A 161,733-nucleotide genomic window follows, 5' to 3' on the forward strand; every position below is an offset into this window, starting at 1 on the left:
ATTTATTTTAGAAATATTTTTGAAAGTTTTTCTCAGTATTTGTAGAACTTCTGCACCTTTTCTCGTTTGAGAATCGGATTGCAAAACTACAACTCTTTTAGTTTATCTTCCAAATTTATTTTTGTTAAAATTTAAATTTGTTTTTCGTGATTTGTATGAACTTCTGTTTTTCAACGGTGCAAATATACCGCCTTATTCTCGTGCCAAACAAGCTTTTTTGAAGTTAATTTTTGATTATTTTTTAGTTTACTAATATTTAATGATTTGGAGTTTTTAAAATTTGTGAATTTGCCGATTCGAGGATTTGAAAATGAAAATTGAGGAATCATATTATGTATAAAAATACTTTTTTACCACAGATGCACAGATGCACAGATGCACAGATGAAATTTCAAAATTTAAAATTTAATGATTGAAAAATGAAATAATGAAAGATATTGAATACTTCTTATTTATGTAAACTTTGTTAGATATAAACCTTGTAAGTTAACGTATAAAGAAAAATTAAAGCTCCATCAGAGTTTGAAACTCTATTGGAGTTGAATCAAATACAACACTGATGAACGGATGATATATTCAATTGGAAAAAATAATATTTTAAAAATGAAAAGACACAGATGATGAAAATTGAATTTTCTGAATAAGCTTATTTTAATATAAACCTACAAGGTTTAAAAAACCTCGCAGGTTAACTTTGAACTTTAAACCTTAATAGCTTCAAAACTTAATGACATAACTAAATGAGATTCTGATCCGAGCTTGCGAACCGTACGAGGTAAAACAAGTTCAGAATGACAAAATGAATGAGATTCAAACATGAGCTTATGACTGAACGAAGTTAATCAAGTTTAATATAAACCTACAAGGTTTTGGAAAACCTTGCAGGTTAACTTTAGGCTTTGGACTTTAAACTTTGGACTACATGACTCAGGTTGCGTTAGGGATTGGAGCGGTATCCTTTTTTGTTTAAAAACGGAATGTCATTTAAAAATGAGATTCTGAATCAAGTTCAGAATGACATAAAATGAATAACCGATAGAAACAAAAAAGATTTAGCGGAAAGCCCGACCGAGCGGTTTCAGCAGAATATCATTTTACTCTTATATATAATGAGCGAGGGAACGCCCAGAAAAAAGAGCGTAAAGAAAAAAGCGATTGCGGATAAAATTTCTTCTATCCTGCAATCGCTTTTTTTATTAATTAAAAGTGCTTACGCTTATCTTTTAATGATTTTTACAAATTGTTGTTTTGTATCAGTTTTTAGTTGAACTAAATATGTACCAGAAGGAAGATTTGATAAATCAACTTTTACTTCATTTTCATTAGTTTGAATTGTTTTAACACGTTTTCCTAATAAGTCAAACACCTCGATTTGAGTGATTGTTTCTGAGTAAGAAATAGTTAATACGTCATCAACTGGGTTAGGGTAATATTTTAATTCGTTTTTATCGAACTGATCGCTTGATAAATAAACATCTACAGTAACTGCAAATGGTAAACTTGGACAACCATTAGTACCAATAATTACAGCGTAATATGTTTGACCGTTTACTAATGGCATATCTGCAACTAGAGGATTAACTCCGTTTTGAGAATCTAAATAAGAAGCATACCAAGTGATATTATTTTGATTTAATACTAAATCAGAAATAACAGAACCTTCAATGAAAGTTTGAACTGCTGATCCAGATGGAGCAGATGGTAATGTTAAAATATTAATTTGCACTGGGGTTCTTTGAGACTCACATCCGTATTGAACTCTTGATACAAAATAAACACCAGTAGCAAGAGTTGCATCTTGTGACAATACATCTGTACTTGATGGAGAAATATACCATTTATGAGTTACTCCAGATTGTGAAGTAATAATCAAATCTGAAACATTAGCTGAACCACAGAACGTAAACGACTCTACAACCGGAGCTGATAAAGAAACAACACGAACAGCAACTGCTCTTCTAGCAGAAACACATCCATTACTACGTTGTTCAACATAATAAGTTCCTGAACTTAACTGTGAATTTACTGAAAGTTCAGATGTTGATGTTGCAGAAGCAAACCATTTCAATTCAGCACCTGGTGTACCTTGTGCAACTAATTGTGCGACTGTTGCAGAACCACAAAATGTTTGAATTGCAGCAATCGGAGTTGACAATCCATCAAATGCAGAAACTTCAATTTCTATTCTATTAGATTCGCAAATACCAAAACTTTGCGTTACATAATAAGTTCCACTTACTACTGCTTGTGTATTTGGAATTGGAGTTGTTGATGTTAAAGAAGTAAACCATTTCATAATTGCTCCTTCTAATTGACCAACTTCTAATGATCCGTAATTTGCATATCCACATACCAGAATTTCAGTAGAAATTAAATCAATAGGAGTTTGATTAACAATCACATTAACAGCAACTCTGTGCGAAGTAGTTAAACCATCTGTTTGACTAACATAATAAGTACCCTGAGTTAACACCGTTTCTGGAGCTAAAGTTTCGTTACTTGTTAAATCAGCGTACCAATTAACAATTGCTCCAGGTAAACCTTGAACTACTATGTCTGCTAAAATTGTACTACCACAAAATTCTTGAGTTGTAGAAACAACTGGCTCATCAATTCTTGGTGTCACTGTTACTGTAACAACTAAATATGAATCACTCTCACATGTTAATGTTTGAGTAACAAAATAAGTAGAACTTGCTAGAACAGGAGTAGAAGCAGGAACTTCGTTAAGTAAATCTGGATCTGTATAATACTTAAGATTATCACCCTCAATTACTAAATCTGATAATAATTCGTCTTGTATTAAAGTTTGAGAAGATTCTCCAACTGGTTCTAAACTATTACAGAAAACGTAAGTTGAAGCAACCTCACTCCAAACACTGAAAGAATTCACACATTTTTTTCTAACATAAAAATCATAAGTCACACCAGAAGTTAAACCTTGTAATGTATATGGTTTCGAAACATTTTGAACAATTGTTCCTGATCCAGGAGTAAAACCTGTAATACCATACTCAATTTCGAAATCGCTAGATCCTTGTCCTACCCAATCAATCACAGCATAATCAAAACCTACATCAGGGAAGTTTATTTCAGTTGGTTGAATACATGGGAAAGAAATATCAGCCATAAGGTCGATTGTGAATGAATTTACACCTGGAGTACATGGATCAAATACAGAAGTAAGTTCTCTACCGACAACTCTCATTCGATACTCACCTGACGCATAAACACCTAAGTTTGGCACTACGAAACTACCTTCTAAAATATGTGTATTTCCAGCACCAGCACCATCTGTAACAGGTTCATTATTTGATAAAACTACTTTTTCAGAATTAGAGAAAACTCCATCATGATTATAATCTATCCAAATATGAGTATAATATTCGTCACTTCCTGTATTATACAAGAATGTGTAATCAACATTTTCTCCAGCTGTGAATTGAACTAATGGATCCCCAACTAAACTTAAATAATTATCTTCTAATTCAACATCAACAACAACACCATCTATGTTCATCTCTACCATTCCATCGCCATCGAAAGCTGTACCTGAAGTTTCACAGTAACTCATATCTATTGTAAATGGGCCAACCCATGCAGTATTTCCATCAGCACAAATTCTACGTACATAGAAAGAATACGATTCACCTAAAACTAAATTTGAAAGTGTAGCAAAAGGATTAGTAACATTAAGTATATTTCCTGTTCCTTGTACAAATCCAGTTATGCCCCATTGCACTTCAAAATTATTTGAAAGAGCTGCACCTGGCGACATCCAAGATAAATCAGCAGACATTGTATCGAAATTTTTAACAAAATCGATATTGATTGGTAAAGCACATTCGATATTTGTGATTGGTTCATAAACCACATCATCTATATTAATTGGTTTACTAGTTGTTTCAGAAAAATGACTAAATGCAAAATAATCAGCTTCAGTTTGTGGTAAATACACAGTGAATGTCTGATAAGTTGTTGTTAGAGGGAATTGTGCAATTTCAACAAATGTAGTTGCGTCTAATTTATTTGTCATTGTCCCAACTTTAACAATTGCTCCAACAGTACCTCTAGCCTTAAACGAAACTTGGTAGGTACCGTTACCTAAATTTTGCGTTTCTGGAGAAACTAACATATAGGTTGTATTTACAGTAGAATTAGCATTCGTTATATAAAAATTTCTAGGAGCAGAAGCGCTATTCGAGGTAGTTACATAACCTGAACCAATACCTGAATCAATAAAAGTCCAACAATTTGGAACAATTTGATTAGTCGCAGAACCAACAGTTGTGGTATCAAAACTTTCCGTAAATCCACCTACAAATGCAGGACAAGCTGTAACAAAACTATACTTTCCTAAAATTGCATTACTTGGAATATCGTTACAAACTTTTCTAATATAAAAATCATATAATGTAGATTCCGTTAAACCTGTTAATATAGCTGTATTTCCTGTAAATGAAAATACAGTTCCTGAACCTTGAGCAAAACCAGCAATTCCGTATTCAATTTGATAACTATCAGTTGAGGCACCTGCGATTTCTAAATTTGCACTCGTAGTTGTCGTATTCGTAACAACTGGAGCATTTTGTAAACCACATGATCCAATGTAAAAATTATCAAAAGCAAAAATAATATCAGACGTAATTTCTGTATTACGATTCATCACAATTTTAACCTTCACAACCTGACCGATATAAGAAGCTAAAGAAGTCTCAAAATTCTGCCATCCTAAAATATTTTGACTATTAATCGTAGCCAATAGAGTGTAATTTGCTCCAAAATCTGTAGAAATGTGAACTTCGAAATTACCCATTTCCGGCAAAACTCCAAAATCATCACTAAAGTCCTCAAAATAATAATTAAATGACAATTTATCATTAGGAAGAATTGGACCAACATTAACTGTTGTAAGTGTTTTTAAATTATTAGTTGACCATAAATTATAACCAATTGAATTTCCAGACATGGCTATAATTGAATTATAAGTTGAAGAAATACTACTTTGAGCTGGATCACTTATAAACCCTTGTGGTAAGGTTGTAGTTGCGAAACCTTCAAACCAAGGTGAAGCAACTACAGTTTGTGTAGTAAAACCTCCAACAGGAGTACTCCATTCTCCAATACCATTTACGCCACAATTACTACGTACATAGAAATCGTAAGCCGTTCCGCTTTGTAAACCTGTTAATAAATAGTTATTAGTAACATTCGTTAAAGTTGTTCCTTGCCCAGGTGTAAATCCGTCAGGACCGTATTCAATGTCAAAATTAGTCGCAACACTAGACCAATTTAAAACAGCTGAATTATTTGTAACTGAAGACACAGAAACTGTATTAAATAAAACATCTGAACAAGCTGGAATATCTTCGTAAAACACATCATCAATATACACATATCTAGCATTTTCTGAAGCAGCTAATTTAAATGCAAAAAAGTCATCTGTTTCGTTTTGATTAGGTAATTGAACTACGTATTCGGTATATGATGCACCTAATTGAATCGTTTGAAGTGGTGTAAAAATAGATGAATCAGATTGTCCGTTCATTTTACCCACAGTTAATTCAACTTCAGCTGTATTACCGTAAGCAAAAAAACGTAATTGTTTTGTTCCTTCACCTAAATTATTAGTTTCAGGACTAATTAAGAAGAAATCAGATTCTGTACCAGTTCCATTATACATTATTATACGTCTTGGAGTAGAAATATTTGTACCAGCATTAACAGAAACATATCCATTTGCAGTACCGTCACCATCAACAAAAGCCCAACAATTTGGGACTCTAGGAGATAAATTAGTACCTACTGGAGTATCATCAAAAGCTTCGTTAATTTCAGTATAAACACCACATAAAGTACTAAAAGAAATTTCTCTCCAAGTATCTACTGAATTTGAACCACAATTAGCTCTTAAATATAAAGTAAAATCTGTTGTATGATCTAAATTAGTTATAGTAAAAGGTGTGTTAAAATTGGTTATAAAACCTGTAGTTGCTAAACCTTCAGCACCTGAACCTGGCTCTCCAGATGTTCTAACTTCATATTCATACTGACCTGTTGTAGTTAAACCAGAAGTAGTATGCCAGAAAAGTGTAACAGCACTTGATGTTATATCTGATAAAACTAAATAATTTGGACTTGGACATGCCGGAATTGGTTCATAATAAACTTCATCAATATATATAGTTCTTGATGTAGCATCTAAACCATGTTTAAAACCAAAATAATCATTCGTACCAGCTGGTATATCAACAATATATTCAGTATGTGTTGTAGTCAATTCAATAGATCTTATCTCTTGCATTCCAGAAGTAGAGTTCTGATTAGGTAATGTAACTACTTTCAAAGTCGTTACAGGATCTACTGAAGTAGAAGTTGTCTTAGCATTAAAACGAATTCTATATCCACCATTTCCTAAATTGTTCGTTTCTGGAGATATTAATAAGTAATCACCTAAAACATCAGCACCATTAGCCAATGTAACTCCGCGAACACTTGCAGAGTTTGAAACAGCAGTTACATAAACAGAACCAGCTCCTGAATCAATTGCTCCCCAACAATTTGGAACAACTGGTAATGTAGCTGTACCATTAGTTGGAGTTGTGTCAAAACTTTCGAATATTTCAGTTGCTACTTGACATGTTGTTGAGAAACTCACTCTAGTCCATAAATCTGATTCTGAACCACAAGATGCTTTAATATAGAAAACATATGGTGTAGAATGATCTAATCCAGTAGCAGTTACTTGACCTGCAGAAGCAATAACAGTACCTGAAGCTACTAAACCGTCAGCACCTGAACCTGGTAAAGAACCTACCGGTCTAACTTCGTAGTTTAAATTTGATGAACCAGCTGCACCTGCCAAAATTGGCCATGAAACCGTTACAGTACTTGATGAAGCAGCAGTAACTGATAATGGTGATGGTGTTGCACATGCAGGAATTAATTCGTAATGAACATCATCAATATAAATTAGACGAGAAGCCGCATTTAAACCATGCTTAAAGGCAAAGTAATCATTAGTTCCCGCAGGTAAATAAACAACGTATTCGTTATAATCTGTAGATAAACTAATAGTTTGTATCTCAACAATTCCATCAACACTATTTTGATTCGCTAAAGAAACTACTTTTAATGTAGTAGCTGGATTTGCGGTAGATGTTGTTTTAGCTCTGAAACGAACTCTTGCTAAACCATTACCTAAATTATTTGTTTCTGGTGAAACTAATAAATAATTTCCTTCAGTATCGGTCCCATTACTCAATGTAACTCCTTTCGCACCACCATATTTAGATGCAGTTGTTGCATAAACATAGCCCGCGCCAGAATCAATTGCTGCCCAACAATAAGGAACAACAGGATTTGCAGCTGTACCATTAGTTGCAGTAGTTTCGAAATTTTCGTAGATTTCATTTGCTACTTGACAAGTCGTTAAGAAATCAACAGAAGTCCAAAAGTCTTCTTCTGATCCGCAAACTGCTTTAATATAAAAAACATACTGCTCTGAATGATCTAAATCAGACACTGTAATTTGACCAGCAGAAGCAATTACATTTCCTGAAGCAGCTAAACCAACCGCACCAGATCCAGGTAATGTACCATCTGTTCTGATTTCATAATTTAAATTAGAAGATGCCGCAGTTCCTGCCAATACAGGCCAAGAAACGGTAACTTGATTTGAAGTCGCATTAACAAGATTCAATGGTAATGGAGTAGCACATGAAGGAATCAATTCATAATTTACGTCATCAATATATATAACCTTTGATGCAGCATCTAAACCGTGTTGAAATGCAAAATAGTCGTTTGTACCAGCTGGCAAATAAACAACATACTCATTATAATCGTTAGTAAGTGAAAAACTTTCAACTTGAACAACACCATCTAAATTATTTGCATTTGCTAATGTCACCACCTTTAGCGTAGGACTTACTCCAGTAGTAGATGTTGTTTTAGCTCTAAAACGTAGTCTTGCTGACCCATTACCTAAATTATCAGTCTTTGGAGAAACTGCTAAATAATTACCTAGAACGTCGGCATTATTACTAATAGCTAAACCACGAACACTCTGAAAGTTTGACGTTGCGGTAACATACACATATCCTGCTCCAGAATCAATAGCAGACCAACATGTCGGTACAATTGGATTAGTAGCAGTTCCTCCAGTAGGAGTAGTTTCAAAACCTTCCACAAAATAAGTTGATATTCCACATAGAGTAGTCACACTAATTTGTCTCCATTGACTAGATCCTAATAAATCAGAACAATTCTTTTTAACATATACATTATAAGTTGCATTTCCGAACAATCCAGTAGCATTAAAAGTAGCTACGTCAGCTGCCAAAGTTCCACTTGAGGCCAAACCATTTGCTCCAGAACCAGGCAAACCAGACAAACGTACTTCATATGAATACCCAGTAACATTTGTTTCTGGTGTCCAACTTGCTGTAAATGATGTATTAGTTACATCTGAAGTCGATAAGCCATTTACCATAAAACAAACTGGTACATGAGCTTCAACTTTAATATTATCAACTGAACCTGGAGGTTGAACTCCTCCACCGCCATCATTCTTCCAAGTAATAATCAAACGTTTTGTATTTCCTGAAACATAGTTAACTTGATCCGCAGTTAAATCTATGTTGATATTAGACAGAGTAGCAGATGTAGCACCGGCTTTTCTATCTAAAAAATAACCTGTTGTACCATCAACGTATCCTGTCCAAGAAGTATCAGTCGTAGCTGATCCAACAGGACCAAGATCCGAAGGTAGAATAGAAGTATCTGCAATGTAAACTAATACATTATCCCAAGTGGATTCACCAGCTTGAAAGACATCTAAGTTTATACTAACACTTTCTGCACCAACAGGAAAAATAATATCTCTATAAAAATGAACTCTAGATATAGAATGTGTGTAAGCATTACTTACTCCATTATCATTAGAAATATAAGCACCTCCATTCCCAGCAAACCAAGTAGGGATTGAACCTAAAACCCATTTATTAGTTTGAGATCCATTAACTACAGTCCATCCGTTATCTGCGAATGTTGTACCTAATTCAAAACCTCCCGCCCCAGCCGGATCCAACAACAGATGCGTTTGTTGCGCATGAATCGAAGCAGTACTAAAGAGCACTAACCCCAGTAAAAGCTGGCTATACAGCCGATTTAATCTTTTAATCATTGTAGTTTTTAATAAATTAATAATTCGTAATTTTTTTTTTGTTTAACAGTTATTAAGGAAATTATTTTTTGATTTTAAAATAATACGGTTAAAAAAAAAGGGAAAATGCAACATAAAAAAAACCGCTAGTTTCCTAGCGGTTTTGAGTTAAGCTTGTCCTATTGGATTTATCTTTATAGTATTTGTTTGTTCTTTGACATCACCATATTCCTTTTCGTACTTCGAGATATTCTCTTGAAGTGCTCTAAGAAGGCGCTTGGCATGCTCAGGTGTAACAATAATACGTGAACGTACTTTTGCTTTTGGCATTCCAGGCATCACGTTGATAAAATCTAAAACAAACTCTGAATTAGAATGATTAACAACAGCCAAATTGGAATAAACTCCAAGAGCAGTTTGCTCATCGATTTCAATATTTAATTGACCGTCCTTATCTTCTTTCATAATATTAGAAATTTAAATCCGTTTTTACTTCTTGTTGAGTTCCTACAATGATATCATCATATTCACGCATACCTGTTCCTGCAGGAATTCTATGTCCAACGATAACGTTTTCTTTTAATCCCATTAAAGTATCAACCTTACCAGCTACTGCTGCTTCATTTAATACTTTAGTTGTTTCCTGGAACGAAGCTGCCGAAATAAACGATTTCGTTTGTAACGAAGCTCTTGTAATACCTTGAAGAACAGGAGTTCCTGTAGCAGGAACAACATCTCTAGCTACTACTAAGTTTTTATCTTCACGTTTTAAGATAGAGTTTTCGTCACGTAATTCTCTTGTTGTTAAAATCTGACCTTCTTTTAAATTAGAAGAATCTCCAGCATCTTCAACAATTTTCAATCCGAATAAACGATCATTTTCAGCAATAAAGTCAGAAGCATGAACCAATTGTTCTTCTAAGAATAAAGTATCTCCTGGATCTTCAATTCTAACTTTACGCATCATTTGACGAATAACTACCTCAAAGTGCTTATCATTAATTTTTACACCCTGTAAACGGTAAACCTCTTGAATTTCATTTACCAAATACTGTTGAACAGCAGATGGACCTTGAATTCTTAAGATATCATCCGGAGTTGTAGCTCCATCAGATAATGGCATTCCCGCTTTAATATAATCGTTTTCTTGAACTAAGATTTGATTCGACAATTTTACTAAATATTTTCGAATATCTCCTAATTTTGATTCAACAATTACTTCACGATTACCACGTTTTATTTTTCCGAAAGAAACTACACCATCAATTTCTGATACAACTGCAGGGTTAGATGGATTACGAGCTTCTAATAATTCTGTAATACGAGGTAAACCTCCGGTAATATCTCCTGCTTTTGAAGATTTACGTGGAATTTTTACTAATGTTTTACCAGCTTTAATTTTCTCTCCATCATTAACCATTAAGTGAGCACCTACTGGTAATGTATATGAACGAATTAATCCACCATCTTTATCATAAATTAATAAAGTAGGAACTAATTTTTTATTTCTAGATTCAGAGATAATTTTCTCTTGGAAACCAGTTTGCTCATCGATTTCAACTTGGAATGTTTGTCCTTGTTCTAAATCTTCATAAGCAACTTTTCCTGTGAATTCAGAAACGATAACTCCGTTATATGGATCCCATTTATTGATTGTTGATCCTTCTTCGATAATATCACCATCTTTAACAAAGATAGTAGAACCGTAAGAAATATTATGCGTATTTAATAAAATACCAGTGTTTACGTCATATAATTTTAATTCAGTAGAACGAGAAATTACGATATCAACTATGTTTCCTTCGTTATCTTCTCCTTTAACAGTTTTAAGATCTTCAACTTCAACACGTCCTTTAAATCTAGTAACTAAAGTAGAAACCTCAGAGATGTTACCCGCTGTACCTCCAACGTGGAATGTACGTAACGTTAACTGTGTACCAGGCTCACCAATAGACTGAGCGGCTACTACACCAACTGCTTCACCACGTTGCGCCATTTTACCATTAGCTAAGTTACGACCGTAACATTTAGCACAGATACCTGTTTTCGCTTCACAAGTTAAAGCTGAACGTACTTCAACACGCTCTAATGGAGATGCATTGATTGCTTTAGCTTCTTTTTCTGTAATCTCAACTCCAGCAGGAATAATTACCTCACTAGTTAATGGATTAATTACATCAGCAATAGCAATACGTCCTAAAATTCTTTCCCCTAAAGATTCAATGATTTCCTCATTTTTCTTTAATGCTTCGAATTCAATACCTCTTAAAGTACCACAATCTACAGAGTTTACAATTACATCTTGAGCAACGTCATGTAAACGACGAGTTAAATATCCTGCATCGGCAGTTTTTAACGCCGTATCGGCAAGACCTTTACGAGCACCGTGAGTAGAAATGAAGTATTCTAAGATCGATAATCCTTCCTTAAAGTTTGATAAAATCGGGTTTTCGATAATATCTCCACCTGCAGAAGTAGATTTTTTAGGCTTAGCCATCAAACCACGCATACCTGTTAACTGACGAATTTGCTCTTTAGATCCACGCGCTCCAGAATCAAGCATCATGTAAACTGAGTTAAATCCTTGTTGGTCTTCACGAATGTTTTTCATTGCTAACTCAGTTAACATAGCATTTGTAGAAGTCCATACGTCAATTACCTGATTGTAACGTTCGTTGTTAGTAATAAGACCCATATTATAGTTCATTGAGATACCTTCAACTTGTTCGTTAGCATCATCAATCATACCTTGTTTTTGATCTGGAATCTTAATATCTCCTAAAGAGAATGATAATCCACCACGGAATGCGTAACCGTATCCCATATCTTTCATATCATCTAAGAATTTAGCAGTTGTTGGAACATCTGTAGCTTCTAAAATCTTACCAATAATATCTCTTAAAGATTTTTTAGTTAAAACCTCATTGATGAAACCAGCTTTCTCTGGAACTACCTCGTTAAACAAGATACGTCCAGCAGAAGTTTCAATAATTTGATAAACTAATTCTCCTTCTTTATTAAAATCTTTTGCACGTACTTTAACTTGAGCATTTAAGTTTAAACGTCCTTCGTTGATTGCAATATTCACCTCTTCAGCTGAATAGAACGTTAAACCTTCTCCTTTAATTTCTAATTCTGGAGTAGATTTACGAATTTTCGTCATATAATAAAGCCCAAGAACCATATCTTGAGAAGGTACCGTAATTGGCGCACCATTCGCAGGGTTTAAGATATTGTGAGAAGCTAACATTAATAATTGAGCTTCTAAAATAGCTTCAGGTCCTAATGGTAAGTGAACCGCCATCTGATCCCCATCGAAATCGGCGTTGAATGCCGTACATACTAATGGGTGAAGACGAATCGCTTTTCCTTCAATCAATTTAGGTTGGAATGCTTGAATACCTAAACGGTGTAACGTAGGAGCACGGTTTAATAAAACTGGGTGACCTTTAATTACATTTTCAAGAATATCCCAAACTACAGGTTCTTTTTTATCTATAATCTTCTTAGCAGATTTAACTGTTTTTACAATTCCACGCTCGATTAATTTACGAATCACGAATGGTTTGTAAAGTTCAGCAGCCATATCTTTTGGAAGACCACATTCGAATAATTTTAATTCAGGACCTACAACAATTACCGAACGAGCAGAATAATCTACACGTTTACCTAATAAGTTTTGACGGAAACGACCTTGTTTACCTTTTAACGAATCAGATAATGATTTTAACGGACGTTGAGATTCTGTTTTAACAGCTGTTGCTTTACGTGTGTTATCAAATAATGAATCTACCGCTTCTTGTAACATACGTTTTTCGTTACGTAAGATTACTTCTGGTGCTTTAATTTCCATTAATCGTTTTAAACGATTGTTACGGATAATTACACGACGGTATAAATCATTTAAATCTGAAGTTGCAAAACGACCTCCATCTAGTGGAACTAACGGACGTAATTCTGGTGGGATAACTGGAATTACTTTTAAAATCATCCATTCTGGACGATTTTCTCTGTTTAAGTTCGATTCGCGGAATGATTCAACAACATTTAAACGTTTTAAAGCTTCTGTTTTTCTTTGTTTAGAAGTTTCGTTATTAGCAGCGTGACGTAATTGGTAAGATAAAGCATCTAAATCTGTACGCTCTAATAAATCCATAATACATTCAGCACCCATTTTAGCGATGAATTTATTTGGATCATTATCTTCTAAATATAAATTTTCTAACGGAAGAGTATCTAAAATATTTAAATATTCTTCTTCTGTTAAGAAATCTAATCTATTAATTGCTTCACCTTCTGGAGTTTTAGCAATACCCGGCTGAATAACTACATAACGTTCGTAGTAGATAATCATATCTAATTTCTTAGAAGGTAATCCTAAAATATAACCGATTTTGTTAGGTAAAGAACGGAAATACCAAATATGTGCAATTGGCACAACTAAGTTGATATGACCTACTCTATCACGACGAACTTTTTTCTCAGTTACTTCAACTCCACAACGATCACAAACGATTCCTTTATAACGGATTCTTTTGTATTTTCCACAAGCACATTCGTAATCTTTTACAGGTCCGAAAATACGCTCACAGAATAAACCATCACGCTCTGGTTTGTGCGTACGATAGTTAATCGTTTCAGGTTTTAAAACTTCACCTCTAGATTCAGCTAAAATTGATTCTGGAGAGGCTAAACCGATAGAAATTTTATCAAATTTTTTAACGGTTACGTTTTTATCTTTATTATTATTTTTATTCATCATAGTTTTTACTATTGATTTACTTGCAATTAAAAATTGATTCTTTTTAAGTCTTAATCTTAAAATTATTAAGTTTAGAAAGCTGTCATTTACTTTAAACTTTTGACTTTTTGACTTTTTGACTTAAATACCTCGGATTACTTCTCTAAACCTCAAAATTTGTTTGAAGTGCTAATTATAATTTCTTATAAAAAATCGGAACGGTTTACGGGTATAAATCCTAAAAACTTTATAAATAGGTAATCAGTCCAGATAGAATTCTGAACTGATTACTTTGATTTTAATTTATTAACTTTCTAATCTGATATCTAAACCAAGACCTTTTAATTCATGCATTAATACATTGAATGATTCTGGTAAACCTGGTTCTGGCATCGTTTCGCCTTTTACGATAGCTTCGTAAGTTTTAGCTCTACCGATAACGTCATCTGATTTTACAGTTAAGATCTCACGTAATATAGAAGATGCACCATAAGCTTCTAAAGCCCAAACCTCCATCTCTCCAAAACGCTGACCTCCAAATTGTGCTTTACCTCCTAATGGTTGTTGTGTAATTAAAGAGTATGGTCCGATTGAACGCGCGTGCATCTTATCATCAACCATGTGTCCTAATTTCAACATGTAAATTACACCAACTGTTGCTTTTTGGTCAAAACGATCACCTGTTCCACCGTCATATAAGTATGTATGTCCAAATCTAGGAACTCCTGCTTCGTCAGTTATAGCATTGATTTGATCTAAATTAGCACCATCAAAAATTGGAGTTGCATATTTACGACCTAAATTCTTACCAGCCCATCCTAAAACCGTTTCATAAATCTGTCCAATGTTCATACGTGAAGGTACCCCAAGTGGATTTAACACGATATCAACTGGAGTTCCGTCTTCTAAGAAAGGCATATCTTCATCACGAACAATTTTCGCAACAATACCTTTATTACCGTGACGTCCCGCCATTTTATCACCTACTTTAAGTTTACGTTTTTTAGCAATATATACTTTAGCAAGTTTTAAAATTCCTGATGGTAATTCATCTCCAACAGTAATCATAAATTTCTCACGACGTAAAACTCCTTGTAAGTCGTTTAATTTGATTTTGAAATTGTGAATCAAGTCAGCAATCATATCGTTTGTATGCTCATCTGTTGTCCACTGTCCTTTCGTTAAGTGAGCAAAATCTTCGATTGCATATAACATTTTTTGAGTGTATTTTTTACCTTTTGGTAAAATTTCTTCACCCAAATCATTCATTACTCCTTGAGACGTTTTTCCATTTACAATAAAGAATAATTTCTCAACTAAACGCTCTCTCAATTCATTAAATTTCACTTCGAATTTAGTATCCATCAAAGCGATATCTTCTTTATCTTTAGAACGTTTGCGTTTATCTTTAACTGCTCTTGCGAATAATTTTTTATCTAAAACAACACCTCTTAATGATGGAGAAGCTTTTAAAGAAGCATCTTTTACATCACCAGCTTTGTCACCAAAGATAGCACGAAGTAATTTTTCTTCTGGAGTCGGATCTGATTCTCCTTTTGGAGTAATCTTACCGATTAAAATATCACCAGGTTTTACTTCAGCACCAATACGAATCATACCGTTTTCATCTAAGTCTTTAGTAGCCTCTTCAGAAACGTTAGGAATATCGTTGGTTAATTCTTCGTTACCTAATTTCGTATCACGAACTTCTAATGTATAATCATCAACGTGGATAGAAGTGAAAATATCATCACGAACTACACGCTCACAAATTACGATTGCATCCTCAAAGTTGTAACCTTTCCATGGCATAAACGCCACTTGTAAGTTACGACCTAATGCTAATTCACCATTTTGAGTTGCATAACCTTCACAAAGAACTTGTCCTTTTGTAACTCTATCACCTCTTCTTACGATTGGTTTTAAGTTAATAGAAGTACTTTGGTTGGTTTTTCTGAACTTAATTAAGTTATATGTTTTATCGTCTGGATCAAAAGAAATTAATCTTTGTTCATCTGTACGATCATATTTAATTGTAATCTTTTGTGCATCTACATAAATTACTTCACCTTCTCCTTCTGCATTAATTAAAACACGAGAATCTGTAGCAACTTGTTTTTCTAAACCTGTTCCTACAATCGGAGCTTCTGGACGTAATAATGGAACTGCCTGACGCATCATGTTTGATCCCATCAAAGCACGGTTCGCATCATCGTGTTCCAAGAAAGGAATTAATGAAGCAGAAATAGACGCAATCTGATTTGGTGCAACGTCAGTATAGTCAACCATTGAAGGCTCAACAACAGGGAAATCGTGCTCTTCACGTGCAATTACACGATCAGCAGTGATTGTTCCATTTTCGTCCATCTGAACGTTTGCTTGAGCAATGATTTTTCCTTCTTCTTCTTCAGCAGAAAGATAAACCGGAGTATCAACTAAGTTAACTTTTCCTTCAGTTACTTTACGATATGGAGTTTCGATGAATCCCATACCATTAACTTTTGCATACACAGCTAAAGACGAAATCAATCCAATGTTTGGTCCCTCAGGAGTTTCAATTGGACAAAGACGACCGTAGTGCGTATAGTGAACGTCACGTACCTCAAATCCGGCTCTTTCACGAGAAAGACCTCCAGGTCCAAGTGCAGATAAACGACGTTTATGTGTAATCTCTGCTAATGGATTGGTTTGATCCATAAATTGAGATAACTGATTCGTACCAAAGAATGAATTGATTACAGATGATAAAGTTTTAGCATTAATCAAATCGATTGGTGTAAATACTTCATTATCTCTAACATTCATACGCTCACGGATTGTACGAGCCATACGAGCAAGTCCAACACCGAATTGAGCTGATAATTGTTCACCTACTGTACGTACACGACGGTTAGATAAGTGGTCAATATCATCGATTTCAGCTTTAGAGTTAATTAACTCAATTAAGTATTTAACAATAGTGATAATATCTTCTTTTGTTAAAACTTGCTTATCGATTGGAGTATCAAGATTTAATTTTTTATTCATTCTGTAACGACCAACTTCACCTAAGTTATAACGTTGATCTGAGAAGAATAATTTATCAATGATACCACGCGCAGTTTCTTCATCTGGCGGTTCAGCATTACGTAATTGACGGTAAATGTGTTCTACAGCTTCTTTTTCAGAGTTTGTAGGGTCTTTCTGTAATGTATTGTGGATGATTGTATAATCTGCCTGATTATTATCTTCTTTATGTAAAAGAATTGATTTTACATTAGCATCAATGATTTCTTCGATATTATCTTTATCCAATACCGTGTCGCGGTCTAAGATAATTTCATTTCTCTCAATAGATACTACTTCTCCAGTGTCCTCATCTACGAAGTCTTCATGCCAAGTGTTTAATACACGAGCAGCAAGTCTTCTTCCAGCATACTTTTTAAGTCCCGTTTTAGAAACCTTTACTTCTTCTGCAAGGTCGAAAATCTCTAGGATATCCTTGTCTCTTTCGAAACCGATTGCTCTAAATAAAGTAGTTACAGGTAACTTTTTCTTACGGTCGATGTAAGCATACATTACACTATTGATATCTGTAGCAAATTCAATCCATGATCCTTTGAAAGGAATAACACGAGCTGAATATAACTTTGTACCATTAGCGTGGAAAGATTGACCAAAGAATACACCAGGTGAACGGTGCAATTGCGACACTACAACACGCTCCGCTCCATTGATTACAAAAGTTCCACTAGGCGTCATGTAAGGAATTGTACCTAGGTAAACATCCTGAACGATAGTTTCGAAGTCCTCGTGCTCTGGATCAGTACAATAAAGCTTAAGACGTGCTTTTAACGGAACGCTATAAGTTAAACCTCTGTCGATACATTCTTCGATAGAATAACGAGGTGGATCTACGAAATAATCTAGGAATTCTAACACGAACTGATTTCTTGTATCAGTAATTGGGAAGTTTTCCATAAAGGTTTTGTATAAACCTTCATTACCTCTATTGTCAGATTTCGTTTCTAATTGAAAGAAATCTTGAAACGATTTTACCTGAATATCCAAGAAATCTGGGAAAGCTGGGATATTTTTGGTAGAGGCAAAATTTAATCTTTCAGTCTGATTTGTAATCATCAATGGAAAAAATTTTGATTAAAAAATTAATAAAAACGTACTAAACATATAATACGCAAAAATGGTTTAGGCCAATAGGATTACTCCTAAGGCCTAAACCGATAAGTTTAAAGTGAGTGAGATTATTTTAACTCAACTACAGCTCCAGCTTCTTCTAATGATTTTTTCAATCCTTCAGCTTCGTCTTTAGAAACACCTTCTTTAACGTTTGCTGGAGTTGAATCAACTAAATCTTTAGCTTCTTTTAATCCTAAACCAGTTAATTCTTTAACAGCTTTAACAACTGCTAATTTAGAAGCACCAGCTTCTTTTAATACAACTGTGAATTCTGTTTGCTCTTCAACTGCAGCTTCACCAGGTCCAGCCATAACTACTGCAGCAGCAGCAGGCTCGATTCCGTACTCATCTTTTAATATAGTTGCTAATTCGTTAACTTCTTTAACTGTTAAGTTAACTAATTGTTCTGCGAATTGTTTCAAATCTGCCATTTTTTCTATCTTTTAATTTGATTTGTAAAATATAATTTATTAATGTGCGTTCTTTAGGAACAGACTAAGAAATGTATATTATTCTTCGTCTTTAAATTGATTTTTAAGAGCTGAAATAACTCTTTGAGCTGGAGATTGTAATAATCCAATGATTTCTCCAATAACTTCTTCTTTAGATTTAAGAGCAGCTAATCCATCTAATTCATTGTCTCCTACATAAATTTCTTCGTTAATGTAAGCACCTTTTAAGATAGGTTTATCTGATTTTTTTCTAAATTCTTTAATGATTTTAGCAGGTGCGTTAGCAACCTCTGCAATCATAATAGAAGTATTTCCTTTTAAAGTAGATGGTAAGTCTCCGTACTCATTTTCTGAAGCTTCCATAGCTTTAGCTAACAAAGTATTTTTAACAACCTCTAATTTAATTCCAGCCTTAAAACAAGCTCTTCTAAGATTCGAAGTAGTATCTGCGTTTAAACCAGAAATGTCTGCTACATAAATAATTTTTGTATCAGCTAACTGTGCAGTTAAATCTTGAATCGCAATTGATTTTTCTTCTCTAGTCATACTAAAAATTTTTAACTACCAATTAAACTGCTTTCGGATCTAAAGCAATAGCAGGGCTCATAGTACTTGAAATGTGTATCGATTTGATATACGTACCTTTAGCAGCTGTTGGTTTTAATTTGATCAATGTTTGAATAATCTCGTGAGCGTTCTCAGTAATCATATCAGCACCAAAAGATACTTTTCCAATTCCTGCGTGAACGATACCAGTTTTGTCAACTTTAAAGTCGATTTTACCAGCTTTCACTTCTGTAACAGCTTTAGCAACATCCATAGTTACTGTACCTGTTTTAGGATTAGGCATTAAACCACGAGGTCCTAAAATACGACCTAATGGACCTAATTTACCCATAACAGCTGGCATAGTGATGATTACATCAACATCAGTCCAACCGTCTTTGATTTTTTGTAAGTAATCGTCTAATCCAACGAAATCAGCACCTGCAGCTTTTGCTTCAGCTTCTTTATCTGGAGTAACCAACGCTAATACTCTTACATCTTTACCAGTTCCGTGAGGTAATGTTACAACTCCACGAACCATTTGATTTGCTTTACGAGGATCTACTCCTAAACGTACTGCAATATCAACAGACTCATCAAATTTTGCAGAAGCAACTTCTTTAATCAATGCAGAAGCATCTTTTAAAGAGTATAACTTGTTCTTCTCAATTTTTGAAGCAGCCTCTTTTTGCTTTTTTGTTAATTTTGCCATTTCTTCTTTTTTTGTTTTTAAAGAGGAGTATTCCTTACTTTACTGTTATTCCCATTGATCTTGCAGTTCCAGCAATCATAGACATAGCAGATTCTAATGTAAATGCATTTAAATCAGCCATTTTGTCTTCTGCAATTGCTTGAACTTGATCCATAGTTACAGAAGCAACTTTTTTACGGTTTGGTTGCCCAGATCCCGATTTAAGTTTTGTAGCTTCTAATAATTGAACAGCAGCAGGTGGTGTTTTAACAACAAAGTCAAAAGATTTGTCTTTGTAAACTGTAATTTGTACTGGTAAAACTTTGCCTGGTTTATCTTGTGTTCTAGCATTGAATTGCTTACAGAACTCCATGATGTTAACTCCAGCAGCCCCCAAAGCAGGTCCAACCGGTGGCGATGGGTTCGCTGCACCTCCCTTAACTTGTAGTTTAACTACTTTACTAATTTCTTTTGCCATTTTTAAAAAAATTTAGCACATCTCTCAGTGGAAGCGATTGATGTGGTTAAAATATGTAACAATTATATTTTCTCTACCTGTGTAAAACTTAATTCTAATGGAGTCTTTCTTCCGAATATCTTAACCATTACTTCAAGTTTACGTTTTTCTTCATTAACTTTTTCAACTGTTCCATTGAATCCGTTAAATGGTCCATCGATTACTTTTATTGTTTCATTAACTTCATAAGGAATCAAACCTACATCTTCTGTAACAGAAAGTTCATCTACTGTACCAAGCATTCTATTTACCTCTGTCTGTCTTAACGGTACAGGATCTCCACCACGCGTTTCACCAAGGAAACCGATAACACCAGAAATAGATTTTATAATATGTGGTAATTCTCCCGTTAAATTAGCTTCAATCATAATATACCCAGGAAAGTAGATACGTTCTTTCGTAACTTTTTTTCCATCCTTAAGATTAACCACCTTTTCCATTGGAACTAACACTTGTGATAAATAGTCAGTCATTTCTAGTCTAGCAATTTCAGTCTCGATATAATTCTTGACTTTATTTTCTTGACCACTTACTGCTCTAACTACATACCACTTTTTGATATTATTATCAGTCATAAAAGTAATATTAAGAATTTATCAAATTAAAAAATCCTTCAATAGCTTTCTGAAAAACTGAATCAACACCCCATGTAGCCAATGCCATAATAATAGCAAAAATAGATACGATAATGGTATATTTTTGAACTTCCGCCCAAGTTGACCAAGTAACATTTGATTTTAATTCAACAAATGAATCTGATAAATAATTAAAAACTTTTGCCATAATATTTTTATTTGCACGGGTGGAGGGATTCGAACCCCCATCAACGGTTTTGGAGACCGCTATTCTACCCTTGAACTACACCCGTATGTTAAAAAGTTGGCAGCAAAAAACTGCCAACTTATATAATTATTTTATTAGGATTATCCTAAAATTTCAGTTACCTGACCAGCTCCAACAGTACGTCCACCTTCACGGATTGCGAAACGTAAACCTACAGTCATTGCGATTGGTTGTAATAACTCAACAGTAATAGTTAAGTTATCTCCAGGCATAACCATCTCTACTCCTTCTGGTAATTGGATAGTTCCAGTTACGTCAGTTGTACGAACGTAGAACTGAGGACGGTAGTTATTATGGAATGGAGTGTGACGTCCACCTTCTTCTTTTTTCAAGATATAAACCTCTGCTTTGAATTTAGCGTGTGGTTTAACAGATCCTGGCTTAACGATAACCATACCACGACGGATATCTTCTTTAGCAACACCTCTTAATAATAAACCTACGTTATCTCCAGCTTCACCACGATCTAAGATTTTACGGAACATCTCAACTCCAGTAATAGTAGAAGTTAATTTATCAGCTCCCATACCAATGATTTCAACCGGATCTCCTGTATTAGCAATACCTGTTTCGATACGACCTGTAGCAACAGTACCACGACCAGTAATTGTAAATACATCTTCGATTGGCATTAAGAATGGTTTTTCAGTATCACGAATCGGCTCTTCAATCCAAGAATCAACTGCTTCCATTAAAGACATTACTGTATCAACCCATTTTGGCTCACCATTTAAAGCTCCTAAAGCAGAACCTTGGATAACTGGCCCATTATCTCCATCATACTGATAGAAAGATAATAAATCACGAATTTCCATTTCTACTAATTCTAATAATTCAGCATCATCAACCATATCCACTTTGTTCATGAAAACAACCATACGTGGAATACCAACTTGACGACCTAATAAGATGTGCTCACGAGTTTGTGGCATTGGACCATCTGTAGCAGCAACTACTAAGATAGCACCATCCATCTGTGCAGCTCCTGTAACCATGTTCTTAACGTAATCCGCGTGACCTGGACAGTCAACGTGAGCGTAGTGACGATTAGCTGTAGCATACTCTACGTGAGATGTATTAATTGTAATACCTCTTTCTTTTTCTTCTGGAGCATTATCAATTTGATCAAATGATTTAGCCTCAGATAAACCTGCATCTGATAATACTTTAGTAATAGCAGCTGTTAAAGTTGTTTTACCGTGGTCAACGTGTCCGATAGTACCAATATTTAAATGGGGTTTCGAACGATCAAAAGTTTCTTTTGCCATGATTTAATAATTTAATCTTAGTTATATAATTAGTGTACATTATTTAATTAACTCTATGAGCCAACGACGGGATTTGAACCCGTGACCTCTTCCTTACCAAGGAAGCACTCTACCCCTGAGCTACGCCGGCAAAAAGACTTTAATTGTGGGGAGAGCAGGATTCGAACCTGCGAAGGTTTCCCAACGGATTTACAGTCCGTCCTCGTTGGCCGCTTGAGTATCTCCCCTAACCTTATTTTAGCCGCTTTTACACTACCAGAGCCGATGGAGGGACTCGAACCCACGACCTGCTGATTACAAATCAGCTGCTCTAGCCAACTGAGCTACACCGGCAATTTAAAAAGTCCGCTATTTCTAACGGACTGCAAATGTATATAATAATTTGTACAAACAAAAGTTTTTTTAAGCTTTTTTTACACAAACTAATGAGATTTCATTTTTTCTTTACGTTTGATTAGCAATCGTTCAACTGCATCACCCGCAAGATCAACAGCCTCCTCAAATGATTTCGCTGTCTTTTTTACAACTATATCATCACCAGGAACTTTTACAATAACATCTGCTGATTTATTCTCCTTATCACTTGTGTTTTCAACACGCAAATTTACATCAATATCTACTATCTTATCAAAATATTGTTCTAATTTTTCTAATCGAATATTGATGAAATCTACCAACTTACGATCCACATTAAAATTCACTGCTTGAATGTCTACTTTCATAATAAATTATTTTAAAAAGATTAATAATTATCACTCGTCATCACTAAAACGCGGATGTGCATTTTTGTAAACCTTCTTTAATTCAACCAAACTCGTTTGCGTATAAATCTGAGTAGAAGATAAACTTGAATGCCCTAACAATTCTTTAATAGAATTCAAATCCGCTCCATTATTCAACATATGTGTTGCAAAAGTATGCCGTAACATATGTGGGCTTTTTTTCGACTTCGAAGTAACACCTCTAAAATAGTTATTTATTAATCGATACACAAATGTTTCATTCAATTTATTTCCGTTTTTTAACAACATTAACAAACCCTCACCCTCAGAAGCAATCAAAAAACGTTTAGCTAAATATTTCTTCAACAAAAACTGCACTTCATCAACTAACGGAACAACCCTTTCCTTATTGCGCTTACCAACGACTTTAATGTTATTTGAAAAAAAATCAACATCTTTTAACCGCAAATTTATCAATTCTGATTTACGAATCCCTAAAGTATAAAACAACGCAACAACAAGAAACTTCAACATTTGATCATAGTCCTCCAAATCAACTTCATTCAAAACCAATTTCATTTCGTTTTCAGAAAAAGGAATTTGCAGTTTTTTTTCAACCTTTAAAGATTTATGACCAGTCAATGGATATTCTTCAATAAATTTATTTTGATACAAATATTTAAAAAAACTTTTCAAAGAACTCATTTTACGATTTATCGACAAACTAGAATAATTACTTTCTGACAAAAAAACCACCCAAGTTCGAATTACCGAATAATCAATTTCATTTAATAATAATTTTTCTTCCTTAAAAACGTAATCAAAAAAAACATTCACATCATCTGTATAAGCACGTAATGTTTTTAAAGAATATCGTTTTTCTTTAATCAAATAATCTGAATATTGTTTTAAAATTTCTTCCATAAAAAAACCATTAATCAAAGTTAACTTTAATTAATGGTTTTATATAGTTTCGTTCGAAAAAAATTAGAATTCTAAAGATTCTCTTAATCTTTGAACGTAAGCTGCTTTTTGTAATTGAGCACGTTTTGTTACAGAAGGTTTCGTAAAGTTTTTACGCTCTCTTAAAGCACGTAATGTACCAGTTTTATCGAATTTTCTTTTGTAGCGTTTTAACGCTCTATCAATATTTTCTCCGTCTTTAATTGGAATGATCAACATAATTTATACACCTCCTCTCGTTATGGGTGCAAATATAGGAATATTTTTTTTATTACATTAGAAAAAAGAAAAAAGATTATAGAAAAAAGAGAACTACTGTGATATTTCAGAAAATCATATTCGTAGGTAAATTTTTTCATCTTATTTAAACATCTATTAACCAATCACTAACAATAAACATATGTAAAGTTCCCAAAAAAAAATAGGAAAAACTAATACAGTTTTTCCTATTTTATATTTTCTAATAGAATTTAGTCTTTTAAAATTTTACGAGAAATCACTACTTTTTGAATCTCTGTAGTTCCTTCACCAATAGTACATAATTTAGAATCACGGAAGAATTTCTCAACTGGGAAATCTTTTGTATATCCGTAACCACCGTGAATTTGAATCGCTTCTGTTGAAACTTTCACACAAACTTCCGAAGCATACATTTTTGCCATAGCTCCGATTTTAGTCATCGGTTTGTGATTATTTTTCAAGAAAGCAGCTTTGTGTAATAATAATTCAGAAGCTTCAATTTCTGTTGCCATATCAGCTAATTTAAATCCAATTGCTTGGAATTCAGAAATTGGTTTCCCAAACTGAATACGTTCTTTCGAATATTTTAAAGCAGCTTCATAAGCACCTTTAGAAATTCCTAAAGACAAAGCTCCAATAGAAATACGACCACCATCTAAAATTTTCATCGCTTGGATAAATCCTTCTCCAACTTCTCCTAAACGGTTCGCATCAGAAACACGACAATTGTCAAAAATCAATTCAGCTGTTTCAGAAGCACGCATTCCTAATTTATTTTCTTTTTTACCAGAAGTAAAACCAGGAGTTCCTTTTTCAATAACAAAAGCAGTCATTCCACGAGAATCACCTTTTTCACCAGTACGAACAATTACAACTGCAACATCCCCAGAAATCGCATGAGTAATAAAGTTTTTAGCTCCATTAATTACCCATTCGTCACCTTCTTTAACAGCAGTTGTTGACATTCCACCAGCGTCTGAACCTGTATTATGCTCAGTTAAACCCCAAGCACCAATCCATTCTGCAGTTGCTAATTTAGGAATCCACTTTTTCTTTTGCTCTTCGTTACCGAAAGTTAAGATATGATTTGTACATAATGAATTATGTGCAGCAACTGATAAACCAATCGAAGAATCTACTTTTGAAATCTCTTCAACAACAGTAATATATTCGTGGTATCCTAAACCTGAACCACCTAACTCTTCAGGAACTAAAACTCCCATATAACCCATTTCTCCTAACTTCTTGAATAATTCAACAGGAAAAATTTGAGCTTCATCCCACTCCATAATATGTGGACGAATGTGTTGTTCTGCAAAATCTCTAATAGATTGCGCAATCATTGCTTGTGTATCGTTGTACTCGAAATTCATATAGTTTTTAGTTTATTTTCTTAAAAACCCAAATATAACGTAATTATATTTAATTTGTCAAGCGGAAAGCCCTTAATTTTTTTCATATCCTCAATTTTTAACAAATTATCCGATTTACTTCGATAAATCAATATTTCTCTCGAAAGTTGATAACTTATATAAGGAATTTTTGAAAGTTCTTCTCGTGATGCTGTATTTACATTAATTTTGTTAATAATTGGTTTTGTACCTATCCTGAAATATTTTCTTAAAGAACTAATAACATCCGGCGGTAAATTATAAATATAATTCATTTGGTCAATATGAACGAAACCACCATATTTTTCACGTTCGTTTAAAATTCGTTCGGCGTAAGCAGGACCAATACCTTTGATTAACATCAAATCGTCTAAAGTTGCTTTATTAATATCTTTTATTGAAATGGTTTCTGTTTTAAAAACATAATTATCATTCAAAGATGTACTTTGCTTTTTCTGCGTCCAATCTGGAAATTTAAAATACGGACTATATTCAACCAACCATTCATCTGAAACACCGGTTATTTGTTGAAATTCTTTAGCAGAATTCACATATTTATCCAATTTTCGAAAAGCTAATAATTTATCAATTTCCTCTACTTTCATTTTAAGAAAATAACCTTTATGGTCATCAATGAAATTGGGATTAAACGGATAAATGGTCCGTTTAGATTTTAGCTGTTTTAAACTATCAATTTCTTTTTGATAAAAAGCTATTGAAGCTTCATCAATTTGAAAATCTTTAAAATCTGTTGGCGTATTTCGATAATAATAAAAAGCAACCTGAATCAGGATGATTAAAAAAAGTAACACAAAAATTCCTTTACGTTGTGATGACGTAAACATTCGCATTCGATTTAAAATCTTCCACTTCATAAATCATAACTTTCATAATACCAATGTAATAAAAAAAATTGATTTAAGAAAAAAGAATTTACAAATCGAAAACAGAACTGCGTTTGGTGTAAATCATATCTTTAATCTTCAGCAAGAACGCCAAAGTCAAATAGATAGAGAACCAAATTCCTAAGGTAAAAAAAGACATATAAACAAAGAAAAAACGCACACGACTAACTCGAATACCAAGTTTTTCGGCGAAACGAGCGCAAACTTCGTAACCGTTTTTTTCGAAATAATGTCGTGTATTTTGAATAATCTTCATAGATTCAAATTTAAACATTATTTCGAAGTAATTTCACACCTATCGCACATTGTAAACATTTTTTTTCGTCACAAAAATTTTTCTTTAAATGAATCAAGGTTTGCGAATCAAAAGCATTTTCAACTGAAATATTTAAATCTTTAAATTTATCAATAATTGAATTTTTTTCAGGATTGAGATTTCGATACATTTCCAAAACATCATCAAAATCAGATTTACCTAAACTCTTTAAATACACGAAACGCAATGGCAAAATCGTATTTAACAATAACAAATCAATAAAGGAAGTAGTCAATTTTTTAGTTGTAAATTTACTTTCTTTATCAAAAACATAATGTGTTTTCCAATAATCAGAAACTGAAATTGAGAAATATTTATAAATAGTTGCAATCGATAATTCTTGTTGAATCAAATCAGAAAATAAATGTTCTTTTTGATGTAAAAGATTTGCCAATTGTGAGAATCGAATCATAGGAAAATTATCAGGTCGTAACTTAAAAAAATGAATCGGTTCTGATATAGAACTCTTTAACTGGTGCTTTTCTTTTAAATAAGAAAATTCGTTTAGTATTTCTTTGAAATAATTATCTTGTTTCGGAATTTGCAACAAACCAGAAACTCCAAAGAAAAGGGCTTCCAAATTAAAAGCACTGAATCGTTCCTTAGAAATCACTTTATAAGAAATTGATTTTGCAGTTTGTTCAAAAGCAGAACCGTTAATATTTAAACCAAAATTTTTAGTTAATAAAACAAACAAAACTTCTTCCCAATTGTTTTGGGTTTCTTTTAAAAGCTTTTCAATGGGTTTGGATTTAATCTCCAATCGGTCTATCAATAACTTTTCTTTCCATTGAAACCAAGTGAAATCATCAATCCCATTCAACTGATTTTCGCAATACAACCAATTTTTAGAAGTTCGTAAATTGAAATAATTCTTTATCAAAACTTCATTTATATATTTCGAAAGATTCAAAACCGGTAGTACCGAACCATCTTTTCGAAAAACATCAATATCATAATCCCAAACTACGTGTAAAATCACGTTATCATAATTAGAATCGATTTCGTGTTGATGCGCATACCAATCTGAAGCTTTTAAATGCATTTCTACATTTCCTGCCCAAAGCTGATTATCTATATATAGTTGCGCATTAAAAAAATCAGGACCAGCCATTTGAACATAATCACCAAAACGAACAATTTCGATTTTCTGATGTTGCTCAGAAATCAAATTCGTAACATCGAACTGTTTGTTGCGCCAAACAAAATGTAAAAAATCTTCTTTCATAACGATTCGTTTTCTTAAAGTTAATTATAAATTCCCGAAATACAACTCGTTAAATCAATTTATCTATATTTGTAAAAAAACAACATAATGAGATTTCTTTACGCTTTATTACTTATTTCATTTACAAGCTTTGCGCAAAAAGGCATTCAGGTTACTTACAACAATTATTCGAACGGAAATATCACAAACGACGATGTGATTTTGTTTATCGGAAATCAGCAACAAGGATTGATAACTAAAAAAGTGGTTTTTGATAAAAAACTACAATCGTTTCCGAAAGAAAAAAAGTTTATCAATTACAATAATAAAATCGTGACTTCTCAAGCGGAAGTTAGTGATAATAATTTTATCATTACCAACGATTCAACTTCGATTAAAAATGCGAAGTTTGAACTTACGAATGAAACCAAAGAAATTTTGGGCTATAAATGTAAAAAAGCAAAAACAACAATTAATTCAAATAACATTGAAATTTGGTACACAAACGATGTTCCGTTTAAAGGCGGCCCAAGTATTTTGGGACAAGATTTAGGATTGGTTTTAGAAATTAATCGAAACAATACTTACAGCACCAAAGCCAAAGAAATTATCAAAATTGCCAAATTAGACAACAAAGAATTAAGTGCAAATTCAAAAGCTACTTACGCTGATGCATTAGCTTATCAAGATTATATTTGGAAAAGCAGATTTACTACTTTACCGATTTTCAAAAACGAGGTTATCAGTTTTAATGAAAACAACAAATCAAACGATAGTATTTTAAAGTTTGGAAACGGAACGGTTATTATCAGAAAAATCAAATTCCCGAAGATTGGAAAAACCGACCAAGTTTTTGTTGATTTAGAAGAAAAATCTAACGGTGATGCGTATGACAGAACCGGAAGTGTGTTTATCATTCCAACCTCAAAAGAACAATCTTTTTTTACTGGTTTAACGAAAGGAATAAATACGTTGCCGATTTACGAAAACGGAAATGGTAAAAAATATCAAGGTGTTATCCAAACCAAAAACTATTTACCAACGGTTGAGTTGATGCGTTTTTTCACTCCGTTTGGTGTTGGTTATTTCAACGGACTTCAGCTAAAAGACAAAACGTGGCAAGAAAGTGTTTTTTATCGACAAGATATTTCAGAGTTGTATCAACAGCTTTCGGGCAAAGACATTTATGTTGGTGTTTTTATTGGGAATTATGACAAAGGTGGACACGAAGTTTCGTTAAACATTACGATTCATAAAGACGAGAAAAAGTTTTTCAATTTCAATTATTCCGAACCACTTTTCAATACAACCAATTTATTAGAAATGGGCGGACAAGAATACGGCTCGTTGTTTGATTCAGAAAAAGGCTTGGAAGTGACTTTTACTTTAGATAAAGAAGTTAAAAATGCGATGTTGCGCTACATTACCACAGGTCACGGTGGATGGGAAAATGGCGATGAATTTGTTCCGAAAACAAACACCATTTTATTAGACGATGCAGTGGTTCATAATTTTATTCCGTGGAAACAAGATTGCGGTTCGTATCGCGAATACAATCCAGTTTCAGGAAATTTTGATAACGGCTTATCCTCATCAGATTATTCAAGAGCCAATTGGTGTCCGGGAACATTAACAAATCCGAATATGATTGCGTTAGGAGATTTAAAACCTGGAACACATAAGATCACGATTAAAATACCAAAAGGAAAACCCGAAGGCGGCAGTTTTAGCTTTTGGAATGTATCGGGTGTTTTGTTAGGAAATACAGGGTTTTAAAAAGATTGCTATCTTTTACTAAAATCATTGCTATCTTTAACTAAAACCATTGCTATCTTTTATCCAAGTCATTGCTTTCTTTTAGTAAAAACACCAAGAATATTTTTTAGAAATAGATAAAACAAAAAAGGCAATCTTTACAGATTGCCTTTTTTGTTATTTGATAGCGTTAATGATATCGTATTTTGTAATGATATGGTGTTTACCATTTTCTAATTCAACCAAAACCGCTTGGTTTTCTTTAGTGATTAATTTAGAAACTTCTTCGATTGAAGCGTTTGCTTTAACAATTGGATAAGCAGCTCCCATGATTTCACGAATTGGTTTTTCAATAATATTAGCATCAGCTAAGTATGCATTGAATAAATCCGATTCGTTTAATGAACCTGCAAATCCGTTGATATCAATTACTGGAAGTTGAGAGATTTTTAAATTACGCATTCTTTCGATAGCATGTGAAACCAATTCTTCTGTACGAACGATTGCTAATGGTTTTTTAATGTGATTTTGAATTAAATCAACCGCAGTCGAAACTTCATTTGTGATATAACCTTTTTCACGCATCCAATCGTCGTTAAAGATTTTACCGATGTAACGAGAACCTGAATCGTGGAACAAAACAACCACAATATCATCTGGTCCTAATTCGTCTTTTAATTGCAATAATCCTTTGATTGCCGAACCTGAAGACATTCCAACAAATAAACCTTCTTCTAAAGCTAATTTACGGCAGTAAACAGCCGCATCTTTATCTGTTACTTTAGTGAAACCGTCGATTACATCAAAGTTTACGTTCTCTGGTAAAATATCTTCTCCGATTCCTTCAGTTACGTAAGAATACACTTCGTTCTCGTCAAAGATTCCCGTTTCTTTATATTTTTTGAATACAGAACCGTAGGTATCAACTCCCCAAATTTTAATATTTGGATTTTTCTCTTTTAAGTATTTTCCAACTCCAGAAATCGTTCCACCTGTACCAACACCAACAATGAAGTGCGTGATTTTACCTTCTGTTTGCTCCCAAATTTCAGGACCGGTTTGTTCGTAGTTTGCTTGTGCATTCGATGGATTATCGTATTGGTTAACGTACCATCCGTTTGGCGTTTCTTCAGCTAAACGTTTCGAAACTGAATAGTATGAACGTGGATCGGTTGGTTCAACATCTGTAGGACAAACGACAACCTTTGCTCCAACAGCACGAAGGATATCCATTTTTTCTTTAGACTGTTTGTCTGTGATTACACAAATTAATTTGTATCCTTTAACAACAGCTGCTAAAGCTAATCCCATTCCGGTATTTCCAGAAGTTCCTTCAATGATTGTTCCACCAGGAACTAAACGTCCGTCTGCTTCTGCATCTTCCACCATTTTAAGAGCCATACGGTCTTTACATGAATGACCTGGATTGAAATATTCAACCTTTGCTAATACGGTTGCAGGAATATCTTTTGTAATGTGATTTAATTGAACCATTGGAGTATTACCAATCGTTTCTAATATATTTTTTGCGATTTTCATCTTAATTTTATTTTATGCAAAGATAACAATGCTTTTTTTTAATTGAAAAGGTGAATGTTAATATTAAACTAAACTTGCGTTAGGGATTGCAATGAAAAGCCCACAGCAAATTTATTTGCGAGGACTTGTAATGGAAAGCCCGACCTGAAAGGGAACGCCCTACCAGAAGAAATCCCAAACGATTCCAAAACGCAAACGCATATCGGTAAACGGACGCGTTGGTGTTGCAAAATAGTTATGACCTGTAATACCCGAGTTGAAATGTTCTAGATTTAGATAAATACGCGCGGTTTTGATTTTAGCATTTACAAAGAAATCGAAGGTTGGGAAACCTCCAATTTTTCGCGTGTCTTGAACAAAATAATCTCCAAGGATTGGATTGTATTCGTTGGCGTAATATTTTGTATGGTATTTAAAAACAATTCCAGTTTGTAAAAACAATGCGTTTTTAAAAACTTTATCTGAATAATAAATGGTATTTCTAGTGATAAAATTCGGAACATTTACGATATTCTCGTCCTGAGCAACTTGCTGAAACATTAAGGTATTATCTAAAGCAAATTTCCCGAATTTGAATTCGCGCTGTGCCTTAATATTGAAATACGAAATCGGTTTTGCGTATTGCTTAGGTGAAACCAATAGTTGTTCGGCATTTCCGTAAGCATCAAATTGGGTATCTTCATTTGAAAAATAAATCTTATCATGAATCAACTGGAAATTACCAGAAAGATTAACATAAGGATTTTCAAGTTCTGCTGTTACAGATTGTATTTTTTCGTTAGAAAAATTATTAATCCAATTGTAATTGATGTAAGTACTTTGAAACATTTGCTGCGTCATTTCAGGAATCTTATTTAAAAAATGATAATTTGCTTTGATGGCATATTTCTCATTTAAACTATAAATAACATCAGCTTTCAATTCAGTAGTAGCAATTTCGGAAATAGATTGGCGAGCTTCAGCATTGAAACTAAATTGCTCTTTATTGATTGCGTAAGAACCTCCCAAAGTAACCAAATCATATTTTAAAGAAGCTGGTACGATTTCAGAATTTTGTTTTACAACAATAGAATTATAATAATAATCAAAATTAGAAACTTCGGCCATGAAAGACAATTCCCCCAAAGTTGCAGAGCTATATGCAAGAGCTAATTGATTATAGAAATTCTTGAAACGAACTTTATCTCTGACTGAATTTGAATATGAATTTCCGAAATAACGAATGTCAGAATCGAAAGTAGATAAATCTGCTTGAGAAAACTCGTTTGATTGATATTGATAATAAAATTTATGCTTTAACCAAATCTCATTTTCTGTAGAATTATTGAATTTGTACTTATGATTTAAAAAAGCACGAGTTCCTTTAAACATTGAATTTGCATTTCGAGAATAAACATTTAAACGCTCGCGATTATTATATGGCGCATCGCTAGATTCAAACAAATCGATATCGGTGATTCCACCATTTTCTTGATTCATGATGTCTTGAAAAACGAAATTTGTTTGAAGAAAATATTCTTCGTTTTTCGTATTATAAGAACCACCAAATTTAAAATTACCTATAGAATTAAGCTCATTCATATAAGCACCAAGCGAACGCAAAGCACGATAACCAATGAAAACATTTGTACGCTCGTTAAAGTTAGTCGTAAAAAGTGAGTTCAAATTTTGTCCTTGTTTAACCACAGAACGATAAGCAAGTTCAGTAAATGGGGTTGGTACTTTATAGTAATTAATATCTTCAATTTGATAATAGTTCCATTGTTTAGAGCTGAAACCAAAACTTGGAATCAGACTATTCTTTACTAAAGAATAATCCAAAATATTATAGGTTTGACCATCGTTAGATAACGATTGCAATCCAAACATATCACGTCCTAGAAAATTTAGTTGTTGAAACTTTTTAATTGTTAGAGCTGTATCAACCGCAGTAATCTTGTTATCGTATGAAATGATTTTATACCAATCAATTGGAGCAATGGAATCATTAGCAGATTTGGTTTTACTTGTTGAATTAGTAGAACCTATAGTTGTAGCATTAGAATTTGATGAATTATTTACAGGCTGATTTACTTTGGTATTATCAATCTTGATATTCTTCTCGTCTTTTGTTTTTAATTTGTCTGTTCTCTTTACTTGAGCACTAGCTTGTAAAGAGAAAACAAAAAAACATAACAGAGCTAAATTGCGCATAAAAAAGATTTTTAGCAAAGTTAGATTTTTTTTCGAATAATTTCATTGGTTTATAAAAACAAAAAAAGGACGTCAAATGACGTCCTTTTTAATTTATTAAAAAACTAGTTATTATAACCAGGATTTTGTTGTCCTCTAATTATAGGGTTTGCATTTAATTCACTATTAGGGATTGGCAAAGTTAATTTATAACTATTAGCTGGCAAACCAGCACCTGTACCGTTTACAATAGCATCCTTAGCATATCTTTGGAAACCAGGAGACCCTGCCTTCATACCAATACGTTTCATATCTAAATAACGATGTCCTTCAAAAGCAAATTCAACTCTTCTTTCATCTAAAATAGCTTTCCATGCACTAGTCGCATCTGTTAGGACAGGCATCGAAAAAGATAAAGCTGGAATAGAACGATTAAGACGTAGATTTGCAATAATATTCCCAACAGTTGAATAATTATCTAAAATCACCATTGGATCTGTAGAAGTCATCGCAATTTGTCCTTGAGCAGCTCTAGCTTCAGCTAATAAAAGTGCGATATCTGCATAACGAATAATTGGTATATCATTTTTTAATGCAGCAGGAAAGGCACCTTGCTTTCCTTCAAACTTACCAATTAAAAGCAAGTCCTTATCAACATACTCGAATTGTGGTAAAGAAGCATAATCAACATCAACTTCAGAAGTCGCTTGTAAATTTACAGAATAACGAACATCAACACGTGTAGCTCCAAAAGCTTCACCAGTTACAGCTGGATCTAATTTATCTAATTCATTGTACAGAGAACGTCCCATCTCGTAGAAGAATGAACCATCAACGTCAACTGATGAAGAATACCAGTTTTCAGCAACATTACCTCCACTTCCTAATGGTCGAGATAATTTCCATATAATTTCACTACTAGGTTCAGCTGGATTGAATGAAAACATAGCAACATACTCAGGTCCAGTAGCAAACCTATAGTTACTCAAAACACTTTGGGCTAATGGAATTAATTCAGTATAGTTTTCTGTCATTGCATACAATTTCACTTTAAAAGCATTTAATACTTGATCAGTGATATAATTATTATTTTCATTAACCCAGCCATCAGGTCTTATGGTTAAAGCTTCATCAATATCATCAACTATAAATTTCGTAATTTGTGCAACAGTAGATCTACCAATATGTTCATCCAAACGTCCTTCTTCAGGTACAAAATCAACTTTCATAATAGACAAACCTGAAGGATTGGTATAATCAGGTGTATAATATGCAAACAACTTTAAGTTAGCATAAGCACGTAAACCAAGTAATTCAGCTTTATTATTAATTAACTTAGTACGCTCAGCTGCCAATGTAGCTTCTGAGTATAATTTATCAGTAATATTAATAAGCCTATTTACTCTATTAATTACAGAATAATAAGAAGCCCAAGTTGAATTGGCAAAACTAGTTCCAGGTTGCATAAAGAAACCATACTCACCAGAAATCAAACCTTGACCACCATTATCTCTTCCAATAGCAACTTCATCTGTAAAAATAGAAGTAAAACCAATTTCTGATTCTCCAGGAAGTGAAATATAAATCCCACTAATTCCACGTTTTATATCATCAGCGTTTCTAAAAACCTCGTAAGGATTACTTATCTCACCAGGTTGCGTAATATCAATTGCATCATTACAAGAACTAAATAATCCTGCTAAAGCAATTAATAATAATATACCTTTTTTTCTCATTTTTTTATATTTTTAGAATTGAACTTCTACACCGAATGAAACTGTTTTAGGTGTTGGATATTGAGCAAAATCACTTCCTCTATTACTCTCTGCATCAAACCCTTTCCACTTTGTCCATGTAATTAAGTTCTCTGCTTGAGCATAAATTCTCAATCCTGATAATTTTAAAGGTGCTAAATTTTTTGCTGTAAAATTATATCCTAAAGTAATATATCTAAGACGTACATAAGAGGCGTCACGTAAACTTCTGTCAGAAATTGTTTGATAAAACTCATTCGTATTATTTAGTGATGGATATTTTGCATCAGTATTGGTTGGTGTCCAAGAATCATGTAATTCACGAGACTTATTAAAAGTACCAATATCAGCAGTAGTTAAGAAATCTCGATAATCATTATCAACTCTCCACATGTTTTGTACAAAAGAAAACTGTGTAGACAGGAAGAAACCTTTATAATCAGCATCGAAACCAAAACCACCTTGATAAAGTGGATACGCAGACTTTCCAGTAAACTTTCTATCCTCATCTGTAGGAGTCTCAGTCATGTTACCATCTTTATCATAGAACCATAAGTTTCCATTAGCAGGATTAACCCCTGCATATTCAACCATATAATATTGACCTAACATATCACCTTCTCTCATGATATTTCCTCCACCATTCCAAATAATTCCATCAGAATTCGGTAATTTAACGATCTCATTTTTATTGTATGATCCATTAACATTAATAGTAAATTTGAAATTATCATTTCTTACAACGTCAGCAGCAAGTAATAATTCAATACCTCTATTTCTCATCGAACCAACATTAGCAAAAATAGATGAAGTCCCATAAATAGCAGAAATTGGTTGAGATTGATATAAATCTTTAGTTGTTTTTTGGTAAACATCCAAAGTTCCTCTTAATCTACTTTGCCAAATTCCAAAATCCAGACCAATATTTGCTTGTTCTACAGTTTCCCATTTTAAATTAGGATTTGCAATATTAGAAATCACTAAAGACGGATTGTTATTATAACCTCCACCTACACTGTATAAATCCCTAAACAAAGAGGCTCCTCCAAAAAGACCAGATCCTGTAATATCTTGATTACCTGCAGTACCATAAGAACCTCTTAATTTTAAATCATCGAATACAGATTCTTGCATAAACTCTTCGTTGCTAATATTCCAACGTGCAGAAACTGAATAGAAAGTTCCCCAACGATTAGAGTTCGCAAAGCGGAAAGAAGCATCACGTCTAACTGTAGCCTCTACACCATACCTTGTATCATAATCATATGAAGCATTAGCAAAATACGAAAACAATCCTGCATTAGCAACTGACATACCAACACTTGGAACGTAATAATCATTAGCATCAGTATCAGAAATCCATCCTGCACCAGAATTTGGTGAAGAAAAATATCTATCTAATCCCTCTTGTGCTAAACTAGACGATTTAAAGTGTGCTTTTAAATACTCCATAAAAACACCTGCCTTAACTTCATGAACATCGTTAAAAGTCTTAGCCCATTTCATATTAGTTAAAGAATTGAAAGACACAACCCTTTGATTAATTTGAGAAGCTGAACCAACAAAAATAGATTCATCATTTCTATCAGGACTAAAAAACCAAGAATTGAATGAATATGGAGAGTCGTATCCATTTTGCGTAATATGTGTATAATCTACACCTAATGATGTACCAACAGATAAATCATCAGTTAACTTATAATTAACATTACCTTGAGCGATCATTTTTAACTCTTCTTGATTAAAATCAAACCACTTAGCTTTGTCCATTAATAACAAAGGAGACGCTTTCAAAATACTTCCTGAAACAAAAGAACTACTAGTTAATTGGTTCCAAATAGACTGATGAGAGCCATTATAAGAATCAGGGTTAATATAAGGTGCACCTTGTAAAGCACCAACAACATAATTATTATTTACAGAACCAGTACCTAAACCTTGTGCAATTCTAGATTTTGAATAGTTTGCAGTAATATTTGTTCCGTAAGTTAGACGTCCATCATTACTTTTTCCATTTAAATTATTTCTAAAGTTAAAACGTTTTAAATCGGTATTAATCAAAATACCTTCTTGATCCGTATAACCAATAGAAGTAAAAGAAGCTAAATTTTTAGACCCCCTAGTAAAAGATAATGTATGATTTTGAGTGATTGCAGTTCTAAAAAACACATCCAACCAATTTGTTTCAGCAGCAGTTTTTTGTAATGAAGCAGAATAGTTATTAAAGCCATTAGCCATTTCAAAATCCATTAATTCCTTACCACCCATCAAATCATAATTGTTTTTCTGTAATCTACTAACACTGGTAGTCCCAACGTATTTAATCTGCAAATCAGACTCAAATGAAGCTCCTTTGGTTGTCACTACAATAACACCATTTGCACCACGATTTCCATAAATTGAAGTTGCTCCAGCATCTTTCAACACAGTGATACTTTCAATATCATTTGGATTAATACTTCTAAAACTAGAATTACCCATAGGCACCCCATCAATAACAAACAATGGCTCTGTATTACCATTAATAGAACCAGCCCCTCTTAACAATACCGAAGTATTACTAGAACCTGGCTGTCCTGAACCTGTACTAATTTCTAAACCAGGCACTTGAGACTGCAATGTCTGTACAAATGAAGCATTAGGTCTTCCCTCAATTGTCTTTGCAGTAACCGTTGAAGCAGCAACAGCAGATTTTGGTTTTGAAACTGTTCTATAAGCATCAACCACAATCTCATCCAACACTAAATCGTCTTCAATAATCATTGAAAAATTTAACACATTAGATACACCAACAGTTGCTTTCTGTGTTTTAAGACCTAATAATCGCACAACCAGCTTCTCACCTTGCGCAGCATTAATAGAATACTTCCCATTCTCATCCGTATCAACACCACGCGTTGTTCCCTCTACCAAAACGGTAGCTCCTTGAATAGGATCTCCATAGTCTTTTGATGTTACTGTACCTGTAACCACTTTAGTTTGCGCAAACGAAAACTGAAAAGTCAAAACTGATAACAGTAACAAAATCCAAGTAAACTTTGACTTCATATAAAATTATTTTGAATTAGTTATTCAACAAAACTAACATATTTTTATAAGATAACAAATTTTTAACACAGAAAATACACTTTTTTATAAAGTAAAATTCAAAAAAAAAGACCGCCATTTACGACAGTCTTTAACAAAGAAAAAAAAAATTACTTTATTACTATTTTTCTAGTATCAATTTTGCCATTTTTTGAAATTTGCAATAAATAAACTCCTGAATTCAAACCAGAAACATTTATTGTTGCATCTCCCGAAAATGCAAACAAAGAATCATCACTATAAACTTTCTTTCCTAACATATCAAACAAAGAAACAGCTGCATTTTCAATCACTGAAAAATCCGCAGAAACATTTAAAATATCTGTCACAGGATTTGGATACACATTTAAACTTTCAATTTTAAAATCATCAGAAGATACATTTGGCTCATAAAAATCAACAACACCGCCCGAAACTATTAATGAGAATTTTTGACTACCCGAGTCTAAAGCATTTCCTTTATGAGTCACGAAAACTTTATAAACACCAGCAGGAGCTCCATCAAAAAGCGGCACAGTATAATCTATCTTCTCAATATTATCTACATTATTATCAACATCTCGAACTGGAGCAGGATTAATCATACTCGTTTTACTTAAACTCCAAGGCATTAAGGGATCCCCTCCAGAAGGACGAATGATTCTCAAATCTAAATCATTAACAAGAACAGGCGTTGTAGAATCAGTTGCAGAAACTATATTCCCAGGTTTATCAGTCCAAGCCATTGTTGCAGTCAAAGCTTCAGAACCATCCAAAACAACATGCAACTCATAAACTTGACCACTTACCAAAGTCAGCTCTTTCAAAACAGCATTTCCATCTTTAGCCGCCTTCATCACTTTAGCACCTCCTTCAGCATTAATAACACCCCATCCAAACCTAGCATTAGGCCCACCAACAGTATAAGTATCCGTAGAATACCTAGCATTACTAGCGGTATGAGCCATCAGAGCCCTAATTGTTGCAGATCTAAAATATCTATCCGCAAAATCCAAACCACTCAAACCAAAAGGCCATAAAACTCTAGAATACTGTTGCCATAATGCAAAAACAGCCGTTACAGAAGGTGCAGCCATAGAAGTACCTGGATAAGAATCATAACTACCAGAAGAACCAGCTGTTGGAAAATTAGAAGAATAAACCCCAAATCCTTTTGCTACAATATCCGGTTTCACACGAAAATCATCCGTAGGTCCCCATTGACTAAAACTTGTCATCACGACAGCTGTTGGACTTGTATAGTTTGTAAAACCATTAATAGCACCAACAACCACAGCATTTTTGGATGCCGTTTCATTCACCATCTGATCAAATCCTAATTTAGTAGGATTTAACGGTGAGTTACTTGGGGCTCCAGAAATTTGAGTTCTATCATTTCCAGCTGCATAAACCGCTTGATATTTTTCCGCATCAAAAAGAATATCATCAACTGCATTTGCCTCACTATTATATCTACCATAAATACCTACTTGATTCATATAAGAAGTATTACCAATACCATAAGAATGATTCGAAACTAATAAACCTTGAGCAGCCTGTTCAGCCATCTCTGTATGATCGTATTGCCAAGTATTAGACCATAATCTTCCATCAAAAGCAATCCCTCTAGCAGCTACAACCGGACCATTACCAATCATTGTACCACCAACATGGGTAGCATGATCTCTACCTTCTTGTTGAAATTCAACACTACCAGGCACATTTAATTGATTATCTTTATTTAGAGTTCTAGAAACCCCTAAATTTGGATGATTTGCTTGAGGCTGACCTCCATCCCAAATACCTAAATTCATATTTTGACCTTGAATATCAATTCCTAAAGACCCACCATTATACAAATGCTGAGCTCTAGCAGTTTGAACAGAACTCTCAGTCGTTGAGTTATTATAAGTTTGAAAATATACTAACTCACCCGTTTCCGAATCAACACCTTTTAACGAAAAAAAAGCTCCCTCAGGTGTAACTCCATCAATAGGCAACCCCCTTTCTTTAGCAAGCACTAAACCTTTAGCATAACTTTCCTCTTGATTCGCTCTAAATTTCACAGCCATTTGTTCTAATTTTTTCAAATCATAACCTTTGGCTATATTTATTCTCTCTTCATCTGTTTGAGAATATCCTTTCATAGAAATAGCCCCAATTAAAGCCAAGAAAAATAATTTTGATAATTTACATTTCATTGTATAGATTTTATTTTGTTAGATTTATTTTTTAGTATTTAGACAGTTACCAAAGTTATAAAAAAAAATTACATTGTTTATATTTGTAAAAAATTTTTAACAATGTTGGAATTAAAAAAATCAGATTTTTCTTTTGAAGCCGGAACAGATGAAGCCGGAAGAGGCTGTTTAGCTGGTCCTGTGACCGCCGCAGCTGTTATAATAAAAGACCACACTTTACTCCAAAATGTTAACGATTCTAAACAATTAAGCTCAAAAAACAGAACTATTCTTAAAAAAATCATTGAAACAGAAACAACCTTTTATGCTTTTTCGCATATTTTTGAAAAAGAAATAGACGAAATCAACATTCTTAATGCGTCAATCAAAGCAATGCAAGAATCAATTGCTAAATTAGAAATAGAACCTGAATTTATAATTGTTGATGGAAATCGTTTTAAACCTTATAAAGAAATTCCATATGAATGTATTATCAAAGGCGACGCCAAATATTTAAGTATCGCAGCTGCTTCGATTATTGCAAAAACAAAACGTGATGAATACATGGATTTGATTCACGAAGAATTTCCTATGTACAACTGGAAACAAAACAAAGGCTACCCAACCAAAGAACACAGAAAGGCAATTCTTGAGTACGGCCCTTGTAAATACCATCGAATGTCGTTTAGACTTTTACCTGAACAATTGAAATTAGATTTATAAAAAAAGAGTTACCAAAAAGCAACTCCTTTATAATATACTACATTAATTGCATTTGAAACAAATCAACTAAATGCTTCGTAATTTTCTCTTTCACATCTTGTTCATCTACAAACTTCACACCTAATTCATTATTCAATGAAGCAACAGCTTTACCTCGAATTCCGCAAGGAATAATATGATCAAAATAACCTAAATCTGAATTTACATTTAATGCGAAACCGTGCATCGTAACCCAACGAGAAGCACGAACACCCATTGCACAAATTTTACGAGCAAACGGAGTTCCAACATCAATCCAAACCCCAGTTTCTCCTTGGCTACGAGTTGCGACAACTCCGTATTCTGCGAGAGTTAAAATCACTGCTTCCTCTAAGAATCTTAAATATTTATGAATATCGGTAAAGAAATTCTCCAAATCTAAAATCGGATAACCAACCACTTGTCCCGGCCCGTGATACGTGATATCTCCACCACGATTAATCTTATAAAAAGCAGCTCCTTTTTCCGCCAACTGACTTTCAGACAAAAGCATATTAGACATATCTCCACTTTTCCCTAATGTATATACATGAGAATGCTCAACATAAAGTAAATAATTTGGGGTTTCAACCTCCTGATTTAGTTTTCTGTTTTCGGACTTTATAGAAAGAATACTTTGAAACAACTCTTCTTGATATTCCCAAGTCTCTTTATAATCCTTTAAACCTAATTCTTTTATTATTATTTTTTTATTCATGATATTCAGAAAATCAATTATATTTAGGATTATTTAAAATAACCAATGCCGCTATTACTCCTGGAATCCATCCTGCAAGTGTCAACAAAAAAACAATTACTATAGAACCACAACCTTTATCCAAAACTGACAAAGGAGGAAAAATAATTGCTAATAAAACACGCCATAAACTCATTTTAAATATATTTTTTAAAAACAAAATTACAATAAAAACCTTTGAAAAGCAGTTTTTAAACAATTACAATTATAAAATAAATCCTATCTTTGCATGTTAAATAAATTTATATTAAAAAATCATGCAACTTTCAGAACAAGAAATCATCAGAAGAGAGAAATTGAGCAAGCTAAGAGAGCTTGGAATCGATCCATATCCAGCAAATTTGTTTCCAGTAAATCATACTTCGAAGCAAGTCAAGGAAACTTTTGAAGAAGGTAAGAAGGTAATTGTTGCAGGACGTTTAATGAGTGTACGTGACCAAGGAAAGGCCTCTTTTGCTGAGTTGCAAGATTCAGAAGGACGTATTCAATTATATTTAAACAGAGATGTAATTTGTCCAGATGAAGACAAAACATTATATAATCAAGTTTTCAAAAAATTAATCGATTTAGGTGATTTTATTGGAATTGAAGGAGAATTATTCACAACACAAGTCGGAGCTAAATGTATTCGTGTTTCAAATGTTACTTTATTAAGTAAAACATTACGCCCACTTCCTCTTCCAAAAGTTGATGAAGAAGGAAACGTTTTTGATGCTTTTACTGACCCTGAATTACGTTACCGCATGCGTTACGTAGATTTAGTTGTAAATCCACAGGTTAAAGATGTATTCGTAAAAAGAACCAAACTTTTTACAGCAATGCGTGATTTCTTTAACCGCGCAGGTTATATAGAAGTTGAAACTCCGGTTTTACAATCAATTCCTGGTGGGGCTGCGGCTCGTCCATTTATCACACACCACAATTCATTAGACATTCCTTTATATATGAGAATTGCTAACGAATTATATTTAAAGCGTTTAATTGTTGGTGGATTTGACGGAGTTTATGAATTCTCTAAAAACTTCCGTAACGAAGGAATGGATCGCACGCACAATCCAGAATTTACAGCAATGGAAATTTATGTAGCTTACAAAGACTACAACTGGATGATGGAATTTACAGAAAACTTATTAGAATACTGTGCTTTACAAGTAAACGGAACTACAGAAGCTACTTTTGGAGAACACAATGTAAACTTCAAAGCACCATACGCTCGTGTAACAATGACAGATGCCATTATAAAATTCACAGGTTTTGACATTACAGGTAAAACCGAACAAGAAATTTTCGAAGCGGCAAAAGCTATGGGAATTGATGTGAATGAAACTATGGGTAAAGGAAAATTAATCGACGAAATTTTTGGCGAAAAGTGTGAAGGAAATTTCATTCAACCAACATTCATCACAGATTATCCTAAAGACATGTCGCCTTTAACTAAAGTTCATAGAGACAATCCTGAATTGACAGAACGTTTTGAATTAATGGTTTGCGGTAAAGAAATTGCTAATGCATATTCTGAATTAAATGATCCAATTGACCAACGTGAACGTTTCGAATCACAGATGGCACTTTCTGAACGTGGTGATGATGAAGCTATGTTTATTGACCAAGATTTTTTAAGAGCTTTAGAATATGGAATGCCTCCAACTTCAGGTTTAGGAATTGGAATGGATCGTTTAATAATGTTCTTAACAAACAATCCTTCAATACAAGAAGTTTTATTCTTCCCTCAAATGCGACCAGAAAAACCTGTTCCTACATTTGAGTTATCAGCAGAAGAAAAAATTATTGTTGGAATTCTAGAAAAAAATGAAAATCGTTTTGATTTAGGTCAATTAAAACTAGAAGCTGGTTTAAGTGGCAAAAAATGGGACGCTTCAATGAAAAACTTAGCAAAACATGGATTAACTTCAGTGGAAGTTGACGGAGACAGTAAAACAGTTGTTCTAAAATAAAACTTCAAAAGTGGACTTAGGTTCACTTTTTTTATATTTATAAATAATCACAATTACAGCTCTTTTTATAAAAGAATAACAAAACAATACACTTTAACGAATAAAGAAAACAAAAGAATCAAATAAAAATTAAATTTTCAACAAATAATAATAGTTAAAATATTTTTTTATTTCAAGAAATTGTTTAGTTTTGAACATATCAAAATGATTTAAGTCATGAGAAAAACTATATTAACATTTTTATTTGTTACTTGTTGCATTTCAATGAATGCACAAAGCACAATTGACAGAGCTACAATCAAGAGTTCACCTGATCAAGTTGCAGAGTTTTGTATGGAAGACATTAAATTATTGTCAGAAAATTTCAATCAAATTACAGACAAACAGGTTAAAGCTTTGTATAATTTATTCGAAATTAAATACACTGCATTAAGTAAAGATCTAACAGAAAAGGAATTAACTGACCTGACAAATTCAATAAAAGAAAGAACAAAAATTGTTTTAGGAGATGATTTATACATCGAAGTATCTCAAAACCAAGATTTATTTTATAGAATTACAGGCTTAGCATATTTAGCACAAGAATAAATCTTTTTTATATCTTCTAATTAAAATCCAATTTAGAATTTCTCAATCATCAATATAAACAACAAAATCGTTCAAAAAAAACAACTGCTTTTTATAATTTAAACAAACTTTTTTAAATATAAAGTAAAAACGTTTAGACTTGATCGAAACTAAATAGACTATAATGAAAAAAATTTTTCTACCCCTATTATTTGTAACTTTAAGCATTTCAGTTAACGCTCAAAATATTGTTGATAGACAGATTATCAAGAATAATCCGAATGAACAACTTGTTGTTTTTGCTAATGAAGATATTACACTTTTAACTAACACTTTTAGCAATTTTAACCCAGATTTTGGTCCTGAATTAACTCAAATATTATATAATAAATACAAAATGTTAACCTCAGATCTTTCTGAAGAAGAATTATTAGAGCTAACCGAATTAGTTAAAAATCAAATAAGTACGCTTTTTGGAGAAGATTTATATCTAGAAGTTTCTCAAAACGCAGCTATTTTCAACAGAATCACAGGAATAGTTTATTTGTCTCAATAAATATAAATTATTAAAAAAACGCTTTCAGATTTGAAAGCGTTTTTTTATGATTAAATCTCTTGTGTAACCTTATCAATAGCTTGAATCGTTTCATCTAAATCAGCATAAGACAATGCGTCTGTAATAAACCAAGTCTCATAAGAAGAAGGTGCAATATAAACTCCATTTTCAACTAATTTATGGAAGAAATTCTTGAAATAAGGCGTATCTCCTTTTCCTGCAGTTACAAAATCTACAACCTCGCCGTCACAGAAGAAAATAGAAATCATTGAACCAACTCTATTCACTACAAATTGAATATTATTTTTTGTAAGAACCTCACGAATCCCTTTTTCTAAATAAGCTGTTTTTTCATCTAAACGTTTAAACAATTCCGCATCTTTATTAATCTCTTGCAACATCGTTAATCCAGCAGCCATTGCAAGCGGATTTCCTGATAAAGTTCCTGCCTGATAAACAGGTCCAACAGGAGATAAAAAGTTCATAATCTCATTACGAGCTGCAAATGCTCCTACTGGCAAACCTCCACCGATTACTTTTCCGAAAGTAACGATATCCGCATTAATTCCAAAAAGTTCTTGAGCACCACCTTTTGCTAATCTGAACCCAGTCATTACTTCATCAAAAATAAGTAAAGCTCCGTTAGCATCACAAAGTTGACGTAAACCTTCTAAAAAACCGTTCATTGGCGGAACACATCCCATATTCCCAGCTACTGGTTCAATGATAATACAAGCAATTTCGTTTTTGTTTAATTCGAATAATTCTTTAACCGAATCTAAATTATTGTAATCTGCCAATAAGGTATCTTGTGCTGTACCTTTAGTAACTCCAGGACTATTTGGCACTCCAAATGTACTTAAACCACTTCCTGCAGAAATTAAAAACGAATCAGAATGCCCGTGATAACAACCTCTGAACTTAATAATTTTTTCACGTCCTGTAAATCCTCTTGCTAAACGAACTGCACTCATACAAGCTTCAGTTCCTGAGTTTACAAAACGAATTTTATCTACATTCGGAACCATCGAAACAGCCAACTCAGCAATTTGAGTTTCAATCTCAGTTGGCATTCCAAAAGAGGTCCCTTTTTTTGCTTTTTCAATAACCGCATTTACTACTGGCTCATAAGAATGCCCAAGTAACATTGGTCCCCAAGAATTTATGTAATCAATTAATCGATTTCCGTCTTCATCATATAAATAAGCTCCTTTGGCTTCTTTAACAAAAATTGGTGTTCCTCCAACCGATTTAAAAGCACGAACTGGTGAATTTACTCCTCCTGGAATTACTTTCTGAGCTTCTAAAAATAATTGACTACTTCTTTGATATAACATATTATTTAACTTTTAAAGTTTGTCCTATTTTGATATTATTTTCTTGTATTTTATTTATTTCTTTAAGCTCATCAACACTCATATCAAACTTTCTTGAAATAGAAAAAAGTGTATCTCCTTTTGCTACTTGATATGAATTTTCATAAACAACTTCGGTCACTTTAGGTAATTCAAACGCATAATTATTACCTAAAACCATATTATCATATTGATACAATTGATATCTTTCAATAATACTTATTAATTTTTCAGCATATTTAGGATCTGTTGCATAACCAGCTCTTTTCAGACCATTTGCCCAAGATTTATAGTCTTTTTTGTCTAATAAAAATAAATTTCTATAGTGCTTTCTATTTACTAAAAATTGAGAATGATCAGCAAAAGATTCCATCGGAGAATTATATTTTCGAAAACATTCATCTGGAGCATCGTCTGTAAAAGCAACCGATTCTCCCGACCAATTATTAGCGCATTTAATTCCAAAATGATTATTCGCTTCTCGCGATAAAGTACCTGTTCCGGAACCAGATTCAAGAATACCTTGAGCCAATTTGATACTTGCCGGAATACCGAACAATTTCATATTCTCCATAGCAACCAATTTATACGTATTAATATATTCATCAACCGTAACATTAGTTACCGAAACCTTAGAAGTAGCTTCTAATTTTACCGACTTATTTCTCGAAATTTCACTTTTGGATTTAGATTTAGAACCACCTTTCTTTTTAGCATATTCTGCTCTAATTTTTTCACGTGTGGCATTTTTATGCGAAGCGCTACAACCAACACAACATAAAACCAATAAAGCTAAAAACAGTTTTCGCATATTTATATTTGTAATATTTTTGAATTTAAACCTTGTAATCCGCCTGTATGAACAGCTAATATTTTTGAATTAGGCTTAAAATAATTATTTCTTATCATATCAAACAAACCATAAAACATTTTACCTGTATAAATTGGTTCAATTTTAAAAGATTGATTTTGATTAAAATCATTTACGAAATCAATTAACTCAGTGGTAGTTTTGGCATAACCTCCAAAATGATAATCTCGAATTAACTCCCAATTACTTTTATTAGAAAACAAGGAAATTTCTTCTTGTAAAAAGCTTTCTTTCAAAGCCGGAAAACCTAAAACTTTTTGATTCTTAAAAGCACTATTTACAATTCCAGAAATCGTTCCTCCTGTTCCAATCGCGCAACAAAGATAATCGAAATTAGTATCAGCTTCAGTTAGAATCTCTTCGCAACCTTTTACAGCAAATACGTTTGTTCCTCCTTCTGGAATCAGATAAAAATCTCCAAATTTCGATTTCAATCGTTCCAAAAATTCTTCCGAAGTTTTGTTTCTATAAGCTGTTCTTGAAATAAATTCAAAGCGCATCCCATTTTCAAAAGCCAATTTCAAAGTTTCGTTTTCCATAAATTTAGCAACTAATTCATCGCCACGAATAATTCCAATAGTTTCGAAACCAAAAGCTTTTCCTGCTGCTGCAACCGCTGCAATATGATTTGAATAAGCACCGCCAAAAGTCAACAATTTAGCAAACCCTAAGCGTTTCGCTTCTTGTAAATTGTATTTTAACTTTCTGAATTTATTACCCGATATTTCAGAATGCAAAACATCTTCTCGCTTTACAAACAACTCAACGGAAGTTTCAAATGGTAAAACAACTTTCTCATTAAAACTTTCTCGTTCTGGATTCATTTCAAATACTTCAGGAATGCAAACCATTTTCTATTTTCAAAATATTTAAAATTTCTCTCATTGGCATAAGCTTCTAGTTCAAAACTAATATTCCGATAAGCTATTAATTTATCTTTGTGTTTTAAAAACCGAATCAGAAATTCAATTACATACCAAACAAAGAAAAAAACAACCAACATTTCTGATTGTTGTTTTAAATGAATTCGTTCGTGAAATAAAAGAACTTCGTCGTTCTTTAGATTTTTATTCCGTAAAATCACAAAAGGAAAGATAGTTATTCCTACAAAACCTTTCGGAACCAAATACTTACTAAAAACAATCAACATAACTACAAAGTTAATACAAAAGCCGAAAATCTTAATCTCAAAAACTCAAATTATTGTAAATAATCCGTTTTTAGCTCACATTTTTATTATTTTTGTATAAAGAAGTCGATATGAAAGAACCACTTGTACTTGGAAAAGATTATTACATAGCCGAGGCAGGATATCGCGTATTCACATCGCACTATTTATCCAAACGCGGCTATTGCTGCAAAAGCGGATGCAAACACTGTCCATACGGATTTAACAAAAAAACAGGATTAATCAAAAAATAAGGGCGTGCCCCAAGGGTCGGGCTTTTCGCTTTATCTTTTTAAAGTTCCCTTTCACTTCGTACAGGAAACTTCAAAAAGGATATCGCTTCAATCCCTCACGCAACAACTATTACAAAACCATTAAATTATGACATTCAAAGAAGCTATTCAACAAGGAATTCCAGCGATATTACCCGCTCCAAAACCTTACGAATCAGAAATAAATCACGCACCAAAGCGAAAAGAAATTCTTACTGAAGAAGAAAAAAAGTTAGCGTTAAAAAATGCTTTGCGTTATTTTGAACCACAACATCACGCAACTTTATTACCAGAATTCAAAGAAGAATTAGAAAAATACGGTCGAATTTATATGTATCGCTTCCGTCCAGATTACAAAATGTACGCACGCGATATCAATGAATATCCAGGAAATTCGCTACAAGCAAAAGCCATTATGATGATGATTCAGAATAACTTGGATTATGCTGTAGCGCAACATCCTCACGAATTAATTACCTATGGTGGTAACGGAGCTGTTTTTAGCAACTGGGCGCAATATTTATTGACAATGAAATATTTGTCTGAAATGACAGACGAACAAACATTAACGATGTATTCAGGTCACCCAATGGGATTATTCCCTTCACATAAAAATGCACCAAGAGTTGTAGTCACAAACGGAATGATGATTCCAAATTATTCAAAACCGGATGATTGGGAAAAATTCAACGCTTTAGGTGTAACGCAATACGGACAAATGACAGCAGGTTCGTATATGTATATCGGTCCGCAAGGAATTGTTCATGGAACCACAATCACCGTTTTAAACGGATTTAGAAAAATCGGAAAAGAGCCAAAAGGAAACTTATTTGTGACTTCTGGTTTAGGTGGAATGAGTGGTGCGCAACCAAAAGCAGGAACAATTGCTGGTTGCATTACAGTTTGTGCCGAAGTAAATCCTAAAATCACTAAAATTCGCCACGAACAAGGTTGGATTCACGAAGTAATTCAAGATTTAGATGAATTAGTAACTCGAGTTAAAAAAGCACAAGAAAACAAAGAAGTAGTTTCTATCGCTTACTTAGGAAACGTGGTCGATGTTTGGGAGAAATTCGACACAGAAAATATTCATATCGATTTAGGTTCAGACCAAACTTCGTTACATAATCCTTGGGCTGGTGGATATTATCCAGCAGGAATTTCATTTGAAGACGCGAATGAAATGATGGCAAACCAACCTGAATTATTCAAAGAGAAAGTTCAAGAAACATTGCGTCTTCACGCAGCAGCAATCAATAAACACACAGCAAAAGGAACGTATTTCTTTGATTACGGAAACGCGTTCTTGTTAGAAGCTTCTCGTGCTGGAGCAGTTGTTATGAATCCGAATCCAACATTAGGACGTGAATTTAAATATCCATCTTACGTTCAAGACATTATGGGACCAATGTGTTTTGATTATGGCTTTGGACCATTCCGTTGGGTTTGTGCTTCAAATAATCCGGAAGATTTACAAAAAACAGATGACATTGCTTGTCAAGTTTTGGAAGAAATGATAAAAACTTCTCCTGAAGAAATTCAACAGCAAATGAAAGATAACATTCAATGGATTCGTGGTGCACAAGAAAACAAGTTAGTCGTTGGTTCGCAAGCACGTATTTTGTATGCTGATGCTGAGGGAAGAACAAATATTGCAAAAGCTTTTAACGATGCGATTAAATCAGGGAAAATTGGACCGGTTGTTTTAGGTCGTGACCACCACGATGTTTCTGGGACAGATTCCCCATATCGTGAAACTTCGAACATTTATGATGGTTCTCGATTTACAGCTGATATGGCAATTCAAAACGTTATTGGAGATAGTTTCCGCGGTGCAACTTGGGTATCTATTCACAACGGCGGTGGTGTTGGCTGGGGCGAAGTAATCAACGGTGGTTTTGGTATGCTTCTTGATGGAACTCCTGAAGCTGAACAACGATTAAAATCAATGCTTTTCTGGGACGTTAACAACGGAATCTCTCGAAGAAGCTGGGCAAGAAACGAAGGTGCCATTTTTGCTATTCAACGCGCTATGGAAGCAGAACCTTTATTAAAAGTTACATTGCCAAATATCGTTTCAGACGATTTATTAATGTAAAAGAAAAAGATATGAAGCTATTAAAATTCATTCCTGTTTTAGGATTATTTGCTTTAACTGCATGTAGTTCCATTCAAGTAAGCACAGACTACGATTCTAGTGTAAACTTTAGTCAATTTAAAACATATGCTTTTATGAAAAGCGGAATTGATGATTCACCTATTTCCGACTTAGATAAAAAAAGAATTTTAAAAGCAGTTGAAGCAGAGCTAAGCGCAAAAGGTTATACTAAAAGTGATAACCCGCAACTACTTGTAAACATATTTACCGAATCGCAACAAAACGTAAATGTAAACACATACTACGGTGGTTGGGGATATAGACCTTGGGGTTGGAATCCATGGATGTACGGACCAGGTTATAGCTCTGTATCAGTAAACACAGAAGGTATTCTTTATATAGACATTCTTAAAGCTGATAATAAAGAGTTAATTTGGCAAGGAAAAGGGAGTGGATATTTAACTTCAAACAAAAATAAAAAAGATGAAAAAATTAAGGAATTCGCTCAAAAAATCCTAAGTGAATTACCACAATAATTTTTTTACAGAAAAACGAAACAACAGTAAAAAAGTTTACTTTTGTATTAAATTAAATAAAATTTTATAGATTATGAAAAAAGGTATTTTATCATTAGCAGTTGTTGCTGCTATCTCATTTACATCTTGTAAAAAAGACGCTGCACAAGAAACAATAGACCAAAAAGTTGATTCTACAGAAAATGTTGTAGATGAAAACATGGCTGTAGTTGAAGAAACAGTTGAATCTTTAGAAGCTAAAATTAAAGAAGCTACAGAAGAATTATCTAAAGCAGTAACCGTAGAAGACAAACAAGCAGCTACTAAGAAATTAAACGAAGCTAAAGCCGCTTTAGCAACTTTAAAAGGAGAAGTAACTTCTACTGCTGAAGAAGTAGCTAATGAGACACAAAAAGTAGCTAACCAAGCAAAACAAGAAGTTAAAAAAGTTGCAAGTGATGCTGGTAAGAAAGTAGAGGAAAAAGTTACCGAGGCTAAACAAACAGTTGAAGACATAAAAACATCAGTAGTCAAAGAGCAAAACAACATTAAGAAAATCGGAACTACTGTTACTACGGACAAATCTAAATCTGAACCAATTAAAAACATTAGTAAATAAAAAATAAATTAATATCTAAAAATTTAGTTAAAAAAAACACAGTGAAATCATAGAGATTGATTTCACTGTGTTTTTTTTTCAGTAATTTCCAATGAAAAAATTGAGTTTACATATCCAAATAAAGTACAAAAATAAAAAAACTCTATAAGATTTCCCTTATAGAGTTTTTAATATATAAATAATTTCTAATAAATATTATTTAGCAATTGTATATTTCATTTTTTTGATTTCAGAAACTTGTTTAAAATCAACTTTCCCAATCTTAAGAGCTCCATTTACTTTACCTGATTGATTTAAATTTGAGAAACCAATACCAACAAATTCACCATCAAATTCATGTCCAATTGTTACTGAATTTGCATCAGCACCAAAAACCGAACTGTTAGTAGTTAAACTTTCTACGTTTTCACCGTATTGGAAAGTTTCAAATGAGATTCCAGCAGCAGCGATAGTACCTAAATTTAAAGGTTGTAAATTATACTCAGCATAAACACCTCTAATCGTAAAATCAGTAGGCTCAACTTCATTTGGAAATAATAAAGCATAAGTTGTTTCACCTGCAGCGTTAGTACCTTCTTCAGTTGGCAAGTCAAAAGAAAACTGATAGTAGTGAGTTGCATTAGCAACATCTTCTGGCGTACTGTTATACGCAAGTGCTACCCATCTACTAACAATTACAGGTTCAGCTTCCGTACCAACATTAATCAATTGAATTCCAGCCGACTGACTTCCATTAACTAAAAAATGCATATTCGTTAAATCATACTGTTGACCATCATAAACGAAAGCACCTTGAGCTTCTCCTGGTACTGTATCATCACCTGTACCTGGAGTATCATCTGTTGGGTTAACCACTGGAGGAGTTGAAGAATCATCACCACCACAAGATACTGTTCCAACTGCTAACAATGCGATAGCAGAAAGAGATAAAAAGATTTTTTTCATAATAGATTTATATTATTTTATTGTTAAATATTAAGTGCTAATTTATAAAAAAAAAATAACAAACAAAATTTTTATCCATTTTTTAATACATAAGTTAACTTACACCTACTTAATATTACATAAAAACAAAATTATAGGCCTAAAAATTATTAAATATGAAATCAAATGATAATATTTGTATAAAATAACACAACCTAATATATTATGGAAACACATTTTGAAAGCAATCCTCTTTTAGATCGTTTACCTAAACATTTAAGACAATTCATAAAACCCCAAGTTTACGAAGATTACACTCCTATTAATCAAGCGGTTTGGAGATATGTTATGCGCAAAAACGTAAATTACCTTTCTAAAGTTGCTCACAATTCGTACTTGGATGGTCTTCGTCAAACCGGAATTGATATTGAAAACATTCCTAATATGTATGGAATGAATCGTATTCTAAAAGAAATTGGTTGGGCTGCAGTTGCTGTTGATGGATTTATTCCACCAAATGCTTTTATGGAATTTCAAGCTTATAATGTATTAGTTATTGCTTCAGATATTCGTCAATTAGAAAATATAGAATACACACCTGCTCCAGATATCATTCACGAAGGTGCTGGTCACGCTCCTATTATTGCCAATCCTGAATATGCAGAATATTTACGTCGTTTTGGGGAAATTGGATGTAAAGCAATCTCATCAGCTAAAGATTATGAAATTTACGAAGCGATTCGTTTGCTTTCTATATTAAAAGAAGCTGAAGATGCAGACACTGAAGAAATAATTCGTGTTGAAAAGCTAGTCGCAGATTTACAAAACGAAACTAGCGAACCTTCTGAAATGGCTCAAATCAGAAACCTTCATTGGTGGACGGTTGAATATGGCTTAATCGGAACGGTAGAAGATCCAAAAATATACGGAGCTGGATTACTTTCTTCAATTGGGGAAAGCGCTTGGTGTATGACTGATAATGTAAAAAAATTACCATATACGTTAGATGCGGTTAACCAAAGTTTTGATATCACAAAACCGCAACCTCAGCTTTTTGTAACTCCAGATTTTGCACATTTAAGTTTAGTTCTTGAGCAATTTGCAAATACGATGGCATTGCGAACTGGCGGTTTAAGTGGAATTAAAAAATTAATAGATTCAAAAGCTTTAGGAACCATTGAATTGAGTACAGGTTTACAGATTTCAGGTATTTTTACAAATGCAATTGAAAACGATGGAAAACCTGTTTACATTCAAACTACGGGGCAAACTGCCCTATCATACAGAGAAAAAGAATTAGTAAATCACGGAACAGAATATCACGCTGAAGGTTTCGGAAGTCCGATTGGAAAACTTAAAGGAATCAACTTAGCTATTGAAGATATGAGCCCGCGTGATTTACGTGCTTATGATATTTACGAAGGCGAAGAAGTAACTTTAGAATTTGAAGGTGATATTATTGTAAAAGGAGAAATCATCACTGGTTCACGTAATTTACAAGGCGAAATTATTTTAATTAGCTTCAAAAATTGTACAGTAACTCACAGAGAAACGGTTTTATTCCGCCCGGAATGGGGAACGTATGATATGGCAGTTGGCAAAAAAGTAGTTTCTGCTTTCTCAGGCCCAGCAGATATGCATAGTTTCAATATGATTTCTCACGTTCCATCTTCACAAACTATCAAAGCAAAGAAAACTCCAGAGCGTGAAACTTTAGAAAAAATGTATCAGGCTGTTCGTGAGTTCAGAGAAAATAAAAACACGAATTCGGATTTAAATCAGATTCTTGAAACTTTAAAAACTAATTATTCAACAGATTGGTTATTGACTGTGGAACTTTTAGAAGTTGCTGAAAAGTATAATTTAATCGATCTAAAAAATAATACTTTAGCTCATTTAGAGATTTTAAAAACCAAACGTACTGATGTTAAACATTTAATAGAATTTGGAATTGAATTGATTTTAGATTCTGTAAATGCATAAAACAAAAAAACTGCTTCTAAATGGAAGCAGTTTTTTTTATCCTTGAATTGGAATTGAAAAATCTGTTTGGTTATTAATGATTTGGTCTTGATATTTCAACGTCCAACCTAATGAATTCGTAACAACTAAAAACTTCGCTAATTCACTAATCAAACGGTTTTGAGCATTGGTTTGAATGTTGGAATTCTCAATCTTCTTTAAAAATTCGGCTTTGACTTTTTCAGAAATTTTATTGTAATCATCACCTTTAAAAGAATTAAACGTTGAATCTTCAATATTATAAACCTTTACATCAGGAAAAATTTTAATTTCTTCTTTCGGAATCGAAGTGATTTTCACCGTTTTATTCACTTCATCAATCTGATATTCCAATTTTGATAAATCGTACATTACCTGAACATCGGCAGAAACCAAAACCATAGCTTTTTTATCAAATGTAAATAAGTTCATTAAATACGACTTTTGGTCTTTGTAGTTGTAAATCTGAGAAAGCTTAGCTTCATTAACCACCAATTTACTTACATTTTTAAGTTGTTCGGTTATAATTACAGAATCAGGTTGAATATTATTTTCTTTACTAAACGGCATTCCGATCCAATGATAAATCATCGCTCCGAAAAACATTAAAATCAAGACAGCAGCAACTCGAAATACATTTTTCATTTTATCTTTCATCTTATCTAAAATTCATAAAGGGATATTGTTCTAATAGCACATCCAATTTCTGAGCCAACTTTTCTAAAAATTGATTGTGATTTTCGGAATATGGATTAAACGGGCGATGCGCCAATCCTTTCTGAACTTCATCAACCAATTTCATCGTTTTTTCACTTTCTTCTGAAATGCAATTTGCCATAAAACGTTCCCAAATATAATTGATTGCCATTTCATTAGGATGCAATAAATCGGCAGCATAAAAACGATAATCTCGTAATTCGTCCATCATAATTTCAAACGCTGGGAAATAATAATGCTGTTTATTTTCTTGCAAGAAACCTTGAAGCGCAGTGATTAAATGTGCTTTACTTTGCTGGTTTTCTACAAAACCATCCTTTATATGACGAACTGGAGAAATGGTAAATATGATTTTTAAATTCGGATTTATTTGATTGGCAATTGCAACAACTCGCTTTATATTTTCTTGTAAATGATTTACCGATAAAATTTCTTTTGTAAACTCTTTCTGTGGAATTTTATGACAGTTTGCAACCAATTGTTCCGAAGCTACATTTCTATAAACCCAAGAAGTTCCTAAAGTTAAAATCAAATGCGAAGCCGATTCTAAATCTGATCGAAAAGTTCTAATTTTTGAATTTAAATTGAATAAAACCTCATCTGCTTCCAATTCGTTCAAATCTGAATGCGCGTCGAAAGAACTCCAAATTTCGTTATACAAAAAAATATCAGCTTCAGTAAATAGATTATCTTCTAAAGCAAATTGAAATAGGTTTTCAATGGCTTGCGTATGAAACAAAATTCCAAACGGATTTACGGCATATTGAAACTGAAATTGCTTGAATTTTTCTGCCATATTCACAGCAAAACAACTTCCGACAGAAACAATTTTTGATTCGTAAGAAATTTTTTCTTCTAAAGGTTTTATAGGAATTTCAGTAAGAAACTTCATAAGTACTATTTTTTCACAAAGATACAAAGTAAGTATATCAAAGCTTAAAAGTTAACTTATTTTAAAGATTTTTCTCATTTAATAAAACAATAAAAATGATTAACTTGCATTATCAAAATTCTGTTTTATGAAACATATTGAAAAATTGGCTGCCATTCGCCAATTAATGAAAAAAAATAACATTGACGCCTATATTATTCCGTCGTCAGACCCGCATATTAGTGAATATTTGCCTGAACATTATCGTTGTATTGCTTGGACTTCTGGCTTTACAGGTTCTGCAGGAACGTTAGTTATCACACAAGATTTTGCTGGCTTATGGACAGACTCTCGTTACTTCGTTCAAGCAAATCAGCAATTAGCAGGTTCAGGTTTTGAATTGGTAAAATTAAAAGTACAACACGCTGCTGAATATGTTTCTTGGTTAGCTGAGAAATTTACAGCAGGAAGCACAATTGCATTCGATGGAAATTTAGCTTCGTTGTTAGTAGCAAATACCGTAAAACAAACCTTAGAACCACTTGGTTTAAATGTAAACGGACATATCGATTTATTAGGTCCTATTTGGGAAAATCGTCCAAGTTTACCAACAAACGCCGCTTATTTATTACCAATTGAAATTACAGGAAAATCTACTGCTGATAAATTAGCTGAAGTTCGTGCTGAATTAGAAAAAGCACACGTTGCTTCGCATTTAATTTCATCTTTAGATGATATCGCTTGGTTATTTAATGTTCGCGGAACAGATGTAAATTGTAATCCGGTTGTTTTATCTTTTGCTTATGTAACGCAAACAGAAGCGATTTTATTTATCGCAGATGGTAAATTAAACGAGCAATCAATAACAGAATTAAAAACTGCCGGAGTTGAAGTTAGATCATATAACGAAGTTTACAATCTAATTGAAAAATTAGAAGTAAACAGTATTTTATTAGACCCAAAACGTACGTGTTTTGCGGTTTATGATTCTATTCCAAAAAACATAAAAATTACCGAAGCATTAAATCCTTCGAACTTATTAAAGGCGGTTAAAAACGAAGTCGAATTAGCTCACACACGCGAAGCTATGATTAACGATGGAGTTGCTTTAACGAAGTTTTTTAAATGGTTAGAAGAAAATGTAGCTTCTAATAAATTATCTGAAATTTCTATTGCCGAAAAATTACAAGGTTTCCGTGAAGAACAATCTGGATTCAAAGATATTTCTTTTGATACCATTGCTGGATATAAAGACCATGGAGCACTTCCGCATTATAAAGCTGAACCTGAATTTGAATACCAATTAGAACCAAAAGGATTATTATTAGTAGATTCTGGAGGACAGTATTTAACAGGAACAACAGATATCACACGCGTAGTTTCGTTAGGAGAAATGACTGCTGAAGAAAAAGAAGATTATACGTTGGTTTTAAAAGGAACGATTGACGGTTCGAGAGCCGTTTTCACAACAGGAACTCGCGGTTATCAAATCGATGCAATTACACGCCAACCTTTATTAGCTACGAAACGTAATTACGGACACGGAACGGGACACGGAGTTGGATTCTTTTTAAATGTACATGAAGGGCCGCATGTGTTTAACGGAACTGCTACAGATATTCCAATTTTAGCAGGAATGATTACTTCTATTGAACCTGGTTTATATCGCGAAGGAAAGCACGGAATTCGTATTGAAAACTTAGTGGCTGCAAAAAATTTAGAAAGCAATCAATTTGGAGACTTTATGGATTTTGAAACTTTAACCGTTTGTTATATCGACACCGATTTAGTTGAAAAATCAATCCTTCATCAGGAACATATTGATTGGTTAAACAATTATAACGAATGGGTTTTTGAAAAAATTGCTCCAAAATTAAATGAAGAAGAAAAAGCTTGGTTGCGTAATAAAACTAAAGCGATTTAATATAACTAAAATATAATTTTAATAAAAATTTAGAATTTTTTTTACAAAAAAAGCCTCATAGACAATGTTTATGAGGCTTTTTTATTTCTTCAAATGAATGATTTTCATAAAAAGACGCAAAGACAGATTTTTTATTCAATATAATGATTTACAATATCTTATGAATATTTTTTTTATCTTTAATAAAAAAATGCAAGAAATAAATCTCTCTAAAAAAGAAATTCAATCTCGGTTAAATAATTTGCGAATTCAACCTCAAAATTTAGAAGCTCGTAATTACGGAGTTTCTATAAAATATTTTGAAACCAAGAATGACAAATGGAATAAACGTATTGATTATTCCGTTAGAGTTGAATTAAATATTGATAAAAATAATGGTGTTGTATCATTTGAAAAAAAACATGTTATGATTAATCAACATGTGCCGGATTTAATAAATGAAATTTTCGCTAATAAGATATCAGAAGCACTTTATCCAATTGAAGCAAACATGAATGAGAAAGGTTTAGGCGGGTCTTATATAGAAAACTATGAAGATGTTTTATTGCGTTGGAAGAATAAAAAGGAAGAAATTTTAAAAAAATATCAAAGTGAGGCTGTCACTCATTTTTTAGAAAAAACTTCCAAGATTTTCAATAACATCAATTTATTAAAGCAAAGTTTGCATAACGATTGGTTTTGGAATTTATTTTTTCATCCCAAATTATTGCATTATGGCGATAACCGAACTATTGAAAAAACTTTGTATTTGAGTATAGTTCCTTATCAATATCCATTTCGATTTACTGGCACACAGTATATTGAGAAGATACCAACAAATTATCATTCTTTTTTGGTTACATATAAAAGTGATGAAGTGGAAGCTCCTTCCTATTTCAGACCTAAAAACATAACAGATAATCAAAAAGTTTATATGTGTTTGGATGTATTTTTTGATCTTGATTTATATCATCATTTTCCAATACATACACGAGCATACTTAACTATTTACAGTAAAGATTTAAACAAGAAAAAAATACAAATACGAAGAATAGAATTTACAATGTACCAACAGAATACATCGATTTATGAAAATAAAAATTTAAGCAATAAAAGCGCATTCATTACTGGAGGCATTGTTAGGCTACCTCCAAACGAATGGGGTTTTGATAATTTTGAGCGTGTTGCAAATGATTGGTAATTAAGGGCATTAAAAAATTAATTATTAGAAAGAAAATTATGGCGTTGAAAGAAAAATTAGTACAAGGAGCAATTTGTCAATGCAAATTTGGTTCGCTCACAGATAAATTAAAGGTTTTAACACAAACCAAATATTATCTAAATGATCATGAAGGCAAAAGTAAACTAGCTGCAACACACAAAGATATTGGAGCAACTTTTGAAAACGGAACTTTTGGCCCTTGTCAAATGCAACCTACAACTTTTGGATACAAGCCTTGTCAATCTGTTATAACGGCTTGGAGTGGTTATTACGAAAAAGAAATGTACACTCCACCAGGTGGATATATACTTTTAGAAGACAGTAAAGCAACTTGTCCAATCGGTGGTACGGATTGCATCAGTGTAATTATGAGCGGACAAATTGCAGAACCAAGCCAGAAAAATTTTGAAAGTGCCGATTCTGAATTACAAGCGCACATTAATCCTGTGCTTGAAATGAAAGAGTATTATTTATCTGATCCTTATGAATTTTTAAATGTTGAGTAAATGAGTATGATAGTAAATAAATGTGGACTAAAAATAAATGGAGTTCATGATAGATTTGTAGAAAAAGGAGATGTCATTTATATTCCTAAAAATGTTACTCATGAATTTTATATTGAACCAAATTATACTTTTTTTGATCCAAATACAGAAAATTTATCAGATGTAGCAAATAACACGAAATGGGCTTTCATAATAAGTTCGATTTATCAAGCAGAAATCGATAAATTTAAAAACAATGAGAAAATCACAGGATATACAAACGAAAATTGGGGATCGTTTGAAAATACACAAAATGAAAATTTTCTAGATTTACTAGGTATTGGCTATAATTATAAAAGAGGAGAATTTATTAGGTTTACTTATCTAGATGAATCGAGAAAGTTTAATTCTTGGAAAGGAGAAGATTTCATCGTTTTAAATATAAATGAAAAAGATATTTTAAACTCATTCTATTTTTATGTTGTTTTTTACAGCGAACCTTCAATTAATATCGCTTATTTTAAAATTCCTAAAGTAGAAGTTCAGAACACAACATTTAACCCTGAAACTAATCTAAAAGAAGATAAAATTACCAAAGAAGATAAAAGTTTTTTTTATGGAGAAAGTGTTGAATTAGTAATAAAATTTCATCGATTTTGTAATTCCAAAATTGACCAGTATTCATTTTTAAAAAAATGTAATATTCAATTCTATTTAACTGATGGTGTAAATGGAGAATTAATTTCAGATACGATTTTTAAACATATCGATTTAATACATGTTGATTACAGTTCTAAATTTGAAAATCCAAATTCTGGATATCTTAATACAATCATTCGTTTAAATATTGATATTAATGAAAGTTGGAAAAAATATCACCCTGAAATAACTAATAAAAAATATTCTATCCATATAGTTGCTTTAGAAATTAATTACTTTCATCAAAAAGAACACTCTGAATATAATATCAAAAAAGAAGATAAGGTTTTACTTGTCTCTAATATAGATAGTGATCATTTATCTACATATCACATAAGTAATTTCTTTTCTGTTAGAAAGTCGGCATTTGAAATATCGCTTTTTAATGAACACGAAAAGAAAAACATGATTCAATATATCGGAGATGTACCTTATACTAACAAACAAAACGAACCTTGTGCCTTTTCAATAATTACAGTAAGTGATGGGGAAAGAAAAGTCGAAATTTTTAATGAATATAAACTAGTTGATGAAAAAATAAAAGATTCAACTTCTCAATATTTTGATATAATTGCTGGCGAAAACAAAAAAAAGATTACAGTTACAGCAAAATTTAAAGAGAATAATGATAGCGATTTGGACCCCATTCGTTTAGCTGACAAAAACTCATGCTTAAAAATTTTAAACGACAATAAAGAACACAAAACACATAAGGATGTTTTTAAGATGGAATACATTATTGGACAGTATATCAAAAAAAATGATCCTGATTTTTTCATCAAACTATATAAAGATCAATTAAAGCCCATTGAAATAACTGATTCCGAAGACACGTACAAAAAGCAAAGAGATATTAAATCTTTAACTAATATTAACAACTTCGAAAAAGGAGAAACGTATCCAGAAGATTCGGTTTTTGACAAGTATAAAAACCTAACAGTAGCTCAAATCCAAGGTTTAACTTCAAATGACTATAAAATAGACCCAACTACAGATAGTATAACACTCGATTTGGGATATAAATATGATAAGTCTATTGCAGAGGGTACTCCATATCAAAATAAGTTGTTAGATAATTTTTGGCTTTTTAAATATTTTTGGCTTTCAAATGATTTAGCGCAAATCTATTTCGTTCCCGTAACAACTTGTCGTTATCCAAATCAGTTAGCAAAAATAAAAATATATCCTGATATGGCTTGGGAAATAGCTTTCACATTTGCTTTAGAAAATCCATTAGCTTATACACATTCTAATTTACGGTCTGGAAATATCTTTAAAGAAGCGCAAGATAAAGCCCGTAAATCTGGGTATGATAGATATGCACTTAGTAAAGGAAGAGCAGTACCAGCAGAATTCTCACTATCAGTCCTTAATAAAAGAGACAAAAAATCAGACGGCGAGTACAGTATAAAGGATGAATATGCTTTAGTTTTTAGTAAAAAAATCGCAGATTTTTTTGAGGTATTATCTGTAATAAAAAACTTAGCGGATAACGTAAAAAATTCAGCGGGTGGAAAAGTAAAGAATGCAACTCCAGATTTACCTTTTAGTTTTGAAGTTATGTCTCCAAAATTAGGAGTTAAAGTTAGTTGGGAAGGTGAATTGATAGAGGATAATTATTCTACTACAGGTTTGTTAAGTTTTGTTGCTGACCCTCTTGTTGGTGCAGAACTTACAATTGACATGTTAGATGCAGTAAGTAATGTCCACCCAGTTGTAAAAGCACTCGAAAAAGGGCTAAGTATAGGTCTAGAAGCCTTAGGGGGTTATATGAAACTAGATGCCGTTTTTTATGGTCAACTAAACATTACCATTGAAGCCTTAAAATTTAACACTAAAAAGGGAATCTCTACAAGTGAAAAGCCTGTCGTTATTGAAGGAAAAATGGGAGTAAAATTGGTATTTACTCTTAAAGTTAGTGGAGAGTTGAAGGCACCAATATTTGATTATCTATTAGATTTTGAAGCTGAAGCTAAGTTTGAAGGCAATGCCTATTTTGGAGGAACAGCATTAATAAATGTAGACAAAAAAGGTATTTATGCTGATATTACGGGTAAGTTTTCAGGTCTTATTTTTTCAGCTGTTATAGAAATTAAAATTGGTAGATATATGCGTAAACATGAATTTGAAAGTGAGCCTATTTTTGAATCGGAAGAAATTCCTCTTGGGAAGAAATATTTAGTTTATAATAAATAATCAGATGATAAATACCTCAAAAATGCTGTTGATAGCTATAGTGATGATGTCTTGTATGAATAAATCAGAAAACGAAAAAATGAATAATTTAATAAATATAAAGGATGATAATATGAGCGATAATTATAAGAATAATAGACTAGGAACATATAAAATTGCAACATCCATAAATCGTTGCCAAGGAATTTTACTGATAGATGATGTCCCATCATTCCAATTTTGGGGAGAAAAATCAAAATTTAGCACAACAACTTATGCACAAGCAAATCATATATTATTGTTTTCAGGCAAACATGAAATTAAGCTACAATTATTCCCAAAACCATGGGAGAAAACTTTTGAAAAATATGCATTTGGTGGACTTGAGTTTTTCTATTATGATGATCTTACTTTCAATCAAGAATATTCATTATTTAAAATAACTACACCATCTGAAAAGGATAATAATATTGGCGGTCTTCCATATTACGAACTAAAAACAGAATTAGAAGTTGAGTTACCTTTTGATATCATTGGATGGCGAAATTCAGTAAACTTAAAAGATGAAAACGAAAATGGTCATGACATTTCTAAAGAATTACACCAGAAAATTACAGAAATAAGTAAAATAATTGCCAAAAGAGAAGTAAATCAATTTTCGAACCTTATTAAAGAACGTGAAGCTTTATTAGAAACAGCCTTTTATTTCACTAAAGATGAAGCCAATCAAGGTTTAAATGATTTTTTAGAATTAATTAAAGACACCAATTATGAATTAGTTCCATTGCCAGAAAATGCCAATCTACATTTTTATGGTTATGGGAAATTGATTACGCTACTAACGCCAGAAAGAGAAGGAGTTATTACCTTAGTCAATAAAAATGACCCAAAAGATAAAATTGTTTTAGACTTCTATTTCCATAGAAAACAAAAAGGCAAACCGCTCGAAGTTATTTTATAAACAAGTTCAATTATTTTGTTTATAAAGCAATAATAAACAAAAAAAGCGAAAAATTTTAACTAATTAAAAAATGAAAAAATGAAAAAAATATTATTATTCCTATTACTATTTCCATGTTTTGGGATGGCTCAATTAAGCTATACTGATTTGAAATATTTGGCAAACAATAAATCTGATTTGAATATAGAATATATTAAAAACAAAGGATATTCGTATCGTGAGGAAAGAGATATTCCCGATGGAACGAAGCAACTTTATTATGAAGGTGGGAAACTCAGTAAAACTTTAGTTGTTTTAAAAGTAGGTTCTAATTCAAATAATCTTATTGTTTATGTTCCAGAAACAGAAGCCAATTATAGAGAAATATTAGATGCAACAAAAAAGGATAATTATACATTCATCGAGACAATTTCAGGTGAAATAGATACTTGTAATACATATCAATCCAAAGAATATTTTGTGAAATTTTGTGAAATTCAATTTCCAAATGAACCAAATAAAGCCTACAATATCACTTTTTATAAGAAAGGAATTGAGTTGTAAATTTATTCAAAAATCACTCACTCGTTTGGTTACGCTCCTTTAGTAGCTAAAGCCGAAAAAATAATTTCCCGATGACATATACATTTTATTTACACAAAACCAAAAGCAATAACAAACTTGAAATAATTCGATAAATGAAATACATCTTTATAGTCATTTTTTACAATTTTTATTTTTTTAGTTACGGACAAACAAATTCCAAAACAGGAGCCATTCCTAAAGAAAAACAAATTACATATGCCGTTCATGTAAATGCGAAAACACCGTATGAAATATATTTAGATGATATCTTGGTGGATTTTTTTTACGAAGACAATATGAACAATACGACCGAGTTAAATTCATATTTATTAAAAAACGGCACGCACAAATTAAAGATAAGATATCTACCACGAACAGATAGTCAAGACGGATTATTAGACCCTAAAGATGTAATATTTAACAAAGATTCAAAATGGAATGTTTATTTTGTAAAATTAAATAAAGACTCAGAAGCTCCATTGGGTTATACAAACGAGATAAATTACGGATCTAGTGAGCTTGCAATAATAGCGCCACCAGAGAAAATGCCATTTTGGGAATGGAAATGGGATTAACTGCTGGTCTTGACGTTCCTAAACTAAGTTTTGGCGCAAAAGAAATACCTAAAAAAGAAATGCAAAAAAAAGACGAATCTTTATTTTCTATAGAGGCTGAAGCCTCGGCAAAAGGAGAAACCTCGTTAACTTTTACCGCAAGTCGAGGTATTGATACCTATGGTGCATTTCTTGAATTCAAGGCAGATTTTGATGGTATGGATGCTTTTGTTACTGTTAAAGCAAAAGTTGAAGGTGGTGATTTAGGTAATTTTGAAACTGGCTTCGAAAATAAAAAAATCAACGTTTTACCTGCTAAACCAGACATCATAAATCAACGATTATATATAATTCCTCCAATAATAACCTTACGTAGAAATGAAAAATAAATCAATATGGAGCATCCTACTCCTAGTTTTTAGTTTAACCAACTGTAACAGCCAACACGAAATGACACAAGAACAACTTAACGAATTAATTGAAGAAGAATACAATTATGTAACACAATTTGAATCTAAACCATTTTATAGATTGCAAATAAACAAACAAGCCTGCCGTTTGGTTATCGAAAGTTATGTAGAAGATTATCGTTTTTTAGAAGATGATGGTGAAAGCATGTTGCTTCCAATTAATTACATGATTGCAGGTAGTGGTCCGCAAAAAATAAAAGTAAAAGTTTATCCACGTTCAGGCGAAACCTACATTACAAAAAATGCTTATATAGGTCTCAATTTAATTTATGCATCAACTAACAGGGCAAAATTAAACGAACATCAATCTTTAGCAACTTTTACTTTACCTAAAAACATTGAAGAGCAAAAATTACCTTACTTTGAAGGCGAAATTACATTTGATGCTTTTGTACCTTATAATTATGTAAATCAGTTAAATGCTGCTACCGATCTCAAACAACTAAAAAACATTAGAGAATTGGTCGAAAACAAATACAAACAAATACATCAACTGGCTTTAGATAATCATGAGTATGAATATATTAAAGCATTTTTATTTTCGTACGGAAAATTATCAAATACACATTATGCAACTTTAGAAGAAGTTAAATGGACTTATAAAGACGGAAGTCCGTTTATACCACCTTCACCAAAAGTTTACGATAAAAAGTTTTTACCTTTAGATGATTGCGAAATGCAATTTTATGCCGATGGAAAAATTGTTGCACTTTGGCATAAAAACAAACTAACTTCTGGTTTAGATATGGAATTTAAAGTTAATGAAGATGGCGAAATATTTGAAGATACAGTAGCCGACCCTATTTTTCTTTGGATGCCCGAAGGCAGTAATGAATTATTGATATGGTAATGAAAATTGAAACTAGTTACTTCTTAATGATAAAAAAACTACAAGTTTTAATTTTTAAACTCAAAAAAAAACTTTCTCATGTCCCAATTTTACAATTTATTGTTGTTTGTGATTGATATGTTTGTGATGTAATTATTATTATATAAATCGAAAACTCATGAAAAACAATTGGCAAACACATCCGACGACAAAACAATATCTAATTTTCTTATTTTTTATTATAACATCAACTGTAAATAGTTTGGCTTTTATGACCGATTCGTTTACAGAAACTTTGTTTAATTATGATTTAATAGAATTTAAATTATTACTATTCGTTCCAATTATTTGGACTTTTATGATGACTAAAAATTACATAAAAACATTCAAACAAGTTTAACTATGGATTTTATATCGGATTACATTTTTTGGATTATTTTTATTATTACTATAGCATCTATTTTTTTATATAAAAAGATAACAAAAGACCCAAACGCTATAACTGCTAAACATATAGCGTCTTTAAATTTAGAAAGTCAAAATATCACTCGCGAAGATATCTTACAGGCAATGAGATATTCTAAATTTAAAAATGCATATTTCAACGAAGAAGACCAAGTATTCAGGGGAACTGTTGGATTTTCGATGTCGTCTTTTTTTGAATTAATTGAAATTCGCTTAATCGATTCAGAAAACAACCAAAGCTTAACTTTTTTATCGATTTGTGGATTACCAACTCAGATTTACGATTGGGGAAAGAACAAAAGAAATTACAAACGATTTCTTAAAAATTTAAATCTAAAAACACCTAATGAACTTTCTAAATAAAAATACTTTTGACAAAATTGGTCACAATTATAGCTCAAAATAAAACGTATTGATTTCAATGTAAATTCAATTTAAACAAAAATATTAAGTATAAAAAAACTATAAACACACTGAATTATAAACAAAAAAACAACAAAATCAATAATATTTTATATTTTAAAAACAAAATAAGCATTTATTTACATAAATAGATACTTAATAAATATGTGTTTTTTTATGATACGAAAAATATTTTTACTTTTTTTATTGAGCCCATTCTTTAGTTCTTCACAAACTTTCACATTGGTAGAAAACTCTGGAATTCTACCTATTCAAAGATCATGGGATATGGTTTCTTTTCAAGACATTGATGGAGATGGCGATCTTGATTTATTCACAGGAGGTGCTCATCCATGGGCAACTGTAGGTAGAATGTATAAAAATGACGGAGATGGAAATTTTAGCATTCATGACGATCAAACATTCATTAAGAAACGAGAAGGCGGATTGGCATTCGGTGATGTTAATGGCGATGGCTCACCTGACATGATTGTTTCTGGTGGATATGGAAACCCAGGAGGTTCATTGACAAAACTCTATTTTAATAATGGAATTGGAAATTTCACACTCTCAGAAACATCATCATTTCCAAATGTATATCAAGGCGATATTAGAATGTTTGATTTTGACAATGATAACGATTTAGACATCCTCATATCTGGGATGTTAACAGGTACAGAAAACGTTTTACATTTATACGAGAACAATGGAAATGGAGTTTTCACTTTAAGAACACAAACAGGTTTGGAACAATATGGTCTGAATTATGGATCTGTTGTAATTGAAGATTTTAATAATGATGGAAACTTAGACATCGCAACAAACGGAAGACTTACTGCTGCAAATAGTTCTTCAAAAACTCGAATTTTTCTAAATAACGGAAACGGAATTTTCACTTTAATGACTCAACCAGCCTTTGATTATATTTCCGCAGGAACAATAGTTGTTGGTGATGTTGATAATAATGGCTCTGTTGATTTAGTCTTTTCAGGAAGTGGGACAGGAACAACAGATAATCCTAACGGTTTTAAAACTGAATTATTTTTAAACGATGGAAATGGAATTTTTACTTTATCAAACAGTAACAGTTTTATTGGACACATCGATTTCCCTTCAATCGTTCTGACAGATATAAACAATGACAATTCATTAGATCTTATAACAATGGGAAGAATTGGAATGGATCCTGCAACGTATGCAACATATTTATATATAAACAACGGTTTAGGTAATTTTACTTTAACTCAAAACACACCTTTTACTGGTTACAGCAATGGTAAAATTTCAATTGCAGATGTAGATAATGATGGTGACAAAGATATTTTAATTACTGGTTATAGTGGTTTCGATAATGGTATAGCAAAACTTTATCTTAACGACGTTGCTAATCTAAGTACAAATGAAATTATTTCACAAAAATTTAAAATTTACCCTAATCCAGTTACCGACATTCTAAACATCGAAATGTTATCAGAAGATCAAATAAACGCTTTCGAAATTTATAACATAGAAGGCAGACTGATATTACAAAGTGACGCAAAAGAATCGTCAATTTCTTCTATAGATGTTAGCACTTTAAAAACAGGAATTTATATTTTATCCTTAAAAAATAATCGTTCAGAAATACACAAAATGAAATTTACAAAAAAATAAAACCACACATACAAAAAAAGCAACTCGTAAGAGTTGCTTTTTGATTTATATACAGTAAATATTATTTTACAAATTCAGCTGCTTGCTTAAGAGCAGCTTCGATTCCTGAAACATCTTTACCTCCAGCAGTAGCTAAAAACGGTTGGCCACCACCGCCACCATTAATATGCTTCGCAATTTCCTTAACAATATTTCCAGCGTGTAAACCTTTTTCGGCAACTAAATTTTTAGAAATAGAAACCGTAATTGATGGTTTTTCAGCATCCGAAGTAGCAACGACAACAAAAGCATTTTCCATTTCATTGGTTAAATCAATCGCGTTTTGTTTTGCCGAGTTAACATCTAAATCAGTAACAACTGCTAAAAAGTTAATTCCATTAATCTCTTTAAAAGCTGCTAACCAGTTCGATTTTAAAGCTTTTGCTTGTTGCGCAACAAATTTTTCTACTTGTTTCTTCAATTTCGCATTTTCATCCTGTAATGCATGAACTGCCTTTAATGTATCTTGTGGGTTTTTAAGCGTTTCTTTAATCTCCTTTAAGGTATTTTCTTGACCGATGTAGAAATCGCGAACTGCGTCACCTGTAATCGCTTCAATACGACGAATTCCTGCTGCAACAGCACCTTCAGAAATAATTTTGAAAGACCAAATATCAGCTGTGTTTTGTACGTGAATTCCTCCACATAACTCCATCGAATTTCCAAATTTAATCGCACGAACTAAATCACCGTATTTCTCACCGAATAAAGCCATAGCACCTTCCTCAACTGCTTGGTTAAATGGAATTGCTCTACGCTCGATTAATGGTAATTGTTCTGCAATACGAGCATTTACAAATGCTTCAATTTCTTTTAATTCTTCGTCTGTAACTTTAGCAAAGTGAGAGAAGTCAAAACGTAAATAGTTTGGTGCTACTAACGAACCTTTTTGTTCTACGTGAGTCCCTAAAATAGTACGTAACGCTTGGTGTAATAAATGTGTTGCCGAGTGATTTTTAGAAGAAGCCGAACGTAAATCTGTATTTACTTTTGCTACAAATGTAGCTTCGATATTTTCTGGTAATTGTTTTGTGAAATGTAAGATTAAGTTGTTTTCTTTTTTCGTGTCAATCACTTCAATTGTTTCGTTAGCAGAAACTAAAACTCCTTTATCACCAACTTGACCTCCACCTTCAGCGTAGAAAGGTGTTTGATCTAAAACAATTTGGTATAAAGTTCCGTCTTTTTTAGATTCAACTTTACGAATACGTGTAATTTTCACTTCGTTTTCAACTTTATCATAACCTTCAAAAGTTTCAACATTTCCTGGAATTAACACATTCCAGTCGTCTTTTGAAATTTCTGAAGCTGCACGCGAACGATCTTTTTGAGCTTTCATAGCTGCTTCAAAACCTGCTTCATCTAACTCATACCCTTTTTCACGTAAAATCAAAGCAGTTAAATCGATTGGAAAACCAAATGTATCATATAATTCAAACGCTTTAGCTCCATCAACAAATTTACCTTCAGTACCAGCAATAACAGTATCTAACAAGTGTAAACCTTGATCTAAAGTACGTAAGAAAGAAGCTTCTTCTTCTCTAATTACATTCTTAACTAAATCTTTTTGAGACACAATTTCTGGGAAAAATTCGCCCATTTGCGCTGCTAAAACATCCACTAATTGATAAATAAAAGGTTCTTTTGTCCCTAAGAATGTAAATCCGTAACGAATCGCACGACGTAAAATACGACGAATTACATAACCAGCTCCATTGTTAGAAGGTAATTGTCCGTCAGCAATTGCGAAAGCAACCGCACGTACGTGATCTACAATTACACGAATTGCAATGTTTGTTTTATTTTGTTCTTCTGAAATATTTTTAATTTCGTTAGAAGTATATTTTAACCCAGTGATTTCTTCAACTTTAGCGATAAGTGGCGTAAAAACATCGGTATCGTAATTTGAAGTTACATCTTGCATCGCCATACACAAACGTTCAAATCCCATTCCAGTATCTACGTGTTGTGCTGGTAATTTTTCTAAAGATCCGTCTGCTTTACGGTTGAACTCCATAAATACGTTATTCCAAATTTCAACTACTTGCGGATGATCTGCATTAACTAATGAACGACCAGAAACTTCAGCTCTTTCAGCATCTGGACGTAAATCGACATGGATCTCAGAACAAGGTCCACAAGGTCCTTGATCTCCCATTTCCCAGAAGTTATCTTTTTTGTTTCCTAAAATAATACGATCTTCAGAAACATATTGCTTCCATAAATCCCAAGCTTCTTGATCGAAAGGAACATTTTCATCTGGATTTCCTTCGAAAACAGAAACATATAAACGGTCTTTATCTAACTTTAAAACTTCAGTTAAGAATTCCCAAGCCCAATCGATTGCTTCTTTCTTAAAGTAATCACCAAACGACCAGTTCCCTAACATTTCGAACATCGTATGGTGGTACGTATCAAAACCAACATCTTCCAAGTCGTTATGTTTTCCCGAAACACGAAGACATTTTTGCGTATCGGCAATTCTGTTACTTTTTGGCGTGGCGTTTCCTAAAAAATATTCTTTAAACTGGGCCATTCCCGAGTTATTGAACATCAAAGTTGGATCGTCTTTTAAAACAATCGGAGCCGAAGGAACAATTAAATGACCTTTACTTTCAAAAAATTGTAGAAATTGTTTTCTAATGTCTTGTGATTTCATTCTATATTTTGATTTCTTATAGTAATTTCAGTTACAGAAGTTTGTTTCTGCTTTAACGTGCAAAATTAAACATTTTTTAGTGTGATATTAAATTTTTTATTTAACTCAATTGTAACTTTTTTGGATATTTAATACTAATTAGAAAATTTGTATATTAGCAAATAGCAATTCTATTAAAATATGCAAGTAGATTTACCAGAGAAAAGATATTATAGCATTGGCGAAATTGCAAAAGCATTTTCGGTAAACGCCTCTTTGATTCGCTTTTGGGAAAAGGAATTCGATATTCTCAAACCTAAGAAAAATGCAAAAGGTAACCGAATGTTTACACCTGAAGATTTGAAAAATTTAAAATTAATTTTTCATTTAGTTAAGGAAAAAGGGTTCACTTTAGATGGCGCTAAAGAACATCTAAAGAACGAACAAAAAAAGCCAATGGATACGCTTGAAATCATAAATAAACTCGAAAGTATTAAAAACGAATTGCAGAAATTAAAAAACGAACTTTAAAATTTAATTAAAACAACAAAATGAAAAAAATCCTTCCTATTATTATCGTAATCGTAGTATTGATTGGTGGTTACTTTTTATTATCAATGAATTACCAAAACACAGCCTTAACTTACAAACAAAGTGCTGATAAAACTTGGGCAGATGTTGAAGGTGCTTACCAAAGAAGAAATGACCTTATTGGGAATTTAGTGAATACAGTAAAAGGTGCTGCAGATTTTGAAAAATCAACTTTAGAAGCGGTTGTTAATGCAAGAGCAAAAGCAACTTCAATGACAATTGATCCTTCGAATATGACGCCTCAACAATTAGAGCAATTCCAACAAGCACAAACAGGAGTTAGTTCTGCTTTAGGAAGATTATTGGTAACTGTTGAAAAATATCCTGATTTAAAAACAAATCAAAACTTCTTGAAATTACAAGATGAATTGGCTTCGACTGAAAATCAGATTTTAACAGCTAGAACTCGTTTTAATGCAAGTATCGAAGTTTACAACGGTTATGTTTTAAAAATGCCAAACAAGTTTTTCTTATCTAATTATCCAGAAAAACCATTCTTTAAAGCTGAAGCTGGTGCTGAAAAAGCTCCTGAAGTAAAATTCTAAAAAAATAAAAATGTCAATAACTGAAGACTTTATTTCGAAACACGAAGAACAAGCGATTATTGATGCAATAAACACTGCAGAAAGTAAAACATCGGGAGAAATTCGTGTTCACATTGAAGAACATTCTGATTTAGAAGTTCTTGATCGAACCAGAGAAGTTTTTGTCTTATTAGAAATGCATAAAACAAACGCCAGAAATGGTGTTTTGTTTTATATAGGCGTTCGCGACAAAAGCTTTGCCATATTTGGTGATAATGGCATCAACAATGTAGTTCCAGATGATTTTTGGAGTTGTACAAAAGATGTGGTTATCGATCATTTTAAACAACAAAAATTTAAAGAAGGTTTAGTTGCTGGAATTTTGAGAGCCGGAGAACAATTACAAAAGTTCTTCCCTATCCAAGAAGATGACACGAATGAACTTTCTAACGAAATATCAAGAGGATAAATGAAAAACATCTTAAGTTATAAAAATGTTTTAATAAGTTGCTTTTTCTTGTTGCTGTCGATTGGAACCTTTGCACAATTCAATATTCCACCGAAACCAACAAAAGCTTCAGAACAAACTAGTGTTTTTGACTATGCCAATTTATTAAAACCCGACCAAAAGAAAGCTTTAGAAAACAAACTGATTAAATATGCAGATACAACATCTACACAGATTGTAGTTGCAATTATCCCAAGTTTAGAAGGCGAAAGCGAAGGAATGCTTGCTCCGAAATGGCTACATGAATGGGGTATTGGACAAAAAGGTAAAGACAACGGTGTTTTTATTCTTTTAGCAGAAAAAGAACGTAAAATTTACATTGCTCCTGGTTACGGCTTAGAACATATTTTAACAGCCGGAATTAACGGTGAACTTATTAGAAACTACATCATTCCAGAATTCAAAAAAGGAGATTATTACCAAGGTTTAAACGAAGGAACCACGCAATTAATGAAACTTTTTTCTGGAACTTACAAAGGGGAACGAAAAAAGAATGTAGATAGTTCTGATGGAATTCCAGTAGTTTTAATCATTATTGGAGTAATCATAGTTTTAGTAATAGTTAGTAAAATAAAAAACAAGAATGGCGGAAACGGCAAAAACGGCGGTAATCGTGGTTTTAACGGACCTGACCTTTTAGACATTATTATCCTTAGTGGAATGGGCCGAGGTGGCGGAGGCAATTTTGGAGGAAGCGGAGGATTTGGTGGCGGAGGTTCTGACGGAGGCGGCTTTGGTGGCGGTTTCGGAGGAGGAGGTTCCTCTGGTGGAGGAGCCGGTGGAAGCTGGTAAAGAATATAAAAAAACATCTGATTTCTCAGATGTTTTTTTGTTTACATAGATATGAAATGGCTACTTTCTTTCTTTTTTCCTGCAAACTTATCAAGCTTGTAGCTTAAAGAAAACATAAAATATCTTTTTAAAATCAATTGATCAGAATCTTGAATCGAAGTTGGACTTATATAACGGTTTGTACTTAAATTCTGATTTAATAAATCGTAAGCTTTTACTTTTGCTGTTAATTGGTCATTTAGGAATTTATATCCAATACTTGCATTCAACAACGTAAAATCCTTTTTAAAACCGTCAGCTAACATGGAATTATAGTTGTAGCCAACATCGGCACCAATGATAAATTGTTTTGGCAAATATGACGTAATTTGAAGGTTTAATTTATGCTTAAAATTATTGGTTTTATCTAAAGAAAAATCTGTGTATTTAACCATATTATAATCATATTGATAAGAAGGAGAAATAATAAATTCTTTGTTATAATCCCAGGTTAATTTAACTTTTGGTGTTAGACCTTGAGAATTTGCGCTATATAATACATCATTTGTTTTCCCTTTAAATCGATCTAAGTTAAAATTCAAACCAACTTCATAACTCAATGTATTCACACCCAATTTATACGACTTATTAAAAGAAGCTCCAAAATAAGCATAACCTGTACCCGAAGTGTTCTCGAATGTTCTAAAGCTCTTAAAACCTTCATCATAAGAAACTACGTCCATAATACCACGTGAATCAATACTTCCACCGGCATAAATATAATAACCAGAACGTGTTAGATAGTCGTAATTAGAAAAATTTAAATTAATACCGTTTGATAATTTAGATTTCAAATTTCCATTACCTTGAGATATGCTCAATGTTGAAGACAAATCTTGATACTCTAATAGTTGATACATACTAGGCAATGAACCTGTATATCGATAAGAAAGATATAAGCGTGTAGATTTTCCAAATCTAAAACTATTTGAAATTCGGATATTTGGTAAAACATCCGTTTTTTTATTTAAGTAAACATCGCTGTTGTATAAAGATTTCATCTCGTAATCCATCCAACGACTTCCTAAATTTAATTGAAAGAAACCTTTCTCATGTTGATATTCGTAAGCAACACCAGCATTTACCTCATTGGTTTGGAAACGATTTTTATAAGATTGCAGATCATTAAAATCTGAATATTGATTGGTATTAGCATCATAATCAAAAGTTTCTTTGGTATCAACATCCAATGAATTTACATAACCTCCTGCAACAGTCAAAGTTTGTTTTTTAGTAATCGGAATTCGATATTCAAGTTCTAAATCATAATTATCAGTATGTGAATTACTAAATGCGTTTTGATTTCTGACATCATTTGGATTCGAACCTTCGTAAAAGATCGTGCTCACTTGATTACTTGCAAATGATTTGTTTTTGGAATTATTGTTTTCGAAATTTAAACTAAACGAAGTTTTGTTCTTAAATCTTTTATTATAAATCAATTTATTCTCAAAACGATCGGAATCCGTTTCAGAGAACTGACTACCTTCCGATTTATTAATCAAATCATTCAATATTGAAACTGTTTCTGAGCTTGACACATTATGTCTTCTGTTGCTGTTTTTTTCATAAACTGGAACGATTGCAAAAGAAGAAGTTGAATCAATTTTAACCTCAAAATCCATTGTGAATTTATGATTATTTTTGTAAGATGTACCTTCATTTTCATTCAACGAGATCACTCTGTTTTCAGGCAAAAGGTTTTCAATCCTAGATGAAGATTTAGAAATATTATCTTGATTATCCAAGACGTAACTTCCTGCAACATCCACTTTCTTTTTGAACGAATCGTTATAATTTAAACCAACTAAATTAGAAGTTGTGATTCCAGAATTGCCAGAATATTCATCAATAAAAGATGAATTGAACGACCATGAATTTCGTCCACCACGCATGTTATCAAAAACTTCATTTTGAGAAAAACCCGATGAATTAATGTTATTTGATGAAGCTAAAACACTAAATTTAGTTTCACCTTGAAAATAATTCGCAAGCAATGAAGATTCATAACGATCATCAGTTCCATAACCGCCATTAATACGTCCGAAAAAACCTTTGTTTTTATCTTCGTCAATGGTTAAATTTATCGAAACCGTTTCACCGTCGCTTTTCTTTCCAGCAAGTTTTTCTGCTTTGGTTTTATGATCAGAAACTTGAACTTTATTTATGATTTCTGCTGGTAAATTTTCGATTGCTATTTTTCCATCAGCTCCAAAGAATGGTTTACCGTTTACTAAAATATTTGGAACTTCTTTTCCATTATATTTAATTTTCCCATCGGCATCAACCGTAACTCCAGGCAATTGCTCTAACAAAGTTTTTACGTTAGCATCCGGACGAACTTTAAATGAAGCTGCATTAAATTCAATGGTATCTTGCTTCACGCGAATTGGCGCAACATCAGCTTTAATTACCATTTCATCTAAAGTATTAGAATCTTCAGTCAGAAAGATTTCTCCTAATTGAATGTGATCATTAATTAAATCGAATTGTTTCGAATAATCAGTAAAACCTAACATACTTGCAGCTATAAAAGTGGGAACTTCAACTTTATTAGTTTGTAAATCGAATTCACCTTTTGCATCCGTAATGGTGTAATTAATCAAGGTTGAATCTTTTGCTGTAGAAAGGTAAATAGTTACAGCTTCTATAGGTTTTTTATTTTCATCTGATATTTTTCCTTTTATAGAAAAGTTTTTTTGAGCAAATGAAAAAGCCGTTCCGAAAAAAAACAGCATAATTAAATAAAATACTTTATTCATAATATAAATTTGGCTTAAACAAATAAAGAACAAAATATTAACATAAACAAAAAGCATCTTAAAAAAATTAAGATGCTTTTAAAAAAAGTTACATTCTTGGCATTCCTCCAGGTGGTCGATCTCCTCGTTGCCCACGATTTCCTGGTCCGCGTTCGTTCGATTGTTTTCCTGTACCGAATTTATCAAACTTGAAAGTTAACGAGAACATCACATAACGTTTCAGAACCGTATTTTCTTGATCTGAAATCGCAGTTGGACTTACCGTTCTTCTAGTTCCGATATTTTGATTTAAGATATCATAAACCTTAACCTTTGCAGTTAACGTCTCATTTAAGAAATCATAACCTAAGCTCGTATTCCAAAGGAAGAAATCTTTCCTGAAACCTGGTGCAATGTTGGTGTTATAGTTATATCCAAAATCATTTCCCCAAGTAAGATTTTTAGGCCAATAAGTAGTGGTTTGTAAATTTATTCTATGAACAACATATTCTGTTTTATCTAATGCTAAATTTGAATAAGTATTATTATTATATTCTAAACTATATGAAGGTGCAATGGTTAAAAATTCACCATAATCCCAAGTACCGTAAATTCTAGAAGTTATACGAAGTGGGTTATTTTCATACAATTCGTTATTCGTGAATCCTTTCGAAAGTCCGTAGCTTGCACTCGCTCCGATTCCGTATCTAAACGTGTGTGCATCAATCTTTTTGGATTTATTATAATTTCCATATAATCCTAAAGAATAAGCGCCAGAAACATTTTGATAAGTAGTGGTACGTTTTCTGTTTTCATCAAAAACAGTTGTTGCTACGATTTGCGAATCATAGAAATTTCCTGAAAGCCCAACTGTCCAACCTGTACGCAATTGGAAATTATAATCTCTAAAACTAAGATTTGCAGAATGATTCTTCGTTTGATCTAAATCAGCATTTCCGATAAAGGTATTCAATGGATCATTGAAACGTTCGTAAGGTAAAATTTGCGAAGCTGTTGGATTAGAAACCGAATAATTATAACGGAAATTCAATGTTTTTGAATCTGTAAATTTAAATCGCAAACTCGTAGAAACATTTGGAGAAACAAATTTACGACCAACTCTATAATCAGTATTTAGATACATCGCATTTGCTTGAAAATCATTTATCTGAACACCTGATCTAAAATCAAAAAACAACTTTTTTGTATCATAAGCAACACCAACAAAAGGCGTTGAAGCTGTACTTTTATTATTTGTGCTACTTGAATACAAATCACTAATTTGAGAAAAATCATTAGTTAACGGATCAAAATTGTATGTTTTAAGAACATCCGTATCTAAACTATAATTAAATGTATATCCTAAATTCAATTCAGTATTTTTAGCAACAGGTTGTGTATAAGTTGCGCTTAAAGTATAATTATCGTTTGTACTTCTGGTATCATTTTTCTGATTTCGGATATCATCTGATTGTGTTCCTTGATAAAAAATGGTTTCTGAATTAGTTCGACCAAAACCAGATGTGTTTGAATTTGTATTATCAAAAGCTACACTTAAATTTTGTCCTTTTTCATTCAATTTTTTATTGAATTGAATGGAATTTGTAAAATTAAAAGTTTCCGTTTCTGAATGACCAACTACATTATTTGTATTAAACAAATCACCATTTTCGTCCATCGAAACAGATGAACTATTTGAGTCTATGATGTTTTTAGAACTTGAAATCTTTGGTTCTACAAATAATCTTGTCGTTGGATTTATTTTATATTCAAGATTAAAATTTGCATTGTGATTTAAATTATCACTCGTTCTATTAGATTCAGATTCCGTAATAAAATCACCATCAGGAAGTAAGTTTACCACACGAGAACGATTGGCATTTTCATTTCTTGTATCGTTCAAATAGTAACTTGCATTAACATCTAATTTTTTAAAGAATTGATCTGAATAGTTTACACCAAACATATTCGTCCTCGTAATTCCTGTTCCGGAACCTGTTCCTAAACCACCGCTTGATCGCCCTCCAAAACTATTAAACTGACTGCGTCCACCTCCCATATTATCAAAAACACCATCCATTGAAAAACCAGTTGCATTGATGTTATTTGAAGAAGCTAGAACAGAAATTTTTCTATTTCCTTTAAAATAATTTATCAATCCACTTGATTCATAACGTTCATCCGAACCATAACCAGCCATAACTTTCCCGAACAAACCTTGATTGTTTTTCTCATCAATAGTCAGATTGATACTTGCATTTTCACTTTTAGCGCGTTTTCCTGAAAATTCTTCCGTTTTTGTTTTCGCATCGGTTACTTGAATTTTTTTGATAATATCAGCAGGAAGATTTTGCATCACAACCGATCCATCTTTATCGAAAAACGGTTTTCCGTTTACTAATATTTGAGAAACAGGCTGACCATTTACTGTAATTTTTTTATCTGCATCAATCTCAACACCAGGCAATTCTTTCAAAAGCGCTTCGACATTTGCATCTGGACGAACTTTAAAAGACGAAGCATTAAATTCCAATGTATCTTGTTTCACACGAATTGGAACATCAGTAACAATAACCAATTCTGCCAACATATCTGACAATTCAGTTAATGATATTTCTCCTAAATCTTTAGACTCAGTAATCTTTTCAAATTCAATATTTTTATCTTCATATCCTAAATAAGATAGAGATAAAAACGAGGGCTGCTCCATAGGTTTTACTTTCAACAAAAAGTTTCCAACAGCATCTGTGATTGCATATTGGATTACTGTAGAATCTTTTTTCTGAAGTAACAAAACCGAAACGGCTTCAATTGGTTGTTTGGTTTCATCAATTACTTTTCCTTTTAACTCAATATTTTGAGCATTTGAAATTAAAGTAATTAAAAACGTAAATAGGAATACAAGCTTTTTCATAAAACAAAAGTACAAAAAAGCGACTTACAAGTTTACACTCATAAGTCGCAATTATTAAAAGGTTTACCGATATTATTTTATTTCACAATTATTTTTTTAGAGTATTTCTTTTGGTTTGATAATTCAATCTGGAAAATATAAATTCCTTTTGAATAATTTGAAACATCTATCATTTTCGAAGTTGTCTGAACAATCTGTTTCCCATCAATTGAAAAAACTGTAACATTTAGAAAATCAAATTGTTCTGTTTCGATATAAACGAAATCATTCGCAGGATTTGGATATATTTTAATGTAATTTTCATATTTCAAATCAATCACATCAAGCGGATCATTGTTAAACTCATAAGCCCCAATATCAACAATGGTATCTACAAATCGAGGATTCCCATCTAAATCTATGTTAAAATTTGAAATATTTGGAATTGCATCTGTATTATAAATACTATTAAAACCAGCATTAATAGCAGGACTTCCGTAACTGAGTCTGAAATTTTCATTTTCTGGATCTATAAACATTGGATTAGCATCAATATTCCCGCCTAAATCTGTAACTGGTATCGTACCTGGATAATTAAAAGCATTTACAATCCAGTTTGAGCTGCCTCCAGAACCTTGAACTAAAGAATTTTTGATTGAAGTAGCTGCAACATAATTAAATAAATTTTGTGCAAAAACATAAACTGCCGTATTATTATAAATTATGGAATTAGATATTTCATTTACTCCATACTGTTCCTGCGGATCTGGAGAACGTGAAATAAAAATACCACCACCATGCTGAGAATAAGCATGATTTTGAGTAATTGTTGAATTGTTAATATAAAAATTAATTTCATTACTTTTATGTATAGCACCACCCGAGGGCCCACGATTTCCATAAAACAACGAATTATTAATCACAAGTGTATCTTTAAGTTGTCCTGTTGCCTCTATCGCTTGATTGAAATTATTTTTAAAAATACATCTATCAATATTTACTTTTATAGGAAATGGAGGTAAAGGTGGATTAATATACTCATTTCCATCAATTCTAAGAACGCTACTACCATTTGGAAGCGAACAATTTGAGTCAAATACAGAATTTACAATATCAGCAGAACTATTGTTGATATAAAAAACAGACATATTATTAACAACCGGATTATCTTTAAAAAGGCAATTATCTACATGTATATAACTATCTCTAATTAATCTAAAAACAGATGTATTGGTAACGTTATTTGCTATAAAATTACATCCTTCAAATTTCGCCTTGGCTTTATGTGTTAAGTAAGCGAGAGCACTTCCAACATAATCCATTGTATTATTAGAAAAATATGAATTAATGAATGTTGGATTTGCATCATTTTTAATCATAATTAATGAAGCTACAGTAACATTATTTATATATGACATATTTGAAAAAGTAGCTTCGGAATTACTTTCGAATTGGGCATAACTCAACCCCGTTGAACTCACTACAAAACCATCCAGTTTCGCATTTGAGCTAAGTTTTTTATCTTCATGATGAAAGTTACCTATAACATGATAACCTGTCGAAGTTAAGATACTTGAATTATTTTCATAATCTCTATCTTCAAATGTTGGATTACCCGTTGCTGGAAATCCACCATAAACCTCTATATTATCACGTAATTTAAAATAATAAATAATTCCATCAGCAGCAGGTTTAACAGGATAAGTACCTGCCGCAACCCAAACCTGATTACCTGGAATTTGTCTATCCATAGTTAATTGTAAATCACCGGAAGCATTTTCCCATGAAGAAGCATTTCCAGTTCCACCTTCTTTTACGTATAAAATATTAGACAAAGGTGTTTGGTATTCAAACAATCCAATATCAACAACATCGACTATTCTATCATTTTTCTCAAAATCAAATCCTGAATTTAATGCATTATCAATAAGTACTTGACTATCTCCTTTGTTAATTCCTAAACTCAATTCTTGCAGAGAATAGTCATCATTGAAGAGTGGATCAATATCAAAATTCCCCCCTAAATCAGTTCCATAATGACCGAACCATTGTTGTCCTTCAAAATAAAAATCGCTCCCATTTGACCCTTCAAGAATAGAATTTTTACAATAAGTTGTACTAAATCCATAAGAACGAAAATTGTCATTGGGAGCTGAATGAATATAATCAACATCTGCAGTGTTTCCATAAATAATCGAATTGTAAATATGCATAGTTGCCCCAGAAGTAGTTACTCCTCCAACAAAACCCTCTGCATGATTATTAGTAATTACACAATTAACAAGTTTAATATTTGCACTTGCCACTTCCATTCCGGCAGTATCACCATCAGAACCTGGTGTTAAGACAGAGGTATTATGAGCTACTAAGACTTGATAAAATATAGAGTTCGAAGATGAAACATTAACACCAGCACCTAGTCCCATAGTACTAATGTTATTAATTATTTTTAAATTTCGAAAGGTTGCATCACTTAAATAATTATATAACCCTGAACCTGCAATTGAATTACCTTCGGTTAATGTAAAACCGTCAATAATTGTTGTATTTAAAAGTCGAACTAAAATTCCACTCACTTGTAAAACTCGCGATTGATTTCCTTTTAAAATGGTTTCGTAAAGATTCGGATTTCGCTCTTCAAATGTAGGATTAGCTACATTTGGAAAACCACCATAGAGAGAAACATCTTTTCTCAGTTCAAAAGCCAAACCAACTCCACGTTGATAAATCCCCTGTTTCACCCAAATTTGATCTCCATCAGATGCAGTATTGATAATGAGTTGCAAATCATTTGAAGCAGTTGCCCAAGACAAGCCATTACCGGTTCCTGTTGCATCAACAAAATAAGTTGTTTGCGCTTGCAGTTTTGAAAACAAAACTAAAAAAAGTAAAAAAAGTAAAGTTTTTTTCATAAATATTAAGTTTTCATAAATATAAAATAAAAAACTTCACAAAAAACAAAAAACCTTTTCATTAACGAAAAGGTTTTTAAAATTATTTTTGTCTAAAATAAATATCGATTGGCACTCCTTGGAAATCATAAATCTCGCGAAGTTTATTTTCTAAAAATCTCTTATACGGATCTTTTACATATTGTGGCAAGTTAGCGAAGAATACAAACTGTGGAATTGCAGTTGGCAATTGCATACAATATTTAATCTTTACATATTTACCTTTTAATGCTGGTGGCGGATTACGCTCGATAATTGGCAACATTACTTCGTTAAATTTAGAAGTAGGAATACGATTCTTTCTACTTTCGTAAACGTGAACAGCAGTTTCTAAAGCTTTTAACAAACGTTGCTTAGTTAAAGCAGAAACAAAAAGAATTGGCACATCTGTAAATGGAGCAATTTCTTCACGAATTTTACGTTCGTATTCAACCGTTGTCATGGTATCTTTCTCAACCAAATCCCATTTGTTAACTAAGATTACAATTCCTTTACGATTTTTCTCAGCCAACCAGAAAATACTTTGATCTTGACCTTCGAATCCACGAGTTGCATCAATAACTAAAATACAAACATCTGCGTGTTCGATCGCACGAACCGAACGCATAACTGAATAAAATTCTAAATCTTCTTTAACTTTTGCTTTACGACGAATACCTGCAGTATCAACTAAGTTAAATTCAAAACCAAAACGATTGTATTTTGTATCAATTGCATCACGAGTTGTTCCAGCGATATCAGTTACTACAAAACGATCTTCACCGATTAAAGCATTGATAAAACTAGATTTCCCTGCATTAGGACGACCAACAACTGCGAACCTTGGAAGTTCTTCTGGATTCTCATCAACCGGAGGTAATTCAGGTAAAACTTCAACAACCTTATCTAACAACTCTCCCGTTCCACTTCCTGACATTGCAGAAAACGTAATATATTCACCTAAACCTAAGTTATAAAACTCTAAGGCATCGTTTTCACGTTTAGCGTTATCCACTTTATTAACTGCAACGATAATTGGCTTGGTAACTTTTCTTAATAATTTAGCAACTTCAGCATCCATAGGAGTTATCCCTTCTTCAACATCAACAACAAATACAATTGCATCTGCTTCGTCAATTGCTAATTCAACCTGACGACGAATTTCTGCTTCGAAAACATCTTCAGATCCTTTAATATATCCTCCAGTATCAATTACTGAAAATTCTTTTCCATTCCACTCACTTTTCCCGTAATTACGATCACGTGTTACCCCCGAAACCGAGTCAACAATAGCTTCTCGCCTTTGTACTAAACGGTTAAAAAAAGTAGATTTACCTACATTAGGTCTTCCAACTATGGCTATAATATTACTCATACTTATTCACTTTAATAAGTGTATTTTTTATTTTTGATTATATCCGAATCTTTTTAATTGAAACGAATTATTTCTCCAGTCTTTATTTACTTTAACAAACATTTCGATATGAACTTGTTTATCAAAGAATTTCTCTAATTCTTCACGAGCTTGCATTCCAACTTTTTTGATTGCAGAGCCTTTGTGTCCGATAATAATTCCCTTTTGACTATCACGTTCTACCATAATAACCGCCTTGATTCTAATTATCTTTTCATCTTCTAAAAATTCTTCAGTTTCTATTTCGACAGAGTATGGAATTTCTTTCTCATAGTTTAACAGAATTTTTTCACGAATAATTTCATTAACAAAGAAACGTTCTGGTTTATCTGTCAATGCATCTTTAGGATAATATGCAGGAGATTCTGGTAAAATCTCAACGATTCTATCAAAAACTTCTTTTACATTAAATCCTTGTAAAGCAGAAATAGGATAAATTTCGGCATTAGGAACTTGCTCTTTCCAAAGTGTAACTTGCTCCTCTAATTGACCTTGGTTCGATTTATCGATTTTATTCAATAGAAGAAGAACCGGAACCTTAGCATTACGAATTTTATTAAAGAAAGCTTCGTCTTTCAACTCGCGCTCTCCTATTTCAACCATATAAATCAACACATCGGCATCTTCAAAAGCAGATTTCACGAAATCCATCATTGAAGATTGAAGCTCATAAGCCGGTTTAATGATTCCAGGCGTATCCGAAAAAAGGATTTGAAAATCCTCTCCGTTTACAATTCCTAAAATACGATGTCTGGTTGTTTGTGCTTTAGAAGTAATAATAGAAAGACGCTCTCCGATGAACGCATTCATCAAAGTTGATTTTCCTACGTTTGGATTACCAATAATATTAACAAATCCTGCTTTATGTGTCATTTTACCTAATTTAAACTTTGCAAAGGTAGTTATAATCTGTGAAATACACGAATTAAAAATTTTATTACATTAAACTTGTCAGTTCTCAAATGTTGTATTACATTTGCACTCGAAACATCGCGGGATAGAGCAGTAGGTAGCTCGTCGGGCTCATAACCCGAAGGTCACTGGTTCGAGTCCAGTTCCCGCTACTAAGTTGATCACTTCAATCCTTTCAAAAAATTAGTGAATTTATATTTGAAAGTAACTAAAATTCATAAAGCGCACAGCGCGGGATAGAGCAGTAGGTAGCTCGTCGGGCTCATAACCCGAAGGTCACTGGTTCGAGTCCAGTTCCCGCTACTAAGTTGGTAACTTCTACCCTTTCAAAAAATTAGTGAATTTATATTTGAAAGTAACTAAAATTCATAAAGCGCACAGCGCGGGATAGAGCAGTAGGTAGCTCGTCGGGCTCATAACCCGAAGGTCACTGGTTCGAGTCCAGTTCCCGCTACTAAGAAAAGCCATTTGTTTGATACAACAAATGGCTTTTTTAATTTTAGAAATAGTAGATTTAGATGAACTACCAAGGTTTATAATCTGATTTAACAGGTTTAGACAAATCAAACTTTACTGTAAAAAGTCGGTCTGTTCCAATTCTACGAAGGTTATACGTGTAGGTTGTCCCATCCATTGTAATCCACCAAACATTCTGACAAGCATAATCTATCATTTGACAGGTTTCATTATCAGCAGGAAAAACTTGAATTACATCAGAACCTTCATTTGTTGCAGTTCCTCCATAAAAAGTAACTTCATCTGCAGAACCATCTTTATGTCTATGATCGTGTTTCAAAGTCAAAACATTATTGGAATAAGACAAAACCCAAGTTCTAGATTTGTCATCACCAACATAAAACGGAATTTTCACTTCTCGGTCGTCGTAACTCATCACTTCCATAAGCAAACGTTTTCCTACAAATCCATCACCTTCTTTTCCGCCAGAAACAATTTCCCCTTCGAAATATTGCCCAATTAAAGGTTTGAATTGTTCTAAAAATATTTTTGATTGCGGCTTATTTTGAGCAAATAAATAATTACCAATAAAAAAGAAAAGGACTAAAATACTTCGATTAAACATCATAAAATAATTAAAATTAAAACAAACTGAATTTCTAAAGTTATCCATTTTTTTTAAGAAAACTTTTATTCTTAACATAAAAAAATAGACCATCTCAAATTAGAGATAGCCTATTTTGGAGCTAATCACCTTTTTAATTTTAAATAGAATGAAACATCTATTTATTAAATTTTTATTTATACATTTTCAGATCCTTCCCTGAAGCAAAATAAATATTATCAGTTACTCCGTCAATTTCATAAATTGGTTTGTTAGAATCTAAACTAATTTTAACAACTTCTACTCCATCTTTTTTACGAACTTTAACCAATTCTGGTCCGTTTGAACCTTTAGCTAAAACAACAGCATAATTATTACTTTGTTTTAATCCGTTGAAACGGCTATTTACACTTGCTAATAAATTTTTATCTATCATATCTGAGAAATCTTCATTTTGATTTCCTTTTTGAGTTTTCTTATTTTTAGCACTTTCAGAAAACAAATCTTGACTTATTTCGTTTCCGTTGCTATCAACGTAAGTTATTTGCGTATTTGCAATTGCTTTTTGAGCAGAACCTTTAAACCCAAAGTAAGATGAAGCAATAATTCCTCCAGTTTTCATTAAACGTCTAGCTGCTTCGCCTGGTTCTGAATATGTTTTTTGATAAATTACATTACCATCATTATCCAAACCAATTACATCATTTTGACCAACGATACAAACGCCCCAATCAAAAGATTCTAAAGTTTGAATTGTTTTGTCATTTTCAACATCAATTTTCCCTTTAGGTTTTGGGCTATCTTCATTATTAGAATTAAAAGTATAAATACGTTTATTATTATAAACTAAGAATTTATCATCTTTAAAATCATAAGTTAACGGACGTTTTTTATCAAACTCTACATTTTTTTTCCAGATTTTTTTTCCAGTAGCATATTCAACCATATTACCATAAGTATCTGTTAAGTAAAAAACGCGATCGTTACCAACTTTACCTAAATAATATACTTGATCTTCTGAATCATCAGCAATTTCAACGAATTTTTTCCATTTGCTTTTACCTTCTTTATCAATTAAGTTCATTTCGTTATCAGCAATATACAAATAATCACCATCGATTGGAATCACTCGTTTAATATCAGAACCTTTCGGATCTTTTTTCCAAAGTTTTTCTCCTGTTGCATAATCATAAAAATTAAATCCTTTTTGATGAGCAATTAAAACCTTATCGCCGTGATCTTCTAAATATGAAATATATGCCGTTGTGATATCATCTTTCCAAACTTTTTCGCCTGTAAAAGCATCAAGCATATTCAATTTTTGTTTAGAAGATAATAATCCGCCTGAATTCAAAATAGTAATCATCTTATCTCCGTTTCCGCTAATAAAAAAATTATTTACCGGATAATCTGTTTTCCATTTTACAGTTCCGTTATTTTGGTCTAAAGCAAAAAGTAAATTTTTAACTCCTGCATAAATAACATTTTTACCAATAATAATTTTATTTTCAGAAACTGAAACATCGTTTTTAACTAAACTCTTAAAGTAATTACCTAAAGATTTTCCAAGTCCATCAACATCTCCTACTTCGCTTTCCCATTTAATTTTTTTCCCAATTAAATCATAATTAACAAAAACAACTTTGTTATCTTTTTGACCAAGAATTAGAAGTTCATTATTTGAAGGAATAAACGAAGAAGAATAAATAACGTAACCCAAATCAGCTGAGTTAAAAAGAACTTCGCCATTTGTACTATTGATTAAAACATTATTGTTATCAAATTTAACCTGAGCAAAAGGTGAATTAGAAATAAAACTAATTTCTGAATCTGATTTAAAGGCATTCGAAAAATCATTATTCGATAAAGACGAATAAATTTTAGACATTTTCGCTATTGAATTTTGATTATTGATTTTATCAATAGAAATCGACCATTCAATTGCGTTAGATTGTGAATTTACACTAGAAAGAACATCTTTGGTTTTAACAAAAATATTTCCAGTCAAAGGCTCTACTTTTACTTCTTGAATTTCATTAGTAAACGAAACTACATTTTGAGAAAAAGCAGCAGTTGAAAAAACACTTGATAAAGCAGTTAATCCAATCACGTAAGCGTAATTTTTCATTTTATAAGTTTATTTGGATTATTAAGTAAAACTACATAATAATTTAACAAAAACAAATAACCAAATTACAAATAAATTAAAAAATTAACATTCGTAAAAACACAAAAAAGCGACTAAAAAGCCGCTTTAAAAAATTTAGATTAATTCATAAATTGTATCTGGAGTATAATTGGTTTCAGAACCATAAATTACCCAATCGGTTAAGAAATCTAATGAATACGTTTTGACATCATCTTTTTTCAAAGCTTCAATCCAATAAGGTTGGTTCAATAAAATTCCTGTAATATTATCCAATTCATCGATATGTGTAACTTCAAACCAAAGATGTTCTCTTCCTTCGCCTTCGTCAACTTCAATTCCTAATTTTACCAAAAACGACCAAGCATCTTCTTCATCTTCATTCATAAAATTATATTTCTCTTTGAAAATACGTTTAAAAGATTGAAAACGATCATAAGCCAAAGCAGCCATTCGTTCTGTTTCTGCATCGCTAATAAAATATAACGGATTATCAGCTAAGGTTTTTGCGTAAATTTCTGGCGAAACCATTTCATCTTCCTGAACAGCAAACAAAACACCAGATGGTCCATAATTTTCTTCTTGTGGATTTCTTTCGTTCAAACCTCCTAAAATATTTGGAGGAAATTGCATAACCGATTTTTCCCAGCGTTGCCAACAAAAACTCAATCCTAATCCATCGTAACCAACATCAAAGACTTCATTTTCACTTTTCTTAGAATCTGAAGTTAGAAAAGAAGTTGCCACAATATTCAATACATCAAAAAATTGCTGCGCACCATTTTTAATATTCAAAAATTCTAATTCAACAGCATTGCAACGATGCAAACCGTGCGTATGCAACCAATAACTACGATTATCATCTTCGCCTTCATAAACCGAATGAATCACATATAAATACGAAGGAGCTGGTGGAATATGCGACTTTGAAGTTATTTCAACCCATTTTCCAGAAAGAATTCGCATTGGCATATAATCAAAAACTACCGAAGGTTTTTCTACAATTGCCTGCATCACTTTTAATTGCAAATGATAACTATCTAAATAATCATCAGAAAAATATTGACTCGTTTCTAGAAAATAATTCTGACGTAGATAAGCTTCTCTTTCTTCATTTGAAATACGATTTCCTAATTGAAATTCATCCAAATCTCGATCATAATTTACAAACACCATCAAATCTAAATGAAAATCGACTTCTTGATATTCAACTTCCACTTGATATTTTTGAAGAATAAATTCACGATCTTCTTCATCAATTTCGGCTCTTTCGAATTTCACTAATTTAAAATCTTTACGATTAGCTAAAGCCGATTTCATTGCATTTTCTTCAAATACAAAATTTTCGTCCGAAGGATAAATTGCCATTTCCGAAGTCAATCTTATTCCTTCATTTTCAATTAATTCATACAAATCATCTTGTTCCATAATTTCAATTTTTTATTAAATATACAAAAAAAGCAGCTAAAAAATAGCTGCTTGAAATTATGATTTTGTATCGATTTCTTCTTGAACCTGCTCCCAATCAAGCATATATTGTTCTAAATCTTTCTTCTTTTTTTCGTATTGTGAAAAGAAATTTTTGTCATTTACCAATCTATCATAATCAGATGCTAAATCAACATCATCCTTTTTGATTTTCTTTTCTAAATCAGAAATCTGACTTTCGATTTTGCTCAATTTATTCTGAAGTGTTTTTAATTTCTTCTGATCATCGTAACTCAATGTTTTGACAACATTTTTAACTTCTTCTTTTTTAGAAACTTTTACTTCATCAACTTTTTCGAATTCACGCATATTTTCAACATTGCGTTGTTCTAAGAAATAGTTGATATCGCCCAAATATTCTCTAATTTTTTCGTCTTTAAATTCATATACTTTTTCAGACATTCCTTGCAAGAAATCACGATCGTGAGAAACCAACAACAAAGTTCCTTCAAAGTTCTTTAAAGCAGCTTTTAAAACGTTTTTAGACTTAATATCCAAGTGATTTGTTGGCTCATCCATCAAAAGCACATTAATCGGCTTTAACAACAAAACACAAAGCGCTAAACGATTTCGTTCACCACCAGAAAGTACTTTAACCTTTTTCTCAACATCATCACCTCGGAATAAAAAAGCACCTAACATATCGCGAACTTTAGAACGATTTGAATCAGTTGCAGCATCAATCATCGTATCTAAAAGAGTTTTTTCACCGTCTAAATATTCGGCTTGATTCTGAGCAAAATATCCCAATTGAACATTATGACCTAATTTGATTTCGCCAGTATATTCAAACTCTTTAACAACAGCTTTGATAAAAGTAGATTTTCCTTGACCATTTTGACCAACAAAAGCAATTTTAGAACCACGTTCAACCAACAAATCAATTTCTGTTAAAATACGTTTTTCGCCATAAGCTTTTGAAAAATTCTGCGTTTCAAGAACAACTCGACCCGGTGTAATCGAAACAGGAAAACTGATATTCATTACCGAATTATCATCTTCATCAACTTCAATTCGCTCGACACGATCCAGCTTTTTGATTAACGATTGCGCCATCGAAGCTTTAGAAGCTTTTGCACGAAATTTAGAAATCAACTTTTCTGTTTCTTCAATTTTCTTTGCTTGATTTTTCTGAGCTGCTAATTGAATTTCACGTAATTCTTCACGTTGAATTAAATATTCGGAATACGGTTTATTAAAATCGTAAATCTTACCTAATGAAATTTCGATGGTACGATTGGTTACATTATCCAAAAACATTTTATCGTGAGAAACAATAACTACTGCACCAGGAAACGTTCTTAAATACGATTCTAACCAAATAATACTTTCGATATCCAAGTGATTCGTTGGCTCATCTAAAAGTAACAAATCGTTATTCTGAAGTAACAACTTTGCTAATTCAATACGCATTCTCCAACCACCAGAAAACGTTTCTGTAAGTTTATCGAAATCTGAACGTTTAAATCCTAATCCCAAAAGAACACGTTCGGTATTTCCAACATAATTATAACCACCAATAATCTCAAAATGATGTGTTAAATCACTCATACGCTCAATGATCTCAGAATAAGCTTCACTTTCGTAATCTGTTCTGGTAACCAATTGTTCGTTAGCTTCGGCGATTTCGCGTTCCGTTTTTTTGATTTCAACAAATGCTTGATATGCTTCTTCAAGAACTGATCTTCCTAAATCGAAATCCACATCCTGACGAAGAAATCCAATTTGCAAAGATTTTTCAGTTGCAATACTTCCCGAATCTGGTTCTACATCACGAGAAAGAATTTTTAACATCGTTGATTTTCCTGCTCCATTTTTTCCAACCAAACCAACGCGGTCGCCGGCTCCTAAACGAAAAGTAACATTTTCAAATAAATATTCTCCCGAGAAAGAAACCGATAAATTATGTATGTTTAACATTTTATATATGAATTGAACAACTATATAAGTTGCATTTTTTTGTAATAACGATTGATATCTACGTTTTGATCTAATGGAATTCCGAATTCAATTTTAGAAAAAAGCAAATCAGATAAATAAGGACCTAAAAGAACTCCACGAGTTCCTAAACCATTTAAAAGATGAATTTGTTTATGCTTATAATGCGTTCCAATTAAAGGACGACGATCTTTTACTGTTGGACGAATTCCAGCTAAATGCTGAACCACTTCGAAATCGCAATCGATTAAATCACGTAAACCTTCTAAAAGTTCATTTTTAGCTTCAACTGTTTGAATATCCGTTTTATCTTGCCAATTGTACGTCGCTCCTACTTTGTATAAATCATCACCAAAAGGAATAATAAAAATTCCAGATTTCACGATTTTATCCAACTTCAAATCAGGTATTCTAACAATCAAGAGTTCTCCTTTTGTTCCATCTAACGGTAAATGATTGAAAAACGGATTGTTTAGCATCGAAAAACCTTCGGCAAAAATAATATTCTTATATGAATTTCCTTTATAATTAACCGAATCATTTTGAAAATCAATTCCATCATAATCAAATGATTCCGTTATTAATAAATTTTCTTGTTTTAAAAAATCTTGATACGAAACAATAAAATGATTTACATCCAAAAAACCCGTTTGATAAACTTCTCCAAAACCATAATCGCAATGGATATGGTTAATCGACTCTTTGGAAATTTTATCATTTAAAAAATGACTTAACGATGGTTGATCGCACGAATGAAACCAATTATTTTGTTCTTCAATAGATGCGAATTTTCTATAAATAGGAATTTCATACAGAAACTTCGTATTTAAATCAGCTTCAATATTTTTATAAAAAGGCATCGCAAGAGCTAACTGTTCATCTGAATTCCAAATAGAAGTAAATCGCTTCAAAACAACAGGATTAAACATACCTCCAGCAACTTTAGACGATGTTCGAATCTGATCATCCATTAAAACAAAAGATTTATTATGCTTTAAACAAAAATCTGCAAAACACAACCCAGCAATTCCTCCTCCAACAATTAAATAATCTTTCATTTTTTTAAAATATAAAAAAACTCTTACCTTACGATAAGAGTTTTATATTAAGATATTACAAAATTAGTAATTCCATAAATCATCTTCAAAGTTTCTGATAGATTCTTTAATACGTTCAGCTTCTAACAACTGCTCCATAGCATTTTCTCTAACATAATCTTCGATTGCTGCATCACCGTATTGGTTATCTGTCTTATAAATTACGCTATTAAACTTACGAGCATTGAACAAATAATCAAAACTTACCTTTTGAGCAGGATTTCTTTCATTATACGCATAGTTTTCATACAATACTTGACGTGCACCAGGGAAGAAAACCCAAAATAATGGGATCTCACTTTCATATTCTGTACCAACAGTATTGATATCAACTACAATTGGAGCTAAACCTAATAAACGATATTTCATCTCCCCAGCATTTCTATCGAAATACCAAGTACCCATTATACGGTACTCTTTAACATCACTTGGTTTTAATTCTGTTTTGACAATAAATTCATCAGGAACACTATTTCCATACATTAAATATTCTTTACCTGTATCTGTAGTATCAGTTCTATAGAATTTACCATCTAAATCTTTTAAATCAATTTTTGTGCGGAAATTTTCATCAGAATACACTTCAGTAATATCTTTATTAGCAATAGCTTCCTTCAAAATTTGAAAAAGAGGTTTTCTATCAACAGTAGCGCGTTCAGGATAATAATACACGAAATTAGCACGTTCATTTAAAGGAATTCTTTCCCAAACTTTCTTTTCAAAAAGGATATCGTTATCGTTTACTTTTTGGTAAAGAATTGGCCCTTCAGATTTAGCGTAAATCTCTTCCATTGGTTTCAAACCAATCTCACCTGCAGATTGCGCATTTAATAACCCTGCTTGTCCAAACATAGACAGACTAGAGAAAAGCGAAACTGCAATTAATGATATTTTATTAAATGTCATAATATTAAAATTTTAAATATTATTGAATTGTATAAGTTGCATCAGAAGCCGTTTTCATTGGAATGTCAGCACCCGTTAACTTAGTCTTTATTCCAGTAATTCTAACAACATCTCCAGGTTTTAAACGTTCAGCCATTCTAATTGCTTCATCATTCCATCTACCGCCAGATAATTTAGTAGAACCAATTCTTGGAAAAACAACAATACATTCAGTAACTGAAATGTTTACTTCGAAATCAAAATCTTCCATTCTAGCTGAAATTGTTGATTTTAACATATTTTCAACAGGACCTTTAGCAGCATATTCACCACGAATTGTACCTCTCCCTGCTGGAATAGGTTTAACACGGAATAATTGTTTATCAGAAACTACTTTCCCATCAGGTAATGTTCCACTTGCAGTAATTGTAACTTCACGTCCTGCAGTTGGTTTTAAAACATATTTACCCTCACCAACTTTTCTTAATCCTCCGATAGAAGAAGTAACATTTACTTTATCATTCGATACTCCAGCAAAAGAAACAGAAATTGGGTTATCTAAACCAATATAAACTACATTCATCTTATCTGCAGCAATAGTAGCTGAGTTTGGACGAGGAACAACAACGTAGTTTGAATTTTGTACATCAACAACAACCGGTTGACCATCTTCCATGAAAGTGAATTTTCCGTTGAATTTATGTTCACCCACGTTACCTGCTGTCATATTTAAAACTACCTGACCGTCAACCATGTTTTTAGGATCAATAGCTCTACCATTTACAGTAACAGCAGTTGGTACAGTTGATTTATCAAAACGTCCTAAAACAACTTTACCTTTAATTGGTTCTCCAGCAAAATACACCGATTTATCAGTAATTACAAATGCTTGATAATTTTTCATCGAAGCAGCCTGTTTTAACGTATTCCCTAAGAACATATTAAAAGCTTCAGCTTCAATCTCTCTAACATCATTTTGCAAAGCAGATAATTTAGTTAAAGAAGCTATTGAAGGATAACCTTTGTAATGATAATCTAAATACGGCTTAGTAATACCTTGAGAATCTGTAACATCTTTAGTTTCGAATTTAGCATCTAAATTTTGAACTAAAAATTGATAAGAAACATCATTACCTAATATTTTTTTAACATCTTCTCGATATTGTGCAAACTTTTTAATGATTTCATTTCCTTTGTCGGAATATCCCTCACCAGCAAACCAACCGTAATCGATTGCTTCACCTTTATCCATTTGTTCATAAGGCATTTTACCTGTTTTCTCGTCTAAAACAACTTTTTCAGTTAAAGACGTCTTCAAGGTACCTATATAATTATAAAAATCATTAGATATTTTACTTATTTGTTGCGCCTTTTCGTAGTCTGCTAAATAACGAGTCGGATCATCTTCTGCACGACTAGCCATAGCGTTAAGTAAACTTTCGTTTACTAATTGAGCGGTTTGATTTGAAGCTTCAAACTTCTCATTCATCAATCCAAAAGCTGTCAACACTTCTTTGGACATATTAAGCGCCATCATCGCGATGAACACCAAATACATCAAGTTAATCATCTTCTGTCTTGGGGTTAATTTTCCTCCTGCCATTTCTAATTAGAATTTTTTTTAAGATTAATACTAATTAGTTGCTTTACCCATTGCAGATAACATTCCACCATAAACTGCGTTTAAAGTTGACAAGTTCGAAGTCAACGACTGCATTTGTTCTTTTAACTTTAAATTATTTTCAGCAACCTCACGGTTAATATCAGCATTTTTAGTTGCGCTCTCTAATTGAACTTTATACATAGAATTTAAAGATTCTAATTGAGTAGCAGCTAAAGTCATTTCTTCAGCATATCTATTAGAAGAAGCAACAGCATCAACAGTTGGAGCAATACCTTTAGCAGCAGCTTCAAAGTTTTTAATACTATTACTTAAACTAGACATTAATTGACCATCAATTTTAGCATCTCTTAAGATTTTGTCTAATTTTTCAGACAACATACCTCTTTCTTCTCCAGAAGGAGCGACATTCCCAGAATAAACTGGTGCAGAAGTTTGGAAAGAAGAAGCTGGCACTGCCGTTTGATTAGAAACTGGTGCAGCTTGTGAAGAAATTGGAGTAGATCCTGCAACCGAAGAAGTTTGAACAACTCCACCAACTTGCATTTTACGAGGCTCACCACCTTTTAATTCAGGATAAACACGAGACCAATCTAACTCATCATCTACTGGTTCGAAAGCTGAAATAGCAAAGATTAACGCTTCTACCAATAAACCAACTGTTAGCATGTTATTACCATTCAAAGGTCCTAACTCTATATGAGTAATTTTAAATAAAGCTCCAACGATTACAACCGCCGCACCCATACCATAGCAGAAGTTCATTAATTTTTTAGGTATTGCCATAATTCTAATTATTTAATATTTTTTAATATAGTTTAAAGAGATTTTAATTTATTAACGTCCACTTCTTCCACTTCCAGCAGAAGTTGCTTCACCACTGTTTGGTCCAGGAGCAGATACAACGTTTCTGAATCCAATATAGCTACGAGCTGAATCAGCATTTTCTTTATCACGAGTTGATACTCTTAAGAAATAAGAAATATCTCTCCAAGATCCACCACGAACCACTTTAAATGGATTTTGGCTTACTGCTTTATCTTTAGGTTTTAACGCTGAATTCAATAAATAAGCCGATTCATCATACGGAGTATTTGTCCACTCTGCAACGTTTCCAGCCATATTATATAAATTATAACCATTTGGCTTATAAGATCTAGCTTCAGCTGTAAACAATGCACCATCTTCAGCGTAATCACCACGATCTGGCTTGAAGTTAGCTAAGAAACACGCTTTCTCGTCTGTTGTATATGGACCTCCCCAAGGATACATTCCTTTTTCGATTCCACCACGAGCTGCATATTCCCATTCTGTTTCAGAAGGTAAACGGTATTCGTTCAATGCTGTGTTAGCATTACGTGATTTTAGATGAGAATTTCTATATAATGTTCTCCAAGCTGCGAAAGCTTTTGCTTGATACCAATTAACACCAACTACTGGATATTCTCCATAAGCTTCGTGCCAAAAATATTCATCATGCATTGGTTCATTATACGAATAATTAAATTCTTTAACCCAACGAGTTGTATCTGGATATACATTTACAATCTCAGTTTTTAAATATTTAGATCTTCTGTCTCTTGCACTTGTATTATTATCTCTAATTGCAGATTCTTTATCCATCCAAGAATATTTGAATTTTAATTTAGACACATCAAATGAAGGAACTCCAAAGAAAGAATCAGCAGACGGAATCGTTAATGAATCCATTACTTCTGTGTAATATTCATCTGGATATCTCTGTGGATTATCAATTAATTTTGCATTTTTATTTAATCTACGACCAGCATATTCATCTTGATCCATAGCCATGCTATAGTAGTTATCATACATATAACGATCGTAAGCAGATTGATTCTGGTTTAAAGAAGGATCTTGAACCTCTTGAAAAGCAAATAATCCAATTCCTCCAGCACTAGCATCCATTCCCATCTCGTCTGCCATGATAGCTAAACGTGTACGAACAACAGAATCTCTAACAAAATCAACAAATTTTCGGTACTGATTATTTGTAATTTCAGTTTCGTCCATGTAGAAAGAACCGACAGTTACTGTTCTAACAGGGGCATCTTGAGCGCTTAATAAATCTTCATGAGTACTTCCCATTGTAAAAGTTCCACCTGGAATGTAAGCCATCCCTTGTGGCTTTTCAGTAATCCATCTTTTACCTTGAGCACCGTTTAGTAGCTCACCTCTGTCTCCAGAACCACAACTGAATAACAATGAAACAACTGCTGAAAGTGTAATGAACTTCTTCATATATTTCTTGGGGTTTATAATTTTAATTATTTCGAAAGCGTAAACCTATTTATTTATTTTCAATTATACAACGAAAACAAAAAAAAAATTAATTTTTATTTAACAATTAATATTTTCAATATAGTTATACCAATTGTTTTTTGATTGCGCGCCACCATCTTTCTGGGATAATATTGCTTAAAGCCAACTCATAATCTGAGTATGAACATGGAAACAAAACCTTTCGCTCGGCAGATAAATCATCACCAAACACCTCTGTTTCAATCCACCATCGATCTGAGCGATCACTTTTATAGAAAATCAGCTCTTGCTCTTCTAGCGGAACAATATATTTAAAATAAGATATTTTGCTAATATAGGGATATTCATTCATTCTGTAATTAAATCCCTCACAAAAATACCATAAAATCTGAGCAATTAACAAACTTTCTTTAAAATCGTTGTCAATATTAAAAATTCCAAATGAACTCACACGGTCACTTATACCAGAATATCGCGCTAAAGCGCAAATTTCACGCCCATCGAAGCCATTTGGATTGTATTTTGAAAAACTTCCTGAGTCTGCAGATTTTATCGAATTTAAATCTAAACTCACCACATCGGCATCTCTCAAAATCGGCTCAGTAATTTGTAAATTATTCACAACTTCTCCGAGACGATAAGCTTCAAAATACATTTTATCAATCAAATCTATTTCTTCTTGCGAATTATAATACGTTTGATATCCAATATTACTAAAATTATATAAATTATTTGGCTCTTCCATAATAATTCTTGAAATAAAAGATTCAGATGGATTTACCATATCCGAAACTACATCAATTTTACTATCAATGGAAACAAAATTCACCATTTGCTCTAAGACATCATAACCGCGATAAATCGCATACGTCAAATCTTGTGAACCTCCTAATACCAAAGGAATTACCTTGTTTTTCAACAAATCTGTAACTACATTTTTTAATAAAAAATAAGTATCCTCAACTGAATTCCCTGCTTCGATTTGTCCTAAATCAACTAATTTAGAATTCCAATTCCCAGGAAATAAACTGTAAAATTGTTGTCTAATATAAGAAAAATCTAAATCAATTTTTGGCTGATTATTTCCTCTAATTTCATTTACTGTAATCAAAGCAAAAGAAAAGCCTTCTAATTCGGGAAAAAAATCTTCTGTATGAAAAACCGTATTTCTTCCAATCGAATGATTTGGCAACGCATTTACAAATTCAATTATATCGTTTGAAACAGGTTTTAAAAAATCATAAATCATTTCCTATTTCTTTTTTGTTGTTGTTTTAGAAACTGTTGTTTTCTTCGCAGGCGCTTTTTTAGCCGTAGTCGTCTTTTTAGCAGCTGTTTTTTTCGCAGGAGCCTTTTCTTCAATCAACTTTTTAACTTCTTCTAAAGTCATCGCAGCAGCATCTACGTCTTTCGACAACTCAATTTTCACTTTTCCTTGTAAAATAACCGAACGTCCCCAACGTGCCTTTTCAACACGAATTCCTTCATCTTTCCAATTATGAATAACTTTATCAATCTCTTTTTGAACTTTCTCTTCGATCAAAATATTGATATCACTTTGTGAAAGATTATCGAAATCGTATTTTTTATTTACGTTAATAAACATTCCATTCCATTTGATAAAAGGTCCGAAACGACCAACACCTTTCTGAACTGGTAAACTATCATAAGTTGCAATTGGCGCATCGGCTTTTTGCTTTTCTTTAATCAAAACAACCGCGCGTTCCATATTCACATCCAAAGGTTCTTCTCCTTTTGGTAAAGAAATAAAAACAGCACCGTGACGTACATATGGTCCAAAACGTCCATTATTTACCTCAACTTCTTCGCCTTCAAAATCACCTAACATTTTAGGCAATAAAAACAAAGTCAAGGCTTCATCTAAACTTATAGTTCCAATATTTTGATCTGGACGTAAACTAGCAAATTGCTTTTCTTCATCTTCCGCATCACCAATTTGAGCCATCGGTCCAAATTTTCCTAAACGAACCAAAATAGGTTTTCCTGATTTCGGATCAGTTCCTAAAATACGTTCTCCTGATTCACGGTCTGCGTTTTGCTCTACATCTTTTACAATCGGATGAAAATGACTATAAAAATCATTCATCATTTTTGTCCAATCTTCATTTCCAGCAGCAATCTCATCAAAATCTTGCTCAACTTTTGCTGTGAAATTATAATCTAAAATAGTTTCGAAATTCTTAACTAAGAAATCTGTAACAATAATTCCGATATCCGTAGGAATTAATTTTCCTTTATCAGCTCCAACTTTTTCAATTTGAACAGATGCTTGAACTTCATTTCCAACTAATCTCAAAACTTCATATTTACGTTCGGTTCCTTCAGCTGTACCTTTTTCGATATAATTACGAGCAATAATGGTAGAAATCGTCGGTGCATAAGTTGACGGACGACCAATCCCTAACTCCTCCAACTTCTTAACCAAAGCTGCTTCTGAATATCGAGCTGGCGGACGAGAAAAACGCTCAGTCGCAACAATTCCGTTATTTTGTAAAGCTTCATTAACTTTTAATGCAGGCAACATTCCTTCTTGTTCTTCTTCATCATCATCGTGACCTTCTAAATACACTTTCAAGAAACCTTCAAAAAGCAAAACTTCTCCAGTTGCGTGAAAATGTTCCTTATGTTTGTCTGCAACAACATTAACGTTTGTACGTTCCAAAGCTGCATCGCTCATTTGAGAAGCCAACGTACGTTTCCAAATCAAATCATACAAACGAGCTTGGTCACGGTCTATATTCACCGAATGACGCGACATATCTGTTGGACGAATCGCCTCGTGAGCTTCTTGGGCTCCTTTTGCTTTTGTTGTATAAACTCGAGGCTTACTAAACTCAGCTCCATAAGACTTTACAATCTCAGCTTCGGCAGCAGCCATCGCATCTTTAGAAAGATTTACACTATCTGTTCTCATATAGGTAATCAATCCGCTTTCGTACAAACGTTGCGCTAACATCATTGTTTGACCAACCGAATAATACAATTTACGAGAAGCTTCCTGTTGTAAAGTTGAAGTTGTAAATGGTGCAGCAGGAGATTTTTTTGTAGGTTTAGTTTCCAAGTCAGAAACTTTGAATTGTGCACCAATATTTTGATGTAAGAAGGTTTCTGCTTCTTCTTTTGTTTTAAAATTTTTAGGAAGTTTCGCTTTAAACGATTTTCCTTTTTCTGTAATGAATTCGGCAGTAACACTAAATGAACCCTGTGGATTAAAGGCATCAATTTCTTTTTCACGTTCAACAATCAAACGAACAGAAACAGATTGCACACGACCAGCAGATAATCCGCTTCGAACTTTTTTCCACAAAACTGGAGATAATTCGTAACCCACTAAACGGTCTAAAACACGACGCGCTTGTTGAGCGTTTACCAAATTATAATCAATTTTACGTGGATTATCAATCGCTTTTAAGATTGCCGATTTAGTGATTTCGTGAAAAACAATACGCTTAGTGTTTTCTTCTTTCAATTTTAATTCTTCCGCCAAGTGCCAAGCAATGGCCTCACCCTCGCGGTCTTCATCGGAAGCCAACCAAACCATTTCTGCTTTTTTAGAAAGGTCTTTTAATTTTTTAACAACTGCTTTTTTATCTGCAGAAACTTCGTATTTCGGTTTGAAATTATTTTCAATATCAATTCCCATTTCCTTTGCAGGAATATCGGCAATATGTCCGAAACTTGATTCTACTTGATAATCTGGTCCTAAAAATTTTTCTATCGTTTTTGCCTTAGCAGGCGACTCCACTATCACTAAATTCTTTGCCATTCTTCATTTTTTTGAAGGACAAAAATATAGGATTTTTTTAATATAAAAGATTTTTCAATTTTAAAATTGCTTTTTTTCTCATACCTTAATATATATAACGAGTAAATTAGAGCCCAAAAATCAAGAATATTGAGCTAAATTTTCTAATATTTTATTCTTAATTTCCTGAACCAAACTTTTCGGCTCTAATACTTTAACCTCTTTTCCCATCGCTAAAATTTCCATTACAAAATCATACGTAGGAATTAATTCTAACGAAATGATAAAAATTTCATTTTCTTGGAGAATCAATTTCTGAGTATGATGTAACGGAAGCGTTTCTAAATAGCGATATTGACTTTCGGAACATTGAATTTTTATATTCTGAATTTTCTCATCCGATTTTAAAATCCCAAAAACATTTTGATATTCTTTTTCAACATCAAAATCTATTTTGACAAAAAAAGAATCTTTCAAAACTTCTAATTTCGAAATTCGGTCTAAACTAAAAGATTTTACAACCTCATCTTTTGAATCTTTCGCTAACAAATACCAACGGTTTTTAGATTCTTTAATAGCAATAGGTGAAACTTTTCGAATTGAACTTTTTCCGCTATGATTTAAAAAATTCAAATAAGTAATTTCTAAAACCTTTAAATTTTTAATTGCTTTTATAATTTCAGAAAAATACTCGGTACCATTCGCTTTACGCTTTTCTAAAAAAACAATCCCTGCAGTTTCATTTGAACTTTTGATTAAACTAGTAATCTCAATCGCTTCAAGCAAACGAATTTTGCCATCTTCGCTGAAAATCTCTTTTATATAATATTCATTTGTAGAACGATTACATACAATTTCAATTCCAAATAACGAATCGATTTCTTTAATATCACGTTGAAAAGTACGTTTAGAAATTACAAAATCTTCCTCTGAATCGCTTTTATTTTCAAGTTTACGAAGTACCTCATCAAAAGTTAAATGCGCACCGTTTCTGAACATTTCGACAATCAAAGCCAATCGACTAAAAAATATATTTTTTGACATTATAAACTTTTTAAATAAGTTGACAATTCATTTTTAAAAACTGAAATCGGAACTCCGTGAGCCATTTCGTGATTCATCAAAATTGAAATTTGAGAATCGGTTTTATAAGTTTCTAAAAAATCGAAGGTTTTTTCGTTTGGAACCACATCATCCTTTGATCCTAATAAAATGGTGATTTTGGTTTTATGAAGATTTACAGTTGGAATTTCTTGAAAAACCGAACGTTCTTTCAATGCTGGATTAAACAAAAAGGCAGGCTTATTCATCATTTGCGAAAGATAAAAACCAGCAAATCCTCCCATACTACTTCCAATGATTACGTCGAAATTATCATTTATATATTTTTCAAAAACTAACGAAATGCAATTTTCATCAACAAAATAATCTAAATCTGGAGCGATTACTTCTCCAAATTCTTCAAGTATCAATCGCTTTTCTGCACTAAGTTTACTTTCTAATCCGTGTAAATATAAAATTTTCATATTTCTATTTTTAAATGAATTAATATACAAATCTTCTATTGCCTGAATGCCAAACATATTAATTTTACGAGTTCCAATTCCTGCGAAATTTTCGTTTGTAATCTTTGGTTTAAACTCACAAACCAAAAACCGATTTATCTCAAAATCCCAATAATACCAACGCGTTTCATTTTGGTCAAAAACAAAAACTGGTTTATTCGAATCAATTGCCATCTGAACCGCCCAACCCGTTCCGCCTTTTACAAACTGAACTTCATTAGTACGTTTGATACTTCCAATAGCAAAAATTTCATTCGCATTTTTGACCTGAAACCAATTTCGAGCTAATAAATTAATCATCCGATGGTATCGAAATCTTTGCAACGTAACATTTGCTCTTTCTACCATTTGACAACCTTCGTGAAATTCATTTTGAGTTAATTCGCTTTTATTTTCTGAATAATGGTGTTTGGTTTTATAAGAATATGCAATGGTTTTTACATTGAAATTTTTTCCAAAAGTTTCAAAATAAAAATCAGCTCCAGCCGCACCTCCCGAATGACAAATAAAATTTTTCATTGCTAAATAATTTGGTTAAAATTACAAAAATAGATTTGAAAGAAGACAAAAAATGTCGCTTGAAAAATATTTATTACAAACCACAATGACATCTTGTCATTAAGAAAAAATATATTGTATCTTTGCTAATTGATTAGTACACTTTTAGTCGATTTATGGAAAAGGTAATTGAAGAAAATAAACAAGGAACAAGCTTAGTTCTAGAACAAAAAGCAGATAACAAAAAGAAGCTTTTTATTGAAAGTTACGGATGTCAGATGAATTTTTCTGATAGTGAAATCGTTGCTTCAATTTTAGCAGATCAAGGATATAATACCACACAAAATTTAGAAGAAGCTGATTTAGTTTTAGTAAACACTTGTTCTATCAGAGATAAAGCCGAACAAACCGTTCGTAAACGTTTAGAAAAATATAACGCAGTTAAGAAAATCAATCCAGGTATGAAGGTTGGAGTTCTTGGTTGTATGGCTGAACGTTTGAAAAGTAAGTTTTTAGAAGAAGAAAAAATTGTAGATATGGTTGTTGGACCAGATGCTTACAAAGATATTCCAAATTTATTAGCCGAAGTCGAAGAAGGTAGAGATGCCATTAACGTTATTCTTTCAAAAGAAGAAACTTATGGAGACATCGCTCCTGTTCGTTTAAATTCAAACGGTGTTACAGCATTTGTATCAATCACTCGTGGTTGCGATAATATGTGTACATTCTGTGTAGTTCCTTTTACTCGCGGGCGCGAACGCAGCCGTGAACCGAAAAGTATCATCGAAGAAATTCAAGATTTATCAAACAGAGGTTTTAAAGAAGTTACTTTATTAGGTCAAAACGTAGATAGCTACCTTTGGTATGGCGGTGGTTTAAAGAAAGATTACGACAAAGCTACAGAAATGCAAAAAGCAACAGCAGTTGATTTTGCTCAATTGTTAGATTCTTGTGCTTCGCAATTCCCAAAAATGCGTTTCCGTTTTTCTACGTCAAATCCACAAGATATGCACGATGAAGTTTTACACATTGTAGCAAAACATCACAACGTTTGTAAATACATTCATTTACCAGTTCAATCAGGTTCTACTCGTATCTTAAAAGAAATGAACCGTCAACACACACGTGAAGAATATATGGAGCTGGTTGACCGTATTTATAAAATAGTTCCAGGAATTTCATTATCTCAAGATATGATTACTGGATTCCCTACAGAAACAGAAGAAGACCACCAAGATACTTTATCTTTAATGGAATATGTAAGATATGACTTTGGTTATATGTTTGCTTATTCTGAAAGACCAGGAACATTAGCTGCTCGTAAATTAGAAGATGACATTCCAGAGGAAGTTAAAAAACGTAGATTACAAGAAATTGTAGATTTACAACAACGTATTGCACTAGAACAAACCAGACGTTTTGTTGGACAAACAGTTGAAGTTTTGATTGAAAAAACTTCAAAAAAATCTGACGAACATTGGTCTGGAAGAAATTCTCAAAACACAACTGTGGTTTTCAACAAAGAAAATTACAAAGTTGGAGATTTCGTAAACGTAAAAATTACAGATTGTACATCAGCAACATTAATTGGTGAAGCAATCGGATATAGCGAAATGCAATAATCTTTTATATTAAGAAACAAGAAATGGAAAACATTCAATCCATAAAACAACGATTTGGCATTATTGGAAACGATCCGAAATTAAATCGTGCACTTGAAAAAGCGATTCAGGTTGCACCGACTGATATTTCTGTTTTGGTAACCGGAGAAAGTGGTGTGGGAAAAGAAAGTATTCCAAAAATCATACACGCACTTTCACACAGAAAACACGGTAAATATATTGCCGTGAACTGTGGTGCGATTCCTGAAGGAACGATAGATTCTGAACTTTTTGGTCACGAGAAAGGTGCTTTCACTGGAGCTGTTGGTTCTCGTGAAGGATATTTTGAAGTTGCCAACGGCGGAACCATTTTTTTAGATGAAGTTGGTGAATTACCTTTAACAACTCAAGTTCGATTATTACGTGTTTTGGAAAATGGTGAATTTATGAAAGTAGGTTCCTCAAAAGTAGAAAAAACAGATGTACGAATTGTTGCCGCAACCAATGTAAAAATGTTTGAAGCAATTGACAAAGGTAAGTTCAGAGAAGATTTATATTATCGTTTGAGTACGGTAGAAATTTCACTTCCTCCTTTACGTGAGCGTGGTGAAGACATTCATTTGTTGTTTAGAAAATTTTCGTCAGATTTCGCTCATAAATACAAAATGCCACCGATTAAATTAACAGACCAAGCAGCGGCTTACCTGAAACAATATCGTTGGGATGGAAATATTCGTCAATTGAGAAATATTGCAGAACAAATTTCTGTTATCGAAACCAATCGCGAAATAAGTTTAGAAACCATACAATCGTATTTACCAAATCGCAACAAACAATTACCTTCGGTTATCGAAAGTAAAAAAGCTGAAAGTGATTTTAGTAACGAAAGAGAAATTTTATACAAAGTTCTTTTTGATATGAAAAGTGACTTGAATGATTTAAAAAAACTTACTTTAGAGTTAATGAAAAACGGAACTTCAAGTAATGTTCAAGAAAATAACAAATCATTAATTCAGAAAATTTACGGTCAGCCAGAAGAAAAATCAGAACTTGAAAAAAATCAGCCAAGAGCATTTGAAAAACATCAAACAGAATCTTATGCTGAAGAAATGGAAGATGAAGACGATGATTTCGAACCTTATTTGATTGCTGAAACGATTGATATTGATGATGAAAATCTTCGTTTAGATGAAAAAGAAATTCAGTTAATCAAGAAAGCTTTAGAAAGAAATAACGGAAAACGTAAAGCGGCGGCAGACGAATTAGGAATTTCAGAACGAACGCTTTATCGTAAAATAAAACAATATGATTTATAAAAACATCATAAAAAAAACAAAACTAGTGAGTTTATTATTTGCATTCGCTTTCATTTTGAATGGATGCGGTGCCTATAATTTTACAGGAACAGGTAAAATCGATGCAAATACATTTCAGGTAAATAATTTCCTGAATAATGCAGAACTTGTTGAACCAGGAATTGACCGTATATTTACTGTTGCCTTACAAGAAATTATTATGGGACAAACCAGTTTAAACTTAACAAACACTGGTGGAGATTTATTATATGAAGGAGAAATTACAGAATATCGTATTTCACCAATGACGGCAACAGCAGAACAAACTGCTGCACAGAACAGACTTTATATTTCAATCCAAGTTCGTTTTACAAATAAAAACAAACCTGATGATGATTTTGACAAGGCATTTTCATTCTTCTATGATTATCCTGCAAATGACCAATTAACTGGACCAACTTTATCAGCGGCATTAGATGTGATTTATGAACGAATTACGCAAGATATTTTCAACGCTTCACTAGCAAAATGGTAAAAAATTGAATCAATCAGAATTTACATATAAATTAAATCATCCTGAAAATATTTCAGAAACAGACGCCAGTTCTCTATCACAGATTATTGAACAGTTTCCGTATTTTCAATCGGCTCGAGCTTTATATTTAAAGAGCTTACATTCGCAACGTAGTTATTTATATAACAACGAACTTAAGAAAACTGCTGCTTACACAACAGATAGAGATGTTTTATTTGATTTAATTATTTCTGAAGATTTCATAATTTACAAACCAATAAATTTGGGAGAAGTAGATGTTTTTGATGAGACGTTCATTGAAGTTAAAAAACCGGAACCTACTTTAGAAGAAAATATTGAAAAATCGATTTTATCAACAATCGCTTACATAGAAGATTCGGATAAAGATGACGAAATCATTTCGCAAATTGAAACGAAAATAGTTGCAAAAACAGAACATTACAATTCTGAAATTAAAAAATTAAATGAATCAATAGAAGAAAAACTTGAAATTGGAAAACCATTACCTTTTCAAGAAAATGAAAAACATTCTTTTTCAGAATGGCTAAAACTTACTAAAGCACAACCAATAGAAAGAGAAGAAGAAATTGTTGAAGAAAAAACAGCTGATTTAGAACCAACAATCGATTCATCAAAACAAAAAAAACTGGAATTAATTGACCGTTTTATTGAAACAAATCCAAAGATAGCACCTTCAAAAAATCCATCTCAAACCTTTATAAATATTGAGAGAAAAGAAGAAGACGCATCATTGTTAATGACGGAAACATTAGCCAAAATTTATTTAGAACAAAAAAAATATCAAAAAGCTATACAAGCATATCAAATATTAATTTTGAAATATCCAGAAAAAAGTGTTTTATTTGCAGAACGTATAGAAGATATTAGAGCTTTACAACAATATAACAATTAAACCATGAATTCATTTACAATCTTTTTAGTGTTAATCACTATTGTATCTTTGTTATTAATCGTCGTAATTATGATTCAAAATCCAAAAGGAGGAGGATTAGATTCATCTTTAGGAGGTTCAACTAACATTGGTGGTGTTCAGAACACTAACAAATTTTTAGACAAAAGTACTTGGACATTAGCATTTACTTTATTTGCATTAGTACTTTTCTCAAGCTTAAGTTTCACAAGCGGAAACATTGGAGATTCTAAAATCCTTGATGAAAATGCTGTAATTCCTGCTGCGCCAGTAGTAACACCTGCTGCTCCTGCAACAGAAAATGCTGCTGAAACAACACCAGCACAACCTGCTGGAACTGGAACTGAAGCACAACCTGCAAAATAGTCCATTTAAACATAAAATTAAAGTGTCAACATGTCAGTGTTGGCACTTTTTTTATACAAAAACATCAAATAAAACAGATGGCACAATTTATGAAATTAGTAAAACATAAAAATTAATCATATAACAAAATATAAAATCATTTCATTATGGCATTAAACATTAAACCACTTGCAGACCGCGTGATTATAGAACCGGCTGCTGCTGAAACGCAAACTGCTTCTGGAATTATTATTCCTGATACTGCGAAAGAAAAACCTCAAAAAGGTACTGTGGTTGCTGTAGGAAACGGTAAAAAAGATGAACCTTTAACTGTTAAAGTTGGTGATACTGTTTTGTATGGCAAATACGCTGGTACGGAATTAAAATTAGAAGGCACAAACTATTTAATTATGCGTGAAGAAGATATTCTTGCAATTATCTAATCATCATTAACATAAAAAAATTAAAGCAAAAAAAATGGCAAAAGATATAAAATTTGATATTGAAGCTCGTGACGGTTTAAAACGTGGAGTTGATGCATTAGCAAATGCAGTTAAAGTAACCTTAGGACCTAAAGGTCGTAATGTAATTATTTCAAAATCATTCGGTGCACCGCACGTTACTAAAGATGGTGTATCTGTAGCAAAAGAAATTGAGTTAGCCGATACGTTAGAAAATATGGGTGCTCAAATGGTTAAAGAAGTTGCTTCAAAAACTAACGATTTAGCTGGAGACGGAACTACAACTGCAACTGTTTTAGCTCAAGCAATTGTAAAAGAAGGTTTAAAAAACGTTGCCGCTGGAGCAAATCCAATGGATTTAAAACGTGGTATCGACAAAGCAGTTGAAGCAATTGTTGCTGACTTAAAAAATCAAGCACAAGAAGTTGGTTCAAACATTGACAAAATCAAACAAGTCGCTTCTATTTCAGCTAATAACGATGAAGTTATTGGAGATTTAATCGCTGCTGCTTTTGAAAAAGTTGGTAAAGAAGGTGTTATAACTGTTGAAGAAGCAAAAGGAACAGATACTTACGTTGATGTTGTTGAAGGAATGCAATTTGATAGAGGATATTTATCTCCATATTTCGTTACAAATCCAGAGAAAATGGAAACGGAATTTGATAATCCTTATATCTTATTATACGATAAAAAAATATCTTCATTAAAAGAATTATTACCTGTTTTAGAACCAGTTGCTCAATCAGGTAAACCATTATTAATCATCGCTGAAGATGTTGATGGAGAAGCTTTATCTACTTTAGTTGTTAATAAATTACGTGGCGCATTAAAAATTGCCGCAGTAAAAGCTCCTGGATTCGGAGACAGAAGAAAAGCAATGTTAGAAGACATCGCTATTTTAACTGGAGGAATGGTAATCGCTGAAGAAAGCGGATACAATTTAGAAAATGCAACTTTAGATATGTTAGGAACAGCTGAAAAAGTTTCTATTGATAAAGACAATACTACAATTGTAAACGGAGCTGGTTCAGCAGATATGATTAAAAATCGTGTGAACCAAATCAAAGCTCAAATGGAAACTACAACTTCTGATTACGACCGCGAAAAATTACAAGAACGTTTAGCTAAATTAGCTGGTGGTGTTGCTGTATTATACGTTGGTGCTGCTTCTGAAGTTGAAATGAAAGAGAAAAAAGACCGTGTTGACGATGCTTTACACGCGACTCGTGCAGCTGTCGAAGAAGGAATCGTTGCAGGAGGTGGTGTTGCTTTATTAAGAGCAAAAGCTGCTTTAGATAACATCGAAGCTTTGAACGCAGATGAGAAAACTGGTATTCAAATTGTTTCTCGTGCTATCGAATCTCCGTTACGCACTATCGTTGAAAATGCAGGATTAGAAGGTTCTGTAATAGTTGCTAAAGTTTCTGAGGGAACTGGTAATTTCGGTTACAACGCAAAAACAGATGAATATGTTGATATGTTAGCTGCTGGAATTATCGATCCTAAAAAAGTTACACGTGTTGCTTTAGAAAATGCAGCTTCTGTTTCTGGAATGATTTTAACTACAGAATGTGCATTAATTGACATCAAAGAAGAAGGTGGTTCTGGAATGCCAATGGGCGGAGGAATGCCAGGAATGATGTAAAAATTTCCCAAATATAATTTTAAAAGCGATTATTGATTTTTCAATAGTCGCTTTTTTTATGAATATTTTATAACAACCTTTAAAACAACTTATTAATAAAATTTGTAACTTATAACCTCAATTTTAAAAACAAAAATATGAGTACAAATAAAATTTATGACAGACCAAATTTCAAAGCCCAGTACGATAATTACATCAATGGAAAATTCACAGCACCTAGTTCGGGAAAATATTTTGATGTAATCACTCCATTAGACGGAACTGTAATGGCACAAGCAGCACATTCTAATGCAAAAGATTTAGAAATTGCAGTTGACGCGGCAGCTGAAGCTTTTAAAACTTGGGGAAAGACTTCGGCAACACAAAGAAGTATTATCTTAAATAAAATTGCCGATCGAATCGAAGCTAATTTAGAACATTTAGCAGTTGTAGAAACAGTTGACAACGGCAAACCAGTTCGTGAAACATTAAATGCTGATTTACCTTTAGTTGTAGATCATTTTAGATATTTTGCAAGTGTGATTCGCGCTGAAGAAGGTTCACTATCTGAACTTGATGCTAACACCGTTTCTTTAATTGTAAATGAACCTTTAGGAGTTGTAGCTCAAATTATTCCTTGGAACTTCCCGTTATTAATGGCAACTTGGAAATTAGCTCCAGCTTTAGCCGCAGGAAACTGTGTCGTATTAAAACCAGCTGAATCTACTCCAATTTCAATTTTAGTTTTAATGGAAATCATCGGAGATTTATTACCTGCCGGAGTTATCAATGTAGTTAATGGTTTTGGTTCAGAACTTGGGCAAGCTTTAGTAACCAATCCAAAAGTTTCAAAAGCTGCATTTACAGGTTCTACTGCAACAGGTCGTTTAGTTATGCAATATGCAACTGAAAATATCATTCCAGTAACTTTAGAATTAGGAGGAAAATCACCAAACGTATTCTTCGAATCTGTAATGGATAATGATGATGATTATTTAGACAAAGCTATTGAAGGAGCAGTTTTATTTGCGTTGAACCAAGGTGAAATCTGTACTTGTCCGTCTAGATTATTAATTCAAGAATCTATTTATGATAAGTTTATCACCCGAGTAATCGAAAGAGTTAATGCGATTAAATCAGGAAATCCGTTAGATACTTCAACAATGATTGGAGCACAAGCTTCAAAAATTCAACACGATAAAATTCTTAATTATATTAAATTAGGAATCGAAGAAGGTGCTGAAGTTCTAACTGGTGGTAGCGCAAATATTTTAGAAGGAGATTTAGCAAACGGATATTATGTAAAACCAACTTTATTAAAAGGACATAATAAAATGCGTGTTTTCCAAGAAGAAATTTTTGGACCTGTTTTAGCTGTTACCACTTTCAAGGATGAAGCAGATGCAATTGCAATTGCGAATGACACGATTTATGGTTTAGGAGCTGGAGTTTGGACACGTGATGCGCATCAATTATATCAAATTCCTAGAGCTATTCAAGCTGGAAGAGTTTGGGTAAATCAATACCATAGTTATCCAGCTGGTGCGCCATTTGGTGGATATAAACTTTCTGGAATCGGAAGAGAAAATCACAAAATGATGTTAGACCATTACCGTCAATCTAAAAATATGTTGATATCTTACGACAAGAAAAAACTAGGTTTCTTTTAATCGGCATAAATGACAAGTCTAAAAAGATTATCAGCTACTCCAAAAGCAATAGAATTGGTAAAAGAACTTGAGGCAGAATTTGGTCCTTTAATGTTTTATCAAGCTGGTGGATGTTGTGAAGGAACACAACCTATGTGCTTCAAAAAAGGAGGTTATTTTCCGAGAATGAAAGATGTTTGCATTGGACAAATTTTAGATTATGATTTTTGGATTGATTGCGATTTATTCGAATATTGGAAAAACGCTCATTTTGAACTAGACGTTATTGACGGTTTTGGAACAGGTGGTTTTTCGTTAGAAATTCCAAAAGGAAAAACTTTCAAAATAAATTATACTTTATTTACACCTGATGAATTAGAAATATTAAATCAAGAAGAAATCAAACGATTTAGATCATAAAAAAAGCTTGGCGGTTGCCAAGCTTTTTTGCTATAAAATTTTTCAGTTATTCTGCTTTACGTTCATAAACACAACACGTATGTAATGCTGCATAATCTTCATCTGTCGCACGAACTTCACCTGTATCGTGTCCAACTTTAGCAACCGCTTCACAAATTACAGTAGTAGAAGTTTTGTTTTCATCAATAATTACGTGTAATGTTTGATCTTCTGAATGCCATTCTGCGGACTTCACTCCTTTGATAGCATAAGCAGCTTTTTCAATTCTCTTTTTACACATATCGCAGTTTCCTAAAACCTCGATATCATGCTTTGCATTTTTTTTCTTTTTTTCTTGTGCATTTGATGTAAATGCAAATCCTACTAAAGCTAGGAAAACTAATACTAAATTTTTCATCTTTTTTTTATTTTATTTTAAATCTTAAACCAGCATAATACATTTGTCCGAAAATTGGAGCATAAATCATAGTACTATCAAAATTAGAACCAAAAGGATCATCTGCTCCTAAAATCACACGATTTTGTTGATAATTCGTCATATTCTCACCTCCAACATAAATTTCAAAACGATCACTAAAGATCTTTGTAACTTGTGCATTTATAGTCGAAAATGGATTTGTATTTTGACCTAATTGATTTTGTGCTAAATTATCACCCGTATATGGTAAACGTTGCTTTCCTAACCAATTCCAAGTTGCATCAAACTTCCAACTTCCACCTTTATCTGTTTCGTGTGTTTGATATTCTAAGTTCACAAATACTCTGTTTTTCGCTTGAAGCGGACGTTCTAAATTACCTGATTTATAAGTTGTTTTAATATCGTAATATTTATAAGCGGCACGTAAATTTAAATGTTTTGCTAAATTATATGACAAATCAACCTGGAAAGAATTAGCATACGACTTTCCATCTAAATTATAGAAATCAACAGTACGAGCCGATTGATCTAAATCAACAACGATTTGATTTTGAAAATCTGTTCTGTAAAAATCAAATCCAATCTCAGCTTTTTTACCTAAGAAATGAAATCCTTGAGAGAAACTAACACCATAATTCCAAGCAATTTCTGGGTCCATATGATATGCTTTTCCATCTGCATAATTAATATTAAACTGACGAGAACTTGCAAAAAGATATTGATTCTCAGCAAAAATATTTGCAATACGTTTCCCTCTTCCAACTGAAGCACGAATTACAGCATCTTCCCAAGGATTGTAACGTAAATGTAATCTCGGAGTAACAAATAATCCCAAACGATTTGAATTATCAACACGCCCTCCTAAAACTAAAGCGAAATTATCAGCATTATCATACGTATATTCAAAAAACGCTCCAACCGAATTATCTGTTCTATCATAGTTTTGAGCTGTGTAATTAAATACATCTTCTCCATAATTATCATAAACAAAATTCAATCCAGTAGAAAATTTATGTAACGTATTACTGATAATTGAACTAAAAATTAAGTTCGAATAAAAACTTCTTTGTGAAATATTATATTCATTTAAACCAAAATAAGATTTTTGGTTGTGATAACTAAATGAATTTTGCCATCCAATACTTTGAAAAGGCATATCCGGAAAAACGTATCCAATTTTTGCATTGGCATCGAACTTTTCTGTGTTAATTTCGGAACCCCATAAATTGGTAGTTCCTTTATCACGTTTTTTATCAAAATCTACTTCGCCAGTTTGTTTTTCATCTTTCATATAACGAGCTGATAAAAACGCAACTAATCCGTTTTCTTGGTCAATATATTGCCAGCGATTCATTACATTAATCTGACTTCCAAGCGGATTATCTAAAAAACCGTCATGATTCATATCGTTTTTAGAAACACGCGCATTTCCATGAACAAATAAAGTTGAACTCCATTTATCATTCAATTTATGATTTAAATGTGTATTTACTTCAAAACGAGAATCTGTAGAACCAAAAAGATTTAAATAAAAAGGAATGTCATTTGCAGGTTTAATCAATTCGGTATTGATTTGCCCAGAAATACTTTCAAAACCATTAACCACACTTCCTGCACCTTTAGTTACTTGAATACTTTCAACCCAAGTTCCAGGAACAAAAGATAATCCGTAAGCCTGAGAAGCTCCACGAACTGTTGGAATATTTTCTTCTGCAATTAAAATATACGGACTCGTTAAGCCCAACATTTTAATCTGTTTGCTTCCAGAAATGGCATCCGAAAAATTCACATCAATGGCCGGATTTGTTTCAAATGATTCAGCCAAATTACAACAAGCTGCTTTCAACAATTCAGCGCTATTCATTGTCATTGTATTGGTATTCGAAGTATGAGAACGGGTTGTACTTTTTCGGGTTGTTTTGATTACAAGCTCATCCAAGGCTTGTTCTGATTTTAAAGTAATAATCAAGTTTTCTTTATTCGGAAAAGTAGAAATTTCCATAAGTTCAAAACCAACATACGAAACTTGTAAAATCGCATCCGGAACAAACTCTAAAGTAAAATTTCCTTGGGCATCGGCTTCAGCTCCAATTTCAGTATCTTTCCAAGAAATTAGAGCAAATTCTAAAGGTTTATTGTTTTTATCAACAACTTTCCCTGAGATTGTTTCCTGTGCTTGAGTATATTGAAACAAGACACAGAAAAATAATAATATATAATTTTTCATTTTTTTACACGGGTATTTAGATTAATAAATAATTTAATAATCTAAAGTTTAAGCGTAATAAATAAGTTTTCGATAAAGTTTATAAAAAGGAGGCGCATTCGATTCACAGTAAAATTGAACGAATGTGTTTTTAGGAATTTGTAACTCAAAAGCTTCCGGAATTACAATTTGATGAACCTCTGGAACTAAAAATGAATTGATTTGGAACTGAACAGAATTAGTTTTAATTTGTTTTTCATCTGTTTTCTGTTTAACCACCTCATCCTTGCAACAAGGTTCTTCTTGTGTAGATTTTTTTTGTCCGCAACAAATATCTGAATCCTGTTCACTTAAAGAATGAAGCTTCGATTCAGAAAGAAAATCGAAAGAAATATCTGCTATAACTTCTTTACAATAATGTATATTAACAGCCAGTCCAATGTTTGAAAACATTAGAAAAAAGGTCATAATAAAACATATGTATTTTTGTTTAAGCATAAATCAAAGGTAATATTATATCTGTTAAAAAAAAACTAAAAACCGAAAAATGAACAATTTAGATTTATTTTTACAAAAAATAATAAAATGAAATTCGATATCTTAAAAAACAATTGTTTAAACATAGTAGAAAACAACGAATTAAAATTCGAAGATAAACTTCTAGAAATTTGTAAAATATTAAAAAACGAAATAGCATATTATGATTGGGTAGGATTTTATTTCAGAAACGGTGACAAAGAAGAATTAATTTTAGGTCCTTATGCTGGAGAACCAACAGACCATACAATTATTCCTTTCGGAAAAGGCATTTGCGGACAAGTTGCTGTTTCTAATAAAAATTTTGTCGTAGAAGATGTAACAGCTCAAGATAATTATATTTCCTGTAATTTCAATGTGAAATCGGAAATTGTAATTCCGCTATTCGTTGACGGACAAAACATCGGGCAAATTGATATTGATTCAAACACTTTAAAAGCATTTGGTAAAGAAGACGAATTGTTTTTGGAATGGTTAAATAGTGAGATTAGTAAAATATATAATTCCTAATATTTTAAGAATTTAACTACCAGTCAATAACGATAAAACTATTTTATAGATTAACTCTTGTCAATTCAAAAAATATATATACATTTGCAGGGAATTAGAAAACCTAATTCGTACATAATAATCATTTAAACAATATTAGCATGTATTTAACTAAAGAAGTTAAAGAGCAAATCTTCGCTAAACACGGAGGTGCAGCAGCAAACACAGGTTCTGCAGAAGGACAAATCGCTTTATTCACATTCAGAATTTCGCATTTAACTGAGCATTTAAAAAAGAACCGTCACGATTACAACACTGAGCGTTCATTAGTACTTTTAGTAGGTAAAAGAAGAAGACTTCTTGATTACTTAAAGAAAACTGAGATTAACAGATATCGTGAAATTATCAAAGAATTGAATATTAGAAAATAATCAATCGATTAAGAGGTGCCTTTGCGCCTCTTTATTTTTTTACACAAAAGCTAACAGAAGTTTGGTTTTTCATTGGGTTTCAAACAACTACACACAACAACACAACAACACACACCGCTTATTTATTTAAGCAAGAACAAACCCATTGTTTAATAAAACTAAAGAAATTATGATTCCTAAAGTAACCAAAGAAATCATCGATTTAGGAGATGGAAGAACCATCGAAATCGAAACAGGTAAATTAGCCAAACAAGCTGACGGTTCAGTAGTCGTTCGCTCAGGAGACTGTATGCTTTTAGCTACAGCGGTTTCTGCAAGAACTGCAAAACCAGACATCGATTTTCTACCATTAACAGTAGATTATAGAGAGAAGTTTTCAGCAGCAGGTCGTTTCCCTGGAGGCTTTTTCAAAAGAGAAGCTCGTCCTAGCGACAGCGAAATTTTAACTATGCGTTTAGTGGATCGTGTTTTACGTCCATTATTCCCAGATGATTATCACGCTGAAACTCAAATTATGATTCAGTTGATGTCATTTGACGAAAACGTTATGCCTGATGCACTTGCTGGTTTAGCAGCATCTGCTGCGTTAGCTGTTTCTGACATTCCTTTCTACAACTACATTTCTGAAGTTCGAGTAGGAAGAGTAAATGGTCAATTAATCATCAATCCTACAAAGAAACAATTAGAAGAATCTGATATCGATATGATGATTGGAGCTTCTAAAGATTCTGTTGCGATGGTTGAAGGTGAAATGAAGGAAATTTCTGAAGCTGAAATGGTTGAAGCAATTAAATTTGCTCACGAAGCAATCATCAAACAAGTTGAAGCACAAGAAAAGATGCGCGCGGCATTAGGATTAACTTCTTATAGAGAATACGAATCTGAAAAAAACAACGAAGAAATTCTTGAAAGAGTAAATGCTTTCGCATATGATAAATTATATGCAATCGCAGCTGAAGCTAGTGCTAAACATGAAAGAAGTGAAAAATTCGCTTTAGTAAAAGAAGAATTAAAAGCAACTTTTACAGAAGAAGAATTAGAAGAAAATGGAGATTTAGTTTCTAAATATTTTTCTAAAACTCAAAAAGAAGCTGTTCGTAACTTAATCCTTGACCAAGGAATTCGTTTAGACGGTCGTAAAACTACAGAAATTCGTCCAATTTGGTGTGAAGTAGATTACTTACCATCAACTCACGGATCTTCAATCTTTACACGTGGTGAAACTCAAGCATTAGCAACTGTAACTTTAGGAACATCTAGAGAAGCAAACGTTATCGATTTACCAAGTGATCAAGGTGAAGAGCGTTTCTATTTACATTACAACTTCCCTCCATATTCTACAGGAGAAGCAAAACCTTTAAGAGGTGTTTCTCGTAGAGAAGTTGGACACGGAAACTTAGCACAACGTGCTTTAAAAAATATGATTCCTGCAGATTGTCCTTACACAATCCGTTTAGTGTCTGATGTATTAGAATCAAATGGTTCATCATCAATGGCAACGGTTTGTGCTGGAACTTTAGCATTATTAGATGCTGGAATTCAAATGGTAAAACCAGTTTCTGGTATCGCAATGGGATTAATTTCTGATGCAAAAACAGGACGTTGGGCAGTTTTATCTGATATCTTAGGAGATGAAGATCACTTAGGAGATATGGATTTCAAAGTAACAGGAACTGAAAAAGGTATCACTGCTTGTCAGATGGATATTAAAATTGAAGGATTAGCTTACGATATTATGGAGCAAGCTTTAAAACAAGCTCACGAAGGTCGTTTACATATCTTAGGAAAGTTAGTTGAAACAATTGCGCAACCAAATGCAAATGTAAAAACTCACGCTCCAAAAATTATCACAAGAACAATTCCTGGTGCATTCATCGGTGCATTAATTGGACCTGGTGGAAAAGTAATCCAAGAATTACAAAAAGCTACAGGTACAACAATTGTTATTAACGAAGTAGATGAGCAAGGAGTTGTTGAAATTTTAGGTACTGATCCTACTGGAATTGAGGCAGTATTAGCTAAAATTCAATCAATCACTTTCAAACCTGCAATGGGTGAAGCTTATGAAGTTAAAGTAGTTAAAATGTTAGATTTTGGAGCAGTTGTTGAATACACAGCAGCACCAGGAAATGAAGTTTTATTACACGTATCTGAATTAGCTTGGGAACGTACTGAAAACGTAACAGACGTAGTAAACTTAGGTGATGTATTCCAAGTTAAATATCTTGGATTAGATCCTAAAACTAGAAAAGAAAAAGTTTCTCGTAAAGCATTATTACCTCGTCCTCCGAAAGAAGAGAAAAAACCGGAAGCTAAAACAAATGAAGCTCCGAAATCTGAAGATAAAAAATAATCTTATTTGAATTAGATTTTTTAAAAAAGCGATTGATACTTTTATCAGTCGCTTTTTTTTGCATTAAAAAAATCTCAATATTGCTATTGAGACTTTTTTAATTTTATTTAGATTGTTGCTTTTGTAACAAATCTCTAATTTGCATTAACAATTCTTCTTGTGTCGGACCAGCTGGAACAGCAGGAGCGGCAACTTCTTCTTTTTTCTTAAATTTATTAATACCTTTAATCATAAGAAATAAAGCGAAAGCAACAATAATAAAAGAGATTGCAGCAGAAGCAAAATTTCCATATTTAATAGCCGTCCCTGGGACAACCAAATCAGCTAAATTACTAAGATTAGCAGCTTTTAAAGCCGGCGTTAAAATTGCTGGAGTAATAATATCCTCAACTAAAGAAGTCACAATCTTTCCGAATGCACCACCAATAACCACACCTACTGCTAAATCAATTACATTACCTTTTACAGCAAATTCTTTAAATTCAGTAAAAAATCCCATAGTCTTATTTTTTTAATGTTTATAAACAAAATTATACAATTTCTTTAAGCTTAAACACACAAAAACAGAATAATTTATTCTTTATAGAAAATACGTTTTACTCGTTGAGAAATACCAGTCATCACTTCATACGGAATCGTATTCCAAAATTTAGCAATTTCAGTAACGCGTAATTGTTCACCAAATATCAAAACTTCTGTTCCTATTTCACAATCTATTTCGGTAACATCAATCATCATCATATCCATACAAATTGCCCCAACAATTGCTGCTTTTTTATTGTTTATAATTACATACCCAACTTCATTTCCCCAAGCACGACGAATACCATCAGCGTAACCAATTGGGATTGTAGCAATTTTAGATTTACGATTCGCAACAAAACGTCTTCCGTAACCCACACTTTCACCAATTTGAACTTCATTAATTTGTAAAATCAATGTTTTTAAAGTTGCAACATTTTGAAGTTGTTCATCTTCAAAAACATCATTACCAACTCCGTACAAACCAATTCCAACACGAACCATTTCGTATTGATGACCTGAAAAATTATAAATTCCAGAAGTATTTAGAATATGACGAATCGGATTAATATCTAATTTATGAATCAATTCGTTACTCCAAAGTTTAAATTTCTTCAATTGCTCGTGAGTGAAATCAATTTCTTCAGGCATATCACTTGTTGCTAAATGCGAGAATATACTTTTTACTTCTAACAAATTCGAAGCTTTCAAAATCGGAATCAATTCATCGAAATTTTGCTGAACAAAACCCAAACGATTCATACCAGTATTCAATTTTAAATGAATTGGATATTTATATAAATTATGAGATTGCGCAACTTTTATAAAAGCATTTAGTTCGGAAATTCCGTAAATCTCAGGTTCTAAATGATAAGCAATCATCGTTGAGAAAGCCGAATTTTCAGGATTCATAACAATAATCGGCATTGTAATTCCTGCGTTACGTAATTCAACTCCTTCATCAGCAAATGCAACACCCAAATAATCCACTTTATGATGCTGTAATAATTTAGCAATTTCAAAGCTTCCATTTCCATATCCAAAAGCTTTAACCATAACCATAATTTTGGTTTCTGGCTTAAGTTTCGATTTATAAAAATTCAGATTATGAGTTACGGCATCTAAATTTATTTCAAGAACCGTTTCGTGCTTTTTTTCTTCAAGTAAAGCAACAATTTTCTCAAATTCAAAACTACGAGCTCCTTTCAAAAGAATCGTTTCGTTTGCAAAATCTTCATCTTTGAAATGAAATAAAAAATCTTGAGTTGAATCAAAACGGATAACATTTTCAAGTTGTGATAAATGATTTTTAATCTTATTTCCGATTGCAAATACACGATGAATTTTATTTCCCAACAATAATTTTTCGACTTTAGCATACAAGACATTTTCATCAAAGCCACTTTGAAAAATATCTGACAAAATCACTGTTTTATTTTCGTGCGTTTTGTGATTTTCCAAAACATCTAAAGCAATTTTCAAAGACTGATAATCGGACGAATAACTATCATCGATAATCGTACAATTTTGAATTCCATTTTTAATTTGCAAACGCATCTCAACACGATACAAATTGGCAATTCGCTTTTGAATATCAGTAATTGGAATATTTAAATACAACAAAATTGATACACAAGTTGCTATATTTTGCAAAGATGATTTATCCACAAAAGGAATCTTGATTTCAAAATTTCCAAAATCAGAAGAAACTTCTAAAACATCAACTTTAATCAAATTAAAATTTATATTTCCTTCATTTTTAAAAGACCAAGTCAACAATTTAGCTTTGGAAGAAATTAGTTTTAAAACTTCTTGATTAGATTCACAAATTAATACATCAACATTTTTGAAAAGTTTTAATTTCTCAAGAATTTTTTGTTCACGATTTTGAAAACCTTCATCGTGAGCTGAACCAATTGAAGTTAAAATACCAATATTAGGTTGGATGATTCTTTCAAGCGCATCCATTTCATTAGGAAGTGAAATACCCGCTTCAAAAATTCCTAAATTATGATTTTCGTTAATTGCGATTACTGAAAGCGGAACGCCAACTTGCGAATTATAACTTTTGGGACTTTTAATAATTGTAAAATCAGAACTCAATAAAAAGTTCAACCATTCTTTAACAATCGTTTTACCGTTACTTCCGGTGATACCAATAACTGGAAAATCAAATTTTGAACGATAAAAGGCTACGAAATCTTGAAATGCTTTTAAGGAATCATCAACTACAAAAAAAACAGCTTTTGTTTCTAAATTTTGCGGAATTTTTTGAACCACGAAATATCTAATTCCTTTTGAAATTAAATCTTCGATAAATAAATGTGCATCAAAATTTTGTCCTTGAATCGCAAAGAACAAAGTATTATTATTATTTCTTAAAGAACGGCTATCGATAGAAACATCAGCAATATCAACAACTTCAAGTATTTCATCACAAACGAAATCCGCTTTTAAAACCGTCTTTAAATCTTGAATAAAAAAGTCCATAAAATATAAATTCTATTTCAAAGGTAGAAAGAAAAAAAGGGAATTAGAAGTAAGAAAATTAAAAAGATTATCTCCTTTAAAATGGATGAATTTAAAATTAAAATATTAATTTGCAACACAATCAAAAAAACACGAAAAAATGGAAATTTTCGAAATATTGGGTGTCATTCTTGCACTACTTATCGGAGTTTCACTAGGATTAATTGGAAGTGGTGGTTCTATTCTTACTGTTCCAATTTTAGTTTATGTTGTTGGAATCGACCCGATTTTAGCAACAGCATATTCGTTATTTATTGTTGGTTCAACTTCTTTGGTCGGAAGTATCAAAAATGCTCAAGAAGGAAATGTACATTATAAAATTGCGTTGGTTTTTGGAATTCCATCTTTGATAGCCGTTTTCTTAACTCGAGCAGAATTAGTTCCACTTCTACCCGATTTCATTGTACTTTCAAACAAAACAGAAATTCCGAAATCAAAACTAATTATGGTTTTCTTTGCGATTGTGATGTTTGCAGCGTCTTCACGAATGATTCGAAAACCAAGACATAAAAACATTGCAAAACAAGAAATCTTAACATCGTTTATTCCGCTAGCTTCCCAGGGATTATTAATCGGAACAATCTCTGGATTAGTTGGTGCAGGTGGTGGATTTTTAATCATTCCAACTTTGGTATTTTTCGCAAATCTTCCAATGAAAAAAGCAATTGGAACATCGTTAACCATAATCGCTTGCCAATCGTTAATTGGTTTTACTGGAGATTTAGCACATCAAGAAATTGATTGGAAAATATTATTGAGTTTTACTTCCGTTTCAATAATTGGAATTTTCATAGGAATGAAACTATCAAAAAGAATTATGGATGGAAATCTAAGACGAATCTTCGGATGGTTTATTTTATGCATTTCTATTTACATTATCATAAAAGAAATTTTTTAAAAACTGATTCAAGTCATTAATCAAAACATATAAAATACGTATTTTTACATAGATTTAAATTGCGAAAAAATGAAGATAGAACAAATTTACACAGGCTGTTTAGCGCAAGGTGCTTATTATATTGAAAGTGAAGGTGAAGTTGCAATTATTGACCCTTTAAGAGAAGTTCAACAATACGTTGATAGAGCTACAAAAGATAATGCTAAAATAAAATATATATTCGAAACACATTTTCACGCAGATTTTGTAAGCGGACATTTAACACTTTCGCAAAAAACTGGAGCTGAAATCGTTTATGGACCAACAGCTAAACCAGCATTTGCGGCTCATATTGCAACTGACGGGGAAGTTTTTAAAATCGGAAAAATCACAATTACTGCACTACATACTCCTGGTCACACAATGGAAAGTACAACTTATCTTTTAAAAGATGAGAACGGAAAAGATTATGCTATTTTCAGCGGTGATACTTTATTTTTAGGTGATGTTGGAAGACCAGATTTAGCACAAAAAGCAGCTAATATGACTCAAGAAGAATTAGCAGCTACTTTATATCATAGTTTACGAACTAAGATTATGCCTTTAGCTGACGATGTAATTGTATATCCTGCACACGGAGCTGGTTCGGCTTGTGGAAAGAATTTAAGCAAGGAAACTGTTGGAACTTTAGGAGAGCAAAAGAAAACAAATTATGCTTTAAGAGCTGATATGACGGTTGAAGAATTTGTTCAAGAAGTTACAGATGGTTTATTACCACCTCCTGCATATTTCCCTGAAAATGTTCGTTTAAACAAAGAAGGTTACGAAAGTATTGAAACTATTATCGAAAAAAACAAAGCTTTTACTCCAGCCGAATTTAAAGAGGTTGCTGATGAAGCTTTAATTTTAGACGTTAGAGATGCAGACTCGTTTGGTAAAGAACACATTCCTGGCTCAATATTTATCGGAGTTGACGGAGGTTTCGCTCCTTGGGTTGGTGCTTTGATCACTGATATCAATCAACCAATTGTTTTAGTAACTCCAGAAGGAAGAGAACAAGAAACAATTACACGTTTGTCTCGAGTTGGATATGATAATACTTTAGGTTACTTAGCTAATGGAATCGAAGCTTGGAAAGCTGCAGGTTTTGAAACAGATTCTATTGAACGTATTTCTGCAGAAACATTAGCAGAGAAAATCAACGCAGGAGAAAAAAATGTTTTCGATGTTAGAAAACCTGGAGAATACAACAGTTCTCATATAGAAAATGTACCTAATTCTCCTTTGGATTTCTTAAACGACCACATCAATGATTTCCCTGCAACAGAAACAACGTATTTGCATTGTGCTGGTGGATATCGTTCAATGATTGCTGCTTCAATTTTAAAAGCACGTGGCTTCCATAATATGATTGATGTAATCGGAGGATTTGGAGCAATTAAAAAAACAAATTTAAATTTCGTTGAAACGGTTTGCCCTTCAACTTTATAATAACAATATTCAAACGTCTTAATTAATTAAGGCGTTTTTTTTTACTTTTTCATTTCTTAACATAGATTAAGTAGCAACAGATTTAATAGACATAAATTTGCTAAAGAAATAAACATATAATCATATCATAATGAAAAAAGCACTATTATTATTCGTAGCCGTTCTAGGTTTATCAATTAACGCAACTGCACAAACAACTTGGAAAGTTGACCCAATGCATTCGTTTTTAAACTTCTCAGTTAAACATTTAGGCATTTCTTTTGTTGACGGAAGAATGGATAAATACGACGGAACTTTAGTTTTAACTAAAGAAGATATTACCACAGGAAAATTCAATTTCACAGTTAATGTAAACTCAATTGACACAGATGTAGAAGCACGTGATAATCACTTAAAATCTGCGGATTTCTTTGAAGCGTCTAAATACGGAACAATGACTTTTGTTTCTACTTCAATTAAAAAAGAAGGAAAAAACTATAAAATGACTGGAAACCTAACAATCAAAGGAGTTACAAAACCAGTTACTTTTGATTTAGTTTACGGCGGAAAAGCTGCTAATGATGGTTACGGGAACGAGAAATTAGGTTTCCAAGCTAAAACAACAATTGACAGAACAGCTTTCAATATCAACTACGACCCAACTGGAATGGGAATTGCAAAAGATGTTGAATTAGTAATCAATTTAGAATTCGGAAAATAACAAACAACAACAAATATTTTCATCTTGAACAAGCTTTGGTTTTAATTAATCGAAGCTTGTTTTTTTGTTAAAGTAAATACAAAACTGAAAATCAATTCGATAAAATTATTTTCCTTTAGCAAAAAAATAGAAAATGAAAAAACTACTATTCTTATTATTTATCTCATTTGTAGCAAAGGCGCAAACCATTCAAGGTACATTGATAAATTCTGAAACCAAAGAACCTATTCCCTATGCAACGATAAAAAATGGTGAACTAAAAAAAAGTGTGCTTTCGAAATCGGATGGAAAATTTGTTTTTAATGAAGATTTAAAAGACGATTCACTTTTAGAAATAGAAGCTTGGGGTTTCGAAAATAAAAAAATTACAGTTTCGGATTTAAAGAAAAACAACATTCTTGAACTTATTGAATCAGTAGAACTTCTACCAGAAATGATTATTCCGCCTGCAAATGCGAAAATATCATACAAAAATTACGGAAGAACAAATGAAGGTTCTGGATTTGTAACTGGAGAATCTCAAAATTACAAAAAAGAAGATTACGACAAAGGTGCAGAATTTGGAATTATCGTCGCAAACAAAGGTCTTAGTGAATTACAAAGTTTTCATTTACATATTGGCAGCAATGATTCAAAAAAGCTAATTTATAGATTACAATTCTATGATGTAAAAAATGGAAAACCAAACAATAGAATTAATCACGAAGAAATTTTACTCTCAATAACCAATAAAGATGCTGGTTGGCTAGTTTTGGATTTAAAAGAAAAAAATATTTATATAGATTCTGATATTTCAAAATTTGCAATAACTTTAAAATTGGTTGATGCAGAATTCGATTCTGAATATAGTTTCATTCATTTTAATTCGGGTTTGGCAACAAGTAATCAAATAGTAGTAAAAGATTCTGAATATGAAAGTTGGGTTAAAATGCCTTTGAGTTTACCAATGTATGTAAAAGCAAAAGTTTATAAATAAAATATTTCTGAAATTTTTGTAACCTTTTCAAAATAGTTACGTATAACTTATGAACAAAAAATTTTAGGAGCAATTCAATATGAGACAACTTAAAATTACCAAACAGGTAACTAATCGTGAGACAGCGTCTTTAGATAAATATTTACAAGAGATCGGTAAAGTAGATTTAATTACTGCTGATGAAGAGGTAGAATTAGCACAAAAAATTAAAGCTGGTGACCAACGTGCTTTAGAAAAGTTAACAAAAGCTAACTTACGTTTCGTTGTTTCGGTTGCAAAACAATATCAAAACCAAGGTTTAACCTTACCCGATTTAATTAACGAAGGAAACTTAGGTTTGATTAAAGCAGCACAACGTTTTGATGAAACACGTGGTTTCAAATTCATTTCGTATGCTGTTTGGTGGATTCGTCAATCTATTTTATCTGCTTTAGCAGAACAATCTCGTATTGTACGTTTACCATTAAACAAAATTGGTTCTATCAACAAAATTAACAAAATGTATGCGTTATTAGAGCAATCTAACGAGCGCCCACCTTCTGCTGAAGAAATCGCAAAAGAGTTGGATATGACGGTTAATGACGTTAAAGAATCAATGAAAAACTCAGGTCGTCACTTATCAATGGATGCACCTTTAGTTGAAGGAGAAGATTCTAACTTATATGACGTTTTACGTTCTGGCGAATCACCAAATCCAGATCGTGAGTTAATTCACGAATCGTTACGTACAGAGATCGAAAGAGCTTTAGAAACGTTAACTCCACGTGAAGCAGATGTAGTTCGTTTATACTTTGGTTTAGGAGATCAACACCCAATGACATTAGAAGAAATTGGAGAAACTTTTGATTTAACTCGTGAACGTGTACGTCAGATTAAAGAAAAAGCAATTCGCAGATTAAAACATACTTCTAGAAGTAAAATTTTAAAAACATATTTAGGTTAATCCTAATTAAGTATAAAACTCGTTAGTTCACTAGCGAGTTTTTTTTTATCTTAGTCAAAAAAAATGAAGTCCGTTTTTTATTATTATTCAAATTTAAAAGGAAAAGCCAATCGCAAAGAATTTGGAATTTATTTATTAATTGAAATAATAATCGGTTTCATTGCATTAGAACTTGCTTCTAAAATAAGCATAAATGAATACGAAACTTTAATATATTTATTTTACATCAATTTGATCATAGGATTTTCAACAGTTCCTTTTTTAGCAGTTTGTACTCGAAGATTAAACTTTTTAAACTACCCAAGTTACTTAATCTTTTTAATTGCAATTCCATTTATAAATCAAATATTCGTCATCTTACTTTTATTCCTTAAGAAAAGAAAAAAATAAAAATTTTGTTGTAACGTTTTTCAAAAACGAATACTTACTTGTAAAATCAACACAAAAGTCTTGAAAAATCTAGAACAAGAATTTTTACAATTACTCGAAAATCACAAAGGAATCCTACATAAAATATCTCGTATGTATATGGATGATGTTGACGACCGCAATGATTTGGTTCAAGAAATGACCTATCAATTATGGAAATCATATCAGCGTTTTGAAGGAAACAGTCAATTTTCGACTTGGATGTATCGCGTTTGTTTAAACACTGCTTTGACCTTTTTTAAAAAAGAAAATAAGAAATTAAAAACTGACGAAATCAGAGAAGATTTTGACCGATTAGACGAAATAGATTCATTTGAAAAGGAAAATCAATTAAATCATTTTTATAAAGCTGTACAAAAATTGAATCCAGTTGAAAAAGCTTTGATTTTCTTATTTCTTGAAGGAAAATCTCATAAAGAAATAGGAGAAGATTTAGGAATCTCTGAAGGAAACGCTCGAGTAAAATTAAACAGAACCAAAGACAAGTTACAACAAATCATTAAAGAAAACGGATATGAATTTTGATGAATTACAAAAACAATGGAACAATCAATCTAGCGATGATGTTCAGATAAATAAAAAAAGTTTACATAAAACAAAATCGATTATAGATAAGATAAATAATAACCTCAAAAATGAATTTATATTTTGGATTTTCTGTATGTTATTTTTAATAATTGTTCCTTACATCGAATCTTACAAAATAGTTGGAACATCTGCGTTTTTCTACTATTTTATACTTTTTCAAATAGGTATTTGTTCGTTGACTTATTACAGAAAATTTTATTTATTTAATAAATCAACCAAAGAAAATGATAGTTATAAATCAAAAGAAAACGTTCTTAAAATGTATTATGATTTAAAATTTGCTGTTGAAACTTATCGTTCATCTTGTTATTTTCTAATACCACAATCTGTAGCAATTTTTTTTATTGTATTCTCGTATGGTAAATCAGAAGAGTATTTTTATCAACTAATAAATTTCAGAGAAACATTAATAACTAATCCAACATTGATTATTGGCATTCTAGTTATTGGAATAATCGCAATAGCATTCTTAATAATATTTACAGAATGGATGATCAAACATTATTACGGAAAATATCTAAAACAGCTTAAAGATTTACTAAACGAATTTGATTCATAAAAAAATGCCTACTTTCATCAAGTAGGCATTTTCATTTATTTTATTAGAATTATCTTCTTCCCATATAAATCATCACATAGTACAATAATGTACCGATTGATGCTAACGCAGCAACTAAATATGTTCTCGCTGCCCAAGTTAAAGAATCTTTGGCTCCAGCAAGTTCTTGCTGAGTTACCATATTTTTCGTTTCTAACCATTTCAAAGCGCGATTACTTGCGTCATACTCAACTGGCAAAGTTACTATAGAAAAAATAGTTGTTAAGGCAAACAATACAATTCCGATTAATAATAATTGTGGAAAAGTATTAATTAATAAAATTCCTGCGATTAAAATCCATTGCACAAAGTTAGATGCAATACTCACTATCGGAACTAATTTTGAACGCATCGTTAACCAACTATAAGCCGTAGCGTGTTGCACTGCGTGACCCACTTCGTGAGCCGCAACTGCTGCTGCTGCTGCATTTCTTTCATTATAAACTGCTTCACTTAGGTTTACAGTTTTATCTGCCGGATTATAATGATCCGTTAATCTACCTGGTGTAGAAATTACTTTAACATCATAAATTCCGTGATCGTGTAACATTTTGGTAGCTATTTCAGCACCACTCATTCCGTTACGTAAATGAACTTTTGAATATTTTTCGAATTTATTTTTTAATTGGTAGCCAACAAACCAACTTGCTAGCATAATAATACCCATTATAAGAAATCCCATATTTTATTTTGTTTTATTGTTTATGTAAATATATCAAATAATTTGCCAAAATAAAAAGATGACAAACTGGCAATAAAAAAGGAGCTTAAAAAAGCTCCTTTTGAAATATATTGATTACAATTTCTTTTTAACTTCCACTTCTTGGAAACCTTCAATAATATCGTATTCTTTAATATCGTTATACCCTTTAATTTGGATACCACAATCATAACCTTTAGAAACTTCTTTAACATCGTCTTTGAAACGTTTTAAAGCAATTAAGTCACCAGTAAAGATTACAACTCCTTCTCTAATTAAACGGATTTTATTATTTCTGAAGATTTTTCCATCAGTAACCATACATCCTGCAATTGTTCCCACTTTAGAAATTTTGAATAACTCACGAATTTCAGCAGTACCAGTAATTTCTTCTTTTAATTCAGGAGAAAGCATACCTTCCATTGCATCTTTTAAGTCATCGATAGCCGCATAAATAATAGAATAATTACGGATATCAATTTCTTCTTTATCAGCTAAAGCTTTAGCATTACCCATTGGACGAACGTTAAATCCGATAATAATCGCATCAGAAGCAGAAGCTAACAATACATCAGATTCTGTAATTGCTCCAACTCCTTTATGGATAATGTTGATTTGAATTTCGTCAGTAGATAATTTAGAGAACGAATCAGATAAAGCTTCAACAGAACCATCCACATCTCCTTTTAAGATAATGTTCAATTCTTTGAAATCTCCTAAAGCGATACGACGTCCAATTTCTGCTAATGTAATATGACGTTGCGCTCTTACAGATTGCTCACGAATCAATTGTGTACGTTTAGCAGCAATTTGTTTAGCTTCACGCTCGTCTTCAAACACATTAAATTTATCACCAGCTGTTGGAGCTCCGTCTAAACCTAAAATTGAGATTGGACGAGAAGGTCCAACTTCTTTAACAGATTTTCCACGCTCATCATACATTGCTTTAACTTTACCGTGATTCTTACCTGCTAACACGTAATCACCAATTTTTAAAGTTCCAGATTGTACTAAGATTGTAGATACATATCCACGTCCTTTATCTAAGAATGCTTCAACTACAGAACCTTGAGCAGCTTTATTTGGATTAGCTTTTAACTCTAACATTTCTGCTTCAAGTAAAACTTTTTCTAATAATTCTTTAATTCCAATTCCTTTTTTAGCAGAAATATCTTGCGATTGGTAAGTTCCACCCCAATCTTCTACTAATAAATTCATCCCAGCTAAACGTTCCTTAATTTTTTCAGGATTAGCAGTATCTTTATCAACTTTATTGATTGCAAAAATAATTGGCACTCCAGCAGCTTGTGCGTGAGCAATTGCCTCTTTAGTTTGCGGCATGATATCATCATCAGCAGCAATTACAATAATTGCAATATCGGTAACTTGAGTACCACGTGCTCGCATCGCAGTAAACGCCTCGTGACCAGGTGTATCTAAGAAAGTGATTTTTTGACCGCTATCTAAAGTTACTCCATAAGCACCAATGTGTTGTGTAATACCTCCAGATTCACCAGCAATAACGTTTGCTTTACGTATATAATCTAGTAAAGATGTTTTACCGTGATCTACGTGACCCATAACGGTTACAATCGGAGCACGAGTTACTAAATCTTCAGGAAGATCAGCTACTTCAGCAATTGCTTCTTCGATATCAGCAGTTGTAAATTCAACTTCATACCCAAACTCATCAGCAACAATTGTTAATGTTTCAGCATCTAGACGTTGATTCATCGTAACCATAATACCTAATGACATACATGTTCCAATTACTTTTGTAATAGGCACATCCATCATTGTAGCGATTTCACCAACAGTAACGAATTCTGTAACTTTAAGGATTTTAGTTCCTTCTTCTAAAGCTCTTTGTTCGTCTTCTTTCTTACGGTGAGAATCTCTTTTATCTTTACGATATTTAGCCGCTTTAGATTTGTTTTGTTTTCCTTGTAAACGCTCTAAAGTTTCTTTAATTTGGTTTTTAACCTCTTCATCAGTTGGCTCAACTTTTACTACTGGAGCTGGTTTTCCTTTGAAGTTTCCACCACCTGGGCGGTTGTTATTATTTCCTCCTGGACGGTTATTATTGTTTCCACCTGGGCGGTTATTATTGTTTCCACCTGGACGGTTGTTATTATTTCCACCTGGACGGTTGTTGTTATTCTGATTATTGTTTGCACCTGGAGTGCCTGGCTTATTGTCAGTCGCAGGAGTTCCATCAGTTTTTACAATACGCTTACGCTTATTTTTATTTGCGTTTGCACCTCCAGCAGCATTAGCACCAGGCTTGTTAGCTGTTTTAGGATCTTCTTTTTTCTTTTTAGGTTTATTAAATTGAGATAAATCAATTGTTTGACCAGTAAAAGTAGTACCAGATAATTTTTGATACTGTGTTTTTATTGTTTCATTTTCTGGATCAGATTCAGAAACGTTATTTGAATTGTTAGCCACCGGCTCCTCATTTTTAGCTTCAACTTTTGGTTCAGAAACAGTTTTTACAACCTCTTCTTTAGCTTTGTTTTCAGCTTTAGGTTTTATATTTTCAGCTTTACTTTTTTCAACAGGTTTAGATACTACTTTACTTTCAACCTCAGCTTTAATTTCAGTAGTTTTCTTTACAGGTTTTGATTCAGCTTTTACTTCTTTATTTTCAACTTTTGGCACACTAATATCGATACTATCTTGAACTGGAGCAACTTCTGATTCAACAACTTTTTTCTTAGGAGACAAATCGATTTTACCAACTGTTTTAATCGAAGCCACATTAGCTGCTTTAGCTTTTATAATTTCGTTTTCACGTTGAATTTGCTCTTCTTTTTTGCGTTTTTCTTCCGCTAATTCTTTTTCTCTTTCTAAACGTAGCGCTTCTTTCTCTTTACGTTTCTCTTCACTCACTCCGATTGAAGCCTCCTTTTTACCTTTGTCAGCAGAAAACTGCTTGTTAAGAACCGTATATTCTTCATCAGATATTTTAGCATTTGGAGAAGATTCGATAGCATAACCTTTTGCTTTCAAATGTTCCACAGCTCTATCTAGAGAAATATTCAATTCTCCTAAAACTTTGTTTAATCTTATTACTCTTTTTTCAGACATATTATCTTTTAATATATTTTAGTGTGTCGTTGTGTTGGAATTGTGTTTACATATTAGTCTTCGAATTCTTCTTTTAAAATTCTCATTACATCTTCTACCGTTTCTTCTTCTAAATCGGTTCTTCTCACAAGTTCCTCAACGGTATGTTTTAAGATACTTTTTGCAGTATCTAAACCAATTTTAGCAAATTCTTCGATTACCCATCCATCAATCTCATCGCCAAACTCTGTTAATTCAACATCGTCTTCTTCAACAGATTGAATATTATCACGCATAACATCGATTTCATAGCCTGTTAATAAACTTGCTAGTTTAATATTTTGACCACCGCGACCGATTGCTTTAGATACTTCTTCAACGTCTAAATACACGTTTGCTGTTTTTTTATCTTCGTTTAATTTTACGCTATTAACTTTAGCTGGGCTCAATGCTCTTGTAATCAACAATTGCATATTGCTTGTATAATTAATAACATCAATATTTTCGTTTCCTAATTCACGAACAATTCCATGAATACGAGAACCTTTCATACCTACACAAGCACCAACTGGGTCGATTCTTTCATCGTAAGTATCAACAGCAACTTTTGCTTTTTCTCCAGGAATACGAACAACTTTCTTAATAGAAATTAATCCGTCTGCAATTTCAGGAATTTCTTGTTCAAATAATTTCTGCAAGAAATTTTCTGAAGTACGACTCATGATAATTTGAGGCTTATTTCCTTTTAATTCAACAGATTCGATTATTCCACGAACTGATTCTCCTTTTTTGAAATAATCAGATGCAATTTGTTTTTCTTTTGGAAGAACAATTTCATTCCCTTCTTCATCGATCAAAATTACTGCTTTTGGACGAATATGGTGTACTTCAGCAGAATAAACTTCGTTTATTAAATCTTTAAATTGCTTGTAAAGATTTGTACTATCGTGTTCATGTATTTTTGTAATCAGGTTTTGACGTAATGCTAAAATAGCTCTTCTACCTAATTGAATCAATTTTACTTCTTCAGAAACTTCTTCTCCAACTTCAAAATCTGGTTCAATTTTTGTAGCTTCTGCTAATGAAATCTCTGAATTTGAATCTTCTACTTCACCATCTGCAACAACTATACGTTTTCTCCAGATTTCCATATCTCCTTTATCAGGATTAATGATAATATCGAAGTTATCATCGGAACCAAATTTTTTCTTTAAGGCATTTCTAAAAACATCTTCTAAAATAGCCATTAAAGTAACTCTATCAATATGCTTATAATCTTTAAATTCTGAAAACGAATCAATTAATGCAATATTTTCCATGAAATATCTTAATTTAAAATGAAATAACTACTTGTGCTTTTTTTATACTTTCATACGGAATTTGAACAGATTTCTGAACAGTTTCTTTACCTTTTCCAATTTTCTTTGGCTCTCTAGCTTTCCATTCTAAGAAAATCTTATCTTCATCAGCATCAACCAAAGTTGCTTCAATGGTTTCATTTTCTAGAGTAACTTCTAATGTTCTACCAATATTTTTTTTGTATTGTCTAGAAAGTTTCAAAGGTGAAGTCGCACCAGCTGAAGCCACTTCTAAAGAATAATCTTGTTCTTCTCTATCTAAATTATTTTCAATTGAACGACTTACATCAATACAATCTTGCAAAATTACCCCATTATCACCATCGATAATTACGGTAATTTTATAATCAGCCGAAATTGAAAAATCTATTAAAAACAAGGTCGGATGTTCACTCAAACCTTCTTCTAACAATTGTTTTACCTGCTCTTTAAACGCCATATTTTGTATAAAAAGAGGGGACTTTTGTCCCCTCATTATTTAGTTTTACATTAAATAACTTTGCAAATATACATAATATTTTTGAAAAACACATTTTTTTGCGTATTCTAAAATTATATAACTATCTTTATGAAAATAAATTAAACAAAAAACGCTTTTTATATTCTATCACAAATGAAGAAAATATTAGTCCCTACAGATTTTTCTGACAGCGCAAACAACGCTACTAGAGCTGCTGCAGATATTGCAAGAAAAACAAATGCCGAATTGATTTTACTACATATCATCGAACTTCCACAAGAAGGAACAGATGCCGTACAACAAGGTTTTGAAATTCCTGAAATCATGTTCTTCAAACAACACGCCGAACAAAAACTTACTGAAGCTTCAACCGCACCAGAATTACACGGATTAACAGTTTATGCCGTATTAAAACTAGGAAGAACACTACACAATGTTACTGAAGTTGCAGAAGCAAACGACGTTGATTTAATTGTAATGGGATCACACGGAGCAAGCGGTTATAAAGAATTTTTTATCGGATCTAACGCAGAAAAAATCGTAAGAAATTCACAAACACCAGTTCTTGTTGTTAAGAATGACGCAAGCGAATTAAAATACGAAAAGGTAATTTTCGCAACTGATTTTTTAGTAGAAAACGAAGCCGCGCTTACCAAAGCAATAAACGTCTTAACAAACTTTGAAATTAAACCTCATTTCTTAATGGTTAACACAGTTAACAATTTCAAACCAACACATGTTGCAGAAGAAATCGCACTAAACTTCTTCAAAGAAAACAACATCACAAACTATGATTTCACAATTTACAATGATTTAGATATTGAAAAAGGCATCATAAACTTTGCAGAAAACGTAAACGCAGACTTAATAGCAATGGGAACACATGGGCGAAAAGGCTTCTCTAAATTCATCAACGGAAGCATCAGCGAGGACATCGTAAACCATTCCAGCAAATCCGTTTTGACTTTTAAGATATAAAACAAAAAAAAACCTCTTCGTTTGAAGAGGTTTTTTTTGTTGAATTCGTTGACCTACTAGGACTCGAACCTAGAACGACTGAACCAAAATCAGCTGTGTTACCATTACACCATAGGTCAGTAACCACGAAAAGAAATCTATAAAATTCAACAAATTTCTTTGTTGACCTACTAGGACTCGAACCTAGAACGACTGAACCAAAATCAGCTGTGTTACCATTACACCATAGGTCATTAAACCGGTTAAAAAATCTATTTATCAACAAATTTCTTTGTTGACCTACTAGGACTCGAACCTAGAACGACTGAACCAAAATCAGCTGTGTTACCATTACACCATAGGTCATTAAACCGGTTAAAAAATCTATTTATCAACAAATTTCTTTGTTGACCTACTAGGACTCGAACCTAGAACGACTGAACCAAAATCAGCTGTGTTACCATTACACCATAGGTCATTAAACCGGTTAAAAAATCTATTTATCAACAAATTTCTTTGTTGACCTACTAGGACTCGAACCTAGAACGACTGAACCAAAATCAGCTGTGTTACCATTACACCATAGGTCAATAACCTTAGCAACAATCAACCATTTGATTCATTATTGCGGTTGCAAAGGTAGTACAATTTTTAAACAACACAAGAGTTTTGAAAAAAAAATTAAAAAAAAACTAATTTTATAGAACACTTCAAAAAAAACGTTTTCTTTGTATTTACAAATCAATTAATTTACAAACATTGTATTATGTTGAAAATCAATTTTAAAAAATGGAATATCATCTTAGGATGGGCAGCCTTTTTAATTTCTTTAATAACTTACACTGTAACAGTTGAACCAACATTAAGTTTTTGGGACGCTGGAGAGTACATTGCAACATCAACTAAACTACAAGTAGGTCACCCACCTGGAGCACCGCTTTATCAAATGTTGGGAGCTTTCTTCTCAATGTTCGCCGCAGGTAATGAACATATCGCATTGATGGTAAACATGGTTGCAGCGGTTTCAAGTGCATTTACCATACTTTTCATGTATTGGTGCGTTACAAACCTTCTAAAAAAGGTAGTTTCATCGTACACTGAAATGAATGACCAAAATGCAATTGCAATCTTAGGAAGTGCTTTCATTGGATCTTTAGCATTTGCTTTTTCAGATACATTCTGGTATAGCGCTGTAGAAGCTGAAGTTTATGCAACAGCAACGTTATTAATCGCAATCTTACTTTGGTTAGGACTGCGCTGGATTGACGACATTGACAATCCACGAGGAAATAAATGGTTTGTATTGATTGGTTTAGTAATTGGACTTTCTTTTGGAGTTCACTTCATGGCTTTACTAGCAATTCCTTCTATCGGATATTTATATTATTTTAAAAAATACGAAAAGGTTACAATTAAAAATTTCATCATTGCAAACATTGTTATTGTTTCGATTCTATTAATTGTTTTCTTATTCTTACTTCCTTACACTTTAGCATTTTTTGGTAAAACAGAAATTTTTGTTGTAAACTCTCTAGGATTACCATTTAATTCAGGAACTATTTTAGCATTCCTAATCATAGTAGCTGCTTTTGTTTTCGGATTGAGATACACACAACAAAATGGAAAAGAAAAATTAAACACAGTAATTTTAACTATTTTATTCATCTTTATCGGATTCTCTAGCTGGATAATGTTACCTATTCGTGCGAATACACAAATTCCAATTAACGAAAACAAACCTTCGGATGCAGCTGAAGTATTAGCTTATTACAATCGTGAGCAATATGGTTCAAGATCTTTATTTTATGATACTTATTTCACAACGAAATTCAAAAATGAATTAGATGAAACAACTCCATATGTTGATGGAAAACCAAACTATGAAAGAGACAACGAATCTGGAAAATATATAATCACAGATAAAAAAATCGCATCAGAACCCAACTATTCATCAACTTTAAAAGGATTTTTACCAAGAATGTGGAGTACAGATGGTTCTCACCCATCAAATTACATGCGTTTTTCAAAACCTTTAGATTTCGAAATCAAACCTGAATTTGCGAACGAACCCGAAATTCGCGACATGGAAAATCAAATTAGACAAGGTTTAGCTACTGGACAGATTTCTATTGGTCAATACGAAATGTTTTTAGGTCATCCTGAATACAGTAAATATTTCGACGTTAAAAACCCAACATTTGCTGATAACATGAAATTCATGTTTGAATATCAATTCGGTTATATGTACTGGAGATATTTGATGTGGAATTTCTCTGGTCGTCAGAATGACATTCAAGGAAACTATGACAGAGACAACGGAAACTGGGTTACTGGAATTCCATTTTTAGATGAAATTAGAACTGGATCTCAAGAAAATTTAACTTCAGACATTTTAAATAACAAAGGAAGAAATCATTATTACATGATTCCTTTCTTAATAGGATTAATTGGATTTATTTTCCACTTCAAAAAAGATCCGAAAACTTTTTATGTACTTCTAGCTCTATTCTTATTTACAAGTTTTGCATTAAAAATATTCTTAAACGAACGTCCGTTCGAACCACGCGAACGTGACTATGCAGTTGTTGCGTCATTTATGGTTTTTGCAATGTGGATCGCATTTGGGGTATTTGCAATTTACGATGGATTAAAGAAATTCATTTCTCCAAAAGTAAGTTTACCGTTAGTTTTAACAGCATGTTTCTTAGGAGCTCCTGTGTTAATGGCAAAAGAAAACTGGGACGATCATGACCGTTCAGAAAAATATACAGCCTTAGCAATCGCAAAAGGATATTTAGATTCTGTTGGTCCAAATGGAATTCTTTTCACAATTGGAGATAACGATACTTTCCCTCTTTGGTATTTACAAGAAGTTGAAGGATATAGAACTGACGTTCGAGTTGTTTGTACAGCTTTATTACAAGCCGATTGGTACATTGATCAAATGAAAGTTGCTGCTTATGATTCAAAACCTTTAAAAATCAGATTTAATCACAAACAATATGCAGGTAACAAATTGTATTATGCTGTAATTTCACCAGTAATTGACGACAGAGTTGATATTAATAGTGTTATGGATTTTATTGCATCTGATAAACCAGAAACACGTGTTGAAATGTCAAATGGCGAATCTATTGTTCGTATTCCTACAAACAAACTAAGAGTACCAATTAATAAAGATCTTGTTATTAAAAATAAAATCGTAACTGAAAAATATTACGATCAAATTTTACCATATATCGATTTAGATATTAATGAACAAGCATTGTACAGACAACGTTTGATCATGTTAGATATCATTGCGAATAACAATTGGGAACGACCAATTTATTTCACAAGTGGATCTTTAAACGATGAAGATTTCTTATGGATGAAAGATCATTTACAACTATCAGGACTTACTTATCAATTGGTTCCTTACCAAGCTACAACGGGTCAAAACCAGCATCCGTTGTACATTGGAGATATTGATACCGATAAAATGTACAATACCGTTTTAGGTTGGGAATGGGGTAACAACGGAAGTTCTTCAATTTATCACGATCCAGAAACTAGGAAAAATGCATTCTTATACAGAGTAAATTTAACCCGCTTAGCCGAAGCGTTGATTGAAGAAGGAAAAATGCAAAAAGCTAAAAAAATTGTTGATTTAGCTATGACCAATTTCCCTGTTGAATATTTTGGAAATTACTCAACTGTCGAACCTTTTGTTGAATTGTATTATGCATTAGGAGAAAAGCAAAAAGGTTCTGATTTAATGGCTCAATTAGCTAAAAAATATGATGAGCAATTATTATATTACAAGTCGATGAAACCAACAGAACAAAATGATTATGGTTATGAAATTCTTGAATCTTTAGATGCTTACGATCGTTTGATTTCGTACGCTGAAAGACCTGATAACGCTTTAGCTAATAAACATAAAGCAAAGTTAAATTCGTATATCACATATTTCAATCGTTTTATTCAAGCAGCAAGCGAACAGAGTGATGCACCAGAAGAAATGGACGAAACAGACACAATCACTGTTGACACATTAAAACAATAATTAAAAAGCGATAGGTTCACTCCTATCGCTTTTATTTCAAGAAGTTTATAACTTTGTAAAAATTCAAAACCTATGTTAGAAAATAAAGACCCACAAAGAACTCCGATTGACCAATTAGGAGAATTTGCCTTAATAGATCACTTAACCAAACATTTCGATATCAAACATAAATCAACAATTAAAAGCATTGGTGACGATGCTGCTGTGTTAGATTTCGAATCTAAAAAAGTAGTTGTCTCAACTGATTTATTAATCGAAGGAGTACATTTTGATTTAGGATACGCACCTCTAAAACATTTAGGTTACAAAGCTGTTGTTGTAAACATTTCGGACATTTGCGCAATGAATGCAAATCCAACTCAAATTACAGTTTCAATTGCAGTTTCTAATCGTTTTCCATTAGAAGCTTTAGAAGAATTGTATGAAGGAATTCGTTTAGCATCTAAATTTTACAACGTTGATGTAATTGGAGGAGATACAACCTCATCGACTTCAGGTTTAATTATTAGCATTACAGCTATTGGCGAAGCAAATGAAGAAGAAATTGTTTACAGAGATGGAGCGAAAGACACAGACTTATTAGTTGTAACCGGAGATTTAGGAGCAGCTTACATGGGATTACAAGTTCTTGAAAGAGAGAAACAAGTTTTCTTAGTAAACCCGAACAATCAGCCTGATTTAGATGATTATACTTATCTTATCGAACGCCAATTGAAACCAGAAGCTCGAAAAGATATCAAAGAGTTATTAGAAAAATTAGAAGTTAAACCAACTGCAATGATTGATATTTCTGACGGTTTATCATCTGAGATTTTTCATTTAACAAAAAGTTCTAAAGTTGGATGTAATGTTTACGAAGAAAAACTTCCGTTAGACCCGCAATTAATCAATGTTTGTGAAGAATTCAATCTAGACAGCACAACTATTGCAATCAACGGCGGAGAAGATTACGAATTACTTTTCACCATTAAAATGTCAGATTACGATAAAATAAAAGCTAATCCGCATTTAAATGTCATTGGTCATATTGTGCCAGAAAACGAAGGTGTTCATATCATCACAAGAGAAAACACAAAAATTCCTTTAAAAGCTAGAGGTTGGAGTGCAATTTCAAAAGATGAAGACGAATAAAAAAAAATTAAAAGCGAATTTATAATTCGCTTTTCTTAAATCAAAAAAACTCATAATAATGAAAAAAACATTTCTTTTATTTCTATTGCTTTTTAGTCTTAGCACATTTGCACAAAACAAATCGAAACAAATTGAATTCACATACGCTAATCAAAAAATATCCGGAACATTAAAAAATAATTTTAAAAATTTAATCTATGAAATCGAAGTAAAAGTTGACAATAAAGAAGTTGAAAAATTTCTAATAGAAAAAATGAATGATATAACAATCGATAACGAAGCTTATATTTCATCATTAAATGATATAGACACGAATCTAAGTACAAACCCAAGCAACTTCAATAACGAACCGAACCCAAATTTTAAAAAAGAATGGATATTATTGAAATTTTTAGTTAAAGGCGATTATAATTTATATTCTTATGAATTATCAAATTTTACGCAATTTTATTTTAGTTCACCAACATCGAAACAAATTGAACCCTTAATTTACAAAGAATATTTTATAAATCACAGAACTACAAAAGCTAACAATCAATTTCAAAATCAATTATATAAAGATGCGCCTCAACCTGAATTAGGATTTTTAGAATATAAAAAAATCGAATACAAAAAAGATAAATTAATAAAGTATTTCAACAAACTAAATAACTACGATTTAGAAAAAGGAATCACGAAAACAAAGTTTAACTTTTCTATCTTTGGAGGTGTAGTATTAAATAAATTTGACTCAAATAAAATAGGTCGAAATACTCCACAAGAAGCATTATTGTACATTATCGGTTATAGTGAAAACTATTACATCAAATCAACAGAAAATTATACATCACCAACTATCGGAGTCGCTGTAGAAATACCTTTTAGTAACAAAAATCAATCAGCTGTTTTTGCAGATGCTTCACTATCAATTTACAATCAAAAATTTCAAATAGACAGACAATACACTGAAAACCATCCATTAGGATATAGTAATATCAATTACGAATTGAAATCTAAAGTAGTTTTAATAAATGCTGGATATAAACATTATTTTAAAATTGTAGAGAATTTTGAAATTTATGGTGAAGGAGGTATTACCTTGACAAATTTTATTAATAGTAAGAATATCGCCACTTGGGAAACAGAGAATGGTAAAAGAAGTGATTCAGGATTTAAGAGTTCAACTAATTTTGGAGGAATGTTGGGTGTTGGATTGAAATTTAATAATCATTATTATGTTTCAGCCAGATTCAAAAAACCTTTAGAAACAGGAAATACAATGCAAATATTTACTTTAGGATATACTTTTTAAAATCAACAACAAAAGCTTTAGAGTTTCTTCCTACTCTAAAGCTTTTTTGTTAGATTAAAAATTTGAAAAATTGTTTAAAAACCTTATTTTTATTGGCATGGAAAATAAGTCGTATTTAAAAACCTTAAAACCAAAAAATGAGCTTTTAAAAAAAGTAATCGCTTATTTTTATTTTCATGTTTGTGAAGAAGAAAACCATTCGGAATCTTTTTATTTCTATCCAAATTACCTTCATGCTGTAACCATTTATCTTGGAAACAAAGTAACTTTGAACTACGACCCTATTTGCTCAAACATAGAAAAAGACGCAAATCCAAAATCAATTACTTGTTTATACACCGTTAATTCGAAACATAAAACATTAGTAAACATCAATGGTTCGTTTCATAAAATTGGCATTGTATTTTATCCATTAGGTTTTAATCATTTCATTAAAAAACCACTAAATGAGTTGATGACAAAGGACTTCATGAAAATTGATTTGAGCGAATCGTTTAATGAAGCTCTTCAGAAAATAAACAAAAACGATGATTTAGAGAACCAATTAGAAGTTATAGAAAAAGAACTTTTAAAACTTTACCAACCTTTTCAGGAACCAATTCTTAATGATTCCATTCGTGAAATCATTCTTTCCAATGGTGCGATAAAAATTAGTGAACTAGAAGAACAATTTCAAACCAATAGAAAAAAACTTTTACGTTTATTTAAGAAACATACCTTAATCAGCATGGAAGAATACAAGAAAATGGTGATGTTCCGAAATTCATTAAATTACGCTTTACAAAACAAAGAAGAAGCAAACTTAACTGATATCGCACTTTTTGCAATGTATTACGACCAATCGCATTTTATAAAACATTTCAAAACCATAACTAACGAAACGCCAAAAACCTTGCTGCCAAAAATCAATAAATTAGGCAACGAAGATTTATATTGGCATTTTTTTGAAAAATAATTACATGTGTCTCAATTTTACAATTCTTTGATTTGAATCATTTCTATTTTTGATAAAAATTAAAACATGTGAATTATGATACGCTTCTTTATTTACCTTACGACATTATTGTTAAGCTTTGTTTTATTTGCACAAAATGACTCGATAAAACCGAACTTACCAAAACTAACCTTTGAAATCGCAGCTGGTCTTGGAACTGGAAATTATGAAGTTCAAAACCAACTAAACTTAAACGGAAATGCAACTTTGTTAAGCATGAATTTAATGTATCGTGCTTCAAAAACATTGGAATTTGGCTTAGGATATTACCAATCTACTTTTAATGCTAATACAATGTTCGAAAATGAATGGAGCGAAATTTCAAGAACTTCTACTTTAGTACCCGTTCAAGCAAGATTTCATTTCGATTTATTCAACACTTACAATTCTCCGTTTGATTTTTATGTAGGAATTGGTGCTGGACCAAACTTCGCAATTAAAGAAAAAATCGAAAGTAGTATATCTACAATTACAGATAAATCACAAAAAACAAATTGGAAATATTTAGTGAATTTTGGATTAAACATTGCGCTTAGCAAACAATCGTTCTTCACAATTAATTACACAAATTTAGGAGATATGAACGCAACTAAATACAACAATATTGAACGTAAACTGAACTCAGGAACGGTCAATATGGGATTTGGATATTTCTATTAAAATCAAAAAATAAATGCAATTAACCGCAAAAACAGAAAACGAAATCATAACAATCTTTGATTCAAAAAATGAAATCGTAGGTAAATTACTCATCAATTTAAAATCAAAACAACATCAAATTATTATCACCGATAAAACCTATCAGCTTATCCAAGAAAAATGGTTATGCAAAGTCATAGAAAACAATAAAACTATTTATCATCTAAAAACCGATAAGTTTTGGGGAACGATAAAAATTGAAGAATTAGATAAAGAAATTAGAGGCATTTTTGGATTTACATGGGGAACTCAATTACGTGATGCACATAAGCAAACGCTACTAAAAATCAGAACCGAAAATCAAATAAAAAACAAAGGAAATTACATCATTCAATTAGATAAAGTAAACATCAATCCAATTGAGATTTTAATGACTTTATACGGACATATTGTTGGTTCTATCGCAAAGCAGGCTATTATTTTACACACCTAAAAAAATGAAAAAGATTATTAAACACAGCTTAATCGTATCATTTTTAGCCTTAATACAAATAGCTACAAATGCTCAAACCCGTTTTTTAGATTGTACAAATCAAAACCCGCTACAGAATGCAATCGTAAATGAAACTTCTACAAATAAATGGTTAGGAAACACGGATGAAAACGGCAATATATAAATTCCTGAAAATATTAATTCCATCACAGTTTCACATCCAAACTTTGGTACATTGTCAATAAATTCATTTGCAACTGTTGTTTGTATGGATGATAATTCAACAACATTAAAAGAATTAGTCATCGAAAATGGTCCAACGGTAAAAAAACAACTTTTGACAATTTTCGAAAATTCATACAAAACTTTTAAAAAAGATAATAAAGGTAAACGCTATTATCAAATTGATTTTAATATAAATGAAAATCAAAAAAAACTTGAAAGTTTCAACGGAATTTTAGCATTAGGTAATGTTCTTAATACAACTTTCAATAACTATTCTTTATATTGGGATTCAGAAATTAATAAAAACACAGTTTACCAAAAACTTCCAAGTTATGAATATATTTCTCATACAGAAGAAGGCGTTTTTACTGATAAAAGAACTTATCAATTGGTAAAAGATTTTATAGAGAATAACAAAGTTCAAAAAATTGGTGATGAATACGTTGTTTATAAAGATTCTGATGATGATTTTATAACTTTTACTATCGATTCAGAAAAAAAACTTATTTCAAAATATCAAAATACATTGGTATTAAAACGAAATAAACCAGCTCAATTTAACTCAAACGACAAGGTATTAATGGGGAAAATTGAAGTTTATTTCGATACAAACGACCAATATTATATCAAAACATTAAGTGTACAAGAAAAGTATTCAATCGAAAATAACATCATTGATTCCAACAGTTTTATCAAACAATTAAAACTAACGAAAGAAGAACAAAAAAACTTAGAAGGTAAAGGAATCATAGGTTTTGTTGTTGATTATGTAGAAAAGAAAAAAGCAATTTAAAATAACAATCATAAAAAAAAGCCGACTTTTTCAAGTCGGCTTTCATTTTTTGAATCAGAAATTAGTTATTTCCTTTTTCCATTTTAGCTTTTAATTCTGCTAAAGCATCGATATCACCTAAAGTAGATTTCTCAGCTGTATTACTAGCATTATTATTGTTAGATTTCTCTTCTTGAGCTTTCACATTTTTGTCTTCTTCCTCACGGAAAATAGCAGTATGAGAAGCTACAACTCTTTTGAATTCTTTATTGAATTCAATTACTTTGAAATCAGCAGTATCACCTTTTTTCAATTTCTTTCCGTCTTCTTTTTCTAAATGACGAGTAGGAATGAAAGCAACGATATCATCACCAAATTCAACAGTAGCACCTTTGTCAATTACTTCAGCGATAACTCCATTGTGGATAGTTCCAACAGCGAAAGCAGCTTCGTACTGATCCCAAGGATTAGCAGTTGTTTGTTTGTGACCTAAAGATAATTTACGACCTTCAACGTCTAATTCTAAAACAACAACTTCTAATTTGTCACCAACGCTTACAAATTCAGATGGGTGTTTGATTTTCTTAGTCCAAGATAAGTCAGAGATGTAAACTAATCCATCAATTCCTTCTTCTAATTCTACGAAAACACCAAAGTTTGTAAAGTTACGAACAACACCTGTATGAACTGATCCTACAGGATATTTTCCAGCAATTCCAGTCCAAGGATCTTGAGTTAATTGTTTGATACCTAAAGACATTTTACGCTCATCGCGGTCTAATGTTAAGATAACAGCTTCAACTTCATCACCAACTTTTACGAAATCTTGAGCAGAACGTAAATGCGTTGACCAAGACATTTCAGAAACGTGGATTAAACCTTCTACACCTTCAGCAACTTCGATGAAAGCACCATAATCAGCTAAAACAACAACTTTACCTTTAACTTTGTCACCAACAGTTAAGTTAGCATCTAAAGCATCCCAAGGGTGAGCGTTTAATTGTTTTAAACCTAATTGGATACGTGTTTTCTCGTCATCGAAATCTAAGATTACAACGTTTAATTTTTGATCTAATTCTAAAACTTCAGATGGGTGGTTGATTCTTGACCAAGATAAGTCAGTGATGTGGATTAATCCGTCTACACCTCCTAAATCAATGAATACACCATAAGAAGTAATGTTTTTAACAACACCTTCTAATACTTGACCTTTTTGTAATTGACCAATGATTTCTTTTTTCTGTACTTCGATATCAGCCTCGATTAACGCTTTGTGAGAAACTACTACGTTTTTGAACTCATGGTTGATTTTCACAACTTTGAATTCCATAGTTTTGTTTACAAACTGATCGTAATCACGGATTGGTTTAACATCGATTTGAGAACCTGGTAAGAATGCTTCGATTCCGAATACGTCAACGATCATACCACCTTTAGTTCTACATTTTACGAAACCATTAACGATTTCTCCAGTTTCATTAGCAGCGATAACTCTATCCCAAGCTTTGATAGTACGAGCTTTACGGTGAGATAATACTAATTGTCCGTTTTTATCTTCTCTTACGTCGATTAAAACTTCAACTTTATCACCTACTTTTAAGTTCGGGTTGTAACGGAATTCGTTTAAAGAAATTACACCTTCAGATTTAGCGTTGATATCAACGATTGCATCACGGTCAGTAATTCTTACAACTACACCTTCTACAACTTCTTCAGCATCTGTAGAGATAAAAGTTTTTTCTACTAATTCTTCGAATTCTTGTAATTGAGTTTCTTCAACAGCATCGATTCCGTTTTCGTAACGTTCCCAATTAAAGCTTTGTAAGAATTCTTCTGGATTTTGTGTTTGTTCAGACATGTCTGATAATAAATTTGTATTCTGTTTCAATTGGGTTTTCAATGGAAATTAAAAACAGAAGCTGTTATAAATTGAATTTAAATGCTTTACAAAAAACCCTTAACCATGTAAAACGTTTGCAAAATTACAAATTAATTTGAATCCAACATACTAATTTCTAATTTTTTAGGCACAAAAAAAGCATCTTTTTCAGGATGCTTAAATTTTTTAAAAATTCGTAGTTAGATTTAGTGTAAATCCAGCTGCTTCAGGTACGTATCGACAAACGCCACCAACACACATCATTCCACCTCTTTGACGACCATAACTCGCTGCGATTCTTGTGGCACCTTTTGTAAAAGCACCTCCAAAACTGTAGTAATGTAACTTTTCACTAGGTTCGTTTGTTCCATAATTGTAAATATCATGTATAAAAAACGACCAAGTAGAATTGGGTACATATTCAGCTGTTCCTCCTGCCCAATTTCCACGTTCAGAATCAGCCCATTGATGCTGTAACTCTAACCGAACTGATTTTGTTCCAGATAAAAAATACGTTCCTTCACCCGTTAAAGTATTAGCATTAACCAAATAAGGCTTCTCTACTAATAACGCACTATTATAGAATTGATTTAAATACGAAAAAATAGTCGAGAATTTATCAGATATCTTCTTACGATATTCAACACCAAAATCTTTGTAATATTTAGTTCCAAATCCAAAAAAATCAGTTTTCAAATCAACCAATTCAATATCTTCACCAAATTCACCTTTAATATTTTTTTTAGAGATATAATTTTTTAAACCCGCCCAATAAGAACCGTTAATTGCAATACTCGCTCCAGTTTCTCCTCCAAAAAAAGTAGATGGCTCTAACTCAAAATAAACATCAAATTGACCACCAATCTCTCCTTGTTTTTCTCTACCTGTTAGATAATAAATCATTTGCGGCTGCGACTGATAAACAAAAATATTTTGAAGAGAATGATCATATTGTTTTGTTAATGAGGGAACATAATTAATCATACCCGTATTATACAAATTTCCTTGCAAATCTCTTTGTGAGAAAAAAGTAAAATTCTCCAATCTTCTCAAATTTAAATTAGCAGCAAATAAACCAGAATTATATCCCATATTCGCATAATAAGCACTACCATCTCTTAAAATATCAGGCTGAATATTTTCTTCAACATGAACATCTTTGGACTTATAAAGATACTCGAAGCTAACATTAAATTTCTCACCTATATACTCAACTCTTGGTCCAAAAACATTTGTTAAATTTGGAACATTAGGATATAATTCACTTATATTTTCATTCCTCCCAACGTAAGTAGCACCAAATTTAAAATCATAAGTTTCAGCTTTTAAGAAATTTGACAAATCAACTTCTAAATCAGCACCAAAAATACTACCATCAGAAAGGTCTAATCCCATTCCAATACGTTGTTTTCCAGCTAATACTTTAGCTGTTATAGATTCTCCAAAACGATATTTAATTTTAGCCCCAAAAAGAGCATTATTTATTCCCAATGCACGATCTTCCCAAAAACGAAGCGCTAAACCACTACCAAATTGCTCATAGATATGCCCAGCAGTTACATCAATTCCTTTTTCATAATTATTATATCTTGCATACAAAGTTCCTATATTGAAATTTCTTAATTCTGGATTAAAATTCAACAAAGCTTTGGGATAATAAGCTTCACCTTGCAAACCAAATTCAAAATTTTTGATTGTATAATCAATCTTTATATAATTATTAGAACGGAAGCGTTCATCATTTTCTTTTTCATTTAATTTTATTTTTTCATCATCTACATAATATTGCGAATTAGATTCAACCCCCACCCTTAATTGTCCATAACTTATTGATGTTAAAATCAATGAACTAGCCAACACAATCTTTTTAAACATAATTGAAATTAGATTTTAACTTTATTTACTTAACTAATGATTGTAACTTCTTATAAATATCATTTTCAATTCCAGGTGTATAATTTGAATGTGAATAAACTATTTTCCCTTCATATACTATAACCGTATAAGGCACATTGACAACATTCATTGCTCGTTTCAACTCTTGATTATCATCTATTAAAACCGTATAATCCCAACCTGCACCAGAAACCTGAGACTTTACTCTATTTTTCGTACGAGCATCATCAATTGAAACAGCCACTAACTCAACACCTGTTTCTTTTTGCCATTTAGCATAAACCGAATTTATAGCCTTCAATTCCTTAATACAAGGCCCACACCAAGTGGCCCAAAAACTAATAATTACAGGTTTTGATTTGGAGTTATAAGATGATAAATTAATCGACTTACCATCTAAAGTTTTCAACGTTACATTAGGCAATTTACTTTGCGCAAATGACAAAGTTGAACACAAAAAAAATACAAATAAAAAATTTCTACACATTATAATTAAGGTATTAATAAAAAAATCAAATTTATATAATAAAATATTCAATCCAACTTTTTTTTTAAATAAAATTAATTTATATATTTACAAACCTTAACATTAAACTAACATATAAATTAATCTATAATGAAAAAAAGAATTTTAATTGGAGCTTTTTTAGCAATAACACTTGGTTTCACTTCTGTTTCTTGTTCTAGCGACGATTCAAAAGAAAGTAAAACAGTTGAACCAGGAAACGGAAATACATCTGTAAAATACCAACATAAAGTATTAATAGAAGACGTAACAGGCACATGGTGTCAATGGTGTCCAAGAGTCACCTATTCGATCGAAAAAGCATTAGAACACGAAACATTAGGAAACAAAATAATCCCTGTAGCCATCCATTTTGGCGATCAAATGCAGATTCCAGCCGGAGGAACTTTAGACTCCTTTTTTGATGTTCAAGGGTATCCTTTCGCTCTTATCAGCAGATCAGAAGAATGGAGAAGTCCTCAAAACAACAATTTAGCTCAAGTATACAATACAATACAAAAAAACGGATCAACTGTTGGAATTAAAATAACTTCAGAATTAACCAATACAGGCGGCTCAGTTTCTGCATCTTTCAAATTCTCTGAGGGTTTTTCTGATTTAAAATACAGCATTTATGTAATTGAAAACGAAGTAGTTCTCTCTTCTAGTCCGCAAAAAAACTCAACAACTTATTATGGAGGTAATGGAAACCCACAAGCCCCATCTTCTCACCCTGAATTCATACACAACGATGTATTACGAGCAGTTTACGGAACAGCAACAGGAAACAGCCTTGGAAACGCAACAGCTGGCCAAGAGATTTCTAAATCTGGACAAAATGTTTCTTATACATTATACAATAAGGACTTGTCAAAAGTTGAAGTTGTTGTGTTTGTAACAGATTCTACCGGAAAAGTATTAAACGTGCAAAAAGCACACGCAAACGAAACTGTTGAATATCAAATTTTAAATTAAAACAAATTAACTTCTTTGTTTTCTAAAGGAGATAATTTTACAAACCATAAAAAAAGCTCCGATAAATCGGAGCTTTTTTATATTGAAATAAAAGATTATTTCTTCTTTTTTCCACCTTTTTCTGCTTTTGCAGCTTCTTGAGCAGCTTTCATAGCAGCACGAGAAATTCTTACTTGAGCAACAACTGTATTGTCTGGGTGTAATAACTTGAAGTTATCTGTAGGAATAGAAGTAACGTATAATTTGTTACCCATTTCTAACTCAGTAATATCAGCTACAACGAAGTCAGGTAAGTTAGCTGGTAAAGCTCTTACTTTTAATTTACGTTGGTTTAAACGTAAAACACCACCTGCCATAACACCTTTAGAATTTCCTTCAACTTTAACAGGAACTTCCATAGTAATTTCTTTTGCAGCATCCAATTTATAGAAATCGATGTGTAAAATTTTGTCAGATACTGGATCAAACTGAATGTCTTGTAAAATACAATCAACAGTATTTCCGTTTAATTCAACTACAACCGTATGTACGTTTGGAGTGTAAACTAAGCTTTTAAAAGCTTTCTCTTCAGCTGTGAAATGTACTGGTTCTCCTCCTCCGTAAATTACGCAAGGAACCAATCCAGCATTACGTGCAGCTTTAGTAGATACTTTACCCACGCTTTCTCTTTCTTGTCCTTTAATTGAAATTGATTTCATTTTAATATATATAAAAAATTAATAAAATACTACATTATAAATTTGTTACTAATCGAATTGTTATTTTGCACCATATGCATCACATCCGCAAACAAACTTGCACAACTTAAAACTCTAATTTTATCGCTTTGACGTTTCAATGGAATAGAATCTGTAACGATTAACTCAGTTAAACTTGAAGCTTCAATTTTATCTAAAGCATTTCCTGATAAAATAGCATGTGTACAAATTGCTCTCACACTCAAGGCTCCTTTTTCCATCATTACATCAGCCGCTTTCGCCAAAGTACCTCCAGTATCAACCATATCATCAACTAGAATTACATTTCGACCTGTTACATCTCCAATCAATTCCATAGTTTCAATTACATTTGCTTTTTTACGTTGTTTATAACAAACCACAACTTCAGACCCTAAATATTTCGCATATGCATAAGCTCTTTTAGACCCCCCCATATCAGGTGAAGCAATAGTTAAATTTTCTAAACCTAATGATTCTACATAAGGCAAGAAAATGGTTGAAGCATATAAATGATCTACTGGTTTTTCAAAAAAACCTTGAATTTGATCTGCATGTAAATCCATTGTCATCACTCGAGTTGCACCAGCAGTTTCTAACATTTTAGCTACTAACTTCGCTCCTATTGGCACACGTGGCTTGTCTTTTCTGTCTTGACGAGCCAATCCAAAATATGGAATAACTGCTGTAATATGTCGAGCAGAAGCTCTTTTTGCAGCGTCAATCATCAATAACAATTCCATCAAATTATCTGCTGAAGGAAATGTTGAACAGATTAAGAAAACACGAATTCCTCGAATAGACTCTTCAAAAGAAGGCTGAAATTCACCGTCACTATAATGTGATAAAGTTACATTTCCTAATTCGATACCGTAATTTTTAGCAATACGCTCAGCTAATTCTTTACTTTGTGAACAAGCAAATATCTTTGCTTCCGGTTCAAAGTGTGTCATTTTAATTTAGTTTGGTAGTTAGTTGTTGTGTTCTGCTTTTTTAAAGCGTTGCAAATTTAGTAATTATATTTTAATGTTGAATATTTTTTTATTTTTTATTTGATTTTAAAAATATTGTTTTACATTTGCAACCAGATAACAGATATGTTATGCCTGAGTGGCGGAATTGGTAGACGCGCACGACTCAAACTCGTGTTCCTCGGAGTGTGGGTTCGATTCCCACCTCAGGTACAAAAAACCTCAATCAATAGATTGAGGTTTTTCAATTTTATATCAATCCGTTTACTTCTTTAATTGCGTTCGCACTGTTTATAAATTTAATTTTATCAGAATCAGATAATTTAATTTCGAGAATTCCTTCAACGCCATGTTTTCCAATAATACACGGAACTCCAATGCAAACACCATCAATTCCAAATTCACCTTGTAGATAAACAGAATTAGGCATCAATTTCTTCTTATCATTTACAATCGTATCAACTAATTCAGTAACTGCTGCGCCAGGTCCGTACCACGCTGAAGTTCCTAAAAGTTTAGTTAATGTAGCTCCGCCGACCATAGTTTCTTTGATAACTTCTTCAAATGCTTCATTTGTTAAAATTTCAGAAATTGGAATTCCTTTATAAGTTGCTAATTCTTTAATCGGAATCATTGTTGTATCTCCATGACCGCCAATTACCATTGCTTCAATTTCGTTAATCGGCTTTTGTAATTTTTTACTCAAGAAATAACGAAAACGATTTGAATCCAAAATCGTTCCCATTCCAATTATTTTGTTTTTTGGTAAACCCGAAGCTTTCAAAGCAACCAAAGTCATCGTATCTAACGGATTCGTCACAATAACAAAAACGGCTTTTGGTGAGAATTTTATAGCATTTTTAATTACAGATTCAACAATAGAAACATTAACCGCAACCAATTCTTCACGGCTCATTCCAGGTTTTCTTGGCTGCCCCGAAGTAACTACAATTACCTCACTATTTGCAGTTTTTGAATAATCATCAACTTCTGGATAAATTAAGGTATCAAAACCTAAAGCTGGCATTGATTGCGCTAAATCCATAGCTTTACCTGCTGCTAAACCTTCTGCAATATCTAATAAAACTATTTCAGAAACGATGCCTTTCATTGCAATAAATTGCGCACAAGTTGCTCCAACATTTCCAGCTCCTATAATACTTACTTTCATATTCTATTTTTTAGTTGTTTTATTGTTTTGATAACAAAATTAAAGTTACAAAAAACGCACAACTTTTAGGTTTTACGTTTTAGGTTATTCAATTTATAATGAATTATATCTTTTAATCAATCTTCTATCTGTGGCCACAATAATTGAATAAAGTTTCTTAAAATTTGACAACGCTTGCTTTTTAGCTTCTAATTCAATCTGCTCATTTTTAATAAAAGTTGTTTTAGAATCCAATTCTACTTTTTGAAGTTGGTCTGGACACAAAAAGTTCATATGAAAGGCTTCAATTTTTTTTGGATATTCTTTAGTTATTTTAATCGAATCAGCATGTGAAAATGAATTCCTCATTTCATCTTTCATTTTTATTAAAATTTTAAATTCACCCTCTTTAATTAATTTTAATTCTTTTAATTTTTTAATGGTTTCGTTTAAATTTTTTGCGTCAAATTCATAAGATGAGTCTAACTTATCAATATAATTATCTGATAAAAAAGTCACACCTAATAATCCATGCTTTATTATTCCTAATTTACAAAATCTTTCTAATAAAAATGACGTTGTTGTCAGTGCAGATATATAATTTTCTAAAACAAGATTTTCTAAAATTTGATAAATTACACTATATAAATCTGTAAATGCTTGAAGTTTTCTATCTGTTTGAGGACCCCCTAGTTCATAATATTCAATATATTTATCAAGATTTTCATTTATCCGTTTAAACATTAATTCTTTAATCATATAACCCTAAATAATTGTTTATTATAAAAATACAAAAAACGCACAACGTAAAAGCTGCGCGTTTATATTAATTATCGGTATTTAAATTCTTTAAAACTTTTTTGTAGTTTTTAGAAGTAATTATATCGTTATCTTCGGTAATAATTAAACAAGCGTAATCTGGGTAATTATTTAACAATTGTAAACCAGCTTCAGCTCCTAAAACCATAATTGAAGTACTAAATGCGTTTGCTGTTTCTGCTTCCGGACCTAAAACCGTAACACTAGTTAAACCCGTCGCCGGAATTCCTGTTTTGAGATTGATAATATGCGAATAACGAATTCCGTCAATTAAAGCAAACTTTTGATAATCGCCCGAAGTACACATTGCGGCATTTCGAACCGGAAAAGTTCGTAAAATTGCCCCATTTTTAAATGGATCGCGCAAACCAATCAACCAACTTTTTCTATCGGGTTGTCGTCCCCAAGAAGCTAAATCGCCAGATGCATTTACAATACCGCCTTTTATTCCTAATTTCAACATCAGTTCACGGCCTTTATCTGCTGCGTAACCTTTTCCGGTGGCACCAAAACCAATTTTCATTCCTTTTTTTGACAGGAAAATCGTAGATTCAGATTCGTTTAAAATCACATTTTTATAACCTACATTTTCAATGCTTTTTTGAATCGCTTCTTTCGTAGGAAGTTCATCCATTAAACCATCAAAACTCCAAATTTTATCCATTGAAGCAACAGTAATATCAAAAGCTCCATTTGTGATTTCAGAGAATTGTAATGCACGTTTCGTTAAATCAAAAACTTCTTTATCCACTTTCACAGGTTTTATTCCTGCATTTTTATTGACTTCAGAAATTTGAGAGTTTGGTTTCCAATCTGAAATCAATAAATCAATACGAATAACTTCTTCAAAAACCTGTTGAATATAATTTTCAGCCAAAGCTTCGTTTTCAGCCACAATAGAAACATCAAATGAACTACCCATTAAAACGGTATCGCGTTTTACCAATACTTGAGCAAAGGCATTTTGAACTAGTAAAAACAAAATTCCGAAAAGCAAACTTTTTTTAATCATAACTAATAACAATCGGTTTTGATTTGATTTTGTTCTTTATAGAAAGTTAGTGATTTATCGTTATGCGTTGCAACAATTTTATCTAAAACAACTTCTACATCTTTTTGCATTTTTAACGAACCACAAATCATAATAACAGCTCCTACAGCTAATTTATCAGCAATTAACTGCGCTTGTTCTTCTATAATTTGCATGACGTATTTTGGATTTTCTTCACGAGAAAATGCAAACGTAAAATCAGTTAATTGTTTTTTCTCTTGATGTGATTTCGCAAAAGCTTCGTAACCTAAAACCGTTTCGTTTCTATGGCGGAAACCAACAAACAAATGCATTTCTTTATGAGAAATATTTTCGTTAATCATTCCTAAAAACGGAGCAATTCCAGTTCCGTTTCCAATCATAATTACACTTTTGGCATCTGTTGGAACGTGAAAATGTTCGTTTGTAATGATTCTAGCTTTTAATTGATCGTTTTTTTGTAAACGATGTAAAAATTGTGAACCTAAACCAAACTCATGTAACTTAACAACCAATTGTAAATTTCCGTTTACTTTAGCAATCGAATACAAACGTTCTTGTGCATCGTTTGCTGGATAAATTGCAAGTAAATCGCCTGATTGGAATTTCTTTTTGGTTTGTAACGAAATTTGAAAAACCGAATCATTGGCATTCTTCTTATTTTCAAGAACGGTGAACTTACTTAATTTTGGAAGTTTCATTTGGTAGATTGCCGAAACGTTTTCGATTTTAATATCAGAAATTTCGTTGTACGCATTTACCCAATTCACGAATTCTGCAACTGATTTTTTATTTATCGTATGAATTTGTAATTTACGGTTGAAGTTATTTTGCTGTGTTAACATCGTATCTACTTCAAAAGCGAAAGCACAGAAATCGGCATATTTAGTTGAGCCAAAACCTAAAACAGAAAAATGGATATTTTGCGATTGCGGAAATTTGGCAACCAATTTTTTAAACTGACCGGCATTTGAAGGCGCTTCTCCCAATCCGTAAGTTGATGCTAAAACAATCAATTCCGAAGCCTTTGGAAATTGTTGATATTCGTTTAAAGTTGCGAAATATGATTTCTTACCTGAATTCAAAAATTGCTGGTGAATTCGGTTGGCAAAATACGTAGTACTTCCACCTTCCGAACCGACTAAAATAACAATTTCAGCGTCGGTTGGTTTAAATTTATTTTTAATTTTTACCGATGTACGTTTAAAGGTTATCACAAATCCGGTATAAATAAAAACCAAAATATTTAATGAAGCGATTCCTAAAATAATGGCCCAAACGGCATTGGTTCTTCCTGTATGTAAATCTAAACTCAAGGTTTCAAAAACGGTTTCTTTAGGATAAATAATTTCCGAGACAATTTCACCTGTTATTTGATTAACTTGAATTTCTTTATCTTTTAATTTAATTCGGAAAAATTCTTCTGGGTCATCACTAAACGGAAATTCAATTTTAGTTACATCACTTAAAAGCGTTTCTTTAAAAACAGGAATATCTTCCAAAGAAAATTCTTCAGTTGAATTTGATTCGTGTGAAATTTCAACCAATTCAGGTTTTGAAATCACATCAAATCGTAACATAAACAAATAACTTCCGGTTAAGGAAATAATTAAAATTGGAATTAAAAGTAATCTTCCGGCAACTACGTGAAAATATTGCGCTGAGAAATCACTGATTACTTTTGAAAAGAAATTACGAATTCCCAATTGTCTTTTTATAATTAAAACGGTTCCAGAAATGGTGATTAATAATAACAAAAAGGAAACGAATCCAACAATGAATCGTCCAGTTTCGTGTAAAAATAACGAACGATGAAACGAAGTTACCCATTCAATAAACTCTGATTTTGGTTTTGGTTGAGCCAAAATTTCTCCCGTAACAGGATTTACTATGGCTTTAAAATCTTCGCCTTCGTCATTAAAACCTTCTGCAATTACAGAGTTTGTTGCATCGATATTCAATTCTAATATTTCCGGAAAAACCTTGCGCAACCCGGTGATGGATTGCGCTACAGTTATTTGATTGAAATTTTCTATGCTTGGTGCCGATGTTTTTTCATAAGCTGCATCAACTGCTAAAATGGTTCCGGTAACAGAAGCGATTAGCAAAAACAGAAATGAAAAAATGGCTAAAACTAAATGGGCGAATCGCCAAACAGATTTCGTCATTAGAAAAAATAAGATTATTGAACTTTAGATAATTTCACGTAACGAATATAACCTGTTCCGTCAGTTTTTTTAGTAACAGCTTCAGTTGTAAACGGAATTTCTAAATCGCTAATGTAATTTTTTTGGTCTTCAACCGATGATTCAAAACGAATCTTATATCCTTTATTTATTTTAGCTTCATCAATGGTAAAAGTAAAAGTTGAACGGTCACCACCAGCTACTGAAGCTCCAGTAATCGCATTCAATTTTTCTTTTTTCTTAGAAAGTTTAGCAAACCAATCTTTAAACCCGTTGTACCATTTTTCGTCTGGTCCCATCATATAAAGTGTTTTTTCTGCATTTCCTTTTGCATCAATCAAAGAAACAACAACATAAGCTTCTAAACCGTTGTAGTTCGACATTTGCAACATTCCTTTATATTTTGTTGCTTGTGCTGATGCTTGAAAAGCAAAGAAAAATAAACAAACTACGATTAATGATTGTTTTATAAATGGTTTCATTTTTATTTGATTTATGATATTTCTATTATTTTAAAAAATCGATATTAATTGCATTTTTCTGAAGTACTTCATTTTCTGAAGCTAAATCATAAGCTGTTTCGTCAAATTCAGTTTTGATGGTTACATCTGCTCCTTTTTCAACTAAATATTTAAGAATTTTATCATCTTTTGCGATTAAAGCGGCTTTATGTAAAGGAGTCATTATCTCTTCATTAACCGCATTTACATCAATTTCGTATTTTTCTAATTTTTGTAATAATTTCAAATCATTTTTAGAAACAGCCAAATGTAAAATTGAATTTCCATCTTTTTGTAATTCCTTAAAATCAACTCCAGATTTTTCTAATACAGTAATTTTATCCGAAAATTCATCTTTTTGATTTGGACGTAACGGACGATACGATTGAATTAGATAATAAGTAATGATATTTCCAGAATTATCTCGAACTTGAATATCTGCTTTTTCTGTTATCAAAGTAGAAAGAACATCTGAAGAACCATTATTTACCGCGAATGATAATGCAGACATTCCATTATTATTCCTTTGGTTGATGTTTTTCGTTTTACTTAAAACCGTTTTCAGCATTTCAACATTTGTACCTTTAGCAGCTTCCATTAAAACGGTATTTCCTTCTTTATTCGTTTGGTTTACATCAACACCTTTCGCTAAAAAATAAGCTACAATTTCTTGTTGGTCATTTTTCTTAACTAAATTGTGAAGTACATTTTCGCCGTTATCACCAATTGTTTTAGGATTTAATTTTAAATCTTCAACTAAATATTTATAAAATTCTAGGCTGTTAGCATTTGAACGAGTTCCTTCAGAAGCAAAAATTAAGGCTTTGTTAGTTGGCTTAATTCCTCGTTTTTGAAGTTGCTTTAAAATATCAACATTTCCGGTACGAGCAGCATAATCAAAAACTGTATTTCCGTTGGCATCAACATCAGAAAGTTTTAATCCTTTAGAAAGTAAATAATCTGTTAGAGCTAAATCTTTATCATATCCGATTGCCATTAAAAGGAAGTTTGCTCCGTTGGCATTTTTATAATTTGAATCTAATCCAGCATTAAAAAACGATTCGTAAATATCTTTATTTGTTTGACCGTTTGATGCAGCAAAAGCCAATGGCGTTGCTCCTTTATCATCTGTACGATTAATATCTGAACCTTTAGAAATTAAATATTCTACTAATTCAACATTTCCTCGACTTGCTGCCCAATGAATATATAATCGCCCATCGTGAGTCGTTTTATCAACACTGTTTCCATCTTGGTCAATTAGATAAGTAATTGTTTCAAAAGGCGCATTATTGTTGATAGCGATACTTACAACATCGTGATTTCCTCTATTTGCTTCTGCAGGATTATTTCCGTTTGCAATTTCTGCTTTAACAGTTGTTAAGTCAGGAGATTTCTTCCAAAAATCAGCATTCAATAATGCGTTCTGAGCATTTGAAAAATAGGTTGAAAATAACAATGCGATTATAAAGATTCTTTTCATAATGATATATTTAATTACGTTCTTGTAATTTAGACTTAATAAAAACAAGGCAAATGTACAAAATAAAATAATCTTTAACCAAGGAATGCCAAAGATTAATTTTAATAATCTCAAAATATATTCATACCTTGTATTGAATCTAAAATTTATACGATTATGAGCAAGAAGAAAGACAAAAAAGGAAAATCAGATTTAAAGAAAGAAATCAAACGTCAAGAAAAGACAATCAAAAAGCACAAAGAAGTAATTAAATCGTATAAAAAATTAATTAAAGAATACGATGCTATCACAAAACGTTTCAAAAAAGATTTAAAGAAATTTGAAAGCTATTTGGAAGAAGAAGAAGAAAACGAATTGACCGACGAAGAGCTAGATGCGCTTGTTCAACAATTCGAAAATGAAAAAGATGAAAAAGAGGACGAAGACGATAAGTAATAAATGAATCAACAAGGTTTAACTATTGATGAAGCCAAAAAGAAAATTGAATATTATTGCGCTTATCAAGAACGTTGTCATAAAGAGGTAGTTGAAAAACTAAAATCTTTAGGAATGTTTGAAACCGCAATCGACCATATCATCAATCATCTTTTAGAGCAGAATTTTTTAAATGAAGAACGATTTGCCAAAGCATTTACACGCGGAAAGCACAAATTTAAATTTTGGGGAAAACGTAGAATCGAACAAGAATTAAAATTCAGAGATATTTCGTCATATAACATCAAAACGGCAATGAAAGAAATTGAGGATGAATATCTTGTCAATTTCTACAACTTGGCCGACCGAAAATGGGAAACCATTAACGAAACTTCAATAGAAAAAAAGAAAAAAAAATGGATTGACTATCTTATTAGAAAAGGTTACGAAACCAATCTCATTTTTGAAGCTTTAAAAAATTACGATTAAACTTCCAATATTAATTATTGGAAGTTTTTTTATGGCCAATCCTTCCACTGCGTTACAGGTCGGGCTGTCCGCACTCGCTTTTCACAAATTAAAAATTTGCAAAAGAGCTCAAACAAAGCTTCCATTCCTTTTGCGAAGTTCTATATTAAAGACATTCGAAGAAACAACTCTATATAATGAATCAGATAGCACGGATTTACAATCCGTGCATAAAACGAATAATCAAAGCTAGCTAACGGTAAAAAATCAGCTCATTTTTATAAAATATTTTGTTTCAAATTAATTTTTTTATATATTTAACTGAATTTCAATTTTTTTTATGAAAATCTTCTATATTTTATCTTTTTTTACTTTAAGTATTAATTTGGTTTTTTCACAGCCAGATTGTGTTACTGACATTTCAGTACGTTACGCAACTATTTCAATTTTTACAAATTCTGGAAAAATTTATTCGTATGGATTAAATGATTACGGACAAGTTGGTAAGGGCACTAATATAAATCAAACGGTTCCTTTTGAAAGAACAGAAACAAATAATTTCGCTTCAATTTCTCATGGTTGGTTTCATTCTGCAGCGATGACAAGCGAAAAAAAAATTTATACTTGGGGAAGAAATGGTCATGGACAGTTAGGCAATAATACAACCACTGATAGTAACACTCCTTTATTAGTGAATACAGATACTGATTGGAGTAAAGTTGTCGCATCTAAGTTCTCAACAGTAGCCTTAAAAGATGACGGTACAATTTGGGGTTGGGGAAATAATGCAGATTATTCACTTTTTGATACAACTGAATTATTTTCCTATACCACAACGCCAATTCAATTAAGCCCAACGAATGATTGGGCCGATATTACAGCAGGTGCTGGTAGTACTTTTGCCATCAAAAAAAACGGAACTTTGTGGGCTAGTGGTTATAATGGGAAATACAATTTAGGTTTACCTAATTTAAATTATTTTTACTCAACCTTAACTCAAGTTGGTACCGCAACAGATTGGAAAATGGTTAAATCATCAATCGATACTAATTTTTCAATTGGCCAAAAAACAGATAATACGTTATGGGGTTGGGGAGATAATGTACATGGAGCAGTAGGTGTTTCTCAAACTCCATATATTACTCAACCTACACAGATTGGATCAGCAACTTGGAATGATTTTGCTGTAGGTACGAATGTAGTAGCCGGTATTCAGGCTGATGGTACGCTATGGTATTGGGGAAAGGGTCTGATGAGTAATACAAATGGTATTGTTTACCCAACTACTACTTTAATACCCATTCAAGTAGGAATTCAAAATAATTGGATTAAGGTGGCTGCTGGTGAACACTCTATATATGCACTAAGAGATGATTATACAGTGTGGGCTTTTGGACATTATAATTATAATTATAATTATGATGTTACGCCACAAACTCAAATTGCAACCTCAAATCCTCAACTTATTTATCAATGTTTAAATTTTCTTTCTACAAACGAAAATGAATTATCAGATATAATTATTTATCCAAATCCTACTACAGATAAATTATATTGGGCACAAAATATCGAAATTCATAAGGTTGTGATTTTTGACATGACAGGAAAAAAAGTATATGAAAATTTAACAGATATTAATTTTGTAGATGTATCTCGCCTAACAAATGGAACTTATTTAATAAGATTGGAAAATAAAGATAAATCATTCTATAATTCAAAATTTGTAAAGAAATAAATCATCTTTTTTATAATAGCATTAGATATAATTTGACTGTATTCAATTTTTTCATACTACATAAAACCCGATCGCGCGGATTTGTAATCCGTGCCTTAAAACCAATTAAACAAAGCGAGCTGACGTAAAAAGTCAGCATGTTTTATTATAAAAAGGAGTGCTATTGCTCTAAAATGATTTAGGATTCACAAAGTTATAGATAACAAAAAAGTCCTTTACTCTTCAGTAAAGGACTTTCAAAAAAAAGGCAGCGACATACTCTCCCACATTAAAATGCAGTACCATCTGCGCAATCGGGCTTAACTTCTCTGTTCGAAATGGGAAGAGGTGAGCCCCGACGCAATAACCACCTTAAGTCTTTGTTTAAGGTTCAACGTTTTTTTTGTTTCAGGTTAATCCTTCAACGTTAAACTTTGAACTTTAAACGCAGCTTTGCTGCAATATTGTTAACATATTTAAGATACTTTTCTTATTCATTTTGTAGATGAAGTTTGAGTTTTTTTTCTTTTCTCTATCTTCTATTTTCTTAACGTATAAAGCAACTCCTTAGAGCACATAAGCTTACGGGCTATTAGTA

Annotated in this window: 130 protein-coding genes, 13 tRNA genes, 1 rRNA gene and 1 pseudogene; 64 read left to right on the top strand and 81 right to left on the bottom strand. The window is 32.2% G+C overall.

The window, feature by feature from the left end; translation table 11 throughout:
• Positions 1-1,216 precede the first annotated feature (1,216 nt).
• The 22 genes from EG240_RS00855 to EG240_RS00960 form a co-directional block, all read right to left on the bottom strand.
• Positions 1,217-9,187, bottom strand: coding sequence for a fibronectin type III domain-containing protein (locus tag EG240_RS00855; RefSeq protein ID WP_125016454.1), 7,971 nt, complete (start codon positions 9,185-9,187; stop codon positions 1,217-1,219).
• A gap of 147 nt (positions 9,188-9,334) precedes the next feature.
• Positions 9,335-9,631 carry a DUF3467 domain-containing protein gene (locus EG240_RS00860; protein ID WP_125016456.1) on the bottom strand — a complete coding sequence of 99 codons (297 nt, stop codon included), beginning with the start codon at positions 9,629-9,631 and terminating at the stop codon, positions 9,335-9,337.
• A gap of 4 nt (positions 9,632-9,635) precedes the next feature.
• Positions 9,636-13,928 carry a DNA-directed RNA polymerase subunit beta' gene (gene rpoC / locus EG240_RS00865; protein WP_125016458.1) on the bottom strand — a complete coding sequence of 1,431 codons (4,293 nt, stop codon included), beginning with the start codon at positions 13,926-13,928 and terminating at the stop codon, positions 9,636-9,638.
• A gap of 285 nt (positions 13,929-14,213) precedes the next feature.
• Positions 14,214-18,026 (bottom strand): DNA-directed RNA polymerase subunit beta, encoded by a 3,813-nt coding sequence (gene rpoB, locus EG240_RS00870; RefSeq protein ID WP_125016460.1) that lies wholly within the window; start codon positions 18,024-18,026, stop codon positions 14,214-14,216.
• 122 nt (positions 18,027-18,148) lie between these two features.
• Positions 18,149-18,514, bottom strand: coding sequence for a 50S ribosomal protein L7/L12 (rplL, locus tag EG240_RS00875; protein WP_125016462.1), 366 nt, complete (start codon positions 18,512-18,514; stop codon positions 18,149-18,151).
• A 78-nt stretch (positions 18,515-18,592) separates the two neighbouring features.
• Positions 18,593-19,081, bottom strand: coding sequence for a 50S ribosomal protein L10 (gene rplJ / locus EG240_RS00880; protein WP_125016464.1), 489 nt, complete (start codon positions 19,079-19,081; stop codon positions 18,593-18,595).
• A 22-nt stretch (positions 19,082-19,103) separates the two neighbouring features.
• The gene (gene rplA / locus EG240_RS00885) at positions 19,104-19,793 is read right to left on the bottom strand and encodes a 50S ribosomal protein L1 (protein ID WP_125016466.1); all 690 of its coding nucleotides are present in this window, start codon (positions 19,791-19,793) and stop codon (positions 19,104-19,106) included.
• Between the two features lie 34 nt (positions 19,794-19,827).
• Complete coding sequence (gene rplK / locus EG240_RS00890) at positions 19,828-20,250, bottom strand: 50S ribosomal protein L11 (RefSeq protein ID WP_125016468.1); 423 nt, start codon at positions 20,248-20,250, stop codon at positions 19,828-19,830.
• Between the two features lie 62 nt (positions 20,251-20,312).
• Entirely contained in the window at positions 20,313-20,864 is a 552-nt protein-coding gene (gene nusG / locus EG240_RS00895; protein WP_125016470.1) for a transcription termination/antitermination protein NusG, read from the bottom strand.
• A gap of 10 nt (positions 20,865-20,874) precedes the next feature.
• Positions 20,875-21,072 (bottom strand): preprotein translocase subunit SecE, encoded by a 198-nt coding sequence (gene secE / locus EG240_RS00900; protein WP_125016472.1) that lies wholly within the window; start codon positions 21,070-21,072, stop codon positions 20,875-20,877.
• Between the two features lie 14 nt (positions 21,073-21,086).
• Positions 21,087-21,157 (bottom strand) — tRNA-Trp (locus EG240_RS00905).
• A gap of 55 nt (positions 21,158-21,212) precedes the next feature.
• A complete protein-coding gene (tuf, locus tag EG240_RS00910; RefSeq protein ID WP_125016474.1) occupies positions 21,213-22,400 on the bottom strand; it encodes an elongation factor Tu in 1,188 nt (395 codons plus the stop codon).
• A gap of 58 nt (positions 22,401-22,458) precedes the next feature.
• Positions 22,459-22,530, bottom strand: a tRNA-Thr gene (locus tag EG240_RS00915).
• Positions 22,531-22,546: 16 nt separating this feature from the next.
• Positions 22,547-22,627: transfer RNA gene (locus EG240_RS00920), tRNA-Tyr, on the bottom strand.
• Positions 22,628-22,659: 32 nt separating this feature from the next.
• A tRNA-Thr gene (locus EG240_RS00925) sits at positions 22,660-22,733 on the bottom strand.
• 89 nt (positions 22,734-22,822) lie between these two features.
• Entirely contained in the window at positions 22,823-23,122 is a 300-nt protein-coding gene (gene hpf, locus EG240_RS00930) for a ribosome hibernation-promoting factor, HPF/YfiA family (RefSeq protein WP_125016477.1), read from the bottom strand.
• Positions 23,123-23,152: 30 nt separating this feature from the next.
• Positions 23,153-24,046 (bottom strand): tyrosine-type recombinase/integrase, encoded by an 894-nt coding sequence (locus tag EG240_RS00935; protein ID WP_125016479.1) that lies wholly within the window; start codon positions 24,044-24,046, stop codon positions 23,153-23,155.
• A 63-nt stretch (positions 24,047-24,109) separates the two neighbouring features.
• A complete protein-coding gene (gene rpsU / locus EG240_RS00940) occupies positions 24,110-24,304 on the bottom strand; it encodes a 30S ribosomal protein S21 (RefSeq protein WP_125016481.1) in 195 nt (64 codons plus the stop codon).
• A 251-nt stretch (positions 24,305-24,555) separates the two neighbouring features.
• On the bottom strand, positions 24,556-25,698 hold the full coding sequence (locus EG240_RS00945; RefSeq protein WP_125016483.1) for an acyl-CoA dehydrogenase family protein: 1,143 nt from the start codon (positions 25,696-25,698) through the stop codon (positions 24,556-24,558).
• A 20-nt stretch (positions 25,699-25,718) separates the two neighbouring features.
• A complete protein-coding gene (locus EG240_RS00950) occupies positions 25,719-26,591 on the bottom strand; it encodes a ComEA family DNA-binding protein (protein WP_235830311.1) in 873 nt (290 codons plus the stop codon).
• A 58-nt stretch (positions 26,592-26,649) separates the two neighbouring features.
• The gene (locus EG240_RS00955) at positions 26,650-26,877 is read right to left on the bottom strand and encodes a PspC domain-containing protein (protein ID WP_397337238.1); all 228 of its coding nucleotides are present in this window, start codon (positions 26,875-26,877) and stop codon (positions 26,650-26,652) included.
• Between the two features lie 10 nt (positions 26,878-26,887).
• Positions 26,888-28,165, bottom strand: coding sequence for a DUF2851 family protein (locus EG240_RS00960; protein WP_125016485.1), 1,278 nt, complete (start codon positions 28,163-28,165; stop codon positions 26,888-26,890).
• 87 nt (positions 28,166-28,252) lie between these two features.
• On the opposite strand from EG240_RS00960, the gene EG240_RS00965 reads away from it, so the two are divergent.
• Complete coding sequence (locus EG240_RS00965; RefSeq protein ID WP_125016487.1) at positions 28,253-29,920, top strand: GLPGLI family protein; 1,668 nt, start codon at positions 28,253-28,255, stop codon at positions 29,918-29,920.
• A gap of 156 nt (positions 29,921-30,076) precedes the next feature.
• Here the strand turns inward: EG240_RS00965 and EG240_RS00970 are convergent, their stop codons facing one another.
• The 5 genes from EG240_RS00970 to EG240_RS00990 form a co-directional block, all read right to left on the bottom strand.
• Complete coding sequence (locus EG240_RS00970; RefSeq protein ID WP_125016490.1) at positions 30,077-31,438, bottom strand: pyridoxal-phosphate dependent enzyme; 1,362 nt, start codon at positions 31,436-31,438, stop codon at positions 30,077-30,079.
• 159 nt (positions 31,439-31,597) lie between these two features.
• The gene (locus tag EG240_RS00975) at positions 31,598-33,631 is read right to left on the bottom strand and encodes a putative porin (protein ID WP_125016492.1); all 2,034 of its coding nucleotides are present in this window, start codon (positions 33,629-33,631) and stop codon (positions 31,598-31,600) included.
• A 104-nt stretch (positions 33,632-33,735) separates the two neighbouring features.
• Positions 33,736-35,346 (bottom strand): RagB/SusD family nutrient uptake outer membrane protein, encoded by a 1,611-nt coding sequence (locus EG240_RS00980; protein WP_125016494.1) that lies wholly within the window; start codon positions 35,344-35,346, stop codon positions 33,736-33,738.
• A gap of 12 nt (positions 35,347-35,358) precedes the next feature.
• Positions 35,359-38,412 (bottom strand): SusC/RagA family TonB-linked outer membrane protein, encoded by a 3,054-nt coding sequence (locus tag EG240_RS00985; protein ID WP_125016496.1) that lies wholly within the window; start codon positions 38,410-38,412, stop codon positions 35,359-35,361.
• 149 nt (positions 38,413-38,561) lie between these two features.
• Positions 38,562-40,631: a S8/S53 family peptidase gene (locus EG240_RS00990; RefSeq protein WP_125016498.1), complete on the bottom strand. Its 2,070-nt coding sequence runs from the start codon at positions 40,629-40,631 to the stop codon at positions 38,562-38,564.
• A gap of 102 nt (positions 40,632-40,733) precedes the next feature.
• Here EG240_RS00990 and EG240_RS00995 point away from each other — a divergent pair, with 102 nt between their 5' ends.
• Positions 40,734-41,333 carry a ribonuclease HII gene (locus EG240_RS00995; protein WP_125016500.1) on the top strand — a complete coding sequence of 200 codons (600 nt, stop codon included), beginning with the start codon at positions 40,734-40,736 and terminating at the stop codon, positions 41,331-41,333.
• 37 nt (positions 41,334-41,370) lie between these two features.
• Here the strand turns inward: EG240_RS00995 and lipB are convergent, their stop codons facing one another.
• Complete coding sequence (gene lipB, locus EG240_RS01000) at positions 41,371-42,069, bottom strand: lipoyl(octanoyl) transferase LipB (RefSeq protein WP_125016502.1); 699 nt, start codon at positions 42,067-42,069, stop codon at positions 41,371-41,373.
• A 13-nt stretch (positions 42,070-42,082) separates the two neighbouring features.
• Positions 42,083-42,244, bottom strand: coding sequence for a YqaE/Pmp3 family membrane protein (locus EG240_RS01005; RefSeq protein ID WP_125016504.1), 162 nt, complete (start codon positions 42,242-42,244; stop codon positions 42,083-42,085).
• Positions 42,245-42,365: 121 nt separating this feature from the next.
• Here EG240_RS01005 and lysS point away from each other — a divergent pair, with 121 nt between their 5' ends.
• The 3 genes from lysS (at position 42,366) to EG240_RS01020 (ending at position 45,186) form a co-directional block, all read left to right on the top strand.
• Complete coding sequence (gene lysS / locus EG240_RS01010; RefSeq protein WP_125016506.1) at positions 42,366-44,063, top strand: lysine--tRNA ligase; 1,698 nt, start codon at positions 42,366-42,368, stop codon at positions 44,061-44,063.
• A gap of 216 nt (positions 44,064-44,279) precedes the next feature.
• Complete coding sequence (locus EG240_RS01015) at positions 44,280-44,651, top strand: hypothetical protein (RefSeq protein WP_125016508.1); 372 nt, start codon at positions 44,280-44,282, stop codon at positions 44,649-44,651.
• A gap of 163 nt (positions 44,652-44,814) precedes the next feature.
• Positions 44,815-45,186 (top strand): hypothetical protein, encoded by a 372-nt coding sequence (locus EG240_RS01020; protein ID WP_125016510.1) that lies wholly within the window; start codon positions 44,815-44,817, stop codon positions 45,184-45,186.
• A 50-nt stretch (positions 45,187-45,236) separates the two neighbouring features.
• On the opposite strand, the gene hemL is transcribed toward EG240_RS01020, so the two are convergent.
• The 4 genes from hemL to EG240_RS01040 are packed head-to-tail and all read right to left on the bottom strand — an operon-like array spanning position 45,237 to position 48,562.
• Positions 45,237-46,523, bottom strand: coding sequence for a glutamate-1-semialdehyde 2,1-aminomutase (hemL, locus tag EG240_RS01025; protein WP_125016512.1), 1,287 nt, complete (start codon positions 46,521-46,523; stop codon positions 45,237-45,239).
• Position 46,524: 1 nt separating this feature from the next.
• Positions 46,525-47,352: a glucosaminidase domain-containing protein gene (locus EG240_RS01030; protein WP_125016514.1), complete on the bottom strand. Its 828-nt coding sequence runs from the start codon at positions 47,350-47,352 to the stop codon at positions 46,525-46,527.
• Between the two features lie 2 nt (positions 47,353-47,354).
• Positions 47,355-48,236, bottom strand: a complete 882-nt coding sequence (locus EG240_RS01035) for a 1-aminocyclopropane-1-carboxylate deaminase/D-cysteine desulfhydrase (RefSeq protein ID WP_125016516.1) — start codon at positions 48,234-48,236, stop codon at positions 47,355-47,357.
• Entirely contained in the window at positions 48,233-48,562 is a 330-nt protein-coding gene (locus EG240_RS01040) for a hypothetical protein (protein WP_125016518.1), read from the bottom strand. The genes EG240_RS01035 and EG240_RS01040 overlap by 4 nt, the downstream gene beginning before the upstream one ends.
• Positions 48,563-48,672: 110 nt before the next feature.
• Here EG240_RS01040 and EG240_RS16425 point away from each other — a divergent pair, with 110 nt between their 5' ends.
• The 4 genes from EG240_RS16425 (at position 48,673) to EG240_RS01055 (ending at position 52,084) form a co-directional block, all read left to right on the top strand.
• On the top strand, positions 48,673-48,834 hold the full coding sequence (locus EG240_RS16425) for a DUF5522 domain-containing protein (RefSeq protein WP_158611972.1): 162 nt from the start codon (positions 48,673-48,675) through the stop codon (positions 48,832-48,834).
• 127 nt (positions 48,835-48,961) lie between these two features.
• Entirely contained in the window at positions 48,962-50,950 is a 1,989-nt protein-coding gene (locus EG240_RS01045) for a urocanate hydratase (RefSeq protein ID WP_125016520.1), read from the top strand.
• A gap of 11 nt (positions 50,951-50,961) precedes the next feature.
• On the top strand, positions 50,962-51,486 hold the full coding sequence (locus EG240_RS01050) for a DUF4136 domain-containing protein (protein WP_125016522.1): 525 nt from the start codon (positions 50,962-50,964) through the stop codon (positions 51,484-51,486).
• A 73-nt stretch (positions 51,487-51,559) separates the two neighbouring features.
• Positions 51,560-52,084, top strand: coding sequence for a hypothetical protein (locus EG240_RS01055; protein WP_125016524.1), 525 nt, complete (start codon positions 51,560-51,562; stop codon positions 52,082-52,084).
• 195 nt (positions 52,085-52,279) lie between these two features.
• On the opposite strand, the gene EG240_RS01060 is transcribed toward EG240_RS01055, so the two are convergent.
• The gene (locus tag EG240_RS01060) at positions 52,280-53,029 is read right to left on the bottom strand and encodes a hypothetical protein (RefSeq protein WP_125016527.1); all 750 of its coding nucleotides are present in this window, start codon (positions 53,027-53,029) and stop codon (positions 52,280-52,282) included.
• A 204-nt stretch (positions 53,030-53,233) separates the two neighbouring features.
• On the opposite strand from EG240_RS01060, the gene EG240_RS01065 reads away from it, so the two are divergent.
• On the top strand, positions 53,234-54,991 hold the full coding sequence (locus EG240_RS01065; protein WP_125016529.1) for an aromatic amino acid hydroxylase: 1,758 nt from the start codon (positions 53,234-53,236) through the stop codon (positions 54,989-54,991).
• A gap of 36 nt (positions 54,992-55,027) precedes the next feature.
• On the opposite strand, the gene EG240_RS01070 is transcribed toward EG240_RS01065, so the two are convergent.
• The gene (locus EG240_RS01070) at positions 55,028-55,654 is read right to left on the bottom strand and encodes a DUF4230 domain-containing protein (RefSeq protein ID WP_235830312.1); all 627 of its coding nucleotides are present in this window, start codon (positions 55,652-55,654) and stop codon (positions 55,028-55,030) included.
• Positions 55,655-55,667: 13 nt separating this feature from the next.
• Positions 55,668-56,618 (bottom strand): GSCFA domain-containing protein, encoded by a 951-nt coding sequence (locus tag EG240_RS01075; RefSeq protein WP_125016533.1) that lies wholly within the window; start codon positions 56,616-56,618, stop codon positions 55,668-55,670.
• Between the two features lie 127 nt (positions 56,619-56,745).
• Here EG240_RS01075 and EG240_RS01080 point away from each other — a divergent pair, with 127 nt between their 5' ends.
• The 12 genes from EG240_RS01080 (at position 56,746) to EG240_RS01135 (ending at position 68,979) form a co-directional block, all read left to right on the top strand.
• Positions 56,746-58,521, top strand: a complete 1,776-nt coding sequence (locus EG240_RS01080; RefSeq protein WP_125016535.1) for an aminopeptidase P family protein — start codon at positions 56,746-56,748, stop codon at positions 58,519-58,521.
• A gap of 190 nt (positions 58,522-58,711) precedes the next feature.
• A complete protein-coding gene (locus EG240_RS01085) occupies positions 58,712-59,701 on the top strand; it encodes a hypothetical protein (protein WP_125016537.1) in 990 nt (329 codons plus the stop codon).
• A 38-nt stretch (positions 59,702-59,739) separates the two neighbouring features.
• A complete protein-coding gene (locus EG240_RS01090; RefSeq protein ID WP_125016539.1) occupies positions 59,740-60,228 on the top strand; it encodes a DUF4280 domain-containing protein in 489 nt (162 codons plus the stop codon).
• Positions 60,229-63,102, top strand: coding sequence for a hypothetical protein (locus EG240_RS01095; protein ID WP_125016541.1), 2,874 nt, complete (start codon positions 60,229-60,231; stop codon positions 63,100-63,102).
• A gap of 79 nt (positions 63,103-63,181) precedes the next feature.
• Entirely contained in the window at positions 63,182-64,042 is an 861-nt protein-coding gene (locus tag EG240_RS01100; protein WP_125016543.1) for a hypothetical protein, read from the top strand.
• Between the two features lie 78 nt (positions 64,043-64,120).
• Entirely contained in the window at positions 64,121-64,585 is a 465-nt protein-coding gene (locus EG240_RS01105; protein ID WP_125016546.1) for a hypothetical protein, read from the top strand.
• 134 nt (positions 64,586-64,719) lie between these two features.
• On the top strand, positions 64,720-65,181 hold the full coding sequence (locus EG240_RS01110; RefSeq protein ID WP_125016548.1) for a hypothetical protein: 462 nt from the start codon (positions 64,720-64,722) through the stop codon (positions 65,179-65,181).
• Entirely contained in the window at positions 65,166-65,549 is a 384-nt protein-coding gene (locus EG240_RS01115; protein ID WP_125016550.1) for a hypothetical protein, read from the top strand. Before EG240_RS01110 ends, EG240_RS01115 begins: the two co-directional genes overlap by 16 nt.
• Positions 65,539-66,480, top strand: coding sequence for a hypothetical protein (locus tag EG240_RS01120; protein ID WP_125016552.1), 942 nt, complete (start codon positions 65,539-65,541; stop codon positions 66,478-66,480). The genes EG240_RS01115 and EG240_RS01120 overlap by 11 nt, the downstream gene beginning before the upstream one ends.
• Positions 66,481-66,637: 157 nt before the next feature.
• A complete protein-coding gene (locus tag EG240_RS01125; RefSeq protein ID WP_125016554.1) occupies positions 66,638-66,859 on the top strand; it encodes a hypothetical protein in 222 nt (73 codons plus the stop codon).
• Positions 66,860-66,861: 2 nt separating this feature from the next.
• A complete protein-coding gene (locus EG240_RS01130; protein WP_125016556.1) occupies positions 66,862-67,287 on the top strand; it encodes a hypothetical protein in 426 nt (141 codons plus the stop codon).
• A gap of 216 nt (positions 67,288-67,503) precedes the next feature.
• Entirely contained in the window at positions 67,504-68,979 is a 1,476-nt protein-coding gene (locus EG240_RS01135; RefSeq protein ID WP_158611973.1) for a T9SS type A sorting domain-containing protein, read from the top strand.
• 61 nt (positions 68,980-69,040) lie between these two features.
• On the opposite strand, the gene alaS is transcribed toward EG240_RS01135, so the two are convergent.
• Entirely contained in the window at positions 69,041-71,677 is a 2,637-nt protein-coding gene (gene alaS, locus EG240_RS01140; RefSeq protein WP_125016560.1) for an alanine--tRNA ligase, read from the bottom strand.
• A 180-nt stretch (positions 71,678-71,857) separates the two neighbouring features.
• Here alaS and EG240_RS01145 point away from each other — a divergent pair, with 180 nt between their 5' ends.
• From EG240_RS01145 to EG240_RS01160, 4 genes are read left to right on the top strand one after another with little or no spacing between them, the layout of a single operon-like run.
• Complete coding sequence (locus tag EG240_RS01145; RefSeq protein WP_125016562.1) at positions 71,858-72,187, top strand: MerR family transcriptional regulator; 330 nt, start codon at positions 71,858-71,860, stop codon at positions 72,185-72,187.
• A 20-nt stretch (positions 72,188-72,207) separates the two neighbouring features.
• A complete protein-coding gene (locus EG240_RS01150) occupies positions 72,208-72,792 on the top strand; it encodes a LemA family protein (protein ID WP_125016564.1) in 585 nt (194 codons plus the stop codon).
• Between the two features lie 10 nt (positions 72,793-72,802).
• A complete protein-coding gene (locus tag EG240_RS01155) occupies positions 72,803-73,240 on the top strand; it encodes a TPM domain-containing protein (protein WP_125016566.1) in 438 nt (145 codons plus the stop codon).
• A complete protein-coding gene (locus tag EG240_RS01160; RefSeq protein WP_125016568.1) occupies positions 73,241-74,071 on the top strand; it encodes a TPM domain-containing protein in 831 nt (276 codons plus the stop codon).
• A 41-nt stretch (positions 74,072-74,112) separates the two neighbouring features.
• Here the strand turns inward: EG240_RS01160 and EG240_RS01165 are convergent, their stop codons facing one another.
• The 5 genes from EG240_RS01165 to era all read right to left on the bottom strand — a co-directional run bounded on the left by EG240_RS01165 (position 74,113) and on the right by era (position 84,961).
• A complete protein-coding gene (locus EG240_RS01165; RefSeq protein WP_158611974.1) occupies positions 74,113-76,872 on the bottom strand; it encodes an outer membrane beta-barrel protein in 2,760 nt (919 codons plus the stop codon).
• Between the two features lie 88 nt (positions 76,873-76,960).
• Entirely contained in the window at positions 76,961-79,765 is a 2,805-nt protein-coding gene (locus EG240_RS01170; RefSeq protein ID WP_125016571.1) for an outer membrane beta-barrel protein, read from the bottom strand.
• 77 nt (positions 79,766-79,842) lie between these two features.
• Complete coding sequence (locus EG240_RS01175) at positions 79,843-82,656, bottom strand: T9SS type A sorting domain-containing protein (protein ID WP_125016573.1); 2,814 nt, start codon at positions 82,654-82,656, stop codon at positions 79,843-79,845.
• Between the two features lie 82 nt (positions 82,657-82,738).
• Positions 82,739-84,049 carry a ribosome biogenesis GTPase Der gene (der, locus tag EG240_RS01180; RefSeq protein WP_125016576.1) on the bottom strand — a complete coding sequence of 437 codons (1,311 nt, stop codon included), beginning with the start codon at positions 84,047-84,049 and terminating at the stop codon, positions 82,739-82,741.
• A gap of 27 nt (positions 84,050-84,076) precedes the next feature.
• Positions 84,077-84,961: a GTPase Era gene (gene era / locus EG240_RS01185; RefSeq protein ID WP_125016577.1), complete on the bottom strand. Its 885-nt coding sequence runs from the start codon at positions 84,959-84,961 to the stop codon at positions 84,077-84,079.
• 118 nt (positions 84,962-85,079) lie between these two features.
• Between era and EG240_RS01190 the strand changes: the two genes are divergently transcribed.
• From EG240_RS01190 to EG240_RS01200, 3 genes are all read left to right on the top strand, one after another.
• A tRNA-Met gene (locus tag EG240_RS01190) sits at positions 85,080-85,152 on the top strand.
• A 78-nt stretch (positions 85,153-85,230) separates the two neighbouring features.
• A tRNA-Met gene (locus tag EG240_RS01195) sits at positions 85,231-85,303 on the top strand.
• Between the two features lie 78 nt (positions 85,304-85,381).
• Positions 85,382-85,454 (top strand) — tRNA-Met (locus EG240_RS01200).
• Between the two features lie 69 nt (positions 85,455-85,523).
• Here EG240_RS01200 and EG240_RS01205 read toward each other — a convergent pair.
• From EG240_RS01205 to EG240_RS01265, 13 genes are all read right to left on the bottom strand, one after another.
• A complete protein-coding gene (locus EG240_RS01205) occupies positions 85,524-86,129 on the bottom strand; it encodes a hypothetical protein (RefSeq protein ID WP_235830313.1) in 606 nt (201 codons plus the stop codon).
• Between the two features lie 124 nt (positions 86,130-86,253).
• The gene (locus EG240_RS01210; RefSeq protein WP_125016579.1) at positions 86,254-88,188 is read right to left on the bottom strand and encodes an outer membrane protein assembly factor BamB family protein; all 1,935 of its coding nucleotides are present in this window, start codon (positions 88,186-88,188) and stop codon (positions 86,254-86,256) included.
• A 135-nt stretch (positions 88,189-88,323) separates the two neighbouring features.
• Positions 88,324-89,634 (bottom strand): DUF4026 domain-containing protein, encoded by a 1,311-nt coding sequence (locus EG240_RS01215; protein WP_125016581.1) that lies wholly within the window; start codon positions 89,632-89,634, stop codon positions 88,324-88,326.
• Positions 89,635-89,691: 57 nt separating this feature from the next.
• Complete coding sequence (locus EG240_RS01220; RefSeq protein ID WP_125016583.1) at positions 89,692-91,614, bottom strand: ABC-F family ATP-binding cassette domain-containing protein; 1,923 nt, start codon at positions 91,612-91,614, stop codon at positions 89,692-89,694.
• A 20-nt stretch (positions 91,615-91,634) separates the two neighbouring features.
• On the bottom strand, positions 91,635-92,690 hold the full coding sequence (locus tag EG240_RS01225; protein ID WP_125016585.1) for an NAD(P)/FAD-dependent oxidoreductase: 1,056 nt from the start codon (positions 92,688-92,690) through the stop codon (positions 91,635-91,637).
• A 63-nt stretch (positions 92,691-92,753) separates the two neighbouring features.
• Complete coding sequence (gene porN, locus EG240_RS01230) at positions 92,754-93,635, bottom strand: type IX secretion system ring subunit PorN/GldN (RefSeq protein WP_125016587.1); 882 nt, start codon at positions 93,633-93,635, stop codon at positions 92,754-92,756.
• A gap of 19 nt (positions 93,636-93,654) precedes the next feature.
• Entirely contained in the window at positions 93,655-95,217 is a 1,563-nt protein-coding gene (gene porM, locus EG240_RS01235) for a type IX secretion system motor protein PorM/GldM (RefSeq protein ID WP_125016589.1), read from the bottom strand.
• A 30-nt stretch (positions 95,218-95,247) separates the two neighbouring features.
• The gene (gene porL, locus EG240_RS01240; RefSeq protein WP_125016591.1) at positions 95,248-96,021 is read right to left on the bottom strand and encodes a type IX secretion system motor protein PorL/GldL; all 774 of its coding nucleotides are present in this window, start codon (positions 96,019-96,021) and stop codon (positions 95,248-95,250) included.
• 51 nt (positions 96,022-96,072) lie between these two features.
• On the bottom strand, positions 96,073-97,494 hold the full coding sequence (porK, locus tag EG240_RS01245; protein WP_125016593.1) for a T9SS ring complex lipoprotein PorK/GldK: 1,422 nt from the start codon (positions 97,492-97,494) through the stop codon (positions 96,073-96,075).
• Between the two features lie 124 nt (positions 97,495-97,618).
• Entirely contained in the window at positions 97,619-98,764 is a 1,146-nt protein-coding gene (locus EG240_RS01250) for a formimidoylglutamase (protein WP_125016596.1), read from the bottom strand.
• A gap of 3 nt (positions 98,765-98,767) precedes the next feature.
• Positions 98,768-101,302 carry a type I DNA topoisomerase gene (gene topA, locus EG240_RS01255; RefSeq protein ID WP_125016598.1) on the bottom strand — a complete coding sequence of 845 codons (2,535 nt, stop codon included), beginning with the start codon at positions 101,300-101,302 and terminating at the stop codon, positions 98,768-98,770.
• 120 nt (positions 101,303-101,422) lie between these two features.
• Positions 101,423-102,325, bottom strand: coding sequence for a helix-turn-helix transcriptional regulator (locus tag EG240_RS01260; protein WP_125016600.1), 903 nt, complete (start codon positions 102,323-102,325; stop codon positions 101,423-101,425).
• A complete protein-coding gene (locus tag EG240_RS01265; protein WP_125016602.1) occupies positions 102,325-103,365 on the bottom strand; it encodes a YqiA/YcfP family alpha/beta fold hydrolase in 1,041 nt (346 codons plus the stop codon). Before EG240_RS01265 ends, EG240_RS01260 begins: the two co-directional genes overlap by 1 nt.
• Before the next feature lie 155 nt (positions 103,366-103,520).
• Here EG240_RS01265 and miaB point away from each other — a divergent pair, with 155 nt between their 5' ends.
• The 9 genes from miaB (at position 103,521) to EG240_RS01310 (ending at position 112,205) form a co-directional block, all read left to right on the top strand.
• A complete protein-coding gene (miaB, locus tag EG240_RS01270) occupies positions 103,521-104,966 on the top strand; it encodes a tRNA (N6-isopentenyl adenosine(37)-C2)-methylthiotransferase MiaB (RefSeq protein WP_125016604.1) in 1,446 nt (481 codons plus the stop codon).
• Positions 104,967-104,989: 23 nt separating this feature from the next.
• Positions 104,990-106,261 (top strand): sigma-54 interaction domain-containing protein, encoded by a 1,272-nt coding sequence (locus tag EG240_RS01275; protein WP_125016606.1) that lies wholly within the window; start codon positions 104,990-104,992, stop codon positions 106,259-106,261.
• Entirely contained in the window at positions 106,251-106,775 is a 525-nt protein-coding gene (locus EG240_RS01280) for an LptE family protein (RefSeq protein WP_125016608.1), read from the top strand. The genes EG240_RS01275 and EG240_RS01280 overlap by 11 nt, the downstream gene beginning before the upstream one ends.
• Positions 106,776-106,779: 4 nt before the next feature.
• Entirely contained in the window at positions 106,780-107,688 is a 909-nt protein-coding gene (locus EG240_RS01285) for a tetratricopeptide repeat protein (protein WP_125016610.1), read from the top strand.
• Between the two features lie 3 nt (positions 107,689-107,691).
• Positions 107,692-108,072: a preprotein translocase subunit SecG gene (gene secG, locus EG240_RS01290; protein WP_125016612.1), complete on the top strand. Its 381-nt coding sequence runs from the start codon at positions 107,692-107,694 to the stop codon at positions 108,070-108,072.
• A gap of 146 nt (positions 108,073-108,218) precedes the next feature.
• The gene (locus EG240_RS01295; protein WP_125016614.1) at positions 108,219-108,494 is read left to right on the top strand and encodes a co-chaperone GroES; all 276 of its coding nucleotides are present in this window, start codon (positions 108,219-108,221) and stop codon (positions 108,492-108,494) included.
• A 34-nt stretch (positions 108,495-108,528) separates the two neighbouring features.
• Positions 108,529-110,157, top strand: coding sequence for a chaperonin GroEL (gene groL, locus EG240_RS01300; RefSeq protein ID WP_125016616.1), 1,629 nt, complete (start codon positions 108,529-108,531; stop codon positions 110,155-110,157).
• 137 nt (positions 110,158-110,294) lie between these two features.
• Positions 110,295-111,806, top strand: coding sequence for an aldehyde dehydrogenase family protein (locus EG240_RS01305; protein WP_125016618.1), 1,512 nt, complete (start codon positions 110,295-110,297; stop codon positions 111,804-111,806).
• A 9-nt stretch (positions 111,807-111,815) separates the two neighbouring features.
• A complete protein-coding gene (locus tag EG240_RS01310) occupies positions 111,816-112,205 on the top strand; it encodes a DUF779 domain-containing protein (protein WP_125016620.1) in 390 nt (129 codons plus the stop codon).
• A 46-nt stretch (positions 112,206-112,251) separates the two neighbouring features.
• Here EG240_RS01310 and EG240_RS01315 read toward each other — a convergent pair whose 3' ends face one another.
• Together EG240_RS01315 and EG240_RS01320 are read right to left on the bottom strand one after the other, a co-directional pair.
• Positions 112,252-112,602 (bottom strand): heavy-metal-associated domain-containing protein, encoded by a 351-nt coding sequence (locus EG240_RS01315; protein ID WP_125016622.1) that lies wholly within the window; start codon positions 112,600-112,602, stop codon positions 112,252-112,254.
• Positions 112,603-112,609: 7 nt separating this feature from the next.
• Positions 112,610-114,817 carry a TonB-dependent receptor gene (locus tag EG240_RS01320; protein WP_397337273.1) on the bottom strand — a complete coding sequence of 736 codons (2,208 nt, stop codon included), beginning with the start codon at positions 114,815-114,817 and terminating at the stop codon, positions 112,610-112,612.
• Here EG240_RS01320 and EG240_RS17050 point away from each other — a divergent pair.
• Positions 114,775-114,870 (top strand): annotated as a pseudogene (locus EG240_RS17050) (hypothetical protein); the annotation flags it as partial. The gene EG240_RS01320 and the pseudogene EG240_RS17050 sit on opposite strands and share 43 nt — an antisense overlap.
• Positions 114,871-114,898: 28 nt before the next feature.
• On the opposite strand, the gene EG240_RS01325 reads toward EG240_RS17050, so the two are convergent.
• Complete coding sequence (locus EG240_RS01325; RefSeq protein ID WP_397337260.1) at positions 114,899-115,327, bottom strand: HYC_CC_PP family protein; 429 nt, start codon at positions 115,325-115,327, stop codon at positions 114,899-114,901.
• Positions 115,328-115,414: 87 nt separating this feature from the next.
• Here EG240_RS01325 and EG240_RS01330 point away from each other — a divergent pair, with 87 nt between their 5' ends.
• The 3 genes from EG240_RS01330 to EG240_RS01340 all read left to right on the top strand — a co-directional run bounded on the left by EG240_RS01330 (position 115,415) and on the right by EG240_RS01340 (position 118,639).
• A complete protein-coding gene (locus tag EG240_RS01330; protein ID WP_125016628.1) occupies positions 115,415-115,876 on the top strand; it encodes a GAF domain-containing protein in 462 nt (153 codons plus the stop codon).
• Positions 115,877-116,016: 140 nt separating this feature from the next.
• Positions 116,017-116,286, top strand: a complete 270-nt coding sequence (gene rpsO, locus EG240_RS01335) for a 30S ribosomal protein S15 (protein WP_125016630.1) — start codon at positions 116,017-116,019, stop codon at positions 116,284-116,286.
• A 169-nt stretch (positions 116,287-116,455) separates the two neighbouring features.
• Entirely contained in the window at positions 116,456-118,639 is a 2,184-nt protein-coding gene (locus EG240_RS01340; RefSeq protein ID WP_125016632.1) for a polyribonucleotide nucleotidyltransferase, read from the top strand.
• Between the two features lie 103 nt (positions 118,640-118,742).
• Here the strand turns inward: EG240_RS01340 and mscL are convergent, their stop codons facing one another.
• Positions 118,743-119,138 carry a large-conductance mechanosensitive channel protein MscL gene (gene mscL / locus EG240_RS01345; RefSeq protein ID WP_125016634.1) on the bottom strand — a complete coding sequence of 132 codons (396 nt, stop codon included), beginning with the start codon at positions 119,136-119,138 and terminating at the stop codon, positions 118,743-118,745.
• A gap of 74 nt (positions 119,139-119,212) precedes the next feature.
• Positions 119,213-121,651 (bottom strand): bifunctional UDP-N-acetylmuramoyl-tripeptide:D-alanyl-D-alanine ligase/alanine racemase, encoded by a 2,439-nt coding sequence (locus tag EG240_RS01350; RefSeq protein ID WP_125016636.1) that lies wholly within the window; start codon positions 121,649-121,651, stop codon positions 119,213-119,215.
• 139 nt (positions 121,652-121,790) lie between these two features.
• Here EG240_RS01350 and EG240_RS01355 point away from each other — a divergent pair, with 139 nt between their 5' ends.
• The 8 genes from EG240_RS01355 to EG240_RS01390 all read left to right on the top strand — a co-directional run bounded on the left by EG240_RS01355 (position 121,791) and on the right by EG240_RS01390 (position 128,253).
• Positions 121,791-122,588, top strand: a complete 798-nt coding sequence (locus EG240_RS01355) for a sulfite exporter TauE/SafE family protein (protein ID WP_125016639.1) — start codon at positions 121,791-121,793, stop codon at positions 122,586-122,588.
• Between the two features lie 69 nt (positions 122,589-122,657).
• Positions 122,658-124,058: an MBL fold metallo-hydrolase gene (locus tag EG240_RS01360; RefSeq protein WP_125016641.1), complete on the top strand. Its 1,401-nt coding sequence runs from the start codon at positions 122,658-122,660 to the stop codon at positions 124,056-124,058.
• 130 nt (positions 124,059-124,188) lie between these two features.
• The gene (locus tag EG240_RS01365; protein ID WP_125016643.1) at positions 124,189-124,758 is read left to right on the top strand and encodes a YceI family protein; all 570 of its coding nucleotides are present in this window, start codon (positions 124,189-124,191) and stop codon (positions 124,756-124,758) included.
• Between the two features lie 133 nt (positions 124,759-124,891).
• On the top strand, positions 124,892-125,734 hold the full coding sequence (locus EG240_RS01370; protein ID WP_125016645.1) for a carboxypeptidase-like regulatory domain-containing protein: 843 nt from the start codon (positions 124,892-124,894) through the stop codon (positions 125,732-125,734).
• Positions 125,735-125,813: 79 nt separating this feature from the next.
• Positions 125,814-126,677, top strand: coding sequence for a sigma-70 family RNA polymerase sigma factor (locus tag EG240_RS01375; protein ID WP_125016647.1), 864 nt, complete (start codon positions 125,814-125,816; stop codon positions 126,675-126,677).
• Positions 126,678-126,740: 63 nt separating this feature from the next.
• Positions 126,741-127,067, top strand: coding sequence for a DUF805 domain-containing protein (locus EG240_RS01380; protein ID WP_125016649.1), 327 nt, complete (start codon positions 126,741-126,743; stop codon positions 127,065-127,067).
• 132 nt (positions 127,068-127,199) lie between these two features.
• Positions 127,200-127,631, top strand: coding sequence for an RNA polymerase sigma factor (locus EG240_RS01385; protein ID WP_397337274.1), 432 nt, complete (start codon positions 127,200-127,202; stop codon positions 127,629-127,631).
• Positions 127,621-128,253, top strand: coding sequence for a hypothetical protein (locus EG240_RS01390; RefSeq protein ID WP_125016654.1), 633 nt, complete (start codon positions 127,621-127,623; stop codon positions 128,251-128,253). Before EG240_RS01385 ends, EG240_RS01390 begins: the two co-directional genes overlap by 11 nt.
• A 49-nt stretch (positions 128,254-128,302) precedes the next feature.
• Here EG240_RS01390 and EG240_RS01395 read toward each other — a convergent pair whose 3' ends face one another.
• From EG240_RS01395 to rimP, 4 genes are all read right to left on the bottom strand, one after another.
• On the bottom strand, positions 128,303-128,974 hold the full coding sequence (locus tag EG240_RS01395) for a zinc metallopeptidase (RefSeq protein ID WP_125016656.1): 672 nt from the start codon (positions 128,972-128,974) through the stop codon (positions 128,303-128,305).
• A gap of 114 nt (positions 128,975-129,088) precedes the next feature.
• Positions 129,089-132,082 (bottom strand): translation initiation factor IF-2, encoded by a 2,994-nt coding sequence (gene infB, locus EG240_RS01400; RefSeq protein ID WP_125016658.1) that lies wholly within the window; start codon positions 132,080-132,082, stop codon positions 129,089-129,091.
• A 53-nt stretch (positions 132,083-132,135) separates the two neighbouring features.
• Positions 132,136-133,380: a transcription termination factor NusA gene (nusA, locus tag EG240_RS01405; protein WP_125016660.1), complete on the bottom strand. Its 1,245-nt coding sequence runs from the start codon at positions 133,378-133,380 to the stop codon at positions 132,136-132,138.
• A gap of 13 nt (positions 133,381-133,393) precedes the next feature.
• A complete protein-coding gene (gene rimP / locus EG240_RS01410) occupies positions 133,394-133,858 on the bottom strand; it encodes a ribosome assembly cofactor RimP (RefSeq protein ID WP_125016662.1) in 465 nt (154 codons plus the stop codon).
• A 174-nt stretch (positions 133,859-134,032) separates the two neighbouring features.
• Between rimP and EG240_RS01415 the strand changes: the two genes are divergently transcribed.
• On the top strand, positions 134,033-134,857 hold the full coding sequence (locus EG240_RS01415) for a universal stress protein (RefSeq protein ID WP_125016664.1): 825 nt from the start codon (positions 134,033-134,035) through the stop codon (positions 134,855-134,857).
• A 48-nt stretch (positions 134,858-134,905) separates the two neighbouring features.
• Here the strand turns inward: EG240_RS01415 and EG240_RS01420 are convergent.
• From EG240_RS01420 to EG240_RS01440, 5 genes are all read right to left on the bottom strand, one after another.
• Positions 134,906-134,976: transfer RNA gene (locus tag EG240_RS01420), tRNA-Gln, on the bottom strand.
• 43 nt (positions 134,977-135,019) lie between these two features.
• Positions 135,020-135,090 (bottom strand) — tRNA-Gln (locus EG240_RS01425).
• A 41-nt stretch (positions 135,091-135,131) separates the two neighbouring features.
• A tRNA-Gln gene (locus EG240_RS01430) sits at positions 135,132-135,202 on the bottom strand.
• Positions 135,203-135,243: 41 nt separating this feature from the next.
• Positions 135,244-135,314, bottom strand: a tRNA-Gln gene (locus EG240_RS01435).
• Positions 135,315-135,355: 41 nt separating this feature from the next.
• Positions 135,356-135,426 (bottom strand) — tRNA-Gln (locus EG240_RS01440).
• A 176-nt stretch (positions 135,427-135,602) separates the two neighbouring features.
• Here EG240_RS01440 and EG240_RS01445 point away from each other — a divergent pair.
• The 8 genes from EG240_RS01445 (at position 135,603) to EG240_RS01480 (ending at position 144,450) form a co-directional block, all read left to right on the top strand.
• Entirely contained in the window at positions 135,603-138,884 is a 3,282-nt protein-coding gene (locus tag EG240_RS01445; protein ID WP_125016666.1) for a DUF2723 domain-containing protein, read from the top strand.
• A gap of 72 nt (positions 138,885-138,956) precedes the next feature.
• Positions 138,957-140,015 (top strand): thiamine-phosphate kinase, encoded by a 1,059-nt coding sequence (gene thiL / locus EG240_RS01450; protein WP_125016668.1) that lies wholly within the window; start codon positions 138,957-138,959, stop codon positions 140,013-140,015.
• Between the two features lie 58 nt (positions 140,016-140,073).
• Positions 140,074-141,306: a hypothetical protein gene (locus EG240_RS01455; RefSeq protein ID WP_125016670.1), complete on the top strand. Its 1,233-nt coding sequence runs from the start codon at positions 140,074-140,076 to the stop codon at positions 141,304-141,306.
• A 97-nt stretch (positions 141,307-141,403) separates the two neighbouring features.
• Entirely contained in the window at positions 141,404-142,261 is an 858-nt protein-coding gene (locus EG240_RS01460) for a helix-turn-helix domain-containing protein (protein ID WP_125016672.1), read from the top strand.
• 75 nt (positions 142,262-142,336) lie between these two features.
• On the top strand, positions 142,337-142,960 hold the full coding sequence (locus EG240_RS01465) for an outer membrane beta-barrel protein (RefSeq protein ID WP_125016675.1): 624 nt from the start codon (positions 142,337-142,339) through the stop codon (positions 142,958-142,960).
• 13 nt (positions 142,961-142,973) lie between these two features.
• Positions 142,974-143,432, top strand: coding sequence for a hypothetical protein (locus EG240_RS01470; protein ID WP_125016677.1), 459 nt, complete (start codon positions 142,974-142,976; stop codon positions 143,430-143,432).
• A 4-nt stretch (positions 143,433-143,436) separates the two neighbouring features.
• Complete coding sequence (locus tag EG240_RS01475; RefSeq protein ID WP_125016679.1) at positions 143,437-143,616, top strand: hypothetical protein; 180 nt, start codon at positions 143,437-143,439, stop codon at positions 143,614-143,616.
• A gap of 51 nt (positions 143,617-143,667) precedes the next feature.
• Positions 143,668-144,450, top strand: a complete 783-nt coding sequence (locus tag EG240_RS01480) for a hypothetical protein (protein WP_125016681.1) — start codon at positions 143,668-143,670, stop codon at positions 144,448-144,450.
• Between the two features lie 61 nt (positions 144,451-144,511).
• Here the strand turns inward: EG240_RS01480 and rpsA are convergent, their stop codons facing one another.
• From rpsA to EG240_RS01495, 3 genes are all read right to left on the bottom strand, one after another.
• Entirely contained in the window at positions 144,512-146,287 is a 1,776-nt protein-coding gene (gene rpsA, locus EG240_RS01485; protein WP_125016716.1) for a 30S ribosomal protein S1, read from the bottom strand.
• 207 nt (positions 146,288-146,494) lie between these two features.
• Entirely contained in the window at positions 146,495-148,183 is a 1,689-nt protein-coding gene (locus EG240_RS01490; protein ID WP_125016683.1) for a DUF6029 family protein, read from the bottom strand.
• Positions 148,184-148,208: 25 nt separating this feature from the next.
• Entirely contained in the window at positions 148,209-148,649 is a 441-nt protein-coding gene (locus tag EG240_RS01495; RefSeq protein WP_235830314.1) for a TlpA family protein disulfide reductase, read from the bottom strand.
• A 171-nt stretch (positions 148,650-148,820) separates the two neighbouring features.
• Between EG240_RS01495 and EG240_RS01500 the strand changes: the two genes are divergently transcribed.
• Positions 148,821-149,684 carry an Omp28-related outer membrane protein gene (locus EG240_RS01500; protein ID WP_125016687.1) on the top strand — a complete coding sequence of 288 codons (864 nt, stop codon included), beginning with the start codon at positions 148,821-148,823 and terminating at the stop codon, positions 149,682-149,684.
• 95 nt (positions 149,685-149,779) lie between these two features.
• Here the strand turns inward: EG240_RS01500 and EG240_RS01505 are convergent, their stop codons facing one another.
• Entirely contained in the window at positions 149,780-150,382 is a 603-nt protein-coding gene (locus EG240_RS01505) for a 50S ribosomal protein L25/general stress protein Ctc (RefSeq protein WP_125016689.1), read from the bottom strand.
• Between the two features lie 29 nt (positions 150,383-150,411).
• Complete coding sequence (locus EG240_RS01510) at positions 150,412-151,353, bottom strand: ribose-phosphate pyrophosphokinase (protein ID WP_125016691.1); 942 nt, start codon at positions 151,351-151,353, stop codon at positions 150,412-150,414.
• Positions 151,354-151,504: 151 nt separating this feature from the next.
• Here EG240_RS01510 and EG240_RS01515 point away from each other — a divergent pair.
• A tRNA-Leu gene (locus tag EG240_RS01515) sits at positions 151,505-151,584 on the top strand.
• A gap of 37 nt (positions 151,585-151,621) precedes the next feature.
• Here the strand turns inward: EG240_RS01515 and EG240_RS01520 are convergent.
• The 6 genes from EG240_RS01520 to EG240_RS01545 form a co-directional block, all read right to left on the bottom strand.
• Positions 151,622-152,542: a malate dehydrogenase gene (locus EG240_RS01520; RefSeq protein WP_125016693.1), complete on the bottom strand. Its 921-nt coding sequence runs from the start codon at positions 152,540-152,542 to the stop codon at positions 151,622-151,624.
• Between the two features lie 93 nt (positions 152,543-152,635).
• Complete coding sequence (locus tag EG240_RS01525; RefSeq protein ID WP_125016695.1) at positions 152,636-153,280, bottom strand: hypothetical protein; 645 nt, start codon at positions 153,278-153,280, stop codon at positions 152,636-152,638.
• Between the two features lie 67 nt (positions 153,281-153,347).
• Positions 153,348-154,352: an FAD:protein FMN transferase gene (locus EG240_RS01530; protein ID WP_235830315.1), complete on the bottom strand. Its 1,005-nt coding sequence runs from the start codon at positions 154,350-154,352 to the stop codon at positions 153,348-153,350.
• A 2-nt stretch (positions 154,353-154,354) separates the two neighbouring features.
• On the bottom strand, positions 154,355-156,538 hold the full coding sequence (locus tag EG240_RS01535; protein WP_125016697.1) for a PepSY domain-containing protein: 2,184 nt from the start codon (positions 156,536-156,538) through the stop codon (positions 154,355-154,357).
• 14 nt (positions 156,539-156,552) lie between these two features.
• Positions 156,553-157,038: a DUF2271 domain-containing protein gene (locus EG240_RS01540; protein ID WP_125016699.1), complete on the bottom strand. Its 486-nt coding sequence runs from the start codon at positions 157,036-157,038 to the stop codon at positions 156,553-156,555.
• A gap of 25 nt (positions 157,039-157,063) precedes the next feature.
• Complete coding sequence (locus tag EG240_RS01545; RefSeq protein WP_125016701.1) at positions 157,064-158,539, bottom strand: ankyrin repeat domain-containing protein; 1,476 nt, start codon at positions 158,537-158,539, stop codon at positions 157,064-157,066.
• A 156-nt stretch (positions 158,540-158,695) separates the two neighbouring features.
• Here EG240_RS01545 and EG240_RS01550 point away from each other — a divergent pair, with 156 nt between their 5' ends.
• The 3 genes from EG240_RS01550 (at position 158,696) to EG240_RS01560 (ending at position 161,156) form a co-directional block, all read left to right on the top strand.
• Entirely contained in the window at positions 158,696-158,974 is a 279-nt protein-coding gene (locus tag EG240_RS01550; RefSeq protein WP_125016703.1) for a hypothetical protein, read from the top strand.
• Positions 158,975-158,977: 3 nt separating this feature from the next.
• A complete protein-coding gene (locus EG240_RS01555; protein WP_125016705.1) occupies positions 158,978-159,442 on the top strand; it encodes a regulatory protein RecX in 465 nt (154 codons plus the stop codon).
• A gap of 319 nt (positions 159,443-159,761) precedes the next feature.
• Positions 159,762-161,156: an RCC1 domain-containing protein gene (locus EG240_RS01560; protein ID WP_125016707.1), complete on the top strand. Its 1,395-nt coding sequence runs from the start codon at positions 159,762-159,764 to the stop codon at positions 161,154-161,156.
• Positions 161,157-161,398: 242 nt separating this feature from the next.
• Here EG240_RS01560 and rrf read toward each other — a convergent pair.
• Positions 161,399-161,510: ribosomal RNA gene (rrf, locus tag EG240_RS01565) — 5S ribosomal RNA — on the bottom strand.
• Between the last annotated feature and the right edge of the window lie 223 nt (positions 161,511-161,733).

Origin of the sequence: Paenimyroides tangerinum, assembly GCF_003865405.1 — a bacterium.
Taxonomy (GTDB): domain Bacteria; phylum Bacteroidota; class Bacteroidia; order Flavobacteriales; family Flavobacteriaceae; genus Flavobacterium; species Flavobacterium tangerinum.

Coding starts and splice junctions, on each gene's coding strand:
- EG240_RS00855 (WP_125016454.1), bottom strand. CDS start 9,187: ATGATTAAAAGATTAAATCGGCTGTATAGCCAGCTTTTACTGGGGTTA.
- EG240_RS00860 (WP_125016456.1), bottom strand. CDS start 9,631: ATGAAAGAAGATAAGGACGGTCAATTAAATATTGAAATCGATGAGCAA.
- rpoC (WP_125016458.1), bottom strand. CDS start 13,928: ATGATGAATAAAAATAATAATAAAGATAAAAACGTAACCGTTAAAAAA.
- rpoB (WP_125016460.1), bottom strand. CDS start 18,026: ATGATTACAAATCAGACTGAAAGATTAAATTTTGCCTCTACCAAAAAT.
- rplL (WP_125016462.1), bottom strand. CDS start 18,514: ATGGCAGATTTGAAACAATTCGCAGAACAATTAGTTAACTTAACAGTT.
- rplJ (WP_125016464.1), bottom strand. CDS start 19,081: ATGACTAGAGAAGAAAAATCAATTGCGATTCAAGATTTAACTGCACAG.
- rplA (WP_125016466.1), bottom strand. CDS start 19,793: ATGGCAAAATTAACAAAAAAGCAAAAAGAGGCTGCTTCAAAAATTGAG.
- rplK (WP_125016468.1), bottom strand. CDS start 20,250: ATGGCAAAAGAAATTAGTAAAGTAGTTAAACTACAAGTTAAGGGAGGT.
- nusG (WP_125016470.1), bottom strand. CDS start 20,864: ATGACTGATAATAATATCAAAAAGTGGTATGTAGTTAGAGCAGTAAGT.
- secE (WP_125016472.1), bottom strand. CDS start 21,072: ATGGCAAAAGTTTTTAATTATTTATCAGATTCATTTGTTGAATTAAAA.
- tuf (WP_125016474.1), bottom strand. CDS start 22,400: ATGGCAAAAGAAACTTTTGATCGTTCGAAACCCCATTTAAATATTGGT.
- hpf (WP_125016477.1), bottom strand. CDS start 23,122: ATGAAAGTAGACATTCAAGCAGTGAATTTTAATGTGGATCGTAAGTTG.
- EG240_RS00935 (WP_125016479.1), bottom strand. CDS start 24,046: ATGGAAGAAATTTTAAAACAATATTCAGATTATTTGATTAAAGAAAAA.
- rpsU (WP_125016481.1), bottom strand. CDS start 24,304: ATGTTGATCATTCCAATTAAAGACGGAGAAAATATTGATAGAGCGTTA.
- EG240_RS00945 (WP_125016483.1), bottom strand. CDS start 25,698: ATGAATTTCGAGTACAACGATACACAAGCAATGATTGCGCAATCTATT.
- EG240_RS00950 (WP_235830311.1), bottom strand. CDS start 26,591: ATGAAGTGGAAGATTTTAAATCGAATGCGAATGTTTACGTCATCACAA.
- EG240_RS00955 (WP_397337238.1), bottom strand. CDS start 26,877: ATGAAGATTATTCAAAATACACGACATTATTTCGAAAAAAACGGTTAC.
- EG240_RS00960 (WP_125016485.1), bottom strand. CDS start 28,165: ATGAAAGAAGATTTTTTACATTTTGTTTGGCGCAACAAACAGTTCGAT.
- EG240_RS00965 (WP_125016487.1), top strand. CDS start 28,253: ATGAGATTTCTTTACGCTTTATTACTTATTTCATTTACAAGCTTTGCG.
- EG240_RS00970 (WP_125016490.1), bottom strand. CDS start 31,438: ATGAAAATCGCAAAAAATATATTAGAAACGATTGGTAATACTCCAATG.
- EG240_RS00975 (WP_125016492.1), bottom strand. CDS start 33,631: ATGCGCAATTTAGCTCTGTTATGTTTTTTTGTTTTCTCTTTACAAGCT.
- EG240_RS00980 (WP_125016494.1), bottom strand. CDS start 35,346: ATGAGAAAAAAAGGTATATTATTATTAATTGCTTTAGCAGGATTATTT.
- EG240_RS00985 (WP_125016496.1), bottom strand. CDS start 38,412: ATGAAGTCAAAGTTTACTTGGATTTTGTTACTGTTATCAGTTTTGACT.
- EG240_RS00990 (WP_125016498.1), bottom strand. CDS start 40,631: ATGAAATGTAAATTATCAAAATTATTTTTCTTGGCTTTAATTGGGGCT.
- EG240_RS00995 (WP_125016500.1), top strand. CDS start 40,734: ATGTTGGAATTAAAAAAATCAGATTTTTCTTTTGAAGCCGGAACAGAT.
- lipB (WP_125016502.1), bottom strand. CDS start 42,069: ATGAATAAAAAAATAATAATAAAAGAATTAGGTTTAAAGGATTATAAA.
- EG240_RS01005 (WP_125016504.1), bottom strand. CDS start 42,244: ATGAGTTTATGGCGTGTTTTATTAGCAATTATTTTTCCTCCTTTGTCA.
- lysS (WP_125016506.1), top strand. CDS start 42,366: ATGCAACTTTCAGAACAAGAAATCATCAGAAGAGAGAAATTGAGCAAG.
- EG240_RS01015 (WP_125016508.1), top strand. CDS start 44,280: ATGAGAAAAACTATATTAACATTTTTATTTGTTACTTGTTGCATTTCA.
- EG240_RS01020 (WP_125016510.1), top strand. CDS start 44,815: ATGAAAAAAATTTTTCTACCCCTATTATTTGTAACTTTAAGCATTTCA.
- hemL (WP_125016512.1), bottom strand. CDS start 46,523: ATGTTATATCAAAGAAGTAGTCAATTATTTTTAGAAGCTCAGAAAGTA.
- EG240_RS01030 (WP_125016514.1), bottom strand. CDS start 47,352: ATGCGAAAACTGTTTTTAGCTTTATTGGTTTTATGTTGTGTTGGTTGT.
- EG240_RS01035 (WP_125016516.1), bottom strand. CDS start 48,236: ATGAATCCAGAACGAGAAAGTTTTAATGAGAAAGTTGTTTTACCATTT.
- EG240_RS01040 (WP_125016518.1), bottom strand. CDS start 48,562: ATGTTGATTGTTTTTAGTAAGTATTTGGTTCCGAAAGGTTTTGTAGGA.
- EG240_RS16425 (WP_158611972.1), top strand. CDS start 48,673: ATGAAAGAACCACTTGTACTTGGAAAAGATTATTACATAGCCGAGGCA.
- EG240_RS01045 (WP_125016520.1), top strand. CDS start 48,962: ATGACATTCAAAGAAGCTATTCAACAAGGAATTCCAGCGATATTACCC.
- EG240_RS01050 (WP_125016522.1), top strand. CDS start 50,962: ATGAAGCTATTAAAATTCATTCCTGTTTTAGGATTATTTGCTTTAACT.
- EG240_RS01055 (WP_125016524.1), top strand. CDS start 51,560: ATGAAAAAAGGTATTTTATCATTAGCAGTTGTTGCTGCTATCTCATTT.
- EG240_RS01060 (WP_125016527.1), bottom strand. CDS start 53,029: ATGAAAAAAATCTTTTTATCTCTTTCTGCTATCGCATTGTTAGCAGTT.
- EG240_RS01065 (WP_125016529.1), top strand. CDS start 53,234: ATGGAAACACATTTTGAAAGCAATCCTCTTTTAGATCGTTTACCTAAA.
- EG240_RS01070 (WP_235830312.1), bottom strand. CDS start 55,654: ATGAAAAATGTATTTCGAGTTGCTGCTGTCTTGATTTTAATGTTTTTC.
- EG240_RS01075 (WP_125016533.1), bottom strand. CDS start 56,618: ATGAAGTTTCTTACTGAAATTCCTATAAAACCTTTAGAAGAAAAAATT.
- EG240_RS01080 (WP_125016535.1), top strand. CDS start 56,746: ATGAAACATATTGAAAAATTGGCTGCCATTCGCCAATTAATGAAAAAA.
- EG240_RS01085 (WP_125016537.1), top strand. CDS start 58,712: ATGCAAGAAATAAATCTCTCTAAAAAAGAAATTCAATCTCGGTTAAAT.
- EG240_RS01090 (WP_125016539.1), top strand. CDS start 59,740: ATGGCGTTGAAAGAAAAATTAGTACAAGGAGCAATTTGTCAATGCAAA.
- EG240_RS01095 (WP_125016541.1), top strand. CDS start 60,229: ATGAGTATGATAGTAAATAAATGTGGACTAAAAATAAATGGAGTTCAT.
- EG240_RS01100 (WP_125016543.1), top strand. CDS start 63,182: ATGAATAATTTAATAAATATAAAGGATGATAATATGAGCGATAATTAT.
- EG240_RS01105 (WP_125016546.1), top strand. CDS start 64,121: ATGAAAAAAATATTATTATTCCTATTACTATTTCCATGTTTTGGGATG.
- EG240_RS01110 (WP_125016548.1), top strand. CDS start 64,720: ATGAAATACATCTTTATAGTCATTTTTTACAATTTTTATTTTTTTAGT.
- EG240_RS01115 (WP_125016550.1), top strand. CDS start 65,166: ATGGAAATGGGATTAACTGCTGGTCTTGACGTTCCTAAACTAAGTTTT.
- EG240_RS01120 (WP_125016552.1), top strand. CDS start 65,539: ATGAAAAATAAATCAATATGGAGCATCCTACTCCTAGTTTTTAGTTTA.
- EG240_RS01125 (WP_125016554.1), top strand. CDS start 66,638: ATGAAAAACAATTGGCAAACACATCCGACGACAAAACAATATCTAATT.
- EG240_RS01130 (WP_125016556.1), top strand. CDS start 66,862: ATGGATTTTATATCGGATTACATTTTTTGGATTATTTTTATTATTACT.
- EG240_RS01135 (WP_158611973.1), top strand. CDS start 67,504: ATGATACGAAAAATATTTTTACTTTTTTTATTGAGCCCATTCTTTAGT.
- alaS (WP_125016560.1), bottom strand. CDS start 71,677: ATGAAATCACAAGACATTAGAAAACAATTTCTACAATTTTTTGAAAGT.
- EG240_RS01145 (WP_125016562.1), top strand. CDS start 71,858: ATGCAAGTAGATTTACCAGAGAAAAGATATTATAGCATTGGCGAAATT.
- EG240_RS01150 (WP_125016564.1), top strand. CDS start 72,208: ATGAAAAAAATCCTTCCTATTATTATCGTAATCGTAGTATTGATTGGT.
- EG240_RS01155 (WP_125016566.1), top strand. CDS start 72,803: ATGTCAATAACTGAAGACTTTATTTCGAAACACGAAGAACAAGCGATT.
- EG240_RS01160 (WP_125016568.1), top strand. CDS start 73,241: ATGAAAAACATCTTAAGTTATAAAAATGTTTTAATAAGTTGCTTTTTC.
- EG240_RS01165 (WP_158611974.1), bottom strand. CDS start 76,872: ATGAATAAAGTATTTTATTTAATTATGCTGTTTTTTTTCGGAACGGCT.
- EG240_RS01170 (WP_125016571.1), bottom strand. CDS start 79,765: ATGAAAAAGCTTGTATTCCTATTTACGTTTTTAATTACTTTAATTTCA.
- EG240_RS01175 (WP_125016573.1), bottom strand. CDS start 82,656: ATGAAAAAAACTTTACTTTTTTTACTTTTTTTAGTTTTGTTTTCAAAA.
- der (WP_125016576.1), bottom strand. CDS start 84,049: ATGAGTAATATTATAGCCATAGTTGGAAGACCTAATGTAGGTAAATCT.
- era (WP_125016577.1), bottom strand. CDS start 84,961: ATGACACATAAAGCAGGATTTGTTAATATTATTGGTAATCCAAACGTA.
- EG240_RS01205 (WP_235830313.1), bottom strand. CDS start 86,129: ATGGATAACTTTAGAAATTCAGTTTGTTTTAATTTTAATTATTTTATG.
- EG240_RS01210 (WP_125016579.1), bottom strand. CDS start 88,188: ATGAAAAATTACGCTTACGTGATTGGATTAACTGCTTTATCAAGTGTT.
- EG240_RS01215 (WP_125016581.1), bottom strand. CDS start 89,634: ATGGAACAAGATGATTTGTATGAATTAATTGAAAATGAAGGAATAAGA.
- EG240_RS01220 (WP_125016583.1), bottom strand. CDS start 91,614: ATGTTAAACATACATAATTTATCGGTTTCTTTCTCGGGAGAATATTTA.
- EG240_RS01225 (WP_125016585.1), bottom strand. CDS start 92,690: ATGAAAGATTATTTAATTGTTGGAGGAGGAATTGCTGGGTTGTGTTTT.
- porN (WP_125016587.1), bottom strand. CDS start 93,635: ATGACATTTAATAAAATATCATTAATTGCAGTTTCGCTTTTCTCTAGT.
- porM (WP_125016589.1), bottom strand. CDS start 95,217: ATGGCAGGAGGAAAATTAACCCCAAGACAGAAGATGATTAACTTGATG.
- porL (WP_125016591.1), bottom strand. CDS start 96,021: ATGGCAATACCTAAAAAATTAATGAACTTCTGCTATGGTATGGGTGCG.
- porK (WP_125016593.1), bottom strand. CDS start 97,494: ATGAAGAAGTTCATTACACTTTCAGCAGTTGTTTCATTGTTATTCAGT.
- EG240_RS01250 (WP_125016596.1), bottom strand. CDS start 98,764: ATGATTTATGATTTTTTAAAACCTGTTTCAAACGATATAATTGAATTT.
- topA (WP_125016598.1), bottom strand. CDS start 101,302: ATGGCAAAGAATTTAGTGATAGTGGAGTCGCCTGCTAAGGCAAAAACG.
- EG240_RS01260 (WP_125016600.1), bottom strand. CDS start 102,325: ATGTCAAAAAATATATTTTTTAGTCGATTGGCTTTGATTGTCGAAATG.
- EG240_RS01265 (WP_125016602.1), bottom strand. CDS start 103,365: ATGAAAAATTTTATTTGTCATTCGGGAGGTGCGGCTGGAGCTGATTTT.
- miaB (WP_125016604.1), top strand. CDS start 103,521: ATGGAAAAGGTAATTGAAGAAAATAAACAAGGAACAAGCTTAGTTCTA.
- EG240_RS01275 (WP_125016606.1), top strand. CDS start 104,990: ATGGAAAACATTCAATCCATAAAACAACGATTTGGCATTATTGGAAAC.
- EG240_RS01280 (WP_125016608.1), top strand. CDS start 106,251: ATGATTTATAAAAACATCATAAAAAAAACAAAACTAGTGAGTTTATTA.
- secG (WP_125016612.1), top strand. CDS start 107,692: ATGAATTCATTTACAATCTTTTTAGTGTTAATCACTATTGTATCTTTG.
- EG240_RS01295 (WP_125016614.1), top strand. CDS start 108,219: ATGGCATTAAACATTAAACCACTTGCAGACCGCGTGATTATAGAACCG.
- groL (WP_125016616.1), top strand. CDS start 108,529: ATGGCAAAAGATATAAAATTTGATATTGAAGCTCGTGACGGTTTAAAA.
- EG240_RS01305 (WP_125016618.1), top strand. CDS start 110,295: ATGAGTACAAATAAAATTTATGACAGACCAAATTTCAAAGCCCAGTAC.
- EG240_RS01310 (WP_125016620.1), top strand. CDS start 111,816: ATGACAAGTCTAAAAAGATTATCAGCTACTCCAAAAGCAATAGAATTG.
- EG240_RS01315 (WP_125016622.1), bottom strand. CDS start 112,602: ATGAAAAATTTAGTATTAGTTTTCCTAGCTTTAGTAGGATTTGCATTT.
- EG240_RS01325 (WP_397337260.1), bottom strand. CDS start 115,327: ATGCTTAAACAAAAATACATATGTTTTATTATGACCTTTTTTCTAATG.
- EG240_RS01330 (WP_125016628.1), top strand. CDS start 115,415: ATGAAATTCGATATCTTAAAAAACAATTGTTTAAACATAGTAGAAAAC.
- rpsO (WP_125016630.1), top strand. CDS start 116,017: ATGTATTTAACTAAAGAAGTTAAAGAGCAAATCTTCGCTAAACACGGA.
- EG240_RS01340 (WP_125016632.1), top strand. CDS start 116,456: ATGATTCCTAAAGTAACCAAAGAAATCATCGATTTAGGAGATGGAAGA.
- mscL (WP_125016634.1), bottom strand. CDS start 119,138: ATGGGATTTTTTACTGAATTTAAAGAATTTGCTGTAAAAGGTAATGTA.
- EG240_RS01350 (WP_125016636.1), bottom strand. CDS start 121,651: ATGGACTTTTTTATTCAAGATTTAAAGACGGTTTTAAAAGCGGATTTC.
- EG240_RS01355 (WP_125016639.1), top strand. CDS start 121,791: ATGGAAATTTTCGAAATATTGGGTGTCATTCTTGCACTACTTATCGGA.
- EG240_RS01360 (WP_125016641.1), top strand. CDS start 122,658: ATGAAGATAGAACAAATTTACACAGGCTGTTTAGCGCAAGGTGCTTAT.
- EG240_RS01365 (WP_125016643.1), top strand. CDS start 124,189: ATGAAAAAAGCACTATTATTATTCGTAGCCGTTCTAGGTTTATCAATT.
- EG240_RS01370 (WP_125016645.1), top strand. CDS start 124,892: ATGAAAAAACTACTATTCTTATTATTTATCTCATTTGTAGCAAAGGCG.
- EG240_RS01375 (WP_125016647.1), top strand. CDS start 125,814: ATGAGACAACTTAAAATTACCAAACAGGTAACTAATCGTGAGACAGCG.
- EG240_RS01380 (WP_125016649.1), top strand. CDS start 126,741: ATGAAGTCCGTTTTTTATTATTATTCAAATTTAAAAGGAAAAGCCAAT.
- EG240_RS01385 (WP_397337274.1), top strand. CDS start 127,200: ATGTATATGGATGATGTTGACGACCGCAATGATTTGGTTCAAGAAATG.
- EG240_RS01390 (WP_125016654.1), top strand. CDS start 127,621: ATGAATTTTGATGAATTACAAAAACAATGGAACAATCAATCTAGCGAT.
- EG240_RS01395 (WP_125016656.1), bottom strand. CDS start 128,974: ATGGGATTTCTTATAATGGGTATTATTATGCTAGCAAGTTGGTTTGTT.
- infB (WP_125016658.1), bottom strand. CDS start 132,082: ATGTCTGAAAAAAGAGTAATAAGATTAAACAAAGTTTTAGGAGAATTG.
- nusA (WP_125016660.1), bottom strand. CDS start 133,380: ATGGAAAATATTGCATTAATTGATTCGTTTTCAGAATTTAAAGATTAT.
- rimP (WP_125016662.1), bottom strand. CDS start 133,858: ATGGCGTTTAAAGAGCAGGTAAAACAATTGTTAGAAGAAGGTTTGAGT.
- EG240_RS01415 (WP_125016664.1), top strand. CDS start 134,033: ATGAAGAAAATATTAGTCCCTACAGATTTTTCTGACAGCGCAAACAAC.
- EG240_RS01445 (WP_125016666.1), top strand. CDS start 135,603: ATGTTGAAAATCAATTTTAAAAAATGGAATATCATCTTAGGATGGGCA.
- thiL (WP_125016668.1), top strand. CDS start 138,957: ATGTTAGAAAATAAAGACCCACAAAGAACTCCGATTGACCAATTAGGA.
- EG240_RS01455 (WP_125016670.1), top strand. CDS start 140,074: ATGAAAAAAACATTTCTTTTATTTCTATTGCTTTTTAGTCTTAGCACA.
- EG240_RS01460 (WP_125016672.1), top strand. CDS start 141,404: ATGGAAAATAAGTCGTATTTAAAAACCTTAAAACCAAAAAATGAGCTT.
- EG240_RS01465 (WP_125016675.1), top strand. CDS start 142,337: ATGATACGCTTCTTTATTTACCTTACGACATTATTGTTAAGCTTTGTT.
- EG240_RS01470 (WP_125016677.1), top strand. CDS start 142,974: ATGCAATTAACCGCAAAAACAGAAAACGAAATCATAACAATCTTTGAT.
- EG240_RS01475 (WP_125016679.1), top strand. CDS start 143,437: ATGAAAAAGATTATTAAACACAGCTTAATCGTATCATTTTTAGCCTTA.
- rpsA (WP_125016716.1), bottom strand. CDS start 146,287: ATGTCTGAACAAACACAAAATCCAGAAGAATTCTTACAAAGCTTTAAT.
- EG240_RS01490 (WP_125016683.1), bottom strand. CDS start 148,183: ATGTTTAAAAAGATTGTGTTGGCTAGTTCATTGATTTTAACATCAATA.
- EG240_RS01500 (WP_125016687.1), top strand. CDS start 148,821: ATGAAAAAAAGAATTTTAATTGGAGCTTTTTTAGCAATAACACTTGGT.
- EG240_RS01505 (WP_125016689.1), bottom strand. CDS start 150,382: ATGAAATCAATTTCAATTAAAGGACAAGAAAGAGAAAGCGTGGGTAAA.
- EG240_RS01510 (WP_125016691.1), bottom strand. CDS start 151,353: ATGACACACTTTGAACCGGAAGCAAAGATATTTGCTTGTTCACAAAGT.
- EG240_RS01520 (WP_125016693.1), bottom strand. CDS start 152,542: ATGAAAGTAAGTATTATAGGAGCTGGAAATGTTGGAGCAACTTGTGCG.
- EG240_RS01525 (WP_125016695.1), bottom strand. CDS start 153,280: ATGATTAAAGAATTAATGTTTAAACGGATAAATGAAAATCTTGATAAA.
- EG240_RS01530 (WP_235830315.1), bottom strand. CDS start 154,352: ATGATTAAAAAAAGTTTGCTTTTCGGAATTTTGTTTTTACTAGTTCAA.
- EG240_RS01535 (WP_125016697.1), bottom strand. CDS start 156,538: ATGACGAAATCTGTTTGGCGATTCGCCCATTTAGTTTTAGCCATTTTT.
- EG240_RS01540 (WP_125016699.1), bottom strand. CDS start 157,038: ATGAAACCATTTATAAAACAATCATTAATCGTAGTTTGTTTATTTTTC.
- EG240_RS01545 (WP_125016701.1), bottom strand. CDS start 158,539: ATGAAAAGAATCTTTATAATCGCATTGTTATTTTCAACCTATTTTTCA.
- EG240_RS01550 (WP_125016703.1), top strand. CDS start 158,696: ATGAGCAAGAAGAAAGACAAAAAAGGAAAATCAGATTTAAAGAAAGAA.
- EG240_RS01555 (WP_125016705.1), top strand. CDS start 158,978: ATGAATCAACAAGGTTTAACTATTGATGAAGCCAAAAAGAAAATTGAA.
- EG240_RS01560 (WP_125016707.1), top strand. CDS start 159,762: ATGAAAATCTTCTATATTTTATCTTTTTTTACTTTAAGTATTAATTTG.